Here is a 230,686-nt window from a genome sequence, read left to right on the forward strand (position 1 = left end):
CGCCGGCCTCGACCGAGTAGCCCTCAAGCAGACTCAGGTGCTCGCGGTCGCTGGACGGATAAAACGCAATGGCACGCATCGGTTGCAGATCCAGCGGATCGAGCACGGTCATTTCGTGGTAGCCAACGCTCCAGACAGGGTGCCGCCCCGGCGCAGCCTGCACTGAATTCAGGCCGCCCAGCAGGCAAATCAGTAACGCTGCACAAAGACGCATCATCGGATGCCCCACCCTGTTGGACGTAATCGCCGGATGTACTGGAACTGCATAACCTGGGCCAGATTATGTAACAGCCAGAAACAAAAAACTCCGTATTCGGCCCTTGCGGAACCAGAATACAGAGTTTTTGGCGACTTACCTGAACAATGGCTGTTCCTTTACGCATGCCTTACGCGGCGGCGAACAACTGCTCAATGATGGTGGCCTGAGCGGCGCTCATCGCGTTGTTGCGGACTTCTTCGCCATAGGCCAGGCCTTCGGCGCGGACGATTTCGATGTCGGTGATGCCGAGAAAGCCCAGCACCAGCTTCAGGTATTCTTCGTGAGCGATGCCGCTGGCCTGCCCGGCGTGGATGCCGCCAGACGTGGACACGATCACCACTTTCTTGCCACCGCACAGGCCTTCGGGGCCGGCTTCGGTGTAGCGGAAGGTCTGGCCGGCAACCGCGACACGGTCGATCCACGCCTTGAGTTGGGTCGGCACGGTGAAGTTGTACATCGGTGCGGCGATCACCACGGCGTCGGCTGCGATGAACTCGGCCAGAGTGGTGGCGCTCAGTTCGGCTTCATGCTGCTGTGCCGCATCGCGCAGTTCAGCGCTGGTGCCGGCGGCGACCAGGGTGGTCGACGAAAAGTGGCTGATGGCGTCAGCGGCCAGATCGCGGTAAGTCACTACAGCGCTTGGCTCGGCGGCCTGCCAAGCTTTGACCACTTCGCGGCTCAACTGACGGGAAGCCGAGTTGTCGCCCAGAATGCTCGAATCGATATGCAGCAGTTTCATGTGGAATCTCCTGGAATGAATCGCCGGTGGCGGCGCAATGGAGACAATCCTACGCAAGAAACCAATGGATGATTAGCCGCCAACAATGCGATAGTTCGTCCTACTGATAGAACAGCGGAAATCCCATGCAAGACCTCAACGATCTCTACTATTTCGCCAAAGTCGTCGAGGCCGGCGGCTTTGCGGCGGCGGGCCGCTTGCTGGGCATACCCAAATCACGATTGTCGCGGCGCATTGCCGAACTGGAAGAACGCCTCGGTGCGCGTCTGCTGCAACGCACCACCCGGCAGCTCAACCTCACCGCCGTGGGCGAGCGCTATCTGCGTCACTGTCAGGCAATGCTGCTCGAAGCGGAAATGGCTGACGAGGCGGTGGCGAGCATGTCCAGCGAGCCGCGCGGGCGCTTGCGGGTGTCCTGTCCGACCGGTCTGGCCCATGAGATGTTGCCGGCGGTCATCAGCGATTTCCTCGGCAAGTTTCCGCAGGTTCAACTGGAGGTCGTCCTGCTCAATCGGCGGGTCGATCTGGTGGGCGAAGGCTTTGATGTCGCGTTGCGCGTGCGCGAACACGGTGACGAGGACCCGTTGCTGGTCACACGGCGTCTGCGTCAGGCGCAAATGGTCGTGGTGGCCAGTCCGGCTTTTTTACAGGGCCGCACGATCGTTCATCCGCAAGACCTCAAGCACCTGCCCGTGCTGGGCGCTCTGGAGGCAGATCGCATGGTGCATGTGCGCTTACTCGATGAGCAGGGCCACAGTTTCGAGCTGAACATGGAAGCCCGCCTGGGGATCGATGACTTTGTCGTGCGCAAGGCCTGCGTCCTCGCTGGCCAGGGCTTTACCCTGCTGCCGATGATGTATTGCGAAACCGAACTGCATAACGGCACGCTGGTGCAGATGCTGCCCGACTGGTCGTTGCCCGGTGGCTGGTTGCAGGCGGTGTACCCGCATCGACGCGGGGTGATGCCGGCGGTGCGCGCCTGGATCGACCACTTGGTCGAGTCGTTCAATGCCTGTGGGGAGCGGTTGTTATGAGCAAGGGAAAAATGAACGAAGCCGACGTCGCGGCATTTTGTCTGGCTTTGCCGGGTGCGCGGGAGGATTACAAGTGGGGCGGCGTGCGCGTCTTTTCGATTGCCGGCAACAAAATGTTTGCCTTGCAGGGACTGCGCGGGGATTCGTTGGCGTTCAAGGTCGACAAGGATCTGTTCCTCGGCCATTGCGACCGCCCGGGCATTCACCCGGCGCCGTATCTGGCGCGGGCGCAGTGGATCATCATGCACCCGCCCTACCCGCTGGGCGCCGAGGAATTGCAGGGCTTGTTGCAGCGCTCGCATCAGCTGGTGGTGAGCAAGTTGCCGAAGAAGACCCGCATCGGCCTGCTCCTGTAAACACACTGCCACTGTGGGAGCGAGCCTGCTCGCGAATGCGGTGTGTCAGGCGGCTCATAATCGAACATGAAATCGTCTTCGCGAGCAGGCTCGCTCCCACAGGAGATTGATGGCGGCTGTTAAATCAGGGTCAACAGGCTGGAGCCGAGGAATAACTGGTCAATCCAGAACACCTGATGCAGCAGCACAATCACCCAGAACAGAATCTGAAACGACACCTTGCGCGTCTTGTGCCGCAATACCTGCTGGGCGATCAGTGCGCCCGGCCAGCCGCCGGCCAGTTCAACTGCATGCAGGATGTTTTCCGGGGTGCGCCAGGCGTCGGCGCGCGCCTTGCGTTTGTCGGACCAGTACAGGAAAAACGCCAGCACGCTGACGATCCCGTACGCCGCGAGGGGCAGCAGGGAAATCCCCCGCAGCCACATCGACACTGAGCCGAACAACGGCAAGGCGCAAACCCCCAGCAGCACCAGCAGCTTGAGTTTCAGGTGCTGAATGTTGCCACTGGAAGGTCGGCCCTCAGGGCGACGTCCACGGGAATCGCTCATGGCTTGACCGCCGTCCAGTCCACCCAGCCGAACTGCCAGGTGGCGAGTATCACCAGGCCGAACACGATCCGGTACCAGGCAAACGCTGCATAACTGTGGTTGGCGATGAACTTGAGCAGGCCACGCACGGCGATCATCGCGAAAATGAACGCGGTGACGAAACCGATGGCAAACACCGGAAAGTCCGCCGGCACGAACAACTCGCGATATTTGTAGCCGGAATACACCGCCGCGCCGACCATGGTGGGCATGGCGAGGAAAAACGAGAACTCGGTCGCGGTCTTGCGCGACAGGCCGAACAGCAGCCCGCCGATGATCGTCGAGCCGGAGCGCGAAGTGCCCGGAATCATTGCCAGGCATTGCGCAAAACCGACTTTCAGTGCGTCTTGCCAGGTGATCTCATCGACCGTTTCGGCATGCACTTCGTGCTGGCGCTTTTCCGCCCACAACATGATGACGCCGCCGACCACCAGGGCCGCCGCCACGGTAATCGGGTTGAACAGGTATTCGTGGATCAGGTCGGCGAAGATTACGCCCAGCACCACCGCCGGCAGGAACGCGATCAGCAGGTTGGCGGTGAAACGCCGAGCGCCCGGCTGAGTCGGCAGCCCTACCACCACATCGAAAATCTTGCGGCGAAACTCCCAGACCACCGCGAGAATCGCGCCGAGCTGAATAATGATGTTGAAGGCCATGGCCCGTTCGCCGCCGAAGTTCAGCAAGTCAGCGACGATGATCTGGTGTCCGGTACTCGAAATGGGCAAAAACTCCGTCAGCCCTTCTACAACTCCCAGTATCAATGCCTGCAAGGCGGTCCAAAGATCCATCAATCCCCCAGAGAGCGATGCACGCCGGCATGCCCCGATAGTATTTTTTTACGTTCACTGCGTTCAGCGTAGCTTGAAAAAGCTGTACCGATTCCGCGCGCACAGGATCCACACGAAACGGTAAAAATTCCGTGAAATATCAATTTGCATTCAGGTTTTCACGCGCGGGGCCGAAATCCTAACAGACAAGCCTTAATAGCGCTGCGGCGTTATACGACTTGGGTCGCGTATGCCCGATCGGCAAAAGCTGATTGGATGCTCGCGGTTGTTTATTACAAGAACAAGAATCCGGAGTGACAGCGTTATGAACAGCTTGCGCAGTGTGTCGATCAGCCGACGCTTGTGGCTCATCTTGATAGTGGCGGTGGTCATGTTATTGACCTTGGGCGTGTTAATGCTCAAGCAGATCCACGAAGACCTGTATCACGCCAAAGCCCAGAAAACCGAACATGTGGTGCAGACCGCCAGCGGTTTGCTGACCTACTACCACGGCCTGCAAACCGCCGGCACCCTGAGCAAGGAAGCCGCGCAGACACAGGCGCTGACCGCGATCCGTGGCTTGCGCTACGACCAGAGTGACTATTTCTGGATCAACGACCTCACCCCCGTGATGGTCATGCACCCGACCAATCCCAAACTTGAAGGCCAGAATCTTTCGGCGATTCGCGACCCGGACGGTTTTGCGGTGTTCAACGAAATGGTCGCCATCGCCAAGGCCAAGGGCGCTGGCATGGTCAATTACCGTTGGCCGAAACCGGGCGCCACCGACCCGGTGGCGAAGACGTCCTACGTCAAGTTGTTCGAACCGTGGGGCTGGGTGATCGGGTCCGGGGTTTATGTGGATGACGTGCAGGCGGAGTTTCAGGATCAGATGATCAAGGCTTCGGCCATCGGCCTGGCGATTGCGCTGATCATGGCGCTGCTGGTGATTCTGATTGCGCGCAGCATTGTCCGTCCGCTACAGGAAACCGTGAACGCCATGGCCAACATCGCCAGCGGTGAAAGCGACCTGACGCGCAGCCTCGATACCCATGGCAAGGACGAGGTCACGGAACTGGCCCATCACTTCAATGCCTTTACCGCCAAGCTGCGTCGGGTCATCGGCGAACTGCAAGTGTCGGCCAGCGCGCTGGGCCAGTCCTCCAGCGAACTGGGCAACGATGCCTCCCAGGCCCAGCAACGCAGCCAGCAGCAATCGCAGCAAATGGAGCTGGTCGCCACGGCGATCAACGAAGTCACCTATGGCGTGCAGGATGTTGCCAAAAACGCCGAGCATGCTGCTGCGGAAATGCGCGATGCCGAAGCGCAGGCGCAACAGGGCCAGATCAATATCGATGGCAGCTTGCAGCAGATCGACAAGCTGTCCGGCACCATTGATCAAGCGGTTGAAGTGATTCGCACCCTGGCCGCTGAAAGCACCCAGATCGGCAGTGTGCTGGAGGTGATCCGCTCGATTGCCGAGCAGACCAACCTGCTGGCGCTCAACGCCGCGATCGAAGCCGCGCGGGCCGGCGAGCAAGGTCGCGGTTTTGCCGTAGTGGCGGACGAAGTGCGCTTGCTGGCGCAGCGTACGCAAAAGTCGACCGCCGAGATCCAGTCGATGATCGAGCGCCTGCAGAATCATTCAGAGGCCGCGGTGAAGGTGATCAGCGACAGCAGCAAAGCCTCGCAACTGACCATCGAACAGGCGGGGCTTGCCGGTGCGAGCCTCAATGCCATCGGCCAGGCGTTACGTAACCTCAATGGCCTGAATGCTTCGATTGCCAGCGCCACCCTGCAACAGGCGCACGTGGTCGAGGACATCAACCAGAACGTCACCCAGGCCGCCGGACTTTCCCACAGCACGGCCATCGCCGCGGAGCAATCGAGCGCTGCCAGCGTGCGCCTGGGCCAACTGAGCGAACAGCTCAACGGCCTCCTGCGCCAGTTCCGCGTCTGACCCGGACTGCGGGAGTGATGCTTGTTTGCGATTGCGGTGTGTCAGCCAGCATTTCCGTTGCCTGACACACCGCCTTCGCGAGCAGGCTCGCTCCCACACTGGGTTCTGCGTCGGGCAGATCATCTCAATCCAGACACAAATCCCGGCGCGGGCCTGATGGAGTCAAGTCAGCACATCCGCTCAATCCCCTCGCCTGCCATTGCTCGATCATCGCGGTTACCTCCACTGCCGCTGGCCACTGATCATGATCGACCGTGTCTCCATGCACCTCACGCTGCTTGCGCTGTTCTGCGGGGTGAACGCAACCGCGCACGCCAGCGGCTTTTTCGACGATGCCAGCGGCGAAGTGCTCAGTCGCAATTTTTATCTGAACAACGACTACCGCTCCCCCTCAGCCAGCGGAAAAAACTATAAACAGGAATGGGCACAAGGCTTTATCGGGGCTTTCTCATCCGGTTTCACTGCCGGTACGCTTGGGTTCGGCCTCGATGCACACGCTTTTTCCGGCGTGAAGCTGGACGGCGGCAAAGGTCATTCCGGGACCGGGTTGCTGCCGGTCGACAGCGACGGGCGCAGTGCGAGCAATTACGCCAGCGCCGGTGGTGCGCTGAAACTAAAGGCCTCGCGCACTACCCTCGCCTTTGGCGAAATGACCGTGGAAACCCCGGTGTTCGATACCTCGGACAAACGCCTGCAACCGGAGTACGCCAGCGGTTTTCTGCTGAGCAGCCAGGAGATCGACAACGTCAATTTGCAGGCCGGACACTTCACTGCATTCAAGAACCAGGACAGCGCTTCGGGCAAAGGCGATTTTTACGGTTACGGCGCCAGCACCGAGCACGGTGCGATCAGTTTTGTCGGCGCCGACCTGTTTGCAGACCGTCCGCTGGGCGGCGCACTTTACGCCGCCGAATTGACCGACACCTGGCATCAGTACTACGGCAACCTGCACTTCAAACAATCGGGTCTGCTGATCGATGCCAACCTCTACCACACCCGCGATACCGGACAAGCCCTGGCCGGTGCGATCGACAACACCGCTGTCAGCCTGTCTGGTAAATACGCCTTCGGCCCGCACGCGGTGATGCTCGGCTGGCAACGCATCCACGGCGACACGCCGTTCGATTTCGTCGGTGGCGACTCGATCTACCTCGCCAACTCGATCAAGTACGCTGATTTCAACGGTGCCAACGAGCGCTCCTGGCAGGCGCGCTACGACCTCAATTTCGGCACCTTTGGCCTCCCCGGTCTCACCTTCATGACCCGCTACGTCGCCGGCAGCCACATCGACGGCACCCACGCGCCCAAGGGCGGCGCCTACAACCCGTTTGATGCTGACAGTGGCGAGTACCAGCCGCAGCAAGGCAAAGACGGCAAGCACTGGGAGCGCGATATCGACGTTAAGTACATCGTTCAGTCGGGGCCGGCAAAGGACTTGTCGGTACAGCTCTCGCATGTTTCCCATCGCGGCAACGAGGCGCAGGCCGGCGATGATATTGACCGTCTTTATGTGGTGGTTCAGTACCCGCTGGGGTTCTGAGGGCATCCACCCTGCATCGCCGGGCGGACCGGCTGAATTGCGCGTCACCAAAGGCCGAAAAATCGAGAATTACATTGCCCCCGCCGCCATGGAACCTGCAGGCTCGCTCCGGCAGGGTCATGGGCTTATCATGGCGCCCATGAATAACCCGCCTTCACGAGACCGCGCATGACTTTCGATTTTGATCAGCTGTTCGACCGCCACCACACCGGCAGCACCAAGTGGAGCCGCTACCCGGCCGATGTGCTGCCAATGTGGGTCGCTGACATGGATTTCGCCGCGCCGCCAGTGGTGATCGAAGCCTTGCAACAGCGTCTGCTGCACCCGTTGCTCGGTTACAGCGTGGCTCAGGACAACCTGCGTGAAGCGATCGTCGCCGATCTCTGGAACAAATACGCCTGGCAGGTCAAGCCACAGGAACTGATCTTCCTGCCCGGCGTCGAGTCCGGTTTCAACATGGCGCTCAAGGCGCTGGTGCAGGCGCCGCAGAATGTCGTGGTGCAGGTACCGAACTACCCGCCGCTGCGCCACGCGCCGGGGCATTGGGGCCTGAACAAGGTTGAACTGCAATTCCTGGCGCAGGCCGATGGCACCTATGCCACGCCACTGGATGTGCTGCGTGAATCGCTGAACGGTGGCGGCGCGCTGCTGCTGAGCAACCCGCACAACCCGATCGGCAAGGTGTTCGGCCGCGAGGAACTGCAAGCGGTAGCCGACATTTGCGTGGCGCAGGACGCGTGGATCATCTCCGACGAAATCCACGCCGAACTGTGTTTCGACGGGCGCGTGCACATTCCTACTGCGTCGCTGAGCCCGGAGATTGCCCGGCGCACGATCACGCTGATGTCGGCGAGCAAGGCCTACAACATCGCCGGCCTGAAAACTTCGTTCATGATCATTCAGGACGCCGCCCTGCGCGAACGCGTCAACCATGCCCGTTGCGGCATGGTCGACAGCGTCAATCCACTGGGCATGGAAGCCACCCGCGTGGCTTACAGCGAAGCCGGGCCGTGGCTTGCGGCGCTTAAAACCTATCTGCAGGCCAACCGTGACTGGCTGGTGGACGCGGTGCGCAGCCGCCTGCCGGGCGTGACCCTGAATGCGCCGCAAGGCACCTATCTGGCGTGGCTCGATTGCTCGGCACTGGACCTGAGCAATCCGCAGCAGTTTTTCCTGGAGCAGGCCAAGGTCGGCCTCAGCCCGGGGGTGGACTTCGCCGATCAGAGCCAGCAGTTCGTGCGCCTGAACTTCGGTTGCCCGCGTGCCCTGCTGGAAGAAGGGATTACGCGGATGGAGCGGGCTTTGGCGCAGCGCGCTCGCTAGCCCCAGGCCTTCAATCTCTGCTGGCGATAGTCGCGCAATTCGCGCTATCGCCAGCACGCTGGCTTCCGCCGTTGCTTTGCCTAAGCGCGGCGCCGAATAAAACCTGACCTTTCAGGCAGTTATTGCTCGTTGCCCTCGCCGCCCGCTTGCGGCATCCTGCGCCTCCATTTTCTGACCCGGCCGCGCTTTGTGGCACGCACCTCACCATGACCGCCTCTGATAAAGCCCCGCGCAACAACGATCTGATCTACGGCCTCAACGACCGTCCGCACCTGACCGCCACCGTGTTTGCGGCGTTGCAGCACGTGCTGGCGAGTTTCGTCGGCATCATCACCCCCACCCTGATCATGGGCGGCGCCCTCGGCCTGCAGAGTGAAATCCCCTACCTGATCAGCATGGCGCTGTTCGTCTCGGGCCTGGGGACGTTTGTCCAGGCCAAGCGCTTCGGCCCGGTCGGTTCGGGGCTGCTGTGTCTGCAAGGCACCAGTTTTTCCTTTATCAGCGTCATTCTCAGCGCCGGGTTCATGGTCAAGGCGCGTGGCGGCGGCACCGACGAAATCCTCTCGACAATCTTTGGCGTGTGCTTTTTCGCGGCGTTCATTGAAGTGGTGCTCAGTCAGTTCATCGGCAAGCTGCGCATGCTGATTACCCCGGTGGTCACGGGGACGATCATCACGCTGATGGGCCTGTCGCTGATCAAAGTCGCCATGACCGACATCGCCGGCGGCTTCGGCGCGGCGGATCTGGGCGCGGCCAGCCATATAGCCCTGGCGGCGCTGGTGATTGGCACCATCGTGGTGCTGAACCGCGTCGACGTGCCGTTCCTGCGGCTGGGCGCGATCGTCATCGGCCTGACCCTCGGCTACGGGGTCGCGTGGTTGATGGGCACGGTGGATTTCGCCTCGATGCCGGAAGTACCGCTGGTCAGCGTGCCCGTGCCGTTCAAGTACGGTTTCAACTTCGACTGGGTCGCGTTCGTCCCGGTGGCCGTGATTTTCCTCGTCTCGCCACTGGAGGCGGCGGGTGATCTGACCGCCAACTCGATGATTTCCCGGCAACCGGTGAAAGGGCCGCTATATATTCGGCGGATCAAGTCGGGGCTGCTCGCGGACGGCCTGAACTCGGCGATGGCCGCGGTGTTCAACAGCATGCCGATGGTCACGTTCGCGCAAAACAACGGCGTGATTCAGCTGACCGGCGTCGCGAGCCGTTACGTTGCCTTCTTCATCGCCGGTCTGCTGGTGCTGCTGGGGCTGTTCCCGATGATTGGCGCGGTGCTGCAACTGATGCCCAAACCCGTGCTCGGCGGCGCTGAACTGGTGATGTTCGGCACCGTGGCCGTGGCCGGGATCAAGATTCTAGCCGAGGCTGGCCTGCATCGGCGCAACATGCTGATCGTAGCGATTTCCCTTGGCATGGGCCTGGGCATTGCTGCCGTACCTGAGGTGCTGCGTGAGTTGCCGCAAGCGCTGCGCAACATCTTCGAATCGCCGATCACCGTCGGGGCGTTGTGCGCTATCGTGCTGAACATCTTCCTGCCAGAAGAATTCATCGAGCTGGAGGAAGACGATTTCGACCCGGAAGCCTCTATTCTTCAAGTCATGGAAAATCCGGACATGCCGGCCAAAGGTGAACCTGCCCCACCGGCGGCTGTCGCACAGTTGAACCGCTGACTCCGGGCCTCGACAAAAAGAGCTGCACCGGCAACGGTTCGGCCCTTTTTTCGAGAGAGTGTTTATGCGCCGCGTCCACGCCGTCATCCTGTCGCTACTGCTGCTGTCGCTCAGTGCCTGCGCGCTGTTTCCCCATCGCGATCCGGTGAACATCAACGTGGTTGGCCTCGAACCGCTGCCGAGCCAGGAACTGGAGGTGCGCTTCGCCATCAAGCTGCGCGTGCAGAATCCCAACGAAACCGCCATCGACTACAACGGCATCGCCCTGGATCTGGAAGTCAACGGCCGTTCGCTGGCGTCGGGTGTGAGCGATCAGAGCGGCTCGATCCCACGTTTTTCGGAAACCGTGGTGACGGTCCCGGTCAGCGTTTCGGCGTTTTCGGTACTGCGCCAGACGTTGGGCCTGAGCCAGACGCAAAGCCTCGACAATCTGCCCTACGTGCTACGCGGCAAACTGGCGGGTGGGTTGTTTGGCACGATGCGGTTTACCGATAGCGGCAAGCTGAGTTTGCCCAAGGCCAGTGCTGCGACCTGGTAGCCAGTCGCGCACACATCTGAGCGGTCTACTCCTGATCGTGGAAGCCACACAAACCATTGTAGGAGTGAGCCTGCTCGCGATAGCGGTGTGTCAAGCGATAAAGATTTATCTGATAAACCGATATCGCGAGCAGGCTCACTCCTACAGGACCTTCCTCAGCCTTAGGATTAGGTGTTGAAACGCACCCCCGGCTTGGCCCGTTCATCGACGGACAACTCAAACACATCCGGCCGCGCATAATGTCCGACCACGTCATAGTCGTAGCGGGCACGGATCAGTTCGTCGGTGTCTATTTCAGCGGTCAGCAGCCCCGCCTCACCGCGCAGTGGCCCGGCCAGCACATCGCCCATCGGCCCGACGATCAGGCTGCCGCCGGCGATCAAGGGGCGATCCGCAGGCCAGTTGGCAATCTCCACGCCCAGCTCATTGGGCGACGCCTGCACCTGACAGGCGCTGACCACAAAGCAGCGCCCCTCGTGGGCAATGTGGCGCATGCTCACTTGCCACATCTCGCGCTCGTCCACGGTCGGTGCGCACCAGATTTCGACCCCCTTGGCGTACATCGCCGTGCGCAGCAAAGGCATCATGTTTTCCCAGCAGACCACCGCGCCCAGCTTGCCGACCTGGGTGTCGAGCACCGGCAGGGTCGAGCCGTCGCCCTTGCCCCAGATCAGCCGCTCGGTGCCGGTGGGCATGAGTTTGCGGTGTTTGGCCACCAGTCCGGCGTGCGGATCGAAGTACAGCGCCGTGCAATACAAGGTGCTGCCGGCGCGTTCGATCACACCGATCACCAGATTGGCCCCGGTGCGGGCTGACAGCCCCGCCAGCGCTTCGGTTTCTGCGCCAGGCACATCAATGGCATTGGCGAAATACCGCGCATAGGCCTCGCGCCCCTCGGGCAAGCGATAGCCCAGTTGCGTGCCGAACCCCTCGCCTTTCGGATAACCACCGAGCAGCGCTTCGGGCATCACCACAAGCGCGGCGCCGGATTCGGCGATGGCGTTCTCCCAGTCGAGGATCTGTTCCAGGGTTTCGCCTTTACCACCGGGCAAGGCGCCGATTTGCAGCGCGGCGACGATTGATTTGGGCATTGCGGTACTCCATCAGGTTCAGAGGTTGCCGATTCTGCGGCGCCACGCGATCATGAATAAAGACCGAATCACTGCTGAATGATATGAGCCAAATGAATATCGCCGACATCGATCTCAACCTGCTGAAAGTCTTCGAAGCGCTGCATGAAGAATCCAGTGCCAGCCGCGCCGCGCTGCGCCTGGGTGTGACGCAATCGGCGGTCAGCGCGGCGCTGCGGCGTTTGCGCGAGGTTTATGGCGATCAGTTGTTCGTGCGCACCGGTCGCGGCCTGGCGCCGACGCTGCAAGCCAATCAGTTGAAACCGGTGGTCAGCGAGGCGCTGAACAAATGTCGGCAAAGCCTGGCGATGGTCGATCCGACGGCGCAAGCGTACGACGGTCGTTCGATCACGATTGGTCTTTCGGATGATTTCGAAATCGCTTACGGCCGACGCCTGATCGAGGCAATCGCCCGCCACGCGCCGAAACTGCGGCTGATTTTTCGCCAGACCCACAGCCAGATCGTTGCCCGTGCCCTGATGGAGCGCAGCATTGACCTGGCAATCACCGCCGGTGGCTTTGCCGAGCGTCTGCTCAGCCGGCAGGTGTTGGGCGAAGGCGGATACGCCTGTCTGGTCGACGCCGACAGCTTGGCGTCCGGCCAGGAGGACATCGGCTTGCAAGAGTTTGTTGCCCGCGAGCACATTCTGGTGTCGTCCGGCGGGTTTATCGGAATTACCGATGAAGGATTGGCCGCGCTGGGCCTGAGTCGACGGGTGTGCGCCTCGACCACGCATTTTGCCGCGCTGCCGTATTTGCTCAAGAGCAGTCGGGCCGTGGCGACGATTCCCGCGCACGCGGCCGCAAGCATCGCGGCGCTCAGCGGCCTGGCGCTGTTGCCCTGCCCGCTGAAGCTGCCGCGCTATCCGATCGAATTGGGCTGGCGCACCAGCACGCAGGTCGATCCGCTGGTGGTCAAGGTCCGCGAGGCGATTGCCGCGACGTTTGCCTGAAGCGCTACTTGTTCGCGGCCATCAGTCGATTGACTTCACTGCGCACCATGTTGGCAAATTCCGGTGGTGACATGCCGTCCAGCTCGGCACGGACCCACTCGGCCCATTTGCCCTTGCGCTTGCCGCGCTCGCCAAACAACCGCGCGGCTTCGCCTTTGGCCTTGCCCAGATTGTTTTGCCAGAGTTCGAACAGACGGGATTTCTCATCTTCCAGCGCGGCGCGCTCGGCGAGGGATTTGTCGGCCAGATTGAAACTCATGGGGAATTATCCTGCTGCGTAAAATGACGACATCTTACACGCTCGACAGAAATCTCCCGCGCAGGTTTTTATGCGTGGGCTAAATTACGTGCAACTTTTCGCCCCGCGCCACACTCCATTAGTCACTGTCCATTCACCTGCAAGGAGTCACCCAATGGCCCGCAAATCCGCCGCGCAAGCCGCTGAAGAGCAAATCAAGGATCAAGCCTTCAGCGAGCTTCAGGCCCTGATCGAAGAATCGGACAAACTGCTCAAAAGCAGCGCCTCGCTGGTCGGCGAAGAAGCGGAAACGCTGCGCGCACAAATCACCCTGAAACTGCAGCAGGCGCTGGACTCGGTGTCCAGCGTGCGTGATCGCACCAAGCCGGCGGTCGAGGCCACTGAGAATTATATCGGCGGGCATCCGTGGCAGACCGTGGCGATCTCTGCCGGGTTCGGTCTGGTAGTGGGATTGTTGCTCGGGCGTCGTTGAGTCTGGCGTAGATGTAAAAGGCGAACCTCGCGGTTCGCCTTTTTTGTTGCCGCTATTTCCTCAGGCGCCTGACTGCCCTGCCAGTTCGCGCAACTGCGCCAGCGTCGCCTCGTCCAGCACAATCCCTTGCGCCAGCGATCTGGCGCGCTGCTGATGTCGGCGATCGCCCGGCAACCGCTTGAGCCCGACACCGTGCATCTGCCGCACCAGCTCTTCACTGCGCTCGGCAAAGCTTTGCCCCGCCGCCTTGCTCGGGTCAATGACGATCATAAGTTGGCCGGTCCACGGCGTTTTCGCCCCGGGATGGTTCGACCAGTCGAACTCAAAGGAGAAGTTGCCGCCGGTCAGCGCCGCAGCCAGCAACTCGACCATCATCGACAGCGCCGAGCCCTTGTGCCCGCCAAACGGCAGCAACGCGCCGCCTTCCAGAATGGCGCGTGGGTCCTGGGTCGGTTGACCGAGACCGTCGACGCCCATGCCGACCGGCAGTTTTTCGCCCTTGCGCGCAGCGATCTGCACGTCACCGTGGGCGATGGCGCTGGTGGCCAGGTCGAAAACGATCGGTGCGGCGCCGGCCCGGGGTGCAGCGAAGGCAATCGGGTTGGTGCCGAACAACGGCCGGTCGGCGCCATGGGGCACCACGCAGGTCATGCTGTTGACCACGCTGAGCGCCACCAGGCCTTCGTCGGCGAACGGTTCGACGTCCGGCCACAGCGCGGCGAAGTGATGCGAATTGCGAATCGCCAACACGGCGATGCCCGCGTGCCGCGCCTTTTCGACCAGCAACGGCCGGGCGGCGGCCAGGGCCGGCTGGGCGAAACCGTTGCTGGCATCGACGCGCACAAATCCTGGGGCGACGTCTTCGACTTGCGGCACCGCCTGTCCGTTGACCCAGCCACTATCAAGAGTCGAGACGTAACCAGGAATGCGAAACACGCCATGGCTGTGCGCGCCATCACGCTCAGCGCCGGCACAGTTGGCGGCCAGCACTCGCGCGACTTCCGCAGAGGTGCCATGCCGCAGGAAAATCGTTTCAAGCAATTGCGTCAGCGCTTCGAGAGACAACGAGGACGAGACAACCGAGGACACATGATCGTGTGGCGCAGACATCTGAAGCTCCAGAATGATTATTGGAGGGAACAACAGCGTACGAACGACTTGCCCAGCGATTAACCATGGCGCAGCTGTCGGCTGTCAACCCTTCGATGACACGCCAATCAAGGACTCGCCTGACTGCACATTTCAACCCGGCGTGTGCGGTAACTATCTACCGCCAGTCGCTGAGGCCGCCTATTTATTCTGACGATCCCGCCCCATGGCGCCCTCGTTCAGAGTCCCGATGATGCCCAGTTCGACTGCTCCACTGCTGTTTCCAGACATTCTGCAATCCCCAGGCCAGCGGGCTGCCTCGGGTTCCACCCACACCCTCGGCAGCGAAGACCTTGCGTGGCTCGCCCACGTGAAACTGGCCACCCACTCCCTGCGCATTGCGCAGACACCGCCGATGCTGGCCGAACGCATTCTGCTCAACGCCGACAAGCAACTGCCTGTCCCCTTGGCCGGCAGCTTCATGCTCAGCTCCAGCGCGGATGGCCATGGCGCGTTTCTGTACACGCCCTACGATGGCCTGAAAAAATTCAGCGATGCCCCAGCGCTGATCGCTGCCTTGCAAACGCGCCTGGACAAGGCGAAGGACACGGATGATCTACTCGCGTTTCTCACCCTGTCACGGCGCAAGGAGCTGACAGGTAAGGAAGCCATTACGCTGAGCCGCGAAACGATTGAGGGGGATGTATTCGAAGATCAGAAAGCCGCGATCAACGAATCCCTGGAGGCTTGCGCGCGCGATCTGCTGGATGAATTGACGCGTCTGCCTTCACTCACCGCATTGCTGGAAAAAATGCTCGACGAACTGCTCAAGCCCCACTTTGCCGGCTTGCGACAGTCACATACCCGGGTCCGCTTTTTCGCGGATACCCCGACGCTCTCCACGCAAAACAGGCAATTGCTCGCTTCGCTGTCGCTGAGTGAGGCGCTGCTGCTGCATTTCCACCGTCAGGGCTGGCCGCCGGGTCAGACCGTCGAGTTTGCCAATCCGGGCCGTTCAAGCGTGGCGGCCGACCAGATCGCCTGGGGCAATGCGATCAAGTCCGCGTCCGGCGAGCTGACCATGCGGCTGTTTCGACAACTGGAGCTGTTCTGGAACGCCGCCTCGTTCGAGGGTTCGCCCCGCCGTACATTCTTCAGCCAGACGTTACAGGACCAGGCACGTGCCCAACTGATGATCAAACGCGAGTCGGCACTTCTCTCGGCCACCGAGTTTGACGCCCTGCACTGCTTGATCCGGGAGCCGAGCGGACCGGTGCGCAAGCCGACTTTCAAAACCGTGTGTTTACGCGACGAGACTGGCGCTGTCGAACTGGCCGGCTCGCTGATGACCAGCCATGACAAGGCTTGGCTCTACCGCCCCAGCCAAGGCTGGCAAGCATTCAGCAACGACGCCGCACTTAAACAAATGCTGATCGCCACACTCACAGTGGCCGGCCAGGAAGACGATCTGTATGGGCTGATGAATCTGGAGGAGCGCAAACGTTACCTTGGTTTCGTCAACGCACAGGTGGCCGGAGAGCGCATCGCTGGCGAAATCATGACGACACTGTTTGAGGCGATCATCACCAAACAACGCCAGAACGTCGAATTCGCCTTGCAGCAATTTCGCCAGGGTGCACGCACTACCGATGTTCATGCGCTTTTTGATAAGGCACTGGATATCCGCTCGATGCTCCACGAGCGCCTGCTCAAACTTGACGTCGATGGGCGCTGGAGCACCCGTCCAATTGACTCCAACACGCCGCCAACCTCGCTCGCGCAGGTCGACAAGGCAGCGCAACTGGCGAAAACGCTCGGACAGACGCTGGACAATCTCACCAGCGTTTTCAAAGCTCAGCCAACCCTCAGCAGCACCGACCAGCGTGTTTTTCTCCAAAGCAATCGCTGGAAACTGGCGCAGGCCTTCGAAGATGGGCTGCGCGCTGAATCGCAGATCAGAAACCTCAGCGGTTCATGGCTGGCGGCAGAACGCAACATCGTCGATTGCGTGTTCGACACGAAACTCAGCACACGTACGGATCGCCAGACGCTCAATGGCTTTCGGCCGGACGCCTGGTCACTGACCCTCACCCGCACCGACCAAAGTGGCGAATTACCGCTTGCCCATTGCCTCCTGTTGACCGAACGCGGCGGCATGGACGTCGAGCATTCAGGGCGCGCCATTCTGTGGACCCCGGCCATCGGCCTGGAATCGTTCGACAACATCGATATTGCGAAAACGCAATTGCAGCAGCGGCTCGACAACAATAACCAGAGTCAGACAGTGCTGGAGAACCTGGCAGTTGAGCAACGTCGACTGGATCAGCGGTACACACTGGGCACTTTTCAGTTGATTGAGGGCAAGGTATCAACCGATCGCATGCAATCGGCCATCGAACATTTCCTCGCTCATTGCGAAGTGTTGCGCGCCTGCACCAAGGATCAGGCCACACTCCCAGCGTTTCTCGGCCACATGAAAACCACCGTCATCGATACCAACCTGAACCGGGCGGTCCAGTTCGCGCAGGCCCTTTCTCGTCACTTGGACTTCCCCGACTGGTTGCGCAAAGCGCCAATGGCCGAACAAACCACGCAACTGCACTTGCTTGATCAATGGCGACGCAGCGTTATCGACGGCAAGGATTTTCTCGAAAATGTCCCGACGTTGGCCTCTCATGTCGAGCAGACACTGAAAACATTACTCGACAGCCGATTCCCGAATAACGGACTCAAGCCCCAGGATATCCAGATTACGCCTAATCTGGCGCTGGCCGGGCCTGCCTGCCATCTACTCGATTTTGCCTTGCAGCACTTCAACATCGCGCAAGGCACTGGCTTCAAAGTGGCTTCGAACACGACCACAGCGTTACCCGCAAAGCTCGACCAGTCAGCGGTACGACAACTGCTGCAATCGCTCCAGATTACCACCGCCTACACTGACAAAGTGGTGCAGGCGCTGTCAGGTGACAGTGCTTCTGCCAGTACCAGCAAAGAACGCTTTGTGCGTCAGTTACCCTGGCAAATGATGCAGCACGCACACTCGTTGAAATTGCAACAACAGTTGTCGGACACCGGGTACGACTTCATTTGCCAGGTTCTGGACATGCCCGACGGGGTAGCGCGTGCGACGGTGGAAGGCGCTCACGCCATCGTTAGCCCGTTGTCATTGATCAAGACCGGCAGCGCAGACTTTGTCGACACGCTTGGGCTGTATGTCATCGGGCCGGGCACCGGGCACATAGGCCCATGCGTGCTCTATGCGCCGTACGCGAGTGAAGTATTTCGAGAATTCGAGAGTGACGTGCAGTTGATCGAAGCCTTGAATGAGCCCGGGGATTTTCAGGAACTAATCATCCGCCGTCTGCCTTCCGCGCAACAAGCGATCTTCAGGAGTCGGTTGGAAACAACCGTTGGCAAAGCCAGCGACATCAAACTTCAACGTTCGCCCATCACGGGCAATCTGTTGGAGCGGTTACACAAGGACACCCTCAGCCTCTTAACCCAATTGCTTAAATGCCAGCCGCAGGTAAACGCGCAATCGGACTGGGAAGCTGTGAAGTGTCTCTTGCGTCATGGCGTTCATCTGGTTCCGCACGTGTTGCCAGGTAAAATCGCTTCTTTGTTTTTCCTTTGGAAAAGCTACGAGGATTTCAAAAAATCCGCCGAAGGACTGCAGGACCACCATTGGGCGAACGCCGTGAAAAACTTCATCGCCGGCGGGATAACCCTGGCCAGTCTGGGGCGCCTGTCCTGGGAAACCGAAGCAGAACAGGAAACGGCCGAATTTGCCTCTCAAGCGCAGGCTCCCGTATCGAAGGCTGGCGAAACTGCCGGCGAGACGACAATAAAAACCGCTGCGCGTTGGGCAAAAGTATCACCCGTTACGTCCCCTCGCCTTGACTTGCAGCGTTTTGAAACCACCACTGCTCTGGAAAAGCTCAAACTCGAGGGCAATAAACTGGTTTACGGGGATGCCGCCACCACGCATAAGTACGCGGCAATCGCCGGCAAAGTCTATGGGGTGGTCCAGGCTGGAAAAAACTGGTACTTGCGCAAAAAAGACGGGGGGCCAGGGCCGGCCCTTGAACAGGAGAACGCCAGATTAGTATTGGCGCGCGCGGGTCAGCAGGTTCAGCGCTGTCGCTCGAAACAGCGCAACCGTATTCAAACCGAGGTCGAGTCAAGCCGCTCGATCATGATGTACATCCAGGCCAAAGGGATGGCCCAAATCAATCAGCGCTATCCCGCCCGAGCCTTCGTGATACAGCAAGCTGTCGGGCGAGCGCGGAACTACGCACTTTATTGTCTGCATAACTTCGTCATACATCGCGACAACCTCGGTGGCACACGGGTAGAAAGGTTGCTCAGGCATTTCTTCGAAGTACCGCAAGTCACCCCCATGCTGCTCAGAAAAATCGAGAAAGTCGTCCTGCCCATTTGCCGCGAGCTGACAGATCCCAAAGACGACATGCTCTATACCGAGCGCTTTTTCGCCGGTTTGAATGCGCGCTACGGCGACGACACCGTTGCCTTTGTTTTCAAGGAAGACAAACGCAAGATCCTTCACCTGACCGAACATTTTTTTAACCCGGGCATGGATGTCTACACCGATGTATTGCCGCCCAGGTTCAATGTCGACTCGCATGCTCGCGCCGTCGCGCTGCTGCACGAGCTTTCGCATCTGATCTGCGATAGCGAAGATCTCGTCTCCGCTGAGGCGATGGCGCCGTTTCCACACCTTATCGATACAACCACTACCAAGGGGCAACGGCTCAAAGAAGACCTCGATCAACAGCGCAAATCCTTGTCGCGCTTCACTGCAGCTTCGCATCTGTTCGCGCGCAAGGACGAGAACGGAGTATGGGTCGATCTCGACCAGTTGCCGGACGAAGCCGATGCCTGCAAAAAAATCCTCAGCGCTACAAAGACCAAAAACCTCGCCGACGCACGTAAAGCCTTCCGCGATCCTCTGGCTGATGAGGCACGCATTGACGTGATGCTGGCCAACGCTGACTCGATCGCGCTGCTGATCAGCGAAATGGGCAGGGAGCTGGACCCGCTTCCGGCACCGATACCTTTGCCGGCGCCAACATCGAGTCCGCAAGGATCTTCGCAACCTTCGCCGTGAACCTCGAAAAAAATGCGCTGGCGTGATGCCAGCGCATTTTCTACAAGCAACACACGTGGACAAACCGCCTGGTTAATCCTTTTGGTCGCGCAACACGTTGCCCGACGCCCCGTCAATGCGGAATTCGTAGACGGTGCCGTCGGCCTTGCGCCCCTCGCCTTCCCAGTAACCGTCATTGTCGGCGCCGATTTCATAGACCTCGACGTAGCCGGCCTTGGTCTTGGCAACTTCGATGGCTTTTTCGATGGTGATCCAGCCTGCACCAGGCTTGTCGGCCAGGGCGGTGCCGGCGCCGAGCAGACCGGCAGTGGCGATCAGAGCAGCAAAAGTCGTTTTGATCATTTTTTCACTCCATTTATGGATAGTAGGCAGTGCATCCTGTTTTTTTGGGTAGCGCTGCGGAAAATAAGTTCCACTTTTGATGGGCAATTGCCATGACTGCTGTTCTCGGCCACTTGCCGCAAAGGGTAGAATGAGCAAAATCAGGATGACTCAATGACCCAAGACACCCTCTCGGAAGCCGAATACGATGCGATCACCGATGCCGCCGCGCACTGGTGCATGCGTCTGCACGCCGCCGATTGCACGGATGAGGAGCGTGATGCATTCGAGCAGTGGCACGCGGCTCATCCTCTGCATGCATTCGAGTACGAGGCAATGCTCGAAGTCTGGGAGGTCGCCGAGCACTTGCCTCGCCCGACGCCCGCGCTTGCCACAGCATCGCGGCAGTCTTCGCACGCATGGCGCCAGTACGTTGCGGTCGCCGCAGCGTGCGCACTCGCACTGCCCCTGGCGACCTATGCCGGCTGGAATCTTGGCTGGTTGCCCAACAGCCATGAGCATTTCTCCGCCACCGACGAGGTGCGTCGAGTCACCCTCAGTGACGGCAGCGAGCTGGAACTGAACCTCAACACCGATCTGACCTTTAGCAACTACAAGGATGAGCGCCGTGTCACGCTGAAAAAAGGCGAGGCATTCTTTACTGTCAGTCATGACCTCGCCCATCCCTTTGTCGTGCGCGCAGGGGAAGGCAAGGTTCGGGTGACCGGCACGCGTTTCAATGTGTGGATGTATGAGGATCAAGTGCGGGTCAACCTGGTCGAAGGCTCGGTGCTGGTGTCCAGCGATCGCGCCCTGCCGGGTGACGGCCTGCGTCTGGGGCCAATGATGCAGGCGCGCTACAAGCACGGCGACTACATCCCGCAGATCAGCCAGACCTACCCCGACGATGCAGCGCTGGCCTGGCGCAGCGGCAAACTGGTGCTGGACAATCTGGCGCTGAATGACGCCCTGCCCCTGATCAACCGCTACTTGACCCACCCATTGATGCTGGCCGACAGCCGCACCGGTTCGCTTCGCGTGGGCGGCATCTACAACATCAAAGAGCTGAACAACCTCGCCAACAGTCTGCCCAAGGTGCTGCCGGTCTACCTGACGCGCAATAAGGAAGGCAACCCGGTGATCAACTCGATGCCGCAACAACCGCCAAAAAGCTGATGGCCGCAACCCTTGCAGGGTGCGGCCATCAGCGTCGATACCATGAACACGCCGGGAATTACTGAGCGGCGACCTTCCCCGCGTTGCCCGGCGTCTCGCGTACAGTCTGTACCTGATATTGCGGATCAGCCTGAATCTGCTGCTCGGTAAACGGCAGCACACTCCACTGCTTCTTCGAGAACGCCTCGGTCTGATCCCGCGAATACTTCGACGCCGGATCGCTCGACAGCGAAAACGCCAGCACCCCCTGGGCGTGCGGACCGTTTTCATCGAACGTCACGACTTGCAGATAACTGGTACCGCTGACCACTTCGAGCTTGCCGTCCTCACGAGGCACGCTCTGGATCGCGTTGTAAATCCCCAACGTGCCCGGCCCGCCGTGAATAGGCGTCTGTTGCCCGCCACTGCTGACGACCTGGATGTCGCCCCAACGGCTCTGCGGCTTGAGGCCCATTTTCGCAGTCGATTCGACCGACGCCAGCATCGCCTCACGCAACGCCTCGGCCACCGCTGGCTGCTCGATCGCCAGACCGCGCGGCGTGTGCCGGGCATCGTTGGGATCGAACGCGACACGCCAGACATCCGGCAAATCCTGCAGCGCCTGCATGATGTTGTGGAAATGCACCAGCCCCACCCCAGATTCCAGATTGGCCCGACCGTCCCAGGCCTTGAGACTGGCGCAAAGCGGTTTCAGCGCCTGCGCATTGGCACCGAGGCTCGCGGCACAGAACTTCAGCAGATCCGGCATCACCTGGGTGGCCAGATACACCTGATCATCCATCACCATGTGCTGCAAATCCTTCACTGCCAGCGGACCTTTCTTGCTCAACGTGGCTAGACGATCCAGCGCAAAACGCGAGCGCCAGCCCAGCGGTTGACCGTCCTGACTGATCAGCGGTGAAAAACCGCTCAGCGGTTGCGCCGGGTTGGCCAGCCATGCCGAGTCATTGGAATGCTGGACGAAGTCTTTGCGCTGCAATTGCGGCAACTGGCTGGCGGCATAAATGCCCTTCTGCGCGGCGTGCGGGTCGACATCCCAGGCGCAGGCGCTGTTGGAGCCATCGAGCACAATCAGTTGCGTGCCAATCCGCGGATCGCTGCACTGCGCGAGTTTGTCAGCACTGACGTTGGGCACCACCGACAGGTTCATGTACAGCGTCTGCCCCTGGTCATCGACGGCCAGCGTATTGACCCACGGTATGCCTTGGATCTTGTGCACCGAATCCTGCAACTGCTGGAGCGTTGACGCCTGATTCATCGCGTACCACTGATTCAACACCCGGTCATTCTCCAGGTTGGCATCGCGCAGGCTATAGGCGTATTGCTTGTCCCAATCGAGCTTGCCCGGCCACTGCACAATCGGCCCGAACTGCGAACTGAAGACGTCACGCGAGACCGCCACCACCTGCCCGTCAGCCTGCTTGACCTGCACGGTCACGGTCTGCTTGTTCATCGGCAGCGACTTGCCGTCGAGCAGGTAGCGCGTCGGGTCTTTCGGATCGAGTTGCAAGCGATACAAGGTGAAGTGTTTCGATGAATCGACCGTGTGCGTCCAGGCCAGGTGCTGGTTAAAGCCAATATTGATCATCGGCAGACCGGGCAAGGCAGCGCCCATGACGTCGAGCTTGTCAGGGATGGTCAGGTGCATCTGATAAAACCGCATCCCGCCGACCCACGGAAAATGCGGATTGGCCAACAACATCCCGCGCCCGTTGAACGAACGCTCACTGCCCACAGCCACCGCGTTACTGCCGCGATCCAGAGCAAAGCGTTGCTGGCGCGCATCGGCCAATTGATAAGCCTGCCTATCGTGTTCGACCACCGCTGTCGCTTGCGGCGGCGTAGCGCCGACCAAGGCTTCGGCAAACTGTCCGACACCGCCCTCGACCAGCAAACGGCGGGTCAGCTTGACCAGATCCTGCGGTGCAATCTTGCGCACCCACTCGCCCTGACACTGTTGTGGCAAACCCTGCTGACGGCGCTCGTCCAGATAACGGTTGTAACCGGCAGCGTAGCCTTCGACCAGATCCCGAACCTGAGCCGGTTGTGCCTGCCAGAAGGTGTCGACCGCCTCGGGGGTATTGAGCCAGCTGAAGAACACATCGCTGACTCGATTTTCACGCTCTTCGACGGTGAACTGATCCGGACCGAAGTAACGTGAGCGCTGGCCATTGACCGTCACGATCTCGTTCGCCAGCAGGCACAGGTTGTCCTGCGCATAGGCATAGCCAATACCGAACCCAAGCCCGCGCTCATCATGGGCACGAATATGCGGCACACCAAAAGCGGTACGGCGAATATCGGCACTGACCTCATTGGCCAGGCTCAATGCATGAGCTGAACAACTCAGGCCGAAAAACACGCCGGCAAGGGTCAGCCCGGTTAATTGTCTGGAAATCGTCACGCTTGCTCCTGATCGACATGCCAACGAACGGACCAGACGCCACAAACAAGGCGTACGGCGGATCCGCTCTGGAAACACCCCTGCGTCCACGCGCAATGAGCCTGTCGAAGAAACGAAGCTGGTAGAAAAAATTTAATGAGTTCCCTGTCATTCGGGAAACAGAGCAGGTTCGGTCAATGGGTTCGAGTTCAGTCAGTAGGAGCATGGGTGGCTGTCAGGACGTCTTCGCGAGCAGGCTCGCTCCCACAGTGGGATTGTGGTGGGTCAGGAGGATATGGGGCGGCTGGCAGGCCGCCTTCGCTGGCAAGCCAGCTCCCACAGTTGGGATTGGGTGAATCTGATGGAAATGAGGCGGCTGGTTGGCCGTCATCGCGAGCAGGCTCACTCCTACAATGGGATTGTGGTGTGCCAGGAGGATATGGAGCGGCTGGCAAGCCGGCTCCCACAGTTGGGATTGGGTGAATCTGATGGACATGAGGTGGCTGGTTGGCCGTCATCGCGAGCAGGCTCACTCCTACAGTGGGATTGTGGTGGGTCAGGAGGATATGGGTCGGCTGGCAGGCCGCCTTCGCTAGCAAGCCAGCTCCCACAGAAAAGCAAAAACAAAAGCAAAGCAAACCGCGTTGGCTTCTAATCACTCATCACGATGAGCGTTAGCTCAAGTAAAGCTTTTGCTTCTCACCACTCAACACGATGAGCGTTAGCTCAAGTACCGCTTTTGCTTCTCACCACTCAACACAATGAGCGTTAGCTCGAGTAAGGCTCTTGATCTTGATGCACGGCGCCCGTCGGAAGGCTGAGCGGAGGGATTGATCCGGGCGTGGGAGCGCAGCGACCGTACGACGAAGTCGTACACAGCGAGAGGAGGTGCAGCGAAGCAAACCGGAGACGCTGCGCCCGGATCGATCCCGCAGCGAAGGCACCCCGAGCCACAGCGAGGGGCCGCACGTCAGGGCAAAAGGCCTTTGGTTACTTTGGGCCCCCAAAGTCACCCGCCGTAAGGGCGGAACCGCCAGCCGCAGCACCAAAAAAACCGGATATCCCCCACCCCCCAACAACATGGCCGGCCCAAAGGCCGCCAAGGTCCCCGACAAAAAAACCACCCCCCTTACACACAATTTCTACATCTTTTCTTTCATGATTTGTGCCGCTGATACGTCTAGTTCTACAGAGCGCAAAAAAACCCTTCCCGATCAGACGCTGAAAAGGAGTCACCGCATGTACAACTCGCAACTACCAACGGACGGTAGCCAGGCGCCACAAGGAGTCTCCATGAGTCCACACGCGAGCGATTTCGGACAGCGCGGCGAACGTCACGCCAACGACCGCATCCGCCTGTTGCTCAAGAGCTTCGGCCTGCGCACCAGCCTGATCCGCCTGAAAGTCATCGACGCACTGCTGCTCGCCGCCCACAGCAATCGCCGCCTGGGCGTACGCGGCGTGCACAGTCAGTTGCTCGACCTGGACGTTCCACTGTCCTTTCTCAGCGTGCGCGAAGTGCTCAAGCGCCTGTGCGCCGAAGGCGTCATCGTCTTCAATGCCGACAAAAGCTACAGCCTGCATCCACAGGCTGCGGCCGTACTCAATAACGAGTGAGACGCGCGGTAATCGCGGTCAGGGCTTGACCTTGCGGCGCATTACCCCGTTGATCACCACCACGACCACCGCCACGCCGATGGCGATGTACTGAAAGGTCTTCTCACTGATCATCCCGGCGTTCTGCAGCCAGGACAGGCCGAGCATGATCGCCAGTACGGACACGGCGATCAGAATCGAATAAATCAAGCGTTGCTTCTGGGTCATTGCGGTTTCCTGGAACATGGGCTGAATCCGGTTCGTATCCGCTTGCGTGCGGGCGCATATCGCTCTGCGGGTGCGGCGCTGCAAACGGGACCTCATGTTACAGCCGATGAGGCGTTTTGGCTTCATGACGGCACTCACATACGGATTTGCGCAATACCCCCAATCGATATACCCACCCAATGCCCGCGCTGTCGCGGGTATTTTTTTGCCTGCGGAATGCACTCGCCAAGTTTGTTTAATCAGGCCTTCGCTTAAACAAACTGCAAGCATTTGAAATCTAATGTCGCAGCAAACAACTAGGTGTCGCACACGTCTGGCTCTAGGCTCTCGCCACTTGCGGTTAACTGACAAGGACGTGTAATGCACAGAACTCTTATAAACATCGGCCCCCGGCAAATAGCTGTTTTTTGTCTGGCCCTTACTGCGTTTGAACTATTGACTTACATGGCCAGCGATTTGCTGATGCCGGCAATGCTCAGTGTCACTGCCGAACTGCACGCCGATGCGCGTCATGTTCCCCACGCATTCAATCTTTACCTGTTGGGGGGCGTCTGCCTGCAATGGTTGTTGGGGCCATTGTCGGATCGCTGGGGACGACGGCCGCTGCTGCTGATCGGGTGCGCATTATTCGGTGCAGCCTGTGCAGCGGCATTCTTCGTCAACAGCATTGAACTGTTCAACCTGCTGCGCCTGCTGCAAGGCATGGGCCTGGGCTTTGTCGTGACGGTCAGCTATCCGGCGCTGCAAGAGGTGTTCTGCGAAGCCGATGCGGTTCGCCTGATGGCCCTGCTTGGCAACGTTGCCTTGCTGTCGCCGTTGCTCGGGCCACTGCTCGGCGTCGTTTTGCTGCAATGGCTGAGCTGGCGCGAGCTGTTTCTGGGGCTGGGCCTGATGGCGGCACTCGTCTGGCTGGGGCTCTACCGGTATATGCCCGAGACTGTCGGCATCATTCGCCGCGATGGGCAGCGGCCTGAGCCGACTGCCCTCTCCTGGCGCCTCACCGCAAAGCGCTATCGGTCACTGCTGGGCAACCGCCGGTTTCTTTGCGCCAGCCTCTCTCTGGGGCTGATGAGCCTGCCGCTGATTGCCTGGATCGGCCTGGCACCGCTGTTGCTCATTCGATTGCAGGGCCTCTCGCCTGTGGAATATGGGCTGTGGCAACTGCCGGTGTTTTCTGCGGTGATCGTCGGCAATCTGATCCTCGACCGACTGCTGCCCACCCACTCCCTGCCACAGTTGATTCAACTGGCGCTCTGGCCATTTTGCCTCGGACTGCTGGCACTGGCCGGCTGCACGCTGCTCGGCGCCAGCACGGTGTCGGTGGTTGCCAGTCTGGCGCTGTATGCGGTCGGTCTGGGCATGAGCAATGCCGCCGTGTATCGACTGGCGCTGTTTTCCAGCGATGACAGCAAAGGCCTGGTCTCGGCGTTGACCGGGATGATCTCGATTGCCGTGATGGGTCTTGGCGGCTCGCTGATCGCCGTCATCGGGGGTGGCGCACACCTCGGACTTTTCGCCCTCTGCGCTGCGGCCAGCGGCCTGATGTGCCTGCCTTTGTTGTACGGATTACTGCCAGGCACACCCGCTGACTCCGCGTCTGACCAATAAAGGAATATTCAAATGCACGCCTTCCCTGCCAGCGATGCGCTCTGCGCGTTGCCACACCCCTATTGCCTGAATTCCGTACCGACGGGCCTGTTCGACCAGGCCATGGCCGAGATCAGCAGGTTTCATTGCCGGCACACCCCTGGCTACGAACATTGGCTGAACGCTAACGGTTTTGACGTTCAGGACCTGGACCGTGTTGATGACTGGTCACACCTGCCACCGATCCTGGCCAATTTTTTCAAACAACAGCTGTTGCTCAGCCCGACCGGCGAAGACGCCCTGGAGCTGACGTCGTCCGGCACCAGCGGCCAGAAGAGCCGCATGCGCTATGACCCGCGCAGCCTGGCGGGCGCGCAGTTCATGGTCGAGCGAATCTTTGACCACTATGGCTGGCTGACGCCCGACACGCCTTGCAACTACCTGCTGCTGAGCTACGAGCCGCGCGGCGCGATCACTCTAGGCACGTCCTACACCGATCAATTTCTCTGCCGCTTTGCCCCGGCCAACCGCGTCGTCTACGCCCTGCGTTGCACCGGCGACAGCCATCAGTTCGATGTCTACGGGGTCATCGCGGCCCTGCAAGCATTCGCCGAGGAAGGCTTGCCGGTAAGGATCTTCGGCTTTCCGGCGTTTCTTTGGCAGACTCTGGAGCACATGCGCGCCACCGGTGTGCCTGATCTGAGACTGCCGGCCGCGTCACTGGTGTTTTTCGGCGGCGGCTGGAAAACCCGCGCCAGCGAAGAAATTCCCCGACAACAGCTGTACGCACGCGTCGCCGAACAATTGGGTATCGAAACGGCGCGCTGCCGAGACGGTTACGGTGCGGTCGAGCACGCGGTGCCCTATATCGAATGCGCCCACCATCGTTTCCATGTGCCGGTTTACGCCAAGGCCTACGTGCGCAATCCCAATGACTTTTCTGTCCAGCCGTACGGCCAGCAGGGTTTGCTCGGGTTCGTTTCGCCCTACATTTCCTCAAGCCCCGCGCACGCAGTGGTGATGAGCGATCTGGCAACGCTGCACGCCGGCAAAGACTGCGCTTGCGGCCTGACGACTGACTGGTTCGAGTTGCACGGCCGCGCCGGCACCTCGGCGGGCAGAAGCTGCGCCATGGCGGCGGCCGATTTTCTGGGGAGGCAGTGACATGTATTTGATCAATGGACAATTGCACGCGGATCTGGACCTGCACGCCACACTCCAGACGCTGCAACAAGCACTGCCGCAGCACCTGAGCACAGCGCTGGACAGCGCCACCGTGCTGACCGCCGCGGCAATCTTTGCCGAGCGACTGCACACGCTGAGCCTGCCACTGGATGACGACCAGCGTGAGGCGCTGACTGCCTTCTGCCAGCCTCACACCTTGCAAACCAAGCTTGAACGCGAGCTGGGCGAACAACCGGCTTGCCTGCGCCGTATCGATTATCGGCAAGCGCGGTTCGAACGCTGGAGCCCTTTGGGCCTGGTGGTTCACGTGACACCGGCAAACGCGCCGCTATTGGCGTGCTGCGCGATCATCGAGAGCCTGCTGGCCGGCAACGTCAATTGGCTCCGGCCCAGCCGCAGCGACCAGGGTCTGACCGCGCGCCTGCTGCACGCGCTGGTGCAGTGCGATGCCAGCGGCCAGTTGCGTCATTACGTTGCCGTGCTACCGGTGGCCACCGCGCAGATCGGCCAATTGTGCAAAATCGCCAACGGTGTATCGGCGTGGGGCGGCGAAGCAGCGTTGCAAGCCATCCGTCAGCAATTGCCGCCCGGTTGCCGCTGGATCGACTGGGGACACCGCATCAGTTTTGCCTACCTGACCCCGGACGCAGCCTCGCCACAAGCGCTGGACGCGCTGGTCGATGAGGTGTGTCGCCTGGATCAGCAGGCCTGTTCCAGCCCGCAATGGCTGTTGGTCGACAGCGCAGAACCGGCGGTGCTGCAAGCCATCGGCGCGGCGCTGGCGCAGGCATTCGAGCGCCGCGCCGGACAATGGCCGGCGCTGGTGCCGACGGTTCAGGAAGCCTGCGAGATCACCACGCAGACCCTGATGGCCGGCTTGCGCCAGAGCTTTACCGGGGTGACCACGCAGGTCTGGAGCGCGCCGGGCTGGCGGGTGATCTGGAGCCATGAAGCGACGCTCGCACCGTCACCGCTGTTTCGTACGCTGCTGCTCAAACCGTTACCACGCGCTCAACTGAGCGAAAACCTGTTGCCGTGGCGCAACGTTTTGCAGAGCTGCGCGCTGGTGTGCGCCGATACGCAGATCGCCGAGCTGTCGCGCAGGCTGATTGCGGCGGGCGTCAGCCGAATCACGCCGACCGGCACGATCCACGATGGCTACGATGGCGAACCCCACGACGGCGTCTACGCCTTGCAGCGCTTGAGCCGGCGGGTGTCGGTCAGTGTCTCGCCGACGCAGTTGCCCACGCACACGAGCCTCGACCCGCGGCCCGACGCGCCGAGGCTGGCTGGCCTGCCCATCACCGACAAAGCCGCGTTTATCGCACGGCCGACGGAAGCGGCGGCGCAGCTGTTTTTCCGCTCGGGCGGCAGCAGTGGCACGCCGGCACTGGCGGGCTTCAGCTACCGTGATTTTCAGCGGCAGATGCGCGCGGCGGCCGACGGCTTGTTCGCGGCTGGCCTCGACCCGCAACGCGACAAAGTGATGAACCTGTTCTTCAGCGGCAGCCTGTACGGCGGCTTCTTCAGTTTCGCCAAAGTGCTGGAACTGCTGGGTGCCACTCACCTGCCAATGGGCGCGCCCGGCGACGATGACTACAGCGACATTGCGCAACTGATCATCGAGCAGCGCGTCACGGTGCTGATCGGCATGCCCAGCACTCTGCATCGCTTGTTCCTCAACGAACAGCAGCGTCTGCGCGAATACGGCGCCATTGAAAAGGTCTTTCTCGGCGGCGAGCATCTCAGCGATCCGTGCCGCGCGCTCTTGCAGGACTGCGGTGTCGCCAGCATCCGTTCGGCGCTGTACGGCAGTGTCGATGCCGGGCCTTTCGGGCATGCCTGCGCCGCGACTGGCGACGGCGTGTTTCACCTGATGGAGACGATTCAACATTTGGAAATCGTTGCGATGGACGCTGACCGGCCCGTGGTTGGCGAGGAAATCGGCCGTTTACTGTTCACCTCCAAAGCACGTGAGGCCCAGCAGGTGCAGCGTTATGAAGTCGGCGACACGGGGCGCTGGCTCCCCGGCGAATGCGCCTGCGGGCTGAGCTCGCCACGCTTTGAACTGCTGCAGCGCCACGGCCGGCTACTGCGCATCGGCAGCGATTTCATCTGTGTCGACGCACTCGCGCGGCACCTGCAGACGCCGTTTCAGCTGTACCTCGACCATGCGCCCGAGGGCCTGGAACGCTTGTTGATTCGCAGCCCCGGCGATCCGGCAGGCATTCAGGGCCGCCTGGAGCACTACACCACGCTGAGCAATCTGGTTCGCACCGGGCTGCTCATGGTGCAAGTCGAGGTCTGCACGCCAGAGCAATTCTGCAGAAACAGACACAGTGGAAAGGTACCCCCGGTGATTGACGCGCGCCGTTAAACGCCTCCAACGCACACAGCCTGAATAATTAGAGAAAGATGTTATGGACACTTCACTTGAACTTAACAAGTTGCTCGCCTTTGCTCGCGAACATTCACCGTATTACGCCCGCCATTGGCAACATGTTGCACCGCAAGTCACCACGCTCAACGAACTTCCTTTGGTTGACCCAGAACAATATTGGGCACATAGCGAGAACTTCGCTGATTGGCCGGTACTGACATCGACCGTAGAACGCGCACTGGTGTTCAAGACCGGTGGAACCGTCAGCGCCGGTAAGCTTTCGGTATTTACCCGCGATGAGTGGCAGACACTGGTGCGCGACTTCGGCGGCCAGCTCACCGACCAACTCAAGCCGGGCGATCGGGTCGCCAACCTGTTTTTCGTCGGCGATCTCTATGCCAGTTTCATCTTTATCCACGATGCACTGGCGTACGAAACCGCAGGTGTCACTGAATACCCTTTTACCGGCGCGGTCGAGCCTGCGGTGCTGGTTGAAGCCATCCGGCAACACGCTATCAATGTGCTGGCCGGCGTGCCCGCGCAGTTGCTCGGGTTCGCCGACGTGTTACAGCGCCAAGGCCAGACCCTGACCGAGGTTGACGCCCTGCTCTACGGCGGGGAAAGCCTGTTCGCCGGGCAACTGCAGGTGCTGCGCAGTGTGTTTCCCAATGCACGAATCGCCTCCATCGGCTACGCCAGTGTCGACGCCGGGTTCATCGGCGCCTCGTCCGCGGATTGCGCCTTGGGCGAACACCGCATGCTACCCGGCCACAGCGTGCTGGAAATCATTGATGAGCACACCGGCGAAGTCATCGAAACCTGCGACCGCAGCGGACGGCTGGTGCTGACCAATCTCACCCGTCGCTTGATGCCGTTGATCCGCTACCCGGTGGGCGACCTGGCTTGCTGGCGAGAACCGGCCACCGCGCCGATGCGCAAGTTTGCCTTGATGGGTCGCAGCGCGAGCAGTCAGCGCGTACGGGTCAGCAGCCTGACCCTGGTGATCGAGGACATCGCCAGGATTGTGCAGCGCCACACCGGCAGTGACGACTGGCAACTGGTCATCAGCCAATCGGCGAATGTCGATGTCGTCAGCCTGAAGTGGGCGTCCGCCCCCCAGGCACCAACGACCGTGCAAGCCAATGCAGCCTTGCTGGAAGCCTGGCACGCGCAGAACCCGCAGGCGGCACAGCGGTGTGCCGAGCGGCTGCTGCAATTGCAGGTCATCGCTTGCCCAAGCGCAGAACTCGCGCGTCATCCACGCTCCGGCAAGCGCCAGCGCGTCGTCGACCTGCGCGTATACCCAGCCTCTGGTCAGGAGCAACGTCCATGGACAACCTGACGCTACGCAGCTATCGCAGTGCCGATGCCGGGGCCGTCAGCCGCCTGTTCCGGGAGATTTATGGCGAACACTACGTACAGCCCCACGTGTACTTGCCGTTGATGATCAACCAGAACCATGGTGACGGGACCTGGCATTCGCTGGTGGCGCAAATCGGTAAAAAGATTCTCGGTCACGCCACGCTCTGCCGGAGTGTCGAATCGCAAACGGCGGAACTGGCCTTGAGCGTGGTCCATCCTTCGACACGCGGGCAGAACATTGCCACCCAGTTGGGCACACGACTGTTGATACATGCGCAAGCGCTGCGCTGCCGGGGCGTGACCATCAAGCAAGTGACGCAGCATGACTACACGCAACGCATGGCTGAGCGGCTGGGTTTTTGCAGCACCGGATTGCTGCTCGACTATGTGCCCTCGCCGTTTGGCGAGCCTTTGGCTGAGTCCATTGTTATCGGTTTCATGCCTATCGACGGTTACCGCAGGCCACTTCCGGCACTGCTGTGGCCGGAACGCTGTCGCGAGTTCATGGAACACTTGAGTGAGGTATACGGAACGCAGGAGAAAGAAGTCCCCTGGGTGGGTGCGCCGATTCATGTAGAGCAACGTTTCATGCGCTATGACGTGACCCTGGAAAAGCTCGACAGCAGGTTACTCAAGCAACTGCGAAGGCTGCCGCGGCACTGGATGATTTCCATCAGGCTCAGGCTGGCGACGGGGTTTGCCAGTGCCGTGGAAAATCTGTCGAAAATAGGCTTCAGCTTCACCGGGATTGCCCCGAACGATCGCTGTGAGGGATGGCTGGCGCTGTTTCACCGGGGCTATTGCGCGCGCACGTTGCAGTTGCATTGCCCGCATATCCAGCGCTTGCATGATCAGGCCCAACAGCCCGCCGACGAGGCGGCTGCGCATTCGTGAGTCACCATCGCCCGTTCACGCGCTGAACGGGCTCAACGGTGCGGTTCAGGCCTTGGCTCTGACACCTTCGTCGGCCGGCTTCGCGGCGTTGCCTTCCCCATAGGTTTTCAGGTTCTGCAGCACATAAATGGCTTTCTTGAACTCGGGAATCAGATTCTTGCCGTAGGCGTTGCCATTGAGGCCATTGGTCTGGATGGCATCGAGTTGGGTCGCGAAATATTCCAGTGCGTTGAATTTCGCATCGACATCCTTGGTCACGCCGAAACGGTCGAACTTGTCGCCGGCATTCATCAGGGTGAAGGAGGTGATTTCCGAGATCAGTCCACGCCCACGCAGGAACGCACTCAAATTGCCCAGTTGCTTGACCGACACATTGGCAGGATCGAAGCCCTTGATCTGCTTGCGCAAACCCTGCTTGTCCATTTCGGCGGTGTTCAATGCGTTGGGGTCGTTGCCGACCATGGTCAGCATCTGCTGCACCTTGACGCTCTGGGCCACTTCTTTCTTGGCGCCGGTGTTGCGCACCATAACCCCTGCTTTGCTTTCCCAGCCGCCGACAATACCGATCGTCATGAGAAGACTCCCTGTGAATGACGTAAAAATATCCGCGTCGAAGCGGATGAATGGGCGCGAGTATCGGTCGGCAGACTGATGGCACCAACCTGTTTCTGCACTTTTTTACAATTCTCGTACATTCCCGATACAAACACGCAACTTCCCGCAAACCCTGTCGCAGAGCTGTCATCAACCCGCAACACAACTGACTTTTCCCGGCTGGCAGATGGACTGATCCGCTTGGGTGTATCGGTTTTGATACGGCTCCCTCATCGGTGCCGGGATTTTTTCAGCACGTGCGTACCTCAAGGTTCGCGCAACAACGACGATACGCTGGTGACACCCGCACTGTTCGCCCCTCGCCACCTCACTAGAAGCGCTGCTCAAGGACCGGTTTCCATGCCCGTATTCCGCACTATTCAGGCCCGCTACACGCTGTTTCTGGTTCTGTTCATCCTTTTGTTGTCGGTGCTGACGGTGGTCGGCATCAGCTACCTGGTCGCGCCTACATTGCGCGATACCGAAGAACAGGTGGTGCTCAACCGCATCGCCGAGGTCGCCGAGCACATACAGGGCGAACTGAACAAGGTGCAGGCCCAGCAGCGCAGCATCACCCAGACCATCCCGCTGCTCGACAGCGCGGCGATCGACACGGTGCTTCCGGGGCTGGTCGATCAATACGGCGAGCTGAAAGTATTCGGCGGCGGGATCTGGCCTCTGCCGGGGCAGCGTGAGGCCGGGCGCAACAAATTCAGCACGTTCTGGCACCGTGACGCGTCCGGCAACCTCAAGGTCAATACCTTCTGGAACAGCGACGCCGCGCCGAACTACTACGACCAGACCTGGCACAAGGGCGGCATGGCCACGCCGCGCGGCCAATGCGCCTGGGCGGCGGCCTATAAGGACGACGCCAGTGCCGAGCCGCGCACCAATTGCGCGATGGCGATTTACAAGAACGGCAATGCCTGGGGCGTGTCGACCATCGACGTCACCCTTGGTTTTTTCAACGATCTGGTGGCGCGCAAGGAAAAAGACCTCAACGCCCAGATGCTGATTGTCGAAGCGGACGGCAAGATCATCAGCAACAGCTCGCGCATCAGCGGCCCGATCGTGCTGAAGAACATCAGCGAACTGGCCGCGTCTTCGACCTTCGCCAGCCAGGTCAAAGCCGGGCTGTTGAACCGCGATCAGGCGCAACGCATCGAGTTCGACAACAACGGTGAAGCCAGCACCTTCTTCATGCGCCCGATCGAGGGCACGCCATGGTTCCTCGCCACTGCCCTGCCGACAAAAATGCTCACGGCCCAGCGCGATGACGTACTCAGCAGCCTGAGCCTGATCCAGATTCCGCTGGTGATCCTGCTGGTGCTGTTGCAGGTCTACGCGATCCGCCAGTTGGTGCAACGCATGAAAGCCCTGAAAGCCAACATCGATTTGCTGTCCAGTGGCGATGCCGATCTGACCCGACGCATCACCATTCGTGCCGAAGACGAACTCGGGGCCATCGGCCATTCGGTGAACACGTTCATCGCCTACCTGCAAAACATGATCGGTGAAGTGACTCAGGCCACCGGCGCCATGGCGTCGAGTCTGGACAATCTGCAACGCACCTCGGCGCACACCAGCCAGATCCTGTTGCGTCACGCCTCGGAAACCGACCAGACCGTCACCGCGATTACCGAAATGAGTTCGACCGCCGAAAGCGTCGCGCAGAACGCCGCCGAAACCGCCGCGTTCACTCAGCGCGCCAACGAGAACGCCGATCGCTCCAGGGTGGTCGTGGGGCAAGCGACCAGCAGTGTGGTTGCGCTGATCGACGAAGTGGCCAGCGCCACGCACAAAGTCGAAAACATGCAGCAGGACGCCCAGCGCATCACCGAGATTCTCGGGGTGATCGGCGCGATTGCCGGGCAAACCAACCTGTTGGCGCTCAACGCCGCCATCGAAGCCGCCCGCGCCGGAGAACAAGGCCGTGGTTTTGCGGTGGTCGCCGATGAAGTGCGCGCCCTCGCCGCCCGCACTCAGGCCAGCACCTCGGAGATCAATGAGATGTTGACGCGCCTGACCCAAGGCGTGAGTTCCTCGGTCAGCGCCATGGAGAACACCCAGGCCAGTTGTCAGTCCGCCGCCGACGCCACGGCACGGGTCAACTCGGGGCTGGACGAGATGGCCGGTTCGGTCAGCCACATCAACAGCCTCAGCACCCAGATCGCGACCGCTGCCGAACAGCAAAGCGCGGTGACCGAAGAAATCAACCGCAGCATGGTGCAGATCCGCCACATGGTCGATGAACTGGTGCAAAGCGGCCAGGCCAGCGAACTCAATACACGGCAATTGCTCGAGGCAAACAGCCGGGTGAGCGCAATCATGGGGCGCTTCAAGGTCAGCTGATCAACCCCGGCCCACAGAGGGTTTTGTGCAGTGCACAAATCCCCTGTGGGAGCGGGCTTGCTCGCGAATGCGTCCTGTCAGGTAACAGACAGGTTGAATGACCCGCCGCTTTCGCGAGCAAGCCCGCTCCCACAGGTACGGTGGCTGCCCATGATCAGCAGTTCAAAGAGCTCCGCTTACCGATTTGTCACCTATCACTCATCCGGCTGTCAGCCTTGATCCGGTATCATCCTGTCAGCCTGCCTTGTCGTAATTGGAAACACTCAGTTGAGCCTCGGCGGCAAAAACCGATCAAAATACGTTCTTTTTGATCCTCACTCGAGCCGAGAACCCCGTTATGCGAACCCATCTGCGTCTGCTCGCCCTCAGCGCCCTGTTTCTCTCTTCCCTGGCCCAGGCCGCCGAGCTGATCCCGATCGAAGTGCACCGCGATGCCAATTGCGGCTGTTGCAAAAAATGGATCAGCCACCTCGAAGCCAACGGCTTCAAAGTCGACGATCACGTCGAAAGCGACATGAGCAGCTTCAAACAACAGCACGGCGTGCCGCCGCGATTGGCGTCCTGCCACACCGCGATCATCAACGGTAAATTCGTCGAAGGGCATGTGCCGGCCGAGCAGGTACTGGCCCTGAGCAAGCGCGATGACCTGCTGGGCGTCGCCGCACCGGGCATGCCGATGGGCTCGCCGGGCATGGAAATGGACGGCATGAGCGATGCGTATCAAGTGATCGGCCTGAAGAAGGACGGCGCGGATATCGTGGTGGCGGATTACCCGGCGCATTGATGAGCGCCGCTTACGCCGGGCTGTTTTTCGCTGCATTCGGCGCGGCGACGTTGCTGCCGTTGCAGTCCGAGGCGCTGCTGGTCGGGTTGATCGTCAGCGAACGTTACTGGCTCTGGGGCTTGCTGGCGGTGGCGACACTGGGCAACGTACTCGGTTCGCTGGTCAACTGGTGGCTGGGCCGTGGCCTCGAACGTTTTCAGGAGCGCCGCTGGTTCCCGGTCAGTGCGCGGCACATGGACAAGGCGCGCAAACACTATGAGCGCTACGGGCACTGGTCGTTGCTGCTCAGTTGGCTGCCGGTGATCGGTGACCCGCTGACGCTGATTGCCGGGGTGATGCGCGAGCCGCTCGGGCGTTTTCTGCTGATCGTCACCCTGGCCAAAGGTGCACGTTATGGCGTGCTGGCCCTGCTCACGCTGGGCTGGCTGGGTTGAACGATCGCGCGATGAGGTTGCCTTAACGTCGGCGTAATCGCGCCATTCCAGCATCGGTCAATTTCCAAGGAGTTTGCCCTTATGTCCGTCACGCTGTCCCGCTGGCTGCCCGGCCTGTTCCTCACCGCCGCCCTGCCCGTGCTGGCTCAGGCCGCCACCGACACTGCACCCGCCGAAGGTCCCGCCTACGGCCCGGAACTGCAAGGCTTTCAATATCCCTACACGCTCAAACATTTCGCCTTCGAATCCCAGGGCCAGTCCCTGCAGATGGGCTATATGGACGTTGCCGCCCACGGCAAGGCGAACGGGCGCACCGTGGTGCTGATGCACGGCAAGAATTTTTGCGCGGCGACCTGGGACAGTTCAATCAAAGCGTTGAGCGAAGCCGGCTACCGGGTCATCGCCCCGGACCAGATCGGTTTCTGCACCTCAAGCAAACCCGAGCACTATCAGTACAGCTTCCAGCAACTGGCGACCAACACCCAGCAGTTGCTCAAGGCGCTGGGCATCCAGAAAGCCACGCTGCTCGGCCACTCCACCGGCGGCATGCTCGCCACGCGCTATGCTCTGCTGTTCCCTGAACAAGTCGATCAACTGGCGATGGTCAACCCGATTGGGCTGGAAGACTGGAAAGCCCTCGGTGTGCCCTATCGCACTGTGGATCAGTGGTATCAGCGCGAACTGAAAGTCACCGCCCAAGGCATCCGCGAGTACGAACGCACGACCTATTACGATGGCCGCTGGAAACCGGAATTCGACCGCTGGGTCGACATGCTCGCGGGCTTGAGCAAAGGACCGGGCAAGACCCAGGTCGCCTGGAACTCGGCGCTGATCTACGACATGATCTTCACCCAACCGGTGTATTACGAGTTCAAGGACCTGAAGATGCCGACGCTGCTGTTGATCGGCACCTCCGATACCACCGCGATCGGCAAGGACCTTGCACCACCTGAAGTGAAAGCCAGGATCGGCCACTATGAAGTCCTGGGCAAGCAAGTCGCCAAGCTGATCCCGCAGTCGACGCTGGTGGAATTCCCGGGCATGGGCCATGCGCCGCAAATGGAAGAGCCGGCGAAATTCCATCAGGCGCTGCTGAGCTGGCTGGACAAGACCCCTTCCGTTCCTTGATGAGGTAACGCCGATGACGGTGCAGATTGCGGTAATCGATGACTGGCAAGACGTGGCCCGCGACGTCGTCGACTGGTCCGTGCTCGCCAGCCTGGGTGAAGTGACGTTCGAGCATGATTATCCGGCTGACAACGCCACGCTCGCCGCGCGTCTGCACCGCTATGAGGTGATCTGCGTGATGCGCGAGCGCACGCGTTTCGATGCGGACCTGCTCAAGCGTCTGCCTCGCCTCAAGCTGCTGGTCACCGGCGGCATGCGCAACGCGGCGCTGGACATGCCGGCCGCGGCGGCCCTGGGCATCAAGGTTTGTGGCACCGACAGCTACAAACACGCCGCGCCGGAACTGGCCTGGGCGCTGATCATGGCGGCCACGCGCAACCTGCTCAACGAAGCCAGCGCCCTGCGCGCCGGCGGCTGGCAGCAAGGGCTGGGTGGCGATCTGCACGGCAAGACGCTGGGGATTCTCGGTCTGGGCAGCATCGGCCAGCGTGTGGCGCAGTTCGGCCAGGTGTTCGGCATGCGGGTGATCGCCTGGAGCGAAAACCTCAGCGCTGAACGGGCCGAACAGGCTGGCGTGACGTACGTCAGCAAGCAGCAACTGTTCGAACAGGCCGATGTACTTTCGGTGCATCTGGTGCTCAGCGAACGCAGCCGCGGCCTGGTCGATGCGCAAGCACTGGTCTGGATGAAGCCGACCGCCCTTCTGGTCAACACCGCTCGCGGGCCGATCGTCGACGAGGCGGCGCTGATCGAAGCCTTGCAGAAACGGCAGATCGCCGGGGCAGCGCTGGATGTGTTCGAGCACGAGCCACTGCCGGCGCTGCACCCGTTTCGCACGCTGGACAATGTGCTGGCGACGCCGCATGTGGGGTATGTGAGTCGGCAGAACTATGAGCAGTTCTTCCGGCAGATGATCGAGGATATTCAGGCCTGGGCGGGTGGAGAGCCGGTGCGCCTGTTGAACTGATCCATACTCGGGCGTGTTGACTCAACCGACGCCATCGCGAGCAGGCTTACTGCTACATTTGGAATGCGTTCCCCTGTAGGAGTGAGCCTGCTCGCGATAGCGCCCTCCCACCCACCACAACCTCAAAACCCTCGCACCAAACCTGTGCAGCCCACCCACCCGCTAGCACAAAACCATGACCGCCCAGTCACCGTTTTGGCTCACTCCATCAGAAAAACCTGCCCTTCGTCGGAGCATTTCCCGACCAAATACCGGTCCCGGCCTCCGATCCAACCGATTGTCGAACAATTTAGCCATTTGCGCCGACCCGCTCTAGGATCTGGCCTAGACTGCTTTTTTGCGGGCAAAACCACTCAGTCACACCGCGGAAAAAAAGTCGAAACTTTTGCTTCACGCCACAGGTCATCAGAACAACTGGGCGAAAGCGACTGGTGTAATCCTTGCAACGGCCTCACCACCCATTCTGCTTGCGCGTGTTGGGTAGCGTTTGCTCACCGATGCGCGGCGCGTTTGCGCCCGGCCACAGGATTTGGCCATGGACATCGCTTGTTAGAGACAAGAATCAGATCAACACAACGGGAGATACATATGATCAGTGCGGCATTGGAAATTCAGGGAGAGCGTGCTCACCAGTCGCTTGGCGAACAGGGCACCGTCAGTGTTCCCGGCAGCCGACAGATCAACGTTCCCGGCACCCGAACACTGGCTCCGGTAGCGAGCCAGAACCCCAACAAGAAAAAGGTATTGTTTGTCACTTCGGAAATCGCCGACCTGGTCAAGACCGGCGGCCTGGGTGACGTTTCCGCCGCCCTGCCCCGGGCCATGGCCCATCTGCACGACGTACGAGTGTTGATCCCCGGTTATCCGCAAGTGATGCACAGCGAAAACCCGATCCACATCATCGGCGAACTCGGTGGCCATGCCGCATTGCCACCTTGCAAGATCGGGCGCATGGACATGCCCGACGGCCTGGTGATCTATGTGTTGATCTGCCCTGAACTCTACGAACGCGAGGGCGGCCCTTACGGCGCCAACAACGGTCGCGACTGGCCCGACAACCATATCCGCTTTGCCCGCCTCGGTCTGGCCGCTGCCGACATCGCCGCCAACCTCGCACAGATCCACTGGTGCCCGGATCTGGTGCACGCCCATGACTGGCCAGCGGGCCTCGCCCCTGCCTATATGCACTGGCGTGGGCAGCGCACGCCGACGCTGTTCACCATTCACAACCTCGCCTATCAAGGCGTGACCAGCCTTGGCTCTTGCCCTGAGCTGGGCATTCCGGCGCATGCCCTGCAACAGGAAGGCATGGAGTTCTACGGCAAGATGTCGTTCCTCAAGGCCGGCATGGCGTATTCGAGCCACATCACCACGGTCAGTGCCACCTACGCGCAGGAAATCACCACGCCGGATTTTGGCTGCGGCCTCGACGGCTTCCTGGCCGCCAAGACCCAGCAAGGCTTGCTCAGCGGAATTCCCAACGGCATCGATGAGAGCTGGGACGCGGCAACCGACCCGCATCTGTTCGCGCCGTTCGCCATCGGCGAGTGGGAAGGCAAGGCGATCAACGCCGCCCACGTGCGCGAACTGTTCGGCCTTGACGACAGTAACGGTCCGTTGTTCGCCGTGGTGTCGCGACTGGTCTATCAGAAAGGGCTGGACCTGACCCAGGCGGTTTCCGAGTACATCGTGCAGAACGGCGGCCAGATCGCGATCATCGGCCGTGGCGAACCGGAAGAAGAACAAGCCATGCGCGAACTGGCGCTGCGCTTCCCCGGCAAGATCGGCGTGCGCATCGGCTTCAACGAAACCGACGCGCGGCGGATGTTTGCCGGCAGCGATTTCCTGCTGATGCCATCGCGTTATGAACCGTGCGGCCTGAGCCAGATGTACGCCCAGCGCTTCGGCTCGCTGCCGGTGGCACGCAACACCGGGGGCCTGGCCGACACCATCGAGAACGGCGTCACCGGTTTCCTCTTTGATGAGTCAACGGTCGAAAGCTACCGAGAAGCCCTGAGCCGTGCGTTCAAGGTCTTCGCCTACCCCGACCTGCTCAACGCCATGCGTTGCCGGGCCATGGCCGCGCCGTTCAACTGGTGCAAAGCGGTCGAACCCTACGCCGAACTCTACGAACAACTGGTGGCCAAGGCACTGGGTAAAGCCAGCCACAAATAACACGGAGGTTTCCAAGATGCCGTCACGGACCCAAGAAACCTGGCCCCACGGCGCGATCATGCTGGATGCCGAGCATACGCAGTTCGCCTTGTGGGCCCCTGATGCGTTCTACGTCAGCGTTGAGCTGGAAGGCCGGCCATCGCTGCCGATGCTGCCCCAGGCCGATGGCTGGTTTGTCCTCAAGACCCGCTGTCCGGCGGGCAGCCGCTACCGCTACTGTATCGACGGTGAAATGGAGGTGCCCGACCCGGCCTCCCGCGCGCAGGATGGCGATCTCGATCGCCACAGCGTGGTGGTCGATCCGCATGCCTATCAATGGCGACACAGTGCCTGGCGCGGTCGGCCATGGAACGAAGCGGTGATTTACGAGCTGCACGTCGGCGCACTCGGCGGTTTTGCCGAAGTCGAGCAACATCTGGCGCGTCTGGTCGCGCTGGGCATCACGGCCATCGAGCTGATGCCGCTGGCGCAATACCCCGGTGATCGCAATTGGGGTTACGACGGCGTCCTGCCTTACGCGCCGCAAGCTTCCTACGGCAGCCCGGAACAACTCAAACACTTGATCGACACCGCCCACGGCCATGGTCTGGCGGTGATGCTTGACGTCGTCTACAACCACTTCGGCCCGGACGGCAATTACCTGCATCGCTACGCCAAGGGCTTCTTTCGCGAGGACAAACACACGCCGTGGGGCGCGGCGATCGATTTTCGCCGCAGCGAAGTGCGTGAGTTCTTCATTGAGAACGCCTTGATGTGGCTGCTGGAATATCGCTTCGACGGCCTGCGTCTGGATGCCGTGCACGCCATCGGCGATTCCGGCTTTCTGGAAGAACTGGCCCGGCGCATTCGTCAGCAGGTCGACCCGGCGCGGCATGTCTGGCTGACCGTGGAAAACGAGCTGAACCAGTCCAGCCTGCTGGAAAACGACTACGACGCGCAGTGGAACGACGACGGCCATAACGCCCTGCATGTGTTGCTGACCGGCGAAACCGATGCCTATTACGCCGACTATGCCGCGCAGCCCACCGAGCAGTTGGTCCGCTGCCTGAGCCAGGGTTTTGTGTTCCAGGGCCATATCACCCGTCACGGCGAACCGCGCGGCGAACCCAGCGAACATCTGCCCTCGACCGCCTTCGTGCTGTTCCTGCAAAACCACGATCAGATCGGCAATCGCGCCTTCGGCGAACGCCTGCATCAACTGGCCGACCCGCGCGCGGTTCAGGCAGCTACCGTGCTGTTGCTGTTGTCACCGATGATCCCGCTGATGTTCATGGGCGACGAGTTTGCCGCCGAGCAACCGTTTCTGTTCTTCACCAGCCACCACGGTGAACTGGCGAAATTGGTGCGCGAAGGTCGGCGCAATGAATTTGCCGCATTCAGTGCCTTTGCCGATCCGCACAAACGCGAGCAGATTCCTGATCCCAACGCCGAACAAACCTTTCTCGCCTCGCAACCCCGGCTGACCGGCAACGGCACGCCGCTGCAACAACAGACCCTGGCGCTGTACCGTCAACTGCTGCAGTTGCGCCACCAGTACATCATTCCCAACCTGTCCGGCACTCAGGCGCTCGGCGCCAGCATGCTTGGCTACGGCGCGGTCAGTGCGCGCTGGCGTCTGGGCAATGGCAGCGAACTGCGAATCGACCTGAACCTCAGCGACACGCCAGTGGTCAACCCTGCACAGACCGACGCTGTGTGGCTGTTTCAACAGCCGCCCGCCGTCGCCTTGTCGGATCCGGGTCAACTGCCCGCGTATTGCGCGCTTGTCAGCCTCACGGCCGCAACCCCTTTGCAACCTCTGGATGGAGAGCGCCTATGAGCGATGCGCAACTGGAAATTCTTGCCAGCCGAGCCGGCCTTGCCGTCGACTGGATCGACGCCAACGGGCGTCAGCAGAAAGTCGCCCCGGCGGTACTGCGCAACGTTCTCACCGGACTTGGCCACCCTGCCAACACCGCACAGGAAATCGACACCAGCCTGCTTGAACTGCAAGCTGTCCAGCAAGACCGCCACCTGCCGCCACTGCTGACCAGCGACGTCGGCGTCGGCCTCGACCTGTCGCGTTATTTCGCCCCTGAAACGCCCTGTGAAATCCATCTCGAAGACGGCTCGCGCCTGAATCTGAAACTCGATTCCGAGGCGTTCCTGCCGGGGCTGATTCCGGTCGGCTACCAGCAAGTCCACATCGCCGATCAATATTTCACCCTGGCCGTGGCACCCGAGCGCTGCTTCAGCGTCGGTGACGCGGTGGACAGTCCGGTGCCGCGCGCCTGGGGCCTGAGCGCGCAACTGTATTCGCTGCGGCGCCCCGGCGACGGCGGTTTCGGTGATACCCAGGCCCTTGAGGAACTCGCTCGGGTGGCGGGCGAACGCGGCGCCGACGCGTTGGCGATCAGCCCGTTGCACGCCATGTTCAGCGCCGACACCGGGCGCTACAGCCCTTATTCGCCGTCCAGCCGTTTGTTTCTCAATCCGCTGTACGCGGCGCCGGGCGCGATTCTTGGCGAACGTGCCCTGCGCGACGCGATTGACGCCGCCGGCCTGACCGGACAATTCGCCCAACTCGAAGATCTCAAGCTGATTGACTGGCCCGCCGCGGCCGAGGCCAAGCAGAAATTGCTGCAGGCGTTGTACGACGGCTTCATCGTCGGTGACCACCCGTTGCACCCGGACTTCGCCAGTTTTCGCCATACGAGCGGCGAAGCGCTGGAAAATCACTGCCGCTTCGAAGCGATTCAGGAAATGCGCGCGGCCCGCGGCGAAAGCCTCGACTGGCGCGAATGGCCGGAGCAATGGCACGACCCACGGGGCGCTGCCCTCAGCGCGTTTGCCGAGGAATATGCCGAGCGCATCGGCTACTTTGCGTTCTGCCAGTGGCTGATCCACCGTTGCCTGGAGCGTGCGCAGACCGCCGCACGCAGCGCCGGAATGAGCATCGGCCTGATCGCCGACCTGGCGGTGGGTGCCGATGGCGCCGGCAGCCAGGCCTGGAGTTTTCAGGACGAGCTGCTTGCCTCGCTCACCGTTGGCGCACCGCCGGACATTCTCAACCGAGCGGGGCAAGGCTGGGGCATCTCTGCGTTCTCTCCCGAAGGCCTGATCCGCAACGGCTTTCGCGCCTTCATCGACATGCTGCGCGCCAATTTCGCTCACGCCGGCGGCCTGCGCATCGACCATGTGATGGGCCTGCAACGCTTGTGGGTGATTCCCAACGGTGCCGACCCCGCCGATGGCGCCTACCTCTATTATCCGATCGACGATCTGCTGCGCCTGCTGACCCTCGAGTCCCATCGTCATCAGGCGATCGTCCTCGGTGAAGACCTCGGCACGGTCCCGGAAGGGCTGCGGGAAAAGCTCGCCGCACGCTCGATTCTCGGCATGCGTGTGCTGCTGTTCGAACAGGACAACACTCACTTCAAGCCGATTCTCGACTGGCCGGACAACGCGCTGGCAACCACCAGCACCCACGACCTGCCGACGCTCAACGGCTGGTGGCACGGCCGCGATATCGACTGGAACGCGCGCCTGGGACTGGTCGATGCCAACGGCGAAATCGAATGGCGCCAGCACCGTCAGCGTGAGCGCGAAGGCTTGCGCAATGCCTTGAGCCAGGATCCGCAGAACTTTCGCGAGGAGTCCCACGAGGCCGACCAGGTGGTCGATGCCAGCGTGCGTTTCCTCGGCCATACCCGCGCGCCACTGGTGCTGTTACCGCTGGAAGATGCCCTGGGTATCAACGAACAAGCCAATCTGCCGGGCACCACAGACACTCATCCGAACTGGTCGCGACGCCTGCCGGGCACCAGCGAGGCGCTGCTCGATGACCCCGATGCCGCGCGCCGTCTGGAGCTGCTGGCTTGCGCGCGTCTTCAGGCTGCCGAGCGTGACCAATGAACCAGACGCTTATCCAGCCAGTGCGCGCCACCCTGCGCCTGCAATTTCATAAAGGCTTTACCCTCGAACAGGCGGTGCCGCTGGTGCCGTATTTCGCCCGGCTCGGCATCAGTCATCTGTACGCCTCGCCACTGCTGGCGGCACGCGCCGGCTCGATGCACGGTTACGACGTGGTCGATCCAACCCAAGTGAACCCTGAACTGGGTGGCGAAGCGGCGTTGCGCCGTTTGGTCAGCGCCCTGCGCGAACACAACATGGGCTTGATCCTCGACATCGTCTCCAACCATATGGCCGTCGGCGGCAGCGACAACCCGTGGTGGCTCGACCTGCTCGAGTGGGGACGGCTGAGTCCCTACGGTGAATTCTTCGATATTCAGTGGCATTCGCCGGACCCGCTGATGGAAGGCCAGTTGTTGCTGCCGTTCCTGGGCAGCGATTACGGTGTGGCATTGCAGGAAGGCACGTTGAAGCTGCACTTTAACGCGCACAAGGGCAGCTTCCATGTCGAGCATTACGAACATCACTTTCCGATCTGCCCGAACGATTACGGCGAATTGCTCAAGGGCGATGACGCGCTCAAACCGCTCGCCGATCGCTTCAGTGCCCTGAGTTACCAGACCGACGCGCATTCGCTGTCGATCCCGCTCAAGCAGGAGCTGCAGCAATTGGCAAGCGATCCTCAGGTGCTTGCTGCGATCCAGCAAAACCTCACGCGTTACGATTCGACCACTGCCGAGGGCTTCGAGAACCTGCATCAGTTGCTCGAACGGCAGAGCTATCGACTCGCCAGTTGGCGCACGGCCGCCGACGACATCAATTGGCGGCGCTTTTTCGACATCAACGAACTCGGCGGCCTGCGCGTCGAGCGCCCGGCCGTGTTCGAAGCGACCCACGGCAAGATCTTCCAGCTGATTGCCGAAGGCCTGGTCGACGGCCTGCGCATCGACCACATCGACGGCCTGGCCGACCCGCGTGGTTATTGCCGCAAACTGCGGCGCCGCCTCGACCGCCTGGCGCCGGACCGGCATCTGCCGATCTATGTCGAGAAAATCCTCGGCGCCGGGGAAACCCTGCGGCGCGATTGGGCGGTGGACGGCACCACCGGTTACGAGTTCATGAATCAGCTGTCGTTGCTGCAACACGAGCCGGAGGGCGAATCGGTACTCGGCGAGCTGTGGCAACGGCGCAGCGAACGCCCGGCGGCGTTCATCGAAGAAGCCCGACTGGCGCGCCAACAGATTCTCAATGGCTCGCTCGCCAGCGATTGCGAAAGCGTCGCTCAGGCCCTGCTGCAAGTGGCCCGCGACGACCTGATGACCCGCGACCTCACCCTCGGCGCGATCCGCCGGGTGTTGCAGGCGTTGATCGTGCACTTTCCGGTGTACCGCACCTACGTCAGCGCGCTGGGGCGTTCGGCCCAGGACGAGGTATTTTTCCAGCAAGCCATGGACGGTGCGCGGCAGACCCTCGGCGAAGGCGACTGGCCCGTGCTTGATTGCGTGGCCGACTGGCTGGGCGGCACGCCGTGGCGGCGCAAACCCCGTGGTCGTTCACGGAAAATCCTCCGCCACGCTTGCGTACGCTTTCAGCAACTGACCTCTCCAGCGGCGGCCAAAGCCGTCGAAGACACCGCGCTGTATCGCTCGGCGGTGCTGTTGTCGCGCAATGACGTCGGCTACAACACGGAACAGTTCAGCGCGCCGCTGAGTGATTTTCATCAAGTCAACCAGCAGCGCCTGCAAGCCTTTCCTGACAACCTGTTGGCGACGGCGACCCACGACCACAAACGCGGCGAAGACACCCGCGCACGTCTGGCCGTGCTCAGCGAGCGCAGCCATTGGTACGCCGAGCAGATTGAACTGTGGCGCGCCCTCGCCCGTCCGGTGCGCAGCGATGAGCAACTGCCGTCGAGTGGCGATGAGCTGATTCTGTATCAAGCACTGATCGGCAGTTGGCCGCTGGATCTGCACGAAGGCGACCAGGCCGGGTTTGCCGATTACGCCCAGCGTATCTGGCAATGGCAACAGAAAGCCCTGCGCGAAGCCAAACTGCAAAGCAGTTGGAGTGCACCGAATGAGGCGTATGAAAACGCCGCCCAGGCGTTCACCGAAAAACTGCTCACCGGCGACGAAGGTCAACTGCTGCGCGCCGCACTGATCAAGACAGTCAACAGCATCGCCGCCGCCGGCGCACTCAACGGTCTGGCGCAAACTTTGCTGCGCATGACCGTGCCGGGCGTGCCGGATCTGTACCAGGGCAACGAGTTCTGGGACTTCAGTCTGGTCGATCCAGACAATCGTCGGCCAGTGGACTATGCCGCGCGCGCGCAGGCCTTGCAGGCACAGGCGCCGCTCGACGCACTGCTGAGCGAGTGGCGTGACGGGGGCATCAAGCAGGCGCTGATTGCCGAGGTGCTTAACCTGCGCGCCGAACACGCCGGACTGTTTCGCCACGGCAGCTATCAGGCGCTGGAGGTACTCGGCGAGCAGGCGCACAACGTGCTGGCGTTCGCCCGTGAGCACGAGGGCGCGCAGGCCATTGTCATCGTGCCGGTGCGTGGCGCCACTTTGCTGGGTAACAGTGCCGTACCGCGCATCGATGCGCTGCGCTGGGGCGATACGCACGTGGTTCTACCGTTCGACGCTTGCGGAACAAACCTGAAGGGACTTTTCGCAAGCGGCGCAGTCACAAAAAACAGGGCGCTGAATGTCGCCGACGCGCTGGGGGAGGTCCCGGTCAATCTCTTTATCCAACACTTAACGTAAGCATGAGTTCAGTTCAGGAGCATTGCGATGAGCACCGACGATAAACGCATCCGCGAATTCGCCTATCAGATCTGGGAATCGGAAGGTAAACCTGAAGGCCAGGAAGAACGGCATTGGGAAATGGCGCGCAAACTCGCCGAAGCTGAGGCGCTGGCACCGAAGAAGTCACCGAAGGCCGCTGGCAGCAAGACCGCCGGCAAGGCAGCGACCGCCAAGACCGCCGATGACAAAGCGCCTGTCGGCAAAGCCCCGGCGGCGAAGGCCAAACCCGTGGCCAAGGCCAAACCTGCCGCCACGCCAAAAGTGTCGCCGCCGGGTGAAAAGGCTGCCGAGAAAAAGCCGCGAGCACCGCGCAAGCCCCCGGCAATCTGACGCCACCCCGAGTATTGAACTGAACCACTGCGTGGCGAGCACGCTTGCCACCGAGGGTGCACTCGCCCTGAAGAAACACACACCCCCTGTAGGAGTGAGCCTGCTCGCGATTGCGATCTGACTTGCAACATCAATGAAGCCTGATAGATCGCTATCGCGAGCAGGCTCACTCCTACAAGGGTTTTATGTCAGCACAGAATTTCCCCGTTTTTTTGCAGGAGCAATCATGACCCGTCCAAAAAAAGCCGAGCCCGCTGCGCAAGCCGAGCCATCGAGAATCCGTGAAGGACTGCCCTTCCCGCTCGGTGCCACCTGGGATGGCCTGGGGGTTAACTTTGCCTTGTTTTCCGCCAACGCCACCAAGGTCGAACTGTGCATCTTCGACGATACCGGCGAAGTCGAACTCGAACGCATCGAACTGCCGGAATACACCGACGAGATTTATCACGGTTATCTGCCCGATGCGCATCCGGGGCTGATCTATGGCTACCGCGTCTACGGCCCGTATGACCCGGCCAACGGTCACCGCTTCAACCCGAACAAATTGCTGATCGACCCGTATGCCAAACAATTGGTCGGCGAGCTCAAATGGTCCGAAGCGCTGTTCGGCTACACCATCGGCCACCCGGACGCGGACCTGAGTTTCGACGAACGCGACAGCGCGCCGTTCGTGCCCAAGTGCAAAGTCATCGACCCGGCGCACACCTGGGGCAACGACCATCGCGTCAGCGTGCCGTGGGACAAGACGATCATTTACGAAACCCATGTGCGCGGCATCAGCATGCGTCACCCTTCGGTGCCGGAAAATGTGCGCGGCACGTTTGCCGGGTTGATGGTCGACGATGTGTTGGAACACATCCGCAAACTCGGCGTGTCGACGGTCGAATTGCTGCCGATCCACGCGTTCGTCAATGACCAGCACTTGTTGCACAAGGGCATGACCAACTACTGGGGCTATAACAGCATCGCATTCTTCGCCCCGGACCCGCGTTACCTGGCCAGCGGCAAGATCGCCGAGTTCAAGGAAATGGTCGCACACCTGCACGACGCCAATCTGGAAGTGATCCTTGACGTGGTTTATAACCACACCGCCGAGGGCAACGAGCAAGGCCCGACTCTGTCGATGCGCGGTATCGACAACGCCTCCTACTACCGCTTGATGCCTGACGACAAGCGCTATTACATCAACGATTCCGGCACCGGCAACACCCTCGACCTGAGTCATCCCTGCGTTTTGCAAATGGTCACCGACTCCCTGCGCTACTGGGCCAGCGAGATGCACGTCGACGGTTTCCGTTTCGATCTGGCGACCATCCTCGGGCGCTATCACGACGGTTTCGACGAGCGTCACAGCTTCCTCGTCGCCTGCCGTCAGGACCCGGTGTTGCGTCAGGTGAAAATGATCGCCGAACCGTGGGACTGCGGCCCCGGTGGCTACCAGGTGGGCAACTTCCCCCCGGGCTGGGTCGAATGGAACGACAAGTTCCGCGACACCGTGCGCGCCTTCTGGAAAGGCGACGATGGCCAGCTCGCCGATTTCGCCAGCCGCATGACCGCCTCTGGGGAGATGTTCAACCAGCGCGGTCGGCGGCCGTATGCGTCGGTGAACTTTGTCACCGCCCACGACGGCTTCACCCTCAACGATCTGGTGTCGTACAACGACAAACACAACGAAGCCAACGACGAAAACAACCAGGACGGCAGCAACAACAACCTGTCGTGGAACCACGGCGTCGAAGGCCCGACCGACGATCCCGAGATCAATGCGCTGCGCCACCGGCAGATGCGCAACTTCTTCGCCACCCTGCTGCTGGCCCAGGGCACGCCGATGATCGTCGCCGGCGACGAGTTCGCCCGCACTCAGGACGGCAACAACAACGCCTACTGCCAGGACAGCGAAATCGGCTGGGTCAACTGGGATTTGAGCGAGGACGGCAAGGCCCTGCTCAAGTTCGTCAAACGCTTGATCAAGTTGCGCCTGACTTACCCGATCCTGCGGCGCGGGCGCTTCCTGGTCGGCGAATACAACGAAGATATCGGCGTCAAGGACGTGACCTGGCTGGCCCCGGACGCCACCGAAATGACCACCGAACACTGGCATGACGCGCACAACCGCTGCCTTGGCATGCTGCTCGATGGTCGCGCGCAGGAGACCGGGATCCGCCGCAAGGGTGGCGATGCGACGTTGCTGCTGGTGGTCAATGCGCACCACGACATCGTCAATTTTGTCTTGCCGGAAGTGCCGGACGGTGGTTTCTGGACCTGCATGGTCGACACCAACCAGCCTTCGGTCCGGGGTCAGGAGCGTTTTGAGTTCGGCCACGAATATTCGGTCACCGGGCGCTCGCTGTTGCTGTTTGAACTGCAGCGCGATGAAGAGGACTGACAGAACGAGTGAGCCAGCGCCCGCCTGTGGCGGGCGATTTCTGTAAGCATTTGCGTAACCGGGCGCAGTTGGCGCAAAAAAATGCGTATCAGATTGATCTGTGACGCGACGAATCCCGTGTCTTGAGCAATACTCTGCTCGCGGTAATCCAAGGGTCGGAGCACTGCACAGTTGCAATCAATTTGCCTTTTCGGCTCGCCGCCAGCGTTTTCGGCACCGACCAGAGGCGGGACACAACAAGGACGTCGCACTCATGAAACCGTTAATCACTGACCACGGCCTGCCGGCGCAGATTTGGAACAGCGCGCCGCAACTCGCCAACATCCCCGTCATCAATACCCACAGCCTGGTGCCCGAAGGTGCGCGCGCCGTGGTGATCGCACCCCATCCCGGCGACGAAGTAGTGACCTGCGGCGGCCTGCTGCAATTGCTCGCCAGCCTCGGCCATCCGCTACAACTGCTGTCGATCACCGATGGCAGCGCCAGCCATCCCGGCTCGCGCCAATGGTCGGAAAAACGCCTGAGCGTGTTCCGTCCCCAGGAAAGCGTCGAAGCGCTGCGCCGTCTCGGTCTGCCGATGCACAGCCTGAAGTGGGTGCGCGGCGGTTTCGCCGACAGCGCCTTGAGCGACCAGGAAACCCAACTGACCGAATTCATCAGCCGCTACCTGCGGCCCGGCGACGTGGTGTTCAGCACCTGGCGCGGGGACCGCAACAGCGACCACGAGGTGGTCGGTCGTGCCAGCTTCAACGCAGCACAACACTGCGCGGCCAGCTACCACGATGTCCCGGTGTGGGCCTGGCACTGGCCGGAGCGCGACCACCACCTGATCCCCTGGGAACGCGCACGCAAACTGCGTCTCGACACCTGGACGGTTGCGCGCAAAAGCCACGCCACCCACGCCTACGCCAGCCAGCTCAAGGGCGAACCGGCCATCGGCATCGCCCCGATGCTGCCGCCGGTGCTGCTGGAGCGGATGCGATTGCCGTATGAAATCGTGTTTGTCTGAAAAGTCGGCCAGCCACGATTCCCTGTGGGAGCGAGCCTGCTCGCGAAAGCGCCGGGTCAGTGAAATAGATGCTGCCTGACCCACCGCCTTCGGGAGCAAGCCCCCTCCCACATCGATCTCCAATATTCACAACACCCACTGGCACCACAAAAAAACTGTGGGAGCGGGCTTGCTCGCGAAAGCGCCGGGTCAGTGAAATAGATGCTGACTGACCCACCACCTTCGGGAGCAAGCCCCCTCCCACATTGATCTCCAATATTCACAACACCCGCTGGCACCCCACAAAAAAACTGTGGGAGCGGGCTTGCTCGCGAAAGCGCCGGGTCAGTGAAATAGTTGCTGACTGACCCACCGCCTTCGGGAGCAAGCCCCCTCCCACACTGATCTCCAATATTCACAAAACCCGCTGGCACCACACAAAAAACTGTGGGAGCGGGCTTGCTCGCGAAAGCGCCGGGTCAGTGAAATAGTTGCTGACTGACCCACCGCCTTCGGGAGCAAGCCCCCTCCCACACTGTCTTCACTGCTCACAAAACCCGCTGGCACCCCAAATAAACCTGTGGGAGCGGGCTTGCTCGCGAAGGGGCCTCGTCAGTCAATACATGCATTGGCTGGCCCACCGCTATCGCGAGCAGGCTCACTCCTACATTGCTTGCGTCGTTCACAAAACGGAACTGCCGCGCCCTCGCATCAGTCGCATGAACAGGCAGACCCCATTCAGAGGAGTAAACGTGTCCAGCGATCCCAAACGTCACGCCGTCGACGCGCCTGACATTCATCGCATGCGCGTGCTGACGGTCAACACCCACAAGGGCTTCACCGCGTTGAATCGGCGCTTCATTCTTCCGGAACTGCGCGAAGCGGTGCGCAGCACTTCGGCCGATCTGGTGTTCCTGCAAGAAGTGGTCGGTGAACACGAGCGCCATTCGAGCCGCTACAACGAATGGCCGCAAACCTCGCAGTACGAATTCCTTGCGGACAGCATGTGGAGCGATTTTGCCTACGGGCGTAACGCGGTGTATCCCGATGGCCATCACGGCAACGCACTGCTGTCCAAATACCCGATTCGCGAATACCGCAACCTTGACGTGTCGATCACCGGCCCCGAGCGCCGGGGCCTGCTGCACTGTGTGCTGGATGTGCCGGGCCACGCTGAGGTTCATGCGATCTGCGTGCACTTGAGCCTGCTGGAAAGCCATCGCCAATTGCAGTTGCAACTGCTCTGCCAGTTGCTGGAATCGCTGCCCGAGGACGCCCCGGTGATCATCGCCGGCGATTTCAACGACTGGCAGTTGCAGGGCAATGCCACCCTCGCCCGACGCGACTACCTGCACGAAGCCTTCGAACGCCATCACGGCCGCCCGGCGAAAACCTACCCGGCGCGTTTTCCGTTACTGCGCCTGGACCGCATCTACTTGCGCAACGCGAGTAGCCATGATCCGCAGATCCTCGGCAACAAGCCGTGGACGCACCTGTCCGATCACCTGCCGCTGGCGGTTGAAGTGCACCTGTAACCACGATGCGGCGCACGACCGTTCGTCAGTCGGACCGGCTGAGGGGGCAAACTTCTTCTACACCTTCCGAAGCTGAAGGATCGGCGACTTCAGAACGTTAGGGTACAAACCTTATGTAGTTCCTCAACTCCAGAGGCTTTTTTTGGGTCCGGCACCCTACAAGGATGAACTTCCCATCGTCACGCAGGGAATTGACATGCCAGCTATCAGAACGTTGAGGACTTTGCCGCATACCTTCGTCTTGCCCGCTTGCCTCGGGCTGCTCGTCAGCCCGCCGGCCTGGTCCGCCTGCGTGCTGACACCCGGCGCGGGCAACGACAGCTATTCATGTGACAGCGGCAGTAGCGGCCCGCTCACAGACCTCTCGGGTAACAACAGTCTGACCTTTCCTGCCAACGGCAACGGCCAGATCAATGGCAGCGTAACCTTCGGCAACGGCGCCGACCGGGTCGAGATGGACTCCGGCAGAATCACGCTGCAATTGAGCCAGGGCGGCGGAATTGATGACTTTGTGATGACCGGCGGCCAGATTGGCTTCCTTGCCCAGGGCGACGGTCGCGACACCTTCCTGATGACTGGCGGCGCCATCGACTCGGCGTTTGAGGATGGCGATGTCGCGCGCATGACCGGCGGCACCATTGGCCGGGTTGACATGAAACTCGACGACAATTTTTTCGATCTGTCCGGCGGGCAGATCTTCGGCAATCTGGTTACTGGCTTCGGCACCGACACCATCATCGTCTCCGGCGGGCGCATCGGCGGTAACGTGAGTGTCAGCGGTGGCAACGACAGCATCACGGTGACCGGTGGCGAAATCGTCGGCGAGATTCGCGCCAGTGCCGGTGATGACACACTGTCGTGGAGCGGCGGGATCATCCGCTCGGCGATCCTGCTGGACGCCGGTAATGACCGCGCGACGTTGAGTGGCCTCGATGACAGCCTTATCGCGCTTCCCCCCAGGATCGATGGCGGTGTCGGCAGTGATGCGCTGACGCTCGACAACACCCGAACGGCGCTGCCTGAACGCTTTGTCAATTGGGAGACGGTGAACGTGAGCAATGGCTCGCAACTGGACTTGGGGTCTTCCAGCCTGTCGCTGGGGGACGCGGATACCGGCACCGGTGTATTGAACCTTGACGGCAACAGCACCTTGCTTTCCACCCAGGGCGTGATTAGATCTGCGCTGGCCGGGCAGACGGCAACCTTCAACAATGGCGGGGTCATCGACCTGGCCCGCAACAGCAATCGCACCGACGATACGCTGACGGTACAGGGCAACTATGTCGGTAATAGCGGCCAGTTACTGCTGCAAACCAGCGTCGGTGGTGATGATTTCGCCAAGCGACAGACTGGTGGTCAACAATGGCACCCTGAGTGGCGCCACCGTCATCACCGTCGACAACCTTGGCGGGCTGGGCGCACTGACCCGACTCAACGGCATCCAGCTGGTCCAGGCCCAAGGCAGCACGGTTAGCACGGATAACGCCTTCACCCTCAACGGCCCGGTGTCGGCCGGGGCTTATGACTACTACCTGTTCAAGGGCGGCGTGACGGCCGGCAGCGAAAACAGTTGGTACTTGCGCTCAGCCGTTGTTTCGCCGCAGGTGATTAGCGTACCCAACCCGGATCCGGCGTTGCCGCCGATCCTCGTGCCGGTGACAGCCGTGCCCATAGCGGCCGTGGCACCGGCCGGGAGCGCACCGTTACCGGTATTGCCCGCCGCCGTGGCCGGGGCCGCACCGATTCCACTGTACCGACCGGAAGTCCCGACGTGGTCGGTGCTGCCACCCGCCGCCGCCCAACTGACGCTCAATGCGTTGGGCACTTTTCACGATCGCCAGGGTGATCAGCGCCTGCTCAAGGAGACCGGCGCATTCAGTGCCGGTTGGGCTCGGGTCTACGGCAAGCATCTCGAGCAAACCTGGACCGGCACCGTCACACCACGGCTGGATGGCTCGCTCAACGGTTTTCAGGCGGGCAACGATCTGTACAGCGCACAAACCGTGGGCGGTCAAACCCAGCGTGTGGGTTTCTTCGTCGGGCATAGTCGCCTGCGAGGCGATGTCGATGGCTTCAATGAAGGCTTCCAAGGCAATAGCGCCGGCAAGATCAAGCTTGAGGGCGACAGCTATGGCCTGTACTGGACACTGATCGATCCCTCCGGCGGGTACATCGATGCCGTCGTGATGGGCACCCGTTTCGACGGCGACAATCATTCCGATCGCGGGATCAAACTGGACAACCGCGGACATGCGCTGACGCTGTCGGCCGAAGCCGGTTATCCGTTCGCGATCAATGACACCTGGGTGATCGAGCCGCAGGCTCAGGTCATTCACCAGAAAATTTCCCTCGACAGCCAGAACGACGGTATCTCAAAGGTCTCGTTCGATTCGGACAGCGCCTGGACCGGCCGTCTCGGTGCTCGCCTCAAGGGACGCTATCACGTCAGCAGCCTGCCGCTGGAACCCTACCTTCGCACCAACCTGTGGCATACGTTCTCCGGCACCGACACGGTGACCTTCGGAACCAGCGATGTCATTACCACGCAACAGAAATCCTCTTCGGCGGATATCGGTCTTGGCGTCGTGCTCACACTTGATCGCGCCGTCAGTATTTTTGCCAGCACCGATTACAGCCGAAATATTGACAGCAATGACTCGCGTGGCGTCGTCGGCAACCTGGGCGTGCGCATTAGCTGGTAGACCTTCCGTCGGCAATAAAGCGGCTGCATCGCGCAGCCGCCATTGCGATTCTCCATTCAAACAGACACTTAGTTATCCGCCAAAAAACAAGCGCTTGCGCTGCCTGTTTTATAACGACCGCTCATCGTTCAATTTCTTGACGGACAGCCGTAGCTCTTCTTATCTCAAGCTTACTACCCCCGGAAACACTCACCGGGGCTGACCGCCAGGCACTCGCAAAATCGAGCGGCCACGGTTCGCCCCGCCCCATTCGGTCGCCCCTCATTCGGGGTAGGAGAGACGCCAGAATCGAGATGCCGCATGCGCCTGCAAGGTAGACCTCCATGAAAACTTCGCTCACCTCACACGAGATCAAAATCACTATCTGCACAGTGTCGAGTTCTGTCCTGCTGTGCTCATCCATGGAGGTGCAGGCAGGCCCTGCGGCGGATGAAGCCGCCCCGTGGTATCGCGCGGATGTACCGGTCATGACCCTGCCTGCGACCGTCATTACGCCCGGGCCGCAGCGCCTTGATCCACGCCGCGACTTGTCGGGCAGCCGCCTCATGACCGAAGAACTCGCCCCGGGCGCCTGGGATCAGCTCTACGGCAAAAGCGCCCGCCAGGCCCAGACCGACGTGCTGTCTTCAGGCTTTGCAACACCCGGCAGCGGAGACTTCAAGGGACCTGCGGTGTTGACCCTGCGAAGCGCCAGCCATACCCAGAAGATCGGCCTGATCGGAGGGGTCAATCAGATTCAAGGCAACACCAGCGGCTTGCACAACAGTCGCGCCCAAGCCGATGCCGGAACCGACACCCTCAACCTGCAAGGCCAAAGCCTGGGCGCCTATTACAGCCTGATCGGTGCGCAGGGCTGGCACGTCGACCTGTCGGCCAGCGGTGGCCGGGTCAGCGGTTTCAGCCGCAACGGCCAAGGCACCCGGCAAGTCACTGAAGGCACCGCGATGACTTTTTCCGTGGAAGGCGGCTATCCCATCGGCCTGAGCGACCACTGGGTGGTCGAACCGCAAGCGCAATTGATCAACCAGCGCATCAGCCTCGACACGCCATACGCCGGATCGGGCAATGCATCATCCTCGGAACTGACGTCGTGGAGCGGCCGTGTCGGCGCACGCTTGAAAGGCAGTTATGACTTGAACGGCCTGCCGGTCGAACCGTATGTGCGCACCAACCTCTGGCACACCGTGTATACCGGCAACACGGTGACGCTGGATCAGGTCGACAAGATCAGCAGCAGCCGCAAGTCATCGACGGTCGAACTGGGGCTGGGTCTGGTGGCGCGGGTGACGCCGGCAGTGAGTCTGTATGTCAGCGCTGATTACAGCAGCGATGTCGATGACAACGATTTGAATGGGATCATTGGCAGCCTGGGGGTACGGATGCGCTGGTGATTTTCAGATCACCGAAAATCCCCTGTGGGAGATGTACAGGCGGGAAGTCATGGTTGGCTGTAATGCCGCTATCGCGAGCAGGCTCACTCCTACAGGTGAACGCATTCCAAATTGTAGGAGTGAGCCTGCTCGCGATGACAGCGACGCGGGTTCGGATCAGCCCTGCGGCTTAAGGATCAACACCGCCAACGGCGGCAGGTTCAGCTCCAGCGACAAGGCCTGGCCATGGCTCGGCACTTCTTCGGCAAGCGCCCCGCCGCCGTTGCCGTAATTGGAGCCGGCATAGATGTCGGCATCGCTGTTGAGCAACTCTGCCCAGCGCCCGGCAAACGGCACGCCCACCCGGTAGCCCTGACGCGGCACGGGCGTGAAGTTGGCGACCACCAGCACTGGCGCGCCGTCCTTGCTCCAGCGCAGCCACGCATAAACGCTGTTGATCGCATCATCGCCAATCAACCACTGGAAGCCTTGAGGCGCGTCGTCCTGATCGTGCAGGGCCGGCTCCTCGCGATACAGACGGTTGAGATCGCCGACCAGTTTCTGCACACCCTTGTGCTCGGAATACTGCAGCAGGTACCAGTCCAGTTGCTGATCGTGGTTCCACTCACGCCACTGGCCGAACTCGCAGCCCATGAACAGGAGCTTCTTGCCCGGATGGGTCCACATGAAACTCAGGTAGGCGCGCAGGTTGGCGAACTTCTGCCAGCGATCGCCGGGCATCTTGTCGATCAGCGAGTGCTTGCCGTGCACCACTTCGTCATGGGAAATCGGCAGAATGAAACGCTCGGACCACGCATAGACCAGACCGAAACTCAGTTCGTTGTGGTGGTGCGCGCGGTACACCGGGTCCTGCTGAATGTAATGCAGCGAATCGTGCATCCAGCCCATGTTCCATTTATACGCAAAGCCCAGTCCACCCTGCTGCGTGCTTTGGCTGACGCCCGGCCAGGCGGTCGACTCCTCCGCAATCACCAGTGCGCCCGGCGCCTCCAGTGCGACCACGTCGTTCAAGTGCCGCAGGAAGTCGATGGCCTCCAGGTTTTCGCGCCCGCCATGGCGGTTCGGCACCCACTCACCGGCCTTGCGTGAATAGTCGCGATAAAGCATCGAGGCCACCGCATCGACACGCAGGCCATCGACGTGGAAATGCTTGAGCCAGTGCAGCGCCGACGCCAGCATGTAGCCGTGCACTTCGGTACGGCCGAGGTTGTAGATCAGCGTGTCCCAATCCTGATGGAAACCCTCCAGCGGATTGCCGTATTCGTACAGGGCGGTGCCGTCGAACTGCGCCAGACCGTGGGTATCGGTAGGGAAATGCGCCGGCACCCAGTCGAGGATCACGCCAATGTCCGCCTGGTGGCACGCATTGACGAATGCAGCGAATTGCTCCGGCGTGCCGTAACGCGCGCTCGGGGCGAACTGCGAGAGCAACTGATAACCCCAGGAACCGCCGAACGGGTGTTCCATGATCGGCATCAGTTCGATGTGGGTGAACCCCAGTTCCTTGACGTAAGGAATCAGCCTTTCGGCCAGTTCCGGCCAGGTGTACTGGCGCGCGACTTCGCCCAGGTCGTCCAGTTCGCACTGCCAAGAACCGGCGTGCAGCTCGTAGATCGACAATGGCTTTGAATGCTGGTGCCGATCCTGGCGCGCACTCATCCAGTCCTGATCCTGCCAGTCGATCTGCAAGGGCGACGCGACTTTCGAGGCGGTGTCCGGTGGCAGGCTGGTGGCCAGCGCCATCGGGTCGGCCTTGAGCGGCAGAATGCCGTGGGCGCCAAGGATTTCGTATTTGTACAGCTCGCCGGCTTGCAGGCGCGGAATGAACAGCTCCCAGACCCCGGACGGATGGCGCAGACGCATCGGATGCCGGCGCCCGTCCCAGACGTTGAAATCGCCGACCACCGACACCCGCCGGGCATTCGGCGCCCAGACCGCGAAGCGCACCCCGTCGACGCCATCGACGGTTTTCAGTTGGGCACCGAGGCAAGCGCTGAGATCGCGGTGATTGCCCTCGGCAAACAGGTATAAATCCATCTCGCCGAGCAACTGACCGAAGCTGTAGGGATCTTCCGTAACCTGTTCGCCGCCCGCCCAGCGCGTGCGCAACAGATACGGCCGTGCCTGATCGAAATGGCCGACAAACAATCCCGGCGTTTCGGTCATCTGCAGCGGCCCGCGTTCTTCACCGCTGTCCTTGTCCAGCACGACAACGCTCAGCGCACCGGGCAGGTAGGCACGGATGTACTCCCCGCCGACGCCATCGCCGTGGGGGCCAAGAATCGAAAACGGGTCCTGATGTTCTGCCCGCACCAGTGCGTCGACATCACGTGCCGAGGGCAACAATGTTTGTTTGACCACACCCTGTTCCTTGTTCGAGAAACTCATGACTACTCTCCACCAAGATCGGAAAAGGGTTTAAGCCCTGTCAATAATCCATACAAACCGTGCAATGGCACGGGCAGCCACGTCGGGCGGTTTTCCGCCTCATAGGCCACTTCATAGGCCGCTTTTTCCAGGCCGAACAACGCCAGCGCAGCGTCGGCGCCTTCAGGGTCTTGCCAGGCATGTTCAAGACTAGCTGCCGCCTCGCGATATGCCTGCACAAATGCCTCGCGGGCTTCACGCAGATAGCGCTCGGCGACCCGTTTGCGCGCCGCTTCGGCTTCAGGGCTGTTGTCGACGTTGTGCACGTTGATAGTCATCGCCGCCGCGTAATCGAAGGAACGCAGCACACCGCTGACATCCTTGTACGGGCTGTGCTTGCCACGACGCTCACTCAACGGCCGCGCCGGTTCGCCCTCGAAGTCGATCAGATAGGCATCGCCCTTGATCACCAGCACTTGGCCCAAATGCAAGTCGCCATGCACACGAATGCGCAAACCGCCGGTGGCTTTTTTCGCCAGATCCTGCACATGGGCGAGGATGGTTTTCTTCTCGTCGAGCAGACGCTTGACCAGTTTCTGGTCCGCCGCATTGAGTTCGCCCTGATGCTCCTTGAGCAATTTCAAGGCGTGTTCGACCTGTGCCGTCACGTCCTTGCCGGTGGCCTGCATGTCTTTGCCTGAAGACACTTGCGCAGCAAAGTCGGCATTGTCGGTTGGCGCGGCAAGCACCTGATGCATCTCGCCCAGACGCTGCCCGAGCATGCCGGCAAAGTCCTTCAATTCGCCCAAGGCGTTGTAATGCTGCTCCTGTTCCGAGACGGCGTCGGCCAGCTCATCGCGCAACGCCCGTTCAAGGTTGTTCTGCGTCCACTCCCAGGCGTCGCCCTGATTGCTCAGATAACCCTGAGCGATCATCAGCAGGTTGTCCTGCCCCTGTGCATCGCGGCGAATCACCGATCCCAACAACGGAGAGATATTGGCAAATCCGGCCTCGGTCAGGTAAGCGCTCATCTCCAGTTCCGGGTGTACGCCAGAAGCGACTTTACGTATCAGCTTAAGCACCAGGCTGTTGCCGATCACCACTGAGCTGTTCGATTGCTCGGCGGACAGGTAACGCACGTCCGGCTCGGCGCCGAGGCCGAGTTTTTCCAGGTGCGGAGTCTGTTCGAAGCGGATTTCACCCTCGCTCGATGCCAGCACGGTGTTGTTCTGCATGCCTTGCAGCACAGCGCGGACGAACGTTTCCAGGCTGAACGCATCGGTGATCAAGCCGACCTGACGCACACGGCGCACGCGCGACAGCGCCAATTGCTGCGGCAACGGTGGGCCGACGTGATCTTCGGCAATGAAGCCGAACGGCAGCTGATAGCGGCTGGTCTGGCCCGCGCTGGTGACGTCGATCTCGCTGAGCAGCACCGGATGCTGCGCGTCGCCGAAGCGCACGCCGTAGGCCAGATTGACCTTCTCGATGGCCGCGTCCTTGCCGGCGAACCAGCGACGGTTCTGCAGCCAGCTCGGCAGGATGTTTTGCTCCAGCGTCGTGCGCGACGGCGCTTCGAGCAGTTCTTCCATGCGCTTTTTCAGCACCAGCGTGGTGAAGTCCGGCAGGCTCTGCGCCGGTTCCACGTGCCAGCTCGGCATCTGGTTTTCTGCGGCGAGGGCGAACCAGTAAAAGCCGTACGGCGCCAGGGTCAGGAGAAAATTCAACTGGCCGATCGGCGGAAACGCATTACCGCCAAGCATTTCCACCGGGACCATGCCGACGTAAGCCGACAAGTCCAGTTCGACCGCTTGTGCACTGCGTGAGACGTTGGCCACGCACAGGATGATTTCATGCTTGCCATCGGCATCGGTGTATTCGCGGGTGTAAGCCAGCACGCGGCGGTTGGTCGGCGAGAGCATTTTCAACGTGCCACGGCCGAAGGCTTTCGACTGCTTGCGCACGGCCAGCAGGCGCCGCGTCCAGTTCAGCAGTGAATGTGGATCGCCGGACTGGGTCTCGACGTTGACCGACTGATAGCCGTACAACGGGTCCATGATCGGCGGCAGCACCAGGCTGGCCGGATCGGCACGGGAGAAACCGCCATTGCGGTCGATCGACCACTGCATCGGCGTGCGCACGCCATCACGGTCGCCGAGGTAGATGTTGTCGCCCATACCGATTTCGTCACCGTAATACAGGGTCGGCGTGCCGGGCATTGACAGCAGCAGACTGTTGAGCAGTTCGATGCGACGGCGATCACGCTCCATCAACGGCGCGAGACGACGGCGGATACCCAGGTTGATTCGTGCGCGACGGTCAGCCGCGTAGTAATTCCACAGGTAGTCGCGCTCGCGGTCGGTGACCATTTCCAAGGTCAATTCATCGTGGTTGCGCAGGAAAATCGCCCATTGGCAGTTCGTAGGGATTTCCGGGGTCTGGCGCAGAATGTCGGTAATCGGGAAACGATCCTCCTGAGCCAGCGCCATGTACATGCGCGGCATCAGCGGGAAGTGAAAGGCCATGTGGCACTCATCGCCATTCACCCCGGCAGCGTCGGTGTCTCCGAAATACAACTGGGTGTCCTCCGGCCACTGATTGGCCTCGGCCAGCAACATGCGGTCGGGATAGTTGGCGTCGATTTCGGCGCGAATCTGCTTGAGTACGTCATGGGTTTCGGGGAGATTTTCGTTGTTGGTGCCATCGCGTTCGATCAGGTACGGGATCGCGTCCAGGCGCAGGCCGTCGATGCCCATGTCCAGCCAGTAACGCATCACCGAAAGCACCGCTTTCATCACCTGCGGGTTATCAAAGTTCAAGTCCGGCTGGTGCGAGTAGAAACGATGCCAGAAGTACTGGCCGGCGACGGGGTCCCAGGTCCAGTTGGATTTTTCCGTGTCGAGAAAAATGATCCGCGTGCCGTCGTATTTCTGATCGTCATCGGACCACACGTAAAAATCCCGCGCCGCCGAACCCGGCTTGGCTTTGCGCGCGCGCTGGAACCACGGGTGCTGATCAGAGGTGTGGTTGATGACCAACTCAGTGATGACCCGCAAACCGCGCTTGTGGGCTTCGGCGATGAAACGCTTGGCGTCGGCCATGGTCCCGTAATCGCTGTGCACCCCACGGTATTCGGCAATGTCGTAGCCATCGTCACGGCGCGGCGAAGGATAGAACGGCAACAGCCAGATGGTGTTGACGCCCAGGTCGGCGATGTAATCGAGCTTGGCGATCAGCCCGGGAAAATCGCCGATACCGTCGTTGTTGGAGTCGAAAAACGATTTGACGTGAACCTGATAGATCACCGCATCCTTGTACCAGAGCGGGTCTTTGATGAAGGCAGCTGCCTTGGGTTTCTTCGCCATGTGAAACTCCTGAAAAATTCACTGATACCACCGAGGGACTCGCATTGGTGACCCCCTGTGGCGAGGGGATTTATCCCCGTTCGGCTGCGCAGCAGTCGCAAACTGGTAAACGCGGTAAAGCTTGAAAAAAAGGGGCCGCTGCGCGCCCCAACGGGGATAAATCCCCTCGCCACAGGGGGCGGTTCGCTACGTCACGTGGCTGTGATTCGCCAAATCCCGAACGGCTGATACGCCGGGTCGATGCGCATGAACTGGTATTTTCCATACCAGTCCCAACGGTGGCCGTTCATCAAGTCCTCGCCGTGGGTTACGGCATCGTCCGGCAGGCCCATTTCCCACAGCGGCAATTCGAAATTCGCTTCCTGGACGTTATGCGGATCGAGGCTGACCGCTACCAGAATGAAGTTGCTGCCGTCAGCGCTGCGTTTGCCGAAGTACAGGATGTTGTCGTTCCAGGCGTTATAGATCTTCAGGCCCAGATGGCTGTGCAGCGCCGGGTTCTGGCGGCGGATGCGGTTGAGCTGAGCGATTTCGGCAATGATGTTGCCGGGCGCCGTGAAATCGCGGACGCGGATTTCGTACTTCTCCGAATCGAGGTACTCCTCCTTGCCCGGCACCGGCGCCGACTCGCACAGCTCGAACCCCGAATACATGCCCCACAAGCCTGAGCCCATGGTCGCCAGCGCGGCGCGGATCAGGAAACCGGGGCGCCCGGAGTCGTGCAGGAATGCCGGGTTGATGTCCGGGGTATTCACGAAGAAGTTCGGCCGATAGCACTCGCGCCACGGCGACTGATTCAGCTCGGTGAAGTACGTGGCCAGTTCAGCCTTGGTGTTGCGCCAGGTGAAATAGGTGTAGCTCTGCGAATAACCGACCTTGCCCAGCCGCGCCATCATCGCCGGTGTGGTGAAGGCTTCAGCCAGGAAAATCACTTCCGGGTACAGCGCGCGTACATCGGCAATCAGCCATTGCCAGAACGGCAGCGGTTTGGTGTGCGGATTGTCGACGCGAAAGATCTTCACGCCTTCTTTGACCCAGCCGATGACAATGTCACGCAACTCCACCCACAGGCTCGGAATCGCGTCCGGCGCATAGAAGTCGACGTTGACGATGTCCTGGTATTTCTTCGGCGGGTTCTCCGCGTATTTGATCGTGCCGTCCGGGCGCCAGTTGAACCAGCCCGGATGCTGTTTGAGCCACGGGTGGTCCTGGGAGCACTGGATCGCGAAATCGAGGGCGATCTCCAGACCATGATCGGCGGCAGCGGCGACCAGTCGGCGGAAGTCTTCGCGGGTGCCGAGTTGCGAGTGAATCGCCTCGTGACCGCCCTCCTCGCTGCCAATCGCATAAGGGCTGCCGGGATCGTCCGGGCCGGCCGTCAGGGAATTGTTGCGCCCCTTGCGGTGGGCGCGACCGATCGGATGGATCGGGGTGAAATACAGCACGTCGAAGCCCATGTCCTGAATCATCGGCAGACGCGAATGGACGTCGTTGAACGTGCCGTGGCGGCGCGGATCGTCGGTGATCGAGCGCGGAAACAGCTCATACCAACTGGCGAACTCGGCGAGTTCACGTTCGACATCCATGGGATATTGCGGGCTGACGCTCAGGTACGCACGCAGGTCGGCCTCGGCCATCAGCTGCGCACTGCGCGAGTGCAGAAACAGCGCGACCTGCTCGGTTTCGAGCAAGCCGGACAATTCGTGGTGCAGCGCGTGAAGTTGTTCGCTGAGTTGTCCTTCGCTGCGCTCGGCGGCCTGGAGCACCATGGTGCGGCCTTCCTGCAACTCCAGCGACACCGGCACGGCGGCGCTGTGTTTTTTCTCCAGCTCATATTGAAAACTGGCGAAATGATCGATCCACGCTTCGATGCAGTAGACATACCGTCCCTGATGCTCGGGGCGGAAACGGCCCAGCCAGCCATTATTGCCTTGATCGCTCATGACCTCGCTGTGCCAGCTCTCATCACCTTCGGCGCGCCAACGGATGCGCACGGCGAGCTTGTCGTGGCCGTCGGCAAAAACCTTGCTGGTGACGACGACCTCGCGCCCGGCAATCGATTTGGCGGCAAACTGGCCGCCCTCCAGGGTCGGCATGGTGTTTTCGATGACGATGCGCGGCAGCAGCAACGCCTGGGCCAACGGCAAATGCGGGTTGTAGTTCAGTTCTGAAGATGTTTCAGCAGTCATTGAGCATCTCTCCTTAACGCCCCAAGGACGCTCTTGTGCCGGATCAGTATTCGCCACGAAGCGCCGGCCCCGTGATTAACTCACTTAGCTTCCGAGCAACCGGCCCGGGGAAAAGTTCAGACGAAATTGCCGGGGCGCGACGCGGATCGAATTCACCGTGAGACGGTCAATCCACTTAAGCACTTCTCACGCCATGTGCCACACGGAGGTCAACAGATGAACATCCCGATCCCGGCGGAAACGCCCGATCCCAACATCGACAAACCGACGTTGCCCGAGACCGAACCACCACCGGTGCCGGAACAGGAACCGCCCGGCACCACACCGCCCCCCAAGGAAGAACCACCAACGACAATGCCGCCGGTAATCGTCTAAGCCTGCGCCCAACTGATCGTTCCCACGCTCCGCGTGGGTATGCAGCCCGGGACGCTCCGCGTCCCATTCAAAGCCGAACGCAGAGCGTGGGAACGATCAGGCATCCGGGAGCTAGAGGTGGTCGTTCTTGTCGATATCTTTTTCGAACATCCGAACCACATACGGCATCACACTGAAAATCGCCAGCGCCAGGATGGTGCTCAGTAGCGCTGTCGCTTCCTTGCCCAGCCCCACTGCCACACCGATTGCCGCTGTCATCCATAACCCGGCGGCCGTGGTCAGGCCTTTGACATGGGATTCGTCGCCCTGCTGATTTTTCAGGATTGTGCCCGCGCCGAGAAAACCGATCCCGGCGATCACACCCTGCAATACCCTGCTCATGGCATCGGATTCTGCACCCGATGTCTGCGGCACCAGTACGAACAGTGCAGCACCCAACGCCACCAGCATGTGCGTGCGCACCCCGGCAGCCTTGCCTTTATGCTCGCGCTCGAAACCGAGAATGCCGCCAAGAATCGCCGCCATCAGCAAACGCACGGTAATGCGGGTCATTTGCGCGGTGTCGCCGATGTCGGCAAATTCGGCTTCCAGGGTTTTCCACACTTCATCCCACCAGTCTTCCATCGTGCAGTCCTTGTTATTGGCTTGATAAAAGATGGACAACGTCGACCATTAATCGGTTGCGCCGAACGATCCACGCGCTTCGCTTCCTAATGTGCAGACCTCAATGGAAAAAAGGACTGCCGCGATGCCCGTTCGAATCGATGAATCCAACCCCGAGCAGAAAGTCTGTTTTTTCACCGTCGAACATGGCGAAGAAATTCGCATCTGCGACACGCTGGAAGTCATGACCGATGGCGAAAAAGCCATGTCGTTCGTGGAGATAGAAGGCAAACGGGTCTACATCACCGAAGCAGAAGCCGACGCCTTGACCGTCGCCGGAGCCAGGGACGGTCGTGAACACCTGAAAGCAGACGCGGGTGATTCGGTGATTTGACTGACCCTGATCAACACCCCGCGCAAGCGCCTGCGTTAGCCGTTTGCGCCTCATTCGGCAAGTTGCTTCAAGTTGTCGCAGGCGTTACGCAAAACCTCATCTGATCCGCTTTTTATTGCCAGACCTGAGTCTGTTATGCAAACAGATCGGCGCTCATAGTGCCTCGGCCTGATGGAGGCTGATGAGCGAACGACCATGAGCGAACAAATCCCCGTCCGAACCGTAGAAGCGCCGCCAACAATAAAAAGCGTGCCCGCACGCCCGATGAAGGCGACGGCAAGGCCCAGTGACCAGCCGATCCAGACCCGCAGTTTCACCGGTCTGTTCCGCACCCTGCGCATGAGCGGCGCGGGACTGTTGTTCGTGCTGTTTTTCGGTACGGTGTGGTTGAACTGGGGCGGTCGTCAGGCGGTGCTGTGGGACCTCTCGCAAAGCAAATTCCACATCTTCGGCGCGACGTTCTGGCCGCAGGATTTCATTCTGCTGTCGGCCCTGCTGATCATTGCCGCGTTCGGCCTGTTCGCCATCACCGTGTTCGCCGGGCGGGTCTGGTGCGGGTACACCTGCCCGCAAAGTTCCTGGACATGGATTTTCATGTGGTGCGAGAAAATCACCGAAGGCGAACGCAACCAGCGGATCAAACTGCAAGCGGCACCGTGGGGCCTGAACAAGCTGGCCCGGCGCGCCGCCAAGCACACCCTGTGGCTGGCGATCAGTGTGCTGACCGGGCTGACCTTTGTCGGTTACTTCACCCCGATCCGGCCGCTGGCCGAAGAACTGCTGACCTTGCAGATCGGTGGCGTCAGCCTGTTCTGGGTGCTGTTTTTCACCGCCGCCACCTACATCAATGCCGGCTGGCTGCGCGAAGCGGTGTGCATGCACATGTGCCCGTATGCGCGGTTCCAGAGTGTGATGTTCGACAAGGACACCCTGACCATCGCCTACGACGTCGCCCGGGGCGAAAGCCGTGGCCCACGCAAACGTGACGTCAAGCCGCAAGAGGCAGGCCTGGGCGATTGCATCGATTGCCAACTGTGCGTGCAGGTCTGCCCGACCGGTATCGACATACGCGACGGGTTGCAGATGGAGTGCATCGGTTGCGCGGCGTGCATCGATGCCTGCGACTCGATCATGGACAAAATGCATTACCCGCGCGGCTTGATCCGCTACAGTTCCGAACGCGAATTGCAGGGCGGCAAGACGCATCTGCTGCGCCCGCGCCTGATTGGCTACACGGCGCTGCTGCTGGTGATGATCGGCGCCTTGGCGCTGGCACTGGTCGAGCGGCCAATGGTGTCGCTGGATGTGACCAAGGATCGCGGATTGTTTCGCGAGAATGCTCGGGGGCGGATCGAGAATATCTATTCGCTCAAGGTGATCAACAAGACTCAGCAGCGGCAGGAGTACCGGTTGAGTCTGCTTGATGGCGAAGGGTTCGAATTGCAGGGCAAAACGGCACTGAGCCTGGCGCCGGGGGAGATTGTCGACGTGCCGGTATCGGTGGCGATGACTACCGAGCGGCCGGCCAGCAGCTCGCAGACATTGAATTTCAGGATTGAAGACACTGACGAGCCGCAGGTTTACAGCGTGGCGAAGAGCCGATTTGTTGCGCCGATGAATCGCTGATTGCCCTTAGACTGCCGTGCTTTCATTCGCGAGCAGGCTCGCTCGCACCATTGACCACGTTCCCTTGTGGGAGCGAGCCTGCTCGCGAATGAAGCCGCCGCGATTCCCCCATAAGCACCCATCCGGATCCACCATGAAACGCTACGAAAAATTCGCCGACGACATCGCAGAACTGATCCGCTCCGGCGTACTCGGCCCCGGCCAGCGGGTGCCCTCGGTGCGCTATGCCAGCCAGACCTACGGCGTCAGCCCGTCGACGGTGTTCCAGGCTTATTACCTGTTGGAACGGCGCGGGCTGATCCGCGCGCGGCCGCGCTCCGGATACTTCGTCAACACCCATGCGCCGAGCCCGTTTTCCGAGCCGGTGATCAGCAGCCAGGTCAACGAATCCACCGAAGTCGACGTCAGTGAGCTGGTGTTTTCGGTACTCGACTCGATCAAGGACCCGAGCACCGTGCCTTTCGGCTCGGCGTTCCCCAGTCCGGGTTTGTTCCCGTTGCAGCGCCTGTCACGCTCACTGGCCAGCGCTGCCCGGGAAATGGACCCGCGCATGGTCGTCACCGACATGTCGCCGGGCAACCCGCAGTTGCGTCGGCAAATCGCCCTGCGCTACATGGTCGGCGGCCTGATGTTGCCGATGGAAGAACTGTTGATCACCAACGGCGCCCTCGAAGCCCTGAACCTGTGCCTGCAAGCAGTGACCGAGCCGGGCGATCTTGTGGCCATCGAAGCCCCGGCGTTTTATGCCAGCCTGCAAGTGCTTGAGCGCCTGAAGCTCAAAGCCGTGGAAATCCCCGTGCACCCGCGCGACGGCATCGACCTCGGCGTCCTCGCGCAAACCCTGGCGCGGCACCCGATCAAGGCGTGCTGGTGCATGACCAGTTTCCAGAATCCGATGGGCGCAACCATGCCCGAGGCGAAGAAGCAGGAACTGGTAGAACTGCTGCGCCAGCATCAGGTGCCGCTGATCGAAGACGACGTCTACGCCGAACTCTATTACGGTCAGCAGGCGCCAAAACCGGCCAAGGCGTTCGACACGGAGGGCCTGGTGATGCATTGCGGCTCGTTCGCCAAAAGCCTCGCCCCCGGCTACCGCATCGGCTGGGTCGCCGCCGGGCGCTACGCGCAGAAAATCGAGCGGCTGAAACTGATGACCTCGCTATGCGCCTCGATGCCGGCGCAAGCAGCGATTGCCGACTACCTGCAACACGGCGGCTACGACCGCCACCTGCGCAAACTGCGCTACGCCCTTGAAGAGCAGCAAAGCGCGATGCTCGCAGCGATTGCCCGTTATTTTCCGGCGCAGACCCGGGTCAGCCAACCGGCGGGCGGCTACTTTTTGTGGCTGGAATTACCGGAGCAGATGGATTCGCTGAAGCTGTTTCAGATGGCGCTGGCGCAAGGCATCAGCATCGCCCCGGGGCCGATTTTCTCGCCGACCCAGCGCTTCAGGAACTGCATTCGGTTGAACTACGGCAGCCCGTGGACCGAGGATTCGGAAAAGGCCATGGAGACGCTGGGGCGGATTGTGCGGTCGTTTTGATGGTTTGATATTGCCTGGACTGGCCCCTTCGCGAGCAGGCTCGCTCCCACAGTAGATTTGTGCATACAGAACCAATGTGGGAGCGGGCTTGCTCGCGAAGGGGCCGGCGCTAACGAAGCACATTCAGCGGTCTAACGCCCACCCCCCAAATCAACAAACGTCCCCGTTGCATACGACGCCTTGTCCGACAGCAACCAGACAATCGCCTCCGCCACTTCATCCGGGCGTCCGCCCCGCGCCATGGGGATCGCCGATTCGAGCTTGCTGACCCGGTCCGGATCGCCGCTCAGCGCGTGGAAGTCGGTGTAGATGTAGCCCGGACGCACCGCATTGACGCGAATCCCCTCGCCGGCTACTTCCTTGGACAGGCCGATGGTGAAGGTATCGAGCGCGCCTTTGGAGGCGGCGTAGTCGACGTATTCGTTTGGCGAGCCCAGGCGTGCGGCCACCGATGAAACGTTGACGATGCTGCCACCCTGCCCACCATGTTTGGGCGACATGCGCAGGATCGCGTGCTTGGCGCAGAGGATCGGTGCCAGGACGTTGGTTTTCATGATTTTGAGAATGCGGAACTCGGACATTTCGTCGACCCGCGATTTGTGTGCGACGGTGCCCGCGTTGTTCACCAGTGCGGTGACGCGGCCCAGTTCGCTGTCGACGCGGTGAAACATCGCAACCACTTCGTCTTCGATGCTGACGTCGGCGCGCACTGCAATGGCCTGGGCGCCCAAGGCACGAACCTGTTCCAGCACGGCGTGCGCGGCCTGTTCATCGGACTGGTAATTGATGCAGATCCGATAGCCTTGTTCGGCAGCCAACAGCGCCGTAGCCGCGCCAATCCCGCGCCCGCCACCGGTGATGACAATGACTTTATCCATGCTGGCTTTCCCCCACGTGCACACGTAACAGTCGGGGTGAGAATAACTGCCATTGGCGGGTTTTGCATGAAGTCTGTGGCGCCTGTCCGGATGCCTTCGCGAGCAGGCACGCTGCCACAGGGTCTGTCAGACCACCGCCAAGCGCTCCCCGCGCACGATGTCCTGCAAGAAGCGCTCAGCCGGCAGCGGATGCCCAAGCAGGTAGCCCTGTAACGAATCACAGCCCAGTTTGGTCAGGAAATCCTGCTGCACACCGGTTTCGACGCCTTCGGCAACGATGCGCAACCCCAGCGCCTGGCCGAGCGCGACAATCGCCGAAACGATCGCCGCATCATCACTGTCGTGCTCCAGGTCGCGAACGAAACCGCGGTCGATCTTCAGCTCATTGGCCGGCAGGCGCTTGAGGTACATCAGGCTGGAATAACCGGTGCCGAAGTCGTCAATCGACAGGTCGACGCCCATGTCCGACAGTTCCTGCAACACCGTCATGCTCGCATCGGCATCGCTCATGGCGGTGGTTTCGGTGATCTCCAGGGTCAGGCTGTTCGCCGGCAGGTGGTGCGTGCGCAGCGCCTTGGCAACGCTGCGCACCAGTCCAGCATTACAAAACTGCAACGCCGAGAGGTTTACCGCAATGCGCCAATCGGTGTAGCCGAGCACGTACCACTCGCGCATCTGCCGACACGCTTCGTTGAGCACCCACTCGCCCATCGGGATGATCAAACCGGTTTTCTCTGCCAGATCGATAAACGTGTCGGGCATCAGCAAGCCGTGGACGGGATGCTCCCAGCGCAGCAACGCTTCGGCGCCGACCGCGCGACCATTGGCGGCGTCAAACTTGGGCTGGTAATGCAGGCTGAACTGATTGTGTTCCAGCGCCGCGCGCAAGTCCTGCACCAACTGCAACTGCTTGCGGGCGTTGTTATTCATCGAGGCGTCGAAAAAGCTGTAGCCGTTCTTGCCGCCGCCCTTGGCGTGGTACATCGCGGCATCGGCGTTCATCAGCAGCTCTTGCGCGCTGTGGCCATTGCCCGGATACAGGGCGATACCGACACTGGCGGAAATCTGCAAGTCGTGTTCAGCAACACGGAACGCCTGGGCAATCAAACCGACCTGACGCGCCGCCAGACTCACGGCATCGTCGGGCTCGGTGAGGCGCACCAGCAGGACGAATTCATCGCCGCCGATCCGGGCCAGCGTGTCCTGGCTGCGCAGATCCTCGCGCAGGCGCACACCGACCTCGCGCAGCAGTTGGTCGCCCATGTGATGGCCGAAGGCATCGTTGACCGGTTTGAAACCGTCCAGATCGATGAACATCAAGGCGAAACAACCGCCCTGCTCGTGAACCTTGTTGATTGCCTGACTGATGCGGTCGTCGAGCAGCATGCGGTTGGGCAGCCCAGTGAGGGGGTCGTGCAGGGCCAGTTGCGTGAGTTCGCGGTTGGCCACCGTCAGCGAGTGCGCCAGATCAGCGGTGCGTGCTTCGAGGCGAGCGTCGAGGATCGACGTCAGCAAGGCGATCGACAACACCGCCAGCGTGGTGACCAACACCAGACTGTCGAGTCCGTTGCCTTTCAGGCCATTGACCGTCGCGCCGCAGAAACTGCCCTCGGGAAACTGTGCGGCCGCCATGCCGGTATAGTGCATGCCGACAATGGCAATACCCATGATCACCGCCGCGCCGGCGCGGATCAGGCGTACATACGGCGAATGCTGGCGCAGGCGAAAGGCGATCCACAACGCGGCCGCCGAAGCACCCACGGCAATCAGCAACGAGGCGCTGAATAACGTCGGGTCGTAGTCGATGCCGGGGGTCATGCGCAGCGCCGCCATACCGGTGTAATGCATGGCGCTGATGCCCGCGCCCATGATCAACGCACCGAAGGCCAGTTGCAGCAGCGGCAGTTTTGGCTGGCTGACCAGCCACAAGGCGAATCCGCAGGACAGCACGGCGATCAGCAGCGACAGCGCCGTGAGGGCGATGTCGTAACCCAGATCGATCGGCAACTTGAAGGCGAGCATGCCGATAAAGTGCATCGACCAGACGCCAACCCCCATGGCCAACGCCCCGCCTGCCGTCCAGAAATGCACGGCGCGGCCCTTGGCGGTAGCGATGCGCCCGGTCAGGTCGAGCGCCGTGTAGGAGGCGAGAATCGCCACGCACAGCGAAATGAAAACCAGGGTGAAAGAGTAGCTGCCGATGAGCATGGGGATTCTCGTGCCGACCAAGACCGTATTGCATCCATTCTCGGTCAGGAAAATCCGGCGATTGTACTGATTGCGCGGAAGAACGCACTGACAAAGTAATCATTTTGCCATCAGGCCGATGAAACGCTTGTTCGATCGTCCTACAACGCTCAGGAATGGACTTTAAGCCACCTTGTGGGAGCGAGCCTGCTCGCGAAGGCGGCGGGTCAGTTGATAATGTGCTGAATGACTAACCGCTATCGCGAGCAGGCTCACTCCTACAGTGGCCTGCGTTACCCGAAATTCCGCGCCAGGCATAAATCCCCTGTAGGAGTGAGCCTGCTCGCGATGACGCCAGTACAGCCACCATCGTAGTTGATGATCGTTCCCACGCTCTGCGTGGGAATGCAGCCCGGGACGCTCCGCGTTCCCTTCAGAGCCGAACGCGGAGCGTCCGTTGAGGCATTCCCACGCAGAGCGTGGGAACGATCACTGGGGGCGACGCTTTCGTGAGCAGGCTCACTCCCACAAGGCTCAGCGCTTGTCGCTGACATCCAGTTGGCCGTCCCAGCCACCGCCCAGCGCGGCGATCAGTTGCACGCTGGCAATCAGGCGGTTTTGCAGAATGTTCAAGACACTGCGCTCGTTGCTCAACGCCGTCGCTTGCACCACCACTACGTCGATATAGGCAATCAGTCCGGCCTTGTACTGGTTTTCCGTCAGGCGCAGGGAATCGCGCGCGGCATCCAGCGCTTCCTGGCGCACGGCCGCTTCGTCGGCATACACCTTCAGCTGCACCAGATAGTTTTCCACTTCGCGGAAACCGTCGAGTACGGTCTGGCGGTATTTGGCGACGGTCTGGTCGTAGGCCGCTTCAGTGCGATCAACCTCGGCCGAACGAATGCCGCCGTCGAACAGCGGCAACGACAGCTGCGGGCCAACCGACCAGAAACGGTTCGGCAGGCTGATCAGGTTGTTCGATGTACTGCTGCTGTAGCCCCCGCTCAGACTCAGGGTCAGATCTGGATAATAGGCGGCTTTCGCCACGCCGATGTTGGCGTTGGCGGCGATCACCGAGCGCTCGGCGGAGGCGATGTCCGGACGCCGCTCAAGCAACTGCGAAGGCAGGCTCAGCGGCACTTGCGGCAAGTTCGGGATGGTCTGGCTTTCGGCAATGCTGAAGTTCGCCGGCGCTTCGCCGGTCAGCACGGCGATAGCGTTTTCAAACTGCGCGCGCTGCCAGATCAGATCGACCAGATCGGCCTGAGTACTTTTTAACTGGGTCTGCGCCTGCGCCACCGCGTCACGCCCGGAAACCCCGGCGCGGTATTGGTTCTCGGTCATTTTCAGCGAGCGTTCGTAAGCGGCAACGGTGGCCTCGAGCAACCGTTTCTGCTGATCAATCACACGCAGTTGCAGGTAGTTCTGCACCAGTTCCGACTGTTGGCTCAGGCGCATTGCCGCCAGGTCGGCAAAACTCGCCTGGGCACTGGCTTCGTCCGCCTCCAGGCCGCGGCGCAGCTTGCCCCATACATCGGCCTCCCAACTCACGCCCAGTTGCGCGTTGTAGGTGTCACGAATCCCGCTGGAAGAACTGCTCAGGCTAGAACTGCTGCTGCCGGTGCCCTGACTGGAGCGGGTCTTGCCCAGGCTCAGGTCGACACTGGGATAAAACGCCCCGCGTGCGCTGCGCACCAACGCCTGAGCTTGGCGATACTGGGCTTCGGATTGCGCCACCGTCTGGTTGGAACTGTTGAGTTTCTCGATCAAAGCATTGAGCTGCTGATCGCCGTACAACTCCCACCAGGCCCCGCGGGCCAGCGAATCGCTCGGGTTGGCCTGGCGCCAGCCTTCGGCTTCCTTGTACTGAGCGATTTCAGCGGTCTGCGGACGCTGGTAATCGGGGCCGACAGCACAGGCACTGAGCATCGCCACGCACAGCGACAGGCTCAACAGCCGCGAACCGCGAACAGTGGCCAGATTGAAAAGCGAACGGTCAGTCATAGCGGAGTTTCCAGAGCGGCGTCAGTGCGCACGCCACGCCAATGGTTGAAGCGATGGCGCAGCTTGTCGAGATAGAGGTAAACCACAGGTGTGGTGTAAAGGGTCAGGACCTGGCTGAAGACCAGACCGCCAATGATGGTCAGCCCCAGCGGCTGGCGCATTTCCGCGCCCTCGGCCCGGCCGAGCAGCAGCGGCAAGGCGCCGAGGATCGCCGCCAGCGTGGTCATCAGAATCGGCCGCAAACGTTGCAGGCACGCGCTGCGGATCGACTCCAGCGGCGACAGGCCCTGATGGCGCTCCAGTTGCAGCGCGAGGTCGATCATCAGAATGGCGTTTTTCTTCACCACGCCGATCAGCAGGAACAGCCCGAGCAGGGAAATCAGGCTGAATTCGCCACCCAGCGCATAGATCGACAGCAACGCGCCGACTCCGGCCGATGGCAGCGTCGACAGAATGGTCAGCGGGTGGATGTAGCTTTCGTACAGCACGCCGAGCACAAGGTACACCGCCAGCAGCGCGCCGAGGATCATCAACGGCTGGCTCTTTTGCGTCGCGGCGAAGGCATCAGCCGTACCGGCCATTTTCGCAATGACATCTTCCGGCAGCCCGACCTTGGCAATCGCCCGTTCGATGGCGGCACTGCCCTGCTCCACCGTCACGCCTTCTGCCATGTCAAAGGCAATCGACTCGGACGCGAACTGGCCTTCGTGGCTGACCCGATCGTCTTCCAGGCTGTTTTCGTAATGAGCGAACGTCGACAACGGCACCCGCGCACCGTCAGCGGTAATGACCTGCACCTGCTTGAGTGTCACCGGGTCCTGAGCGTATTTCGGATTGACCTCCATCACCACTTGATACTGGTTGAGGCTGTCGTAGATCGTCGAAATCTGCCGCTGACTGTAGGCGTTGTTCAGTACCGCCGTGACCATGTCCATGTCCACGCCCAGACGTTTGGCCTGGTCGCGGTCGACAATCAGCGTCACCTGCTGTGCCCCCGCGCCTTCGCGGGCATCGATGGCGGTCAGTTCGGGCAAGGCGCGCAATGCCGTGACCACTTTCGGATACCACTTGCGCAACTCACCGAGATCGCCGCTTTGCAGGATATAGCTGTACTGCGACGAGGTCTGCTCGCGCCCGCCGCCAAACTGCAGGTCCTGGTCGGCCATCAGCATCAACTGCGCGCCGGGTACCTTGGGCATTTCCTTGCGCAGGCGTTCAATGACTTTCTGTGCCGACAACTGGCGTTCCTTGATCGGTTTCAGGCGCACGATCATGAAGGCGTTGTTAGTGCCGTTGCCTCCCCCGATGAAGCCGGCGACGCTCTCCACCGCCTCATCCTTGAGCACGGCGCGGCGGAAAATTTCCATTTTCGGCTGCATGACGCTGAACGACAGACCGTCGTCGCCGCGCACAAAACCGATCAACTGTCCGGTGTCCTGCTGGGGCATGAAGGTTTTCGGTACCACCACATACAGCGCGACGTTGACGCCGACCGTGATCAATAGACTGAGCAGCGTCAGGCGGCGGTGGCGCAAGACCCAGTCGAGGCTCACGGCGTATTTGCCGACCATCCAGTCGTTGGTGCGCCGACTCCAGCGTTGCAGGCGGTTTTCCTGCCCAGGCGTGTGTGGCTTGAGCCAACGGGCGCAGAGCATCGGCGTCAACGTCAGGGACACCACCAGCGACACGACAATCGCCGCGGCCAGGGTGATGGAAAACTCGCGGAACAGGCTTTCGACAATGCCACCCATGAACAGGATCGACAGAAATACTGCCACCAGCGATACGTTCATCGACAGTAAGGTAAAACCGACTTCCTTGGCACCGAGATACGCGGCCTGCATCGGTTTGACGCCCTCGTCGATGTGCCGGGAAATGTTCTCCAGCACGACAATGGCGTCGTCCACCACCAGGCCGGTGGCAAGAATCAGCGCCATCAGCGACAGGTTGTTCAGCGAAAAACCGTAGAGGTACATCACCGCAAAGGTGCCGACCAGCGACACCGGCACCGCCAGCGTCGGAATCAGCGAGGCGCGGAAATTGCCGAGGAACAGAAACACCACCAGCACCACCAGGACGACGGCGATCAGCAGGGTCATTTCTGCTTCGTGCAATGTGGCCTTGATTACTGGCGAGCGGTCCATCGCCAGGTTCAGCTTGACGCTGGCCGGCAGCACCGCTTGCAGGGCCGGCAACTGCGCCTTGATCTCGTTGACCGTCTCGATGATGTTGGCGCCCGCCTGCCGGTTAATCACCAGCAACACCGCTGCGTCATCGTTGAAGAAGCCGCTGTTGTAGCGGTCTTCGACGCCGTCGCTGACCTTCGCCACGTCTTTGAGGCGCAGTGCAGCACCGTCGGCGTAATGGATGATCAGCGACTCGTAATCCTTGGCCTTTTCCAGTTGGTCGTTGGCCTGGATCTGCCACAGCCGCTGCGCGTCTTCCACCGAACCCTTGGGCCGGCGCACGTTGGCGTCGGCGATGGTCTTGCGCACATCATCGAGGGCCACGCCGTACTGGTTGAGTGCCTGCGGTTCGAGTTCGATGCGCACCGCCGGCAGCGAACTGCCGCCGATCTGCACTTCACCGACGCCCTGCACCTGGGACAGGCTCTGCGACAAGATCGTCGAGGCCAGATCATACAACTGGCCTTTTTCCAGCACGTCCGAGGTCAGCGACAGCACCATGATCGGCGCCTGCGACGGATTGACCTTTTTGTAGGTGGGCATGCTGCGCATCCCGCTCGGCAGCAAATTGCGCGAGGCGTTGATCGCCGCCTGCACTTCCCGCGCCGCACCGTTGATGTCACGGTCGAGGTCGAACTGCAAAATCACCCGCGTCGAGCCCTGACTGGAGCGACTGCTCATGGTGTTGACGCCGGCAATCGCGCCGAACGAGCGCTCCAGCGGCGTCGCCACTGTCGAGGCCATGACCTCTGGGCTGGCACCGGGCAGGCTGGCCTGCACAACGATGACCGGGAAGTCCATCTGTGGCAACGGCGAGACTGGCAGCAGCCCGAAGCTGACACCGCCGAGCAGCATGATTGCCAGGCTCAGCAGCATCGTCGCCACGGGACGTTTGATGAAAGGACCTGAAAGATTCATTGACCGCAAACTCCGGTTTCACACAGTTCCACTGTGGGAGCGGGCTTGCTCGCGAAGAGGCCGGCACATCCAACATGGGTAGCGGCTGACACTCCGCTTTCGCGAGCAAGCCCGCTCCCACAAGGGGAATGTGTGCGGACAGTCATACCGCGACCTCTTCGCCTTCAGCCTTGCTCTTGCCAAACCGACGGCCAAGGCGGTCGAAGTACAGGTAAATCACCGGTGTAGTGAACAGAGTCAGCACCTGGCTCATGAGCAACCCGCCGACCATCACCAGGCCCAGCGGCTGGCGCAGTTCGGCGCCCGAACCGGTGGCGAGCATCAGCGGCACCGCGCCGAACAACGCCGCCAGCGTAGTCATGAGGATCGGCCGGAAGCGCAACAGCGCCGCCTGATAGATCGCCTCCTGCGGCGCCATGCCCTGGTTGCGCTCGGCGTCGAGGGCGAAGTCGATCATCATGATCGCGTTCTTCTTGACGATACCGATCAGCAGAATGATGCCGATGATCGCAATCATCCCCAGATCGTTACCGCTGAGCAGCAAGGCCAGCAAGGCGCCCACCGCCGCCGACGGCAAGGTCGAGAGAATGGTGATCGGGTGGATATAACTCTCGTAGAGCACGCCAAGCACGATGTACATGGTCACCACCGCCGCCAGGATCAACAGCAAGGTACTCGACAGCGAAGCCTGGAACGCTTCGGCCGCCCCCTGGAAGCGGGTTTGTACGCCAACCGGCATGCCGATCTCTTGCTGCACCTGTTCGATGACGTCCACCGCATGCCCCAGCGCCACGCCGGGCGCGAGGTTGAACGACATCATCACCGCCGGGAACTGGCCGATGTGGCTGATCGCCAGTTGCGCCTGACGCTCCTCGATATGCGCCAGGCTGGACAGCCGCACCTGGGCGTCGTCAGTGGTTTTCACATGGATCTGATCCAGCGCCTGCGGGCCGATCCGCTCGCCAGCCTGGGCTTGCAGCACCACGCGATACTGGCTGGCCTGGGTGTAAATGGTCGAGATCTGCCGCTGACCGAAGGCGTCGTACAACGCATCGGTGATGTTCGACACCGAAACGCCGAGGCGTGACGCGGCGTCGCGGTCGATCACCAGATAGACCTGCAAGCCCTTGTCCTGCAAGTCGCTGGCAACGTCGGTCAGCTCCGGACGCTGTGCCAGCGCTTCGACCAGCCGCCCGCTCCACTGGCTGAGCAGCTCGGAATCCGGCGAGGACAGGCTGAACTGGTATTGGGTACGGCTGACGCGGTCCTCGATGGTCAAGTCTTGCACCGGCTGCATGAACAGGCGAATGCCGACCAGTTTGTCCAGTTGCGGTTGCAGGCGGGCGATCACTTCAGTCGCGGTCAGATCGCGCTCGCCGTGGGGCTTGAGGTTGATCAGCAGGCGCCCGCTGTTGAGCGTGGCGTTGTCGCCATCGACACCGATGTACGACGACAGGCTTTGCACGTCAGGGTCTTCGAGAATGATCTTCGCCAGCGCCTGCTGACGCTCGCCCATTGCCGCAAAGGAAATCGACTGCGGCGCTTCGGAAATGCCCTGGATCACCCCGGTGTCCTGCACCGGAAAGAAGCCCTTGGGCACGACCATATAAAGGAACACGGTCAGCGCCAGCGTGCCGATCGCCACCAACAGTGTCAGCGGCTGATGCTTGAGTACCCAGCGCAACATCCGCCCGTATTCAGCAATCATCCAGTCGATGAAGGCGCCGCTGGTGCGGTAGAAACGGCCCTGCTCATGGGCCTCTGGCTCACGCTTGAGCAGTCGCGCGCACATCATGGGTGTCAGCGTCAGCGAGACGACCAGGGAAATCAGGATCGCCACCGCCAGGGTAATGGCGAACTCGCGAAACAACCGGCCCACCACATCGCCCATGAACAGCAGGGGAATCAGCACCGCGATCAGCGACAGCGTCAGGGAGATCAAGGTGAAGCCGATCTGCTTCGCTCCCTTGAGCGCGGCCTGCATCGGGCTGTCGCCCTCTTCGATATAGCGCGAGATGTTCTCGAGCATCACGATGGCATCGTCGACGACGAAACCGGTAGCGATGGTCAAAGCCATCAGCGTCAGGTTATTGACCGAGAAACCCGCCAGATACATTACGCCGAAGGTGCCGATCAGCGACAGCGGCACGGCCACCGACGGAATGATCGTCGCACTGGCGCGGCGCAGGAACAGGAACGTTACCATCACCACCAGCGCGATGGCGATCAGCAGTTCGTGCTGCACGTCCGTGACCGAGGCGCGGATGGTCTGGGTGCGGTCAGTCAGCACCGTCACATCGAGGCCGGCCGGCAGGTTATCGGTGATGCTCGGCAGCAGCGCCTTGATGCGGTCAACCACCTCGATCACGTTGGCGCCGGGCTGGCGCTGGATGTTCAGCAGGACCGCCTGATTCTGGTTGGCCCACGCGGCCAGGCGCTCGTTTTCGGCGCCATCGACAATCTCGGCGACGTCCTTGAGCCGCAACGGCGCGCCGTTCTTGTAGGCGAGGATCAGGTTGGCGTAATCCTCAGGCGAGGTCAGTTGGTCGTTGGCATCAAGCATCGACACGCGCGTCGGGCCGTCAAAATTACCTTTCGGCTGGTTGACGTTGGAGGCAGCGATCAGCGCGCGCACATCGGAGAGGTTCAGGCTGGCGGCGGCCAGAGCCTCTGGGTTGACTTTGATTCGCACGGCCTGACGCTGACCGCCGGCAATGCTGACCATACCGACCCCGCTGATCTGGGCGATTTTCTGCGCCATGCGCGTATCGACCAGGTCGTTGAGCTTGGGCAGCAACATGGTTTTCGAGGTGATGGCCAGGGTCAGTACCGGCGTGTCCGCCGGGTTGACCTTGTTGTACACCGGCGGCGCCGGCAAGTCCGTCGGCAGCAGGTTGGTCGCGGCGTTGATTGCGGCCTGCACCTGTTGCTCGGCGACGTCCATGTTGATGTCGAGGCTGAAACGCAGGGTCAGCACCGAGGCGCCACCGGAACTGGTCGAGGCCATCTGCGTGAGGCCCGGCATCTGGCCGAACTGGCGCTCAAGTGGCGCGGTGACCGCACTGGTCATCACGTCCGGGCTGGCGCCGGGATACAGGGTCATGACGCGGATGGTCGGGTAATCGACCTGCGGCAGCGCCGACACCGGCAGCAGGCGATAGGCGATCAGACCGGCCAGCACTATCGCCAGCATGCTCAAGGTGGTGGCTACCGGACGGAGGATGAACAGCCGCGAAATGTTCATGCGCCCTTCTTGGCCTTGTCAGTCACGGCGGCGTCCGGGGTGCTGGCAGCGGACTTGCCTTGCAGGTGTTCGGTCGGCGTGGTCGGCACTTGATTGCTATCGTTGACCACTTCCACCTCGCTGCCTTCCTTCAAGCGGTCGGTGCCTTCAAGCACCACCCGGTCGCCTGCGGCCAGGCCTTCGGTGACGACGGTGTTTTCGCCATCGCTGGCGCCGATCTTCAGTTGGCGGATGGTGACTTTCTTGTCGCCGTCCAGCGCGTAGACGAAGGTGCCGTTGGTGCCGAACTGAATCGCCGCCGACGGGGCCAGCACCACGCCTTTGAGCGTGTCGGCCAGCAAGTGCACGTTGACGAACTGGTTGGGAAACAGCGCTTGATCGCGGTTGTCGTAACGGGCCTTGAATTTCAGGGTGCCGGTGGCGACATCGATCTGGTTGTCGAGGCTCTGCAGCACGCCGGTGGCTTGCAGTTTGGTATCGCCACGATCCCACGCCTCCGCCGGCAGTTTCGCGCCGCTGCGGTAACGGGCCAGCACGGTTTCCAGGCTGTTTTCCGGCAAGGTGAAGGCGACGCTGATCGGCTGGGTCTGAGTGATGACGGCGATGAACGTGGTGTCGTTCGCTGTGACGAGGTTGCCGACATCGACTTGACGCAGGCCGACACGACCGGCGATCGGCGCACGGATCTTGGTGAATTCAAGATTGAGCCTGGCGTCGTTGACCGCCGCCTGGTTGGTCTTGACCGTGCCCAGGTACTGACCGACCAGCGCTTCAGCGGTGTCCAGGGTCTGTTTGGCGATGCTGTCCTCTTTATAAAGACCGCGATAGCGCTCGACGTCGACCTGGGCGTTTTTCAGCTGCGCCTGATTTTGCAGCAGGGTACCTTCGGCCTGGAGCAAGGCATTCTGGTAGGGACGCGGATCGATTTCCGCCAGCAACTCGCCGGCCTTGACCATCTGCCCTTCTTCGAAATGGATTTTCACCAGTTCGCCACCGACCCGGCTGCGCACGTTGATCGTGTTGAGCGCGGTGACGGTGCCCAGCGCTTTGTAGTACAGCGGGAAATCGCCCGTGACCGCCGGCGCCACACGCACCGGCACCGGCCCGCTGCCGCCGCCGAAGCCCGGCCGCATCATCCCCGAACGCCCGGTATGCCCGGCGGCTTTGTCGCCGCCGGCCTTGTCAGCGGAACCGGCGGGCCAGAATTTCCAGCACAGGACGGCGATGACCAACAAGACCAGCAGGCTGATCAGCCAGCGACGGGAGTGACGGGGGGACGATTGCATGGAGTGATTAACCATTGGGCGCGTGGGCTTCTTTTACGGGAGGCTGAACGATAAGCACTGGCAGGGATTTAGCAAAGCAGCTTTACCGGCAATTTACCTTCCACTGACGTTTCAAGGTGTGAGGCAAAACACTGATACACAAATGAAAACGGCCTGGACAGGGCCAGGCCGTTAACAATTGTAAAAGCCTTACTTGAGAACGGACAGTGCCGCTTCGTAGTTCGGTTCTTCAGCGATTTCCTTGACCAGCTCGCTGTGCAGAACGTTGTCGTTTTCGTCCAGCACCACCACGGCACGAGCGGTCAGGCCCTTCAGCGGACCGTCGGCAATGGCCACGCCGTAATTCTCGATGAATTCGGCGCCGCGCAGGGTCGACAGGTTCTGCACGTTTTCCAGACCTTCAGCGCCGCAGAAACGTGCCTGGGCGAACGGCAGGTCAGCGGAAATGCACAGCACCACGGTGTTGGCGAGTTCGTTGGCTTGAGCGTTGAACTTGCGCACGGAGGTCGCGCAGGTCGGTGTGTCAACGCTTGGGAAAATGTTCAAGACTTTGCGCTTGCCGGCGAAGTCTTGCAGGGAGACGTCGGACAGATTGCCGGCGACCAGGGAAAAGGCTGGCGCCTTGGAACCGGCTTGTGGCAATTGGCCGTTGACTTGAACCGGATTGCCTTTAAGGGTGACTTGAGCCATGACTTGAGTCCTTCTGATGGTGTGATTGGAAAGCATGCAAGAGGCGGAAGTTAACCACGAAATCGGCCGCCGACCTATGCCCTGTGTGAAATTGTTGGTTGCTGGCGACTGCGATTGTATACAACCCACCGCACTCCCTTGTAGGCCTTCGCCTGCTCGCGATAGCGGTGTATCTCTGCCATATGTACTGGCTGACACACCGCTATCGCGAGCAGGCCAAGGCCTACAGAAGCGCGGAGCGCGTCCGCGAACTGGCAAAGAAAAACACCTGAGACCGGCCCGGCAACGGGTTGCTTTGCCATACCCCCTCCCTGTCATAAACTCGCGACGCGGCCATTTACCGGACGCGTCGGTGCTCAAGGATCAGGGGTTATGCTGCATGCTTAGAAAGTCTGTTGTGATGTTCATGCTGAAAAAAGGCGATGTGTACGACCCCATCGGTTCGGGGACGTTCTTCTTTCATGACGGCAAGTTGCTCATTGTCAGTGCCGCGCATGTTTTCGAAGACCTCGAGGGCGAAGAAGCAGCCTATCTGTACGCCGCCAACAAGGTGTTCAAACTTCCCTATATCAAAGCCTTGGTCTCCAACACCAGTGCGACACAGGGCAGCCGGAGCAAAGACCCGTTCGACATCGGCGCAATGGTGGTGCCGGATGAAGTTCTGGATGAATGCAACGGCGAGATCAATTTCATCCAGCGCGACTTGATTGAAACCCCGGCAAACAGCGAACGCATCAAGTTTTACCAACTCATTGGCTACCCCGGTCCGAAAAACACGCAGCTGGCAAAAAAAGCCGCTCGGCTCAATCGAATGTTCATCCCCGAATGCTTCGTCTACGGCACCAATGATACAAGCGCCAAGGTCTTCCCCCACCACCGTTTCCTGCCCAAATACCATGTCGCACTGGAGTTTTCGAAAACCGGCAACTTCAACGATGACAATCTGCCCCTTCAGGCGCCTGACCCCGATGGCATGAGCGGCGGCCTGATCCAGGGCTGCTTCGACTATATCCCGCATAGCAATGGTTTTTATCCTACCTGCGCGGTCGCGATTCTTATCGAGCTGGAGCGTAAGGCCGGGTCGTTCATAGGCGTACGAATGAACGCTGTCTATGAGTGGCTCGATTTGCACGCGGCGAAACTTTAGCCCTCGTTCCCCCGTGAAGGCGACTCGCGGCACAAAACCAAACAATTAATCCCTGCGAACGGCTAGGCAATCCGTATTTTCGCTGGTTTGTCGGGCAGTAAATCGGCGCCCGTCAAGCCGCTTTCCCGAGCAGGCTCCCACACTTGAGTTCACTTATGACTTGGAGTGGGAGCGAGCCTGCCCGCGAAGAGGCCGTCAGCCTCGACGCACTACTTGGCTTCAGCCTTGAGTTTCAGCCAGGTCTGATGCATATCCGACGCCCAGCCATCGATCACCGCTTTGACGTCAGTCGCTTTCATCACCTGCGATGAGTTTTCCAGTGGCTGACCGGTGCCCTTGCGCACCACCTGCGCCACCACCTTGTTACTGGCGCCATCCATGAACACCGCCTCGGTGGCCAGGGTGGTTTCCTGATCGCGGATACCGGTAGCGGTGCTCACCGCGGCGGCCACCAACGCAATCGGAATCACCTCATATACGTGCAGGCCTTCGGTCTTGCTGCTGACGGCGGTAATCGCCGGGCGCACAACAATTACGCCAGGGCCGGGGCCGGTGGCCAGTGGCAGCGATTTGCTCAACTCACGCTTGAGCGCCTGATCGTAATAACTGGTGATGCCATTGAGGGTTTGCTGTGGAATCTTTTCGGTCGCTTGCGGCTTGGGGTAGAGCTGGCTGGGTTCGACGTAGACACTGGAGAATTTGTTGATGTCCAGTTTCGGGTCCATCCAGCGCATCACTTCGGCACCGGACGGTGACTTGGTCTCTTTCAGTTGGCTGTAGTCCTTGAGAAATCCGGAGTACTGGTCGGGAGCGACGGTTTTGCTCGAACAACCCACCACACCCAGGGTGGCAATGCACAGCGTGCCCACCATTACTGCTAGCTTCATGCTGTAACTCCTGTCAGAAGGCCCAAACTTTTATAGAGGGGGAGCTACAGGTATAGCTAAAAGCGCGGCAATTGCGATTACAAATCACAAAGTTCACGCAACGCTGCGCACGCGATCACAGCGCTCATTTGATAGACGTGACCAGCTGTAGACGGGCCCCTCACCCCACCCTCACCCTCGGGAGAGCGTCAGAGTGAGGGGCTTTTCAATGTCATCGCCCTACCAGGCAGACGTCTCGCCACTGCGCAACGCGATCTCTCGCCGGCTATTGATACGCATCGCCTTGATCAGCGAGACCGTGCCCACCAGCAAAATTGCCGCGCCGAACAGAAAATCAATGTTGTACAGACGGAAATCCTGCACCGGCCCGATGAGCAGCACCCGCACCAGCGCAACCCCGACCAGTGTCGCCAGAAAGTCGATCCCCGGCACGTCACGATAGAACACCAGCATCAGCGGCAGGCACAGCACCAGCAGCAGCAACAGCACCACGGCCTTGAACGCGCCCTTGCGCTCGACGCTGAAGGCGCATTCATGCGCTGCGTAAGGTTTGTAATCGTCGTCGCGGATCATCGTGTTGGGTTCGTTGATGTACTCGACGCGGTTGTACTTCTGGATCGGCGTGAACGTGTTGGACATCTCCATCAGCGTGGTGATGTTCTTGAAACGCAGGTCGACGCGCTCGCTGCCCTTGAGGTAATACAGCACCGGTTTGTAGCCGTAGCGATAGGTGTCGAAGGGAAACCCGGTGACCTGCCCGCGCACACCGATCGGTCGCGGTTCAAGCTCGGCGAACGCACTTTTGTTGGTCGATGAGAGATTGCGACTCAGCGGCTGAACCTTGACCTGCTCGAGGAAAATCGGCGTGGCGCCGTAAGACCACTGCAGCGGTTCCAGACGCAGGCGCAATTCGTTGCGGCTCAGGTCATAACGGTTGAAGGTGCGCTCCGAGACCACCACAGAGCCGCTGAGCATGAACTCACCGCGCAGGTTGTTGGTGATACGCAAGGTCAACTGGTCCTTGCCCAGCAACGCCGCTTCCGTGGTCGGCGGTGTACCACACCACGCGGTGCTTTCACCGACACCGCCAAGCTGGCCGTCGCGATTTTCCTTGAAAACGTAAAAGTAACTGGCCCACAGCGTCACCATCAGCAGCAACGCTGTGAGACCGAGGATTTTTTTGCCCGGACTCACTGATCAGACTCCCTTCTTCGATTCCCTCGTCCAGCCGAAAACCCGCTGGCGACGGCGACTCTACCAAAAGGCCACCATCGACCCAAGGGGAAATGCCGGGTTGGGCCGGGATCTAAGGGTTTCCCCGGTATTGCCAACAGCAAATCTGTGGGAGCGAGCCTGCTCGCGAAGGCTGAGTGTCAGCCACCAACTCAGTCGCCTGATACATCGCATTCGCGAGCAGGCTCGCTCCCACACTGATTCTGATCTGCTCAAATCAACATTTCCTGAGCCTGTTTTGTTGGCGCCCCGGTTCCTACAGTGCACCCCATGCCAGACCAGGAGGCCTGGCAAGACTTGGCAACCGTGGATGAACTGACCATGAGCACAGCAATAATCGGGCAGGCCTACAACTACAAGGTCGTCCGCCAATTCGTCATTGCAACCGTTTTCTGGGGTGTGGTGGGCATGGCGATGGGCGTGTGGATCGCCTCGCAACTGGTATGGCCGGAAATGAATCTGGATCTGCCGTGGACCACTTTCGGTCGTTTACGCCCGCTGCACACCAGCCTGGTGATTTTCGGTTTTGCCGGCAGCGCGCAGTTCGCCGCCAGTTATTACGCGGTGCAGCGTACCTGTCAGGTGCGGCTGTTCTCGGACAGCCTCGCCGCGTTCACCTTCTGGGGCTGGCAATCGGTGATTGTGGTCATGCTCATCACCCTGCCGCTGGGTTACACGACCACCAAGGAGTACGCCGAGATCGAGTTCTCCGGTGCGGTGTGGATGGCCGTGGTCTGGGTCGCCTACGCCGTGGTGTTTTTTACCACCGTGGTGCGGCGCAAAACCAGGCACATCTACGTCGGCAACTGGTTTTTCGGCGCGTTCATTCTGGTGATTGCCATGCTTCATGTGGTCAACCACCTGTCGATCCCGGTGGATTGGTTCAAATCCTATCCGGTGTATTCCGGGGCCACCGACGCCATGGTGCAATGGTGGTACGGGCACAACGCCGTGGGCTTTTTCTTGACCACGGGGTTTCTCGGGATGATGTATTACTTCGTGCCGAAACAGGTCAGCCGGCCGGTGTATTCGTACCGGTTATCGATCGTGCATTTCTGGGCGCTGATCACTCTGTACATCTGGGCCGGCCCGCACCATTTGCACTACACCGCCCTGCCCGACTGGGCGCAGTCGCTGGGCATGGCCATGTCGCTGATCCTGCTCGCGCCGAGCTGGGGCGGGATGATCAACGGCATGATGACGCTGTCCGGCGCCTGGCATAAGTTGCGCACCGATCCGATTTTGCGCTTTTTGGTGTTGTCGCTGGCGTTCTACGGAATGTCGACGTTCGAAGGGCCGATGATGGCGATCAAAACGGTCAACGCCCTCTCCCACTACACCGACTGGACCATTGGCCACGTTCACGCCGGGGCCTTGGGCTGGGTGGCGATGATCACGTTCGGCGCGACTTACCACATGGTGCCGAAAGTGTTCGGCCGCGAGCAGATGTACAGCACGCCGCTGATCAACCTGCACTTCTGGCTGGCGACCATCGGCACCGTGTTGTACATCGCTTCGATGTGGGTCAACGGCATCACGCAAGGCCTGATGTGGCGAGCAATCAACGAGGACGGCACGCTGACCTATTCGTTTGTCGAAGCGCTGCAGGCCAGTCACCCGGGCTTCGTCGTGCGCTTTGCCGGTGGCGTGTTCTTCCTGACCGGCATGTTGCTGATGGCCTACAACGTCTGGCGCACGGTGCGCGTGGCGGACGTTGCCGTGGCGCAGCGTGAAGCGCAGATTGCCTGAGACGGGAGTCGATCATGATTGAGGTTGTGTTCGATGTGCTGGGCGTGGTGTTTTTGTGGCTGGCGGTGGAGTACTGCCTGCGCCGCGAAACCGCGGACAGTCTGGATGAAGCGAGCATGGTGCCCTTTGCCGATGACCCGGAGGTGGCGCGGCGGGTGGAGTTGGCGACGGGGAAAACCGTGAACGCGGTGGCGCCGGAAGACGCCAGACCGGGCTGGATCAACCTCGATATGTAGCCTTGTCGCAGAACCCTTGTGGGAGCGGGCTTGCTCGCGAAAGCGGTGTTTTATCCAACATCTTCGGTGACTGAGCCACCGCTTTCGCGAGCAAGCCCGCTCCCACAGGGGATTGAGTTGATCCTTGAGGGCTACGTACGGTCGCGAGGGATCAGGCTTTGCAATTGCTGAGCGAGGAAGTTCGCGTCAAACACAAACGTATCCGGATCCTTGAGGCCATTGGTCTTGCGCCATTGCCATCCGCCATCCGCCAGGCCCACCAGCGAGATACTGCCGTAGCGCGCCGCCGTCAGCCCCATCACGGCCAACGAAATCTGTCCGCCGCTGCCCATCACATCCGGCACGAACTCCACCGCTTTGCCGGCAATCACGATGCTCAGCTTTTCAGTTTTAAAGGTCGATGTTTCCACCGGAGCGCTCGGCCCGAACGCCACATAGGCTTCACGAGTCACCTCCAGCAGATGCGGTGCCTGCACGGGCTCCAGCCATTGTTGAATATCGCCGAACAACGCGGCGATGCGCGTGGTCCATGTCGCCGATTGCGTCTCGAACAGTTGCTTCTTGTGCGCTTCGCTCTCGGCATAGTGGCGAAGCATTTCGCCCAGTTGCTGTACGTCGTTCATTGCGGTGTTCCCTGAAGAGTACTGCGGACACCCAGCATGGCAGATGCGCGAGACCGGCATCGGTAATTTTTCGCTGGATCGCGACACCCTATACAAAGGACACTCACCTCCCTGATCAACCCTGAGGAGCACAGCATGCGCACCATCGGCCTTATCGGCGGCATGAGCTGGGAGTCCAGCGCCGAGTATTATCGCCTGATCAACCAGCAGGTCCGTGATCGTCTCGGGCCGTTGCGCTCGGCGCAATTGCTGATGCACAGCGTCGACTTCGGCCCGGTGGAACAGGCCCAGCACGCCGGGCGCTGGGACGACGCGGCGGCGATTCTTGTGGACGCCGCGCGCAGGCTCGAAGCTGGCGGCGCCGAATGCGTGGTGCTGTGTACCAACACCATGCACAAGGTCGCTGAGCAGATTCAGGCGGCGATCGATATTCCGTTTCTGCACATTGCCGAACCGGCGGCTCAGGCTGCATTGGCGATCAATGCGCATACGGTCGGCTTGCTCGGCACCGCATTCACCATGGAGCAAGACTTCCTCAAACAACGCCTGATCGCCCAGGGTTTGACGGTATTGGTGCCGGAAGAAGCCGAGCGCAAGGACGTGCACCGAATCATTTACGACGAACTTTGCGTCGGGGTGATCAGCGATCAGTCGCGGCAAATCTATCAGCGGGTGATCGAATCCCTCACCGCACGCGGTGCCCAGGCGATCATTCTCGGCTGCACGGAAATCGGCCTGCTGATCAAACCCGAACACAGCGCCGTGCCTCTGCTCGACACCACCGAACTGCATGCGCAGTCGGCGGTGGCGTTCGCCTTGGGCGACTGAGTCAGGCCTTCGACGAACCGCGCAGACGGGCCATGCTCAGGGTGTCGACCCACTGCCCGTCGCGCACCGCGTAGTCGCGAAACAGGCCTTCGGTCTCAAAGCCGAACTTGCGATACAGCCCGATAGCGGCCTCGTTATCGGCATATACCGTGAGTTCGACGCGGTGCAGATTCATCCAGTTGTCGGCGACATCCAGCGCCGCCGCCAACAGCTTCGAACCCACGCCTTTGCCCTGCCACGCCACGGCGACGGCCATACCCAAACTGCCGGCATGCGCCCGGCGCATCCGCGAGTGCGCTTCCAGCCCCAGATTGCCAACCACCACGCCCTGATGCAGCGCCACCAGCTTCACCACGCGTTCGTTGTCCGCCAGCAGGCGTTGCCGCCAGACTTCAGTGGATTGGAACGGCATCTGCAACACTTGCCGCGCTACGGCGGGGTCGTTGTACAACGCGGTAATGCCCTCGAGATGGGATTCGTTGAAGCGATCGAGGTGGATGACGGGGTTCGGGTCTGGCATGACGATCTGTCCGTGATCGGGGTGTGGCCGATCACTCTAAACTGGAGGTATTGAGTCTGGCGAGATTAAAAATGTGGCTTCTACTGAACCCACATCCAATCCACGAACCGGGTACTGGATAATCCGGAGTTGCCGGGGTGATGTCGGCCGGCTGAATCACGCGGTGGCCGTGCTGGCCTCTTCGCGAGCAGGCTCGCTCCCACATTTGATCTATGTCGGACGTAAAAACTGCTAGCCGTGAAGATCCCTGTGGGAGTGAGCTTGCTCAGGAAGGCGTCAGGTCAGGCTCCCTCACTGTTGCATGTGCTGGCCTCTTCGCGAGCAGGCTCGCTCCCACATTTGATCTCTGTCGGACGCAAAAAATGTAGCCCAGTGCAGATCCTTTGGGATCGGGGTCAGGGCTGGAACCAATCCAGGCGCTCGGAGAAGGTGTGATGGATGATGTCGGCGAGCATCTGGACTTCGGGCGTGTGTTGCGAATCGGTACTGATCGCCAGCCATGCTTGTAGCTGCATGGGCTCGGCAAACAACCCAGGCAACGCAATCAACCCCCGATCAAACCGGCTCATATACGCCGGCAACAACCCGATGCACGCACTGCAGCGAATCGTCTCCAGCATCAACTCATACGACTGCATCTGCACCACACCCGCTAGACGCTTTTCGACCAATTCATTCCACGGGCGAAAACTATCGATCTGTCGATCATGCTGCCATTGCACCAGCATGAAATCGGCAAGGTCGTCGGTGGTTTCGGGGCGGGCGGTGACGCGGGAGTAGCGTTTGGCGATGTGCGGCAGATAGTCTAGGCGCGCCAACCGCTGCGGTTCGCTGGTGGCGAAGGTCGGGCCGGGTTGTGGGGTTTCGCCATGAGCCAGCCAGAGGACGACGTCGGCGCTGACGGCGCGTAGCGACAGTTCGCTGTCCAGCGCGATGATCTCCAGGCGCACGCTGGCGTTGCGGCGCAGCAATGCGATGAGGTCACGACCGAGGAGGTCGTGGAGGATGGATTCGGCGACGGCCAGGCGAATCAGTGGCTGCTCGAGCACCGGGAGTTTGCGTTCGTTGGCCAGCGTGATCAGTTTGGCTTGCAGTTGCTGGCCTTCGCGGGTCAGGCTGAGGGCGCTGCCCTGGAAGCTGAACAGACTGTGTTGCAGTTGCTGTTCGAGTTGCGCCAGTTGTTTGCGCAGCAGGGTCGAGCGTACGTTGAGGCTGCGCGCCGCTTGCATGAAGCAGCCGCAGCGGGCGCTGACCAAGAAGTATTGCGCGACTTCATTGTCGATGGTCGCGGCCCGGGTGAGCCAGGGTTCCGGTTTGTTTGGCGGCGAGCGGTAATCGCCGGTGTTGGCGCGTCCTGCGGGTTCGGTGAATGACATCGATGACTCCCTGTCGATCTATGTGGTTGTCGTTACGCAATTCCCTTGTAGGAGTGAGCCTGCTCGCGATAGCGGTGTTTCAGTCGACATCACCAAACGTGACAAACTGCTATCGCGAGCAGGCTCACTCCTACAGGGGGATTTGTGTGGGGGCTGGGATCAAGGTTTTTCCTCAAGAATTTTGTTGAGCTCAGCACCATCGATGCTCAGCGTGGCGGTGTTGAGCATGCCGTCGAGGTAGGCTTGGGCGATCTGTTCCTGACGTTGCGCACGCAAGGCCTGGGTCAGTTGGTCGCGCAGTTCGTCCAGCGTCGCAGTGCGCGCCGGTTGTTGCTCGGTGAGTTTGATGATGTGGAATCCGGCAGTGCTTTGTACGGGATCGGAGACGGCGCCAACCTTGAGCCGCGCCACCGCGCCGCGCACTTCTGGCACCAGTTGCTGCAACGGTTGCAGGCCGGTATCACCCCCCCGCTCTGCCGTCACGCGATCCTGCGAATATTGCGTAGCGAGCGCTGCAAATTCGCCCGGTGCTGACTGGGCTTTCTTGCTCAACTCAAGCGCTTGTTTGCGCACCGTTTCCACATTCGAAGCATCACTGACGCCGAGGAAAATCTGACTGACCCGATACATCGCCGGTGTCTGCCAGTTGGCCTTGCCGGCGTCATACGCCTGCTGCAACTCGACCGCACTCGGGTACTCCGCCGGCACCTGACTCACCGAGCGCAAATAATCACGAAACACGATCTGCTCGGTCGCCGCCCGGGTCTGCCGGGCGATGTCGGGCCGTTGCGCCCAGCCCTGCGCGTCCGCCTGCTCCAACACGGCTTTCTCGGCCAGACGTGTGCGAATCCAGCGCTCCAGCGCCTCACGGTTGCCGCGCAGTTGCTCGCGGGTCTGCTGCGGGACCGCCGCGAGCAATGCCTGCAATTCTTCAGGCGAGACCTGTTGATTGCCCAGTCGTGCCACCGCTGGCCCGCTCGCAATCGCGGCTGCCGACGACGGTTGCTGGGCAGCGACCGGATCACTTCCAGGTCGCAGCACCAGCGCCACGGCCACCACCAACAGCGCCACGGCGGCAGCGCTGACTACCATGGCAGGCTTTTTCACAGCGCCACTTCCTCTTCTTCAGTAACGACAACTTTCGCCGCCTGCGCCGCCGGGGCCTGACTGAAGTCGCGCAGATAGACGATGAATTCCTGCAACAGGCGATCCCACAACTCCAGATTGCCACGCAGGTGATCGTTGCTCACACCCGCAGCCACCACCACGTCCATTTCCATGACCAGAAATTCGCCTTGCAACGACAACCGGGCAAAACGTCGGGTAGCGTTCCATTCCTCGGCTACGCCTTGGGGCAACTCACCTTGCACACGCAGCGCGCAACTGAACGTGAAATCGACGTAACTGCCCTGCTCAACCGCCGCATTACCGAAACGTACGGCGTAGCCAATGCCCTGGCTGGCGCTGAGCAACTGGACGATGCCGTTCTGCTCACTCGGGTTGACGCGATAACCGGCAGCTTGCAGCACATCGGTCAGCGATTGCGGTGAAACGTGGGTGATCAATTGAGTCATGACTGCTTCCTTGTTCATCAATGAGCGAGCGCAGCTTGCGGCGCGTCGAATTGCGTCTTGTAAAGCTCGTCGCCAAAGCCTTGGGCCAGCTCTTCGAACTTGACCCGGGCGCTACCGGCAAAGGGCTGGCGGATTTTCATCACCTCGGCGACATCGATGTTTTCGTAGGCCGTGAGGATCTGCTTGGCGACGCCGTACATTTGCTGATTCTTGACTGAACATTGCTGCACTTGTGTGTCACGTTCAGCCAGTTGCGCTTGCAGCTTCGAGCGCTCGGCCTCTTTGGCGCGAGCGAGGACCAGCAGCTCGTCGTAGGCCTTTTTGAACTTGCCGGTCTGCTCGGCACTGGCCGCGACTTGCGCCTGGGCCTGGCTGTGCAGGCTCTGTTGTTGCCCGGCCAGTTGCTCGGCGAGGCCTTTGGCTTTGGCCAGTTCGGCCGTCAATTGCTTGATTTGCTCCTGGGCAGCCTTGGCCTCGTTTTGCGCCGCCAATTGCGCGGCGCTGGCCTGGGCCTGCTGGCTTTGCAGGGCCTGCAACTGTTGGGCGGTGCTGCGCAATTGCGTGCGCAAGCGTTCTTCCATGCCTTCGGCGCTCGCCCCGGTGGCGATCAACAGGCCGAGTCCGAGCCCTAACAAGCGGTTTTTCATAACCTCTCCCGGCGCTTAGAAGCGCGTGTTGATCTCAAGCTGCAAGACGTCGATGTCGAACGGCGCGCCATACACCGCTTCGGTACTCATCCAGCGCCCGGTGGCCGAAACGTTTTTCGCCAGGCCATAGTTGCCGCCCATGAAATAGCCCTTGGCGTTGGTGCCGCCGAGGTGGAATGACGAGTCGTTGAAGCCGTCCGGCAAGGCGTCCGGCTGGATGTACTTGTAGCCGGCGAACAGGTTCCAGTCGCCCTTGCGTTTGAGGTCCAGCGCGTTGCCGAGGGTGAACTGCACCATCCACGCGTTGGCGCCGCTTTCGATGTCGCCGTTGCTGTCGAGGTTGTTGACGATCTGCCCGGCCGAGCGCTTGCGCATCTCGCCTTCGTCGTAGCTGAGGTTGTGGATGTAGTTGCCCTGGCTGCGCAGCTTGAAGTCTTGCGGCAGGTCGGCGTCCCATACCAGGTTGAGGTCGAGCAGGTTGAACTCGGACGCCAGCCCCACGTACTGCGGTTGTGGCGTCGTGGTCGGGTTGAGCGGGTTCGGTGTGATGTCACGCAGCAGGAACACGCTGTTGCCCTTCTGCATGAACGCCGCGCGCGTACCGTCGCTGTCGCAGCCCGGCGCACCGGCCCACGGTTCGCAGGGGCTGGAGCGCTGGCCCTGGATGTCGTCGAAGCGGTAGTAAGCCAGCGCACCTTTCAAGCGGTTGTTGCTGTTGATCGCCCATTTCGCGCCGAGTTGCGCGCCGTACAGCCACTTGTTGTCGCTCTCTTCCTTGTCGAAGCCATTGCTGCTGGCGCTGTCGTTGGTGTAATCGACCGGGAACGCGCCGACCGTGCCGAACACGCCCCAATCGTGGTTGAGCTTGTGGTCGAAAATCGCGGCCACACCGTCGAAGTTCAAGTCGTTGGAATAGAGCATGTCGGTGGACATGAACGGGTTGGCGAAGCGCCCGCCCGTCAGCGTCAATTCATCCATCGGCTTCCAGCTCAGATAGCCCTGATCGAGCCAAATGTCTTTCTTGGCGAAACCGCCGCCGAGGTTTTGCGTGGTCGAAACCGGGTTGTTGTCCGAGCCGGTGCCGATGCGGATGCCGGCGGTCCACTCGGGCGATATCACCGCTTTCATGCCCAGCCGGGCGCGCAGGCGGAACAGATTTTCGCGGTCTTCGCGGGTATTGAGCAACGGCGGCAGGCTGGTGCTGCTGTTGGGGTTCACGTCGTACGGGCCGTTGTTGTTGAGCTTGGCGAAGTCGACGATTTCGTTGCTGTTGTTGCCCGAGTAATAACGCGATTCGTCGCGCAAGCGGATGTCGCCGTCGAAGCTGATGCGTGCGGCCCACTCCGGGAAGCTGTTGGGCGCCGCCCAGTTTTCCTGTTTGGCGGTGGCCATGACCTCGGCTTTGACCTGATCGCGGATCTGGTCACGCACCGCCGCCGGCACGTATTGCACACGCACATCGCCCGGCGCCGCGACCGGCCCGGCCGCCACAGCAGTAGACGCCGCAGCCTGTTTCGCCTGCGCCGCTTCGTTCTGCGCCTGAGCGATCAGCGCGTCAGCCTTGTCCTGTTTCAGAATGCCCTGCTCGACCAGCAAGCGGATCAGATTGATCGTGGCGTTCTCCGACGGCGCAGGCGCTGCCACGGCCTGACCGACCAGGGTCGCAATGACCATGCCGACCGCCAGGGACAATCGATTCACGTTGGAAATCATCTGCACACAACTCCTTTTGCCAAAGCTCGAATAAATGAATTAACCCGGACGCCGCCCTTGCAGGGACAAGCGCACAGGCAAAGTAATGGAGGCCGGAGGCCGTTCGCTGAGGGCCGGCGCGCCGCGTAACGCGGCCAGCACCTGGGTATCGATTTGCGGGTTGCCGCTGGACTTGATCAGCTCGACGCGGGTGATCTCGCCGACGCTGCTCAGCCACACATCCGCTTGCAGCGAAAACGCGAGGTTGCGCAGGTCGGGGTTCTCGCGCAGCAGACGCTGAAAGGTGAACGCGAGAAACTGGCTGTAGGTGCCCGTGCCCAAACGCCCGCCGCCGGCCCCGGCCATGCCGCCGCCCTTGCCCGCGCCGATGTTGAACGCGTCGTTGCCACTTTGCGCATCGCCGTCCATTTGCATCGGGTTGGCCAGATCGTCCGCCGGCGATGGCGGCGCCTCTTCTTCAGGCTTGACCTCTTGCGGTTCAGGCGTCGGTTCTGGCTCGACGACTTTTTCCTCCACCGGGGTTTCCGGCTCCGGCGGTTTCTCCGGCGGCGGAGGCGGTGGTGGCGGCAGCGGAATGATCGTCGGCACCTTCGGCGCTTCACGGCGGATACCGCTCATGTCGTTGGCCCACTGCCAGAGGAACCACGCGGCGAGCGCGCCGATCAGCAACCCGGCGCCCCACTTGGCAAAGCGCAGCGGCGACTTTTTCACGGGCGGCGGCTCGATCGGGAGTTGTGCAGTCATGGCTCAGCCCTGGCTCGGTTTGCCGGTCACAAGACCGACTTGCGACAGTTCCAGCCGGCGCAACAGATCCAGCACCTCAATGACTTTCTGGTATTGCACGGTCGCGTCACCGCGCACGATCACCGGAAAATCCGGACTCTGCGCTTTCTCGATGCGCAGGCGTTCTTCCAGTTCGGCCAAGGTCACGGGATAGGCATCAAGAAACACCTGGCCGCCGTCGTTGACCGAGATCGCCTTGGTTTTCGCTTCCGACAGCGACACCGAGGCGCTGGCTTTGGGCAGGTTGATCTGAATCCCGGAAACCTGCGCCGTGGCGGTAAGAATGAACATCACCAGCACCACCATCAGCACATCGACCAGCGGAGTGATGTTGATGCTGTCGACGGCGGCATCTTCTTCATCGTCGTGGGAGGCATTTACGGACGCCATGTCAGTGCTCCTCAGGCCGGTACAGAGTGGTTGGCGTGATGGCCGCGCGCATGCGCCGACTCACTGAGCTGGCTCTCGCCGTGCAACTCCGCCAGGCGAGTGATGAACTCGTCGACGAAGATGCGCATGTCGGCACTGACTTCCTTGTTGCGGGTGACCAGGCGGTTGTAGCCAAACAGCGCGGGAATCGCGACGAACAGCCCCATCGCCGTGGCGAGCAGCGCCGCCGCCATGCCCGGGGCGATGGCGTTGATGTTGACGTCACCGGCCATCGCCGTGCCGAGAAACACCACCATGATCCCCAGCACCGTGCCGAGCAGGCCGATATACGGACCGCCAGCGATGGCGTTGGACAGGGTCGAGAGTTTCGAACTCAGTTGCTGGTTTTCGCGGGTGCGCACGCCGTCCATGGAGCAGCGGATCGCTTCGATGGTTGCCCCGGAAACCGATGAGGTGTCGGCGCCCTGCTCGCGGCGGGTGCGGATCTCTTTCACCGCCACCAGATACAGGCGCCACAACGGCGAATGCTGCAAGCGCTGGGCGAGTTGCGCGTCGTCGGCGAACATCTCCAGGCGCGTGCCAACCTTGGCGAATTGCGTGCGGAAATCTTCGTTGGCGGCGGTGACGCGGCCGAGCGTACGGTTCTTGCGCAGCATGATGACCCACGACTGGAACATCATCAGCACCAGCACCGCGATGATCACCCAGGCGTCGATTGGCACGGCGTTGAGCAGAAAGCCGAGGCTGCCGAAACCAAAACCGGACTGTTCTTCATCGACACCGTAAGCCACCAGTTTCGACTCGGCGCCTTGCGAGGTCGCATCGGCCAGCAACAGCGCGGCCGGGCGGGCGACTTTGGACAGGCGCAGCTCATCGATGGCGCCCACAAATGGCTGGAACGCACCTTCGTGCAGATCGGCGCCGATGGCCATGACCGAGTTGAATGCCGGCATCGCTTGGGCCAACACTGCGCTTTCACGACCGTTGAGGTACAGCGTGACCTTCGAGCCTTGAGCGGTCAGGGCGACGTGTTGCCATTGCGCCGGAGTCAGCGCTTGCGTGGCAGCGGCGCGCTGGCCGTCGATCTCCACGAACGGCACGCCCTGGTTGACACCGATCAGCAGACTTTGCGTGCCCTCGCGACGAGCGAGAATCAATTGTTCGCCATTGGCCTGATCCAGACGCAACCAGGCACTGAACGTAAACGCACTATCGGTGTTGTGTTGCAGCGAGGGACTGGCCGGCAGCAGCAATGGCTGGCCACTGAGCTGCAAGGCGCGGCCAACGACGCCATCAATCGCCGCACCGGTTGCGCTTTGTGCGGTGTTGCCGTAGGCGGTGGTGTCTTTGGCCGGCGTGCCGGTGGCGCCGTCGAAGTGATAGAGCGCGGTGTAATTCGGATCGAAGGTCAATTGGCCGTTGCCGGTGGCCGGCGCCTTCTGGTTGCCGTAGTACATCCAGATGTCCTGACGCTGACCGCCCTCGACGTTCGGCACATCGACCCATATCAGCGCCATGCCCATCAGCGCATCGAAACTTTCGATCTGGTGGTTGAGTACGGTTTTGTCATCGGCGGCAACAAAGCGCAGATCCGAGCCGTCCTCTTTCACACCATCGAACGTGAAGTTGCCGGTGTGCAGGCGCACCAGCAGCGCGGTGCGGCCCAGCGCCTGATTGATCGCCGCGCCTTGCGGTGTGGTGTCGACGGCGATCTGTTTGCGGTAATGCCAGTCGTCCTGCCACCAGGCCTGGGCCGTGGCCGGGAGCACGAAGCCCAGGCAGATCAACAACGAAAGGAAGAGGCGTTGCATGGACGTGCTCCGTTAGAAAGTGGCTTGAAGGTTGAAGTGCAGGCGCGATTCCTGTTTCGAGGTGTTCGGCCCTTCGAGTAGCGGATAGCCCCAGTCGAGGCTGCCGGACAGCCATTTGCTGAGGCTGGCGCGGGTGCCGAGGCCGACACTGGCGAGGGCGTAATTGGCGTCCTGATCCGGCAGTTCGTCGCGCAGGTACAGTTGCGCGCCCTCGGCGAAGGCGTAGAAGCGCCAGTCCTGCATCCAGGTGCCGGCGTACTTCGCCAGCGACGGCGTGCGCAGTTCCTGGCTGAACAGATAGCCGTCGTCCGCCGTGCGTTCGGCGGCCAGATAGCCGCGCACCGACGTGGCACCGCCAGCGGAGAACTGTTCGTTGGAAACCAGTGGCCCCGACGCCAGTTGAAACGCGGCTTTGCTCGCGCTCTGCCAGTCGTTGTCGAAGGTCCAGGTGTAATTCGTGTCGCCCTTGAGCACGGCGAAACCCGGCTTGGCGCGGTAGCGTTTGTAGTCGAAATCTTCGTCGTCGCTGCCGTAGCCGAAGACGCTGCGCGTGGCTGCGACCAGGCTCAGGCCAAGGCCGAGCTGGCTCTTTTCACTGTAGCGATAGCCGTTGTAGGCGAAGGTGAACGGTGCGTATTGCAGCGGCACCTTGTCGCTTTCGCCGGACAGGCTCAGGCGCTCGTCGAAGTCCTTGAAGTCGATGCCGGCCGACAGCGAGTTCGACCAGTTGCCGCTTGAGGGCAGCGTGTAGATCGCTGCGACGCCGTAGCTGTGACCCTTGCCGAGGACGTTGCTGCCGCCGATGGTGGCGACGTTGCTGTCGGACTGGTAACCGGAGAACTGCACACTCCAGCGCTCGCTCAACGGCGCGGTATAGGAACCGGACCAGACCTTCGCATTGTCGGTTTCCTGCGGCGCGGTGAAGAACGTCAGGTTGACGCTGTGCCCCAGTTGCCAGAGGTTGTTGTAACCGAGGCTGGTGACCGTGCGCAGCTTTTCGGTGTCGGCGCTGTAGTCGTTGTTCAGGCCGACGCTGGCGGTCCACGGGTTCTGGTCTTCGACCTGCAAATCGACATCCATGGTGCCGGGGCGCTGACCTTCGCGCACCAGCGGCATGACTTGGCGGCCGGGGGTTTTGTTGAGCTGCGCCAGTTCGCCCTGAACCTTGGCGAAGTCCGGCACCTCGCCCTCCTTCAGCGCCGGCACGTTGTCGCGAATGTCCAGTGGCGAATAGTGTTTGGCGCCAACCACACGTACGCGGCCAACCTTGGTTTCGCTGACTTGCAGGTAGACGATGCCATCGGCCACGGCTTGCTCGGGCAACTCGACAAACACCGACTGATAGCCGCGTTCCTGATAGGCCTTCTGCAACGCGTCGCGCGCGCCTTCAATGTCGCTCAGGGCTTTTTGCGGGCCGAGGAACGGGTACACCGCTTCCTCGATGGCCCGCGCATCGAGCACGGTGTTGCCGCGCACGAAGTATTCGTTGACGTCGACCAGACGCGGAGCGGCCGGCGCTTCTGCGCCCTCCTCGGCCAACGCCGGCTGCGCGCCCGCCGCCACCAGCAACCAGCCCCACAGCGCCAGCCGTGACGTGAAAATCCGTTCCACACTACCCCCTGAAATTCGCGATGACCTGTTGGCGTTTGTCGCCCCGGTGTGTTGCGTCAATTGCTGATCGTTGTCGCGCAGGCGTGCTTGCCCAGCCAGGTGTGCAAGAGGGCGAAGTTCAAGGAGAACTCGGGCATTTGCAGCAAGGCACCACAGAACACTTCGCCGATGATTTTCTGAATGAGCAGCACCGCCCGCGGCTCGTTGAGCAGCGTGGCGATGTCGCGACTGAGGGCGTTGAAGCTCCAGACTTTCTGGTTCAGGCCCAGGCCGACGAACCAGCGAAACAGCAGGTTGTAGTTCAGTTGCTCATAGAGTTGTTGTTCACTGGGCACCGAATACAGCAGTTGCAGGAGCAGGATGTGCATGACCGTTTGCGCGGGAATGAGCATGCCGGGTTCGGCATTGAGGTCGTGCAGCAGGTCGCGGTGGGCGTCGAGCAGGTCGTCGATCTGCGGGCGCAACAAGACCAGCGAATGCCCCGGCGGAATGTAGCTCGACACTTCCTTCAAGGCGCCTTGCCAGTCATCCTGCGAGACGATCCAGACCCACGGCGCGCCGTAGCGATACACCGAAACCGGCTTCTTGCGCGCGGCTTCGACGATCTTCGACAGGCGTTGATCAAGCTCCTGCATGCCCACTTTCGAGTAGCGTTCCATAGTCCCCACTGCCTCACTCCCGGCGTCCCGCCTCGGCTTGTGAAAAGCGCCCCGTTGGGCCCCTCAAGCGCGTTACACAGGCATGACCGGACTGGCTATGTGCTACCGAACTTTTGTCACAAAAGCTTCATTACCGAAGACAGACTGGCTGATGTACACGATCGACCGTGGGAGCGAGCCTGCTCGCGAAAGCGCTGTTTCAGGCAATGAGGATGTTGGATGTGCCGCCGCCTTCGCGAGCAGGCTCGCTCCCACAGGGTGAACTGTGGTTGCACAGTTGCGTGACATTCGCGTGACATTCACGGGGTTAAATCCCGGCCCGTTCAGGCGTATAACCTTCACAAGACTTTTCAATCGGCACGCCGACTTCAAAACGGGGTAGCGACATGACCACAGCAAACATCCTTGGCAACCTGTTCCCTTCAGTCAGCGACATCCCGGAAAAATACCGCCTCGATGCGCAGCTCGAGCAACGCGAATACCTCGTCGATGGTGAGCTGCGCCGCTGGGACGGTCCGCTCGCGCAGGTTCGCAGCCCGGTCTATCTAAAAGGCGAAAACGGCGACGAACAAGTGATTCTCGGCAGCACGCCGCTGCTCGATGCCGACACCGCCCTCACCGCCCTCGACGCTGCAGTGCGCGCCTATGACCGAGGCCAAGGCTTGTGGCCAACCATGCGCGTCGCCGAGCGCATCCAGCATGTCGAAGCTTTCCTCAGCCGTATGCGCGAGCAGCGCGAAGCGGTGGTAAAGCTGCTGATGTGGGAGATCGGCAAAAATCTCAAGGACTCGGAAAAAGAGTTCGACCGCACCTGCGATTACATCGTCGACACCATCAATGCCCTGAAAGAACTCGACCGCCGCTCCAGCCGTTTCGAACTGGAACAGGACACCCTCGGCCAGATCCGCCGCGTGCCGCTCGGCGTCGCCCTGTGCATGGGCCCTTACAACTATCCGCTGAACGAGACGTTCACCACGCTGATCCCGGCGCTGATCATGGGCAACACCGTGGTGTTCAAACCGGCCAAGCTCGGCGTTTTGCTGATTCGCCCGCTGCTCGAAGCGTTCCGCGACAGCTTCCCCACCGGCGTGATCAACGTGATCTACGGCAGCGGCCGCGAGACCGTCAGCGCGCTGATGGCCAGCGGCAAGATCGACATCTTCGCCTTCATCGGCACCAACAAGGCCGCCAGCGACCTGAAAAAACTTCACCCGAAACCGCACCGTTTGCGCGCCGCCCTTGGCCTGGACGCGAAGAACCCAGGCATCGTGCTGCCGGAGGTCGATCTGGATAACGCGGTCAGCGAAGCGGTGACCGGCTCGTTGTCGTTCAACGGCCAGCGCTGCACCGCGCTGAAAATCCTCTTTGTTCATGAAGACGTGGTCGATCGCTTCATCGAAAAATTCAATGCCCGCCTGGCCACGCTGAAACCGGGCATGCCATGGGACAGCGGTGTGTCGCTGACACCGCTGCCGGAATCGGGCAAGGTCGATTACCTGCACGCGCTGGTCGCCGACGCGCAAAGCAGGGGTGCGCAGGTGGTCAACCCGAATGGCGGCGCATCCCGGGCTTCGTTCTTCTACCCGGCAGTGCTTTATCCGGTCACGCCGCAGATGCGCGTCTACCAGGAAGAGCAGTTCGGCCCGGTGGTGCCGATCGTGCCGTACCGTCACCTCGATACCGTGATTGATTACGTGCTGGAGTCGGACTTCGGCCAACAATTGAGTATTTTCGGCACCAACCCGGTGGCCGTCGGCCGTCTGGTCGACACCTTTGCCAATCAGGTCGGACGAATCAACCTCAACGCGCAGTGCCAGCGCGGCCCGGACACTTACCCGTTCAACGGCCGCAAGAACTCCGCCGAAGGTACGCTCTCGGTGCATGATGCGTTGCGCGTGTTTTCAATCCGTACGCTGGTGGCGACGAAATTCCAGGAGAGCAACAAGGACCTGATCAGCGAGATCATTCGCGGGCGCGATTCGAGCTTCCTGACCACCGACTACATCTTCTGACCGGCAAATCGGCAGGATTGAAAATTCCCGCCTGAAACACCCCGCTCCCGGTAAAACCAGTGTCTACACTGAGGCCAGCACTGCTGGATGCCGGGAGGCGATGATGCTCGACTACTTCGCGTTGGGTTTGTTGGTGTTCGTCGGCCTCGTGCTGTTTTACGGGATCATCGTATTGCATGACATTCCGTACGAGATCGCCGTTCACCGCAAGCATCCGCACCAGGATGCGATCCATGCCACCGGCTGGGTCAGTCTGTTCACCTTGCATGCGCTCTGGCCGTTCCTGTGGATCTGGGCGATGGCCTATCGGGAAGATCGCGGCTGGGGCTTTGGCGACGGCAAGTCGGTGCAGAGCCATGTGCTGCGCCTGGAACAGCAAGTGCTGCAACTGCAAACCCGGCTGGAGCAACTGGAAACCCGCTCTCCTGGAACTGAGCCGCCCGCTCGTCCACACGGCGAGGGGATCTGACCATGGATCTTCTCCTTGTCCTGACCTATGCCGCCTTCTGCGTCGCGCTGTTCAAGATTTTTCGCATTCCACTAAACAAGTGGACCGTGCCCACGGCGGTGCTCGGAGGCATCGTGCTGGTCGGCGCGCTGATTTTCACGATGAACTACAACCACCCGTACTCTGAGGTGGCGCGCTCGTATTTCGTCTCGGTGCCGGTGATTCCGATTATCAGCGGCCAGGTCATCGAGGTGCCGGTACAGGGCAACGAACCCCTGGAAAAAGGTGATGTGCTGTTTCGCATCGACCCGACGCCTTTTGAAAACCGGGTGAAATCGCTCAAGGCACAATTGATCGCGGCCAAAGGCGATCGTTATCGCATCACCGAACTGATTCGCCGCAACTTCGGCACGCAACGTGAACTGGACGCGGCGATCGCTCGCACCGACGACCTCCAGGCGCAGTTGGCCAACGCCCAGTTCGAACTGGACAACACCGTGGTGCGCGCGCCGAGCAAGGGCTTCGTGACCCACGTGTCGCTGCGCCCGGGCATGATGGCGAGCAAGCTGCCGTTGCGCCCCTCGATGGTGTTTATTCCGCAGGAAGGCCAGTATTTCGCTGCGTGGATGCGCCAGAACAGCCTGTTGCGCCTGACCGTCGGCGATGAAGCCGAAGTCGCGTTCGATGGCATTCCCGGTAAGGTGTTCGCCGGTCGGGTAAAAAATGTCATTGGGGTGATCGCCGAAGGCCAGGTGCAGCCTTCCGGCACGCTGATCGGCTATACCGGTTCCCCGCCGGCCGGGCGGGTGCCGGTGATCATCGAAATCACCGACCCCAACTTCGCCCAATACAGCCAGCTCATGCCGGGAGGCGCTTACGGGCAGGCGGCACTGTACAGCCAGCACTTTCACCACATCGGCGCGATGCGCAAAATACTGCTGCGCATGTCGGCATGGATGAATTACATTTTCCCTTTCCATTGATTGCAGGTTTGAAAAGCGAGGTTCGCACTGAGCACTTTCCGCACCCATCGACTGCCACCGCTTTTACGCCGCGTCTTGCGGCCGTTGCTCGATCCGTTTCGGCGTTATCGCCACGCCCGTCTGATTCATGCGGTGCGGGTGGCGCTGGGGTTGCTGGCGACGATTCTGCTGACCACCGGTATCAACCTGCCCCACGGCGAATGGGCTTCGGTGACGATGCTGGTGGTGATCGGCGGCTTGCAGCATCACGGAAATATCGGCAAAAAAGCCGCCGAGCGAGCCATCGGCACGTTGATCGGTGCCGGAGTCGGGTTGGCTCTGGTAGCCCAGCACGCGTGGCTCGGCATGCCCTGGCTGACTTACTTCGCCATGGCTGTGGTCTGCGGGTTCTTTTCCTATCACGCCATCGGCAAGGGCGGCTACACCGCGCTGCTTTCAGCCATTACCGTGTTTATCGTGGCCGGACACGGCGACAACCCGATCACCGATGGTTTGTGGCGCGGCGTCGATATCCTGATCGGCATCGCCCTTGCCCTCGCCTTCTCGTTTGCCTTGCCGTTGTACGCGGTGTACTCGTGGCGCTACAACCTCGCTGATGCCTTGCGCGACTGCGCCACGGTGTACGGGCGCATCATCAGCGGCCAACCGGTCAGTGCCGACGAGCACGTGAAGCTGATGAGCCGCCTCGGCGCGGTGATGGTGCAACTGCGCTCGCTGATGCCGTCAGTGTCCAAGGAAGTGAAAATTTCCATGACCGAACTCGATGCGATCCAGCGCAACCTGCGCATGTGCATCAGCACCCTGGAGATCCTCGGCAACATCCGCCCGAACGCCAGCGATGCGCACGCCATGGCCCATTTGCAAACCGCGTTGAAGACCGAGCATCGGCAGATTCGCGTGCAACTGATCGGCATGGCCCGCGCCTTGAAAAGCGGCGCGACCCAGCGTCTGGACCGGCCTGTGGAACTGCTGCAGGTCCATCTGGATGCACCGGTTGACAACACGCTGGACGGTTACCGGTTACTGACCCGCCAATTGGCGGCGAATGTCAGCGAACTGCGCCAGCGCCTGGCCGTGACCGCACCGCGCTGGAACATCTGACCGTCATTGCGCAGCCAGGCGCCGCGTCTTCAGGCCCCAGCCCTGTTGCATACCCGCCGCGGCCAGCAGAATCGCGGCGACGCCGAGCCATTGCAGGGTTTCGAGGCGATGACCGAAAGCGAGCCAGTCAACAAAGATCGCGGCAATCGGGTAGATGAATGACAACGCGCCGGTCAACGCGGTCGGCAATTTCTGAATCGCGCCGTAGAGCAAGACATACATCAGGCCGGTGTGCACGATCCCCAGCGTGATCAGACTGGCCCAGGCACTCGGCGCTTGCGGCAATGCGCTGAAATGCGCAAACGGCGCCAGCAACAGCACCCCGGTGCATACCTGAATCAGTGCAATCAGATGAGGCGGCGTGCCCGTCAGGCGCTTGATGATCAGCGCCGCAATCGCATAGAGCAGCGCCGCGCCCAATGCCAGGGCGATACCCGTCAGATAATCGTTGCCGCTCTCACCTTGAGTGCCGTGAGCGCTGACAATCGCCAGCATGCCCATGAACGAAATCACCAGCCAGAACAGCTTCTGCAAAGTGATTTTTTCCCCCAGAAACAGCGCCGCCAGCCCTACCAGCATAAACGGCTGTACGTTGTAGACCGCCGTGCCGATCGCGATAGAGGCTTTGGAGTACGAGGCAAACAACAACACCCAGTTGCCGACAATAGCCATGCCGCTGAGCACCGCCAGCAGAAACGTGGTACGGGTCAGAATGCCCGGGCGCAGAAAGCCGAACGCCGCGCAAATCAGCAACAACGTGCCGGCGCCGAACACGCAACGCCAGAACACCACGTCGAGTACCGGTTGCCCGGAGACCAGCACAAACCAGCCGATCGTTCCGGATATCAGCATGGCAGCGGTCATTTCCAGCGAGCCGCGACGGATTGTCTTGTCCATCTTTTATCTCCTGAGTCTGTGGCGAAAGCATGGCAAAAGTATGCCCGGCGCACGCCGGGCTTCTCCAGCGCATAAACAAGGCTAAACTTGCGCTTCACCTTTTTTATCGCGGGTGTTTTTCACCAAACGCCTAATGCCGGAGTTGCTCATGACCGATGACATTGACCAGATCCTGATCAGCGCCCTGATGGAAGACTCGCGGCGCTCGCTCAAGGCGCTGGCGCAGATAAGCGGTTTGTCTTCGCCGAGCGTTGCCGAACGCTTGCGCCGTCTGGAAGAACGCGGCGTACTCAAGGGTTACACGGTGGAGATCGATCCAAAGTGCTTCGGCTATCAATTGCAGGCAATCGTCCGCGTGCGGCCACTGCCGGGGCAGTTGCAGGAGGTCGAACGGCAGATCCTGTCGATCCCCGAATTTACCGAATGCGACAAGGTCACCGGCGAAGATTGCTTCATCGCGCGCCTGCATGTGCGTTCGATGGAACAGCTCGACACTCTCCTCGACCGCCTCAATACCCTGGCGGAAACCAACACCGCCATCGTCAAGAAAACCCCGGTCAAACGTCGTTTGCCGCCAATGGCGTAGCCGGGGCACTTTATTGCGGACAAGAAAAAACCCGCCGAAGCGGGTTTTTCCGTTGTTGCGTGGCAGCGATCAGTCGTCGCGGCTCATGATGCCAAACAGTTGCAGCAGGCTGACGAACAGGTTGTAGATCGATACATACAGGCTGATGGTCGCCATGATGTAGTTGCGTTCGCCACCGTGAATGATCGCGCTGGTCTGGAACAGAATGCAGACCGACGAGAACAGCACGAAGCCGGCGCTGATCGCCAGTTGCAGACCGCTGATCTGGAAGAAGAAGCTTGCGACGACCGCGCCCAGCAACACGAAGAACCCGGCGGTGATGAAGCCGCTGAGGAAACTCATGTCCTTGCGGGAGATCAGCACGTAGGCCGACAGACCACCGAATACCAGTGCGGTCATGGCGAACGCCGAGCTGACCACTTCGGCGCCGCCCTGCATGCCCAGGTAGCGGTTGAGGATCGGACCGAGCAGGAAGCCCATGAAACCGGTCAGCGCAAACGCCGACACCAGGCCCCACGCGGAGTCACGGAGTTTGTTGGTGAGGAAGAACAGCCCGTAGAAGCCGATCAGCACCACGAAGATATTCGGGTAGCCGACACGCATCTGCTGCGCCACGAAAGCCATCACGCCGCTGAATGCGAGGGTCAGAGCCAGCAGGCCGTAAGTGTTGCGCAGGACGCGGCTAACCTCTAGCTGCTCAGCCTGCACGCTGTTATTAACTGCGTAATCCTGTTCGCGCATGGCGACACTCCTGTTGGTTGGAAACGTTCAGATGCAAAGATCATAACAGACGCTCTGTAACAAGCCATGCAGAGAGTTTGACAGTGTGTTTCATTCAGGTATTATGGCGCCCGCAACGCAAACGGAGGTGTGGCCGAGTGGTTTAAGGCAACGGTCTTGAAAACCGTCGACTGTAACAGGTCCATGAGTTCGAATCCCATCGCCTCCGCCATATTTGTAACGACAAAGCCCTGATTATTCAGGGCTTTGTCGTTTCTGGCATTCAGGAAAACCGGCTCCCTTCACGTAGATCGCATCCGCATCTTCTCAGCCATTTCCGCCACCCTGCCCTGCTGACACCGTTACGTTGGCGCTGATCAAATCAATCCAGGCAAAGCGCATTGGTTGCATTAACTCCGGAAAACGCTGATTTCTGAAACTGCCAAAGATCTACCTGTGGGAGCGGGCTTGCTCGCGAAAGCGGCGTGTCAGTCGATAATTGTCTCGCCTGACACACCGCCTTCGCGAGCAAGCCCGCTCCCACATTCGATAGGCGCTGGCTTTCAAAAATGGGCAGCTTTCGACCCGAAGCGGACGCCAAGGATTGCCGGCGGGGAGCGTTTCCTGATGCCTTTGTGCGCCGTATAGTGGTAATACTTTTTCGGTCAAAGGAATGGCTATGAACCCGCTAAGCGGCCTGCCCGTCGGTGAAATCGGCGACCGTGACACTGTAAATGTCACGTCGCATTGCGCGAAAAGGGGAACGCCATGCGTGCAGGCGTGACTCTTGCCGGGATTGGCACCACTTTGGCGCTGTTGTCTGCATCGCCAGCCCAGCCTGCAACCCTGCCGCCAGTCACTGTCAACCAGGGTGGTATCTCAGTGCTGGTACAAGGCTCGGGAACAGACATCATCTTAATTCCCGGATTTGCGTCGTCCTACGAAGTCTGGGCTGATTTGGCCTCCGGATTACGGCACAGCCACCGTCTCCATCTCGTGCAGGTAGCTGGCTTTGCCGGCTCGCCTGCCGTATCCAATCCAGACGGGAAAGTCGTCGCGTCGACGGTCGAGGCGATCGCTGAATACATCCGCAGCCAGCGCATCGAGGCGCCAGTGGTCATCGGTCATTCTTTGGGTGGTGAGGTGGCACTGATGCTGGGTGCGCGTCATCCCGATCAAGTGGGACGCCTGATGATTGTCGATGCGATGCCCTTCTATACGTTGCTCTTCTACCCCTCCGCGACCAGTGAAACGGCGACCCCGCATGCTGCTGCGATGCGCGATGCAATGTTGGCGGCAACGCCTGAGCAGGCACACGCCATGCAGCAGGCCGCCATCGCCCGTCTCGCTAAAACTGAAGCGGTCAGGCCAGGCCTGGTCGCAGCGGGGATGAACTCGGACCGAAAGACGATGGCCGATGCCATGTATGAACTGATGGTCACCGACCTCCGGCCTGAGCTTGAACGCATCAAGGTGCCTGTCGAGGTCGTCTATGCCTACGACCTGCTTTACGGCGTAGAGGCATCCCACATTGATGCAATGTTCCATAACGCCTATGCCTCGACCCCAAATATCAGCTTCAGGCGCATTGACGGCAGTTTTCACTTCATCATGCTTGATCAGCCAGAACTGTTCGCCAGTGCTGTCATCAAGTTCCTGAACCGGTGAGCGACGGTGGGGTATCTAGAGCGATGAATCAGCGTTAAAGGGCACAGGATTCGTTGCCGTTTTAAAACAAAAGGGGACTGATTTATTTCTCAGATTTATTTCTCAGAAAATAAATCACTCCCCTTTTCTAGTCCCCTTTTCTACACATCGGGGATTACCAGATCGATACAAGTGTCTATGCACACTCCACGTCGTCGTTCTTCAGGGTGCAATAGAACGAGCCATTTGCCGGCTGGCGCCGGGTGGCTGTCCGGTGATGCGCTTGAAGGCGCGGCTGAAGGCTGCCTGAGAGGTGTAGCCCAGGCGCTGCGCCACGGCCTCAATAGGCAGTCGCTCGAGACTTAGCCATTGATTGGCGAGGCGCATCCGCAGTTCAGTCACATAGCGCAGCGGGGGGATGCCGATAGTGGCCTGGAAGCGTTCCGCGAAGACCGAGCGAGAGGTGTTACATTGCGCAGCCAGCCCCGCTACAGTCCAGTTACGCGCGGGCTCCCGATGCAAGGCCAGGAGCGCACGGGCCAGCCTGGGGTCTCGTAACGCGGCCACCAGGCCAGAGGCGTTGCCGCAGGCGCATTCAACCCAGCCACGGACGATCATCGCTGCCACTACGTCGGCGAGACGAGCGAGGATGCCTGCGAAGCCGATGCGTGCGGAGCGAACTTCGTGCTCCATGGTCGCGAGAATTGGCATAAGCCCAGGGTAACGCTGTCCCCTGGCATCAATCAGCATCAGATCTGGCATCAACCCGCCGAGGCCTTGCATGCTTCCGAGTTCGAACTCCATGCAGCCGCTAAAGATAAGGGTGCTGGGGCTGACTTCGGCACCAGGGGAAGCATCCACCGCGCAGACCGCCTCGCTGAGTGGGGCCGCGTCGAAGCTGCCGATGTCATGGGCGGGTACGTCCTGGCTTGAGAGAAGCTGATGGGCTTCACCCTGGGCCATGAACACGGCGTTGCCGGCCGACAACTCGTACAAAGAGCCGTTCTGCGCACGCAGGACGGCTGTGCCGACGGCGAGGAAGTGGAAGTAAGCGTGTCCCGGTTTGGCAGCAAAACCCAGCCCGAAGGAGGGTCCGGCCTGGATGCGATGGTACTCGACGCCCCGCAGGCGCATACCGCGTAATAGTTCGCTGATGAGATCGGACGATAAGGCGAACTGATTTAGAGGTGTCATCTCGGGGTTTCGGTCAAAAACTAAAGACTTTGCATCATAGAACATCCTGGTCTGCGTCCATAGACTTCTGGTTGAGATAATTTCCAGAGGTATTTAATGATGAGTAATGGGGTGTGTGACGTTGTAGCTGATGCGCGCTTTGGCAATGAGACTGATGTCGAGCCAGCGATGCCGGCCTGGATGGCGGTATTCTCGCTGGCGATGGGCGTGTTTGGATTGTTGACGGCGGAGTACCTTCCGGCCAGCTTGCTGACGCCGATGGCCGTTGAATTGGGGGTGTCGGAGGCCTTGGCGGGGCAGGCGGTGACAGTGACGGCGGTAGTGGCCCTGTTCTCCGGACTACTGGTGCCAGGCTTGACGCGAGGGATCGACCGGCGAGTGGTATTGCTGTGTTTTTCCACGCTGATGATTGCCTCTAACTTGCTGGTGGCTTTCTCCTCCAGCCTGATGGTGCTGTTGATCATGCGGATTTTGCTGGGCATCGCACTGGGCGGCTTCTGGAGCATGGCGGCGGCAGTGGCGATGCGCCTGGTGCCGGCGGCGCTGCTGCCACGAGCCCTGTCGATTATTTTCAGCGGTATTGCAGTGGGCACTGTGGTGGCGGTGCCGCTCGGCAGCTATTTGGGCGGGCTGTATGGCTGGCGCAGTGCTTTTGTGGCCGCCGCCGCCGTCGGGGTAGTGACGCTGGTTTTTCAGCTTTTCACGCTGCCGCCTTTGGCACCGCGCAGGACGGCGCGGTTGAGAACGGTGCTTGAAGTGCTGCTGCGTCCGGGCATTGCCGTGGGCATGCTGGGTTGCGTGCTGGTGCACACAGGGCACTTCGCGTTGTTCACCTACATCCGGCCGTTTCTGGAAAGCACAACCGGCGTAGGGGCAGAAGGGTTGGCGTTGATGCTGCTGGGTTTCGGCGCGGCTAATTTCGTCGGCACGCTGCTGGCTGGCTGGCTACTTGAACGCAGCCCGCGCGGGACGATGGTAATGATGCCTGCGCTGGTCGGTGTTGCAGCATTAGCCCTGGTGTTGCTGCCTGCGTCTGTGCCGTGTCAGGCGTTGTTGTTGGCACTCTGGGGCATGGCTTTCGGCGGTGTACCAGTGGCGTGGTCAAACTGGGTAGCCCGGTCGGTGCCAGATCAGGCGGAAAGTGCGGGAGGAATGGTAGTGGCCTCGGTGCAGTCTGCGATCGCTGCGGGTGCTGCTGCCGGGGGCGCTATGTTCAGTGTCAGTGGCATCGCAGGCGTATTTGTCGCCGCTGGCATCCTGATGCTGCTCGCAGCGCTGTTGATCGGGATGCGAGTCAAGGTCGAAGCGCCAAGGCACGGCGCAGGGGGGGCCCCGGTTCTGCATCTATAAGATGTATGGTGGCTTGTTCGGGGTCAGCGAATGGCAGCTTATGGCCGAAAGCGCGCGCAACGATGAAACCCATCGCCCTTGCTTTCACCTCGCCGATTGCTGGCCAGGTTAACGGTGCCCGCCCTAAAGCGGGCACCGCTTCCTATATAGAAAAAAGGCTTACACGCCTGCTTACCAGTTGTAACTCACTTTGGCGGTAATCTCGCGGCCCGGGTTGTAGAAGTTCGCGGTGCCGGAACCGACCACGTGTTGCTCATCCAGCAAGTTGCTGACGTTCACCGCAAGGTCGGTGCCCTTGGCGATCTTGTAGTTGAAGGCGGCGTCGAACAGCGTGGTGCCATCGCTTTTGCCGGAGTTGGCTGCATCGAAGTAATAAGAGCCGACGTAGCGCGCACCCAGGCCAACGCTGACGTCAGTGCCGGGCACGTCGTAATAACTCCAGAGCGAAGCGGAATGCTTGGGTGCCGTGGAGAACTCATTACCCTTCAGGGAGCTGCCGTCGTACAACGAACCGCGCAGTACCTCGGACTCCATATAGGAATAGCCACCGATCAGGCTGAGGTTCTGCGTCACCTGCGCCTTGGCCTCCAGGTCGAGGCCACGCGCCCGCGACTCGCCCACTGTCTGTTGCTCAATGATGCCGCTCGGCAGAACCACGGCGATGGTAACGTTTTCCTGAGTCAGGTCGTAAACGGCGGCGGAAAACAGGGCGTCCATCCCCATCGGCGCATACTTCACGCCCACTTCGTACTGCCTGCCCGTCTGCGGTGTTACGCCAACCTGCGGCGGCGATACGGATTCGACCATGCTCACATAGGTGGACACCTCATCGTTGACGATATAGGTCAACGCACCTCGGTAGGAGGTTTCGGAGAAGGTGTCTTTCTCAGTGGATTGCAAGCCTTTGCTGGTCAGGTCCATCGAGTCGTTGCGCACACCCCCGGTGACGATGAACCGCTCGTAGAACGAGAGGTTCTGCTGAAGGAATACGGCCTTGGTGGTCGCGTCTCGCTTGTTGACCGCATACGGTGTGATTGAGCGAGAAACGCCAGTAAACACGGGGTTTGCAATGTCAATCGGGGCCGTCAGGGCGTAGACCGAGCTTTCCTTGGTGGTCGAATCGAGGTACTCCACACCCACCAGGCTGCTGCTGTCGATGTTCTCGAAACGGGCATCGTATTGCAGCATCAGATTGCCGTTGAACTGGTCGGCTTCAGTGTCTGTTCCAAACAGGTACCGGTCAACGCTAGTACCGACACGTGCGGCGCTGTCGCTGATATAAACGTAGCCAAAATCATCGGTCAACTTGCTGTAACGCAGATTGCTGCGCAGGACAAAGCCGTTGTCGAAATCATGGGTGACGTTACCGCTGAGGCTGGTGCGCTCGACATCGTGGAAGTTGTAGCTGGGCTCGCCATAAAACTTGCTGCGGTCGTACTCTTTATCCAGCGGATAACCGCCGCTGTTGGGCGAACTTTCAGTTTTCAGATAGTCCAGAATCACGGTGGCGGACGTGTAATCCGTCGGTGCCCAGGTCAGGCCGCCCATAAACAACTGGTTGTCGTCCTGTGAGTGATCGTACTCGCGGTCGCTGTTTTGACCTTTGGCAGTAAAGCGGCCAGCCAGGGTTTTCTCGTCGTTCAGTGCGTCGCCCACATCGATGCCTGTCTCGACATGGTCAAACGAACCGTAGGTCACATAGCCTTGGCCAAACTGCTCGAAGCGCGGCTGTTTGGTCACGAAATTCACCGAACCGCCCGGATCCGCGGGGCCAAACAGCGTGGAGTTTGCGCCCCGCAGAATCTCGATGCGCTCATAAGCGAATGGATCTTCGCGTACGCCGCGCATCGAACTCAGGGTCAAGCCGTCACGGTAGGTGGTGGCCTGGAAGCCGCGGATCTGGAAATAGTCGTTGCGGTCATCCGTGCCATAGAAGTCACTGACGACGCCCGGCGTGTATTGCAGCGCCTCTTCCGTGGTGCTGACGCTGCGCTGTTGCATTTCCTTGTTGGTAACGACTGATACCGATGCCGGTGTATTGAGAATGCTGGTTGCCACTTTGCCGCCAACCCAAAGCTCCTTGGCGACCACCGAGTTGGCGTCGTCGTCGGCGCTGACCCTCACCTTGGCATTGATGATGAGGGGAGCAAGGCGATAGTCCTCGACGGCCGTTGCGTCGAGCTCCAGCGGGCCGGCGGGCTTTGCTTGGGGGACCAGCAGGTAAGCATTCGGGCCTTGCTGTTCGACCTGCAATTCGCTTCCCTGTAGCAACGATGACAGCGCTGCCGACGTATCGAGCGTGCCATTCACGCCGGCCGTAGTGCGGTTCATTACACTCGATGCGTCGAAAGAAAGACTGATGCCCGCCTCGCGCGCAAAGCGGTCAAGCGCCGGCGCCAGTGGGCCGGCTGCGATGTTCCACTGCTTGACTTGATTGCTGTGGTCAGCTCCTGAGGTTTGCGCCAGCGATGGCAATGCGTAGCTGCTCACGATCAAACCCAGAATCGCACCGTGCAAGGCACGATTTAACGGATGGCGCTGTGAAACAGGGGACGAACTCATTTTCTCGCTCCAAGAAAGGACATCGGCAACTGGCCTGTATTCCGGCCTTCCTTAGAGGTCGAACGAGAATGAGAAACCACCTCATTATTTTTCAGCTTGTACACGTTCTGGTGGATTCAGGTGGCAGCGGTCACGCTCACCCAGTAACGGGTTCGGTAATCAATGTGCAAGCGCAGTGACTGCGCGATCAATGCCAGGACCTGATCGTTGTCGGCGAGCTGGAAGGTGCCGGAAACACGACGATCAGCGACCTCTTCGGCGCAGCGCAGTATCCCGGGACGATAACGCGACAACTCCGCGATGAAATCACTGAGGCGCATATTGCGCGCACTGATCACCCCGTCACCCCAGCTCCATAGATCAAGGCCGTTGTCCCTGAACATTTGGGTGCCAGTTGATGTGAACAGCAGCTGGTTTCCCGCCTGGACGCCGCGGCTCGCAGGCGTTTGGCTGGAGCCGGGGAACACCGTGACCGATCCTTGCTGAGCCGCGACGAGCGTGCCATCGTCACGCTCGCGGACGAGAAAGCGGGAACTCTGAGCGCGCATGATCCCGTCACGTGATTGCACCCAGAATGGTCGCGCTTGAGGCGAGTGTTGATCCGCACCGACATTCACGATGATTTCACCACGTCGCAGAATGATCAGGCGTCGCTGGGCGTCGAAATCGCTGTCGACGGCGCTATCGCTATTGAGCTGGACAAGGCTGCCATCATCGAGTTGGAAGCGTCGTTGCTCGCCGGTGCTGCTGCGCTGCTGCGCGAACATGGCGGGTACGGGTGTGTAGTCCCGGCCGAGCCAGGCTGCCGTACCAACAGTCGCCAATAGGCCCAGTAGCTTCAGGCTTTCTCGCCGACGCATTCCTTGCCGGGTGCCGTTAAGGGTTTGTCGGGCCAGTTGAGCTGGCACGCCTGCGAGTTCATCGCCAAGCGTTTCCACACGCTGCCACGCCAACCCATGCTCCGGGTGCTGCTGGAGCCAGTGCTCAAAAGTGCGCTGTGTCTGTTCATCGGCTTGATTGAAGCGAAGGCGCACCAGCCATTGGATCGCCTGCTCGACAATCGCCGGATCCGGCGCCTGCGGCTCACGACTCGACATAACGCACGCGATAGCAGTGTTGCAGAGCCGTCGCCAGGTCGCGCTCCACCGTCGCGCGGGAAACACCCAGCTTTTCGGCTATTTGCGCGCACGTCAGGCCGTCGAGTCGGGCCAATAAAAACGCCTGGCGAACTCTCGGTTTAAGCGAACCGAGCATGCGGTCTATGCGCTCGAGCGCATCAAGAATCATCAGCCGGCTCTCTTCCGAGGGAACCTCGTGTTGAGGCAGCAACGTGATGCTTTCCAGGTAGGCACGTTCGAGTTCGCGACGACGATACTGATCAATCATCAGTCCGCGGGCGATACTGCTCAAATAGGCGCGTGGTTCGCGCAAGGGGCCGGACTGGCGGGATTTGAGCAGACGCACGAAGGTGTCCTGCGCCAAATCTGCTGCGTTATCGCGACATCCAATGCGTCGGACTAGCCAGCCGTGTAACCACGAGTGATGGGTGCGATAGAGCAGCCCTAGATCTGCAGTACCTAGTGTTTCATCGCTGCGCATCGGAATCCCGGAAAGTACATAACTGATAATTACTCGCATTCTACTCGCGCGACGGGTCCTAGGTAAATACGTGGCGCTCAGTGTCCGTTTTTGGCCGAACGCTATCGTTCTGTAGAGGCTGCGAGCGAAAAAGGTCGCGAAAAAGCTCGAATCTCCAGCGAGCCCTGCCGTAGCACAATTGTGCCGCGCAAGGATGAACATACGTTCATCGCAAGGAGCCTTCGACGCGTCTACCCTGCGGGTTCCGACATAGTGACTACAGGAGTAACCCCACCATGTTCTCGCACGAAAGCCTTCCCCTCATTGTCATTTTCATCATCATGCTGCTGGGCGTGCTGGCGGCCGTTTTACATCCCGTCCATGCCTTGTTCAGCTGGCTTCGTCGGCGCCGCGAAAGAGCCGCCGTCCAGACCGCTGGCGCAGAACAAGACAAGGGCTGATCGGCGCGTCTGGCGCGGCACCACCGTGAACCTTCACCAATGCCGAAGCCGATCCACCTGCCCACTCGCCCGCGCCGCTGCGTCACTGCCAGGATGGGTCGCATGCTGCAGTTCCCGCACATCATGGCTGCAATAGATCTTCACCGCCGCACGCTGATCCGCCGCCAATTGGCGCAGGCGCTGCTGGTTGTGCAAGCGTGCGTGGCGGTCGGTGTCCATCATGTATTGGTAAAGCCGCATGCCGGGTGGGCAGCGGCGTGTGGGCAGGTGCACTTCGTCATGATGAAAATAGGCATCGCCGGCGTGCAGTTGCCAGCCTTCGGCAGTGCGCAAGGCGATGCCGGCGTGTCCGGCGGTGTGCCCGCTTAGCGGTACCAGCAAGATGTCCTCTTCTTCGGCGCCGAACACTGCGCGCACCGAGTCAAAGCCAAACCACGTATCGCCCTGTGGGGCATACAGCTCCCAATCCACGACATCGCGCCATTGCGCAGGCACAAAGCGCCGCCGCGCGATCCAGCCACCCGCCCGCGTGGCATGCTGAAGTTCCTGCTGCATGACATGCACGCGCGCACGTGGAAAATCCTGCAGGGCGCCGGCGTGATCAAAATCCAGGTGGGTCAGCAGAATATGGTGCACATCGTTGGCGTCGAAGCCCAGCCGGCGGATCTGCTCCAGCGCGGTGAAGCGGTGCTCCAGGCGAATGTTATTAAGCGTTCTGAAAAAACCGCTCAGGCGCTGCGGATGCTGCACGTCCTGCTGGCCGAAACCGGTGTCCACCAGAATCAAGCCGTTGCTGGCGGTTTCGATCAGCAGGCAGTGACACACCACCGACGCGGTCAGGCCGCGACTGTAGCCATCGAACAAAGCGCCACCCAGTGGGCACATACAGCCGCAATTCAAATGATGCACACGCATGTCAAACCTTCCTCGCGCCGGATGCGCTGTCGACCTTCGTCTGAGGTTGACCCGGCTCGCACGGACACTGCTCGAACCAATCGACGTGTGGCACCGCTAACCGCTACCGCCCGGCCACAGACGCCGTTCATCGTGCGTGCGGTTCAGTCATCGACGTTGCAGCCCATCGCCTCAGTCAATCCAGGGGAACAACCTGCCGCTTGCAGCGTCATCACTAAAAGCGCGAGGGAAATTTGTCTGCCTCGCGCCTGCACAAACCCACCAGCTGAAGGTGCGCCCATGTCCGCCAGTAACCGCGAAACACCGACTGAACACGTCACCGATCAACCTGAACGACAACTGCACATCGAAGACCACGGCGACGGCCTGACAGATGATCAGCGAGCGAGTCGCGAACAGTCCGATCGCCAGGACGGGGCCCGCGTCAAGCCGGGTCCGGCCGATCAGGACAGGCAAGCCAAGCGCTGAGCTTTGACCTTTGATGTATCAGAAAAAGGACGGCACTCATGTTTGATAAAAAGCACCGCTACATCGTCAGTTTCATCATCGACAACCAGCCGGATAACAGAACGCTGGAACACGACGGCGACACCCTCGATCCCCAACAGGCCGAAGCGCTGCTCAAAACCACTTTCACTGAACTCAAGGACGCGCGCCTGAGTGACGTTCAAGTGCAAAAACGCACCAAACCCGACGAAGACGACAACATCCCCGGGCACTACCAGCAGCCCTGAACCTGCGCACCCAAGTGCCGCCTGGCATCAGCGGGAGTCAATGCAAGGAGAAGACCATGTCTGTCGAACCGCATTTGACGTGGTGGAAAAACGTCGTGATTTATCAGGTGTATCCACGTTCATTCGCCGACGGCAACGGCGACGGTATTGGCGATCTGCCCGGGTTGATCGGCCGGCTCGATTACCTCAAGGCGTTGGGCGTCAGCGCCTTGTGGTTGTCACCGGTTTACCCGTCGCCCATGTGCGACGCCGGGTATGACATTTGCGACTACACCGGCATCGATCCGCTGTTCGGCAGCCTCGCCGACCTCGATCAGCTGGTTTCGCAGGCACACAATCGCGGCCTCAAGGTGCTGATGGATTTCGTGCCCAATCACACCTCGGATCAGCACCCGTGGTTTATCGAATCGCGCGCCAGTCGCGACAATCCCAAGCGCGACTGGTACATCTGGCGCGACCAGCCGAACAACTGGCGCGCCTCGATCGACGGCGGCAGCGCCTGGACGTGGGATGAAGGCAGTCAGCAGTATTTCCTGCACTTCTTTCTGCCGCAGCAGCCCGACCTCAACTGGCATAACCCGCAGGTCGTCGAAGCCATGCACAACGTGCTGAGGTTCTGGCTGGATCGCGGCGTCGACGGCTTTCGGATCGATGTCGTGCATTGCGTCGGCAAGGACCCGAGTTTCGCCGATGACCCACGCTGTCTGGCCGGCGAAACCATGGTGCAGATCAATGATCAGCCCTACAGCCATGAAGTGCTGCGCGGGCTACGGCGCCTGGTCGACCGTTATCCCGGCGACCGTGTGTTGATCGGCGAAGTGAATATTCGCTCGACCGCGCGGGTTGCGGCGTATTACGGCGCCAGCGATGAGTTGCACATGTCATTCAATTTTCCGCCGCTCGATGCGCCTTGGGATCCGGTGGTGTTCCGCCTGTGTATCCGTGAGGTCGAGCGTTGCCTGGGCGAGCAGCAAGCGTGGCCGACCTGGGCATTGTCCAACCACGACAACAGCCGGATTCGCAGCCGCTACGGCGGTTCACGGGCCAAGGCACACGCCGCGGCGGTCATGCTGCTGAGCCTGCGCGGTACGCCGTTTATTTTTCAGGGCGACGAGCTCGCGCTGGAAGACACCCAAGTGACCGCGCAAACCCGCATCGACCCCGGCGGACGCGATGGCAGCCGCGCGCCGCTGCCGTGGACAGCGCAACCGCCTCACGGCTGGACCGGCAAAACGCCGTGGCTGCCCTTCCCGCCAGATGCCGCCGCGCTGGCCGTGCAGGCGCAGGAAAACCCCAGCGACTCGACGCTCAACCTGTACCGGCGCCTGCTGCGCTGTCGCCAGGACAGCCCGGCCTTGCGGGTCGGCGACTGGACGGAGCTGCCCTCGCACCCGCAATTGCTGGCGTACCGCCGACACTGCGAGGAGGACGAGCGCATTGTCTGCATCAACTTCGACGAGGCCGAGCACACCTTTGCCCTGGCCGGTGACTGGCTGATCGAAGTCGTCAGTGATCGTCACGGTGAGAACCGGCCGTTTGCCGGGATTGTCGGTCCGCTGCAAGCCGTCATATTGCGTCCCACAGGAGTCGCCCATGAGCGCTGAATGGCCGCACACCACGGTGATCTACCAGATCGATCCTTCACTGTTTTTCGACCGCAACGACGATGGTTGCGGCGACCTCGCCGGCATCGTCGAGCGCCTTGATTACTTGCGCTCACTGGGTGTCGGCGCGCTCTGGCTGCTGCCAATCTTTGGTTCGCCGTTTCGCGACGGCGGCTATGACGTGGACGATCACCGGGTCGTCGCACCGCGTTTTGGCCGCGAAGACGATTTTCGTCTGTTGATTGACGAGGCGAACAAGCGCGGCATGCGCGTCATCCTCGAATTGGTGTTGCAACACACCAGCGAGCGACATCCCTGGTTCGAACAGGCACGTCAGGACCGCACCAGTCGTTATCGCGATTACTACATCTGGGCGGACGAACCGATTGACGACGGCAACCAGCCGATCTTTCCCGGCGTCGAGGACAGCATCTGGCAATGGGATGAACAGGCCGGGCAGTTTTATCGGCATCTGTTTTACCGACATGAGCCGGACCTGAACCTGGCGAATCCTGCGGTGGTTGAGGAGATCGAGCAGATCATCGCCCACTGGCTGCACCTGGGCGTTGCAGGGTTTCGGCTCGATGCGGCGTCCCATGCAGTCGAACAGGCCGGCGGCGGCAATGAGGAGCACGGCGTGTGGCTGCTGGAGCGACTGGCGGCGCACGCCCGCTCGATCAATTCCGACTGCCTGCTGATGGGCGAAGTGGATGTCGAACCGGCGCGCTTCCGCCACTACTTCGGCACGGGCAATCGCTTGCAACTGGCGCTGGATTTCTGGCTCAACAATCACGTATTTCTGGCACTTGCCCGAGCGCGCGCCGAGCCGCTGTGGCGCGCCTTGCAACATCGCCCGGCAGCGCCGGACGGTACCGGTTATGCGCTGTGGCTGCGCAATCATGACGAGCTGGATCTGGAGCGCCTGACGGAACAGGAGCGCGAGGAAGTCATGCAAGTGTTTGCCCCACAACCGCATATGCGCGCTTACGGTCGCGGCATTCGTCGACGCCTGGCGCCCATGCTCGACGGGGATGTCCGGCACCAGGCGCTGGCGCACGCGCTGCTGGCGTCGTTGCCGGGTACGCCGATCATCCGCTACGGCGAGGAGATCGGCATGGGCGATGACTTGCTGCGGCCCGAGCGCCTGGCGGTGCGTACGCCGATGCAGTGGAGCGCTGAACGCAACGGCGGTTTTTCCCGGGCGACACCGAAAAATTTTCCCGCGCCGCTGATCGATCAGGGACCGTTCAGTTACCCAATGCTGAATGTCGCGATGCAACAAGAAAAGCCCGAATCTCTGCTCAGCCGTTGTCAGGCGATTTTCCAGATGCGTGCCGTGCTCACGGAAGTCGGAAGCGGTACGGCGCACCCGCTACCCTGCGAGCACCCGGCGGTTTTTGCCATTCGCCACGAGGGCGAGGCGACAACGATCATGCTGGCCAATCTCGGGCGCCATCCAGCCGCGCTTGAACAGACAATGGCTCAGGCGTTACAGGGGTTCGAAGAGATTCTCGCAGACGGCACTTACCCTTCGCCGGCCCGCGCCAACACGGCGCTGACACTGAACGGATTTGGCTACCGCTGGTTTCGCCGCGGCGGTTCAAAACAGCAACAGCACCGCCGCGCACACCAGCGCCAATAACGCAGACAATGCCGTGACCTGCGTCGATGTCAGCGCCAGCGCCGAGTCCTTCGAGCGGCCGACAAACCTTCCGCGTGTGCGGTGCAGGTCAGTGCTCTGCGCCTCGTATAGATTATCGCCACGGTCGGCGTCATCACTTTCGTTGCACATCTGCCCAGACCAGGCCTGGCGCGCCAGCATGCGGTCGAGCAGGCCCGGCATCAGGCAGGTTCCGACGATTGCTTTGATCGTTGCCATGCCCAGCCACAACTCTCGGGGTGGACGCCGCACAACACTAAAAATCGCACGGGCAGCGACGTCGGGATCGTGGATAGGCGGCACCGGTTGCGGGCGCTTTTCCAGCTTGTTGCGTGCCCAGTCGAACTGCGGCGTGTTGACCGCTGGCAGTTGCACCATGCACAGGCGAATCCTGCTGTGGTCATGCAACAGTTCACAGCGCAACGCGTCGGTGAAACCGCGCACGGCAAACTTCGCGGCGCAATAGGCTGCCTGCAACGGGATCGCCCGATAGGCCAGCGCCGAGCCGACCTGAATGATCAGCCCCTGATTACGCGGGCGCATCAAGCGCAAGGCGGCCAGGGTGCCGTGGACAGCGCCCAGATAAGTCACTTCGGTGACTCGGCGGATTTCCTCTGCGGTGAGTGTCGCCACCGGTGAAAACACCGTGGTCATGGCGCAATTGATCCAGATCCGCAGCGGCCCCAATTGCGTTTCCAGTTCATCCGCCGCCGCTTGCACGGCTTGCGCATCAGCCACATCGACACTGATGGCCTTCACCGCGACGCCGTACTGCGCCAGTTCTGCACACGCTTCCGTAAGCGCGGCCTCATCGCGTGCCAGCAGGCCGATGCGGTAACCGCCGGCGGCGAAGCGCTGGGCCGTGGCACGCCCTACGCCTGCGCTCGCGCCACAAATCACCACCAGATCGTTTTTCTGCTGATCCATTGTTGTGCCCGCCCTTTGTCTGGTTGTTCCTAACAAAATGGACGACAGGTCGACGCCGACAGTTCGATTTTTTGCCTGCGTGAAGGCCAATCCCCGTCTACCGACCTGCGACTGAACCAACGCTTCGGCCGGGTGATCGTACGGCGTAGGGTATAGACTGTTTGGCTATTGAGTTTCGAACACGCAGCACAACCTGGCCGGTACTGTCCGGCCAACCTGCAACCCCTCAAGGCAACCGTTAAATGGCAGAATTTTCCTGCCCTGATCATTTCGGAGACCACGATGCTTCGCCTGTTTGAACAAAGGCTTGACCCCTTTCCTCCCGACGAGGCTCCACCACCGCCAGTCGGTCTGTTCCAGTTTCTGTGGGCCTGCACGCGCGGTGCGCGCCGCTACATTCTTGTCTTCGCCCTGCTCAGCGCCAGCGTGTCCATCTACGAGGCCTGGCTGTTTTCCTTTCTCGGGCAAGTAGTCGATCTGCTGTCGACCTGGCAGACCGGTGGCGCGGCGAGCGACGAGGAAAGCCGTGTGCTGTGGGGCATCGGCATTGTGCTGGTTGTCAGCATCGGGCTGGTGGCGCTGCGCACGATGGTGCAGCACCAGATCCTGGCGATCAATCTGCCGCTGCGCCTGCGCTGGGATTTCCATCGACTGATGCTGCGACAAAGCCTGTCGTTCTTCTCCGATGAGTTTTCCGGCCGGGTCACGACCAAGGTGATGCAGACAGCGCTGGCCGTGCGCGAAGTGCTGTTCACGCTCATCGAGATCCTGCCCGGCATTGGCGTTTATTTCATTGCGATCATCGCGCTGGCCGGCGGCTTCGCCCTCAAGCTCATGCTGCCGTTCCTTGCCTGGATCGTGCTGTTCGGCCTGGCGATGCTGTATTTCGTACCGCGCCTGGGCCAGGTCGGCCAGGAACAGGCCGATGCGCGCTCGTCGATGACCGGGCGCATTGCCGACGCCTACACCAACATCACCACGGTGAAACTGTTCTCCCACTCCAAACGTGAAGCGCACTTCGCGCGCGCGGCCATGGAAGATTTCAAGCTCACCGGTTTTCGCCAGATGCGTCTGGTCAGCCAGTTCGAGATCGTCAATCAGGCCCTGGTGGTCGGGCTGATTCTTGGCGCTGGCGGCTACGCCCTGTGGCTGTGGCACCAGGGCCAGGTCGGCACGGGTGCCGTGGCGGCAATCACAGCGATGGCGTTGCGCATCAACGGCATGTCGCACTGGATCATGTGGCAGATGACCTCACTGTTCGAGAACATCGGCACCGTGCAGGACGGCATGGACACCTTGACCCGCGGCCCGAAAGTGCAGGATGCGCCGGACGCCAAGGTATTGGTGCCGACGGGCGGCGCAGTGACGTTCGATAACGTGAGCTTCAACTACAACGGTGAACGCCAGGTGCTCGACGGTTTGAGTCTGAACATTCGTGCCGGGGAAAAAATCGGCCTGGTCGGCCGATCCGGTGCGGGCAAATCGACGCTGATCAACCTGTTGCTGCGTTTCTATGACGTGAACAGCGGCGAGATCCGCATCGATGGGCAAAACATCGCGCACGTCACGCAGGACAGCCTGCGCAGCGCAATCGGCATGGTCACGCAGGACACGTCCCTGCTGCACCGTTCGATTCGCGACAACATCGCCTATGGCCGCCCGGATGCAACCGACGAACAAATCCGCCGCGCCGCCGCGAATGCCCAGGCCGACGGTTTCATCAGCCAACTGAGCGACAAGCAAGGCCACAGCGGTTACGACACCCTGGTGGGTGAGCGCGGCATCAAGCTGTCGGGAGGCCAGCGCCAACGTATCGCCATCGCCCGGGTGATGCTCAAGAATGCGCCGATTCTGTTACTCGACGAGGCCACCAGCGCGCTGGACTCCGAAGTCGAAGTCGCGATTCAGGAAAGTCTCGATGAGATGATGAAGGGCAAGACGGTCATCGCCATCGCCCATCGATTGTCAACGATTGCGGCCATGGATCGCCTGATTGTCATGGATGAAGGGCGCATCATCGAGCAAGGCACCCACGCCCAATTGCTGGAAAAGAACGGCACCTATGCGCGGCTCTGGCAGCACCAGAGTGGCGGCTTCCTAGGCGAGGATCAGGGGCTGACCGAGACGCTGGAACAGGCCTGATCGCCGACGGACCGTAACGGCCTTTGCGGTTCGCCCATAAAACAAAGCCCTGACAAGTCAGGGCTTTGTTTTTTCATGCTGGAACTCAGTGGGACTTCTTCGACACCGAGGAGCCCGCATTGCTCAAGCCTTTGGCGTTGTGATCGCCCGGCGTTGTCGTCGAGATGGCCCGGGCCTTGCTGATGCCGCGAGTGTCTCGGGAGTTGGCGACTGCAGAGGTGGTCGAACCGTGGCCATTGCTGTTCGCATTCTTGTCACCGCCGTAGTGATTGCCACTCAGGCCGTGATCGCGAACGGCTTTCCCGGCGGGGTCGCTGCTCATTCCGCCACGATTGCTGCCGGCATCGCCGGAGTGGCTTGAGCCGCCGCGACCGCCAGCGTTGCCGCCGCCATTGCCACCGCCGTTACCGCCACCGTTGCCACCACCATTACCACCACCGCCGCCGCCACCGTTACCGCCGCCGCCACCGTCTTTGGCGTATGCCGAACCCATCACGGACAGGTCGGCAGGCAGAAGAGGCGCGGCTGCAAGCATCAGGGCGCAGGACATTACAGCAACGAGACTCTTGTTCTTTAAAAGCATGATTGCTTCCATAAAGGTTGATATCGCGAAATTAAGACGCGACAACGCCGATACAGTTCAAGCGAGGCGACGGATGGAGGCTGCTCGAGCGGCGCCTGAGCAGCCATTCACAATCCCGATCATGCGGCCATCTGATTCAGGGCTTGAGAATCAGCACCGGTTCGCCCTTTTTGACGACGTAGGTGGCCAGTTCCGAGGCCTTGTCGCTTCCAACGTTTTTCGCCACATGCGCCACGCCTTGTGGAATCAACAACGACTCACCGGCCTTGAGGATCACCGGCGCGCGGCCTTCCAGTTGGTATTCGAACGTGCCGCTGAGCACGTGAGCGATTTCCACGCCAGGGTGCGCGTGTCTCGGCGAAGTCACACCCGGTTCGAAATCGATCCGCGCCTGGATCACTTCGCTGTCGACCGCGCCCACGTCCTGGCGCACCAGGTCCGTGCGGCTCAGCCCCTTCTGCCAGCTCATGGCCCCGCTGTCAGCGGCCTGTGCCGTGCCGATCAGACAAGCGAAGACAGCGGCGGTGGCGAGAAACAGTGGACGATTCATGGTAGTGCCCTCTCAAACGTAGTGGTTGTGGCCCTACTTTGAGCACGGCATGTATGCGGGATGTGTCCGGAATACCGCGTTGATTATTGCGGTGTATAACCGGGCGGGACTGATACACGCTCATACAAATGCTTCGCGGTTTTACTCAAGCGCTGCCAGGCAGGTGCGTTTCGACGCGCGTCAGGCAGGCCATGTCGTCATGGAATCTGTAAACTGGCGCGCTCTCAACTTGTTCAAAGGGACCACCATGACCACTCCAGACATCACGTTCACGCCCGATCCGGACGCTGACTCGATTTCTTCCGACGTTGCCACCTTCGGCGGGATCATGGTCTCTACGCAGATCCCGACCCGCGCTGACGGCAGTCTGGAACTGGGCGATATCACCGCGCAAAGCGAATGCACACTGCAAGCATTGAAAGCCGCTCTGGAGCGCGCCGGCAGTTCGATGGACCGGGTCATGCACCTGACCATCTACCTCACCGACATGGCCGATCGCGCCGCGTTCAATGAGGTTTACCAGCGTTTCTTCGCCAAACCATGGCCGGTGCGTGCGGCGGTGGGCGTGGCGTCGCTGGCGGTTGAGGGGATGCGTGTGGAAGTAACGGCAATGGCGGCCAAGGCCTGATTGTTCAGCCTGTGAGCAGATTTGTCGCCTGACATGACCCCTTCGCGAGCAAGCCCGCTCCCACAAGGACTGTCGCCATCCACGAAACTGCCTGACACCCCGAAAAACTGTGGGACCGGGGCCATCCACAAAACCGGCTGACACCCCGAAAAAACTGTGGGAGCGAGCTTGCTCGCGAATTCGCCGGGTCAGGCAGCACATCTGCCACTGACAGATGGCATTCGTCCGAGCGACGCGGGCCCTTGGCCCATGCCGACCGATGCCAACTGAGCATGGCTTTCGCCATCGGGCAGCGCATGCGTGCCCGCCGTGCATTTCGCGAGTAGAATGCGCGCCTGACCGTGACTGCCTGACTAAAAAAACTATGTCCTTGCCCAAGCATCATCTGGAATTGCTCAGCCCTGCCCGCGACGTGGCCATCGCCCGTGAGGCGATCCTGCATGGCGCAGACGCCGTGTACATCGGCGGCCCGAGCTTCGGCGCACGCCACAACGCCTGCAACGAAGTCGGCGAAATCGCCGATCTGGTGGAGTTCGCCCGCCGCTACCATGCGCGGGTTTTCACCACCATCAACACCATCCTGCACGACAACGAACTGGAGCCGGCGCGCAAGCTGATCCATCAGTTGTACGACGCCGGCGTCGATGCGCTGATCGTCCAGGACCTGGGCGTGATGGAGCTGGACATTCCACCCATCGAACTGCACGCCTCGACCCAGACCGACATCCGCACGCTCGAGCGAGCGAAGTTCCTTGATCAGGCCGGGTTTTCGCAACTGGTACTGGCCCGCGAGCTGAACCTGCAGGAAATCCGCGCCATCGCCGATGAAACCGACGCGGCCATCGAGTTCTTCATTCATGGCGCGTTGTGCGTGGCCTTCTCCGGCCAATGCAACATTTCCCACGCGCAGACCGGGCGCAGTGCCAACCGTGGCGACTGCTCCCAGGCGTGCCGCTTGCCGTACACCCTCAAAGACGAAAAAGGTGGCGTGATCGCCTACGAAAAGCACCTGCTGTCGATGAAGGACAACAACCAGAGCGCGAACATTCGTGCGCTGGTTGAAGCCGGTGTGCGTTCGTTCAAGATCGAAGGTCGCTACAAGGACATGGGTTATGTGAAGAACATCACTGCCTATTACCGCCAGCGCCTCGACGATGTGCTCGAAGATCGCCCGGACCTGGCCCGCGCCTCCAGCGGCCGCACCGTGCATTTCTTCATGCCCGACCCGGAAAAAACCTTCCACCGCGGCAGCACCGATTACTTCGTCACTGATCGCAAGATCGACATCGGCGCTTTCGACTCGCCAACTTTTACCGGCCTGCCGGTCGGTACGGTGGAAAAAGTCGGCAAGCGTGACATGCAGGTCGTGACCCACGAACCGCTGTCCAACGGTGACGGTCTGAACGTGCTGGTCAAACGCGAAGTGGTCGGTTTTCGCGCCAACATTGCTGAGGCCAAAGGTGAGTTCGAAGAAGACGGCGAGAAGCGCTACCGCTATCGCGTCGAGCCGAACGAAATGCCCGAAGGCCTGTTCAAGCTGCGGCCGAACCACCCGTTGAATCGCAACCTCGATCACAACTGGCAACAGGCGCTGCAAAAGACCTCGTCGGAACGTCGCGTGGCCCTGAGCTGGGTTGCCCGTCTGCGTGAAGAACAGCTGGAAGTGACCGCAACCAGCGAGGAAGGCATCAGCGCCAGCGTCAGCCTCAACGGACCGTTCGGCGTCGCCAACAAACCGGAACAGGCGCTCGAGCAACTGCGCGACCTGCTCGGCCAGCTCGGTACCACCCAGTACCACGCCACCGACGTCAAACTCGATGCGCCGCAAGCGTTCTTCGTCCCCAACTCGCAGCTCAAGGCCCTGCGCCGCGAAGTGATCGAAGCGCTGACGGCCGCGCGTGTTGCCGCCCACCCGAGAGGTAGCCGCAAAGCCGAAACCAGCCCGCCGCCGGTGTACCCGGATTCGCACCTGACCTTCCTCGCCAACGTCTACAACCAGAAGGCGCGCGACTTCTATCACCGCCACGGCGTCAAGCTGATCGACGCGGCCTATGAAGCGCACGAAGAGCCGGGCGAAGTGCCGGTGATGATCACCAAGCACTGCCTGCGTTTCTCCTTCAACCTGTGCCCGAAACAGGCCAAAGGCGTGACCGGCGTGCGTACCAAGGTCGCCCCGATGCAGTTGATCCACGGCGACGAAGTGCTGACGTTGAAATTCGACTGCAAGCCGTGCGAGATGCACATCATCGGCAAAATGAAAGGCCATATCCTCAATCTGCCGCAACCGGGCAGCGTGGTCGGCCACATCAGCCCCGAAGACTTGATGAAAACCATCCCGCGCGCACCGCACTGAGTGAACGGCGTGCGCGGTGCTTCGGCATCGCGCACGCCTGCCCCGCTCTGCCTGAGCGAATCGCAGGCATAAAAAAACGCCAACTTCTTGCGAAGTTGGCGTTTTTTAATAGATGGCAGGGGCGGCTGGATTCGAACCAACGCATGGCAGGATCAAAACCTGCTGCCTTACCGCTTGGCGACGCCCCTGTAGCTCTGTCCAGCGACTCCTAGAAGATCGCTGTGAGAACGGGGCGCAATTTATCAACATTCATTTCGTTTGGGAAGCCCGAAATGAAATATTTTTTGTTTTAAAACAGCGACTTATTATTTTTGCCGAAAACCGGGCAGCGGCCATGCCCTCTTCGCCTCGTGTATCACACTGTGTACGCGCCCCTCTGCCGTACAACGCCTTGCAAAATGGCCGCCCCTCGACACATGGCGGATACGTCTGCGCGCTCCAATGCAGCCAAGGTTTCAAGGGTCTCGTCCAGCCCCCTGACCCAATAATTGCAGGAGACGTCATCATGAAAAAGGCTCAACCCTTGCGTAAAACCGCTGTCGGTTTATCGATGCTGGCCTTGTCGCTGTTCGGTTCAATCAGCGCCGTCCAGGCGCAAACCGTTGAACCGGCGGCCGTCAGCTACACCACGCCCTCGCCGTTCGGCCCGCTGAAACACGTCAAGGCCGGCGTGCTTGACGTGGCTTACGCCGAAACCGGCCCCGCCGATGGCCCGGTGGTCATCCTGCTGCACGGATGGCCGTACGACATTCACAGCTACGACGACGTCGCGCCGTTACTCGCAGCCAAGGGTTATCGGGTGTTGATGCCGTATGCGCGCGGTTATGGCGATACGCACTTTCTCTCCAAAGACACCCTGCGCAACGGCCAACCGGCGGCGCTGGCCAGCGACGTCATCGACTTCATGGATGCGCTGAAGATCAAGCAAGCGGTGCTCGGCGGTTATGACTGGGGCGCCCGTTCGGCCGACATCGTCGCGGCGCTCTGGCCGGAACGGGTGAAGGCGCTGGTGGCGGTCAGCGGTTATCTGATCGGCAATCAGGCTGCCGGGCAAAACCCGTTGCCGCCCGCAGCGGAATTGCAATGGTGGTATCAGTTCTACTTCGCCACCGACCGGGGCCGCGCCGGCTATGAGAAAAACACCCATGACTTCGCCAAATTGATCTGGCAACTCGCTTCGCCACAGTGGAAGTTCGATGACGCGACCTTCGACCGCAGCGCCAAGGCCTTGCAGAACCCCGATCACGCCGACATCACCGTGTTCAACTATCGCTGGCGGCTCGGTCTGGTTCAGGGCGAGGAGAAATACGCAGCGCTGGAACAGAAACTCGCCACCGCGCCGTCAATCAGCGTGCCGACCATCACCCTTGAGGGCGACGCCAACGGTGCGCCGCACCCCAAGCCTGAGGACTATGCCAAGCGTTTTACCGGCAAATATCAGTTCCGGTTGATCGAGGGTGGGGTTGGGCATAATTTGCCTCAAGAGGCTCCGAAAGCGTTCGCCCAGGCTGTGGTGGATGCCGATCACCTCTGAAGAAAAACCCTCGGGGACAAAAACGGCGGGGTCTATTTGACCAGCCGTTTTTCTTTCGATGGGCGATAACCGAAGTATGAGCTGTAGCATTTGCTGAAATGGCTCGGCGAGACGAATCCGCAGGCCACCAGCACTTCCACCTGTGACAGTTCAGTGTGTTGCAGCAGGCGCCGCGCTTCGGTGATGCGCAGCTCCAGGTAATAGCGCTGCGGCGTGGTGCCCAGTTGCTCCTTGAACAGGCGCTCTAGCTGACGCCGCGAGCGACCCGCGTACACCGCCAGTTGTTCCAGTTCCAGCGGCTCTTCGAGGTTGGCGTCCATCAGCTTGATTACTTCACGCAACGGCGCGCTGACGCAGATGTTTTCGTCCGGTTTGATCCGCCGGTAGCGCGACTCCTCGAAGGCCAGAATGTCTTCAATGCCCTCGACCAAGGCCTTGCCGTGCAGCCCCTTGATCCAGTCGAGCGCCATGTGAAACGCCCCGGACGGACTCGATGCCGTGAGGCGGTCGCGATCAATCACATAGGGCTCGCTGCTGACATGGGTGCTCTTGGCGATTTCGGTCAGCGCCGGTCGGTGTTCCGGGTGGATTGCGCAGCGATAGCCGTCGAGCAGACCGGCGCGGCCGAGAAACCACGAACCGTTCCACAAACCGGCGAGACTGACGCCCCGCTCCGCCGCCGCTTTGAGCAGTCCGATGAACTCGTCACTGGCGCGCAGTTCGGTGCGATAACCTCCACACACAACTAAAAGGTCCAGCGTCTGCAGCGCCGCGCAATCCAGCCGCGCATCAGGGCGGATGACCAGACCCAGGTCACTGATCACCTCGCCATCGCCCAACCCGAAAGTGCGCGACGAGAAAAGCCCCGGACGCAACAGGTTGGTGGTGACCACCGTGTCCAGTGCCTGGGTGAAGGCCGGTAGCGAAAAATGTTCGAGGAGCAAAAAACCGGTGCGGGTCACACCGCTGCTGGCGGTGTCCTGCTCATTCAGATAGCGGAGGTTTTTGCCCTTCATGCCTCCGCTGAATTGACGTCGTTCGATCAAGGTCGGGTCCATCGATGGTGTTGTTATCCGTCGATAGTTGGCCGGATCTGCGCCGGAGTCAATCGCGCCTGTGGTTGAGGGCTCATCGCGCCGGATATGGCGGGCGAGAACTGCGACGGCGACCTAGCGTTCGGATGTTGGCGGACAAGGGTCGCCCGAACGCTCTCGCTGCAGGAAAACGCCGATTTCCTCTACCGCAAAACCAACGTCATAACCGGCGCGGATCAACTCCGCGAACCGAAGCATCACTGAGGCCTCAGCATCCAGCGCCAACGCATTGACCATCAACTCACGTATCGGCGCGCACAGTTCAGCGTCGACGCCAGATGCACACACCCGCCCGGTGACATGGGCAATGCGGGCGGCCGCCGAGACGCCGCTGGTGTGCTCGTCAATGCCGAATAGCTCACCAAACACCATGCCCAATGTACCCGCCGGTTGCAGCTCCGGTCGGCTCCAGGATCTGAGTTCGAGCGACTCTCGCTTGACCTTCTCCAGGGATCTCCTGATTTTTCCAGGGATCGTCGCGGCGGCTTTCACGCGATTGTAGTAAGGGTGGCTGGCCAGACTGGCAGCGTCTTTGACGACCTTCCAGGCGACGAACCAGAGCTGAGAAATACTGTAGGTTTGCAGGGCTGCGCGCAGGGTACTTTTTACTTCATCCCACTCCTGCTCGGCGAGTTCATGGCCGTACCATTTGCAGTAATCGCCCAAGTAACACATGACATCGGCAATGGCGTAATCAAGCCACAAGCTGAAAATGCCATCCGCATCCGTATAGCTACGCTCCGACAGAGCGCGGATAACCTCGTCGCCGTCCGCAGCAGTAGTGCCAGGCATCAACAAGTAGGCCACCTGGGCGCTGGCCTGCCAGACCTCATCCCCTACCCAGTAATACGTTCCAGGCTTTGCTTTTGAGGGATCCTCAAGCAGCACGCCCGCGTCCACCAAGGTCTTGAGAAAGTCGTCGCGATACCGAGGTGCCAACCCTCGACAATCAGCGAGCGTAAACCCAGCCTGGGTCAGCCTGGGTGTGACCGCCCTGTCCAGGGCCAACAGCAATAGCACTTGCGCGTCCGCCACCGCAGCGTAATCCACCACTCGGCTGGCTTGTTTGCGATGGTGCTCTGCAAGAAACACCTCAAGCTGCGCCGCTTTCGTTTTCTCGGCCTCCCGCGCTAACGCATCCCTTTCCTCCAGGCACCGAGTGCAGAGCGTGGTCGAGCGCAATGGACTTTTCCAGGCTTGGGAGCGGTTGCGAATCTCGACCCATTCATCACATTCAGGGCACATCTGGTTTTCATCAAACGCTCTGCACCGCTGGCGTATGAAGGCCGCCAATGTGACGCCCTGAGGCAGTTGCAGAAACTCACTCAAGGCATTTACTTTTTCAAGAAACTGTCCTGATTCATTCATCGCCCAGTAACGCTGAATCAACTCGATTTCCTTAGGGTCTTCGGTCAGTAGTTCTAGCCTGATTGCCATGCCAACGGTCCTGTTGTCTTCGTTGTGAATTGATCTCGGCACTCGCCGATTTTGTTGCTCGACTGGGCGCCTCAGCGCTGCGCAACACCGTCGGTGGTTCGATGCCGGGGACGCTCCTCCAGCAAAGTCCTGGGCAACACAAACCCTTCAAAACTGCGCTGGGTAATCGGGTTGTTGGCCTTCTCTGCGCCAATGCGATAACGCATCAGCCCCTCGGCGACGGAGAAGGTCAGGTCCACGCTGGTATCGGTACGGCCGTTCAATCGTCCACGGCTAAGCAACCGAAACAACGACCACGGTCCGCGATAGCTGAGGCTGGCGGTGTTGCCGGTGCTGTGCACCAAGGTCAGTTGGCTGCCGTTGGTGTTGCCCAGGCTGTTGGGCCACACCAGCCCGGTGCGTTGTGGAGCGCCGTGTTGGTAGGGGATCAGTTGGCCGTCGACGCTGAGCATGCTGCTCAGGCGGGTGGCGCTCAGGGCGAGGGGTTCGATGGTCAGTTGCACGGCCAGGTGGCCGCGGTGGTTGAAGAAGGTGTCGCGGATGCGCTCGGCTTTTTGCAGTTGGTCGAGCACGTCGCTGCGCACCAGGTAGCCGCCGAGGCTGTCGGAGTACAGGGCGTCGAGGTTGTCTTTGAGGAAAACGTTCAGGTACTGATCGTGGAATTGCTGCAGTCGGCCCTGCGGGCCGAAGAAGGCTTCGAAGTCTTCCAGCGAGGCGTCCTCGCCGCTGGCCTTGAACGGGTAGCGCCCTGCCAGACGGTCGCGGTAGAAGCTGTAGATTTCGCTGTCCCAGCGTTTTTCCAGTTCGCGCAAAGCCGCAATGACTAACACCTGGGAGGTCTGGTCGGCGAGTTTTTTGACGTGCTGGTTCAGCGGTTCGGGCAGGCCCACGGCGACGCGCTGCAGGTTGGCGATGGGGTCGGCACCGTCCAGGGAGAAGCGGTTGAGTACGGTTTTCAGCGCCGCCTTGCCGGGATCGGGGTTGTCGTGCACGGTTTTGGCGTAGTCGTAGACGGCGCTGACCGAGCGCAGGGTTTCTTCGTAATAGGACGGCTGCTCGCCCCGTGCGCTGATCAGCTCTGAGAGACTGGAGAACGCGCGCCGAATCACTGCCGCCTGTTGTTGCCCCTCCGGCAACTTGTCCAGCTTGAGCGGCGCTTGCCCTTCAGCCAAGGGCACGGCCGGGTAGATCACGCTGTTGTCACGCAGGGTTTCCAGCAACCGTCGTAGCGGTGCGGCCGGGCCGGTGACTTGTTCCAGTACCGCCACACCGTGACTGAGGTCATCGAAATCGGTGACCGCAAACTGATTCAGCGCCCGCCGCCAGCTGTCCACGTAGTCGGCGCTGTACAGGGCGCGGACACGTTGGGTCAGCACTTTGCGGTCTTCGTCGGAGTAGTCCAGGCGTTGGCGTTCGCCGAGCACCCACTGGTCGATCATCGCCAGTTCGATGATGCCCTCGGTGCCGGGTTCGAAATAGTCCTTGAAGCCCTTGGCGGTGAGCAGCGGCGGCAACTGCAGGCCGCTGGCTTCTTGATCGGTGTTCAGTGGACGGTAGACGATATCGAACGCGGGGCCGACCTCATTGCGCAGGTCCAGCGGGCGATGCAAACGCTCGAGGGCGTCCTGTTTCAGGCTCATGTAAACCCGTTCGGCCATGGGCAACTCGCGCAATTGCTGTTGCACCTGGGCAATGCGTTCACGGTAGCGCGGCAGGTCTGCATCGGCGTATTTCAGCGCGTAGCCCAGATGCCCCATTAGATCCGCCTGTAACTGACCCTGGCCCGGATAGGCACGCTGCCATTGTCTGGCGACCCATTCTTCGACAATGGCCGGGCGGCGGTTTTGCCGTTCTTCGAGCATGCGGTAGACGCGCAAGGCCGCCAGTTGTCGGTTGCTGCCAGCGGGCGCTGTGTTGACCGCGTCCAGCGCTCCGCTGGCAATCGCCGGCAGGAAGCGTTTCGACAATAGATTGAGATAAGCCTCATCCACCGTAGGACCAATCGCCCTCCCCTGATACAAGCCCATGTCCGAGATCAACGGCCATGCTTGGCGATAGTCGCCGTAGACCAGCACCGCATCACGAATCTGGTCCAGGGGCAGCAACAAGTTGCGCCCGGTGGGGTCGACCTTGGCGTCGATGTCCCGCTCGCTGAACTCCTGGCTTTTGGCCAAGACGTTGGCCGCCTTGTCGCGGTTGATATTGAAGTAAAACTGCCAGGTGCCGATGACCACCAAACAGCCCAAGGAGGCGACGCTGAACCCGGCGAGCAGCAACCGCTGCTTGCTGCGGGCCACCTTGATGTTGTCGCCCGCCAAGCCTGCTTCGGGGTAGATCACGCGCTGGAACAGTTGTTGGGCAAAGTAAATCGCCGTGCCACCGGCGGGTTTGACCTCGGGTGGCGGTGGCGGCAGTTGATAGGCTTGCCCTGCTTCTTTGACGAAGGCGTTGCTCAGGGTGCCTTGCTGCAAGACCGAGGAAAAATACAGCCCACGCACCAGCGCCGGGGTGGTGAAACGATCACTGCCGAGCATTTCGCTGAGGAAGCCGAACAGGACCGGGCGCAAGCCCGCCACCTGATGCATCAGCGCCTGCAAGCGATCACGCTCATCCAATGTGCGCGACTCCCTGGTGCTGTTGAAAACCTGTTCGATCAGGCAATCGACAAAGGTTTGGTATTGGCGCGTCAGTTCCGCCAGCCAGGCATCGAAATCATCCACTGCGTCCAGGCTGAAAGTGAAGCCCAGCAGGTCTTCGCGTCCGCTGCGCGACAAGCGGGCGAAAAACTCTTCGAAGCCTTCCAGCAGGTCGAACTTGCTCAGCGTGACGTATACCGGCAAGCGCGTGCCCAACTGCCGCGTCAGCTCAAACAGCCGGGTGCGCAGCAGGTTGGCGTGGGCCTTGCGTTGTTCGGGACGTTGCGCCAACAAGGCCTGCACATCGATCACCAGCACCACGCCGTTCAATGCTCGGCGGCTGCGGTTTAGCGTCAGCCAGTCGAGCAAGTGTCGCCATAGACGCGAGTGGGTGCCCGCAGGCAATACCGGTTTGACCTTACCCTGCTGCTCGATGTCTTCAGCCGGTGAATCCGAGTGACTGAGGAACTCACCCGGCGGGTCGATCAACACCGCCTCGTCACCGATCCACCAATCCACCGAATAGGCCAGTTGCTCTTCCTGATGCGCCCTCACCCCAGCCTTGGTCACATGAGACAACGCAAAGCTCTGGTTGGAACGCGTGATCAGGCTGGTCTTGCCGGCATTTTCCTCGCCAAGTACCAGGTACCACGGCAGCTGATACAGCGAACGGCGGCGCTCCATATTGTTCAGCAAATTGCCCAGGCTCCGATCCAGGGCCCGTTCCTGCGCCTCGATATAAGGCAGGCAAGGATCGGCCTGCACCGCGGCCTCATGCTGACGTTCAACCTGCAAACGCTGATAACGATTACGCACCCGCCATGCCCAGATCAGCAACGGCACCATCAGCACCACTACGCTGGCCGAGACGCGCATCGCCAACTCGCCCAGAGGCTGGCGCTCACGCCAGGTCCATTGCGGACCCAGCCACCAGATGGCGATCAACAAAAACACCACGCCCAGCAGCACCAATACTGGCACCGCTTGGTTGAACTGACGCAGCACCGGCAGGCCCCAGCGTTTGAGGTAACCCCAGACCATCCCCATAAATCGCTCCTACTCCTTATTAACCGCTTTGATCTGATGACTGTCGTCGATGGATTGCGCCACTTTCCGGTACAACTCCGGCTCCCACCCCTGCGCCGTGGTCTCGCGCATCAACCGTGCAACGCTGGCGTACAGGTCGTCCGCCAGCCACGACAGGCCACGCGAGGCCAGCAAGTCGGCAGCAATCACCGTGGCGTAGCTGCGCTGGCGCGGGGCATCTTGGGTGGCGTGCAGCTCCTGCAGGCGCAGCAGCACCACTTCCACGCCTTCACTGTTGAGCTGACTGGTCAGTTCGTCGCGCAGGCCGGCGTACTCCTGCACCGGGCTGCCGGTGGTTTTCGCCTGGTCGGCGCCGGTTATCCAGGCTTGGGTTTGCGCATCCACGAATGGCGTACCGTCGCTGAAGCACAGTTCCAGCAAGGCCGGAAGACGGCAGACAAACCGCTCGCAGGTCTGGCGAATGGCGGCCGCTACTTCTTCCATCGCCAGCCGCGAGGCGACCTCGGCGGCCAGATAACTGCCGCGTAGCCAGTACGGCGAGGCGCAGACGCTTTTTTCGATGCGCAGCAGCAGGTTCGGCTCAATGGCGCTGTGGTTCAGCGCGTCCTGATAACCGTCGACGATATCCTTGGGCACAGCGGTCAATTCGGTGCGACGGTCGCGGGTAATAAGCGGCGCAGTACGCAAATGCGACCACAGGCCGAAGCGTCGCAGTTGGTAGCCGGTGGGGTCGTAGGGGTCTTGTTGATTGATCTGCTCGGCCATGTTCAACACGGCGCGGCGTTGTTCGCGCTCATTGCTCGGCGCTTGCGGTTTGTGGCTGGTGAAAAAGGCTGACTCCAGCACACTGCTGGAGGTGGTCGCACGGGCGGGCTCAGTGGCAACGACCGGCTCGCTGTATTTGTCCAACTGGCGTTGCAACGCGTCCAGCGGCGCAGGGTCGAGTTTGGCGCTTTCGACACAGCGTTGCAGATTGGCCAGGGCCAGTTCCGCCGCGGCTTGGTAGGCCGGTTCAAAACTGCTGCGCTCCAGGGTCGGCAACACCTGCCCCAGGTCGCCCAACAGGCGCTGCACTTGCTTGCGCTTGTTCAGGTAACCGGTGGGGCCGGGCTTGGGGTGGGCACTGTCCCAATACAGTTCGACCATGCCGGCCAACAAACCCAGGGCATCGGCCCAGCGCGCCCATTGCCGGGTACGCAGCCACACCACTTGCAGGTGCGCGACGACGCGCCAGTGTTTGCACTGGGTCGCCAAGTATTGGCGGGACGCTTCGTCGATATACGGCCAGTCGATGTCGCCTTCACGCAGGCCGCCGAGCTTGACCATCTCCTGGTCGATGCTCTGGTAGGTTTCGTCCTCCACATCGAAATGCCCGGCAGGTTGCTCCGGGTCGATGGGGGTGAGCAGCAACTTGACGGTGTCCGCTGGCACGTCGATTACCAGCGACATACTTGGCGCTCCTGCTCGATCAGCTCACCCAGCCCTTCAGCGTCGAAGACCAGGCCGTGCAACCGCGGATAGTCGCTCTCCAGTCGCAGACGCTGGCCGCCGCCCATGTTGCGCAATAACGAGATGGCCTGCAGGCCGCGTCCGGCGTCGACCACCAGACCGGCGTCGTCCAGCACTTGCCATTGATAGGCCTCGGAGACCGGGTGCTCATCCTTGAACAGCCGGATGCGAATCTTGTTCGGTTTGGCTGGCTCATCCAACACCAGTTGCAGGCGCGAGATTTTCGATTCGCAACTGATGGCCAGGTAAGGCCGAGGTGGGAGCGCGCCCAACGCTGGGGCTGAGATCACCATGCGTTGTTGCTGATCGTTGTCCGGCTCCGGAAATGACGACAACAGAAAACGCTGATCCTCGGGTGGACGCTTGGCCTCATTGCGTTGCACCAGATCGACAATCGGCAGCGCCCGGCCCAAGGCTCGTAGCGGCGAAGGTGGCTGATGAATGGGCGTGCCGACCGCCAGATCAAAGCATTCCAGGCGCTTCAAGGGCGAGACGATGGCAGGGCAATCCTGGGTCGCTGCCTGCGCCTCCATTACCGCCATAACCGTCAAACAGAGCGCCCATGTCCATTCTCGCCATCCGTTGCCCATCAACGCCTCCTGATATGCCTCGTCGAATCCAAACCGGATACTTTTCAACTTTCGAACTAATGTTGCCCAGCCTGAAAGTACTCTTTCACAACTTCTCGAGCGTCACCCGAGTTCAGTTATCAGGCAAGTAAAGACGAACATCGAACCGCTAAAACCCAAATAAAAAGAGACCTCTTTCAGACCCATCCGAAACAGTCGTAGGAAAAATAACCAAAACACCCCGAGCACTTTTCCCTACATCCAAGACCCACGAATCGCGTCCACTTTGTCCTACATGACAAACCTTGCAACAGCTGTTTCTAATACACCGACCTTCCGAAAAGGATTTTTCCCATGTCGAAAACTCATGGATCTGTCGCGCCAAAAGAACGCGTCAACATCAAATACGTCCCGGCCACGGGCGATCAACAGGCTGAAGTTGAGTTACCGCTGAAGTTATTGATCACGGGTGACTTCAAAGGTCACGGCGAACTAACCGCCCTTGAAGATCGGCAATCCGTTCGAATAGACAAAGACACTTTCAACGAAGTACTGACCAAAGCCGAAGTTGCTTTGGACATGGCCGTTCCGTGCGTTTTGAACAACGACCATGACGCCGATTTGAATGTGCAACTTCAATTCAAAAGCATCAATGATTTCGGCCCCGACGCCGTCGCCCGCCAAGTGCCTGAATTGAACAAGTTGCTGGAACTGCGCGAAGCCCTGGTTGCACTCAAGGGCCCCATGGGCAATGTCCCGGCCTTTCGCAAACACCTGCAAAGCCTGCTGACCGATGAAACCGCCCGTCAACGTCTGGCCAGCGAGTTGAATCTGGTGCTCGACGCGCCCAATCACTGATCTGAACGCCCTTCTCAACGGAGTACTCCCCATGCGTAAGGAAAGCGCCGCCGCCCAAGTATTGGTGGCTGACGAACCCCTGTCGTTGCTCGACCAACTGCTGGCCAACACCACCATTCGTCCGTCCCAGGAAGGTTATGCCGTGGCCCGCCAAGGCGTGGCCGCGTTCATCAGCGAAATCCTGCAAAGCGGCGATCACCAGCAGCCGGTCAACAAGCACCGGGTTGACCAGATGATTGCCGAAATCGACCGCGCCTTGGGCAAGCAGATGGACGTGATCCTGCATCAGCCGCAGTTCCAGCAACTGGAATCGGCCTGGCGCGGGCTGAAGCTGCTGGTGGATCGCACGGACTTTCGCGAGAACATCAAGCTGGAAATGCTGCACGTCACCAAAGACGAGCTGCTGGACGACTTCGACAACGCCGGCGACATCACCCGCAGCGGCCTGTACAAGCACGTCTACACCGCCGGCTATGGTCAGTTTGGCGGCGAGCCGGTGGGCGCCATCGTTGGCAACTACACCTTTGGCCCCAGCTCGCCAGACATCAAGTTGCTCAGCTATGTGGCTTCCATCGGCGCCATGTCCCATGCACCGTTTGTCTCGGCTGCGGGTCCCGAATTGTTCAACCTGGAAGGCTTCCAGGGTCTTCCTGACCTCAAGGAGGTCAGCGACATTTTCGAAGGCCCACGCCACACCAAATGGCGCAGCCTGCGCGAATCCGAAGATGCCCGCCACCTGGCCCTGACCCTGCCGCGCTTCTTGCTGCGCCCGCCCTACAGCACCGACGACAATTCAACGCGCAGCTTCGGCTATGACGAAACCGTCGACGGCAACCACGACAACTACCTGTGGGGCAACACCGCTTTCCTGATGGCCACGCGCATCACCGACAGCTTCGCCCGCTACCGCTGGTGCCCGAACATCATCGGCCCGCAATCCGGCGGCGCAGTGGATGACCTGCCGGTGCACCTGTATGAATCCCTCGGCCAATTGCAGGCCAAGATCCCGACTGAAGTGCTGATCTCTGACCGCAAGGAGTTCGAGCTGGCCGAAGCCGGTTTCATCCCGCTGACCATGCGCAAGGACAGTGACAATGCGGCGTTCTTCTCTGCCAACTCGGTACAAAAACCGAAGAACTTTCCCAAGACCCGCGAAGGCCAGGAGGCCCAGACCAACTACAAGCTCGGCACCCAGTTGCCGTACCTGTTTATCGTCAATCGGCTGGCCCACTACATCAAGGTGCTGCAACGCGAGCAGATCGGCAGTTGGAAGGAACGCCAGGACCTGGAGCGCGAGCTGAACGACTGGCTCAAACAATACGTCGCCGACCAGGAAAACCCGTCGTCCGACGTGCGCAGCCGTCGCCCTTTGCGCGCCGCAAAAGTCGTGGTGCAGGACGTGGACGGCAATCCAGGCTGGTACCAGGTATCGCTGGCCGTGCGCCCGCACTTCAAGTACATGGGCGCCAACTTCGAAATCTCACTGGTCGGTCGGCTGGACACCCAGTAAATGGGCGCCAGCCTGTTCGAACGCCTGGAGCCCGACGCACCGCGCTACCGCCCCGGCAGCGCGGATGAACAGGCGCACCAGCGGGTCGCGGCGATCAAACGCCACCTGGAGCGGGTGCTCAACTCACGTCAGGGCTGCTCGCAAAGCAGCCCTGAACTGGGCCTGCGCGATTTCAACGGCGTCACCCAGGCCAGCAGTGATTTGGTGGTTGCCATCAGCGCCGATATCCGGCGTTCGGTGGAAGCGTTTGAACCGCGCATCAGGGTCACGGGCGTGCGCTATCAGCCCGACCCGGACCTGCCGCTGGAGCTGAACTTTCGCCTGGATTGCCAGGTGCGGGTCCACCACAAGGAAGAACAGGTGCAGATCGAGGTGGCCATGCACGGCCGCGACGGCTATACCCGCGTGAGATGAGGATGCAATGGACTTGAAACAACGCTTTGCCGAGGAGCTGCGCTACCTGCGCGAACTCGGTCGCGAGTTTGCCGAGGACAACCCACAGTTGGCGCAGTTTCTGGGCGACGAGGCCGGCGACCCGGACGTGGAGCGATTGCTGGAAGGCTTTGCCTTTCTCACCGCCAAGCTGGGCCTGAAGATCGACGACGATTTGCCGGAGCTGACCCGTCCGCTGCTGCAGATGCTTTGGCCCAATTACCTGCGGCCCCTGCCCAGCGCGACCATCATCCGTTTTACACCGTTGCCGGATGCGATCAGCCAGCGCCAGGTGATCCCCAAAGGCACACCGCTGTTTGCCAAACCGGTGGATGGCATCTCCTGCCAGTTTCGTACCTGCACTGACGTCAACCTGTACCCATTGGCGTTGCAGGACGTCAGCGATGCCCACAGCCGCGAAGCCTCGGTGATGCGCATCGACCTCAAGGTGTTGACCGAGCAACCGCTGACCAGCATGGCCTGCGACCAGCTGGATTTTCATCTGGGTGGAGATAACGCCACTGCACTGACGTTGTACCTGTGGCTCGCCCACTACCTGGACAGCGTCACATTGCATATTGATACGCAAAGCTATCGCCTGTCGGCCAAGGCTATCGGCTTTCCAGGTTTCACACCCGACGAGGCGCTGCTGCCCTACCCGCGCAATGTGTTTGATGGCTACCGGATCCTGCAGGAATATTTTGTGTTCCCGCAGCGTTTTCACTTTTTCAGCCTGACCCAACTGGCGCGCGTCTGGCCGCAGATCAGTGCCACCAGCCTGCGCTTTGAATTTCAGTTCAGCCGGCCCATGCCGCCTGATATCCGCCTGCGCACCAGTGACCTGCACTTGTACTGCGCGCCGGCGGTCAACCTGTTCCGTCACGACGCCAATCCGATTGCGCTGGATGGGCGCAGTCTGGAACGGCGTATCAGCCCCAGCGGCAACAGCCCCGAAGCCTACGAGATTTTCAGCGTCGACAAGGTAGCCAGTTGGGATACCGCCGACAAGGAGCGCAAGGGTGATCCATTGCGGCGCTTTACCCCGTTCGAGTCGTTCCAGCATGAGATCGAACATGCGCGGGGCCGCACGGCACTGTATTTCCGCACGCATATCGAGGAGTCCCACGGGCGTGAGGGCTTGCGCCATCGCATCGCCTTCGTGCGTGGCGACGAGAGCCTGTACATCGGCGAACGTGAAGCAGCCTCGATTGAGCTGACCTGCACCAACCGCGACCTACCGCAGTTGCTGGGGGTGGGTGATGTGTCGCTGTCCACCGAAATCACGCCGTCGTTTGCCACCTACACCAACCTGATTGCGCCGACCCGAAGCTACCGGCCGGTGCTGGATGCCAGCCTGCACTGGACGCTGATTTCCAACCTGTCGCTGAACTACCTGTCGTTGCTGTCGGCTGAGCCGCTCAAGGCGGTAATCCGCGCCTATGACTTCGCCGCCCTGCACGACCTGCAACAGGCCCGCGCTACCCGCAAACGCCTCAACGGTATCCAGAATGCAGTGACCACCCCCATCGACTGGCTGATGAAGGGCCAGCCGGTGCGCGGCGTACAAACCCGTTTGCAACTGAACCAGAACGCCTTTCTCTGCGAAGGCGAGCTGTACCTGTTCGCCAGTGTGCTTTCGCACTTCTTCGCGCTGTACGCGAGCATCAATTCCTTCCATCGCCTGGAAGTGATCAATACCACCAACAACGAGTGCTATGAATGGCCACTGTTGACCGGCAGACAACCCGTGATCTAGCCGATGTGCTGCTGGCCGACGCGCGGAACTATTCGTTTCACCGTCTGCTGGAGCATTTGCACGCCTTGCATGGCGACGACCTGGAAGCACGTCCCTTGAGTGCGGCGACGCGTCGGCGCGTGCGCCTGCAAAGCCATGCGGGGCTGGGATTTCCAGCCTCCGACGTGGTCGAGGCGGCACGCATTGAGGAGGACCGCGAAGAGGTGCGCTATCGCTTGCAGACCAGTTTCTTTGGCCTGCACGGTACCGACTCGCCACTGCCCGGTTATTACCTGGACCGCCTGGCCTACGAGCAGGCCCAGGAGCGCGGGATTCGTCCAGCGTTCATGGATTTTTTCAACCATCGCTTGCTGACCCTGCTGCACACCAGCTGGCGCAAGTACCGCTACTACATTCGCTTTCAGGCCGAGGCCAGCGACCGCTTTTCGCGCTACGTATTTTCCATGGTCGGGCTGAACGACAACGACCTGCGCGGTGCGACGCCCCTACCGTGGGGCCGATTGCTGAGCTTTGCCGGCTTGATCGCCAGTCGAAGCCGATCACCTTCGATAGTGTCCGGCATCGTCGAGTACAGCTTTGATCTGCACGGCGTTTACATCCGTGAGTTCGAGGTGCGCTCGGTAAATTTGCCGCAGCGTCAACGCCTGGCGCTGGGCAAAGCCAACGGCACCCTGGGCAGCGACTTTGTTGTGGGTGACCGCAGCAAGACCCGCGCCAGCAAGTTCACCCTGGTGATTCCCAACCTGACCCAGGCGCGCTTTCGGCAGTTTTTGCCCAGCGGCGATCAGTTCGGGCGATTGCGCCAGTTGATGGATTTTCTCCTGCGCGATGCCACCGCCTACGACCTGGAACTGGGGCTGCGCGAAGAAGACGTCCCGCCGTTCAACCTGCAACGCGCCAGCGGCACCCATTTGGGCTGGACCAGTTTTATCAACCACCCGCAACAACGCCATCCCGCCGTGGTGCGGATTCGGGGGCGCGCATGAAGCTGACCCTGGTTATCAACAATCCTGCGCAGTTGCTGCACGGGTATTTGCCCCTTCACCGGTTTGGCCGACAGGGCGGTAGCATCGGCAGTGCTACAGCGGATTGGCGCCTGGAGGACCGCCAGAACGGTGTATGGCCCAACCACTGTGATATTCGCGTCGTTGAAGGGCGCTTTTGCGTGATCGACCGCAGCGGCCGTACCTACGCCAATGACCATGACTTGCCGTTGGGACGCAACATTGCGGTGAGCCTCAACGATGGTGATCGGTTGCAGATTGGTGCGTACCAGGTCGCGGTGCAGTTGGGTGGGCATGCCCCAGGGCAGCGTTCGCTCGACGAGCTGCTCGGCGACCACCCTGAGGGTATGCACGTGTGGCATCAGGAAGATGCGCCGAGCAGGCCACCGGCGAATGGGCGACCTGCCATGTGCGCAGAATTCGAGCGCCTTTGTCGGCCCGTGGATTTCGCCGAGCAAGGCGACCCGCTGCGGGCGATGCATGAAGCACTGCCGCCCGAACCTTTGCCTGACAGTTGCGTGACCACGCCCAAGCGCAGCGTCAGTCGGTTCAGCAGCCTGCGCCTGGGCACCCTGTTGCTGGCCTGCATGGCTCTGGGCGGCTGCACCATGCTCGGCAAGATCGGCCAGGTTATCTGGACCCCATCGATCCCGGTCGGCGGCCCCGACGATCAGCCCAGCCGCTATTCCCTGAGCCTGTACGCCAGCGACAACGTCAACCCGCGCCTGATCAGCACCGGCACGGCACCGGATGAAGGCGAGAGCCAGTCGCCTTACACCCTGAACGTGCAGGCCGCCAGCCCGCAGGCGCTGACGGACAAAGTGCAAACCCTGCTCGGTCATCTGTACGAAAGCGTGCCGGCCCAGTCGCCCTTGAGTCTGGAACCAGAGCCCGTCGTGCCGATGTCGCCGCTGGAAGACACGCTGTTGGGTGATTACGACGCCGAAGGCGTGAGCCTGACCACGCCGTGGGGCGATCCGGCCATGCAGCACATCGCCACGCCGATCGCCTTCAAGGTGTTGCAACTGACCGACGACTCGCTGCTGGTCAACGCCAGTCCGCAAGCGATAACCGAGGACCTGAAAGACACCCTCGGCAGCACCTATGTCCGCGCCGACGATTACCTGCTTCAGCCCGGCCAGTTCAAGTTCATCGACCTGCGCGCCCTGGACGACGACACCCGCTTTATCGCGGTGATCGCCCATTACCACAACAGCGATGTCGGCCAGTGGAAACAGCGTTTGCGCGTCGAGCCAAAGGGCCGCCAATACGCCGTGCTGGTGCATCTGAACGCCGATCAGGTCGAGCTTAAAGGAGAAACCCGATGACGCCTTTTCCAGCCGTTTTTGCCCAGAGTAATTACCGATGAGTTCACGCAACCCCGTCATCTGGCATGAAGGTTTGTTCGTCAAACCCCAGCACTTCCAGCAACAGGCCCGCGCCGCCGAAGCCGCCGTGCACCAGCGCCTGCACAGCCTCAACGACGCGCTCTATGGCTTCAGCGAAATGACGTTGAACGACGAATACCTGAGCTTCGGCAAAATCGCCATTACCCGGGCACGCGGGATCATGCCCGATGGCAGTGTCTTCGACATTCCCCACGACCTGGCGCCGCCCTCCCCGCTGGAGATCGCTGACAGCAGCGCGGTCGGCCAGATCGTCTACCTGGCCCTGCCGCTGCGCTCCAACGGTGCCCTCGAGGTGCGCTGGCCCGACCAGTACGGCAACAGCCGCTACATCGCCCGCCGCGAGGAAATCCGCGACACCCACAGCGATGACGGCGATCAGGTCGGCATACACCTGGCCGTGCCCAATTTGCAACTGATGCTCGAACGCAGCGACCGCAGCGCTTTTACCGGCATTGCCCTGGGCAAAATCAAGGACAAACGCCCGGACGGCAGCCTGGTCATGGACGAGCACTTCTACCCCACCAGCCTGTCCCTGCAAGCGGTACCGGCGCTGCACCGCTACCTGGGCGAAGCGGCCGGACTGATGCGCGAGCGGGCCAAAAACCTGGCCCAGCGGATCGGTTCGCCGGGACAGTCGGGGGTGGCTGACGTCACCGACTTCAACCTGCTGCAAACCCTTAACCGCTTGTTCCCGTTGTTCCAGCACCTGGCCCGCCAGCATCAGGTCCACCCGGAGCGGCTGTACATCGCCCTGGCCCAGGCCTGCGGTGAACTGGTGACCTTTACCGACGAAGGCCACCTGCCGCAGGAATACCCGGCCTACCAGCACGACAACCTGCGCGAATCCTTCCAGATGCTGGAACACACCCTGCGCCGCGCCCTCGGCACCGTGCTGCAACCGCGTGCGGTGTCGCTGCCGATCATCGAGCAGCAGTACGGCGTGCGCAGCGCCGCCTTGAACGACAAACGCCTGCTGGACAACGCCGAATTCATTCTGGCAGTGCGCGCCGAACTGCCCGCCGAGACCCTGCGTCAGCAACTGCCCAAGCAGATCAAGATCACCTCTACCGAAGGGCTGGAGCAACTGGTCAGCCTGCAACTGCCGGGCATCCCATTGCGGCCGCTGCCGGTGGCGCCGCGGCACCTGCCCTTCCATGCCGGATTCAGCTATTTCGAGCTCGACCGGCATCACCCCGCTTGGCAAAGCCTGAGCAGTGGCAGCGGGTTCGGTTTTCATATTGCCGGTGAATTCCCGGAACTGGAGTTGCAGTTCTGGGCGATCAGGAGTGAGAGAGATGAGTAAAGCAACGCCCACCGAAACCCCACCACCTGCGGGCAACAATCAGCTGTTGGGTTATTTGCAACAGGCGACCGGCAGCAAAGAACCGGACTCTGTTAAGGAGCAGACCAAGCCAAAGCCGCCCGTGCTGCTCGCCGACCCTGAATTCGACTTGCGCGGCGTGGCCTGGAACCCGCTGTGCGATGCCGCCACGCCCTTGATCGGCCTGGTCATCCGCCTGCGCCGTTTGGACCAGCACGATGACGTACCTGCGCTGTACCTGAGTGTCAGCAACCAGATCACCACGATCATGGAGGAAGTCAGCCAGCTCGATTACGACGCCGGCATGCTCAAGGCCTACTCCTACAGCCTGTGCCTACTGGTGGACGAGGTGGTCATGCGCACCACCTGGGGCAAGCTCTCCAGCTGGAGTGCACGCTCGTTGCTCAGCCAGTTCCACGGGGAAACCCAAGGCGGTGAAAAGTTCTTTACCGTGATGAACAACATGATTCCCGAAGCGGCCCGGTACCAGCATGTGCTGGAGTTCATGTACCAGTGCCTGATCTCCGGTCTTAAAGGGAAATACGGCGTCCATATCAACGGCGATGACGAAATACAGAAAATCATCGACCAACTGCACGGCCTGTTACGTCCCTTGCGCGGCGAAACACCCAAGCGCCTGACCGACCCGCTGAAAAACGTCGCGCCGCGCAACTACCGGATCAAACGCGCCTGGCCATTGTGGACGCCCTGGGCTATGGCCGCCGTCGTGCTGACGGTGGCCTACACGATTTACTCCATCCGCCTGAACACCATCACCCAGCAAGTGCTGGTGTCGCTGGAGCGGGTGCTGCACCTGTAACCGATTTTCAGCGCGCTCATCCCGAGCGCCTGCAAAGCCATGGCCGTGTCGGCCATAACCCGCGACCTACAAGGGTCGTTACTTGATCGCGACAAGGAGTTTGTCATGCCAACACCCGCGTACATCAGCATCCACGGCAAAAACCAAGGGCATATCACCAAGGGCGCGTTCACCGCTGACTCGGTGGGCAACGTTTATGTGGAAGGTCACGAAGACGAAATCCTCGCCCAGGAAATCGACCACGCAATCGGTACCCCCACCGATCCACAGAGCGGTCAGCCATCCGGACAACGGGTGCACAAGCCGCTGACGTTCACCAGCGCCTTGAGCAAAGCCTCGCCGCTGCTCTATCAGGCCCTGGCCACCGGGGAAATGCTGCCGACCGTTGAGGTCAAGTGGTTCCGCACCTCGACCGATGGCAAACAGGAGCACTTCTTCACCACCAAACTGGAAGACGCCACCGTCGTCGACATCCACACCGTGCTGCCCCACGCCCAGAACAGCGAAAACCAAAACTACAGCCAACTGATCAAGACCAGCCTGGCGTATCGCAAGGTCAGCTGGAGCCATGTCGTGGCCGGGACCGAAGCGTCCGACGACTGGCGCAAACCGGCTTAATCGCCAACCGGCACGTTCCGCCGCGCAGGCGGCGGAATGTTCAGTCCCCACTGATCAACTGCCCCCTCACTCACCACAAGGAGGTCTCATGCCCCGTCAAAGCGACCTGCGTTACACCTTCGAACCGCTGCGGGGCGATCCCTTCGAAGTGGTCTCGTTTACCCTTGAAGAAGGACTCTCCCAGCCCTTCAAACTCGAACTGGAGCTGGTCAGTCACCACCCGGCCATCGACTTCTACCGCATGCTCGACCTGGCCGCAGTATTCACCATTTGGCGCGATGACACTCCAGTGCGCTACGTCCACGGCTTGGTCAGTCTGTTCCAACAGGGCGACACCGGCTTTCGCCGCACCCGCTATACCGCCGTGGTCGAACCGACCCTGAAGCGTTTCGACCTGCGTTCCAATTGGCGGATCTTCCAGAGCCAAACGGTGCCAGACATCATCACCAGCATGCTGGCCGAGCAGAAACTGACCGACATCCGCAGCGAAATCTGCTTCGAACACCAACCCCGCGAATACTGCGTCCAGGCCGGCGAAACCGACCTCGACTTCATCGCTCGCCTCGCTGCCGAGGAAGGCCTGCTCTACACCTTCGAACACCGTGCCGACGGCCACACCCTCGTTCTCACCGACCGCGTCGGTGGCCTCGGCACCATCGGCACCCACACCGATTGCCCGGTGATCTACCAGGCCATGGGTGGCGGCGACTCCAAGGAACCGGCGTTGACCCGCTTCCACTACACCGAACAAGTGCGCACCGCGCGCCAGGTACAGCGCGACTACACCTTCACCCACCCTCGCTACAACCAGCAGCACACCGCCACTGGCGACCAGGACCTGAACAACCAGCACAAGGACTACGAGCGCTACGACTATCCCGGCCGCTACAAGCGCGATATCGCCGGCAAGCTCTTTACCAAGACCCGCCTGGCAGCCCTGCGCAACGACGCCAAATTGGCCCATGTGGAAGGCGACGATGAACGTCTGCAACCGGGGTTGGCGTTCGACCTCAACGATCATCCGCGAGAGGATTTCAATGATCGCTGGCGCACCATCGCCATCAGACACGAAGGGAAACAGCACACCAGTCTGCAGGAAGAATCCTTTGGTAGCGGCCTCGGTACCTCTTACTCGTTGAAAGCCAGTGCCATCCGCTGGACCTCGGACTGGAAGGCGCCGATGCGCGACAAACCCTGCATCGACGGCCCGCAGATCGCCACGGTGGTTGGGCCTCCCGGTGAGGAGATTTATTGCGATGAATGGGGCCGGGTCAAGGTGCAGTTTCCGTGGGATCGCTCGGACAAAAACAACGACCACAGCTCCTGCTGGATCCGCGTCACGCAAGGCTGGGCCGGGGCGACCTGGGGTTCGATGGCGATCCCGCGTGTGGGTCAAGAATTAGTGATCAGCCACCTGGACGGAGATCCTGACCAGCCGATCGCCACTGGGGCCGCCTACAGGCAGACCAACCTGCCGCCCTACGAGCTGCCCAAACACAAGACGCGGATGACCATCAAGAGCCGAACCCATAAGGGCGAAGGTTTCAATGAGCTGCGCTTTGAGGATGAGCTGGGCCAGGAGGAGGTGTTTATCCATGCCCAGAAAGATCAGAACACTGTGGTCAAGAACAACCAGACCCAATCGATTGGCGCGGACCGAAGCAGCCAGGTCGGCCAGGACGAAACCATCACCGTTGGCCGCACCCGCATGCGGGTGGTGAAGACCAATGACACGCTGAAAGTAGGTGGCAACAAACGTGACTCCGTCGCCGACGAATATACCGTCGAAGTGGGTAACGCGTTACGCCTGAAATGCGGCAAGACGGTGATCGAGCTGCATGCCAACGGCACCCTGAATATCACCTGCGAGAACTTCAATATCACCGGATTGCAGTCCGGCCAGATCAACTCTCCTGACGGCATGCTGGATCTCAACGTGGAAGGCGGCACTGCTGCCGTTTCCGCTGACGGGCGAGCTGCCAGCGCGCTCCAAGACCAAGCGAACAGCCACTTCCAGCAGGACTGAGACTCCGATTACTCACCTGCATTTCCCCAAACAAGGAACACCTGAATGGCCAGATACCTGACTCAGGATCTCAACGTCGAACTCGGCGATGAGATGCCCGATGACACCACACTGAACATGCTCCAGTTTCGCGAGCGGCAAACCACCTTGGTCATCGCCCGTAGCGCGCTACCAGAAAACCAGACCCTGGATGACGCCTACACGTTTCAACTGGACCTGCTGCACAAGCGGCTCACCGCGTTGACCTGCACTGACCCCGTGACCGTTTTTATTGGGAAAGACAAGCAAGTCGAAAGTCGTGAAGCAGCACTCCAGTTCACGCACGGAAATCAGCCTATGTATCAGCTTCAGTTGGCCTGCCAACTGCCTGGGCAACAACGCCTGTTGGTTCTGAACTACAGCAAACACAGCGCGCTTACCGAAGCAGATATCAGCCATTGGCGCGCGATCAAAGACAGCTTGCTCTTTTCCTAATCAGGCCACTCAACCCATTTGCATACACGCCCGTTCAGCAAGGAGCACACACCAATGGCGCAGAACGTCCATGCCGCCAGGGAAGGCGACGCGATCCTTCACCCACCACTCGCTGCCGAGCTGATGAGTGCATTGGCAGAAGCGGTTGTCTACGCCGCCGCGACTGCTCTCGTTGCAGCGGCTATCGCCGGCACCGTTGTCGCGGTTGTGGGTACGGGCGGTGCGGCGGCAGTGCTTGTCCCTGTGATTGCTGGAGCACTGGTAGGCGGTGCCAGCATGATTCCCATAGGCGACAAGAGCATTGGTGAAGCCATCACCGACGGCTGTGATTCTCTCGCCAACAGCGTGTTCCCGGCAGAGCCATTCGGCAAGATTGAAAGCGGCTCGCAGAATACCCGCGTCAACGGAAAGGCCGCTGCTCGGGCCGCAGGGCGCAGCACAGGAGGCAGCGCTGCGGACGCCTCCGAAGAAGAGACGGAACCGTCATTTCTGGAAAATATCGGGGCAATGGCGATGTCCGCCGCGCCCATGCTCTTACCTGTGCTCGGGCTGGGCATGGCGATCTACGACATCTTCAACCCTCCTGTCACAACTCCAGCAGCCCCAGGAACGGCGCCAGCAGAACAGGATAGGGTCACTTGCGAGCGCCATCCTCCCATGCCCGATACCTACATCGCGCAAGGGTCCAGCAAGGTGTTCATCAACGGGCAGCCTGCCGCCCGAGCCGGCGACAAGACCACGTGCGATGCAACCATCGACAGCGATGCCAATGTGTCTCCCAACGTGCGCATAGGTGGCGAGCCACTGACCGTGCGGGATATCCGCAATGGCAAAAGCAAGATTGCGCAATTTACCGGCATGGTGGCCGGCATGCTGATCTCCCGCAAAATCAGGCTTCGGCCACGCCCGAAAGGCAGCCCCAAACCGCAGCCACGCATCCGTCCGTGCAAAGGCAGCCCGGTGATTGTTTCAACCGGGAGCAAGGTGCTGGGCGGCCCCGAGGATCACGACTTCACCTTACCGGGCCTGCTCCCCATCGAATGGGCCAGAGGTTACGACAGCAACGACCTGCGCCTCGACGGCCTGTTCGGCATGGGCTGGAGCGTGCCCTACGAAGTGGAAATTTTGCGCGTGCCCCACCCCGAGGGCGGCGAGTTGTGGATCTATGTCGACGAGGAAGGCACCCGCCTGGAACTGGGTCGGCTAAAGGCAAGCGATGCCTTTGTCAGCGTGCTCGATGGGTTGGCGTTTTTTCAACTGGAAGACGGGCAGACCGTGGTCGAGGACATCTACACCGGTCTCTACCAAGTCTTCCAGACCGACCCGCACAACCCGAAACGCTCACGCCTGACCAGGCTGGGCGATCGTAACCTGAATACGTTGCGGCTTCTCTACGACCAAACAGGCCGACTGCACTACGTGTGCGACGATTTGAGCCAAACCACCGTTCGACTGAGCTATGACACGCAGCACCCGAAGCGGGTCAGCCAAGTAGAACGACTCTACATCAAGCTTGGCAATGATCCCCGGATCGAACACACCGAAGTGCTTGCCAGCTATCGCTATACCCAACGCGGCCAGCTGCAGGACGTACTCGATGCCACCGGCCAGATTTTGCGTCGTTTCACCTACACGGCGCAAGGCTACCTCGATAGCCACACCTTACCCAGCGGCGCGACTCGGCAGTATCAATGGAAACGCTTCGAAGTTTCCGCGCAACGTCCTCAATCAGTCCGCTCAGATGGCAGCCTCTGCAACTTCCCTCCGCTGCTGGAGCCTCAGCCTGACCATGAGTGGCGCGTCATCCGCCATTGGGGCAGCGATGGCGAGGACTATCGCTTCGAGTACTACCTGGAAAACGGCGAAACCCGAGTCACCGACAGCCTCGGTCGCCAGGACCATTACTACTGGGGGCCCTTCTATGAGATCTACAAACACATCGACCCCATGGGCCATTGCTGGCAGGAAGACGTACTCAGCGGCCAACTGCTCAAGAGCATCGACCCGCAAGGCGGCGAATGGCAATACGGCTATGACGAACTCGGCCGCCTGATCGAGACCCGCGACCCACTTGGCCGCTGCGAACGGATCCGCTACACCCGCCACTGGGCCTTGCCACTGAGCATCACCGATGGCGCCGGGCGCACCCAACATTTCGGCTACGACGGCCAGGGCAATCTGCTGTGGGAGCAAGACCCTCTCGGTCGAAAGACCCAGTACCGTTACGACAGCCAAGGCCAAGTCCAATGCATCACCGACCCTTTAGACAAACACAAGTACCTGCGCTGGAACGCCCACGGGCAATTGCTCAACTACCGTGATTGCTCCAACAACGAGACCCACTACCGCTATGATCGGCGGGGTCTGCTTAGCGAAACCATTAACGCCCGTGGCGAGCATACCCACTATCGGTATGACGCTCGCGGCTACCTGATCGAAAGCCAGCGCCCGGACGGGCGCATCGACCGCTACGACATCGACCCCGCCGGCCAACTGACCGCCTATACCGACCCGGCTCAGCGTATCACTCGCCTGCGTTATGACCGCAGTGGTCGTCTGATCAAGCGGGTTGACGCCCTCGGCCACAGTGTCGAGTTTAGCTACGACGCCTATGGCCGCCTGCTGCACCTGAGCAATGAAAACAATGAACGCTACCGCTTCGAGTGGGATGCGCTAGACCGCCTGCTGGCCCAGCAGGACCTGGACGGCAGTGGGCGCATTTACCAGTACAACCCGTTGGGTGATCTCACCGGTATCCGCCATATCCCTGCGCCGAGTGCCGAACCTGATCTGGATGGCAAGGACAGCGCCGAACCGCACATGCTACTGGTGCACCACTTCGAGCGCGACGCCTTGGGACGGTTGGTCCGCAAACGCACCGACGACGGGGTCACCGAGTATGCCTACGATAACGCCGACAACCTGCTGGCGATCAGGTTTACCGATAACCAAGGTGACCGGCAGCGGCTCGATTACACCTACGACGACCTCGGCCAATTGCTCAGCGAGACTAACAGCGCCGGCCTGCTGCAATACCAGTATGACGAACTGGGCAATCTTGAAACCCTGACCCTGCCCGATCAGCGTCAGCTCAACCACCTGTATTACGGCAGCGGCCATCTGCATCAGCTCAACCTCAATGGCCGGGTGATCAGCGATTTCGAGCGCGACTCACTGCACGAGGAGGTGCTGCGCACCCAAGGCGCCCTGCACACCCGCATCCGTTACGACCGCAATGGCCGCCTCAGTCAGAAAGCCCTGCACTACCAGCAGGTGGCCCGCGAGGTGCTGCCGCTGTTGCAGAAGGACTACCAGTACGACGCTGGCGACAACTTGGTGGCCGAGATACTCACGCAGACGCAGCGCCCAGGCGGTAAGCGCCCGCCCACGGCAGCCAATGACGACAACCTGATTGGTCGCTTCCAGAACCAATCATCGACCGGCAAGAGCTATCAAGGCAGCGCCCAATATGGCTACAACCCCGTCGAACAGATCCAAAGCATGCACCGCGGCAGCCCCGCATCGCTGGGCCAGCACATCGAGAGTCTCAACTACGACGCGGCCGGCAACCTGTTCGATGGCTACCGGGTCAACGGCCTGATCAAGCACAACCGGGTGCATGTGTATCAGGACAAACGCTATCGCTATGACCGCTTCGGGCGGCTGAGCGAAAAGCGCAGTGGCAACTGCCGTATTCAGCGTTTCGAGTACGATGCCGAACACCGACTGATCGAGGTACATCAACAGAACGGCGCCCTGAGCCAACGCGTGGTGTTTGGCTACGATCCACTGGGCCGGCGCATCAGCAAGCAGGTGTACAACGACGACGCCAGCGAGCCGAGCAACCGCACGCTGTTCCACTGGCAAGGGTTGCGACTGCTGGAAGAGGTGCAGGACAGCAGGCCCAGCCTGTACGTGTATGCCGATCCGGACAGCTATGAACCCCTGGCCCGCCTCGACGGCAAGCCCGGTAGCGAGGCGATCTTCTACTTCCACACCAACCTGGCCGGGCAGCCGGAACAGCTCACCGACACCGCCGGCAACACGGTGTGGCACAGCGAGTACCAGGCCTGGGGCAAGGCGCGGGACGAATGGCATGATCAGCAGCCAGGGCGTGAACAGAACTTGCGTTTTCAAGGCCAGTACCTTGACCGCGAAACCGGGCTGCACTACAACACCTTCAGGTTTTTTGATCCGGATGTGGGACGGTTTACCCAGCCGGATCCGATTGGGTTAATGGGTGGGATCAATCTCTATCAGTACGCGCCGAACGCGATTGGGTGGATAGATCCATTAGGGCTTACAACAGGAACTACAGAAGGCGGCATGTCTAGAACAACGCCAACTTGGAGAGATCGGTACGGCCCTGCGTCCATGAGAGATCACCATTTGATCCCTCAGGCGATGATGAAAGACGAAGCCTTCTTAGCTCAGATGAAAAAGGCTGGAATACTAGATCCAGAGAACTATATTCACCGACAGATTTCACGAATCCCCAATGCCCAGCACTCCAACATTCATAAATCCGGCTGGAATCAACAATGGAAAAATTGGTTCACCGAAAACCCAGACTTTAAGAAGTCCGATCTACAAAGAAATATAAAAAACATGATGAGGCAGTACAACATCCCCAAATCATCAAGAACCTTCGCCAAAAAATATGGATGCAAATGAAATCAATATGAAAACCGAACTCGAATTTCAGAAGGCGCTTTTGTTACTAGACCGTGGAGACGTGGAGAGGGGCCGCCAAAAACTGGAAGATGTCATCTCCCAGGCAAACGATACCAATGACACAGTGACACTAATTCAATCATTGGTATGCCTTGGTGAGTTACTAATTGAGCTGGGTTCACCTGAAGAGGCGATCCGCACTTTAAATAGAGCTCTAACGTTCCAGAATGACGATGAAGCGTTAACTTATGAAATTGATCGAGCAACCGAGCTACTGTCTAGAGCTTCCAAAAAGCCATGATAAAATCACTCACAGACCATTTCAAACCTTCACTCTGCCGATCTGCGCTAACTCAACAACCTGATGAGCTACGGCAGCGGCCACCTGCATCATCTCAACCTCAACGGCAGGGGTAACCAACGATTTCGAGCGCTACTGCACGACGAAGTGCTGCATACCCAAGGCAGCCTGCCCCCCCACCCGCAGCGGTCGTCTCAGTCAGAAAGCCCTGCACTACCGCAACGCCACCCGCGAAGCGCTGCCGCTGTTATAGAAAGACTACCAGTACGACGCCAGCGACAATCTGGTGGCCGCTACGTCCATGGCCTGGTCAGCCTGTTCCAGCGGGGCGACACCGCCTTTCGCCGCACCCGTTACACCGCCGTGGTCGAGCCGACCCTGAAGCGTTTCGATCTACGCTCCAACTGGCGCATCTTCCAGGCCCAGACCGTGCCCGACATCATCACCAACGTGCTCGCCGGACAAAAGCTCACCGACATCCGTAGCGAAATTTGCTTCGAGCACCAACCCCGCGAATACTGTGTGCAGGCCGGCGAAACCGACCTCTACTTCATCGCCCGCCTCGCCGCCGAGGAAGGCCTGCTCTACACCTTCGAACACCGTGCCGACGGCCACACGCTGATCCTGAGCGACCGCGTCGGCGGACTGGGCACCATCAGCATCCACACCGATTGCCCGGTGATCTACCAGGCCATGGGTGGCGGCGACTCGGGGGCTCGATGGCCATCCCGCGTGTGGGTCAGCAATTGGTGATCAGCTATTTAGACAGGGATCCCGACCAGCCGCTGGCGACAGGCAGCGCATACAGACAGACCAACCTGCCGCCCTACCAACTGCCCAAACACAAGACGCGGATGACCATCAAGAGTCGCACTGGTCTTTGCCTTCCCCTCGCCCTACCACCCTCTTACGCCATCAACTCCACCACCCAATCAATAAACACCCGCAACTTGAGGCTGACATGCCGGTTCGGCGGGTAGGCGATGTAAAGGGGCATCGGTTCAAGCTGCCAGTCTTCGAACAGCGGCAGCAGTTCTCCGTTTGCCACAGGCGCGTCAGACATGTACGTGGGCAACCACAGCACGCCCAACCCGGCGAGGCCCGCCGCGAGGTAGGCGTTGCCGTCGTCGACCGCGAGCACGTGGCGGCCTTTGATTTGCAGATGTTCATGGCCGTTGTGCAAGGCATAGGGCAAGGGTTTGCCGGTGCGAGCCCAGAGGAAAGCGACGACACGGTGATGGGAGTCTTCCAGTTCCAGCGGATGCGCCGGCGTGCCCTCGCGAGCCAGATACGCTGGCGCGGCAAACACGCCCAATGGCAGATCAGCGACCTTGCGCGCCATCAACGATTGGTCGAGCAGTTCGCCACCGCGTACCACGCAATCGACGTTTTCATCAATGATGTCGACGATGCGGTCGCTGACGCCCATGTCGATCTGGATATCCGGGTAGCGCGCATGAAACGCTGGCAAGGCCGGCACCAGAATCAGCCGCGCGAACGGACTCGGTACGTCGACCCGCAAGCGCCCCCGCGGCAGTGCTGCAGCGCCGGGCAGGCTGGTTTCGGCGTCGTCCAGGTCGGCCAGCAGCTTGATCACCCGCTCGTAATACGCCGCACCGTCGGCGGTAACGTTGACTTTGCGCGTGGTGCGATTGAGCAATCGCACCCGCAAGCGCGCCTCCAGTTGCTGCACCAGTTGGGTGACGGTGGTCTTGCTCATGTGTAAGGTCTCGGCGGCCTTGGTGAAACTGCCCGCCTCGACCACCCGGGCAAAGGCCTGCATCGCATCGAACCGGTCCATTCGCACCCCTCGATTGTTCGGCAATTACAAACAGTGAACGCCAAGCTTGCGCGTTTATCGCCCGCCTGCAAATACCTACAGTCGGCCCATCAACCCAATGATGGAGTCATCCAATGAACAAGCGCGACGTTGTATTCCCACCTGCCCGCCATGCTCTTTACGAGCGTCACCGCTATTCGCCGGCGATTCGTTCCAACGGCTTTCTGTTTGTCTCCGGACAAGTCGGCAGTCGCGAGGACGGTTCACCCGAGGCAGATCTGCGTGATCAGGTGCGCACGGCTTTTAATAACCTCAATGCAATTCTCGCTGAGGCTGGTTGCAGCTTCGATGATGCAGTGGATGTCACGGTGTTCATGGTCGATCCGCATTCGACGTTCGAAACGATCTGGAGTGTGGTGCCGGAGTTCTGGGGCGAAGCACCGTTTCCGACTGTCACCGCTGTCGGCGTGACCTGGCTGGCGGGTTTCGATTTTGAAATCAAGGTGATTGCGAAACTGCCCGAAGCGGCCTGACCGGTACAGCACATAAACAGACACAACGCGCCGGCACGGAGGCTGGCCAATCTCCTCGCGAATGCGTATAACCTCGCCGTTTCGTCTACCCTGACGTGGCGCGCCGTTAACTACCGGTGGCCCTTCGAATGTTGACGCTTACGAAACGGAGAATTCTATGTTCAAGCGTACCCTCGCCCTCACCGCCGGTCTGGCGCTGTCCTTTTCTGCCCTGATGACGCAAGCCGCTGATGTGTTGCGCGTCAGCGCGATTCCCGACGAAGCCCCGACCGAGCTGCTGCGCAAGTTCGAACCGCTGGGTGCCTATCTTGAGCAGCAACTGGGCATGAAGGTGCAGTTCGTACCCGTTGCCGATTACCCGGCGGTGGTTGAAGCCCTGGCCACCGATCGCCTCGACATGGCCTGGCTCGGCGGTTTCACTTTTGTCCAGGCACGTTTGAAGACTGACGCGACGACCCCGGTGATCCCGTTGGTGCAGCGCGAACAGGATGCGCAGTTCACCAGCAAGTTCATCACCGCCGACCCGAACGTGAAAAGCCTCGCTGATCTGAAGGGCAAGACCTTCGCTTTCGGTTCCGTCTCTTCCACGTCCGGCAGCCTGATGCCGCGTTACTTCATGCTCAAGAATGACGGCATCAAGCCAGAGGGCTATTTCAGTCGCGTCGCCTACTCCGGCGCGCATGACGCCACCGTTGCCTGGGTACAGGCCGGCAAGGTCGATGCCGGTGTGTTGAACGCCAGCGTCTGGCAGAAGCTGGTCGATGCCGGCAAGGTCGACACCAACAAGGTCAAGGTCTTCGCCACCACACCGACCTACTTCGATTACAACTGGACCGTGCGCGGTACCCTCGACCCGGCGCTTGCGGCGAAGATCAAAAAGGCCTTCCTCGACCTCGATCCGGCCAAACCTGAGCAGAAGAAGATCCTCGACCTGCAAGCCGCCAGCCGCTTTATCGACACCCAGCCCGACAACTACAAGGGCATCGAGGAAGCCGCCCGCGCCGCCGAACTGCTGAAATGACCCTACGCCTTCACCAGGGCAGTCTGCGCCACGCCAACGGCGTGGAAGCCCTTCGCGGTGTCGACGTGCAGATTGGCGTCGGCGAACAGGTCGCGATCATCGGCCCGTCCGGTGCCGGCAAGTCGAGTTTGCTCAACCTGCTGGCAACCGCGCTGAAGCCCAGCAGCGGCGAGATCGAGGTGCTTGGCGAACGCGCCTGGCACGTGTCGTCCCGGCAACGCCAGCGCCTGCGGGCGCGCATCGGCCTGGTGCATCAGGCACCGCCGATTCCGCCGCGTCAACGGGTCATCACCGCGGTGCTGGCCGGCAAGCTCGGTCAGTGGAGTCTGGGCAAAAGTCTGTTGAACCTGCTGCATCCGCTGGATGTGGCCGGTGCGCGCGCCGCACTGGCGCAACTGGATCTGGGCGACAAATTGTTCGCCCATTGCCAGCAATTGTCCGGTGGGCAATTGCAGCGCGTCGGTATTGCCCGGGTGTTGTATCAGGCGCCGGAAATTCTGCTGGCCGACGAGCCGGTCTCGGCGATGGACCCGGTGCTGGCCGGGCATACGCTGTCGATCCTGGCGCGCCATGCCCGCGAGCATAACGTGACGCTGGTGGCGAGCCTGCACGCGGTGGAACTGGCGCTGGCGCACTTCCCACGGATCATCGGTTTGCGCGACGGGCAGGTCCTTTTCGACTGCCCTTCCGATCAGGTCAGCCGCGACAAGCTCGATGCGCTGTACGCCAACGAACAACTGCAATCGCCAACCGCTGCGGTGGCGCCGTTGATTGTGCAGATCCCGCGATGCTGAAAACGGATACACGCGACCCTGCGGCGTGGCCGCGATTACTGCTCACCGTCCTGGCGATTGCCCTGCTGTGGCCGGGCATCCTCCTCAGTGAACTCGATCTGGGTGTGCTGTTTCAGGCCGACAGTCGAAGCGAGATGGGCCGTTTCGTCTCGGCGTTCTGGCCGCCTGCGCACGATGAAGCGTTCCTGCAATTACTGCTCAAAGCCACCCTGCAAACCCTGGCGATTGCCACGGCGGGCATGGCGCTGGCCTTGCTGCTGGCAGTGCCGGCAAGCCTGATCGCCAGCCGCGCGTTGTCACTTTCTGCCGCCTCACGCGGCGGCGTGCCGAGCCTGCCCGGGCGTTTGCTGCGCTGGCCGGTGCGCGGCTTGCTGATCTTCCTGCGCAGCGTGCCGGAGATCGTCTGGGCGCTGTTGTTCGTCCGCGCGGTCGGCCTGGGTCCGGCGGCGGGCGTGCTGGCCATCGCCATCACTTACAGCGGCATGCTCGGCAAGGTTTACGCGGAGATTTTCGAATCTACCGACCAGCGCCCGGCGCACGCCTTGCTGCAGGCCGGCAGCGGTCGGCTGGCGGCGTTCGCCTACGGCACGCTGCCCAATGTTGCGGCAGAGCTGCTGTCGTACACGGTCTATCGCTGGGAATGTGCAATCCGCGCGTCGGTGGTGATGGGCTTTGTCGGGGCCGGCGGTCTGGGCCAGCAAATCGATTTATCGATCCGCATGTTCGCCGGCGGTGAAGTCGCCAGCATGTTGCTGACGTTTTTGCTGCTGGTGCTGTGCGCCGATCAGCTCAGCCGTCTGTTGCGCTGGAGACTGACATGAGGCGCCTGATCAACGTGCTGCTGGTCCTCGGCATTGCCGTCGCGGTCGTCGCCTCCTTCGCTTATCTGGAGCTGGATCTCGGCGAGCTGGGCAGCGCCAACAGCCTCAAGCAGATGGGCGCTTATGTGCAGCGTTTTCTCAGCCCCGACTTGAGCGCTGGTTACCTGAAAGCCATCGCTCACGGTTCGCTGGAAACCCTGGCCATGTCGGCCCTTGGCACCCTGCTCGCGGCGCTGTTTGGTATCGTTCTGGCGCTGCCCGCCGCCGGGCGTTTCGGCTGGCCACTGCAAAGCGCGGCGCGCCTGCTGCTCAACGGCTTGCGGGCGATTCCGGAGCTGGTCTGGGCGGCGCTGATGGTGCTCGCCGCCGGGCTGGGACCGAACGCCGGCACCCTCGCCCTCGCCCTGCACACTACCGGCGTACTCGGTCGACTGTTCGCCGAAGCGCTGGAAAACACCCCACCGCAACCGGCCGAGGCGATCCGTTTGCAGGGCGGTAATCCGATTCTCGCGTTCTGCTACGGCACCCTGCCGAATCTCGCCCCGCAACTGCTCGCCTACTGCCTGTATCGCTGGGAAAACAACATCCGCATGGCCAGCGTGCTGGGTTTTGTCGGCGCCGGCGGCTTGGGTCAGATGCTCTATGTCAGCCTGAGCCTGTTCCAGGAAGCGCAGGCCAGTACGGTGATTCTGGCGATGCTGTTGCTGGTGTTTCTGGTTGACTGGTTGAGTGCCTGGAGCCGCCAGCGTTGGGTGAAAGCGTAGGCCGAGTGGATATCTGGCAAAAGCTGATTATGCTTGAGGAAACCTTGCAGCCCTGCGAGGCGGTCAGACTGTGCAAGCTTCACGCGACAGCAATGGCGGCAGATGCCAACGGGCCAGAGTGCGACAGGCAGTAACGGGGGACTCCGGCCTACAACAATAAGCACGACGGAGAACACCCATGGCCACAATCGACACAGCATCCACCGGCACGCCACCGCGCAGCGGCGGCATCACCAAGGAGGAACGCAAAGTCATTTTTGCGTCCTCGCTGGGCACGGTTTTCGAGTGGTACGACTTTTACCTGTACGGCTCGCTGGCGGCGATCATCGCCAAGCATTTCTTCGCCGGCGTCAACGAAACCACCGCGTTCATTTTCGCCCTGCTGGCCTTTGCCGCCGGCTTCGCGGTACGGCCGTTCGGTGCCATCGTGTTCGGCCGCCTGGGCGACATGATCGGACGCAAGCACACCTTCCTGATTACGATCGTCATCATGGGCGTGTCAACCGCCATCGTCGGTCTGCTCCCCGGTTACGCGACCATTGGCGTGGCGGCACCGGTCATTCTGATTACCCTGCGTCTGCTCCAAGGCCTGGCCCTGGGTGGCGAATACGGCGGCGCCGCGACCTACGTGGCCGAACACGCGCCGCGTAACAGGCGCGGTTTCTTTACCTCGTGGATTCAAACCACCGCCACCCTCGGTCTGTTCATGTCGCTGCTGGTGATCCTCGCCTGCCGCACGGCGCTGGGTACCGAAGCATTCGAAGCCTGGGGCTGGCGGATTCCGTTTCTGCTGTCGATCATTCTGCTGGCCGTGTCGGTGTACATCCGCCTGCAACTGAGCGAGTCGCCGGTGTTCCAGAAAATGAAGGACGAAGGCAAGGCCTCGAAGGCGCCGCTGACCGAATCCTTCGCCCGTTGGGACAACCTCAAAGTGGTGATCATGTCGCTGCTGGGCGGCACCGCCGGGCAAGCGGTGGTCTGGTACACCGGACAGTTTTACGCGTTGTTTTTCCTGTTGCAGACGTTGAAGATCGACCCACAGACCGCCAACCTGCTCATCGCCGGTTCGTTGCTGATCGGCACGCCGTTTTTCGTGATTTTCGGCAGCCTGTCTGATCGCATCGGACGCAAGCCGATCATCATGGTCGGCTGCCTGCTGGCGGCACTGACGTACTTCCCGATCTTTACTGCGCTGACCCAGTTCGGCAACCCTGACGTGTTCGTCGCGCAAGAGAAAAACCCGGTCAAGGTCATCGCCAACCCGGACCAGTGCTCGTTCCAGTTCGACCCGGTCGGCAAGGCGCGATTCACCAGTTCCTGCGACGTCGCCAAGACCCTGCTGGCGAAGCGGGCGATTCCTTACGAGAACGTCGCGGCCGAACCGGGCACGGTGGCGCAGGTGCGCATCGGTGACAAAGTCATCGAAAGTTTCGAAGGCAGCGCATTGCCCGCCGCCGACTTCAAGGCCCGCAACGACGCCTTCACCGCCAGCCTGGGCAGCGCGCTGAAAGAAGCCGGCTATCCGGAAAAAGCCGATCCGGCAAAAGCCAACTACCCGATGCTGCTGCTTCTGCTGACGATCCTGGTGATCTACGTGACCATGGTTTATGGGCCGATTGCCGCGTGGCTGGTCGAGTTGTTCCCGACACGTATCCGCTACACCTCGATGTCGCTGCCCTACCACATCGGTAACGGCTGGTTCGGCGGCTTCCTGCCGACCGTCGCGTTCGCCATGGTCGCGGCCACCGGTGATATCTATTACGGGCTGTGGTACCCGATCGTGATCGCTGTGGCGACCGCGATCCTCGGCACGTTCTTTCTGCCGGAAACCAAAGATCGCGACATTCTCAAAGACTGAAAAAGTCGCCGCTGTGCCCTCTCCTGCGGGAGAGGGCTTTGGCGCTGAAAAATTTCGAACGTCTGCCGCCGCGCTGTCTCCAATATTTACACCCACAGGAGGCCAGCGACATGAACCCCAATGACGACAAAACCCCCAACGCCCCGCCCACCGATGCCAGCGGCAAACCGGTGAACGTGGTCGAGCGCGATCTTCAGGACCGCGACGGCAGCACCGAGGGTGTGGACAAGACCATTACGCCCTCTTCCACCCGGGTCAAAGAGCAGGACGCGGAAGAGTTGCAGCGCAAGGTCGACGAGATCGAGCGCACGGTGGCGGACGGCAATTGAAGGCGACGTAGCTGTGGCCGCTGCTTTTAGCGGCGGCTGTCAGCTCGATGACCAAAAGCTGATTTCCTACAGAATCGAACTACACCCCTGATCGACTTCACGCCTTTCACAAGCGAAGCGTCTGACAGATATGAATGGTCTGTTTTGGGATGATGTGTTCCTCGTCCTGCCAGTGACGACAACGAGCCCACATCCCCCTTAGACTGCTGCACATTGATCATGGAGGTCATTATGAGCGCTGAACTTTCACTTATCGTTTCAGACTTCGAAACCGAAGAAGAGGCTGCGAGCTACGACCTTTGGTTTCGTGCTGAGGTACAGGAAGCACTTAATGATCCGCACCCGGGCATTCCCCATGCCGAAGCCATGGTGATGCTCGACCAGATGAATGAAGAAAACCGCAGGAAGCGCCGCGCTGCAGGTTAAATGGAGCTACAAGGCAATTCGTCAACTGGCTGACATCATTGATTACATCGACCAGCACAACTCCATTGCTTCGGTTTCCTTTCAGCGCAAAGCCGTTGCCGCAGCGCAGAAACTTTCTTCCACACCCCGTGGCTACCGATCCGGTCGAGTGCATGGCACTCGCGAAATGGTGATTCATCCGAACTATCTGCTGGTTTATCGGGTGAATGGGGAGATCGACATACTCAGGGTGCTTCACGCTCGACAAAAATATCCCCTAACCCCTTCACTCTAAAAAAAAGGCGGCCAACCGGCCGCCCAAACGTACTGCACGAGAGTCCTTTACAAAGTCAGCTGCCCACGCTCCTCCTCGGTCAGCTGCTGTTTCGCCTGTTCATCCAGCGCCCCGGCACCCAGCACCTGCACCGGGCTGTCCGGGTTGTACCCCGCCGCCGGCGTGCGACTGGCGCCGTCGCGCGACGGCGCCAGTTGTTCGTTGCCGAAACTGAGCACCTGCACGGTGAACACCGAAGCCTGATTCTGCCGCGCCGCCGCTTGTTGCTGACGAGCGACGTCTTCTGCCGCTTGCGTGGCCGAGGATGCTGCTGAACTCGCTGAGGTGATTGCGCCGGTATTCACCGCCGACACCACCGGCACGCCGGTCGCCTTGCCCTGCACCGAGATGTTCGCGGCGTTGACCACCGTCAGCGCGGCGATGTTGACGTTGCCTGACACGCGAATCCCCGCCTCGCCCGCATCAATGGTGCCCAGTGGCGCGATCAGGTCGATGTTGCCCGGTGCCACTTCGGCGATCGGGTTGAGCGTGGCGATACCGGCGCCGGTACTCGGCACCGACGGCGACAGCGTGACGTTGCCCCAGGTGTCATAGACGCGTTTCGGCGGGGTGTAGACCACGGTGGTTTTCGAGCCGCGACCGGCGTTGATGTCGCCCTCGGCGGACCAGCCGAGAATCGAGCCGCCGAAGGTCGTCATGATCCGGCTCTGGCCGAGCAGAATGCTGCCCTGCGAGTACAGCTGAATATCGCCCGAGCCCTGAGTGATGATCCCCGCCGTGGACGGCGGCGCCGCGCCTTCGATGCCGAACACCTGACCACCGCCCGGCGTGAGCATCTGGATATCGCCGCCAAACAGCGTCTTGACCCCGGCGCCGCCGTACATCGTGATATCGCCGTCGTAGCGGATCGGATTGCCCGCGACATCCGTGGTCGGGAACAGCGCCGCAATGGCGTTGCGACCGCGCAGGTAACTGCCTGTGCGTGGACCACTGGCATCGGTGTATTCCAGGCCACCGGCACGCAATTCGGCGAAGTACACCTGGCGAGCGAAGATGGCTTGTTCAGTGCTCGGCAGTGTGGCGTAGAAGGCTTGCGCCTGTTCATCGCTGCCCTTGAAGCCATAACCGAGGCTCAGCCAACTGTGCAATTCTTCGACGTAGGTCTTCACCACTTTGCCCGGCTGCGCGCTGAGGGCCACCGCTGAATCCGCTACGTTTTGCGGGTTCAGATAACGCGCAATGAAGCGCGAGTAATCCGCCCCTTGCGCGCCGACACCGGCCTGCAACACCACACTCGCGCCAGGGCGGCGGTCGCCTGCCAACACCGGCCCGATGCTGGTGATGCTGGCACGGTCCTCCATCAGAATGTTGCGTCCTGCACTGACGTCAAGTACGCCTGGGCCGCCGATATCGAAGCTGCTGTAAAGAATGTCGCGCCCCGCCGAAACCCGAGACACATCGTTTGGCCGGTTATGAATGAACAGGTTGCCGCTGGAAACGATGTCTTCGTCGCTACGCCCCATCCCGTCAGTGGGTGCTTTGGTTGGCTGGCCCAGATAGGTGCCGGATGCGACGATATCGCGGCCGGCGAGCATCCAGACCGGGCCGGCCGCTTCGTACCAGGTGCGCTGCGGTACGCCGAATCGGCTGAACGTCAGCGTTTCGCCGCTGCGCACCCCCACCAGGTCCCCGGCCAACGCATAGAACCGAGCCGGTCCCTGCACACCAGCAAGCCCCGAATAACTGTTGGCCCCGAACACAAACAACGGGTACAACGCATTGGTTTTCGTCGCGACGCCGTCCGGGCTGTTATTGGTCATGACCGGCCGGCTCGCATTGTTGTTGTCATAGCCGTTAAAGGATGGCGCAAACACTGTAGTGATTGCCGAAGGACTGGCGCCCGACTGATTGATCGCGTAACCACCGGCAAAGATCGAGTTGCCTGCCAGCATTTCCAGCTGACCCGAACCGGACGGCGCCAGCAACAACGAGTAGCCTAACGCAGGTGGGGCATTGCCGGGACTGTAGGCCGCAGAAGGACCGGCATAGATGGAGCCCTGGGCCGCCACTGCACGCAGGATCGACGGATATACAAAGCGTCCGTCGGTGGGTGAGACGTTATAGCTGGCATTGGTCAGCAGATCGCTTTCGGCCAACTGCGTGCTCGGCGTCAGGTTGCCCCCCGCCGAGAACAGATCGATCGCGGTGTGCTCGGTCCACAGCGAGAAGCCAGTCAAACCGCCGCCCGCATGGGCCACGCCATTGCCGTCGGTAAATGCCGTGGAGTTTTGCAGGCGCACACGCCCCGGATCCGCGGCGCCGCCCAGCACCAGATCGCCCCGCGTACTCAGGCGCATGCCCGAGTCACCGGGAATCAACACCAGCCCGCCGGTGGCGCTGCTCAGGGTTGAGCTGAACGGGTCGTAAGCGCGGACTTCGCGCGGATCCTGATCCTGCGCAAACGCGCCATATTGCAAATTGACGCCGCCCAACGCACTCGCGCTGACCTGCGCAGCCCCCCGCAGGTTGATCACCGCACCTTGCAGATCGTGGCGCGGCGCTTGCGTTCCGGTTTCCCGCGCCCGCGCCAGTAGCGATGGGTTGAGCGAACCGCCCAAACGCATATCGATGTCGCCGCCACCGGTCAATTGCAGGCTGCCATCGCTCCCCACTCGTCCGGTGCTGCCCACCGCAACGATCAGCCCCTGCCCCCTTGGATAAAGATTGGAGCGACCATCGCCGACCGGATCAAGCATGCCGCCGTCGGCACCCGCGCGCAGGCTGATGTTGCCGCCGCCGAGGGTACCGAACCCGGTGAAACCGACAAGATAAGGCGCCGTACCGGTCTCGCCTGATAACGGCTGCGTTGCGTAACTGCCGAAGTTGATCCACCAGGCGGTCGGTATCTCGTCGTTGCCCGTGCCCTGACGCCACAACCAATTGCCCACGGCCACGCTGGCTACTTGCTCGCGGGTTTCGACTTTGTTGCTCACCGTACGTTGCCCGATGACATCGCCCGACACCGACCCGCCGGCCCCGATCGTCAGATTGCCACCCAGTTGCGGGTACCACGCTTGATAGAGGCTGTCACTGCCGCCATCGACCCATTTCTCGTTGTCACTGCCAGCGCTGCCAAGCACTGAACCGTTGTCCGACAGACGCCCACGTGGCTGGTTGTAACGCGCCTCGACATCGCCTGACTGCGTACCCGCCGTGTAAACACCGAAGGGTGATTCCATACTCAGGTTGCCAGCCGCCAGCACATCGAGGTCACCGGTGCCGGTGCGCAGTACGCTGAACATCTGCGTATGCGTCGACACCGTGGTGCCGCCGACATTGGGCAGGCACCAATTGGGGTCAATGTCGCACCAGAACAAATCGCCTTCGGAAACCGGGGTGCCAGTCGGCATGCCCAACACGTTGCCATCCGCCCAGAGGAACTTGGCCGGCGCGACACAGACACCAGGAATGTAATCGCACCAGAACATTTCATCTTCCTTGACCACCTCCCCGGCAGGGAACCCCAACGCATTGTCGACCGCCCAGGTGGTGTCGAGCGCTTTCGTGGTGACGAGCATGCCGTAATGCGTATCCGCCAGGCGCAAATGACCTTCGCTGGTCAGCGGTTTCACGGTGCGGCTGTCGGCAGCGTCAAGGTCTGCCCCGGCAACCACGCGCATCGACCAAGACGTGCTGCCCGACGGCAGCATGCTCGCCAAGGCCCAGTTGCGTCCCTGTTGCGTGCCGTTCAACGGACGCAAATCGATGTACGCCGTGCCGTCGGCCAGCACCACGTCAGTCATTGATGGAATCAGCGAGCCGCGCAACAACGCCAGTTCGGTGCTTAATTTCACCCCGACGATCTGGTTATCGGCAAACGTGCCCGGCAACGGCACGCCTTTTGGCCACAGCATCGCCTGCATGTCTGTGGCGGCGTTCAACCGGGTTCCGGCCCCGAGACGGCTGCCGGCCGGCAAGGTCACGGTGTCGTTGAGCACGGTGCCGGCGGCGTACAACAGGTTGCCGGCGGCATCATGCACCGCCCCCGCCAACACCGTGCCGGCGGTCATTGTGTAAAGCCCGGCGAGAATGCCCTGGGTTGGCAGCAGCGTGCCGCTGGCCAGCGTCGCGCCCTGTATCGGCAAGTCGTAATTGAGGGTCGTGCCGACCGGAAACAAAGTGCCTGCTGCCAGCGTCACCCCGGCACCGGGAACGATCAAGTCGCCACCGAAGGGCTGGATGCCCGGCACCAGTTTCCACCCGGCGTCGTCCACGGTTTCCGGTGGCGGTGCGAAGCCATCGTTGATGCTGCCGTAAATATCCAGATTGCCACCCGCGCGGATCAGCAGGCTGCCGGATTCTCCCGAACCATAAACGGCGGTTTTTGGCGTGTGTGGATTGAGGCTGGCATAGCGATAACCGGACAAATCCAGATCGCCTTGGACCACCAGATCGCCGTCGGCGGTTTTGCTGGCGATCTCTACGCCAGGGCGCACATGGAAAGCGTCGGCATAGGTGGAATTGTTCAGCCCGGCCAGTTTGCCCTGAAGCAATTGGCTGTTGCCCAGCGCGGCATCGATGAATGCAGTGCTGTCGCCATGGATACCGTCCAGATAAGCCTGATCGATCACCTGATACGGGCGTCCGCTGACCGCCGCATCGGTGCCGTCGGCAGCATCGGTGTAGCGCCGCATGGCATTCAGGCCGATGGAACGCGCGCCCTGAATATTCAGCACGCCACCGGCATCGATGGCAATGTCGCCTGCGCCGACACGCGGGGCATTGAGCTCCAGCGTACCGCGCGGCAAACCGTCGTTCTGACCGGCTGCGCTGCCCACCGGAGCGTCGGTGCCATGGCGCAAATCGATCCGTGCGCCTGACGCCAGCGTCAGCAGACCATCACCGGAATCGAGTTCGACCATCGCGCGGTTGGGGGCATCGATGATCTTGCCGTAGCTGTCGACGCGCAGCACGCGACCATGGGCATCGAGCAAGGCATTGCCAGCCAGAGTCAGACCGTTATTGGCGGACAGACGAATGCTGCCGACCCGCTCGCCACTGGCGTCGATCAGTCCGGCGACGGTCAGACTGCCGTTGTCCACCGAGACGTTGACCTCACCGGCCTTGAGCCCCTCGCCAATCTGCAGATCGCCCTGCTTAAGCTGGAAGCTGCGGCTGCCGAACACCTGGCCGGCGTTCAGGCGCTGGTTCAACGCAGCGAAGTCCTGGCTCAAATTGTCGCCCAGTCGTTGTGCGCGAATGTCTACGCCACCGGCCTTGTACGGCACCAGCGTGCCACCGGCATCGTAATAACCGCTGCTGGCGCCACGGATCTCGCCTTGCAAGTCGACCACACCCGCGTCCGCTGCCAGCGCCACCGCACTGAGATGGCCGGCCTGATTGTTGCGCGCCGAAAGGTCGATACGCGAACCGGCGGCCTGGCGGATATTGCCGTCGCTGCTGTACAGCGCTACATCGCCGCCCCAGCTGTATTTGCTGATGTCATTGAATGGTAAGGTGCGCCCGGCCAGGTCCAGCTGTGCCGCGGCGGTCAGGGTCAGATCGTTTTGCGCCTTGACCACCAGTTTGCCGCTGGCCAGCGCAATGCGACCGTCGAGCACCACATTGCGCCCGTCAAGCGTCAACTCCGCACCCAAGGCATTGGCCACCGCAGCATTCGCACCGCCACTCACCGTCAGGTTGCCCCCCGCCTTGAGCAGATTGACTGACGCCGCTTCACCGGTGAGCAACGGCGTGCGCAGATTGAGGTCGCCGCCGCTGTAGGCATAACCCGTCAGAGGATCGTAAGCCCCCTGCGTCTGGTACACCGCGAGGCTGCCCTTGTGGTTGGCGGTGATGCGCTCGCTGGCGGTGAGATTGACGGTGGCAAAGCCCAACGCCAACCGGTTGTTCTGATCCAGGCCGTTGGGCTGCGGATTCGGGCCATAACCGAACTCGATGCGTTGCGCCTGAATGTCCAGCGTGCCGCTCCCCGTTCCCGCCCCGCCGCTGGCCACCGCACCCGGCGCCTGGGTCGCACCGCTCCAGATCAGATTGGCAGTGCGAATGGTCGCCACGTCACCGGCCTGGCCCAGGCCATAGATGGCAGGCGTGGAGAGCGCCAGATTCTGCAAGCGACTGACGCCGGTCTGTGGATCGAGCGTATCGAGGCTGACATTACCGTAGAAATTGAACGCATCGCGGGTGGTCAGGCTCAGGGTTTCCAACGCCGGCGCACCGAACTGCGTGTCGCCGCGCAACAGACGGTCCAGAACGTTCTGGTTCAGGTTCAAACCACTCGGAACGTTCCCCGCCGCCGCGATCGCTTCAGCGCTACCGGCGTTGATCGCACCGACCGCCAGAGCAAGGTGACGGCTACCAAATCGTACGGCCTCGTTGAGTTCGAACCGGTTATCGGTGGCGGCGCTGATGCTGCCATTGGAATACAGCACAGACGGCTGGGTGCACGGCTGTGCTGCGCACGTGCCGATGCGGATACTGCCGGCCCCATCAACACTGTTCCCGACCGTCGGCGCGAGGACATTGGTCCAGCCGTTGGACACGACCAGCAGGCTGGCGGCGCCCGGTTGGTAAATGAAACCGTCGTTCGAGTCGAAAGGTGCTTTGCCCAGGCCAAGCGTGTTAATACCCGCCCCCGCTTCGACGGTGATACCGCCGCTGGTGGTGGTCGTGCGTATCAGCACCTCGGGCGCAGACAACACCGCACCGCTACGCAAAGCAATGTCGGACGCATTACCGTCAAACCGTATGAAGTTACCCGCCGTGCCGTACTCGACTGTCGGCGTCGCGCCGAGGCTCAGGCGACCGGCACCGAGGCGATTGAGGCTGTCGGCGTACACCGAAACGCCGCCGAAGTCTGGGGTGTGGGACTGTCCTTGACCGAGCACTTCCAGCTGCGTGGCTGACACGCTCGCCGTGCCGGCAACGCCGCCTGCACCGGGCGCAAACATGGCCTTGCCCTGGAAATTCATGCCGATGTCGTATTGATCGTCGGCAGTCAGTTTGAATATCAGCGACTTCGCATCCATCGGCGCCAAGGCCCGTGGCACACCCCGACGGGTTGCATCGCTCTGGATGAACTGGGTGAAGCTGGTTTCGTTGTACTGCGAATAGCGGCGCAGAACCTCGGCCGAGGTCAGGATCACCTGGCTCGGCAGACTGTCGCGCAAACCGCTGTTGGCAATTGACATCACCCCCGCACTGGACCAGGACCCGTTGCGCATTTTCAGCGCACCGGTGGTCATGCCTGGAGTTGCCTGTCCATTGACCTCGACCCGGAACGCGCCGGGCAACAAGGCAAAGGTTGAAGGCAGCAAGGTGTAGGTTCCGGCGGCCAGGCCAGGTACACCGGCGCCGACGGTGATTTGTTCGCCAAGACGTGGATCGCTCGCACCCGCCTCGGCAAGTGCCGGAGCAAAAGCACTTTGGTTGCCCGGCACGATGGCGTACACCGGATTACTGCCAAGCGCTGGAAAGCTGAACGTGCCATCAGCAGCGTTACGCACCAGCGGATTGAATCGGGCATCGGTGGAACCGCCGCGCCCGGAAACGAAACCTGCGCCGCGCAGATCACCGCCGCCCGACAAATCAATCAACGCGTCGCTTTGTACATCGACGTACTGCCCGGTGAGGATCACGCCATCCAGAGCGCCGGCGATGCCGTGCAACGCCACGGATTTGCCGTTGTAGCGATAGTCGATGCCGTCGGTGGTGCCGCCATAGGGCATGACCAGACCCGCGCCGCTGACCGATGTGACACTCCCTGGCAACAGATGCAGCTCCCGGGTTTTGCCCAGCGAGTTCTCCCCCAACTGGATCAACCCCAACGGGGCGCGAATGACGCCGCCCTGCTCGATATTCCCGGCCACCAGCAACAGGCTGCCGAACGCGGAATACGGCAAGGCCTGCGGTGCTTCGCCATGGCCGCTGATGCGCAATGTGCGGGCATCTTCGGCGATCGGGACAGGGCCCTGATAACCGACCCGGACATCGGCCGACACCCCGGTAGCGGGATATATCTGCGCCGCGCGCAAATTGAGGTCACCGGCTGTCCACAAGCGCGAGCTGCGCTCGTTGTCGTTCGGTGCGAGAAACCGCATGTCGCCACGACTGTCGAGAGTGACCTGATCGAAACCTCGACGGACGACAGCAAGGGCCGGCGCGCCGAGCTGCGCAAGCGTGCCTTCGGCGCCGAACGACAAAGTGTTGCTCAGATCGAGCAAATCAGCGGTGGCGGTGAATCGAGCGTTCGATACCTGTGTGGTCGGGGTGGCCAGCACCCGTGGACGCATGCTGATATCCGACGACAAGTAAAAACCCAGCCCCGACAAACGCATGTTCGGCGCGGCCAGATTGACCCGCGTCGTATCGCGGGCGGCCTGCGCCAGCGAGATCGAGCCGGCGTACACATTCAGGCTTTGATTCATGCGCAGATCGACATCATCGGCGAACGTCAGCAAGCCGTTACTCATCAGGCTCAGGTGATCGAAGCCAGCCGACATCAAGCGCTCCGCACTCAACCGGGTCTGCCCGTAACGCAGTTGCGCAGCACCTTCACCGGCTTGCAGATCGGCTGGCAGCAGTAATCCATCCGCGCGTTGGCTGATGATCATTTCGCGGGGCACACGCACTTCGTTGCTCGCCAGATTCATCTGGTAGAGCGGCGCGTCCTGGACAATCTCCAGACGCCCACCCGAGGCACCGATGCCGCCCGCTGCAGCCTTCAGCTGGCCGTCGAGAAACACGCCATTGTATGAGCTCAAGGCAATGCGCCCGCCATCGGTGGCGACGTCAGTCATTCCGAGCCCGGCGAGGTCCAGGACTGCGTGCGTGCCGGAAGCGTCCAGCCGCGCGCCGTCGCGCACGATCACGTAGGCGTCGGCTGACGTCGCGGTGAGTTTCTTCGAATCGATCTCGCCACCGAGAATAATGCTGCCGCCCTTGCCGACCTGACCGTACACCCGACCCAACGCATCCACGGCGGTATAAGCGCGACCGGCAACATCCAGCACCGCGTCTTCGCCGATCCAGATCGAACGGTTGTGGGCCTGCGGGTCGGCGTTCTGCAGCTTGGTCGCGACGTCCAGCGAGCCAAACTGTTGCTGACGAATATCGAGGGTGCCGCCCCAGGCGTGCAGTTGCCCGTCGACCGTGATTTGTCCGGCACCGCGCAGATTAATGCGCTGCCCTGGGTCGACGCTGATCCGTGCACCGTGGCCGATCGATAGCGGACTGCTCGCCGGGTCAATCAGCGCCAGATCGCTGGCACCGGCCTGGAGCGCCAGACTGGCGCCGCCACGCAGGGTCAGAACACCTTTGGCCGGGTTTTCCTGAAACAGCGTCGGGGTCCACGATTCGAGGGCCGCACGCGGATCGACGCCGCTGGCCTGGTTCGGCGCCACATCGCGGAAACGATAAACCGGCATCACCACATCGACCTGAGCGCCGGCAGCGACTTCCAGCCCATTCAGGCCGGTGACGCTATAACGGGCAAAACCTGTGCTGAACAGACTCGGGGCCAGATGCAGCGCGTTGTCGGCAAGGGCCACGCCGGTTCCACCGATCACAACCTTGCCGGACTGAATCGTCAGACTGCCGCCCCCGGTTACACCGTAGCCACGCACGTCGCCATCAAGGATCACCTGTGACGGCGTCGCGCTTGTCAGCGGCGTCGACTCCACGGTCACGTCGCCACCCTTGCCGCCGCGCGTCTTGCCATTGGCCAACAGCGCCCCGCCGGACGACACGTCAAGCAGACTGCCACTGCCCAGGCTGACCTTGCCGGTACTGCGCAGCGACACCACACCGCCATTGAGGTAGGCCAGACTGTTGACGTCGTCCGGGTCGGTGCCCAGATTGCTCCACAGACCGCGAGCATCGAGTTGCGCATTCCTGGCCACCGTGACCCCGACAGGCGTCCCGGCTGGCGTTGTCAATCCGGGGTTACCCGTCAAAACATCACCCAGATTCAGGCTGCCACCGCGCGCCGTCAGGTTCGCATTGACCTGCACTTGCGGCCCGAACAGGGTGATGTCGCCACCTGAATCAACTGCCACAGCCTGATCGATGACAATGGATTTCGCGGCGGCGATTTTCAACGCACCGAGTTGAAAGCCGTTGAGCAGATCGCTGTCGAGAAACAGTTTACCGAGCCGTTCCTGCGCCACGGCATCCGCCAGGCCGGGCGTTGTGAGCGCCGCCGCAGGGTTTGCGCCGATCTGCACTTGATTCAATAGCGCATCGAGCTGGTATTGCAGGCCACCGGCAGTCGCCGACCAGGCCGGATCGTATTGCCCCACGATCAACTGGGCCCGGCGCGCCCGCGCGGTCTGACTCTGCTCATAGCCATCAAGCACCGCGCGGGGGGCTTGGGTCTGGCGATCGCCCTGGAACACGTCGCCGAAAATCTGCCCATCGACCATCGCGTTACGGGTGCCAATCACCAATTGACCTGCGTCGCGGCCGACGGTGTAGCCCGACTCCTGGCGCGACGTCGGTGCAATCAGCGGATTATAGAAAATCTGCGTCTGGCCCCAACGCTCGCTGCTGTCTTCATAGCCTTTATACAACCCGGTATAGAGCAGATCCCCCGGTGCCCGCGAGACTTCGTACAAACGTCCATCAGCCCCTCGTAACCAGCTCTGACGGATCTCGCCGCTCTGCACGTCAAGGGTGCCACCCGACAAATTGATCAGCGAACCTTTCTCGGTGACCACGTCATTGCCGGAAAAATTCACGCTGCCGCCCTGCGCCATCCACTCGCCGATCGTGTGCCCCTGAGTGCCCAGATAACCGCCGACTTCGAGCAAACCGCCAGCGGTGTACCAGCGGTCGGTGGCATAGCCGTTGGTGCCGGCCGGCACGTACACCAGTTCGCGGACATCGACCCAGATATCGTTACTGTTGAGCGCGCCACCTTCGCGATTGACCGGTGCATCGCGTTGCTCGTTGCCCTGCACGTTGATCTTGATGTTGTTGGCTTCCATCGCCACTTTCACCCCGACAGCGCCAGCCACATCGATCAAAGCGCCATCAAGGACCAGGCTGCGACGCCCCGCCGATACCGCGACCTGGCCACCGGTGGCGAGGGTGATCGAACCGTTTTGAAATTCGACGCTGCCGCCACTGCCGATCTCGATGCGCGACTGATCACCCCGGATTCGGTTGTTGGCACTGACAGCCTGTAGCGATGCGTCACGCTGACTGTCGAGCGCGGTGAGGTCGCTGCTGTCGAGCATGATCGCGGTGACGCTGCCCTGAGCGAGCGTGACGCTGCCGTCGCTGTCGCTCGTGGGGTTGAGCAAGTGCACAGTGCCGCGCGTGGCCACCGAGGTGCTCGCCAGCAATACACCGTTTTGCAGCACTTCATGGCCGGTCAGGGTGATGTCGCCAGTGGCGGCCTGGATCAGGCCATTGTTGCTGACCTTGCCGGCCACGGCGCCGGCCTTGAAACCCGGTGTAACTTCGTTGCCGAAGGTCGTGGACACCGCGTTGCCATCGGTCCCTGAACCCTTGCGGATGTAAAAGCGGTCGCCTGCACCGAGTAGCGTCTGGCCTTTGGGGGTGCTGATGTTGCCATCGTTCTGCACCTCGTTGCCCAGCAGCAAGGCGTAGCCACCCGCGTCCGTCGACGCCTTGGGTGAATGGGTCTGGATACTGGCGCCACGTTCCACCAGCACCTTGCCCGCCGCGTCAGTGAAGGTCGGCTGGGTGGCGCTGCTGTCGAAGTACAGGCCCCGGTCGCGGAACTGGATATCGGTGATGTTGGCCGCGGCGGCCACCAGATTGCGCACGTTCACCTGGCTGCTGCCACTGAACACGATGCCGTTGCGGTTGATCAGCATCACCGTGCCGTCGCCTTTGATCTGGCCCTGGATCTGACTGGCGCGCGCGTTCGGATCGTTGACCCGGTTGAGTACCGCCCAGCTGGACTGCTGAGCGAATTCGACCGTGGTGTTGCGGCCGACGTTGAAGGTTTCCCAGTTGAGAATTGCCTTGTCGGCGGTTTGCTCGATTGTCACCGTGGTCTTGCCATCAGCCTGAGTCTGCTGCGGCCCCTTGGCGTTCAGCCAGCCCTGGGTGAGGCTGTTGTCGACCTTCAACCCGCCCTCACCCAAGCCATCCGGCACGGTTTGCACACTGCCCAACGCCACCGCACGCCCGGCCGCCTGAGCCGCCTGTTGCGCGGCGATCGCCGCCACGGTGTTGTTGAGCGTCTGCAGTGAACGCTGCAACTGCTGGTTGGCTTTCTGTTGCTGCGCCAGCGGCGGCGTCATCCCCGGCAGCCCTCCCATACTCGGCCGCGCTGCCGCCGCTTGTTGTGCGGCGCCCTTGGCGGCAAACCAGCTGGAACTGAACGCCGTTTGCGCCTGCGCACTGCCCGCCACCAGACAGAGCGCCACCGCGTGCGCCAACGGCTTGAGCAGCCACAAGGCCGGTTCGGCGGCCTCACGCTTGAGAATCTGGGCACGGGTACTGCGACGGGATGGGCGAGCGAGCATCACTACAAGATCCTTTTTGATTGCCACATAAAGCTGCAGGCCGGCAAAAACCTGCTGTCAGGACATAGGCCGTTGGCGAGGGGCGAGACCGAACGGATGTCACACAAACTTCATGATTGAGGTGTAACTGCGTGGTGCAGGGGAACTGGCGGCCGTTGAGATGCCGCCAAAAAAAATGGCAGCCCCAAGGGACTGCCATTCCTGTTGCGGCTTACAAAGTGATGCTTACAAAGGACGACCCACAGCGTTGCACACGCTGGCGTTGTTGATGTCCAGGTTGTTGCCCGTGGTGTTGGTGATGAAGTTGGCGGTCACAGCGTTTTTCCAGTTGGTTGGAACCGGAATGAAACCGTGAGCAGCGGTGGCTACGGCGTTGCCCGGAGTGCTGTAGTGCTGGGTCAGGAACGCTTTGACATCAGCGGCCACGGCTGCATCCTTGTAGCACTGGCCGAAGATGAAGTTGGTGTAAGCCGCCATGGCGTAACCGCTGGATGGATTGGCAACCACAGGGGACCACTGCGCCGGGTTGGCCGCGTTGGTTGGCAACGGAGCCGAAGCCAGAGCAGTGTTGACGTTGGCGCTGGTTGGCTGAACGCCGTTGATGCGGGCAACCACAGCGTTGCTCGCAGCGTTGACACCGTCCGGACCGACGTAACCGATCGAGCCGTCAACCGCGTTCACGGCCGTAGCAACGTCAGCAGTGTTGGCCACCCCTACCCAGTTCGACGGCAGGGCCGAACCTGCTGGCAGACGAGCGTTGGTGAAGGTGGTGTTAACGGCGAACTTGGTCGGGCAGACCGAGTTCAGGTGACGGCTGAGGATTTCGGTGGTGCCGCTCGAAGTCGAGCGATAAACCACGCGAATGGCGGTGGTATCAGCGGTGCCCAACAACTGGCCCCAGGTGGTCTTGGCGCCCGACAATGCATCGCACAGCTGAGCGCTGGTGAGGTTGAGGGTGGTGTTGCCGGCTTTTTTGTACGGAATGGCAACCGAAGTGGCCACCGATGGCAGCTGGATCAACGGGCCGTACGAACCGCCGAAGTTGGTGTTGTAGGTGCTGAGTTCCGCAGCGCTGAGGATCGAGTCGCTGGCGGCGAAGTGCACAGTACCGGTGGTGCTGAACTGGGCAGCGTTGTTGGTCAGGAAAGCGCTTTTGCCGATGCCGCTACCGGTCACGGCGTAGCTGAAGTTGGCAGGCAGGATGCTGTTGGCAGAACCTTTGTACAGTGCGGCAGGCAGGGAAGCACCGCCACCGGTTACGGCCATGGCCTGGGCGGAAGCCAGAGCGGCGACGGTCAGTGAGGCGGCGATCAGAGTGCGCTTGAACATGAAGAATCTCCTTTTCAACGAGGTTTGGAACACAGGTTTCGGAAGGCTTGCATGACACTGGGAGGGTCCACCGAAGTGGAGCCGCAGGGAGAAATTCGCAGCTTCCGGTGACAGATAAAGGAAAAAACCTCGGGAGCTGAGGAGGGATTTTTGTGCGGATTTCTCGGGTGTTTACGGTGATCGGCAGGCGCTCTGAGTCAAGCATTTCGATCAATCGGGCTGGAGCCGGTGAAGGGTGGTTGCAGATGACAGAATGGAGAACCCGAGGATGGCCGGATCGGGACTCGGGTGGTGCTGAGGCTGGTGAAAAATATTTGAGTTTTGTGTTGTCCGCACTGGCGCCTTCGCGAGCAGGCTCACTCCTACAGGGGAATGCATTTCAAATTGTAGGAGTGAGCCTGCTCGCGATAGCGCCAGCCCAGCCACCACCCATTCGGCCTATTGCACGAGTTGGTTGATCTCAATAATCGGCAACAACACCGCCATCACAATCACCAGCACCACCCCACCCATCACCACAATCATCAATGGCTCGAGCAGCGCAGTCATGCCCATCGCCCGCCGTTCGATATCCCGCGACAAGGTCTGCGCCGCCCGCTCGAGCATCGGCGGCAACGAGCCGGTTTTTTCGCCGCTGGCGATCAGGTGGATCAGCACTGGCGGGAACACATTTTCCACGCGCAACGCGGCCGCCAGATTCACCCCCTCGCGCACCTTGGCCGTGGCCTCGCTGACGCTCAGGCTCAAGCGGTCATTGGACAGCGTCTGCCGCGCTGCCTCCAGGGCGCGCAACAACGGCACCCCGGCGCCGCCGAGAATCGCTAGCGTCGAGGCGAAGCGCGCGGTGTTCAGCCCGAGAATGAAACGCCCGAACAGCGGCAACTTCAGCACCCGGTGATGCCAGCTCAAGCGCGCCGCCGGATTGCGCAAGTACAACCGCCAGCTCCAGAACGCCCCGGCCATGAGCGCCGCGCACAACCAACCCCACGCACGGATGAAATCACTGGCGGTGAGCATCGCCAACGTCAGACCGGGCAAATCCTGCCGCGCCTGGGAAAACGCACTGACCACCTGCGGCACCACATAGCTGAGCAGGAAAATCACAATGCCGATCGACACCAGCCCGACCACGCCGGGATAGATGAACGCCGTGAGAATCTTGCCGCGCAGGTTGTTGCGCTCCTCGATGTAATCGGCCAGCCGCTCCATCACCTGGGCCAAGTCGCCGGACTCTTCGCCAGCGGCAATCAGCGCGCGGTAAATCTCGGGAAAATCCCGAGGCCGCGACGCCAGCGATTCAGCCAGACGCATGCCGCTGCGCACATCGCTACGCACGGCACTGAGGGTCTGGGCGATGTGCTTTTTCTCGGCTTGCTCGACCGTTGCACTCAGCGCGGCTTCAAGCGGCAGACTGGCGCCGAGCAGGCTCGCCAATTGCCGCGTGGCCCAGGCCAGATCGTTGTCCGACAGCCGCGCGCTGAACAAACCGCCGCCGGCCTGCCGAGCGACATTGCTTTCTTCGTGCACCGACAGCGCCGTCAGGCCACGTCCGCGCAAGGCACTGAACGCCGCGCTCTGGCTGTCGGCCTCAAGGTGCCCGGACTCAATCTTTCCGCTCGCGTCGGCGGCTTCAAAACGATAGCGATTCATCAGGCGTCCCGTGTCACGCGAAGGATTTCTTCCGGCGCGGTGGCACCGCTGCGAATCCAGCGTTCACCGTCCTCACGCAGGCTGAACATTCCTGCTTTGGCGGCAGCGGCGCGCAAAGCCTGCTCCCCTGCCCCTTGATGAATCAGCGTGCGGATGTCGTCGTCGATGCAGAACAATTCGTGAATGCCGGTGCGACCGCTGTAACCCGTTTGATTACACGCCGCGCAGCCGACCGGACGCCATGTGCCGGGCGTGGCCGGGTCTTCCTGTTTGCACTGATTGCACAGGCGCCGCACCAGGCGCTGCGCAAGTACACCGAGCATCGATGAGGCCAGCAGAAACGGCTCAACGCCCATGTCGACCAGACGGTTGACCGCCGACACCGCATCGTTGGTGTGCAGCGTCGCCAGTACCAAGTGACCGGTCAGCGAGGCCTGCACGGCGATTTGTGCGGTTTCCAGATCGCGGATCTCACCGATCATGATGATGTCCGGGTCCTGACGCAGAATCGCCCGCAGCGCCAAGGCAAAGGTCATGTCGATCTTGGCGTTGACCTGAATCTGGCTGATGCCCGGCAAATCGTATTCCACCGGGTCTTCCACGGTGAGGATATTGCTGGTACTCGCGTCCAGCCGCGCCAGCGCGGCATAGAGGCTGGTGGTCTTGCCGCTGCCGGTCGGGCCGGTGACCAGCACGATGCCGTGGGGCTGGCGGATCAGATGATCGAGTTTGGCCAGTACCTGCGCGTCCATGCCCAGGGTCTCCAGTTGCAGGCGTCCGGCCTGCTTGTCGAGCAGGCGCATCACCACGCGTTCGCCATGCCCGGTCGGCACCGTCGAGACGCGAATATCGATCGGCCGCCCCGCTACGCGCAAAGCGATGCGACCGTCCTGCGGCAAGCGTTTTTCGGCGATATCGAGCTGCGCCATGATCTTGATCCGCGACACCAGCGCACCGTGCAAGGCCTTGCGCGGCGAGACCACATCGCGCAGGGTACCGTCGACGCGGTAGCGCACCACCGAATGGGTTTCAAACGGCTCGATGTGAATGTCGCTGGCCTCGTCGCGCGCAGCCTGAGTCAGCAAGGCGTTGATCATGCGAATCACCGGCGCACCGTCCTGGGTGTCGAGCAGGTCGGTGATTTCCGGCATGTCCTGCATCAGGCGGTCGAGGTCGACTTCGTTTTCAGCGGCACCCACCACCGCCGCCGCACTGCCGGTGTCGGCGTACGCAGCGGCGAGCAAACCGTCGAGCTCGTCATCGCGCACGCGCTTGATCTGCGCCGCACCAAACTGCCGGCGCACCTCGCTGATCGACCAGCCGGGCGTCGACGGGCACACCGTCAGCACGCCATCGCGTAACAGAACGCGCTGCGCCTTGGCCCAGGCGTAAGGCAATGCACTCATCGTCCATCCTCCACACAATCCACCGTGGCAATGGGATCCCCTGTGGCAATGCGATCCCCTGTGGCGAGGGGATTTATCCCCGTTGGGCTGCGAAGCAGACCCAAAACTTGAGAACCGGTTTCTATAGGTAAATCGCGTATGCCCGGTTTACGACTGCTGCGCAGCCGAGCGGGGATAAATCCCCTCGCCACAGTCATCATCTCAGTCAAAACCGGGTGCTCCCTTCAATCGGTACCGCTTTGATGGTGGCGCGTGGGCCGGTGGACGGGAGTGGCACGCCCTGCGCCGACGTCGGCAATTGCGGCGCCTGCATGTCCGGCATCGCCCAACTGCGCTCTGGCTGTAACCGGCCTTGGGCGCGGCGCATGAAGTCGTAGCGGTTGAGGGTGATGCTGCGCCCCGCGTCGCTGTCGCGGATGATGTACGGGCGCAGAAACACCATCAGGTTGGTCTTGGTGGTCGCCCGGCGTTCGTTGCGAAACAGCGCGCCGATTCCCGGAATCGTCGACAGCCACGGCACCGCGTCGTTGCTCTGGCTGTAACCGTCCTGGAGCAAACCGCCAAGCACCATGATCTGGCCGTCGTCGAGCAGAATGCTGGTGTCGATCGCACGTTTGTTGGTGACGATGCCCGCCGAGGTCACGCTGTTGGACGCGCGCTCATCAATGCTGCTGACTTCCTGATAAATATCCAGCTTGACCGTCCCGCCCTCTGAAATCTGCGGGCGCACATTGAGCTTCAGGCCCACCTCCTCGCGCGTCACAGTCTGGAACGGGTTGTTGCTGGTGCCCCCGCCGCCGGTGACGTAGCTGCCGCTGACAAACGGAATGGTCTGGCCGACAAAAATGCTCGCCGCTTCGTTGTCCAGCGTGAGCAGGTTCGGCGTCGACAGCACGTTGGTGCCGCCCTTGCTCTTCAGCGCCCGAGCCAACACTTTCAAATCCAGAATCTTGCCGATGCCGGGGATGTCGACGGTGCCGTTGACGTAACCGAGGTTCAACCCATGCGGCAGTACGTCGATGCTGGTTTTGCCATTGGTATTAAGACCCGAGCCGCCGAGATTGGCGCCACCGATCACGCCTTTGCCGCCAAGATTGCCGGTCTGCCATTGCACGCCGAATTCGCTGGCATCATCCTCGCCGACTTCGACGATCAGGCTTTCGATCACCACTTGCGCGCGGCGCTGGTCGAGCAAGTCGATGACTTCACGCAAGTTGCGATACAGCGGCTCCGGCGCAGAGATCAGCAAAGTGTTGGTGGTGGCATCGGCCTGAATCGTCACACCGCCAGCGCTGAAGGCAACGTTCTGTTCGCTGCTCTGCGTACCACCACTGCTGGCCGCGCCGCCATTGCCCTGCGCATAGCTGCCGCCGGTTCCGCCGCTGCCAGTCGTCGTTGAAGTGCCGGTGCTCGGCGTAGCGCTCTGGCCGTTCTGCCCGGCACTGCCGCCAGTGCTGCTGCCCATCGCGCTGAGCACCGAGCGCGCCGTGTCGCTGCTGCCGTTGTCACTCTCGCCGGTGAGCAAACCGCGCAAGGCTTGCGCCAGTTTCGCCGCCTGCGCATTGCGCAAATAAACCACATGCAGATTGCTCGGATTGCTCTGCGCGTTGTCGAGTTTGTAGATGAGGTTGCGCGCCAGCTCGGTACGCTCGGGGCTGCCGGCGCGGATAATGATGGTGTTCGAGCGTGGGTCGCCAATCACCGCGATTTTCTGCGTCGGGTCGTTGCCCGGCGCATCGAGCAGATCGGCGACCATCGGCGCGATGTCGGCGGCAATGCCGTTCTGGATCTGCACCACATCGGTGTCGATCGCACTCGGCGTGTCGATGCTCTCGATCAACTGTGCAACTCGAGTGAGGTTCTCGGCGTAGTCGGTGATCACCACAGTGTTGTTGCCCGGGTAAGCGTTGATCGGGTTGTTCGGCGAAACGATCGGACGCAGCACCGGAATCAGGTTCACCGCGTTCTCGTATTGCAGGCGAAACGTGCGCGTGAGCATGCCGTTGCCGGCCGGTTTGTCGGCGCTGTAGATCGGCCCGCCAAGCAGTTTGGCGTCGGCTTCGGGAACGACCTGAGCGACGCCGCCCACATCAACCACGCTGAAACCTTGCATGCGCAGCGCCGCGAGCAGCATGTCGTAGGCCTGCCGCGCTGGCACCTGACCTTCCGACACCAGCGTCAGCGTGCCCTTGACCCGTGGATCGACGAGAAATTGCTGCCCGGTGGCCCGCGACAGTGCACGCACCACCGCTTGAATATCGGCATCGACAAAATTCAGCGTCACCGGTTGCTCGCCCAACGGATTGCGGGCGACTGCGTTGCTCGGCGCCGCAGCACCACCGCGTCCACGCTGACTGATGTTGTGCAATTGCTTGGGCGCCGGTCGCGCCTGGGCCTGCGCCCGCTCGCGATCGGCCACCGCATCGCCGCTGCGCTGGGTGTTGGCCAACGGCCGACCGAGTTCACTGTCGACCAGCAGCGGCGGCTGATTCTGCGGCGCCGTGGTGCTGTTGCACGCGCTCAACGCCATCAGCAACAACGGCAGCGCCAGACGTGCCGGTTTGCAGCGTGACTCCTTCATGAAGCTTCCTTAGCGCCCTGCGCCTGATCCATGCGAACGGTGCCTGACAATGTGCCGGCGGTGACTTCGGTCGAGGCTTCGCCGGCGCGTTGCAGGCGCGCCTCGACCACGTGCAGAGAAAGTTGCGACGGCGTGCTTAACAGCCAGTCGAGCACGGCATCGGCCGGTGCGGCATCGAAGGTCAGCTGCCACGCGCCGGCCTCCCCGGCCTGTAATTGATAGTGCCCAGTCAGGCCGCCGGCCTGCAGCGTCTGCTCTAGCGATTGCGCCACGCTTTGCCCGTCCGGGCGCACGCTGACTTCTCGCAGCAACACTTCCAGCGCTTCGGCCTGAGCGCGCAACTTGGGGGTTTCGGCTTGCCAATAAGCAATTTTCTTCAACGGCGGCTGAATCAGCGCGACCCACAGCAACAGGGCCACCAGCGCTACGGCCATGCCGCCGACCATGCGTTTTTCCCGCAGCGCCAGCGGTTGCCAGCGGGCCTGCAACTGAGCGTTAACCCGTTGCCACTTGGCGCGGTATGTCGCCAGCGTCGCCCTATTCATCTTCTGCTCCGCTGCTGTCGTCGTTGTCGCTCGGGGTGGCTTCACTGGCCGGGCGCAACGTCCAGCCTGCTTCGTCGGCGGTGACGCTGATGCCGGCCTGCGCCAGGGTGCTTTGCCACGTCTGATCGTTGCCGCCACGGCGCGCATCGCTGAGCAAACCGAGTTGCAACGTACCGTCGACAAACGCCAACCGCTCGACACTGCCGGCCATAGACGGCATGCCGCTGCCGGCCTGTAACACCAGACGGTTGAAGGTCTGCGCCGGATCATCCGCCGCGCCCTTCTGCCGCACGGCCAATTGCTGACGGGCCTGCTGCAACGGGTTGAGAATCACCGGCAACTCGGGGAACGCCTGTTTCACCCGCAGGCTCATCCGGGCTTTCAATTGCTGACCCTGACTGGCTTCGCGGGCGGCGTACAGGTTCAAACCGATCACCCACACCGCCACGGCCAACGCTGACAAGCCGATCGCCCGGCCCCAGCCGCGATGTTCGGTCTGCTGCTGTTGAACGGCGCCATGCAGACCCCAACCGGGAAGCGGCCCGGTCCAGCGCTGCGCATCGAGCATCGGCAGTTCGGCGTCCATCGGCGGATGATCACCGATCCAGTGCAGCGTGGTGCCCGGTTCCCACACGACACCGGCGAGGCCGTCATCGAACAGCGGCTGCACTCGCGCCACTTGCACGCTGTCGCGCAGCAGCAAATGCCCGTCCTGCACGCACGCCACGCTGCCGGGCAGCACCGGCAAGCTGTACGGCGCCGGGTAGAGACCGCGCAGCGTCAGCCCGGCCTGTTTGAGTAACTGAGCAAACCGCAGCAACTGCTGCCGAGGTGCCCAGGCAATTTGCACCTGCCCGGCCTCGTCCCGAGGGCTGTGTGCGATGTGCATCTCGCGACTGTCACCGAGCATCAAGGCCTGCGCCGCACACTGCACCGCCGCGACCATTTTGTTGGCTGGCAACGGCGGCATATCGAGACTCGCCAACAGGCTGTCGGCCGGGTGGAGAAAACACAGCAGGGGCGGCGATTTCGACCGTTGCCCCAACTCGCCGAGACTGAGCCGTTCTTCGCGGCTGACCTGGCCCTGACGATCCAGCCAGGCGCAGTCCAACTCGCTGTTCAAATCGAGTTCCGCCAGCGGCGGTAATGCAACCTTCAACTGGGTCATACGCCCACCCGCGACCAAATCACTTGCGGCAACCGCTCCTGACTACGATGCAACAACGCCTCAAGCCTGACCCGACGCTGATCCCGCCGCGCCTCGCCGCGCAGACGAAACCAGTCACTGGTGATGCCGACTTTTACGCTGGTCAACTCCAGTTGCGGCATGCGCAAGCGGTTGACGAAATCGCCACGGTTGATAAACCAGCGCCCGGCATCGCGCTCATTGATCAAGGCCTGCGCACGCTCCAGCGACAGCCCCGGCACGTAAGCGGCCAAGACTGGCGCGGTGGCGGTGTTGCCGTTGAGCCACGTCGTCGCAGGAATCACGGTCAGGTATGGCGCCAGTTTGCCCATCACCGCTTCATTGACCCCGTCGACACTGCGCAGATCATCAATGCTGCGCAGCATCGGCAGCGTCGGTTTTTGCGGTTTGCGTGAAGCGTCCGGCGAGGTGATTCGGCCACTGTCAAAACCAGCTTTTGATGTCTCGGCAATCTGCGGATTCAGCAGTCGAGGGTAGGAAGCAATCACCCGTTGGCTGATGCGCTGACTCAGCCCGGCGTTGACCCCGATCAACTCGCACAAGCGCTGAAACGCCGCGACCTGCGCCTCGTCGACCCGCTCGTTGGCCACCAGATTGCGCAAGTTGAACTTGCCCTGCTCATCCTCCAGCCGCCCCTCGAAACCCTGCGCGCTCAAACGTTGCGCCCAAGGCTGATCGAGCCGGGTCAGCGGATCGCGCAGACGTGCGTCCCAGAGCAATTGGCGGCTGATCTCCAGCCCACCCTGCACCACCCAACGCCCCTGCACGCGCTGCTGATCCGCCTCCAGCGCACGGGTCGCCACACTCTGGCGCGTCAACATGCCCGCCGCGATCACCGCCACAACAGCCGCAATCAACAACGCGCTGATAATCGCCATGCCCTGTTGCTTCGCCCCATTGAGCGAACGCGTGTTCATCGCCAGCCTTACAGCTGCCAGGAACCGATATCGGCATTCACACCGTCGCCGTCAGGCTGACCGTCGGCACCGAGGGAAAAGATGTCGATCTCGCCGTTGGCGCCCGGGTTGAGGTACTGATAAGGACGGCCCCACGGGTCATTCGGCAAACGCTCAAGGTACGAACGCCAGTTGCTGTTCTTCGCATCCGCAGGCCGTTCAACCAGCACTTTCAAGCCCTGATTCATGCTCGGGTAAGTGCCGTGGTCGAGGCGATACAACTTCAACGCCTGCATCAACCCACCGATATCCTGCTTCGCCGCCGTCGCCCGCGCCTGATCCGGCCGGTCCAGCACCTTGGGCACCACCATCGCCGCCAAAATCCCCAGAATCACCACGACCACCATGATCTCGATCAGCGTAAAACCCAGCTGCCCGCGCGGTTTGCGCAACGGTTGATGAAGCGGTGTGCACGGTGCGATATCCATCTCGACATTCCCTGACTTGATTCGATTTCGACGCGCAGTGTTGCAAGAAGATATGTCAGGGATGTTGAAAATCCTCGGGTGTTTTGGTCGTCAAGCCGTCAAGGACGGGGGTTAGCGTCGAGCGCTGGGTTTTGGTTTTGGGCCATGTATGCGTGCGCGTTCGCGAGAGGAAGGATTCACCCTGATTGAAGTGCTGGTGGCACTCGCGATCATCGCCGTCGCCATGTCCGCCGCCGTTCGCGTCGCGGGTTTGATGACGCAGAGTAATGGGGTGTTGCGGGATAGATCGATTGCGCTGATTGCGGCGCAGAGTCGGATGGCTGAGTTGCGTCTGGAGGGGCGATTACCGAATGGGATGAAGGCTGTTGAATGTGATCAAGGAAGATTGTTGTTGCGCTGCGAACAGGTGATCGCCAGCGCAGAGAACGGACGGCTGCTCAAGATTGGAATTCAAGTATTCGACCGCAACCAGGATGCGCCGCCGTTGGCCAGACTGGAGACCCTGTTGTCACGGCCGGGAAGCCCCTCACCCTAGCTCTCTCCCGAGGGAGAGGGCTGGGGTGAGGGTGGCTTTTACCCCCCTCCCAGAACAAACATTTCCAAATACTGAGACAGGCCAGAAGCCATCATTGCCCTGACAATGCTATCGTCCCCTCCTTTTTCAAATTTCTGACAGATTATGAATAGCACCAAATCCTCAATCCGGGCGGCGGCTCCCGCGCCAGGCATCCCTGAATCAATGGATACCTGACATGCCCAACACATCGCAGAACGCGAGATTAAAAAAGTTGCTGGCTGTGAGCGAGGCCAGTGTTGAAAGCGCCGAATCCAACACCGACCTATTGAACGTGATCCAAGACTTCGCCTCGTACAATGGCCCGCTCGAATTCGATCGAACACGCGCATGGTGGTTTTTCGGCACTGGCCTTTTATTGATCGCAAGCACTGTGGCCCTCTACTGGTTTGAGAACACCTACAGCGTCGTTTATTTTTTTTACCGGCTGCAACTTGATCCCGACTTTTACGCCATGGTGCCTAGTTTGCTCGGCCTGGTGATTGTCGTTTGGAGTCTGGCATGGATGAATTCCAAATCTGGTCGCTTGCCTTCGCTCAGCAGCAGAATTGCTCAACTGTCGTCCTTCTTTCACAACGGTTTGATCTTCCTGGAAGAAGATTCGGACCGAACCCTCAACAGGCTGGATGCGCAATTTGGTGATTACAGCCGGGGCAACTACAGCCGCAAGTTGGTTGAATCGATTCAGGGTGTATTCACCGGCACGCTGCGCAAAGTCCCGTACACGTACCGCCAGTTGCACTACGTCAACAGACGCACGGTGCACACCACGGTGACCGACAAAGATGGAAACAAAAGAACGGAGACGCGCGTGGTGTACGACCACTACGACCGGTACAGCCTGGTCATCGACTTTCCATGGGTGACCGGTATATCCGTCAGATCTGATGATCAGTCAGAGAACGACTATTCGTGGCCCATGGACACGGCTTCTCTGGATTTCAACAAAGCATTCCGGTTGACGGGCCAGAGCGAGATACTGTGTGCAAAATTCATCAAGCCTTCGACAGTGCTGCACTTGCTGAAGCTATTCGACATTCTCCATCGTCCCAACCTGGAGTTCTCCGACAATGGAAAACTCTGCCTCAGCTTTGCAAACAACGACCTGTTCACGTTCGGTACGGAGTATTCGCTGACTTCACCCAACGAGTTTTACGCAGAAATTGATGCCGGTATCGAACTGCCGCGCCTGATGTCTGTGCTCCAATGGAGCCATGAACTCAGTGAGCTGCACGATGACAACTTCAGCTCCCTTCCTCCTGTAAACCGCCAAGAGAAATAAGCATGGACATTGCACTCATCCTCGTCGCTGTTATCGCTGTCGTCATCGTCATAGTGGGCTTCAGCATCTACAACGGCATCATCGGGGGCCACAATCGAGTACAACGCGCCTGGTCGGACGTTCTCGTTTACGAACGCCAGAAGACCAAAGTGCTCGACCAGCTTCAAAAGGTGCTTGGAGACTTTATGGTTTATGAAGCCAGTCTCCTGGAAAAAATTACCGGCCTGCGCAGCGCGATCAACGCCCTCCCCGCCGGCGCAAACGGCAATGCCCTCGCGACCGTTGAAACCGCCTCGCGGGAGCTGATGGGTGGCTTGCGCATCGCTTTCGAGGCCTACCCTGACCTCAAAGCATCAGAAGCGGCGAACAACATGATGCGTGAAATTGCCGAACAACAAGAGAACGTCGGCGCAGCCATCACCATCTACAACCGCAACGTCGAGCTGTTCAACAACTCCATCGAAATGTTCCCAGGCTCGGTCGTCAATGGCCTGTTCAACAAGAAAACTCGCGTAACACCGTTCTCGGATACCGAAGCTTCACAGGGTTTCTCTTACACACCGAATATCTGAACTGAGTCATGCGCCAAACCATCACCCCCAAGGGTGATGGCTGACCACCTCTCTACTTAACCGGATCTATCGCTGATTTTACCAAGCTCGACGCTGAAAGCAGAAAAGGTGGGGATCTCAGCCTAGTCTACGACTCTGTAATCAGCACCAACCCCTGTGGGAGCGAGCCTGCTCGCGAAAGCGCCAGAACAAACGACAAATCAACCCGCTGGCGCCCCCGCACATCACAACTCGAGAATTTTGCCCGCAAGAGCAAGTCGCGTAGGCTGCTGCTTTTGCACAAACAATATGCACCCGCAAGGACGCACAGGACTGCCCATGAACACGACACAAGACTGGCTGGCACGGTTGGCACGCAATCAAGGACAGCTTTCCCATTATGAAAACTATCGGCGCAACGAGGCGCTGGAGATACTTGCTCACTTCAATAACACCGGCACATGGGCAGACGTGAGCAATCACTCCAACGGCTTCGTCCGGGAAGTCGCTGTGCGAGAACTGTGCAGGCAACCGTCCTCCGAAGCATTAGCAGTGTTGATCGAGCGTCTGAACGATTGGGTCCCTCAGGTTCGCGACTTGGCAGCGGAAGGCCTGAAGCACTACCTGTCTCCAGCGCACACCCAGGCATGGTTATCCGCACTGGAACCCTTGATCGCATTGGCAGCGCAACGCCGGGTCGACCACGCGCAGACACTGTCGACGGTCCGAGCGATGCTGCAATCGGTGGACTGCTGGAATGAGGTCTACGCCGACTTATTGAATCGCCAGGGCAAAGCCGCGCGCTACCTGTTTACGCTTTTGCTTGAAGCCCCCGAGATTCCCGAAACGCTGATACGCAGCGCGTTAGCTCATCGCGAGTTGACCGTACGGTTGATGGCGGTGTCGGCGAGTCTGACATTGCCGGCGACCCAAAGTCTGCCGTTGCTCCTTGACGCCATGTCGAGGCCCGGTGCCAAGATCCGCGTACGCGTGCTTTATGCGCTGCTACCGCTGCTCTCAGATCCAAAACCTGTACTGCGCGAAGCGTTGATAGATGCTTCACCGGCAGTACGTAATCTGGCGCTTTGGGCTGCGCCTCGTAACGATGTTGATGCTCATGCATTCCTGACCGAACGCTTAAGTCAGCCTTTGCCCGCATCGAAACAACATTGGCTGGGCGTGCTCGGGCTCGCTACAGAACTGGCTGTCGATTTGCCAGAGCGATGGCATACACCCGCGCTGCGCTCGACCTATGTGACGGTGCGACAGGCAGCAACACGCTTGCTTCGCGATGATCAACTGCCTGAGCTGTTCGAAGCTCTCAATGATCCATCGGAGAAAGTATTTGCGGTGGCGATAGCGCAACTGGACAAAGTATCGTGGCCTTTGCTGCGCATCGGATTGATGACCAAACTCGATACAGACTGGCACGAGTTAACGTTAAAGCGACGCCGCGCCATTTTTGGTCTGGTCCCGACATGGCAACAACTTGGTTACCTGTTGGAGTGCCTCGACACCGGGCACGCCGGACAAACTTATTGGCTCGGCCAAATCGATGCGTGGTGTGACAGGCAGTATCTCGTTGTCGATCCGGTAACTCCCAAGACCGATCGCGCCGCATGGCAAGAAAAGCTTCGTGAATTAACGGCAAATGGGCAGATCCGCTGGGGTACGCGTTTGTCGTGACTCGGTTCAACAGGCCGATCGCAGCCATCGGCAGCGCCTAAACGGGTAACTTCGTTCACGTGGCCGCGCAGGTGCCGTCGCCATTGCTGCCAGCAAGCTCCCAAAGGTTCAACGTCGTACGTAATATCTGTGATCAACATAAAACCCTGTGGGAGCGAGCCTGCTCGCGAAAGCGCCAGAACCAACACCAAATCAGCCCCTGGCGCTCCGAACACCTAGATCAACCCGGCAACTCCAGATTGTCCAGCGCCCGATTCACCGCCAACTCCCCCAACATGATCAGTTGCGCAACCCCCAACAACGCCCGACGCTGCGGCGCCGGCAACAGACTGGAAATGTCCTGAGCAATCGTCTTCGCCGAAGCAAGCGTTTCACTGGCATCGGCCAGCAGTTCTTCATTCTTGGTATCCGCCGTTACCGCATACATTCCACGGGCCTTACGTGGCGGGGGCAGGAGATTGGGTGGCGAGAGGTAATGATCGAGCGCACGGTCGGCGGCTTCGTGGAGTTTGTTTGAATCGACGGATTCGTAAGGAGACGTGGGATCGGTTTCGGGCGGGTTGGGTGTTGGTTTGATCATGGTGAAGCTCCTTGATGACTGGAGCCGCCACCGTTCGCGGTCAAACAAACAGGGTGGCAGCTGTACGCGGGTTGACCGACCGGACATCAAGGAATCCGGCACACCCGAAGGTGTCCCACGCACAGCCACCGCAACAGAATTTCAGACAATGCCTGAACACGTGCAGAACGCTGGCGCGCCTTGATATTGGGCGGACGGTCAAATCCGATCGCTGATTCGTCAGCGACCGCACCACAATAGAACCCGCCCCCAAGGCGCACAAGCCGGCGGATTCTGGCGTAGCTGTAGGCAAAGGCGCAAGGATATGTAGCCTGAGAGAGTGTCTGGGGATGTCTTTTTAAACATTTGTGTATAAAGGCGCCATTGCGTCAGGTACACACCGGATAAATCCATCTCGTATCCCGCCTTTTGAGTCTCCTTCAACGGGTGAAAACGATGGTAGCTATCGGCCCAGAGTGTGTAAAAACGCTTTCGCAAACCCTTGCTATGATTTCTGAGGATTTCATCGCAGGGACCGCCCATGAAGCGCTTTATCCAAGGTGAACATCGAGGCCAAGGTACCTTCCTTCCGGAGAGCCTCGACGATTACGTCAGCGATACCAATCCGGTGCGCGTAGTCGACGTCTTTGTCGACGAACTCGACCTGGTCAAACTGGGTTTCGAGGGCGCCATACCGGCTGATACTGGCCGGCCGGCTTACCATCCCGCGATCCTGCTGAAGATCTACATCTACGGCTATCTAAACCGCATTCCATCGAGCCGGCGTCTTGAACGAGAAGCCCAACGCAACGTCGAGCTGATGTGGCTGACCGGGCGTTTGATACCCGATTTCAAGACCATCGCCAACTTCCGAAAAGACAACAGCAAAGCCATCCGAGGCGTCTGCCGCCAATTCGTGGTGCTGTGCCAGCAGTTGGGACTGTTCGGAGAAAATCTGGTCGCCATCGACGGCAGTAAATTCAAGGCCGTCAACAACCGCGATCGCAATTTCACCAGCGCCAAGCTGAAGCGGCGGATGGAAGAAATTGAATCGGGTATCAATCGGTACCTGACTGCGCTCGACGAAGCCGATCGGCAAGAACCCTCGATCGCTCAGCCCAAGGCTGCCCGTCTGCAAGAGAAAATCGACAAGCTCAAAGCTCAGATGAAAGAGTTACAGGTCATTGAAACTCAGCTCAACGAATCACCGGATAAACAGGTCTCACTGACCGATCCCGACGCCCGTTCCATGATGACGCGCGGCACTGGAATCGTCGGTTACAACGTGCAGACAGCGGTCGATACCCAGCACCATTTGATCGTTGCCCATGAGGTTACCAACGTCGGTTCCGACCGTGATCAACTCAGCGCGATGGCCAAGCAGGCCCGCGAAGCGATGGCGTCAGAAACGCTTTCGGTAGTGGCTGACCGAGGTTACTTCAAAAGCGAAGAAATCCTGGCTTGCCACGATGCAGGCATCACCGCCTATGTGCCCAAGCCGATGACCTCTGGAGCCAAAGCAGACGGGCGTTTCAATAACGATGCCTTCATCTATGACGCGGCAAAAAACGAATACATTTGCCCGGCTGGAGAGGCCCTGATCTGGCGCTATACCAACGTTGAAAAAGGCCTGGCGTTGCACCGTTACTGGAGTTCGAAATGCCGGGGTTGCGCAATGAAACCGCAGTGCACACCGAGCACGGAACGGCGGGTTCGACGCTGGGAGCATGAAGCCGTCCTGGAGGAAATGCAGAACAGGCTGAGCAACGCGCCGGAAATGATGCGGATCCGAAAACGGACTGTTGAGCATCCCTTCGGGACGCTCAAACAATGGATGGGTGCAACGCACTTCCTCACGCGAAAGCTCATCGGGGTCAGTGCAGAGATGAGTCTGAACGTGCTCGCCTACAATTTGAAAAGGGTCATGAAAATCATCGGCACCGCTGATTTGATGAAAGCGTTAGCGGCGTAAAAACCGCTCTTTTTGCCCCGCCCAAAGGACTTTAAGAGGCTGCTGAGTCGTTTTGACTGCTCCTGGAAGCGTCGTGATGTTGATCAGTTTGCGAAACGAAAGCACGGGCTGCTGACGTCGATACAGAAAACTCAATCTGACGTTTTTACACACTCTGGGCCAAAAGCAGCCGTTGCAGAACCAAAGCTCGGAGGCTGTTAATCGCGCCATTATTTCAATTTTTTGGACTCGCATCCAAGAGGCTGCCAAGCAATCGTGGGTCAAACCAAGTCGTCTTATCCACCGAAATATTCAATCGGCTGGAGCCTGGAGAAACCAGCACGCCAGGCTGTAGCCTCCAATTTGAAAAACCTTCAATAAATTCTTTTAACTTGTGAGGCTTTTCTTTTTTGTATGGGATAATCAAATAGAACCAGTAGCTATTTATGGCAATCAAGCGAATCATAAAGCGATTAGCTAATACTCCATCGTATCCAATATCCGCGCACCTTAAAACTTCGGGCTTAACGATCCTGCGCGATTCGACATCCAGGCTATACTCTGTTGAATCAGTCACAATTTGGAGTCGCAACATAATATCGCCTCGATGAGTGCCTTTAAGCATGTAATTAATAAATTTCTGATGAGTCTTGACTACCTTGTCACTCCCGGATGATCGAGCAGAATTGAAAGATATTTTTAATAGCACCCGCAGCAACATATTATAGTCGTAAGCTAGCCCGGCCCTACTTCCTGCAGGAATTATATTCTCAAGTTGAGAGTCATACAATTTTGCCAGGTATTCGTCCAGCTTGCTCAGGGCGCCATTATTGCACCTCGCACACACATCCTTTATTACAGCCTCACCTTTGTAAAATGAATTAGTAGCTTTGTTGTATGTCAGGAAATCAGAATTTCTTTCTATTAAGGATTTTGGCCAAATATGCTCTTTGGTGAGCTTCTCAGCACTGGCGCAATAGCTGCACGACTTCATCTTGACTTCCCTATGCACGAGAGGTTTGAGTTGGTAAATGAATCGCCCTTGGTCTGGTAGACACCTCGAACGGTTGCAAAGGGTCGAAAGAGGCCGGTCGTGACAGACCGCTAACGACCCATAGCTGCCGCTCGATAGTTAACGATAACGACCGAAGCATTGACCGGGAGCAGGGCTCAATGCCAATCCTTGGGGTCGCTCTGGAATAATTCTAGTTCAAGCCGACGAAGTTCCTCAAAGCCAGAAGATCTAGTCTTGATCTCAATCCACGCCCGCGCGAATGCCGGTAGTTTTAGGTTCGCCTCAATTCCCTCCGACCAACTTTTCCATACATCCGGAGTAATTCGCCCATGCGCCCGGAGCGAAGTTTGTTCATTGGTCAAATCGACATAGCGATACAGCTCATCGAAGGCTTCTTCGTATTCAGAGTCAGTTAGGATCTCTCCCATTAAAGCCTTCTTCGGCAGCTCTCCGGCCAATTCGCGGTATTCCTTTCCCAATGAATCTTCAAACTGCAACTGCGCAATCTCACGACTCGTCTTTAACTGGTGTCGTGCGTACCATACGCCGATCGCAGCTACGCAGGCTGCAAGAGCCGAAACTGCGTTACCTACAGCGCTAACGATATCAGTTACATTTGACATGTTTCCCTCTTACTATAATAGTGCACTTATGAACATGCATTTAAAGCGCCGATACTCAAAGCGTTGCAGTCAGCTTAATTTCAATGGGTGCCATTGTCGTCGAGTTCAGCCTATATTTATGCTGCGTGAACGCCGTTATCAATCATGTTCAGAGAAACAAAGGATATCCCTAGTTGTGAGCCATGCCAGCTCCGATTGCAAAGTAGTCTCAGCAGGCAACGCGTTTTCTGCATCCATTCGGCAGGGCTTGCTCCATCGCTGTCAGGAAGCACGCACGGCTGCCCTACTTCCCCTTACCGGCATATTCGATATCGGAGAAGACCATCTACTTATCCTCAAAGCTTACTGAGGCGGCTGAGCGGAGGCCACTTCAGCACAGGTCGGTTACAAGTGCTGACTTGATCGGAGTTACCCGTCTTACATAGTGGATATGCCCACTTGCTAGCAATGGGCTGCAATGGGCACGACCCGAGTATCATCGGGGGTCAAATAGAGTTTTGATCTGCGCTATTGGATAGTCGAGCCGATCACTGTAAAATGCTGCAAGCGTGCAATATTCTTGTTGAGAGGCGTCTATTCTGTACGGGATGAATACACTCTCAATAGATAGTTCGATACTATTCGTAACTATAAGCATCAGCGCATGATCTTTAGTAAGCAGTTTTTCTGAAAGAAGACGATATTTATTTTGGGGTTCAAATGCGGTATTAATGGGTTCGATCGTATCGTTGATAAACTGCAGGGCAAGTGCGCCAGGACGTTTACCTGTTAACTGTTTATTTAATGCTCGCTTGGATAATTTCTCAACTTCCGTCCAGATCCGGACATCTCCAGCGTACACAACCCTAATACCTTTCAACCTGTCTTCTGGGCTATGACACGCTACGAAAGCAGCTACTGAGCCAGGTAGCGACTGCGCAGCGTTAACACACGCGTCCTCATCCATAGGGTCGCCAACCAAAGGACAGAAGTCTTCAGAGACAGAGAATCCGGCGCATTCTAAATTGCTTCCCTTGGCTTCGATCTCGCTGGCTAAATTAACAACGAATGTCTGAAAGCTCTTTTCGTCCGTGGGCACGGATTCAGTCAAGGTAATGGTCAAAATGCTTGCGAAATCTTTCTTGGCTGGGAGAAGCCTTCCCAGCGAAATTTTTTCCAGCAAAGCACCTATCAAACGGTGCCCGTCAGCAAGGCGTACCGCAAATCCTTTATCGCCTGCGAAGGACTTGCACTCAAGTTCAAAGGGCTCTAGGCCTCTAGGCGGATAGACCAATAAGTCGAAGGTCTCCTTACCCTTGCTTTCTTCTGGCCAATCGATAGTGCATCCCCTAGACTTGAGCACATATGCCATGTAGAGCTCATACTGCAAAGCACGCATATCGCTAGAGAGCTTGAATGCTCCCTCAAATCGTTTTTTCAGTTCCTTTGGCCCCGGCTCACCACGATCGACAGCTTCGCAGAGTTCTACTACCCGCTGAACGAATAGCATAGTCTGATACATTGTGTTCCATTCGTAACCTGCACTTAGTGCGTACTTATGCCTCTCCCAGAACGTCAGGCCAAAAGCGACAGAGCTATCTAATTCCTCTTGGCCGCCGCGACCAGCGAACTGCTTTGATAGTTTATTAATATTTTCTACGACTTTAAGCCAAGGTTTGGCTGGATATAGATTAGTCAGCCGGTTATAGATATCCGGAAAACCTAATATGGCAAGGGTGATCAAGGCGTTGTTTCCTTACATCAGCATTGGATCCGGGCGCAGCCTGAAGGGTCGCGCATCCCGAATCGCACTCTACCTCAGGGAACCTTGATACGCCAAGGTCGGTGCTGGAGGGGATTTCGATGTCTAGGCCGCGCCGACACATACGCTTCTCGGGACGCAGCATCCATCAACTTGCGTCCCCGCGCCCCCGGAAGCTCCACAACAGACAGAAGCGGCAGGCTAAATCCCTGAGGAAAACACCTCCGGGATATTCTTTTAGATGGCTGTTGCCTCCAGGACTCCTCAAGCGAGCCTGCGTCAACCGGATCGAAACCTACCTGATCTACAAAAATCATCACTGTTTCTTTAGCTTTCTCATCGTCACCCGCTACCGCCGCTGCCAAACGACCTGAATTGCCCTGAGTTTTCATAGACACATCGACTGGCTACTTCTGGCCGGTAGCGGATACTCGAACTACTCTCCTTTGGGTAAAGCAGACGAAGGCCTCGGATTGTCTGTTTTCTATTCTACAACCCAGACCTTGTTAGCGTCGGCATCTCAACCCCCTCCGCCAACCTCTCCACCCCCAACCTGACCCTCTCCCCACCCCGCTCAATCACCACCCCATCCCCCTCAACCCCCACCAACCTCACCCCCACCCCAACCTTCTCCCCCACCAAAAAACTCCTCGGCGGCCCATCGTTCAAACTCAATATCGCCACCGCCCCCCGGCTACCCGCCATCACCCCACTCACCGTGATATCCACCGGCGCCGTCTCATTGGAAAACCACTGCAACGCCGGACTATCACTCCTCGCCGCCAGCACCTGCGGAGCCACTACCGGTGTATGCGACTCAGCGGTGGTCAGCAGCAGCGACGACCACGTCGCCACGCCAACCAGCGCTGCAATCAGCGCCAATGCCTGAACCATCTGCGGTGGGGAAAAGCGTGTGGTGAGCATCATGGGCTGAATCTCCTTTTTATCCCTGCTGCCAGCCTACGCGGCAATTCTCTCCGTTTTATTTCACACGCCTTACATGTTCGCCGGGCACGATTGGGTGGGACGCCAAGGAATGCGCGGGTGATGAGCAGGCAGCAGGGTTTACGTTGATCGAGTTGATGGTGCTGCGGGTGATCATCGCCGGGGCCGGGTTGAGCGCAGCGATGAGCGTTCGATCGCCCTGATTGCGGAGTCCATATGGCCGAGTTATGCGGATGTAGCGCTATGGACAGGTTGTTGCCTTGGCGGCGAATAGGCGGTGGCTCAAGGTTGACACGCAAGTGTTTGACCGTAGCCAGGAGGCGCTACCGTTGGCCACACTCGATACCTTGCTGAGCCGCCCATAAAGCTCCTGAGCCTGACCCTTATATTTAGAAGATCAAGCCGGGAGCCAATTTTAAGCTTTTGGAACCACAGTGAACCGCCATGCCGGCGACACGACTCCCGAACCGTATAACGCTTTGGCTGTAATGGAGTGCAAACCCAGGCTCAAATCTGTCAAAGGAAAGATCCAGATACCCGTTGAATCGACCAAGACTTGACCCTTGGCTACCGTACCATCGAACACTTCAACTTTCTGCTCTTTTTCCGCTGTACCGGTAATAGTAACCCTCGTCTCGTTGATTTCAGCACCATTTGGAATTTGTATACCGCTGGCTGTTTCGACCTTAACGATAGAGAGTGCGATTGCATTGGATTGGGACGTCGACATGGTGAAAACTCCGATAGTGAAATAAGTGTGGCGGAGTGATTCAACCCTGAAAGACGCAAATGCACACCTGTCAAACCTGACAGGTACCCGTGCTTTAGCGACGAACGGTCCTCACCACTCCGGGCCCGTCAGGATCGGGTCGGCACGGCAACCCTGGCTCTTCCGGCAACGTATCCATCACCAACCGGAGCGTCTCCCTACTGCCTCACCATCGCATTACCCTCCACTACTAGCAGCAGCAACGACCACCAGGGCAGCGAGCAGTGCCAGTGCCTGGGCCGTTTGCGCTGGGGTAATCCGTGCGGTGTGTTTCATGGGTTGTCGCTCCTTGTTGTCCCTGCTGCCAGCCTACGCGGCAATTCTCTCTGTTTTATTTCACATGCCTTACATGTTCGCCGGGCACGATGGGGTGGGACGCCAAGGAGCGCGTGGGTGATGAGCAGGCAGCAGGGTTTTACGTTGATCGAGTTGATGGTGGTGCTGGTGATCATAGGGATTGCCAGTGCGGCGATCAGTTTGAGTATCAAGCCTGATCCGTTGCAGTTGCTGCGCAAGGATGCCGAGCGGGTGGCGCAGTTGCTGCAAGTTGCGCAAGCGGAGGCCCGCGCTGATGGACGGCCGATTGTTTGGCTCAGTGATGCCAAGGGGTTTCGGTTTAGTCGGCGTAGTGACAGTGGAAAGGGGTTTGATCATTTTGCTGGGGATGCGCAGTTGCGGCCGCGTGCTTGGCAGAGTCCGAAGGTGGAGGTGCGGGTGGAGCCGAAGCAGAAAGTCGTGCTGAACGCTGAGTGGATTAATCCGCCGCTGCAATTGACGTTGTCGGATGGTTTGAATCGGTTGAGTGTGCTGCGTGATGGCAGCGGTCGGATCAGTCTGCAATGAGGGGCCAGGACGGTTTTACCCTGATTGAGGTGATGGTCGCGATTCTGCTGATGGCGGTGGTGAGTTTGATTGCCTGGCGCGGGCTGGACAGTGTGACGCGGGCGGACAGTCATTTGCAGGCGAGTAGTGAGCAGAGTGACAGTTTGTTGCGGGTGTTGAATCAGTTGCAGCGGGACGTGGATATGCGTGCGGGGGTGGAGTTGAGCGAGCCGCGCAAAGTCGGGGCTGAGGATGAGGCGCCGACTGCGCCGCCGGCGGTGACGGTGCGCAGTAGCGACAGCAAGGGGTTTCGGCTGGATATTATTCGCAGTGCGGCGGATCAGCCGGGGGCGTTGCAGCGGGTTCGGTGGTGGGTCAAGGGCGACACATTGTATCGTGCGGTGGCTGAGGCGCGGGGTCGGTATCCGTTGCCGGCGCCTGGGAATGGGGTTGCTGTTTTGGATGGGGTGAGTGATGTGCAGGTGCGGGTTTGGGAGGTGGATAAGGGATGGCGGCAGTTGAGTAGCAATCGGCGGGAGGATCCGTTGGGGTTGGAAGTATACCTGACCCGCCAAACACCCCAAGGGCCTGAAAAATACCGTCAAGTGATTGGTCCACTGCAATAAACCAGCATCACCGCACGAGCCCGAGGGAGCGGGTTCGGATTCCTCTCGCCCTTGGTCTTGGAAATGTCATTACGTTGACGGGCCGATGCAGACGGAGCTGGCCTTCATGGACTGACCGGCGTCCTAGGCGATTACAGGATGCCGCTCAGCACTTCTTCCAAGCTTTCACCATCTGAGTTCTCAAAAAGACCGCCCTCACCAAACAACACCTGAATGTTGGCCTGTTTGAAGAAGTCCGCTGCTGCAAAATCTGGTGCTGTGCTCGCCGGCAGCACCAAGATGAGCTTGGTATCAGCATCTCCGAAACGATGCCGGTAGTAGGCAAGCTGGCCAAATCCAGCGTAGAGCTGTGCTGACATGGCGCTGCTGGTTTTTACTTCAAAAATTACCTTGGCCTTTTCTGTAGCTCTGCTAACTAGTGCCAAATCGACGCGGTTCTTGCCGACCTTGAGCTCGGAATTTCCCTTTACGAGCTCATCCAGCTTGCGATGGAGAGCATTACAGAGCGGGCCGTGTAGATACTGGTATTCACATTTGTCATGGCCAGGAGTATAGGACTTGCTGCCCTCAAACTCTTCCCGCTCCCGCCACTTAGCGCCCGATTTGTCTTCGTCGTCGGGGGGCGAATCTGAGTTCTGAGCATCATCTCCAAGCTCCGCCTTTCTTTGCTCCTTGAGCCGTTTTACCTTGAATAGGAACTCGGCAATGTCATTTGCGATACTCGGGGAGTTTGTTGAGGACACAGCGATTACGACTGCGTTCCGATCGTCGTCTGCTACCTCTACCAACCAATCCTGAAAGTGCTCGAACGCGTCTCTGCGGGGCACCCGGCCACGAAATGCCGTGAAGGTACCGCGATGACCGATTAGAGTTTCGCCGTCAGGACCAGCTATCAAAACCCCTGAAACCTTGCGGTTGAGGCCGTCAGGAATGTTGATCTCAGCGTCGGGAGAGAGTGTCCCGCCCTCAAAACCTAGCTTGAACAGGTGTGCTTGTCTCCCATCCCATGGCGGAGGAATAGCGAACAACATTTCCCCAAGATCGGTTTCCAATGCATAGGTAAGGCAGGGTGCTCTATCTCCACTCGGAAATGCCCACACTTCTTCCCCGCGTGGCTCTGCCTGATCGATCAGAGCCTTTTGAAAAGATTTAATGCCTCTACGAAGCCGAGCGTTCCCTGTAATGACCTGCACCAATCTCTCCCTTCGTTCACCTAGGAGGCCACAGGATCTTAGAAAGAATCAATGGCCCATATTCCGCGATGCTAGCACTTTGACACGCCTCTATGTTACCTGCTGCTGCACACCCCATAAGCCGTATTAAGCCTGTTCGCCTGCCCGAGAATAGGGCGGGCCCACTGATGACGGTATGACAGTACGGAAGCCTTCGCGAGCAGGCTCGCTCCCACAGGGGAGCTGGTGTGGCAGGCAGTTAGCTGAGGACGACCACGCCGCCGGGCAGTTCGGTGCATTTGACGCCGTAGGCATCGCGGATTAGCAATGCAACGCCGGCGAGTTGGTCGAGGCTGAAGCGGGCCTGAACGCGACGTTGACCGAGGTCGCGGTTGAGCAGTAGCAACATGCCGGGGCGGTAGCGGTTGATTTCGTCGATCATCTGGCTGAGGGTCGCGCCGTTGAAGACCAGCACCTGTTGCTGCCAGTTCATGACCGCGGTGGTGTCGACGCTTTGCACACTGCCAACCTGCCGGGCGTCGTAGGTGACTTGCTGGCCCGGCTCCAGGCGCAGGCTTCGGCCTTCAACGTCGACTTCAACCGCGCCGTCGAGGCAGGTCACGCAGACTTGTTGATCGGTATTGCGCAGGTTGAAACGTGCCTGACTGGCGCGCAACCACCCTCCTCCCGCCTGCATCGCCAGGGGCGACCGTGCGGTCTGCACTTCGACTTCGCCACTGATCAATTCAAAGCCCTGCACGCCGTTATCGACCGCGCGCTGATTGATGCGGGTCTGGGTATTCAGCGCCAGTTGCACGCCCGGCGCCGGTTCGAAGCGGCGTTGCTGGCCGACTTCGGTGATGTAGTCGGCGCCCAGCCCTTCGAAGCCACCGGGGATGGTGGCGCGCACCAGCAGGAACGCCGCCGAGGCGGCAATCGCCCCGCCCAGAAAGGCACGGCGACCAAACCCGCGCGGGGCCTGCAAACGTTGCGCCGCCGGTTGCAGGTGGTGCCACAAAACCTTCGCCTGCTCGAACGCCCGGGCATGTTCGCCGCTCTGCTCGCACCATTGGCGCAACGCGCGGGCGTCGGCCACGGTGGCGCGTCCTGAGGTCAGGAGGATCAGCCAGTCGCGGGCTTCGCTTTGTAGAGGCTCGCTGGCCGAAGGCTCGGCAGGTTTCAGTCGAAAGATGTTCAAACGCGCAGATTCTCAACGGATTAATCGGGTCACTATTCGCTAGACGGTTTTCCGGCCCCGCGACCGAACCGCTGAAACACTTTTCTTTCCAGTTTCGCCGCGCAGAAGCCCAGCGCGGCTTTGATTTCCTTCTCGACCATGCGCGTGGAAATGCCGAATCGCTGGGAAATTTCCAGGTGCGGCGCCTCCTCGAGCCGCGCGGCAATAAAGATCCGCCGGCGCCGTGCAGGCAGTTCGTACAAGGCGCTTAGCAAGGCTTGCATCTCTTTTTGCCCGCCGACCACCCGCGCCGGGTCGAGGGCTTCGTCGCCCAGTTGCAGCAGTTCCTCGACTTCGGTGCCGGTGAGCAGGCGCGCGTCGGCCTGACGGCGGTCGGCGGCGATGTTCAGGGCCATGCGATACAGGTAGGCGTTGGGCTTGAGCAGGTTCGGCGGGGTCTCCATGCGATCGACCCGCAGCCAGGTTTCGTGCAGCACGTCGTTGGCCAGGTCCTCGGAGCCGAGGCGGCGGCGCAGGCGCACGCGAAAATCCTCGTAGGAGCTGAGGAACAGCTGGCCCATCGAACTTTGTCCGGCATCTTTCATCCCCCGGAAACTCCTTCCCATCTGGTGCATTCCATGCGTTTCCCTGCCGATTCCGGTAACAACAGCAACGTGACCGGCTGGCGCAAGGCGCTGGGCGTCGGCCGGTCGATTGTGAGCGTGCGAAAACTTTCCACCAGCGCGTTGTCGCGCCGTACATCACCGGTCGAAGTGACCAGCCGATTGTGCTGCACCACGCCGTCGCGCCCGACCCACACCTGCAACACCGCGCGATAGCTACCCGGGCGGGTCAGCGGCGAGCGACACAGGTTGCGCTCGATCGCCGCTTGCACCGCCGTGGCGTAGCTACGGTTTAACGCAGCACTGGCCGTCGATGGCTTGTCGGCGGACACCGGCACGTCTTCGACCTCGGCCACTTGCAAGGTGAACGCGTCGGCGCGGGCATAGCGCGCCATCAGCCCACTGCCGCCGAGCAAACGGCGCAAGGCCTCGGCGGCGGTGTACTCGCCATCCACCGACAACGAACGCCGCCCGCGACTCAACTGGCTGTCGACCAGCACCGCAACGCCGGTGGCGCGGCTGTATTGATCCAGTGCCGGCGCCAGGTCCTGCGCCGGTATGTGCAAGGTCATGCGCAGGTCTGCCGGCGACGGCTCAGCACCCGCTTCGCCGGCGAGCAAGCCAAGCAGCAGCCCCAGACAAACGTGCGTCGCTGAACGCTGAAGACTGTCCCTCGAACTGCCTCGCTGCACGGCTGACGTACCCCTGAAAAGCGTCATCCTGAGGGCTGTTTATGAATCTGGTGTGACGGCCGGTGCAAAAAAACCATCACGGGATTTGCCAAGGGATTGCACTAGACTCAGGCCATAGCGCGGCCCTTCCGGGCCGGCCAGGAGGCGAGCATGAAAACACTGTGGAAAATCACCCTGGGCGGGCTGTTGCTGGCGGCGCAGTCGAGTGCCTGGGCCGAGCAGCCATTGGGTTGTGTCGAGGTAACGGTCGGCGGCTACAAGGCGCCGAATTACGATTGCCTGAGCCAGCAGATGGGCAACAACCCTGAAGGCGCGGCGGCGGCGCAGAAGAACCAGGAAGCGCTGAATATGCCAGTAAGCAAGCGCCCGCCCAATCAGGTCGGCCTGGCGACTCCGGCGGCGACGAGTACGCGGATGGGCAACACGTTTGGCACATCGGTCAAACCGCAACGCCCACCGAACTGAAGGACACACCTTGTGGCGAGGGAGCTTGCTCCCGCTCCGCTGCGCAGCAGTCGCAAAACCTCAGCATGCGGTATGTCAATTCAAACCGGCACGGCAGATGGAGGGGCGCTGCGCACCCCAGCGGGAGCAAGCTCCCTCGCCACAGGTTTTCGCACTGATCAGTCGCTCGGGGTCTGGCGAAAACTCACCGCCAGGCGGTTCCAGCTGTTGATGGCGCTGACCGCAACGGTCAGGTCGACCATCTCGCCTTCGTTGAATTGCTCGCACGCCTGCTGATAGACGTCATCGGGCACGCGGCTCTGCGATAACAGTGTCACCGCCTCGGCCCAGGCCAGCGCGGCACGCTCGCGAGGGTTGAAAAAGTTGCTGTCGTGCCACACCGCTAGCGCATACAAACGCCGTTCACTCTCCCCGGCTCGCCGCGCATCCACCGAGTGCATGTCAGCGCAGAACGCACAGCCGTTGAGCTGTGACGCACGGATGCGGATCAGTTGCAGCAGCGGTTGTTCGATGCTCAGGCTGGCGGTCAGCGCCTCCATGGCGAGCATCGCTTTCATTGCCTGGGGCGAAGCGCTGTAATAATCCAGACGCGGGGACATGGGCGGGTCTCGGGGGGCGGAATGATCGGCTTACAGTAAGCATCGCCATGGCCGCATCACAGCCCCAATTTCACGATTAATGAGGACACCACCGAACCTCGGCCGTACACGATTACTGTGGGAGCGGGCTTGCTCGCGAAGGCGGTGTGTCAGTCAGCGAGGATTTGTCTGGCACACCGCCTTCGCGAGCAAGCCCGCTCCCACAGGGGGCATGTGTCCAATTCTGGGTTTTTCGGGTACACAACTACTGCTCAATGCGCAACAGCGCTAATCTGCCCGACACTTCAATCGCCCCAGGAGCCGCGTCGGTATGGAACTTCACGTCGTGATCAACGGCCGCAAGGACCTCGCCGGTCAATTGTACCAACAGCTGCGCGGCGCCATTGAGTCCGGGCGTCTGGCGGCGGGGACGCAACTGCCGCCCAGCCGTTTGCTCGCAGGGCAGCTAGGCATTTCACGCAAGACCATTTCCGACACCTACGCGCAACTGACTTACGAAAATTTCCTCACCGGCGTAATCGGCAAAGGCACCTACGTCAACGCCCGCCCGGCGCAGGTTCAGCGCAAACAAAGCCACAGCGAGCTGGCCAGCGCCGAACTGATCGAACGCTGGCGCAACCTGCCGGTATTTCTGCGTCATCCAACCCTGGAAGGTTCGCTGCGCTACGACTTCATTGGCGGCGCCACCAGCAAGGGCCAATTCCCCCACGATGACTGGCGGCGCTGTGTTGCCCATGCGATGCGCCAGATGGCGACGTCCAAAGGCTTCTACAGCGTGCCCGAAGGTTTGCCGGCGCTGCGCAACGCGATTGCCCGGCACATCGCGTATTCCCGTGGGGTGACCTGCCAGGATGAAGACATTGTGGTGTGCAACGGCGCGCAACAGGCGCTGGACCTGCTCGCCCGCGTACTGATCAGCCCCGGCAGCCGGGTGGCGATCGAAGACCCCGGCTACCCGCCGGCACGTTTGTTGTTCGCCAGCCACGGTGCCGAAGTGGTCGGCATCCCGGTGGACGCCGAAGGCATTCAGGTCGAGATGATTCCCGATGACACGCGGTTGATCTACGTCACGCCGTCGCATCAGTTCCCACTGGGCATGCCGATGAGTCCGGCGCGGCGCGAGGCCTTGCTGGCCCGCGCCTTTGAGCTGGGCGCGATCGTCATTGAGGACGATTACGACAGCGAATTTCGCTATGAAGGCCGCCCGACGGATTCGCTGTACAGCCTGGACCCGCGCGGCATCGTTGCCTACGTCGGCACCTTCTCGAAAACCCTGCTGCCCGAGCTGCGTTTGGGTTATGCGATCCTGCCGCCGGCGATCCTCGAAGCGGTGGTCCGCGCCAAACAGCTCACCGACCTGCATGCGTCCACGCTGCCGCAATGGGCATTGGCGAAGTTCATTGCCGAGGGCTGCCTGCTCAAGCATATCCGCCGCTGCCACACGATTTACGCCCAACGTCGCGAGCGGATTCTCGCGCGTATGGCCGGCGACCTCTCGCCGTGGCTCGAAGCGGTGCCGCCCAGCGCCGGGTTTCACATGGCGGCGCTGTGCAAGAAGCCGATCGACTTGGCGCTGGTGATCGAGCTGGCAAAAAAGGTCGAGGTCGGGCTGTACGCCATCGACAGTTTCTATTACCAGCAACCGGTGCAAAGCGCGTTGTACTTCGGCTTTGGCGCCATCGAGACGCTGGATATCGACATCGCCCTGGACCGCCTGCGTGACATCCTCGAACAGCTGTCATGAGCCGTTGGTATAAGGCTTTTACTGCCGATTGGTTATTGGTGATTCACCCGCGCGGGCCTATTCTGCACAGGCGTTATCCCTCAATGAGCAGGATTCGTCCGGCCTGATTCAGGAGTGTGAGCAATGTCCAACGAAGTGATCAACACCGTCCAGGTGCAGGCCGCCGCCGGCCGTTCGGACGAACTGGGCAAGCAATTGCAGCGGATCGTCAACACCCTGCGCGAAACCCCGGGCTGCGACTCTTACCTGGTTGACCGCTGCCCCGAGGATAGCCACCGCTGGATGGTCAGCGCCCGCTGGCAGTCCGAAGCGGCGATGCAAGCGCATTTCAACCGGCCCGAGGCGCAGGGGTTTATCGATTTGATTGATAGTCGACTGGCCAATAGCGTGGACTTCAACAGTTTCCCGATCGTCTGAACCGGCCCCTTCGCGAGCAAGCTCGCTCCCACAAGGTTATTCGTTGCTCCCAAGATAGCTGAGCAACCTCGAACCCTGTGGGAGCGAGCTTGCTCGCGAAGGCGTCTTGCGCCGCGCCGCAAATCCCTCTGACACCGCCAATTGGCCCCCCCATCTTCGCGAACATTGGCCGTTTGAATGCCCCACCCCGCGGACTACTGTGATCAGCAACACCCAACCTCACAGGTAACCCGCCATGAAAGCCCTGCCCATGCTCGCCGCCGCCCTCGCCTTTAGCCTTTCGACCGCCGCCCTGGCCCACGACCCCTCCGAAAAAATCACCGTCCTGCAAGAACAACTGCTGAAAAACTCCCCCGGCAAAAAAGCCATGATGATCGAAGTTGACTACCAACCCGGCCAATCCTCGATTGCTCACAAACACGAAGGCACCGCCATGGCCTATGTGCTCGAAGGTGAGGTGATTTCTCAGGTCAAGGGTGAACAGGCGATCACTTACAAAAAGGGTCAGTTCTGGTACGAACCCGCCGGCTCCGAACATTTAGTGTCGAAAAATGCCAGCCAGAGCAAGCCTGCCAAGTTGCTGGTGTTCATGGTATTGGCGCCAGAGGAGCAAGTGTTGATCCCGTTGGAACATTGATGGCTGTTGCTCCCGGCGATAAATAAAAAGGCGTAAACCTGCCGTTTACGCCTTTTTTATTCAAGCCAATCAGCAAGCACTTTCAGCAGAGTTATAAATGGCAAATCATTAAGCATCGACAAAACCACACGAAAAATCTTTAACACATACACATTCACTCACGCACTTCTCTTGGACACCACAAGCATCGCCAATTACTGTTTGAACGCGAGCCAACGCTCGTTCAGTTTAACTAAATTCGAATTCGATTTTTATACAAAGAGAAGTTCATGAGCACAAATACAGAGAAATCCTTTATCGCTCGAATAAGCGCCGGCAATGCCCCGGCTATTTTTGTCGATCAGCATCCCATCCAGTTTCCAAAGCATTCGGACCATATTCTCACAACCGCTCACGCCTATTCGGAAATAGCAGAAAGCATGGTCCCCTATGATGGCGGCAATGACGATGCGCAGGGTATCGTGGCTTACTTCCGCTGCTACGGCGACTATTACAACATTCAAATACGCAGCGCCCAGCATTTTGGTTACTTCATCAGCAAGGGCCGTGACGGCCTCCTCGGCGCCTATTTTCCAGCCGGAGGCGACACCACTTCGTACAACCTTGTTGATAGTAGGGGCCGCTACGTCACGCTCGACCAATTCACAGGCAACCGCGCAGATATTCGATTGAAAGCACGAAACGACGCCTTCATTAAACGCAAACTGAGGATGGATCCGAACATCTATCTTTATGGCGAAGCACCAGGGGAATCCGTGACGTTCACTTTGGATATTCTCGAACGCAATGTCGATTACCCGACGGCGACACAACCTTATAGCTAAGCGCGATCAGTCGTTACATCAAACGAACATAAAAGAACCCCGGTATCTGACGATACTGGGGCTTTCTCAGATAAAAAACAGTTTGTCTACTGTCAGACTTGACAGTAGACAAACCGCGGCTCAGCTCCGAAGATAAGTTTGTTCGCTATATGTATTAAAACAGACCATCTGCCTATTGCGCCCTGAGGTTTCCATGAACATCACCGAACCACGCTCTACGCCCGGACATGCCCGTCCCGATCCTGCGTTTGGTAACGCCGGGAGATCCGTTATCACGATGCCGCAAGGTAAGCCTGGAGGTGGAGCAGATCTGGCAATCGACGGTGCCAATAATATTGTCTTCGCAGCGTCCTCTGCAGGCCGCTATGTAGTGGGAAGATTGAAAGACAACGGAACGCTAGATCATTCTTTTGGAATTGAAGGCTTGATTTCGGGGGCATTCGAGGAGGACGGTATCTCTTCAGCCTATGGAGTAATAGTAGAGGAAGAAACAGGCAACGTCCTTCTTGCCGGGGCATACTCATCTGCGACCCGACCTTTATCACTCGCATTTGCGCTGTTTGATTCATCCGGCCAATACAAACCCGAGTTTGGTGAAAACGGCCAAATCATTGTCCCGCAACCCACAGAAAAGCACGCAACGGATCAACAGTCGACGAGTGCATCGGCCATCAGCACTCTTCCGATAATCATTCCAGGCGGAAAAATACTATATGCGCTGGACGGCTATATCCTCCGCTTGAATGCGAACGGAACCCTTGATCAGGCTTTCAACTATGGCAAAGGTTTTATAAAGGTGGTCCACCCGCAGTACGGAACGCCCTCGGCACACTGCCTGGTGCAACCGGAGCCGGGGTTGATGTTGGTGGGCGGTAGTATCGAGGTAAACGGCAAGCAAACAGGACTGATAGCTCGATACCTCGATACAGGAGAGCTTGATACACGTTACGGTGATAATGGTTTTGTATTGCTCACTCAGCTGGAGCCGCACTCACATATTTCAAAGCTGCTCATGACAGGCCATGGCAAAGTGCTGGGTTTAGGCGGCGCTACAGGAAGTCCTACGTATAAAGGGTTAATAATCTGCCTTGACGAAAACGGAAACTTTGATCCGTCTTTTGCTAACGGCGGCCTGGTGTTGACCCCTGCCGACGACGTCAGAGAGTTTCACTGGTACACAGGGACGACGGATGATGAAGGACGAATTCTCGCGACCGGGGACTCATTGAAGCCTTTTGACGAGTACATTCCCCTCGGACAATTTCTAAGCAATGGCGAACCAGATCTAAATTTTGGCGAGCGTACAGGGTGGATTCGCGTAGAACCAGCCGGAAGAGGCGAAACAGTCAAGGTTGACCAAAAAGGCCGAGTCGTTGTCATGTGTTCCAGTAGTTCGGAGCTCGGCACTAAACTGCCAATGGTCATCCGCTACCTGCGCTGAAAATCTGGATGACAACAGGCATAAAAAAGCCCCGGCATCTCGCGATACCGGGGCTTTTTCATTCAGCCACTACTTATGCCAATTCAAGCTCGGCAGTCGCAGTCACAGCAGGCACAACTGCTTGCCCGCTCAGTGCCAGATCCAGCAGTTCACGGTTGGCCACCGCGTACATGGCGTAGTCCGTGCCGCTCGCCGCACGGATTTCCACCAGCATGGCACGCCAGCGCGAGATCATGCTGTCGTGCTGGGCCATCCACAGGGCCAGGCGTGCTTCCACGTCCTGGGTGCCGTCGCCCTGTTGCAGGACGGAGATGGTGATGGCGCGCTGTTGCCAGTCGACGTCATCGCGGAACGCTTCACGGGCCAGGGCTTGCCAGTTGTTTTCAACCGGCAGTGCACTGATCTGTTGCAGGTACCAGGTGATGTCCAGTGCACTGCCCACGGCGAAGTAGGCCTTGGCCACTTCGGCCGGGTTCTGCCCGGTGACGTCTGCGGCTTCGATGATCGGCAGCAGCGTGTACAGGTGCGAGGTGCCCGCAACCATACGCGCCAGCAACTCCGGTACACCGGCTGCGACATAAGCCTGATAACGCGCCTGCCAGTTTTCGCGGATTTCGCCGCTGAGCAGTTCGTCGAGCTTCAGACCCAGTTCTTTCAGGTGCGGACCGAAGTGCGCGACGTCACGGGCAGCGTTCTGCTCGTTGCGACGGGCACGCAGGAACCAGCGCGTAGCGCGGCGCCCCAGACGCATCAGCTCGTCCATCAGCTCCAGCTGCACGTCAGCGGAAACCTGATAGTCCAGGGCTTCGATCTGACGGAACCAGTGCGGGAGGTGGAAGATGTCGCGCACGATCACGTAAGCGCCAGCCACATTCGCCGGGCTCATGCCGGTCGACTCTTTGAGTCGCTGAACGAAGGTGATGCCCATGTGGTTGACCAGATCGTTGGCAATCTGCGTGCTGACGATCTCGCGCTTCAGACGGTGGCGACGCATGGCTTCGGAGAACTTGCTGACCAGGGTCGGCGGGAAGGCCGTTTCCATGTCGCGGGTCAGGTAGTCGTCGTCCGGCACCCGCGAGCCCAACAGCTGCTCTTTCAGGTCAATTTTGCTGTAGGAGATCAGCACCGACAGCTCAGGACGGGTCAGGCCGTGGCCTTCAGCGACGCGCTCGGTCAGTTGCTCTTCGGTCGGCAAAAACTCGATGGCACGGTCCAGCTTGCCACGGCCTTCCAGATCGCTCATCAGACGCTTGTACTCGGCAATGCGCGCGTAAGCACGACGCGCCGCCAGGGACAGGGCCTGAGTCTGCTTGTAGTTGTTGCCCAGCACCAGATTGCCGACTTCGTCGGTCATGCTCGCCAGCAACTGGTTGCGTTGCTTGTCGGTCATGTCACCGGCCTGAACCACTTCGTTCAGCAGGATCTTGATGTTCACTTCGTGGTCGGAGCAGTCCACGCCACCGGCGTTGTCGATGAAGTCGGTGTTGGAACCGCCACCATTCAGACCGAATTCGACACGACCCAGTTGGGTCATGCCGAGGTTACCGCCCTCGCCCACGACTTTGCAGCGCAGTTCGTTGCCGTTGACGCGCAGTGCATCGTTGGCCTTGTCGCCCACGTCGGCATGGCTTTCGGTGCTGGCCTTGACGTAGGTGCCGATGCCGCCGTTCCACAACAGATCCACCGGCGCCTTGAGCAAGGCATTGAGCAGTTCGGTCGGGGTCAGCTTGTCGGCCTGGATGTCGAAGCGTTCTTTCATCTGCGGCGAGATGGCGATGCTCTTCGCGCTGCGCGAGAAGATACCGCCACCTTCGGACATGATGCTGGTGTCGTAGTCGGTCCAGGCCGAACGCGGCAGGTCGAACAGACGCTGACGCTCGACGAAGCTGGTCGCCGGATTCGGATTCGGATCGATGAAGATGTGCATGTGGTTGAACGCAGCCACCAGTTGCAGCTTGTCGGACATCAACAGGCCGTTACCGAACACGTCACCGGCCATGTCGCCGACGCCCACCACGGTGATGCTGTCTTCCTGAACATTGATGCCGCGCTCGCGGAAGTGGCGCTGTACGCCGACCCACGCGCCCTTGGCGGTGATGCCCATTTTCTTGTGGTCGTAACCGGCCGAACCACCGGAGGCAAACGCGTCACCCAGCCAGAAGCCGTAGTCGATGGCGATGCCGTTGGCGATGTCGGAGAAGGTTGCAGTGCCCTTGTCCGCGGCGACCACCAGGTACGGGTCATCGTCGTCGTGACGCACGACATTGACTGGCGGCACCAGCGCGCCGTCCTTCAGGTTGTCGGTGATGTCCAACAGACCCGAGATGAAGATGCGGTAGCAGGCGATGCCCTCGGCCGCGATCTCGTCACGGCTGCCGCCCAGTGGCAGGCGACGCGGCAGGAAGCCGCCTTTCGCACCCACCGGTACGATGACCGAGTTCTTCACTTGCTGGGCTTTTACCAGGCCGAGCACTTCGGTACGGAAGTCTTCTTCACGGTCGGACCAGCGCAGGCCACCACGGGCAACGTTGCCGAAGCGCAGGTGCACGCCTTCGACGCGTGGCGAGTAGACGAAGATTTCAAACTTCGGCACTGGCTTCGGCAGCTCAGGGATGGCATGCGGGTTGAACTTGAAGCTGAAGTACGACTTGTTCTGGCCGTTAGCGTCAGTCTGATAGAAGTTGGTACGCAGGGTGGCTTTGATCAGGTCCAGATAACGACGCAGGATGCGGTCTTCATTGAGCACCTGGACATCGTCCAGTGCGGTCAGAATCGCTTGTTCCAGACGCAGTTGCTTGTCTTCCAGATCATCGCTGCCGAGCTTGCGCGCCAGATAGAAGCGGGTCTTGAACAACCGGGTCAGTTCGCGAGCGATGTCGGTGTGGTTGTTCAGGGTGCTGGCGATGTAACCCAGATCGAAGCCCAGGCGAATCTGCTTCAGGTAACGGGCGTAGGCACGCAGCAGCGCAACGTCGCGCCATGGCAGGCCGGCGGTCAGCACCAGACGGTTGAACGCATCGTTCTCGGCATCGCCACGGACGATGTGGACGAAGGCGTCCTGCAGGGTGTCGTTGAGTTGCTGGATGTCGAGGTCCAGGCCTTCAGCGGCAGTGAAGGCGAAATCGTGGATCCAGAACTCGCGGCCATTGGTGTGACGCAGGCGATACGGGAATTCACCCAACACGCGCAGGCCGAGGTTTTCCAGAATCGGCAGGACGTCGGACAGCGCCAGCGGCGTGTCGGCATGATACAGCTTGCAATGCAGCTCGCGCTGGCCGGAAACCTGACCCAGCGGCTGGTAGAAGCTCATCACCAACGGATTTTTTTCGTTGAGGCTCAGCAGGTGCTGCATGTCGACCACGGCCGAATGCGCCGCGAAACGCTCGCGGTAACCGGCCGGGAAGCCTTTCGGGAAGTCGGCCAGCACGTTGGTGCCGTGGGCCTCGCCGAAGCTTTCGATGGTCAGTGCGGCGTAGTCGTCCTGCCAGCTGCGGCAGGCCTGGACCACTTCCTTTTCCAGCAGCAGCGGATCGATGTCGAGACGGTTTTTCGGATCGACACGCAGGATCAACTGCACGCGGGCCAGTACCGACTCGGAGAAGAAGGTCCAGAATTCGCAATCGGAGGCCTTCAGGCGCTCCATCAGCACTTGCTGGATTTTCTGGCGAACTTCGGTGGAATAGATGTCGCGCGGCACGTAGGCCAGGCAGTAGCAGAAACGCCCGTACGGGTCTTTGCGCAGGAACACGCGAATCTTGTTACGTTCCTGGATCTGCACGATCGACATCACCGTGGTGAACAGCTCGTCGACCGGGGTCTGGAACAGGTCGTCACGCGGCAGCACTTCGAGGACCTGTGCCAGTTCCTTGCCCAGGTGAGCCTTGGACTGGAAGCCGGAGCGGCGCTCGATTTCTTCGACCTTGCGGCGGATGAACGGGATGACCCGCACGCTCTCGCCATACACCGAGGAGGTGTACAGGCCCATGAAACGGTGTTCCTTGATGACTTTGCCGTCGGCGTCGATTTCACGGATCGACACGTAGTCCGGATAAGCCGGACGGTGCACACGGCTCGGGTGCGCGGCCTTGGCGAACGACAGCAGGGTCGGCTCGCGCAGGTAGGCCACGGCGTAGTCTTCGATGCGCAGGTCTTCGTAGGTCAGGCCGGTGCGCAGCAATTTGGTCAGGCCGAGGAAGGAGCTCTGGTCGTACTCGATGTGGCCGCCGTCGGCCTGATCGGTGACCACGAACTCTTCGTAGCCGAGGAAGGTGAAGTGGTTGCCCACCAGCCATTCCAGGAAACTTTTGACTTCGTTCTTCTCGTCGGCATCGACGGCGAAGGCGCTGTTGTCGAGCCGGGTGAGGATGTCCTGGACCTTGGCCTTCATCGGCTCGAAATCGGCGACCGCGACGCGGACTTCACCGAGAACCTGTTCCAGCTCTTTGCTCAGCACGTTCAGTTCGGCCGCGTTGGCGCAGCGGTCGATTTCCAGATACATCAGCGATTCATGCAGCACGCCTTCGCCGGTGCTGCCTTTTGGCAGGATTTCCAGCAACTCGCCCTTGTTGCCACGACGTACGCTGAGCACGGTGGTCTGCAGGGTGTGAATGCTGTAGCCGCGACGGTTCAGCTCGGTGCGGACTGAGTCGACCAGAAATGGCAGATCGTGGTGCAGGACTTCGACCGCGGTGTGGGTCGACTGCCAGCCGTGGCGTTCGTAATCAGGGTTGTAGACGCGCACTTGCGGTTGCGCGTGATCGAAGCGCTCAAGCAGGCGCCACGCAGAGAGAGTACAGCCAGCGAGGTCGGAGAGGCGACGTTGGGTCAGCTCGTCCAGGGAAATGATGCCGAAGAATTGTTCAGCGAACAGCGCCACTTGTGGCAGTGCCTGTTCACTGATGTGCTGCGCCAGTGCCGCTTGCAGTTGGTGCTGGAAGTCGGCTTTGCTGGCTGCGGTGAAGAACGCCATCTGTGGTACTCCGCTTAAGCTTGTTATTGATGGAAAGCGTCGCGTGCAACACCCCTTGCGGGGCTTGTGTCGCCCTGTTCCTGATTCTCGAACAGAGGAAACAGGGTGACAGGTGGGTGAAGCTGGACGGGACACTCAGGTCACATTCACCTTCCATTGAATGAGCATCTGCAAAAGCGACTGTGCGGACCTGCAACAATGCCTTTACGGGTGCTCATCCGTTGCGCAGCTTAAAGGGTGCGACAATGTGTCTGCTTGCGGTGCTGCGACATATTCGGTCATTGGCACGTAAACCGAAGCCCGGGCACCGATAAACACTAGCAGGCATGGCGGAAAACGGCTGCGTGAATACCCGTTTTTACGGGACATCCGTGCCAGGTACGACCCTTGATGCGCGTCGAGCTCACGACACATCCTCTGACACTCTCACATGCAGAAATTCCCGCGGGCTGGCAGAATCGCGGCCAATTGCGCCCCACACGTCCGTCGAGACAGGAATTTCCCATGCAAATGACCACCGCCCTACTGATCGTCAACCCGTGCGACGACGAAGAAGACAACATGGCCATGCTCTGCTGCCACAGCAACCAGGGCGAGATGTTCTTGATGAGCCGCTACCCGGATGAGGATGAGCTGGAAATCACTCTGGATGGCGAGCCTTCGACGCTTGATGGCGTTAAAGTCACCTTGAGTTCGAATCTGCTGAAGATCGAGATTGCGGCGGCGGATGCCGATGCGCTGAATGGCGATGATGTGCTGGAGATCAGCTTTAACCCGGATATGGTTGACATGGATGAGGTTGTCGAGACTTTGAGGAATATTCTGGATGGCACCGGGACCTTTATCAGCGAGGTTTGAGGGTGACTGAACCGGCCCTTTCGCGAGCAGGCTCGCTCCCACATTGAGGGCCTGGGCGCTGAGCCAATGTGGGAGCGAGCCTGCTCGCGAAGGCATCCGAAAGAGCAATACATCCCTCCTGCCCTACAAAACCAACAATCACCCCAACCATTTCCCGCACTTTGCGCAAAATGCCGTTAGTCGCCACCCCCCGCGATGGATTAAAGTAACGCCCCCAGCCCCGGCGTTATCCGAACGCCTCGGGCCACCCCTTTCCAGGAACAGTCACCGATGGAACATCGTGAAGCGCTGCTGGCGCTGCGAACCTTTCTTTCAACGCAGATTCTCGGCCAGGAAAAACTTATCGAGCGTTTGCTCATTGCCCTGCTCGCCGACGGCCACATGCTGGTCGAAGGCGCTCCCGGTCTGGCCAAGACCAAAGCGATCAAAGAACTCGCCGAGGGCATCGAAGCCCAATTCCATCGCATTCAGTTCACCCCGGACCTGCTGCCGGCCGACATTACCGGCACCGAGATCTATCGCCCGGAAACCGGCAGTTTCGTGTTCCAGCAAGGGCCGATTTTCCACAATCTTGTGCTGGCGGACGAAATCAACCGTGCGCCGGCCAAGGTGCAATCGGCGCTGCTCGAAGCGATGGCCGAGCGTCAGGTCAGTGTCGGTCGCAGCACGTATGAGCTGTCGCCGCTGTTTCTGGTGATGGCCACGCAAAACCCGATCGAGCAGGAAGGCACCTATCCGCTGCCGGAAGCGCAGCTCGACCGTTTCCTGATGCACGTGAAGATCGGTTTCCCCGACGCCGCCGTCGAACGCCGCATACTCCAGCAGGCCAGGGGCGAAGCACTGAACGGCGAGACCAAGCCCGAACGCCGGGTCAGCCAGCAGGCGATTTTCGCCGCACGCAAGGAAATTCTCGGTTTGTACATGGCCGACGCCGTGGAGGAATACCTGGTGCAACTGGTCATGGCCACACGCAACCCGGCCAAGTTCGACCCGGAGATGGCCGAGTGGATCGCCTACGGCGCCAGTCCAAGGGGTTCGATTGCCCTTGATCGCTGCGCCCGTGCCCACGCCTGGCTGGCCGGGCGTGACTTTGTCAGCCCGGAAGACATTCAAGCGGTGCTGTTCGATGTGTTGCGCCATCGCATCATTCTGTCGTTCGAAGCGGAAGCCGCCGGCATCGATCAGGATCGCGTGGTGCAGCGGATTCTCGACGTCGTCGCCGTCGCTTGACCCCCATGAACGCCGCCCTGCCCACCGAACCCGGTATCCGCATCAGCCTCGCCGAGCTGATCGAGATGCGCCACCGCGTGCGCGAGGTGCAGTTGTTTTCCACGCCGAGCCAGCGCAGCCCGTTGATCGGCCTGCATCACTCGAAATTCCGCGGTCGTGGCGTCGATTTCGACCAAGTGCGGGTGTATCAGGCCGGCGACGACGTGCGCACCATCGACTGGCGCGTCACCGCGCGCACCCAGGAACCGCACACCAAACTGTTCCATGAAGAGCGCGAGCGGCCGATTTTCATCATGGTCGAGCAAAGCACGCGGCTGTTTTTCGGCTCGGGGCTGATGTTCAAATCGGTGCTGGCGGCACAAGTCGCCGCACTGATTGGCTGGGCCGCGCTGGGCCACAACGACCGCGTCGGCGGATTGGTATTCGGCGATAACGAGCATTACGAAATCAAACCACGACGCAGCAAGCAAAGCCTTTTGCAATTGCTCAATCGCCTGGTCAAGGTCAATCAGTCGCTGCACAGCGAACACGAGCCGGACCGCGACGCCTTGGGCGTGGCCCTGCGCCGTGCCCGGGAGGTGTTGCGCCCGGGCAGTCTGGTGGTGGTGATTTGCGATGAGCGTGCCCTGTCCGATGGCGTCGAACAGCAATTGGGCCTGCTGTCGCGCCATTGTGACCTGCTGATGCTGCCGCTCTCTGATCCGCTCGACCACGCCCTGCCTGCCGCCGGCCTGCTGCGATTCGCCGAACGCGGCGCGCAATTGGAACTCGACACGCTGAACTTCGACCTGCGCCAGAGCTATCGCGCCCAGGCCGAAGCACGCATCGCTCGTTGGGAATTGCTCGCGCAAAAGCTGCGGGTGCTGTTGATGCCGCTGAGCACGCAGAGCGAAATGGTCGAGCAGATGCGCGAGTTTCTTAATCCGCAGCGTCCGGGGAAAGGTCGATGAGCGGCCTCGAGCAACTGCAACCGCTGATCTCGCCGCCACCGATAGCCTTCTGGCCACCGGCGCCGGGCTGGTGGCTGCTGCTTCTGTTGCTGCCGCTGCTCGGTTTCGCGGTGTGGCGTTTGCGCGGTTTTCTTCCGGTGAAAAAACGCCCGGTCGCGCGCGCTGAACAGCCGCTCGACCCGGTGCGCATCGCGGCGCTCGCCGAACTGGCGCAAATGCCCAAGCCCTATGATGGCGCGCCGGCCGGCGCCTGGCTGCAGCAACTCAACGGTCTGCTGAAACGCCTGTGCCGCAACCACTATCCCTACAGCCAGAGCCACACACTCAATGGGCGCAAATGGCTGGCGTTCCTCGATAACCGCTGCCCCGCCGCCGGCCTGACGCGTTGGATGGTGCTGGTCGAAGGCGCCTACAAACCGGAATGCAAACTCGACGACAAAGCCATCGCCGGCCTGACCCAAGCGGTCGATACGTGGATTCGCAAACATGTTTGAGTTCGCCTGGCCGTGGATATTTGCCTTGTTGCCACTGCCGTGGCTGATGCGCCTGGTGTTGCCTGTGGCCGACAGTGGCGAGCCGGCGCTGAAAGTCAGTTTCCTCGCCGATCTGGAAGGCCTCGCCCGCCGCCGCGCCCGCGCCCATCTGCCGGGCTGGCGCCAGCAAGCGCCGTTCGTGCTGTTGTGGCTGGTTCTGCTGATGGCTGCCGCTCGTCCGCAATGGCTCGGCGAGCCGCTGCCGATTGCCGCCAGCGGGCGCGATTTGCTGGTCGCGGTGGACGTATCAGGTTCGATGGACTTCCCCGACATGCAGTGGCAGGACGAAGAAGTCAGCCGGCTGGCGCTGGTCCAGCACTTGCTCGGCGACTTTCTTGAAAGCCGCGACGGCGATCGGGTCGGTTTGATCCTGTTCGGCAGCCAGGCCTATCTGCAGGCACCGCTGACGTTCGACCGCCATACCGTGCGCGTCTGGCTCGACGAGGCGCGGATCGGCATCGCCGGCAAGAACACCGCCATCGGCGACGCGATAGGCCTGGGCCTCAAACGCCTGCGCCTTCGGCCAGCACAAAGCCGCGTGCTGATTCTGGTCACCGACGGTGCCAACAATGGCGGCGAGATCGATCCGCTGACCGCTGCAAAACTGGCCGCCAGCGAAGGCGTGAAAATCTATCCGATCGGCATCGGCGCCAACCCTGAAGACAGCGGCTCGACCGGCCTGCTCGGCGTCAACCCGAACCTGGACCTCGATGAGCCGTCACTGAAGGCCATTGCCGAAGTCACCGGCGGCCAGTATTTCCGCGCCCATGACGGCAAGGAACTGCAAGCGATCAAGGACACCCTCGACCAGCTCGAACCGGTAACCCAGCAACCGACCCAGGCGCGCCCGGCCCAGGCCTTGTATCACTGGCCTCTGGCGCTGGCGCTGTGGTTGAGTCTGTTGCTGGTCGCCCGCGAACTGTGGCCGGACAACCCGCTGCAACGCCTGCTCAACAAGGAGCTGAATCTGCAGAGTCCGTTGCCTGACTGGCGCGAACGCCTTAAACGCTTGCGTTTGCGGAGGCGCCGATGATCGCGCTCTGGCCGCACTGGTTCCGTCCCTGGTGGCTGTTGCTGTTGCCGCTGCTCGGCTGGCTGCTCTGGCAACTCTGGCACCGGCAGAAACGCGCCGGACGCTGGCAGATGATTCTTCCGCCAGCCTTCCATTCAGCGTTGCTCAGTGGGGGCAATGGTCGCGAGAGCAAACTGCCGTGGATCGCCCTCGGCGTGGCGTGGCTGCTAACCCTGCTGGCGTTGCTCGGGCCGAGTTGGGAACGGGTTGAACAGACCAGCCAGAAACCCGCCGATCCGCTGGTGGTAGTGCTGGAGTTGACCGCGGAAATGCTCGCCACCGACTCGCCGCCGACGCGCCTCGAACAAGCCCGGCGCAAGCTGTTCGATCTGTTGCAGGCACGCAGCGATGCGCAGACGGCTATCGTGGTTTACGCCGGCAGCGCGCACACGCTGGTGCCGCTGTCCGATGACCTGGCGACCAGCCGCAATCTGCTCAGCGCCCTCAAGCCGTCATTGATGCCGCAAAGTGGGCATCGCGCCGACCTGGCCGTCAGTAAAGCGCTGGCCCTGCTGCAACAGGGTGCCCTCGGCCAGGGGCGAATTCTGCTGGTCGGTTCAGCCCTGACCGAAGAAGAACGCCAAGGCATACGCCGCGCGCTCAACGGCGAATCGGCGCAGTTGCTGATGCTCGGCATCGGCACCGCCGAAGGTGCGCCGATTGCCCAGGAAGACGGCAGCTTCCTCAAGGACGAGCAAGGCGCGATCCGCGTGCCGCAACTCGACAGTCCGGGACTGGCGGCATTCCTCAACAGCGTCGGTGGCGAATACCGAGCGGCGCAACTGGACGAAGGCGATCTCGCCGCGCTCGGCCTGCTCAGCGGCCCACGTAGCCTGCGTGACGATGGTCGCACCGTGCGTCTGGATACCTGGGCCGATCAAGGTTACTGGCTGCTGCTGCCACTGTTATTGCTCGCCGCGTGTGCGGGTCGGCGTGGCTGGCTGTTCTGTCTGCCACTGCTGTTCTGCCTGCCGCAGCCCAGCTACGCGTTCGACTTCGAAGACCTGTGGCTGCGCCCCGACCAGCGAGGCCTGCACCTGCTCAAGCAGAAGCGTCCGGCCGAAGCCGCGCAACATTTTGCCGATCACCAGTGGCAAGGGGTGGCGTTGTACGAGGCCGGCGACTACAGTGGCGCCGCCCAGCGCTTCGCCGAAGGCAGTGATGCCCGTGCGCACTACAATCGTGGCAACGCACTGGCGAAAAGCGGTGAGCTGGAAGCGGCCATCGATGCCTATGAACAGGCGCTGGAGCTGCAAGCGGATTTGCGTCCGGCGCAGACCAACAAAGCGCTGGTCGAAAATCTGCTGAAGCAGAAAAACGCTCCACCACCGGCCGAACCGGACAATCAGCCAAACCAACAAAGCCTGCCCGGCGATGAGCCACCGCCCGCCACCGTGCCTCCCCCGGCGGTGAGCAGCGAAACCCAAAGCCAGGCGCAACCGGCAGAGTCGGCCAGTGAACCGCCACCGACCACCCCGCCGCAACCAGGCCCCAACGAAATCGCGGGCAGCGTGGAAGAAGAACAGACCGACACGGTGCCGACCCTGCGCCCGAGCGAAAACAACCTCGAAGGCGAACAGCGGCAGGCACTGGAGCAATGGCTGGGGAAGATCCCGGACGACCCGGGCGAACTGTTGCGACGCAAATTCTGGTACGAACAGCAACAACATCAGGATCAGGAAAACACTCGATGACCCGTTTCACCGCTCTCTTGCTGCCCCTGCTGATCTGCACGGCCACCGCTCAAGCGGCCGAGCTGACCGCCAGCGTGGATCGCAGTCGCCTGAACTCCGGCGAGACGGTCGAACTCACCCTCGAAACTGACGACGTCACGCAGTTCGGCAAGCCTGACCTGTCGCCGCTGGAGCCGTTGTTCGAAGTACGCGGCACACGGCAGGTCAACCAGCTCAACACCCTCAATGGCGACAACCGCGCCACCACGCGCTGGATCGTCACCCTGCTGCCGAAAGAAAACGGCAGCGTGGTGATCCCGCCATTGCAACTGGGCGAAGTGCAGAGCCAGCCGATCACCGTACAAGTGGTTGCCAGCGACACCGTCGAGGACAAGAGCAGCCTCGATCCGGTGTTCATCGAGGCCAGCCTCGATCAGTCCAGCGTTTACGTGCAGGCCCAGGCCATCCTGACCTTGCGCATCTACCATTCGGTGTCGCTGTACGACGACAGCAGCCTGAGCCCGCTGCAAATCGCCGACGCGCGGATCGAACAACTGGGCGACACGCGCACCTACGAAAAAGACCTCAACGGTGTACGCCACGGCGTCATCGAGATGCGCTACGCGATCTACCCGCAACACAGCGGCTTGCTGACCATCGCCCCGCAAACGTTCAGCGCCACGCTGGTCGATACGGCGCCATCACCAGATTCCTCGGGGCCGAAACCCGGCAAACTGATGCGCGTGAGTTCCTCATCCATCCCGCTGACGGTCAAACCGAAACCGCTGACCTATCCGGTCGATGCACCGTGGCTGCCGGCGCGCAGCCTCAGCCTCAGCGAAAGCTGGAGCCCGGAACCGGAACACACCCAGGTCGGCGATTCCCTGACCCGCAGCCTGACCCTGAAAGTCGAAGGCCTCGCCAGCTCGCAACTGCCAGCGCTGCCCGCCACCGACGTCAACGGCCTGCGCCGCTACCCCGACCAGCCGGTGCTGAGCAACCAGAGCAGCGACCGCGGCATCATCGGCAGCCGCGAAGAACGCGAGGCCCTGGTGCCGAGCCGCAGCGGCGCGATCGACCTGCCGACCGTCGACGTGGTCTGGTGGAACACCTTCGAAGATCACTTGGAACACAGCAGCCTGCCGGCGCGCACCCTGCAAGTGGCGAACAACCCGAGCCTACAAATCGACACGCCGGCCGGCACACTTCAACCCGCCATGCTCGACAACGACACCCTGTGGTGGTGGAAACTCAGCACGCTGATCCTCGCCTGCACCACCCTGCTCGGCTTCGGCCTCTGGTGGCGTGCGCGCTGGCAACCGGCAATCCACCGCGCCGCCCAGACCGGTCCGAGCCCACGCACATTGCTCGACGACATCAAGCGTGCGAGCCAGGCCAACGATCCCCACGCCACCCGCCAGGCGCTGGACGCGTGGGCACGGCAGCAGCCGGAGACACTGGCAGACATGGCGGCGCGGTTTGTGCCGTTGTCGGATGCGCTGGATGGGCTGAATGGTGCGCTGTACAGCGAGACGGGGCAGCATTGGCAGGGTGAGGATTTGTGGCGGGCGATTCGCACGATACCGGCGGCGGAACGGGTGCAGGATCCGGTCAGTGAAAGTGGGTTGCCGCCGCTTTATCCCAAGTAACCCGATACTCAGGATGAGGCAGGACGACCTTGTGGCCTTTTGGCTTTGTGGCTTTGTGGCTTTGTGGCTTTGTGGCTTTGTGGCGAGGGAGCTTGCTCCCGCTCGGCTGCGAAGCAGGCGTAAAAATCCGGCCACTGGTTCTCATTGAAGGTCCCCGGGTTCGCTTCGCAACCCAACGGGAGCAAGCTCCCTCGCCACAAGGTCTTCGTTCGACCCACAACAAGCGTGTTTGCCAGTAAACTCTCCGGTCCTCCCCGCCTCCCTTTCCCAGGCGGTCATCACCTTCTTTCGTAGCGGAGTCCACCTTGCGTCTGTTTCACACCTCCGACTGGCACCTTGGGCAAAACCTGCACGGCCAGGAGCGCGATTTCGAGCACGCGTGTTTTCTCGAATGGCTGCTGCGCCAACTGCAACAGGCGCAGCCGGATGTGCTGCTGATTGCCGGGGATATCTTCGACACGGTCAATCCGCCGGTGAAAGCCCAGGAACGTCTCTACGATTTCATCGTCAGTGCCCATGAACAACAGCCATTGCTGACCATCGTGATGATCGCCGGCAACCATGATTCCGGCTCGCGAATCGAACTGCCCGCGCCATTGATGCGGCGTTTGCGCACGCATGCGTTGGGCCGGGTGCTGTGGCTGGACGATGGTCAACTTGATGCCGAACGCTTGCTGCTGCCACTGCCCGATGCCAGCGGCGAGATTGCCGCATGGTGCCTGGCGCTGCCCTTTCTGCGTCCGGCGGAAGTCACCGGTGCGCACTTGGGCGACAATTATTTGCGTGGCATCGGCCAGGTGCATGAATGGCTGATCGAGGCGGCCAATGCCAAACGCCAGCCCGGTCAGGCGCTGATCGCCATCAGCCACGCGCACATGGCTGGCGGTTCGGTGTCGGAGGACTCCGAACGCAGCCTGATCATCGGCAACGCCGAAGCCCTGCCCGCCAGCCTGTTTGGGTCGAGCATCAGCTATGTCGCCCTCGGCCATTTGCACAAGCCGCAGAAGGTCAACGGTGAGGAACGCATCCGTTACAGCGGCTCGCCGATTCCATTGTCGTTCTCGGAAATCGGTTATCAGCACCAGATTCTCGACGTGACACTCGACGGCGAAACCCTGGTCAGTGTCGAGCCGAAGCTGATCCCGCGCTCGGTCAATCTGCAGCGTATCGGCCCGGCGCCGCTGGCCGAAATTCTGCTGCAACTGGCCGACCTGCCGAACATCGATCTGCTTGCTGAAACCCAGCGCCAGCCATGGTTGGAAGTGCGTGTGCGCCTCGACGAGCCGCAGCCGGATCTGCGTCATCAAGTGGAATCCGCGCTGCAAGGCAAAGCCGTGCGTCTGGTGCGCATCGCCGCTGAATACGCTGGCAATCGCGGCGCCGATGGCAGCGATGACGGCAACACGCTGATCGAACTCGACCAGCTCACCCCGCAGGAATTGTTCAGCCGCGCCTGGCTCGACAACTACGGCAGCGAGGTCGATGAACAGACGCTGAAAGACTTCGCCGAACTGCTACAGGACGTGCAACTGGAGGGCGAGCAGCCATGAAAATTCTCGCCATTCGCTTGAAGAACCTTGCCTCGCTGGCAGGTCCGTTTGAGATCGACTTCACCGCCGAGCCACTGGCCAGCGCCGGTCTGTTTGCAATCACCGGCCCGACCGGTGCCGGCAAAAGCACCCTGCTCGACGCCTTGTGCCTGGCACTGTTCGGCGCCGTTCCACGCCTGAACAACACCGGCCGCGACGCCAAAGTCCCGGACGCCGACGGCGAAATCGCCACTGGCGACCCGCGCACCTTGCTGCGTCGTGGTACCGGCGAAGGCTATGCCGAGGTGGATTTTGTCGGCGTCGATGGCCGTCGCTATCGGGCGCGCTGGGAAGCCAACCGCGCCCGTGAGAAGGCTGGGGGCAAGTTGCAAGCGAGCCGGCAGAGCCTGCGCGATATCGATCAGGATCAATTGCTCGCGAGTCAGAAAGGCGAATACAAAACCCAACTGGAAGCCGCGCTGGGCCTGAACTTCGAACAGTTCACCCGCGCCGTGCTGTTGGCGCAGAGCGAGTTCAGCGCGTTCCTCAAGGCTGACGACAACGACCGCAGCGAACTGCTGGAAAAACTCACCGACACCGCGCTCTACACCCGCCTAGGCCGCCGCGCTTTCGACAAGACCAAAGAAGCCCGCGAAGCGCACAAGCTGTTGCAGGATCAGGCCAGCGGTGTGACGCCACTGGCCCCCGAAGCCCGCGCCGAACTCGATGAGCGTTTCAACGCCGCGCAGCAACAGATGAAGGCGCAACAGGCGCAGCTCAAACAGCTTGAGCAGCAACACAGCTGGCTCAAGGATTTGCGTCAGTTGCAGGACGCGCAACAGGCGGCCAGCGAACAATTGCACAGTGCGCAGCAGCATTGGCAGGCGCTGGCCGGCGAGCGGGTAAAACTGACGCGCCTGGAGCAGCTCGGCCCGCAGCGGCATCAGTTCGCGCGCAAGGCCGAACTCGATGCACTGCTGACGCCGTTGGCGGCGCAGATTGCCGCACACACCCAACAACACGCGGCGTTGAGTGAACGTCAGGCGCAACTGGAACAAAGCCTCGACGCCGCGAAAGTCGCCCTCAGTGAAGCGCAGCAGCGGCAAAGCGAGAATGCGCCGCTGTTGCGTCAGGCGTTCGAAGAACAAAGTACCCTCGCCCGCCTGATCAAGGACGCTGCCAGCAGCGCCGAAGCCCGGCAAGCAGCCGAGCAAGCGTTCAAGGATGGTCAGAGCGCCATTCAGGCGTTGCAGGAAAAACAGACTCAAGTCGCCGAGCGCTTGCAGCGCATCGCCGCCGAGCTTGAACAGAGCGCGCATCTGGCCCCGCTGAGCGATGCCTGGAGCGCCTATCGCGACCGTTTGCAGCAGTTGATGCTGATCGGTAACCGTTTGAACAAGGGCCAGGCTGAACTGCAGTCCCTTGAACAAAACGCCGCGCGCAGTGCTGAAGAGTTGGCGTCGCACAAGCAGCAACTGGAAGTGCTGTTCAAAGAGGCCGGTGCCGAACCCGACGCGGTCGCAGAGCAGATCGGCATTCTCGGCACTCTGTTGCAGGACAACCGCAAACAACTGCGCGCCGTCGAAGACTTGTCGCGCCTGTGGGCCACTCGGCAGGATCTCGACAAGCGCAGCGAGGAGCTGCAACAGCGCCAGCTCCACGCGCAACAGCAGCGCGAACGCCTGACCCAGGACGGCGTTAAAACCAAGGCCGAACTGACCGTCGCCGAGCAAACCCTCAGCGTCACCCGCGAACTGCTCGAGCGGCAGCGTCTGGCGCGCAGTGCCAGCGTCGAAGAGCTGCGCGCGCAGTTACAGGACGACCAGCCCTGCCCGGTTTGTGGCAGCAACGAGCATCCGTATCATCAGCCCGAAGCGCTGCTGCAAAGTCTTGGTCGCCACGATGAAAGCGAACAGGCCAACGCGCAGCAAGTGGTCGATCAGCTCAAGGAGAAACTGATCGACCTGCGCGGCGAAGTCGGCGGCGTGATCGCGCAACAAAAGGAGTTGCTGCAACAGCAGGAACAACTCGCTGCCCAGCAACAAGCCTTGGCCCCAAGCCTGGATGCGCATCCGCTGTCGGCACAATTGCTGAACCAGGACCCCGACAAACGCGACGCCTGGCTCAGGCGCCAGAACGAGCAGTTGAACCAGAGCATCACCCAGGACGAGCAGCGCCAAAGCGTCCTGCTCACGTTGCAGCAGGACGCGGCGCGTCTGTCGCAGCAGTTGCGTCAGGCTGAAGTCGCCCACCAGCAAGCGGCGCAACACCTGAGCAATCAACAGCATGAACTTAACAGCGACCGTCAGCGCCTGGAAGAAGAGCTCACCGCGTTTGGGCCGTTGTTGCCCGCTGACACTCTCCAGGCCCTGCGCCTTGAGCCAGCCGCGACGTTCATGCAACTGGACCGGCAGATCGCCGAGCGTCTGGCGCAGCTTGAACAGCAAAAGGAAGAGCTGGGCGAACAGCAGCAACGCCAGCAGACGCTGGAAAAAGAACTGGATCGCCAACAGATTCGCAGCCAGCAGTTGCAAAGTGCCGAGCAGCAATTCAATACGCTGACCGAGCAACAGCAGAATTGTCAGGAAAAACTAGCGCAACTGCTCGGCGAACACAGCAGCGCCGAGCACTGGCAGCAGTTGCTCGAACAGGCCGTCGAGCAGGCGCGCACGGCCGAAACCAGCACGACCGAGGAACTGCAAAGCGTGCGCACGCAACGCGTGCAAATCGCGGCGGAACTCAAAGCGCAGCAGGAACGATTGCAGGCGCTCGAAAGTGAAGACAAAGCGCTCACTGACAAGATCGCCAGTTGGCGCGCCAGCCATCCTGAACTGGATGACGGCGGCCTCGAAGACCTGCTGCGCTTCGACGACGCGCAAGTCGCCGAATTGCGCCAAACCCTCCAGCTCAACGAAAAAGCCATCGAACAGGCCCAGGTCTTGGTGCAGGAACGCGATCAGCGTCTGCTCGATCATCAGGCGCAGCACAACGGCAACCTCGATGCCGAGCAGCTCGCCAGCGCCCTCGTCGACGTGCAGAACCAGTTCGCCGCCAGCGAACAGCAATGCGCCGAACTGCGTGCCGAACAGGCAGAGGACCAGCGCCGGCAGAACGCCAATCAGGCCTTGGCCCAGCAGATCGCCGGGGCCTATGCCGAGTATCTGCGCTGGGCGCGCCTGAGTGCCTTGATCGGCTCAGCCACCGGCGACACCTTCCGCAAAATCGCCCAGGCCTACAACCTCGATCTGCTGGTGCATCACGCCAACGTGCAACTGCGCCAATTGGTCAAACGCTATCGCCTGAAACGCGGCGGCAGCATGCTCGGTCTGCTGGTGATGGACACAGAAATGGGCGATGAACTGCGCTCGGTGCATTCGTTGTCCGGCGGCGAAACGTTCCTCGTGTCGCTGGCCCTGGCGCTGGGGCTGGCCTCGATGGCCTCGAGCACGCTGAAAATCGAATCGCTGTTTATCGACGAAGGTTTTGGCAGCCTTGATCCCGAATCTCTGCAATTGGCCATGGACGCCCTGGACGGTTTGCAGGCGCAGGGGCGCAAGGTTGCGGTGATTTCCCATGTACAGGAAATGCACGAACGGATCCCGGTGCAGATTCAGGTGCGGCGCCAGGGTAATGGTTTGAGTACGCTGGAGGTGAAATGAACACGCTGTATTCCTTCCGCCGCTGCCCCTACGCGATGCGTGCGCGAATGACGTTGCGTTATGCCGGCGTGCCGGTGGACATCGTCGAGGTCAGCCTCAAGGACAAGCCGGCAGAAATGCTGGCGATCTCGCCGAAGGGCACCGTGCCGGTGCTGGATGCTGATGGCGTGGTGATTGATGAGAGTCTGCAAATCATGCGCTGGGCGTTGGCGCAGAATGATCCGGATGACTGGTTGTTCAAGGATGATCCCGGGGCTGAGGTCATCATGAACATGCTGATCGAAACGAACGACCAACCATTCAAGACATCGCTGAATCACTACAAATACGCTGAGCGTTATCCAGAGCAACCGATGGAGGTTTATCGTACGCAGTGCGAGATGATCGCCCACTATTTGGATCTGACGCTCGCGGAGCACGACTACCTGCTGGGCGACCGACTCAGTCTCGCCGACATCGCCCTGCTGCCCTTCGTGCGGCAGTTCGCTCACGTTGATCGCGAGTGGTTTGCGCAGACGCCTTATGTTCGCTTACAGAAGTGGTTGCAGCGCTTCATTGAGTCCGAACTGTTTACCTCAATCATGAAGAAGTAACCCTCTCTCCTTTGCTTGATCGTTCCCACGCTCCGCGTGGGAATGCAGCCCCGGACGCTCTGCGTCCACTCCAGAGTTGGAACGCGGAGCGTCCCTTGAGGCATTCCCACGCAGAGCGTGGGAACGATCATCGCCCAGCGCTGAGCAATCATCAGGCGAGAGCGTTGCACATGCCCAGTGCCATGCAATCCACTTCAAACGGCCCGAGAAAATCGACTGCGATTCTGGCCGGTGGATTGCCCGCCATCAGGCCCAGCGTATTCGCCCGCTCGATGTTGTGGGCGATGTTGTGGTTGGCCTCTATGGCCCGGGCCAGTGCGCCCACCGAACCTTGACCGAAACCCAGCAATGACGCGCCGTTGGTCATCAATGCCAGGCTGGCAATAACCCAAAGTCTATAGCCTTTCATGCGCCACCAACTCCCGCGAGTTCAGCCCGGTCGACCATCACGCTCTGCGAACGGACTTCGAATTGGATGCCAGGGTGGGCGACGGCGATTGGCGCGTCGAAGCGGTGTTCCATCTGCGAGCCGATGCTGACGATCAGCACCACGGCCAGGTACAGACCGATGGCCAGGTAGGCGCCGCGTTTGGCGGAAGTGAGGATTGCGCTGGCCATGGTGTTCTCCCGTGGGCAAGTTTCGATGCCCACAGAATCAATCAAACGAACCGAAGCAACCACTCAGCGTTTGCCATAGTAAACATCAGCTTCGTTGATTATTTACCGGCTCTATTTGCCCGCGAGAAAAAACCTATGAGCGAAGAACGCGCACACGCGTAGGAGCTGCCGAAGGCTGCGATCTTGATCGTTCCCGCGCTCTGCGTGGGAATGCAGACCGGGACGCTCTGCGTCCCATTGGAACGCGGAGCGTCCCTAGAGGCATTCCCACGCAGAGCATGGGAACGATCAGGATCGCAGCCTTCGGCAGCTCCTACGGGGAACGGTGCGCTCAGGCTTGGGTTTTATGATCCAGAGCGGCATAGAAGTTGGCGCTTTGTTGCAGGTATTTCTGGGTGTAGCTCTGGGTGTGGGATTTCTTGCTGGCGATTTCGACGTTGGCACCGGCGGGCAATACCACGGTGGCGGAAATGGCGGAGGCGGCGATAACGGAGAAGAGATTGAAGTTCATGGCGGTAACCCTCGTGTTCGTTAGCTTGGTTTGCCCGGTCGGGCTGTGAAACAAACGTAACGCTGGAGGGTTGGCGCTTGAAATCTTTTGTAGCATTAGCCGTTATCAGTGCAATTAATACAACGACACAGGCCCCGCGAGCCGGGCCTGTGGCTTATTGTCACAGCAAAAACTTGAGGTCGCTGGGTGCGTCCATCGGCAGTTTTTGCACGGTTTTGCCGAGCAGACCGGTCTTGGCATCGCGCTCGACGACGACAATCTGGTTGCTCTTCTGGTTGGCGATCAAGACGAACTTGCCGCTCGGATCAAGGGCAAACTCACGCGGGTGGTCGCCGTCGACCGAGCGTTTTTGCAGTTCTTTGAGCTGCCCGGTCGCAGGATCGATGCTGAACACCACGAGTTGATTGGCCGTGCCGCGATTACTCACATAGAGGAATTTGCCATCGGCCGAGGCATGCAGCGCTGCGCCCGCCTTGTCCGAGGTCGGCTGGCCTGCTGCAAGGTCAACCAGTTGCGTCTGGGTCAGCACGCCGTCGTTGTAGTCGAACACCGCGACCTGCGCGCTCATTTCCATGGTCAGCCAGGCGTGCTTGCCGTCGGCGCTGAACAGCAGATGACGCGGGCCGCTACCGGCCGGCATCGACACCGAGGCTGTTTTCGCCGGGGTCAGCGGCAAGTGCGGGTTGGCTTTGGGGTCGAACTGGTGAATGAACACCTTGTCCGCACCGAGATCGTTGGAAAACACGTAGCGACCGTCCGGTGAGGAAACCGTTGCATGCACGTGGTTCGAAGCTTGCCGCTCAGGATTGACCCGGCTCGCCGGGTGCGCGCTCATTTGCACCACCGGTTTGAGCTTGCCGTCGGCATCGACCGGCAATACCGCCAGGGTGCCGCCCGGGTCTTCCATCACCGAATAATTGCTGACGAACAAATGGCTGGCATCAGCGCTGAGGCTGGAATGGGTCGGCTCGTTGCCCAGGCTCTGCACTTGG

General features: G+C 60.6%; 177 protein-coding genes, 2 tRNA genes and 3 pseudogenes (2 of these 182 cut by a window edge). 104 read left to right on the forward strand and 78 right to left on the reverse strand.

The window, feature by feature from the left end; translation table 11 throughout:
* Window positions 1–217, reverse strand: partial view of a dienelactone hydrolase gene (locus HU755_RS01895; protein ID WP_186630393.1) — the beginning only. 821 nt of this gene lie to the left of the window's left edge; the window shows 217 of its 1,038 coding nt (coding positions 1–217); the start codon lies at window positions 215–217; its stop codon lies off the left edge, out of view.
* A 169-nt stretch (window positions 218–386) separates the two neighbouring features.
* Window positions 387–998 (reverse strand): FMN-dependent NADH-azoreductase, encoded by a 612-nt coding sequence (locus HU755_RS01900; protein ID WP_186630394.1) that lies wholly within the window; start codon window positions 996–998, stop codon window positions 387–389.
* Between the two features lie 125 nt (window positions 999–1,123).
* Between HU755_RS01900 and HU755_RS01905 the strand changes: the two genes are divergently transcribed.
* Together HU755_RS01905 and HU755_RS01910 are read left to right on the forward strand one after the other, a co-directional pair.
* Window positions 1,124–2,032 (forward strand): LysR substrate-binding domain-containing protein, encoded by a 909-nt coding sequence (locus HU755_RS01905; protein WP_186630395.1) that lies wholly within the window; start codon window positions 1,124–1,126, stop codon window positions 2,030–2,032.
* The gene (locus HU755_RS01910) at window positions 2,029–2,388 is read left to right on the forward strand and encodes an MmcQ/YjbR family DNA-binding protein (protein WP_186630396.1); all 360 of its coding nucleotides are present in this window, start codon (window positions 2,029–2,031) and stop codon (window positions 2,386–2,388) included. The genes HU755_RS01905 and HU755_RS01910 overlap by 4 nt, the downstream gene beginning before the upstream one ends.
* Window positions 2,389–2,507: 119 nt before the next feature.
* On the opposite strand, the gene HU755_RS01915 is transcribed toward HU755_RS01910, so the two are convergent.
* Complete coding sequence (locus HU755_RS01915; RefSeq protein ID WP_186630397.1) at window positions 2,508–2,936, reverse strand: DUF1294 domain-containing protein; 429 nt, start codon at window positions 2,934–2,936, stop codon at window positions 2,508–2,510.
* Window positions 2,933–3,763 (reverse strand): undecaprenyl-diphosphate phosphatase, encoded by an 831-nt coding sequence (locus HU755_RS01920; RefSeq protein ID WP_186552439.1) that lies wholly within the window; start codon window positions 3,761–3,763, stop codon window positions 2,933–2,935. Before HU755_RS01920 ends, HU755_RS01915 begins: the two co-directional genes overlap by 4 nt.
* Window positions 3,764–4,067: 304 nt before the next feature.
* Between HU755_RS01920 and HU755_RS01925 the strand changes: the two genes are divergently transcribed.
* The 5 genes from HU755_RS01925 (at window position 4,068) to HU755_RS01945 (ending at window position 10,776) form a co-directional block, all read left to right on the forward strand.
* Window positions 4,068–5,702, forward strand: a complete 1,635-nt coding sequence (locus HU755_RS01925) for a methyl-accepting chemotaxis protein (protein ID WP_186622353.1) — start codon at window positions 4,068–4,070, stop codon at window positions 5,700–5,702.
* A 244-nt stretch (window positions 5,703–5,946) separates the two neighbouring features.
* Entirely contained in the window at window positions 5,947–7,242 is a 1,296-nt protein-coding gene (locus HU755_RS01930; RefSeq protein ID WP_186630398.1) for an OprD family porin, read from the forward strand.
* 168 nt (window positions 7,243–7,410) lie between these two features.
* Window positions 7,411–8,565: a MalY/PatB family protein gene (locus HU755_RS01935; RefSeq protein WP_186630399.1), complete on the forward strand. Its 1,155-nt coding sequence runs from the start codon at window positions 7,411–7,413 to the stop codon at window positions 8,563–8,565.
* Between the two features lie 206 nt (window positions 8,566–8,771).
* Window positions 8,772–10,238 (forward strand): nucleobase:cation symporter-2 family protein, encoded by a 1,467-nt coding sequence (locus HU755_RS01940; RefSeq protein ID WP_186630400.1) that lies wholly within the window; start codon window positions 8,772–8,774, stop codon window positions 10,236–10,238.
* 64 nt (window positions 10,239–10,302) lie between these two features.
* Window positions 10,303–10,776, forward strand: coding sequence for an LEA type 2 family protein (locus HU755_RS01945; RefSeq protein WP_186630401.1), 474 nt, complete (start codon window positions 10,303–10,305; stop codon window positions 10,774–10,776).
* Window positions 10,777–10,943: 167 nt separating this feature from the next.
* Here HU755_RS01945 and HU755_RS01950 read toward each other — a convergent pair whose 3' ends face one another.
* Window positions 10,944–11,867 carry a carbon-nitrogen hydrolase family protein gene (locus HU755_RS01950; protein ID WP_186630402.1) on the reverse strand — a complete coding sequence of 308 codons (924 nt, stop codon included), beginning with the start codon at window positions 11,865–11,867 and terminating at the stop codon, window positions 10,944–10,946.
* Window positions 11,868–11,950: 83 nt separating this feature from the next.
* On the opposite strand from HU755_RS01950, the gene HU755_RS01955 reads away from it, so the two are divergent.
* On the forward strand, window positions 11,951–12,859 hold the full coding sequence (locus tag HU755_RS01955; protein ID WP_186630403.1) for a LysR family transcriptional regulator: 909 nt from the start codon (window positions 11,951–11,953) through the stop codon (window positions 12,857–12,859).
* Between the two features lie 4 nt (window positions 12,860–12,863).
* Here HU755_RS01955 and HU755_RS01960 read toward each other — a convergent pair whose 3' ends face one another.
* Entirely contained in the window at window positions 12,864–13,118 is a 255-nt protein-coding gene (locus tag HU755_RS01960; RefSeq protein ID WP_007917411.1) for a hypothetical protein, read from the reverse strand.
* A gap of 154 nt (window positions 13,119–13,272) precedes the next feature.
* Between HU755_RS01960 and HU755_RS01965 the strand changes: the two genes are divergently transcribed.
* Window positions 13,273–13,590, forward strand: a complete 318-nt coding sequence (locus HU755_RS01965) for a YqjD family protein (RefSeq protein WP_186630404.1) — start codon at window positions 13,273–13,275, stop codon at window positions 13,588–13,590.
* Window positions 13,591–13,650: 60 nt separating this feature from the next.
* On the opposite strand, the gene HU755_RS01970 is transcribed toward HU755_RS01965, so the two are convergent.
* Window positions 13,651–14,700, reverse strand: coding sequence for an Ldh family oxidoreductase (locus HU755_RS01970; protein ID WP_186630405.1), 1,050 nt, complete (start codon window positions 14,698–14,700; stop codon window positions 13,651–13,653).
* 394 nt (window positions 14,701–15,094) lie between these two features.
* Here HU755_RS01970 and HU755_RS01975 point away from each other — a divergent pair, with 394 nt between their 5' ends.
* Window positions 15,095–19,807 (forward strand): DUF6543 domain-containing protein, encoded by a 4,713-nt coding sequence (locus HU755_RS01975; protein WP_238349939.1) that lies wholly within the window; start codon window positions 15,095–15,097, stop codon window positions 19,805–19,807.
* Between the two features lie 72 nt (window positions 19,808–19,879).
* On the opposite strand, the gene HU755_RS01980 is transcribed toward HU755_RS01975, so the two are convergent.
* On the reverse strand, window positions 19,880–20,149 hold the full coding sequence (locus HU755_RS01980; protein WP_186552429.1) for a PepSY domain-containing protein: 270 nt from the start codon (window positions 20,147–20,149) through the stop codon (window positions 19,880–19,882).
* Between the two features lie 153 nt (window positions 20,150–20,302).
* On the opposite strand from HU755_RS01980, the gene HU755_RS01985 reads away from it, so the two are divergent.
* On the forward strand, window positions 20,303–21,304 hold the full coding sequence (locus HU755_RS01985) for a FecR family protein (protein WP_186630407.1): 1,002 nt from the start codon (window positions 20,303–20,305) through the stop codon (window positions 21,302–21,304).
* A 58-nt stretch (window positions 21,305–21,362) separates the two neighbouring features.
* Here HU755_RS01985 and HU755_RS01990 read toward each other — a convergent pair whose 3' ends face one another.
* The gene (locus HU755_RS01990; RefSeq protein WP_186630408.1) at window positions 21,363–23,708 is read right to left on the reverse strand and encodes a penicillin acylase family protein; all 2,346 of its coding nucleotides are present in this window, start codon (window positions 23,706–23,708) and stop codon (window positions 21,363–21,365) included.
* A gap of 1,218 nt (window positions 23,709–24,926) precedes the next feature.
* Between HU755_RS01990 and HU755_RS01995 the strand changes: the two genes are divergently transcribed.
* Window positions 24,927–25,304: a fe2+ zn2+ uptake regulation protein gene (locus HU755_RS01995; RefSeq protein ID WP_186630409.1), complete on the forward strand. Its 378-nt coding sequence runs from the start codon at window positions 24,927–24,929 to the stop codon at window positions 25,302–25,304.
* A gap of 18 nt (window positions 25,305–25,322) precedes the next feature.
* On the opposite strand, the gene HU755_RS02000 is transcribed toward HU755_RS01995, so the two are convergent.
* A complete protein-coding gene (locus HU755_RS02000; protein WP_186552537.1) occupies window positions 25,323–25,511 on the reverse strand; it encodes a hypothetical protein in 189 nt (62 codons plus the stop codon).
* Between the two features lie 360 nt (window positions 25,512–25,871).
* Between HU755_RS02000 and HU755_RS02005 the strand changes: the two genes are divergently transcribed.
* The 5 genes from HU755_RS02005 to HU755_RS02025 are packed head-to-tail and all read left to right on the forward strand — an operon-like array spanning window position 25,872 to window position 32,919.
* Window positions 25,872–27,119: an MFS transporter gene (locus tag HU755_RS02005; RefSeq protein ID WP_186630410.1), complete on the forward strand. Its 1,248-nt coding sequence runs from the start codon at window positions 25,872–25,874 to the stop codon at window positions 27,117–27,119.
* A 12-nt stretch (window positions 27,120–27,131) separates the two neighbouring features.
* The gene (locus HU755_RS02010; protein WP_186630411.1) at window positions 27,132–28,262 is read left to right on the forward strand and encodes an acyl-protein synthase; all 1,131 of its coding nucleotides are present in this window, start codon (window positions 27,132–27,134) and stop codon (window positions 28,260–28,262) included.
* 1 nt (window position 28,263) lies between these two features.
* The gene (locus HU755_RS02015; RefSeq protein ID WP_186630412.1) at window positions 28,264–30,660 is read left to right on the forward strand and encodes an acyl-CoA reductase; all 2,397 of its coding nucleotides are present in this window, start codon (window positions 28,264–28,266) and stop codon (window positions 30,658–30,660) included.
* A 43-nt stretch (window positions 30,661–30,703) separates the two neighbouring features.
* Entirely contained in the window at window positions 30,704–32,005 is a 1,302-nt protein-coding gene (locus tag HU755_RS02020; protein ID WP_186630413.1) for a phenylacetate--CoA ligase family protein, read from the forward strand.
* Complete coding sequence (locus HU755_RS02025) at window positions 31,993–32,919, forward strand: GNAT family N-acetyltransferase (protein WP_186630414.1); 927 nt, start codon at window positions 31,993–31,995, stop codon at window positions 32,917–32,919. Before HU755_RS02020 ends, HU755_RS02025 begins: the two co-directional genes overlap by 13 nt.
* A 45-nt stretch (window positions 32,920–32,964) precedes the next feature.
* Here the strand turns inward: HU755_RS02025 and HU755_RS02030 are convergent, their stop codons facing one another.
* Window positions 32,965–33,492: a hypothetical protein gene (locus HU755_RS02030; protein ID WP_186552543.1), complete on the reverse strand. Its 528-nt coding sequence runs from the start codon at window positions 33,490–33,492 to the stop codon at window positions 32,965–32,967.
* A 381-nt stretch (window positions 33,493–33,873) separates the two neighbouring features.
* Between HU755_RS02030 and HU755_RS02035 the strand changes: the two genes are divergently transcribed.
* From HU755_RS02035 to HU755_RS02105, 16 genes and pseudogenes are all read left to right on the forward strand, one after another.
* Window positions 33,874–35,865, forward strand: coding sequence for a methyl-accepting chemotaxis protein (locus tag HU755_RS02035; RefSeq protein ID WP_186630415.1), 1,992 nt, complete (start codon window positions 33,874–33,876; stop codon window positions 35,863–35,865).
* A 30-nt stretch (window positions 35,866–35,895) separates the two neighbouring features.
* Window positions 35,896–36,003: pseudogene (locus tag HU755_RS27755) on the forward strand (metal ABC transporter ATP-binding protein); the annotation flags it as partial.
* 199 nt (window positions 36,004–36,202) lie between these two features.
* On the forward strand, window positions 36,203–36,649 hold the full coding sequence (locus HU755_RS02040) for a DUF411 domain-containing protein (protein ID WP_186630416.1): 447 nt from the start codon (window positions 36,203–36,205) through the stop codon (window positions 36,647–36,649).
* Complete coding sequence (locus tag HU755_RS02045; protein ID WP_186552546.1) at window positions 36,649–37,083, forward strand: YqaA family protein; 435 nt, start codon at window positions 36,649–36,651, stop codon at window positions 37,081–37,083. Before HU755_RS02040 ends, HU755_RS02045 begins: the two co-directional genes overlap by 1 nt.
* Before the next feature lie 81 nt (window positions 37,084–37,164).
* Complete coding sequence (locus tag HU755_RS02050) at window positions 37,165–38,211, forward strand: alpha/beta fold hydrolase (protein WP_186630417.1); 1,047 nt, start codon at window positions 37,165–37,167, stop codon at window positions 38,209–38,211.
* 13 nt (window positions 38,212–38,224) lie between these two features.
* The gene (locus HU755_RS02055) at window positions 38,225–39,178 is read left to right on the forward strand and encodes a D-2-hydroxyacid dehydrogenase family protein (RefSeq protein WP_186630418.1); all 954 of its coding nucleotides are present in this window, start codon (window positions 38,225–38,227) and stop codon (window positions 39,176–39,178) included.
* A gap of 588 nt (window positions 39,179–39,766) precedes the next feature.
* On the forward strand, window positions 39,767–41,353 hold the full coding sequence (gene glgA / locus HU755_RS02060; RefSeq protein ID WP_186552167.1) for a glycogen synthase GlgA: 1,587 nt from the start codon (window positions 39,767–39,769) through the stop codon (window positions 41,351–41,353).
* Window positions 41,354–41,369: 16 nt separating this feature from the next.
* Window positions 41,370–43,172 carry a malto-oligosyltrehalose trehalohydrolase gene (gene treZ, locus HU755_RS02065; protein ID WP_186630419.1) on the forward strand — a complete coding sequence of 601 codons (1,803 nt, stop codon included), beginning with the start codon at window positions 41,370–41,372 and terminating at the stop codon, window positions 43,170–43,172.
* Window positions 43,169–45,247 carry a 4-alpha-glucanotransferase gene (malQ, locus tag HU755_RS02070; RefSeq protein ID WP_186630420.1) on the forward strand — a complete coding sequence of 693 codons (2,079 nt, stop codon included), beginning with the start codon at window positions 43,169–43,171 and terminating at the stop codon, window positions 45,245–45,247. Before treZ ends, malQ begins: the two co-directional genes overlap by 4 nt.
* Entirely contained in the window at window positions 45,244–48,012 is a 2,769-nt protein-coding gene (locus tag HU755_RS02075; protein ID WP_186630421.1) for a malto-oligosyltrehalose synthase, read from the forward strand. The genes malQ and HU755_RS02075 overlap by 4 nt, the downstream gene beginning before the upstream one ends.
* A gap of 27 nt (window positions 48,013–48,039) precedes the next feature.
* On the forward strand, window positions 48,040–48,384 hold the full coding sequence (locus HU755_RS02080) for a DUF2934 domain-containing protein (RefSeq protein WP_186630422.1): 345 nt from the start codon (window positions 48,040–48,042) through the stop codon (window positions 48,382–48,384).
* A gap of 226 nt (window positions 48,385–48,610) precedes the next feature.
* Window positions 48,611–50,770, forward strand: coding sequence for a glycogen debranching protein GlgX (gene glgX / locus HU755_RS02085; RefSeq protein WP_186623953.1), 2,160 nt, complete (start codon window positions 48,611–48,613; stop codon window positions 50,768–50,770).
* A 253-nt stretch (window positions 50,771–51,023) separates the two neighbouring features.
* Window positions 51,024–51,779: a PIG-L deacetylase family protein gene (locus HU755_RS02090; protein ID WP_186630423.1), complete on the forward strand. Its 756-nt coding sequence runs from the start codon at window positions 51,024–51,026 to the stop codon at window positions 51,777–51,779.
* A 731-nt stretch (window positions 51,780–52,510) separates the two neighbouring features.
* Window positions 52,511–53,293: an endonuclease/exonuclease/phosphatase family protein gene (locus tag HU755_RS02095; RefSeq protein ID WP_186552174.1), complete on the forward strand. Its 783-nt coding sequence runs from the start codon at window positions 52,511–52,513 to the stop codon at window positions 53,291–53,293.
* Between the two features lie 196 nt (window positions 53,294–53,489).
* A pseudogene (locus HU755_RS02100) lies at window positions 53,490–55,995 on the forward strand (autotransporter outer membrane beta-barrel domain-containing protein).
* A 323-nt stretch (window positions 55,996–56,318) separates the two neighbouring features.
* A complete protein-coding gene (locus HU755_RS02105; protein ID WP_186630424.1) occupies window positions 56,319–57,386 on the forward strand; it encodes an autotransporter outer membrane beta-barrel domain-containing protein in 1,068 nt (355 codons plus the stop codon).
* A gap of 156 nt (window positions 57,387–57,542) precedes the next feature.
* On the opposite strand, the gene glgB is transcribed toward HU755_RS02105, so the two are convergent.
* From glgB to HU755_RS02120, 3 genes are all read right to left on the reverse strand, one after another.
* Window positions 57,543–59,774 (reverse strand): 1,4-alpha-glucan branching protein GlgB, encoded by a 2,232-nt coding sequence (glgB, locus tag HU755_RS02110; protein ID WP_186630425.1) that lies wholly within the window; start codon window positions 59,772–59,774, stop codon window positions 57,543–57,545.
* A 2-nt stretch (window positions 59,775–59,776) separates the two neighbouring features.
* Complete coding sequence (gene treS, locus HU755_RS02115) at window positions 59,777–63,118, reverse strand: maltose alpha-D-glucosyltransferase (protein WP_186630426.1); 3,342 nt, start codon at window positions 63,116–63,118, stop codon at window positions 59,777–59,779.
* 191 nt (window positions 63,119–63,309) lie between these two features.
* Entirely contained in the window at window positions 63,310–65,307 is a 1,998-nt protein-coding gene (locus HU755_RS02120) for an alpha-1,4-glucan--maltose-1-phosphate maltosyltransferase (RefSeq protein WP_186630427.1), read from the reverse strand.
* A gap of 216 nt (window positions 65,308–65,523) precedes the next feature.
* Between HU755_RS02120 and HU755_RS02125 the strand changes: the two genes are divergently transcribed.
* Window positions 65,524–65,682 carry a hypothetical protein gene (locus HU755_RS02125; protein ID WP_186630428.1) on the forward strand — a complete coding sequence of 53 codons (159 nt, stop codon included), beginning with the start codon at window positions 65,524–65,526 and terminating at the stop codon, window positions 65,680–65,682.
* A 111-nt stretch (window positions 65,683–65,793) separates the two neighbouring features.
* Here the strand turns inward: HU755_RS02125 and HU755_RS02130 are convergent, their stop codons facing one another.
* The gene (locus HU755_RS02130; protein ID WP_186630429.1) at window positions 65,794–66,306 is read right to left on the reverse strand and encodes an MgtC/SapB family protein; all 513 of its coding nucleotides are present in this window, start codon (window positions 66,304–66,306) and stop codon (window positions 65,794–65,796) included.
* A 124-nt stretch (window positions 66,307–66,430) separates the two neighbouring features.
* Between HU755_RS02130 and HU755_RS02135 the strand changes: the two genes are divergently transcribed.
* The 3 genes from HU755_RS02135 (at window position 66,431) to mapR (ending at window position 69,848) form a co-directional block, all read left to right on the forward strand.
* Entirely contained in the window at window positions 66,431–66,679 is a 249-nt protein-coding gene (locus HU755_RS02135) for a DUF3203 family protein (RefSeq protein WP_186630430.1), read from the forward strand.
* Window positions 66,680–66,874: 195 nt separating this feature from the next.
* Window positions 66,875–68,305 carry a cytochrome c oxidase accessory protein CcoG gene (gene ccoG, locus HU755_RS02140; protein ID WP_186630431.1) on the forward strand — a complete coding sequence of 477 codons (1,431 nt, stop codon included), beginning with the start codon at window positions 66,875–66,877 and terminating at the stop codon, window positions 68,303–68,305.
* A gap of 133 nt (window positions 68,306–68,438) precedes the next feature.
* On the forward strand, window positions 68,439–69,848 hold the full coding sequence (gene mapR / locus HU755_RS02145) for a GntR family transcriptional regulator MpaR (RefSeq protein WP_186630432.1): 1,410 nt from the start codon (window positions 68,439–68,441) through the stop codon (window positions 69,846–69,848).
* A 131-nt stretch (window positions 69,849–69,979) separates the two neighbouring features.
* Here mapR and HU755_RS02150 read toward each other — a convergent pair whose 3' ends face one another.
* The 7 genes from HU755_RS02150 to tpx form a co-directional block, all read right to left on the reverse strand.
* Window positions 69,980–70,726, reverse strand: a complete 747-nt coding sequence (locus HU755_RS02150; protein ID WP_186552186.1) for an SDR family oxidoreductase — start codon at window positions 70,724–70,726, stop codon at window positions 69,980–69,982.
* Between the two features lie 126 nt (window positions 70,727–70,852).
* A complete protein-coding gene (locus HU755_RS02155) occupies window positions 70,853–72,934 on the reverse strand; it encodes a bifunctional diguanylate cyclase/phosphodiesterase (protein WP_186630433.1) in 2,082 nt (693 codons plus the stop codon).
* A 513-nt stretch (window positions 72,935–73,447) separates the two neighbouring features.
* A complete protein-coding gene (locus HU755_RS02160; protein WP_186630434.1) occupies window positions 73,448–74,917 on the reverse strand; it encodes an efflux transporter outer membrane subunit in 1,470 nt (489 codons plus the stop codon).
* A complete protein-coding gene (locus HU755_RS02165; protein ID WP_186630435.1) occupies window positions 74,914–78,021 on the reverse strand; it encodes an efflux RND transporter permease subunit in 3,108 nt (1,035 codons plus the stop codon). Before HU755_RS02165 ends, HU755_RS02160 begins: the two co-directional genes overlap by 4 nt.
* Window positions 78,022–78,163: 142 nt before the next feature.
* Window positions 78,164–81,265: an MdtB/MuxB family multidrug efflux RND transporter permease subunit gene (locus HU755_RS02170; RefSeq protein WP_186630436.1), complete on the reverse strand. Its 3,102-nt coding sequence runs from the start codon at window positions 81,263–81,265 to the stop codon at window positions 78,164–78,166.
* Window positions 81,262–82,566, reverse strand: a complete 1,305-nt coding sequence (locus HU755_RS02175) for an MdtA/MuxA family multidrug efflux RND transporter periplasmic adaptor subunit (protein ID WP_186630437.1) — start codon at window positions 82,564–82,566, stop codon at window positions 81,262–81,264. Before HU755_RS02175 ends, HU755_RS02170 begins: the two co-directional genes overlap by 4 nt.
* Window positions 82,567–82,740: 174 nt before the next feature.
* Window positions 82,741–83,241: a thiol peroxidase gene (gene tpx / locus HU755_RS02180; protein ID WP_186552307.1), complete on the reverse strand. Its 501-nt coding sequence runs from the start codon at window positions 83,239–83,241 to the stop codon at window positions 82,741–82,743.
* Window positions 83,242–83,641: 400 nt separating this feature from the next.
* Here tpx and HU755_RS02185 point away from each other — a divergent pair, with 400 nt between their 5' ends.
* A complete protein-coding gene (locus tag HU755_RS02185; protein WP_186630438.1) occupies window positions 83,642–84,388 on the forward strand; it encodes a hypothetical protein in 747 nt (248 codons plus the stop codon).
* Between the two features lie 209 nt (window positions 84,389–84,597).
* On the opposite strand, the gene HU755_RS02190 is transcribed toward HU755_RS02185, so the two are convergent.
* Entirely contained in the window at window positions 84,598–85,275 is a 678-nt protein-coding gene (locus tag HU755_RS02190) for a DUF3313 domain-containing protein (RefSeq protein ID WP_186623637.1), read from the reverse strand.
* Between the two features lie 219 nt (window positions 85,276–85,494).
* Entirely contained in the window at window positions 85,495–86,469 is a 975-nt protein-coding gene (locus tag HU755_RS02195; protein ID WP_186552322.1) for a hypothetical protein, read from the reverse strand.
* 360 nt (window positions 86,470–86,829) lie between these two features.
* Between HU755_RS02195 and ccoN the strand changes: the two genes are divergently transcribed.
* Together ccoN and HU755_RS02205 are read left to right on the forward strand one after the other, a co-directional pair.
* Window positions 86,830–88,257, forward strand: a complete 1,428-nt coding sequence (gene ccoN / locus HU755_RS02200) for a cytochrome-c oxidase, cbb3-type subunit I (RefSeq protein WP_186630439.1) — start codon at window positions 86,830–86,832, stop codon at window positions 88,255–88,257.
* A gap of 14 nt (window positions 88,258–88,271) precedes the next feature.
* Window positions 88,272–88,493, forward strand: coding sequence for a cbb3-type cytochrome c oxidase subunit 3 (locus HU755_RS02205; RefSeq protein ID WP_186630440.1), 222 nt, complete (start codon window positions 88,272–88,274; stop codon window positions 88,491–88,493).
* Between the two features lie 131 nt (window positions 88,494–88,624).
* Here the strand turns inward: HU755_RS02205 and HU755_RS02210 are convergent, their stop codons facing one another.
* Window positions 88,625–89,116, reverse strand: coding sequence for a hypothetical protein (locus HU755_RS02210; RefSeq protein WP_186630441.1), 492 nt, complete (start codon window positions 89,114–89,116; stop codon window positions 88,625–88,627).
* 135 nt (window positions 89,117–89,251) lie between these two features.
* On the opposite strand from HU755_RS02210, the gene HU755_RS02215 reads away from it, so the two are divergent.
* Complete coding sequence (locus tag HU755_RS02215; protein WP_186630442.1) at window positions 89,252–89,944, forward strand: aspartate/glutamate racemase family protein; 693 nt, start codon at window positions 89,252–89,254, stop codon at window positions 89,942–89,944.
* 1 nt (window position 89,945) lies between these two features.
* On the opposite strand, the gene HU755_RS02220 is transcribed toward HU755_RS02215, so the two are convergent.
* The 11 genes and pseudogenes from HU755_RS02220 to HU755_RS27670 form a co-directional block, all read right to left on the reverse strand.
* On the reverse strand, window positions 89,946–90,464 hold the full coding sequence (locus tag HU755_RS02220) for a GNAT family N-acetyltransferase (protein WP_186630443.1): 519 nt from the start codon (window positions 90,462–90,464) through the stop codon (window positions 89,946–89,948).
* A gap of 395 nt (window positions 90,465–90,859) precedes the next feature.
* The gene (locus tag HU755_RS02225) at window positions 90,860–91,840 is read right to left on the reverse strand and encodes a LysR family transcriptional regulator (RefSeq protein WP_186630444.1); all 981 of its coding nucleotides are present in this window, start codon (window positions 91,838–91,840) and stop codon (window positions 90,860–90,862) included.
* A 159-nt stretch (window positions 91,841–91,999) separates the two neighbouring features.
* Window positions 92,000–92,947: a peptidylprolyl isomerase gene (locus HU755_RS02230; RefSeq protein WP_186619900.1), complete on the reverse strand. Its 948-nt coding sequence runs from the start codon at window positions 92,945–92,947 to the stop codon at window positions 92,000–92,002.
* Window positions 92,944–93,414, reverse strand: a complete 471-nt coding sequence (locus HU755_RS02235) for a YbjN domain-containing protein (protein WP_186630445.1) — start codon at window positions 93,412–93,414, stop codon at window positions 92,944–92,946. The genes HU755_RS02230 and HU755_RS02235 overlap by 4 nt, the downstream gene beginning before the upstream one ends.
* Before the next feature lie 17 nt (window positions 93,415–93,431).
* Window positions 93,432–94,061, reverse strand: a complete 630-nt coding sequence (locus tag HU755_RS02240; RefSeq protein ID WP_186630446.1) for a DNA repair protein — start codon at window positions 94,059–94,061, stop codon at window positions 93,432–93,434.
* 15 nt (window positions 94,062–94,076) lie between these two features.
* Complete coding sequence (locus HU755_RS02245; protein ID WP_186619902.1) at window positions 94,077–95,774, reverse strand: putative porin; 1,698 nt, start codon at window positions 95,772–95,774, stop codon at window positions 94,077–94,079.
* A gap of 39 nt (window positions 95,775–95,813) precedes the next feature.
* On the reverse strand, window positions 95,814–96,518 hold the full coding sequence (locus tag HU755_RS02250) for an energy transducer TonB (RefSeq protein WP_186619903.1): 705 nt from the start codon (window positions 96,516–96,518) through the stop codon (window positions 95,814–95,816).
* A gap of 3 nt (window positions 96,519–96,521) precedes the next feature.
* On the reverse strand, window positions 96,522–96,947 hold the full coding sequence (locus HU755_RS02255) for a biopolymer transporter ExbD (RefSeq protein ID WP_186551381.1): 426 nt from the start codon (window positions 96,945–96,947) through the stop codon (window positions 96,522–96,524).
* An 11-nt stretch (window positions 96,948–96,958) separates the two neighbouring features.
* A complete protein-coding gene (locus tag HU755_RS02260) occupies window positions 96,959–98,758 on the reverse strand; it encodes a DUF2341 domain-containing protein (protein ID WP_186630447.1) in 1,800 nt (599 codons plus the stop codon).
* 12 nt (window positions 98,759–98,770) lie between these two features.
* Entirely contained in the window at window positions 98,771–100,369 is a 1,599-nt protein-coding gene (locus HU755_RS02265; protein ID WP_186630448.1) for a ShlB/FhaC/HecB family hemolysin secretion/activation protein, read from the reverse strand.
* 56 nt (window positions 100,370–100,425) lie between these two features.
* A pseudogene (locus HU755_RS27670) lies at window positions 100,426–100,755 on the reverse strand (transposase); the annotation flags it as partial.
* 659 nt (window positions 100,756–101,414) lie between these two features.
* Here HU755_RS27670 and HU755_RS02275 point away from each other — a divergent pair.
* The 4 genes from HU755_RS02275 (at window position 101,415) to HU755_RS02290 (ending at window position 105,572) form a co-directional block, all read left to right on the forward strand.
* On the forward strand, window positions 101,415–103,040 hold the full coding sequence (locus HU755_RS02275; protein ID WP_186630449.1) for an NADP-dependent glyceraldehyde-3-phosphate dehydrogenase: 1,626 nt from the start codon (window positions 101,415–101,417) through the stop codon (window positions 103,038–103,040).
* A 103-nt stretch (window positions 103,041–103,143) separates the two neighbouring features.
* Window positions 103,144–103,509, forward strand: coding sequence for a DUF3302 domain-containing protein (locus HU755_RS02280; protein WP_186551376.1), 366 nt, complete (start codon window positions 103,144–103,146; stop codon window positions 103,507–103,509).
* A 2-nt stretch (window positions 103,510–103,511) separates the two neighbouring features.
* Window positions 103,512–104,471 (forward strand): HlyD family secretion protein, encoded by a 960-nt coding sequence (locus HU755_RS02285; protein ID WP_186551375.1) that lies wholly within the window; start codon window positions 103,512–103,514, stop codon window positions 104,469–104,471.
* Between the two features lie 84 nt (window positions 104,472–104,555).
* Window positions 104,556–105,572 carry an FUSC family protein gene (locus HU755_RS02290; protein ID WP_238349940.1) on the forward strand — a complete coding sequence of 339 codons (1,017 nt, stop codon included), beginning with the start codon at window positions 104,556–104,558 and terminating at the stop codon, window positions 105,570–105,572.
* Window positions 105,573–105,575: 3 nt separating this feature from the next.
* Here the strand turns inward: HU755_RS02290 and HU755_RS02295 are convergent, their stop codons facing one another.
* A complete protein-coding gene (locus tag HU755_RS02295) occupies window positions 105,576–106,469 on the reverse strand; it encodes a DMT family transporter (protein WP_186630450.1) in 894 nt (297 codons plus the stop codon).
* 148 nt (window positions 106,470–106,617) lie between these two features.
* On the opposite strand from HU755_RS02295, the gene HU755_RS02300 reads away from it, so the two are divergent.
* Window positions 106,618–107,055 (forward strand): Lrp/AsnC family transcriptional regulator, encoded by a 438-nt coding sequence (locus HU755_RS02300; protein ID WP_007915449.1) that lies wholly within the window; start codon window positions 106,618–106,620, stop codon window positions 107,053–107,055.
* Between the two features lie 69 nt (window positions 107,056–107,124).
* On the opposite strand, the gene HU755_RS02305 is transcribed toward HU755_RS02300, so the two are convergent.
* Window positions 107,125–107,796: a Bax inhibitor-1/YccA family protein gene (locus HU755_RS02305; RefSeq protein WP_042609827.1), complete on the reverse strand. Its 672-nt coding sequence runs from the start codon at window positions 107,794–107,796 to the stop codon at window positions 107,125–107,127.
* A gap of 123 nt (window positions 107,797–107,919) precedes the next feature.
* Between HU755_RS02305 and HU755_RS02310 the strand changes: the two genes are divergently transcribed.
* Together HU755_RS02310 and HU755_RS02315 are read left to right on the forward strand one after the other, a co-directional pair.
* Window positions 107,920–108,007 (forward strand) — tRNA-Ser (locus HU755_RS02310).
* A 536-nt stretch (window positions 108,008–108,543) separates the two neighbouring features.
* The gene (locus tag HU755_RS02315) at window positions 108,544–109,443 is read left to right on the forward strand and encodes an alpha/beta fold hydrolase (RefSeq protein WP_186630451.1); all 900 of its coding nucleotides are present in this window, start codon (window positions 108,544–108,546) and stop codon (window positions 109,441–109,443) included.
* A gap of 201 nt (window positions 109,444–109,644) precedes the next feature.
* On the opposite strand, the gene HU755_RS02320 is transcribed toward HU755_RS02315, so the two are convergent.
* Window positions 109,645–110,616 (reverse strand): AraC family transcriptional regulator, encoded by a 972-nt coding sequence (locus tag HU755_RS02320; RefSeq protein ID WP_186630638.1) that lies wholly within the window; start codon window positions 110,614–110,616, stop codon window positions 109,645–109,647.
* 99 nt (window positions 110,617–110,715) lie between these two features.
* Here HU755_RS02320 and HU755_RS02325 point away from each other — a divergent pair, with 99 nt between their 5' ends.
* Entirely contained in the window at window positions 110,716–111,966 is a 1,251-nt protein-coding gene (locus tag HU755_RS02325) for an MFS transporter (protein WP_186620175.1), read from the forward strand.
* Between the two features lie 171 nt (window positions 111,967–112,137).
* On the opposite strand, the gene HU755_RS02330 is transcribed toward HU755_RS02325, so the two are convergent.
* The 3 genes from HU755_RS02330 to HU755_RS02340 all read right to left on the reverse strand — a co-directional run bounded on the left by HU755_RS02330 (window position 112,138) and on the right by HU755_RS02340 (window position 116,127).
* Entirely contained in the window at window positions 112,138–114,528 is a 2,391-nt protein-coding gene (locus HU755_RS02330) for a TonB-dependent siderophore receptor (RefSeq protein WP_186630452.1), read from the reverse strand.
* Window positions 114,529–114,644: 116 nt separating this feature from the next.
* Complete coding sequence (locus HU755_RS02335) at window positions 114,645–115,625, reverse strand: FecR domain-containing protein (protein WP_186630453.1); 981 nt, start codon at window positions 115,623–115,625, stop codon at window positions 114,645–114,647.
* Window positions 115,612–116,127: a sigma-70 family RNA polymerase sigma factor gene (locus tag HU755_RS02340; protein WP_186630454.1), complete on the reverse strand. Its 516-nt coding sequence runs from the start codon at window positions 116,125–116,127 to the stop codon at window positions 115,612–115,614. The genes HU755_RS02335 and HU755_RS02340 overlap by 14 nt, the downstream gene beginning before the upstream one ends.
* Before the next feature lie 275 nt (window positions 116,128–116,402).
* Between HU755_RS02340 and HU755_RS02345 the strand changes: the two genes are divergently transcribed.
* Window positions 116,403–116,567 carry a hypothetical protein gene (locus HU755_RS02345; RefSeq protein WP_186630455.1) on the forward strand — a complete coding sequence of 55 codons (165 nt, stop codon included), beginning with the start codon at window positions 116,403–116,405 and terminating at the stop codon, window positions 116,565–116,567.
* Window positions 116,568–116,600: 33 nt separating this feature from the next.
* On the opposite strand, the gene HU755_RS02350 is transcribed toward HU755_RS02345, so the two are convergent.
* Window positions 116,601–117,482, reverse strand: coding sequence for an MBL fold metallo-hydrolase (locus tag HU755_RS02350; protein ID WP_186630456.1), 882 nt, complete (start codon window positions 117,480–117,482; stop codon window positions 116,601–116,603).
* Window positions 117,483–117,761: 279 nt separating this feature from the next.
* On the opposite strand from HU755_RS02350, the gene HU755_RS02355 reads away from it, so the two are divergent.
* From HU755_RS02355 to HU755_RS02370, 4 genes are read left to right on the forward strand one after another with little or no spacing between them, the layout of a single operon-like run.
* Window positions 117,762–117,950 carry a hypothetical protein gene (locus HU755_RS02355; RefSeq protein WP_186630457.1) on the forward strand — a complete coding sequence of 63 codons (189 nt, stop codon included), beginning with the start codon at window positions 117,762–117,764 and terminating at the stop codon, window positions 117,948–117,950.
* Between the two features lie 38 nt (window positions 117,951–117,988).
* Complete coding sequence (locus tag HU755_RS02360) at window positions 117,989–118,216, forward strand: hypothetical protein (protein ID WP_186551357.1); 228 nt, start codon at window positions 117,989–117,991, stop codon at window positions 118,214–118,216.
* A 56-nt stretch (window positions 118,217–118,272) separates the two neighbouring features.
* Entirely contained in the window at window positions 118,273–119,820 is a 1,548-nt protein-coding gene (locus HU755_RS02365; RefSeq protein ID WP_186630458.1) for an alpha-amylase family glycosyl hydrolase, read from the forward strand.
* Window positions 119,810–121,462, forward strand: coding sequence for an alpha-amylase family protein (locus tag HU755_RS02370; RefSeq protein ID WP_186630459.1), 1,653 nt, complete (start codon window positions 119,810–119,812; stop codon window positions 121,460–121,462). Before HU755_RS02365 ends, HU755_RS02370 begins: the two co-directional genes overlap by 11 nt.
* Here HU755_RS02370 and HU755_RS02375 read toward each other — a convergent pair.
* Entirely contained in the window at window positions 121,421–122,407 is a 987-nt protein-coding gene (locus tag HU755_RS02375; RefSeq protein ID WP_186630460.1) for an SDR family oxidoreductase, read from the reverse strand. The genes HU755_RS02370 and HU755_RS02375 overlap by 42 nt on opposite strands.
* Window positions 122,408–122,689: 282 nt before the next feature.
* Here HU755_RS02375 and HU755_RS02380 point away from each other — a divergent pair, with 282 nt between their 5' ends.
* Entirely contained in the window at window positions 122,690–124,549 is a 1,860-nt protein-coding gene (locus HU755_RS02380) for an ABC transporter ATP-binding protein (RefSeq protein WP_186630461.1), read from the forward strand.
* A gap of 85 nt (window positions 124,550–124,634) precedes the next feature.
* On the opposite strand, the gene HU755_RS02385 is transcribed toward HU755_RS02380, so the two are convergent.
* Together HU755_RS02385 and HU755_RS02390 are read right to left on the reverse strand one after the other, a co-directional pair.
* Window positions 124,635–125,132, reverse strand: coding sequence for a hypothetical protein (locus HU755_RS02385; RefSeq protein ID WP_186630462.1), 498 nt, complete (start codon window positions 125,130–125,132; stop codon window positions 124,635–124,637).
* 136 nt (window positions 125,133–125,268) lie between these two features.
* Entirely contained in the window at window positions 125,269–125,682 is a 414-nt protein-coding gene (locus HU755_RS02390) for a cupin domain-containing protein (protein WP_186619937.1), read from the reverse strand.
* Between the two features lie 247 nt (window positions 125,683–125,929).
* Between HU755_RS02390 and HU755_RS02395 the strand changes: the two genes are divergently transcribed.
* Both HU755_RS02395 and HU755_RS02400 read left to right on the forward strand, forming a co-directional pair.
* Complete coding sequence (locus HU755_RS02395) at window positions 125,930–126,310, forward strand: RidA family protein (protein ID WP_186630463.1); 381 nt, start codon at window positions 125,930–125,932, stop codon at window positions 126,308–126,310.
* A 364-nt stretch (window positions 126,311–126,674) separates the two neighbouring features.
* On the forward strand, window positions 126,675–128,663 hold the full coding sequence (locus tag HU755_RS02400; protein ID WP_186630464.1) for a U32 family peptidase: 1,989 nt from the start codon (window positions 126,675–126,677) through the stop codon (window positions 128,661–128,663).
* Window positions 128,664–128,776: 113 nt separating this feature from the next.
* On the opposite strand, the gene HU755_RS02405 is transcribed toward HU755_RS02400, so the two are convergent.
* Window positions 128,777–128,851: transfer RNA gene (locus HU755_RS02405), tRNA-Gln, on the reverse strand.
* A gap of 317 nt (window positions 128,852–129,168) precedes the next feature.
* On the opposite strand from HU755_RS02405, the gene HU755_RS02410 reads away from it, so the two are divergent.
* Window positions 129,169–130,197 carry an alpha/beta fold hydrolase gene (locus tag HU755_RS02410; protein WP_186630465.1) on the forward strand — a complete coding sequence of 343 codons (1,029 nt, stop codon included), beginning with the start codon at window positions 129,169–129,171 and terminating at the stop codon, window positions 130,195–130,197.
* Window positions 130,198–130,229: 32 nt separating this feature from the next.
* Here the strand turns inward: HU755_RS02410 and HU755_RS02415 are convergent, their stop codons facing one another.
* The 5 genes from HU755_RS02415 to vasI form a co-directional block, all read right to left on the reverse strand.
* Window positions 130,230–131,255: a GlxA family transcriptional regulator gene (locus HU755_RS02415; protein ID WP_186630466.1), complete on the reverse strand. Its 1,026-nt coding sequence runs from the start codon at window positions 131,253–131,255 to the stop codon at window positions 130,230–130,232.
* A gap of 111 nt (window positions 131,256–131,366) precedes the next feature.
* Window positions 131,367–132,728: a hypothetical protein gene (locus tag HU755_RS02420; RefSeq protein ID WP_186630467.1), complete on the reverse strand. Its 1,362-nt coding sequence runs from the start codon at window positions 132,726–132,728 to the stop codon at window positions 131,367–131,369.
* A 71-nt stretch (window positions 132,729–132,799) separates the two neighbouring features.
* Window positions 132,800–136,411, reverse strand: coding sequence for a type VI secretion system membrane subunit TssM (gene tssM / locus HU755_RS02425; protein WP_186630468.1), 3,612 nt, complete (start codon window positions 136,409–136,411; stop codon window positions 132,800–132,802).
* Window positions 136,412–136,420: 9 nt separating this feature from the next.
* On the reverse strand, window positions 136,421–137,860 hold the full coding sequence (gene tssA / locus HU755_RS02430) for a type VI secretion system protein TssA (RefSeq protein WP_186630469.1): 1,440 nt from the start codon (window positions 137,858–137,860) through the stop codon (window positions 136,421–136,423).
* Window positions 137,848–138,510 carry a type VI secretion system-associated protein VasI gene (vasI, locus tag HU755_RS02435; RefSeq protein ID WP_238349941.1) on the reverse strand — a complete coding sequence of 221 codons (663 nt, stop codon included), beginning with the start codon at window positions 138,508–138,510 and terminating at the stop codon, window positions 137,848–137,850. The genes tssA and vasI overlap by 13 nt, the downstream gene beginning before the upstream one ends.
* Before the next feature lie 333 nt (window positions 138,511–138,843).
* Between vasI and tssB the strand changes: the two genes are divergently transcribed.
* The 14 genes from tssB (at window position 138,844) to HU755_RS02505 (ending at window position 156,445) form a co-directional block, all read left to right on the forward strand.
* On the forward strand, window positions 138,844–139,347 hold the full coding sequence (tssB, locus tag HU755_RS02440; RefSeq protein ID WP_186630470.1) for a type VI secretion system contractile sheath small subunit: 504 nt from the start codon (window positions 138,844–138,846) through the stop codon (window positions 139,345–139,347).
* A 31-nt stretch (window positions 139,348–139,378) separates the two neighbouring features.
* Complete coding sequence (gene tssC / locus HU755_RS02445; RefSeq protein WP_186630471.1) at window positions 139,379–140,857, forward strand: type VI secretion system contractile sheath large subunit; 1,479 nt, start codon at window positions 139,379–139,381, stop codon at window positions 140,855–140,857.
* Window positions 140,858–141,271, forward strand: a complete 414-nt coding sequence (gene tssE, locus HU755_RS02450) for a type VI secretion system baseplate subunit TssE (protein ID WP_186630472.1) — start codon at window positions 140,858–140,860, stop codon at window positions 141,269–141,271.
* 7 nt (window positions 141,272–141,278) lie between these two features.
* Window positions 141,279–143,045, forward strand: coding sequence for a type VI secretion system baseplate subunit TssF (gene tssF / locus HU755_RS02455; RefSeq protein ID WP_186630473.1), 1,767 nt, complete (start codon window positions 141,279–141,281; stop codon window positions 143,043–143,045).
* Window positions 143,009–144,031, forward strand: a complete 1,023-nt coding sequence (tssG, locus tag HU755_RS02460; protein WP_186630474.1) for a type VI secretion system baseplate subunit TssG — start codon at window positions 143,009–143,011, stop codon at window positions 144,029–144,031. The genes tssF and tssG overlap by 37 nt, the downstream gene beginning before the upstream one ends.
* Window positions 144,028–145,377, forward strand: a complete 1,350-nt coding sequence (gene tssJ / locus HU755_RS02465; RefSeq protein ID WP_186630475.1) for a type VI secretion system lipoprotein TssJ — start codon at window positions 144,028–144,030, stop codon at window positions 145,375–145,377. Before tssG ends, tssJ begins: the two co-directional genes overlap by 4 nt.
* 37 nt (window positions 145,378–145,414) lie before the next feature.
* Complete coding sequence (tssK, locus tag HU755_RS02470; protein WP_186630476.1) at window positions 145,415–146,761, forward strand: type VI secretion system baseplate subunit TssK; 1,347 nt, start codon at window positions 145,415–145,417, stop codon at window positions 146,759–146,761.
* Entirely contained in the window at window positions 146,754–147,599 is an 846-nt protein-coding gene (gene icmH, locus HU755_RS02475; RefSeq protein ID WP_186630477.1) for a type IVB secretion system protein IcmH/DotU, read from the forward strand. The genes tssK and icmH overlap by 8 nt, the downstream gene beginning before the upstream one ends.
* Window positions 147,600–147,704: 105 nt before the next feature.
* Window positions 147,705–148,217 (forward strand): Hcp family type VI secretion system effector, encoded by a 513-nt coding sequence (locus HU755_RS02480; protein ID WP_186630478.1) that lies wholly within the window; start codon window positions 147,705–147,707, stop codon window positions 148,215–148,217.
* Between the two features lie 88 nt (window positions 148,218–148,305).
* Window positions 148,306–150,243 (forward strand): type VI secretion system Vgr family protein, encoded by a 1,938-nt coding sequence (locus tag HU755_RS02485; RefSeq protein ID WP_186630479.1) that lies wholly within the window; start codon window positions 148,306–148,308, stop codon window positions 150,241–150,243.
* Between the two features lie 45 nt (window positions 150,244–150,288).
* On the forward strand, window positions 150,289–150,717 hold the full coding sequence (locus HU755_RS02490) for a DcrB-related protein (protein WP_186630480.1): 429 nt from the start codon (window positions 150,289–150,291) through the stop codon (window positions 150,715–150,717).
* Window positions 150,718–150,771: 54 nt separating this feature from the next.
* The gene (locus tag HU755_RS02495) at window positions 150,772–155,391 is read left to right on the forward strand and encodes an RHS repeat-associated core domain-containing protein (RefSeq protein ID WP_186630481.1); all 4,620 of its coding nucleotides are present in this window, start codon (window positions 150,772–150,774) and stop codon (window positions 155,389–155,391) included.
* Window positions 155,392–155,398: 7 nt separating this feature from the next.
* Window positions 155,399–155,692, forward strand: a complete 294-nt coding sequence (locus HU755_RS02500) for a hypothetical protein (protein ID WP_186620046.1) — start codon at window positions 155,399–155,401, stop codon at window positions 155,690–155,692.
* Between the two features lie 147 nt (window positions 155,693–155,839).
* Window positions 155,840–156,445, forward strand: coding sequence for a contractile injection system protein, VgrG/Pvc8 family (locus HU755_RS02505; RefSeq protein ID WP_346655420.1), 606 nt, complete (start codon window positions 155,840–155,842; stop codon window positions 156,443–156,445).
* Between the two features lie 154 nt (window positions 156,446–156,599).
* Here HU755_RS02505 and HU755_RS02510 read toward each other — a convergent pair whose 3' ends face one another.
* Window positions 156,600–157,493 (reverse strand): LysR family transcriptional regulator, encoded by an 894-nt coding sequence (locus HU755_RS02510; protein ID WP_186630482.1) that lies wholly within the window; start codon window positions 157,491–157,493, stop codon window positions 156,600–156,602.
* 113 nt (window positions 157,494–157,606) lie between these two features.
* On the opposite strand from HU755_RS02510, the gene HU755_RS02515 reads away from it, so the two are divergent.
* The 9 genes from HU755_RS02515 (at window position 157,607) to HU755_RS02555 (ending at window position 164,292) form a co-directional block, all read left to right on the forward strand.
* Complete coding sequence (locus HU755_RS02515) at window positions 157,607–158,005, forward strand: RidA family protein (protein ID WP_186551345.1); 399 nt, start codon at window positions 157,607–157,609, stop codon at window positions 158,003–158,005.
* Window positions 158,006–158,162: 157 nt separating this feature from the next.
* The gene (locus tag HU755_RS02520) at window positions 158,163–159,026 is read left to right on the forward strand and encodes a putative selenate ABC transporter substrate-binding protein (RefSeq protein ID WP_186630483.1); all 864 of its coding nucleotides are present in this window, start codon (window positions 158,163–158,165) and stop codon (window positions 159,024–159,026) included.
* Entirely contained in the window at window positions 159,023–159,820 is a 798-nt protein-coding gene (locus HU755_RS02525; RefSeq protein WP_186630484.1) for a phosphonate ABC transporter ATP-binding protein, read from the forward strand. The genes HU755_RS02520 and HU755_RS02525 overlap by 4 nt, the downstream gene beginning before the upstream one ends.
* The gene (locus HU755_RS02530) at window positions 159,814–160,641 is read left to right on the forward strand and encodes an ABC transporter permease (protein WP_186630485.1); all 828 of its coding nucleotides are present in this window, start codon (window positions 159,814–159,816) and stop codon (window positions 160,639–160,641) included. Before HU755_RS02525 ends, HU755_RS02530 begins: the two co-directional genes overlap by 7 nt.
* Window positions 160,638–161,405 (forward strand): phosphonate ABC transporter, permease protein PhnE, encoded by a 768-nt coding sequence (phnE, locus tag HU755_RS02535; protein WP_186551341.1) that lies wholly within the window; start codon window positions 160,638–160,640, stop codon window positions 161,403–161,405. The genes HU755_RS02530 and phnE overlap by 4 nt, the downstream gene beginning before the upstream one ends.
* Before the next feature lie 178 nt (window positions 161,406–161,583).
* Window positions 161,584–163,263 carry an MFS transporter gene (locus HU755_RS02540; protein ID WP_186630486.1) on the forward strand — a complete coding sequence of 560 codons (1,680 nt, stop codon included), beginning with the start codon at window positions 161,584–161,586 and terminating at the stop codon, window positions 163,261–163,263.
* A 110-nt stretch (window positions 163,264–163,373) separates the two neighbouring features.
* Window positions 163,374–163,592 carry a hypothetical protein gene (locus tag HU755_RS02545; protein ID WP_186630487.1) on the forward strand — a complete coding sequence of 73 codons (219 nt, stop codon included), beginning with the start codon at window positions 163,374–163,376 and terminating at the stop codon, window positions 163,590–163,592.
* Window positions 163,593–163,823: 231 nt separating this feature from the next.
* Window positions 163,824–164,018 carry a stability determinant gene (locus tag HU755_RS02550; protein ID WP_186630488.1) on the forward strand — a complete coding sequence of 65 codons (195 nt, stop codon included), beginning with the start codon at window positions 163,824–163,826 and terminating at the stop codon, window positions 164,016–164,018.
* Window positions 163,981–164,292, forward strand: coding sequence for a type II toxin-antitoxin system RelE/ParE family toxin (locus HU755_RS02555; RefSeq protein ID WP_186630489.1), 312 nt, complete (start codon window positions 163,981–163,983; stop codon window positions 164,290–164,292). The genes HU755_RS02550 and HU755_RS02555 overlap by 38 nt, the downstream gene beginning before the upstream one ends.
* A gap of 47 nt (window positions 164,293–164,339) precedes the next feature.
* Here HU755_RS02555 and HU755_RS02560 read toward each other — a convergent pair whose 3' ends face one another.
* The 9 genes from HU755_RS02560 to gspG all read right to left on the reverse strand — a co-directional run bounded on the left by HU755_RS02560 (window position 164,340) and on the right by gspG (window position 186,915).
* Window positions 164,340–176,813: a filamentous hemagglutinin family protein gene (locus tag HU755_RS02560; protein ID WP_186630490.1), complete on the reverse strand. Its 12,474-nt coding sequence runs from the start codon at window positions 176,811–176,813 to the stop codon at window positions 164,340–164,342.
* A gap of 225 nt (window positions 176,814–177,038) precedes the next feature.
* On the reverse strand, window positions 177,039–178,142 hold the full coding sequence (locus tag HU755_RS02565; RefSeq protein WP_186630491.1) for a substrate-binding domain-containing protein: 1,104 nt from the start codon (window positions 178,140–178,142) through the stop codon (window positions 177,039–177,041).
* Window positions 178,143–178,580: 438 nt separating this feature from the next.
* Window positions 178,581–179,792: a type II secretion system inner membrane protein GspF gene (gene gspF / locus HU755_RS02570; RefSeq protein ID WP_186630492.1), complete on the reverse strand. Its 1,212-nt coding sequence runs from the start codon at window positions 179,790–179,792 to the stop codon at window positions 178,581–178,583.
* Window positions 179,792–181,198, reverse strand: a complete 1,407-nt coding sequence (gene gspE, locus HU755_RS02575; protein WP_186620086.1) for a type II secretion system ATPase GspE — start codon at window positions 181,196–181,198, stop codon at window positions 179,792–179,794. The genes gspF and gspE overlap by 1 nt, the downstream gene beginning before the upstream one ends.
* Window positions 181,199–181,403: 205 nt before the next feature.
* Window positions 181,404–183,779, reverse strand: a complete 2,376-nt coding sequence (gene gspD / locus HU755_RS02580; protein ID WP_186630493.1) for a type II secretion system secretin GspD — start codon at window positions 183,777–183,779, stop codon at window positions 181,404–181,406.
* Entirely contained in the window at window positions 183,776–184,324 is a 549-nt protein-coding gene (gene gspM, locus HU755_RS02585) for a type II secretion system protein GspM (RefSeq protein WP_186630494.1), read from the reverse strand. Before gspM ends, gspD begins: the two co-directional genes overlap by 4 nt.
* Window positions 184,317–185,492: a type II secretion system protein GspL gene (gene gspL / locus HU755_RS02590; protein ID WP_186630495.1), complete on the reverse strand. Its 1,176-nt coding sequence runs from the start codon at window positions 185,490–185,492 to the stop codon at window positions 184,317–184,319. Before gspL ends, gspM begins: the two co-directional genes overlap by 8 nt.
* Entirely contained in the window at window positions 185,489–186,448 is a 960-nt protein-coding gene (gspK, locus tag HU755_RS02595) for a type II secretion system minor pseudopilin GspK (RefSeq protein ID WP_186630496.1), read from the reverse strand. Before gspK ends, gspL begins: the two co-directional genes overlap by 4 nt.
* Window positions 186,449–186,456: 8 nt before the next feature.
* Window positions 186,457–186,915 (reverse strand): type II secretion system major pseudopilin GspG, encoded by a 459-nt coding sequence (gene gspG / locus HU755_RS02600; RefSeq protein WP_186630497.1) that lies wholly within the window; start codon window positions 186,913–186,915, stop codon window positions 186,457–186,459.
* A gap of 148 nt (window positions 186,916–187,063) precedes the next feature.
* Between gspG and gspI the strand changes: the two genes are divergently transcribed.
* The 4 genes from gspI (at window position 187,064) to HU755_RS02620 (ending at window position 191,008) form a co-directional block, all read left to right on the forward strand.
* Window positions 187,064–187,450 (forward strand): type II secretion system minor pseudopilin GspI, encoded by a 387-nt coding sequence (gene gspI, locus HU755_RS02605; RefSeq protein WP_186630498.1) that lies wholly within the window; start codon window positions 187,064–187,066, stop codon window positions 187,448–187,450.
* A gap of 217 nt (window positions 187,451–187,667) precedes the next feature.
* Complete coding sequence (locus HU755_RS02610; protein WP_186630499.1) at window positions 187,668–188,771, forward strand: hypothetical protein; 1,104 nt, start codon at window positions 187,668–187,670, stop codon at window positions 188,769–188,771.
* Window positions 188,772–188,773: 2 nt separating this feature from the next.
* Entirely contained in the window at window positions 188,774–189,343 is a 570-nt protein-coding gene (locus HU755_RS02615; protein ID WP_159245424.1) for a LemA family protein, read from the forward strand.
* Window positions 189,344–189,661: 318 nt separating this feature from the next.
* Window positions 189,662–191,008 carry a HEAT repeat domain-containing protein gene (locus tag HU755_RS02620; RefSeq protein WP_186630500.1) on the forward strand — a complete coding sequence of 449 codons (1,347 nt, stop codon included), beginning with the start codon at window positions 189,662–189,664 and terminating at the stop codon, window positions 191,006–191,008.
* Window positions 191,009–191,228: 220 nt separating this feature from the next.
* On the opposite strand, the gene HU755_RS02625 is transcribed toward HU755_RS02620, so the two are convergent.
* Entirely contained in the window at window positions 191,229–191,588 is a 360-nt protein-coding gene (locus tag HU755_RS02625; RefSeq protein WP_186630501.1) for a DUF6124 family protein, read from the reverse strand.
* 520 nt (window positions 191,589–192,108) lie between these two features.
* On the opposite strand from HU755_RS02625, the gene HU755_RS02630 reads away from it, so the two are divergent.
* Window positions 192,109–193,539: an IS1182 family transposase gene (locus HU755_RS02630; RefSeq protein WP_186630502.1), complete on the forward strand. Its 1,431-nt coding sequence runs from the start codon at window positions 192,109–192,111 to the stop codon at window positions 193,537–193,539.
* Between the two features lie 214 nt (window positions 193,540–193,753).
* Here the strand turns inward: HU755_RS02630 and HU755_RS02635 are convergent, their stop codons facing one another.
* From HU755_RS02635 to HU755_RS02655, 5 genes are all read right to left on the reverse strand, one after another.
* Window positions 193,754–194,512, reverse strand: a complete 759-nt coding sequence (locus HU755_RS02635; protein ID WP_186630503.1) for a hypothetical protein — start codon at window positions 194,510–194,512, stop codon at window positions 193,754–193,756.
* A gap of 176 nt (window positions 194,513–194,688) precedes the next feature.
* Window positions 194,689–195,156 carry a hypothetical protein gene (locus HU755_RS02640; protein ID WP_122411577.1) on the reverse strand — a complete coding sequence of 156 codons (468 nt, stop codon included), beginning with the start codon at window positions 195,154–195,156 and terminating at the stop codon, window positions 194,689–194,691.
* Window positions 195,157–195,631: 475 nt separating this feature from the next.
* On the reverse strand, window positions 195,632–196,879 hold the full coding sequence (locus tag HU755_RS02645; protein ID WP_186630504.1) for a hypothetical protein: 1,248 nt from the start codon (window positions 196,877–196,879) through the stop codon (window positions 195,632–195,634).
* A 507-nt stretch (window positions 196,880–197,386) separates the two neighbouring features.
* The gene (locus tag HU755_RS02650) at window positions 197,387–197,824 is read right to left on the reverse strand and encodes a type II secretion system protein N (RefSeq protein WP_186630505.1); all 438 of its coding nucleotides are present in this window, start codon (window positions 197,822–197,824) and stop codon (window positions 197,387–197,389) included.
* A 433-nt stretch (window positions 197,825–198,257) separates the two neighbouring features.
* The gene (locus tag HU755_RS02655) at window positions 198,258–198,572 is read right to left on the reverse strand and encodes a hypothetical protein (RefSeq protein WP_186630506.1); all 315 of its coding nucleotides are present in this window, start codon (window positions 198,570–198,572) and stop codon (window positions 198,258–198,260) included.
* Window positions 198,573–199,007: 435 nt separating this feature from the next.
* On the opposite strand from HU755_RS02655, the gene gspH reads away from it, so the two are divergent.
* Complete coding sequence (gene gspH, locus HU755_RS02660; protein WP_186630507.1) at window positions 199,008–199,454, forward strand: type II secretion system minor pseudopilin GspH; 447 nt, start codon at window positions 199,008–199,010, stop codon at window positions 199,452–199,454.
* Window positions 199,451–200,059 (forward strand): prepilin-type N-terminal cleavage/methylation domain-containing protein, encoded by a 609-nt coding sequence (locus HU755_RS02665; protein WP_186630508.1) that lies wholly within the window; start codon window positions 199,451–199,453, stop codon window positions 200,057–200,059. Before gspH ends, HU755_RS02665 begins: the two co-directional genes overlap by 4 nt.
* 131 nt (window positions 200,060–200,190) lie before the next feature.
* On the opposite strand, the gene HU755_RS02670 is transcribed toward HU755_RS02665, so the two are convergent.
* The 4 genes from HU755_RS02670 to HU755_RS02685 form a co-directional block, all read right to left on the reverse strand.
* Window positions 200,191–201,252 (reverse strand): hypothetical protein, encoded by a 1,062-nt coding sequence (locus HU755_RS02670; RefSeq protein ID WP_186630509.1) that lies wholly within the window; start codon window positions 201,250–201,252, stop codon window positions 200,191–200,193.
* A 238-nt stretch (window positions 201,253–201,490) separates the two neighbouring features.
* Window positions 201,491–202,429, reverse strand: coding sequence for a DUF4880 domain-containing protein (locus HU755_RS02675; RefSeq protein WP_186630510.1), 939 nt, complete (start codon window positions 202,427–202,429; stop codon window positions 201,491–201,493).
* A 32-nt stretch (window positions 202,430–202,461) separates the two neighbouring features.
* The gene (locus HU755_RS02680; protein WP_186620165.1) at window positions 202,462–203,013 is read right to left on the reverse strand and encodes an RNA polymerase sigma factor; all 552 of its coding nucleotides are present in this window, start codon (window positions 203,011–203,013) and stop codon (window positions 202,462–202,464) included.
* Entirely contained in the window at window positions 203,010–203,750 is a 741-nt protein-coding gene (locus tag HU755_RS02685; RefSeq protein ID WP_186630511.1) for a secretin and TonB N-terminal domain-containing protein, read from the reverse strand. Before HU755_RS02685 ends, HU755_RS02680 begins: the two co-directional genes overlap by 4 nt.
* 123 nt (window positions 203,751–203,873) lie before the next feature.
* On the opposite strand from HU755_RS02685, the gene HU755_RS02690 reads away from it, so the two are divergent.
* Entirely contained in the window at window positions 203,874–204,188 is a 315-nt protein-coding gene (locus tag HU755_RS02690; protein ID WP_186630512.1) for a hypothetical protein, read from the forward strand.
* A 158-nt stretch (window positions 204,189–204,346) separates the two neighbouring features.
* Here HU755_RS02690 and HU755_RS02695 read toward each other — a convergent pair whose 3' ends face one another.
* On the reverse strand, window positions 204,347–204,787 hold the full coding sequence (locus tag HU755_RS02695) for a carboxymuconolactone decarboxylase family protein (RefSeq protein WP_186630513.1): 441 nt from the start codon (window positions 204,785–204,787) through the stop codon (window positions 204,347–204,349).
* 310 nt (window positions 204,788–205,097) lie between these two features.
* Between HU755_RS02695 and HU755_RS02700 the strand changes: the two genes are divergently transcribed.
* The 5 genes from HU755_RS02700 (at window position 205,098) to HU755_RS02720 (ending at window position 209,850) form a co-directional block, all read left to right on the forward strand.
* Complete coding sequence (locus HU755_RS02700) at window positions 205,098–206,531, forward strand: PLP-dependent aminotransferase family protein (RefSeq protein WP_186630514.1); 1,434 nt, start codon at window positions 205,098–205,100, stop codon at window positions 206,529–206,531.
* 123 nt (window positions 206,532–206,654) lie between these two features.
* On the forward strand, window positions 206,655–206,948 hold the full coding sequence (locus HU755_RS02705; protein WP_186630515.1) for a putative quinol monooxygenase: 294 nt from the start codon (window positions 206,655–206,657) through the stop codon (window positions 206,946–206,948).
* 235 nt (window positions 206,949–207,183) lie between these two features.
* Window positions 207,184–207,585, forward strand: a complete 402-nt coding sequence (locus HU755_RS02710; RefSeq protein WP_186630516.1) for a cupin domain-containing protein — start codon at window positions 207,184–207,186, stop codon at window positions 207,583–207,585.
* A gap of 269 nt (window positions 207,586–207,854) precedes the next feature.
* Window positions 207,855–208,409, forward strand: coding sequence for a hypothetical protein (locus HU755_RS02715; RefSeq protein WP_186630517.1), 555 nt, complete (start codon window positions 207,855–207,857; stop codon window positions 208,407–208,409).
* A gap of 193 nt (window positions 208,410–208,602) precedes the next feature.
* Window positions 208,603–209,850 carry a hypothetical protein gene (locus HU755_RS02720; protein ID WP_186630518.1) on the forward strand — a complete coding sequence of 416 codons (1,248 nt, stop codon included), beginning with the start codon at window positions 208,603–208,605 and terminating at the stop codon, window positions 209,848–209,850.
* 73 nt (window positions 209,851–209,923) lie between these two features.
* Here the strand turns inward: HU755_RS02720 and HU755_RS02725 are convergent, their stop codons facing one another.
* The gene (locus tag HU755_RS02725; protein ID WP_186630519.1) at window positions 209,924–214,819 is read right to left on the reverse strand and encodes an NAD-glutamate dehydrogenase; all 4,896 of its coding nucleotides are present in this window, start codon (window positions 214,817–214,819) and stop codon (window positions 209,924–209,926) included.
* Window positions 214,820–215,323: 504 nt separating this feature from the next.
* On the opposite strand from HU755_RS02725, the gene HU755_RS02730 reads away from it, so the two are divergent.
* The 10 genes from HU755_RS02730 (at window position 215,324) to HU755_RS02775 (ending at window position 228,565) form a co-directional block, all read left to right on the forward strand.
* Window positions 215,324–215,677, forward strand: coding sequence for a hypothetical protein (locus tag HU755_RS02730; RefSeq protein ID WP_186630520.1), 354 nt, complete (start codon window positions 215,324–215,326; stop codon window positions 215,675–215,677).
* A gap of 270 nt (window positions 215,678–215,947) precedes the next feature.
* On the forward strand, window positions 215,948–216,907 hold the full coding sequence (locus tag HU755_RS02735) for a MoxR family ATPase (protein ID WP_007913915.1): 960 nt from the start codon (window positions 215,948–215,950) through the stop codon (window positions 216,905–216,907).
* A gap of 5 nt (window positions 216,908–216,912) precedes the next feature.
* Window positions 216,913–217,857 (forward strand): DUF58 domain-containing protein, encoded by a 945-nt coding sequence (locus HU755_RS02740; protein ID WP_186630521.1) that lies wholly within the window; start codon window positions 216,913–216,915, stop codon window positions 217,855–217,857.
* Window positions 217,854–218,351 carry a DUF4381 domain-containing protein gene (locus HU755_RS02745; protein WP_186630522.1) on the forward strand — a complete coding sequence of 166 codons (498 nt, stop codon included), beginning with the start codon at window positions 217,854–217,856 and terminating at the stop codon, window positions 218,349–218,351. Before HU755_RS02740 ends, HU755_RS02745 begins: the two co-directional genes overlap by 4 nt.
* Window positions 218,344–219,423, forward strand: coding sequence for a VWA domain-containing protein (locus HU755_RS02750; protein ID WP_186630523.1), 1,080 nt, complete (start codon window positions 218,344–218,346; stop codon window positions 219,421–219,423). The genes HU755_RS02745 and HU755_RS02750 overlap by 8 nt, the downstream gene beginning before the upstream one ends.
* Complete coding sequence (locus HU755_RS02755; protein ID WP_186630524.1) at window positions 219,420–221,156, forward strand: tetratricopeptide repeat protein; 1,737 nt, start codon at window positions 219,420–219,422, stop codon at window positions 221,154–221,156. Before HU755_RS02750 ends, HU755_RS02755 begins: the two co-directional genes overlap by 4 nt.
* A complete protein-coding gene (locus tag HU755_RS02760) occupies window positions 221,153–222,784 on the forward strand; it encodes a BatD family protein (protein ID WP_186630525.1) in 1,632 nt (543 codons plus the stop codon). The genes HU755_RS02755 and HU755_RS02760 overlap by 4 nt, the downstream gene beginning before the upstream one ends.
* Before the next feature lie 305 nt (window positions 222,785–223,089).
* On the forward strand, window positions 223,090–224,334 hold the full coding sequence (locus tag HU755_RS02765) for an exonuclease SbcCD subunit D C-terminal domain-containing protein (RefSeq protein WP_186630526.1): 1,245 nt from the start codon (window positions 223,090–223,092) through the stop codon (window positions 224,332–224,334).
* Window positions 224,331–227,972 (forward strand): SbcC/MukB-like Walker B domain-containing protein, encoded by a 3,642-nt coding sequence (locus tag HU755_RS02770; protein ID WP_186630527.1) that lies wholly within the window; start codon window positions 224,331–224,333, stop codon window positions 227,970–227,972. The genes HU755_RS02765 and HU755_RS02770 overlap by 4 nt, the downstream gene beginning before the upstream one ends.
* Window positions 227,969–228,565 carry a glutathione S-transferase gene (locus HU755_RS02775; RefSeq protein ID WP_186630528.1) on the forward strand — a complete coding sequence of 199 codons (597 nt, stop codon included), beginning with the start codon at window positions 227,969–227,971 and terminating at the stop codon, window positions 228,563–228,565. Before HU755_RS02770 ends, HU755_RS02775 begins: the two co-directional genes overlap by 4 nt.
* Before the next feature lie 151 nt (window positions 228,566–228,716).
* Here HU755_RS02775 and HU755_RS02780 read toward each other — a convergent pair whose 3' ends face one another.
* From HU755_RS02780 to HU755_RS02795, 4 genes are all read right to left on the reverse strand, one after another.
* On the reverse strand, window positions 228,717–228,974 hold the full coding sequence (locus HU755_RS02780) for a hypothetical protein (protein WP_186551671.1): 258 nt from the start codon (window positions 228,972–228,974) through the stop codon (window positions 228,717–228,719).
* Window positions 228,971–229,183, reverse strand: coding sequence for a hypothetical protein (locus HU755_RS02785; RefSeq protein ID WP_186551670.1), 213 nt, complete (start codon window positions 229,181–229,183; stop codon window positions 228,971–228,973). Before HU755_RS02785 ends, HU755_RS02780 begins: the two co-directional genes overlap by 4 nt.
* A gap of 331 nt (window positions 229,184–229,514) precedes the next feature.
* Entirely contained in the window at window positions 229,515–229,694 is a 180-nt protein-coding gene (locus tag HU755_RS02790) for a hypothetical protein (protein ID WP_016775003.1), read from the reverse strand.
* 160 nt (window positions 229,695–229,854) lie between these two features.
* A protein-coding gene (locus HU755_RS02795) for a lactonase family protein (protein ID WP_186630529.1) crosses the window boundary here: on the reverse strand, window positions 229,855–230,686 show its 3' portion. The gene runs 338 nt beyond the window's last position; the window shows 832 of its 1,170 coding nt (coding positions 339–1,170); its start codon lies off the right edge, out of view; the stop codon is at window positions 229,855–229,857.

The sequence above is a fragment of the Pseudomonas sp. SWRI111 genome, from assembly GCF_014268555.1.
In the GTDB taxonomy this organism is placed as follows: domain Bacteria; phylum Pseudomonadota; class Gammaproteobacteria; order Pseudomonadales; family Pseudomonadaceae; genus Aquipseudomonas; species Aquipseudomonas hamedanensis.

What these genes read in the sequence shown, in the direction of transcription:
- HU755_RS01900 (WP_186630394.1), bottom strand. Translation starts at nt 998, where the DNA reads ATGAAACTGCTGCATATCGATTCGAGCATTCTGGGCGACAACTCGGCT.
- HU755_RS01905 (WP_186630395.1), top strand. Translation starts at nt 1,124, where the DNA reads ATGCAAGACCTCAACGATCTCTACTATTTCGCCAAAGTCGTCGAGGCC.
- HU755_RS01910 (WP_186630396.1), top strand. Translation starts at nt 2,029, where the DNA reads ATGAGCAAGGGAAAAATGAACGAAGCCGACGTCGCGGCATTTTGTCTG.
- HU755_RS01915 (WP_186630397.1), bottom strand. Translation starts at nt 2,936, where the DNA reads ATGAGCGATTCCCGTGGACGTCGCCCTGAGGGCCGACCTTCCAGTGGC.
- HU755_RS01920 (WP_186552439.1), bottom strand. Translation starts at nt 3,763, where the DNA reads ATGGATCTTTGGACCGCCTTGCAGGCATTGATACTGGGAGTTGTAGAA.
- HU755_RS01925 (WP_186622353.1), top strand. Translation starts at nt 4,068, where the DNA reads ATGAACAGCTTGCGCAGTGTGTCGATCAGCCGACGCTTGTGGCTCATC.
- HU755_RS01930 (WP_186630398.1), top strand. Translation starts at nt 5,947, where the DNA reads ATGATCGACCGTGTCTCCATGCACCTCACGCTGCTTGCGCTGTTCTGC.
- HU755_RS01935 (WP_186630399.1), top strand. Translation starts at nt 7,411, where the DNA reads ATGACTTTCGATTTTGATCAGCTGTTCGACCGCCACCACACCGGCAGC.
- HU755_RS01940 (WP_186630400.1), top strand. Translation starts at nt 8,772, where the DNA reads ATGACCGCCTCTGATAAAGCCCCGCGCAACAACGATCTGATCTACGGC.
- HU755_RS01945 (WP_186630401.1), top strand. Translation starts at nt 10,303, where the DNA reads ATGCGCCGCGTCCACGCCGTCATCCTGTCGCTACTGCTGCTGTCGCTC.
- HU755_RS01950 (WP_186630402.1), bottom strand. Translation starts at nt 11,867, where the DNA reads ATGCCCAAATCAATCGTCGCCGCGCTGCAAATCGGCGCCTTGCCCGGT.
- HU755_RS01955 (WP_186630403.1), top strand. Translation starts at nt 11,951, where the DNA reads ATGAGCCAAATGAATATCGCCGACATCGATCTCAACCTGCTGAAAGTC.
- HU755_RS01960 (WP_007917411.1), bottom strand. Translation starts at nt 13,118, where the DNA reads ATGAGTTTCAATCTGGCCGACAAATCCCTCGCCGAGCGCGCCGCGCTG.
- HU755_RS01965 (WP_186630404.1), top strand. Translation starts at nt 13,273, where the DNA reads ATGGCCCGCAAATCCGCCGCGCAAGCCGCTGAAGAGCAAATCAAGGAT.
- HU755_RS01970 (WP_186630405.1), bottom strand. Translation starts at nt 14,700, where the DNA reads ATGTCTGCGCCACACGATCATGTGTCCTCGGTTGTCTCGTCCTCGTTG.
- HU755_RS01975 (WP_238349939.1), top strand. Translation starts at nt 15,095, where the DNA reads ATGCTGGCCGAACGCATTCTGCTCAACGCCGACAAGCAACTGCCTGTC.
- HU755_RS01980 (WP_186552429.1), bottom strand. Translation starts at nt 20,149, where the DNA reads ATGATCAAAACGACTTTTGCTGCTCTGATCGCCACTGCCGGTCTGCTC.
- HU755_RS01985 (WP_186630407.1), top strand. Translation starts at nt 20,303, where the DNA reads ATGACCCAAGACACCCTCTCGGAAGCCGAATACGATGCGATCACCGAT.
- HU755_RS01995 (WP_186630409.1), top strand. Translation starts at nt 24,927, where the DNA reads ATGTACAACTCGCAACTACCAACGGACGGTAGCCAGGCGCCACAAGGA.
- HU755_RS02000 (WP_186552537.1), bottom strand. Translation starts at nt 25,511, where the DNA reads ATGACCCAGAAGCAACGCTTGATTTATTCGATTCTGATCGCCGTGTCC.
- HU755_RS02005 (WP_186630410.1), top strand. Translation starts at nt 25,872, where the DNA reads ATGCACAGAACTCTTATAAACATCGGCCCCCGGCAAATAGCTGTTTTT.
- HU755_RS02010 (WP_186630411.1), top strand. Translation starts at nt 27,132, where the DNA reads ATGCACGCCTTCCCTGCCAGCGATGCGCTCTGCGCGTTGCCACACCCC.
- HU755_RS02015 (WP_186630412.1), top strand. Translation starts at nt 28,264, where the DNA reads ATGTATTTGATCAATGGACAATTGCACGCGGATCTGGACCTGCACGCC.
- HU755_RS02020 (WP_186630413.1), top strand. Translation starts at nt 30,704, where the DNA reads ATGGACACTTCACTTGAACTTAACAAGTTGCTCGCCTTTGCTCGCGAA.
- HU755_RS02025 (WP_186630414.1), top strand. Translation starts at nt 31,993, where the DNA reads ATGGACAACCTGACGCTACGCAGCTATCGCAGTGCCGATGCCGGGGCC.
- HU755_RS02030 (WP_186552543.1), bottom strand. Translation starts at nt 33,492, where the DNA reads ATGACGATCGGTATTGTCGGCGGCTGGGAAAGCAAAGCAGGGGTTATG.
- HU755_RS02035 (WP_186630415.1), top strand. Translation starts at nt 33,874, where the DNA reads ATGCCCGTATTCCGCACTATTCAGGCCCGCTACACGCTGTTTCTGGTT.
- HU755_RS02040 (WP_186630416.1), top strand. Translation starts at nt 36,203, where the DNA reads ATGCGAACCCATCTGCGTCTGCTCGCCCTCAGCGCCCTGTTTCTCTCT.
- HU755_RS02045 (WP_186552546.1), top strand. Translation starts at nt 36,649, where the DNA reads ATGAGCGCCGCTTACGCCGGGCTGTTTTTCGCTGCATTCGGCGCGGCG.
- HU755_RS02050 (WP_186630417.1), top strand. Translation starts at nt 37,165, where the DNA reads ATGTCCGTCACGCTGTCCCGCTGGCTGCCCGGCCTGTTCCTCACCGCC.
- HU755_RS02055 (WP_186630418.1), top strand. Translation starts at nt 38,225, where the DNA reads ATGACGGTGCAGATTGCGGTAATCGATGACTGGCAAGACGTGGCCCGC.
- glgA (WP_186552167.1), top strand. Translation starts at nt 39,767, where the DNA reads ATGATCAGTGCGGCATTGGAAATTCAGGGAGAGCGTGCTCACCAGTCG.
- treZ (WP_186630419.1), top strand. Translation starts at nt 41,370, where the DNA reads ATGCCGTCACGGACCCAAGAAACCTGGCCCCACGGCGCGATCATGCTG.
- malQ (WP_186630420.1), top strand. Translation starts at nt 43,169, where the DNA reads ATGAGCGATGCGCAACTGGAAATTCTTGCCAGCCGAGCCGGCCTTGCC.
- HU755_RS02075 (WP_186630421.1), top strand. Translation starts at nt 45,244, where the DNA reads ATGAACCAGACGCTTATCCAGCCAGTGCGCGCCACCCTGCGCCTGCAA.
- HU755_RS02080 (WP_186630422.1), top strand. Translation starts at nt 48,040, where the DNA reads ATGAGCACCGACGATAAACGCATCCGCGAATTCGCCTATCAGATCTGG.
- glgX (WP_186623953.1), top strand. Translation starts at nt 48,611, where the DNA reads ATGACCCGTCCAAAAAAAGCCGAGCCCGCTGCGCAAGCCGAGCCATCG.
- HU755_RS02090 (WP_186630423.1), top strand. Translation starts at nt 51,024, where the DNA reads ATGAAACCGTTAATCACTGACCACGGCCTGCCGGCGCAGATTTGGAAC.
- HU755_RS02105 (WP_186630424.1), top strand. Translation starts at nt 56,319, where the DNA reads ATGAAAACTTCGCTCACCTCACACGAGATCAAAATCACTATCTGCACA.
- glgB (WP_186630425.1), bottom strand. Translation starts at nt 59,774, where the DNA reads ATGAGTTTCTCGAACAAGGAACAGGGTGTGGTCAAACAAACATTGTTG.
- treS (WP_186630426.1), bottom strand. Translation starts at nt 63,118, where the DNA reads ATGGCGAAGAAACCCAAGGCAGCTGCCTTCATCAAAGACCCGCTCTGG.
- HU755_RS02120 (WP_186630427.1), bottom strand. Translation starts at nt 65,307, where the DNA reads ATGACTGCTGAAACATCTTCAGAACTGAACTACAACCCGCATTTGCCG.
- HU755_RS02125 (WP_186630428.1), top strand. Translation starts at nt 65,524, where the DNA reads ATGAACATCCCGATCCCGGCGGAAACGCCCGATCCCAACATCGACAAA.
- HU755_RS02130 (WP_186630429.1), bottom strand. Translation starts at nt 66,306, where the DNA reads ATGGAAGACTGGTGGGATGAAGTGTGGAAAACCCTGGAAGCCGAATTT.
- HU755_RS02135 (WP_186630430.1), top strand. Translation starts at nt 66,431, where the DNA reads ATGCCCGTTCGAATCGATGAATCCAACCCCGAGCAGAAAGTCTGTTTT.
- ccoG (WP_186630431.1), top strand. Translation starts at nt 66,875, where the DNA reads ATGAGCGAACAAATCCCCGTCCGAACCGTAGAAGCGCCGCCAACAATA.
- mapR (WP_186630432.1), top strand. Translation starts at nt 68,439, where the DNA reads ATGAAACGCTACGAAAAATTCGCCGACGACATCGCAGAACTGATCCGC.
- HU755_RS02150 (WP_186552186.1), bottom strand. Translation starts at nt 70,726, where the DNA reads ATGGATAAAGTCATTGTCATCACCGGTGGCGGGCGCGGGATTGGCGCG.
- HU755_RS02155 (WP_186630433.1), bottom strand. Translation starts at nt 72,934, where the DNA reads ATGCTCATCGGCAGCTACTCTTTCACCCTGGTTTTCATTTCGCTGTGC.
- HU755_RS02160 (WP_186630434.1), bottom strand. Translation starts at nt 74,917, where the DNA reads ATGACTGACCGTTCGCTTTTCAATCTGGCCACTGTTCGCGGTTCGCGG.
- HU755_RS02165 (WP_186630435.1), bottom strand. Translation starts at nt 78,021, where the DNA reads ATGAATCTTTCAGGTCCTTTCATCAAACGTCCCGTGGCGACGATGCTG.
- HU755_RS02170 (WP_186630436.1), bottom strand. Translation starts at nt 81,265, where the DNA reads ATGAACATTTCGCGGCTGTTCATCCTCCGTCCGGTAGCCACCACCTTG.
- HU755_RS02175 (WP_186630437.1), bottom strand. Translation starts at nt 82,566, where the DNA reads ATGGTTAATCACTCCATGCAATCGTCCCCCCGTCACTCCCGTCGCTGG.
- tpx (WP_186552307.1), bottom strand. Translation starts at nt 83,241, where the DNA reads ATGGCTCAAGTCACCCTTAAAGGCAATCCGGTTCAAGTCAACGGCCAA.
- HU755_RS02185 (WP_186630438.1), top strand. Translation starts at nt 83,642, where the DNA reads ATGTTCATGCTGAAAAAAGGCGATGTGTACGACCCCATCGGTTCGGGG.
- HU755_RS02190 (WP_186623637.1), bottom strand. Translation starts at nt 85,275, where the DNA reads ATGAAGCTAGCAGTAATGGTGGGCACGCTGTGCATTGCCACCCTGGGT.
- ccoN (WP_186630439.1), top strand. Translation starts at nt 86,830, where the DNA reads ATGAGCACAGCAATAATCGGGCAGGCCTACAACTACAAGGTCGTCCGC.
- HU755_RS02205 (WP_186630440.1), top strand. Translation starts at nt 88,272, where the DNA reads ATGATTGAGGTTGTGTTCGATGTGCTGGGCGTGGTGTTTTTGTGGCTG.
- HU755_RS02210 (WP_186630441.1), bottom strand. Translation starts at nt 89,116, where the DNA reads ATGAACGACGTACAGCAACTGGGCGAAATGCTTCGCCACTATGCCGAG.
- HU755_RS02215 (WP_186630442.1), top strand. Translation starts at nt 89,252, where the DNA reads ATGCGCACCATCGGCCTTATCGGCGGCATGAGCTGGGAGTCCAGCGCC.
- HU755_RS02220 (WP_186630443.1), bottom strand. Translation starts at nt 90,464, where the DNA reads ATGCCAGACCCGAACCCCGTCATCCACCTCGATCGCTTCAACGAATCC.
- HU755_RS02225 (WP_186630444.1), bottom strand. Translation starts at nt 91,840, where the DNA reads ATGTCATTCACCGAACCCGCAGGACGCGCCAACACCGGCGATTACCGC.
- HU755_RS02235 (WP_186630445.1), bottom strand. Translation starts at nt 93,414, where the DNA reads ATGACTCAATTGATCACCCACGTTTCACCGCAATCGCTGACCGATGTG.
- HU755_RS02240 (WP_186630446.1), bottom strand. Translation starts at nt 94,061, where the DNA reads ATGAAAAACCGCTTGTTAGGGCTCGGACTCGGCCTGTTGATCGCCACC.
- HU755_RS02245 (WP_186619902.1), bottom strand. Translation starts at nt 95,774, where the DNA reads ATGATTTCCAACGTGAATCGATTGTCCCTGGCGGTCGGCATGGTCATT.
- HU755_RS02250 (WP_186619903.1), bottom strand. Translation starts at nt 96,518, where the DNA reads ATGACTGCACAACTCCCGATCGAGCCGCCGCCCGTGAAAAAGTCGCCG.
- HU755_RS02255 (WP_186551381.1), bottom strand. Translation starts at nt 96,947, where the DNA reads ATGGCGTCCGTAAATGCCTCCCACGACGATGAAGAAGATGCCGCCGTC.
- HU755_RS02260 (WP_186630447.1), bottom strand. Translation starts at nt 98,758, where the DNA reads ATGCAACGCCTCTTCCTTTCGTTGTTGATCTGCCTGGGCTTCGTGCTC.
- HU755_RS02275 (WP_186630449.1), top strand. Translation starts at nt 101,415, where the DNA reads ATGACCACAGCAAACATCCTTGGCAACCTGTTCCCTTCAGTCAGCGAC.
- HU755_RS02280 (WP_186551376.1), top strand. Translation starts at nt 103,144, where the DNA reads ATGCTCGACTACTTCGCGTTGGGTTTGTTGGTGTTCGTCGGCCTCGTG.
- HU755_RS02285 (WP_186551375.1), top strand. Translation starts at nt 103,512, where the DNA reads ATGGATCTTCTCCTTGTCCTGACCTATGCCGCCTTCTGCGTCGCGCTG.
- HU755_RS02295 (WP_186630450.1), bottom strand. Translation starts at nt 106,469, where the DNA reads ATGGACAAGACAATCCGTCGCGGCTCGCTGGAAATGACCGCTGCCATG.
- HU755_RS02300 (WP_007915449.1), top strand. Translation starts at nt 106,618, where the DNA reads ATGACCGATGACATTGACCAGATCCTGATCAGCGCCCTGATGGAAGAC.
- HU755_RS02305 (WP_042609827.1), bottom strand. Translation starts at nt 107,796, where the DNA reads ATGCGCGAACAGGATTACGCAGTTAATAACAGCGTGCAGGCTGAGCAG.
- HU755_RS02315 (WP_186630451.1), top strand. Translation starts at nt 108,544, where the DNA reads ATGCGTGCAGGCGTGACTCTTGCCGGGATTGGCACCACTTTGGCGCTG.
- HU755_RS02320 (WP_186630638.1), bottom strand. Translation starts at nt 110,616, where the DNA reads ATGACACCTCTAAATCAGTTCGCCTTATCGTCCGATCTCATCAGCGAA.
- HU755_RS02325 (WP_186620175.1), top strand. Translation starts at nt 110,716, where the DNA reads ATGAGTAATGGGGTGTGTGACGTTGTAGCTGATGCGCGCTTTGGCAAT.
- HU755_RS02330 (WP_186630452.1), bottom strand. Translation starts at nt 114,528, where the DNA reads ATGAGTTCGTCCCCTGTTTCACAGCGCCATCCGTTAAATCGTGCCTTG.
- HU755_RS02335 (WP_186630453.1), bottom strand. Translation starts at nt 115,625, where the DNA reads ATGTCGAGTCGTGAGCCGCAGGCGCCGGATCCGGCGATTGTCGAGCAG.
- HU755_RS02340 (WP_186630454.1), bottom strand. Translation starts at nt 116,127, where the DNA reads ATGCGCAGCGATGAAACACTAGGTACTGCAGATCTAGGGCTGCTCTAT.
- HU755_RS02345 (WP_186630455.1), top strand. Translation starts at nt 116,403, where the DNA reads ATGTTCTCGCACGAAAGCCTTCCCCTCATTGTCATTTTCATCATCATG.
- HU755_RS02350 (WP_186630456.1), bottom strand. Translation starts at nt 117,482, where the DNA reads ATGCGTGTGCATCATTTGAATTGCGGCTGTATGTGCCCACTGGGTGGC.
- HU755_RS02355 (WP_186630457.1), top strand. Translation starts at nt 117,762, where the DNA reads ATGTCCGCCAGTAACCGCGAAACACCGACTGAACACGTCACCGATCAA.
- HU755_RS02360 (WP_186551357.1), top strand. Translation starts at nt 117,989, where the DNA reads ATGTTTGATAAAAAGCACCGCTACATCGTCAGTTTCATCATCGACAAC.
- HU755_RS02365 (WP_186630458.1), top strand. Translation starts at nt 118,273, where the DNA reads ATGTCTGTCGAACCGCATTTGACGTGGTGGAAAAACGTCGTGATTTAT.
- HU755_RS02370 (WP_186630459.1), top strand. Translation starts at nt 119,810, where the DNA reads ATGAGCGCTGAATGGCCGCACACCACGGTGATCTACCAGATCGATCCT.
- HU755_RS02375 (WP_186630460.1), bottom strand. Translation starts at nt 122,407, where the DNA reads ATGGATCAGCAGAAAAACGATCTGGTGGTGATTTGTGGCGCGAGCGCA.
- HU755_RS02380 (WP_186630461.1), top strand. Translation starts at nt 122,690, where the DNA reads ATGCTTCGCCTGTTTGAACAAAGGCTTGACCCCTTTCCTCCCGACGAG.
- HU755_RS02385 (WP_186630462.1), bottom strand. Translation starts at nt 125,132, where the DNA reads ATGCTTTTAAAGAACAAGAGTCTCGTTGCTGTAATGTCCTGCGCCCTG.
- HU755_RS02390 (WP_186619937.1), bottom strand. Translation starts at nt 125,682, where the DNA reads ATGAATCGTCCACTGTTTCTCGCCACCGCCGCTGTCTTCGCTTGTCTG.
- HU755_RS02395 (WP_186630463.1), top strand. Translation starts at nt 125,930, where the DNA reads ATGACCACTCCAGACATCACGTTCACGCCCGATCCGGACGCTGACTCG.
- HU755_RS02400 (WP_186630464.1), top strand. Translation starts at nt 126,675, where the DNA reads ATGTCCTTGCCCAAGCATCATCTGGAATTGCTCAGCCCTGCCCGCGAC.
- HU755_RS02410 (WP_186630465.1), top strand. Translation starts at nt 129,169, where the DNA reads ATGAAAAAGGCTCAACCCTTGCGTAAAACCGCTGTCGGTTTATCGATG.
- HU755_RS02415 (WP_186630466.1), bottom strand. Translation starts at nt 131,255, where the DNA reads ATGGACCCGACCTTGATCGAACGACGTCAATTCAGCGGAGGCATGAAG.
- HU755_RS02420 (WP_186630467.1), bottom strand. Translation starts at nt 132,728, where the DNA reads ATGGCAATCAGGCTAGAACTACTGACCGAAGACCCTAAGGAAATCGAG.
- tssM (WP_186630468.1), bottom strand. Translation starts at nt 136,411, where the DNA reads ATGGGGATGGTCTGGGGTTACCTCAAACGCTGGGGCCTGCCGGTGCTG.
- tssA (WP_186630469.1), bottom strand. Translation starts at nt 137,860, where the DNA reads ATGTCGCTGGTAATCGACGTGCCAGCGGACACCGTCAAGTTGCTGCTC.
- vasI (WP_238349941.1), bottom strand. Translation starts at nt 138,510, where the DNA reads ATGGGCAACGGATGGCGAGAATGGACATGGGCGCTCTGTTTGACGGTT.
- tssB (WP_186630470.1), top strand. Translation starts at nt 138,844, where the DNA reads ATGTCGAAAACTCATGGATCTGTCGCGCCAAAAGAACGCGTCAACATC.
- tssC (WP_186630471.1), top strand. Translation starts at nt 139,379, where the DNA reads ATGCGTAAGGAAAGCGCCGCCGCCCAAGTATTGGTGGCTGACGAACCC.
- tssE (WP_186630472.1), top strand. Translation starts at nt 140,858, where the DNA reads ATGGGCGCCAGCCTGTTCGAACGCCTGGAGCCCGACGCACCGCGCTAC.
- tssF (WP_186630473.1), top strand. Translation starts at nt 141,279, where the DNA reads ATGGACTTGAAACAACGCTTTGCCGAGGAGCTGCGCTACCTGCGCGAA.
- tssG (WP_186630474.1), top strand. Translation starts at nt 143,009, where the DNA reads ATGGCCACTGTTGACCGGCAGACAACCCGTGATCTAGCCGATGTGCTG.
- tssJ (WP_186630475.1), top strand. Translation starts at nt 144,028, where the DNA reads ATGAAGCTGACCCTGGTTATCAACAATCCTGCGCAGTTGCTGCACGGG.
- tssK (WP_186630476.1), top strand. Translation starts at nt 145,415, where the DNA reads ATGAGTTCACGCAACCCCGTCATCTGGCATGAAGGTTTGTTCGTCAAA.
- icmH (WP_186630477.1), top strand. Translation starts at nt 146,754, where the DNA reads ATGAGTAAAGCAACGCCCACCGAAACCCCACCACCTGCGGGCAACAAT.
- HU755_RS02480 (WP_186630478.1), top strand. Translation starts at nt 147,705, where the DNA reads ATGCCAACACCCGCGTACATCAGCATCCACGGCAAAAACCAAGGGCAT.
- HU755_RS02485 (WP_186630479.1), top strand. Translation starts at nt 148,306, where the DNA reads ATGCCCCGTCAAAGCGACCTGCGTTACACCTTCGAACCGCTGCGGGGC.
- HU755_RS02490 (WP_186630480.1), top strand. Translation starts at nt 150,289, where the DNA reads ATGGCCAGATACCTGACTCAGGATCTCAACGTCGAACTCGGCGATGAG.
- HU755_RS02495 (WP_186630481.1), top strand. Translation starts at nt 150,772, where the DNA reads ATGGCGCAGAACGTCCATGCCGCCAGGGAAGGCGACGCGATCCTTCAC.
- HU755_RS02500 (WP_186620046.1), top strand. Translation starts at nt 155,399, where the DNA reads ATGAAAACCGAACTCGAATTTCAGAAGGCGCTTTTGTTACTAGACCGT.
- HU755_RS02510 (WP_186630482.1), bottom strand. Translation starts at nt 157,493, where the DNA reads ATGGACCGGTTCGATGCGATGCAGGCCTTTGCCCGGGTGGTCGAGGCG.
- HU755_RS02515 (WP_186551345.1), top strand. Translation starts at nt 157,607, where the DNA reads ATGAACAAGCGCGACGTTGTATTCCCACCTGCCCGCCATGCTCTTTAC.
- HU755_RS02520 (WP_186630483.1), top strand. Translation starts at nt 158,163, where the DNA reads ATGTTCAAGCGTACCCTCGCCCTCACCGCCGGTCTGGCGCTGTCCTTT.
- HU755_RS02525 (WP_186630484.1), top strand. Translation starts at nt 159,023, where the DNA reads ATGACCCTACGCCTTCACCAGGGCAGTCTGCGCCACGCCAACGGCGTG.
- HU755_RS02530 (WP_186630485.1), top strand. Translation starts at nt 159,814, where the DNA reads ATGCTGAAAACGGATACACGCGACCCTGCGGCGTGGCCGCGATTACTG.
- phnE (WP_186551341.1), top strand. Translation starts at nt 160,638, where the DNA reads ATGAGGCGCCTGATCAACGTGCTGCTGGTCCTCGGCATTGCCGTCGCG.
- HU755_RS02540 (WP_186630486.1), top strand. Translation starts at nt 161,584, where the DNA reads ATGGCCACAATCGACACAGCATCCACCGGCACGCCACCGCGCAGCGGC.
- HU755_RS02545 (WP_186630487.1), top strand. Translation starts at nt 163,374, where the DNA reads ATGAACCCCAATGACGACAAAACCCCCAACGCCCCGCCCACCGATGCC.
- HU755_RS02550 (WP_186630488.1), top strand. Translation starts at nt 163,824, where the DNA reads ATGAGCGCTGAACTTTCACTTATCGTTTCAGACTTCGAAACCGAAGAA.
- HU755_RS02555 (WP_186630489.1), top strand. Translation starts at nt 163,981, where the DNA reads ATGAAGAAAACCGCAGGAAGCGCCGCGCTGCAGGTTAAATGGAGCTAC.
- HU755_RS02560 (WP_186630490.1), bottom strand. Translation starts at nt 176,813, where the DNA reads ATGCTCGCTCGCCCATCCCGTCGCAGTACCCGTGCCCAGATTCTCAAG.
- HU755_RS02565 (WP_186630491.1), bottom strand. Translation starts at nt 178,142, where the DNA reads ATGTTCAAGCGCACTCTGATCGCCGCCTCACTGACCGTCGCCGCTCTG.
- gspF (WP_186630492.1), bottom strand. Translation starts at nt 179,792, where the DNA reads ATGAATCGCTATCGTTTTGAAGCCGCCGACGCGAGCGGAAAGATTGAG.
- gspE (WP_186620086.1), bottom strand. Translation starts at nt 181,198, where the DNA reads ATGAGTGCATTGCCTTACGCCTGGGCCAAGGCGCAGCGCGTTCTGTTA.
- gspD (WP_186630493.1), bottom strand. Translation starts at nt 183,779, where the DNA reads ATGAAGGAGTCACGCTGCAAACCGGCACGTCTGGCGCTGCCGTTGTTG.
- gspM (WP_186630494.1), bottom strand. Translation starts at nt 184,324, where the DNA reads ATGAATAGGGCGACGCTGGCGACATACCGCGCCAAGTGGCAACGGGTT.
- gspL (WP_186630495.1), bottom strand. Translation starts at nt 185,492, where the DNA reads ATGACCCAGTTGAAGGTTGCATTACCGCCGCTGGCGGAACTCGATTTG.
- gspK (WP_186630496.1), bottom strand. Translation starts at nt 186,448, where the DNA reads ATGAACACGCGTTCGCTCAATGGGGCGAAGCAACAGGGCATGGCGATT.
- gspG (WP_186630497.1), bottom strand. Translation starts at nt 186,915, where the DNA reads ATGGATATCGCACCGTGCACACCGCTTCATCAACCGTTGCGCAAACCG.
- gspI (WP_186630498.1), top strand. Translation starts at nt 187,064, where the DNA reads ATGCGTGCGCGTTCGCGAGAGGAAGGATTCACCCTGATTGAAGTGCTG.
- HU755_RS02610 (WP_186630499.1), top strand. Translation starts at nt 187,668, where the DNA reads ATGCCCAACACATCGCAGAACGCGAGATTAAAAAAGTTGCTGGCTGTG.
- HU755_RS02615 (WP_159245424.1), top strand. Translation starts at nt 188,774, where the DNA reads ATGGACATTGCACTCATCCTCGTCGCTGTTATCGCTGTCGTCATCGTC.
- HU755_RS02620 (WP_186630500.1), top strand. Translation starts at nt 189,662, where the DNA reads ATGAACACGACACAAGACTGGCTGGCACGGTTGGCACGCAATCAAGGA.
- HU755_RS02625 (WP_186630501.1), bottom strand. Translation starts at nt 191,588, where the DNA reads ATGATCAAACCAACACCCAACCCGCCCGAAACCGATCCCACGTCTCCT.
- HU755_RS02630 (WP_186630502.1), top strand. Translation starts at nt 192,109, where the DNA reads ATGAAGCGCTTTATCCAAGGTGAACATCGAGGCCAAGGTACCTTCCTT.
- HU755_RS02635 (WP_186630503.1), bottom strand. Translation starts at nt 194,512, where the DNA reads ATGAAGTCGTGCAGCTATTGCGCCAGTGCTGAGAAGCTCACCAAAGAG.
- HU755_RS02640 (WP_122411577.1), bottom strand. Translation starts at nt 195,156, where the DNA reads ATGTCAAATGTAACTGATATCGTTAGCGCTGTAGGTAACGCAGTTTCG.
- HU755_RS02650 (WP_186630505.1), bottom strand. Translation starts at nt 197,824, where the DNA reads ATGATGCTCACCACACGCTTTTCCCCACCGCAGATGGTTCAGGCATTG.
- HU755_RS02655 (WP_186630506.1), bottom strand. Translation starts at nt 198,572, where the DNA reads ATGTCGACGTCCCAATCCAATGCAATCGCACTCTCTATCGTTAAGGTC.
- gspH (WP_186630507.1), top strand. Translation starts at nt 199,008, where the DNA reads ATGAGCAGGCAGCAGGGTTTTACGTTGATCGAGTTGATGGTGGTGCTG.
- HU755_RS02665 (WP_186630508.1), top strand. Translation starts at nt 199,451, where the DNA reads ATGAGGGGCCAGGACGGTTTTACCCTGATTGAGGTGATGGTCGCGATT.
- HU755_RS02680 (WP_186620165.1), bottom strand. Translation starts at nt 203,013, where the DNA reads ATGAAAGATGCCGGACAAAGTTCGATGGGCCAGCTGTTCCTCAGCTCC.
- HU755_RS02685 (WP_186630511.1), bottom strand. Translation starts at nt 203,750, where the DNA reads ATGACGCTTTTCAGGGGTACGTCAGCCGTGCAGCGAGGCAGTTCGAGG.
- HU755_RS02690 (WP_186630512.1), top strand. Translation starts at nt 203,874, where the DNA reads ATGAAAACACTGTGGAAAATCACCCTGGGCGGGCTGTTGCTGGCGGCG.
- HU755_RS02695 (WP_186630513.1), bottom strand. Translation starts at nt 204,787, where the DNA reads ATGTCCCCGCGTCTGGATTATTACAGCGCTTCGCCCCAGGCAATGAAA.
- HU755_RS02700 (WP_186630514.1), top strand. Translation starts at nt 205,098, where the DNA reads ATGGAACTTCACGTCGTGATCAACGGCCGCAAGGACCTCGCCGGTCAA.
- HU755_RS02705 (WP_186630515.1), top strand. Translation starts at nt 206,655, where the DNA reads ATGTCCAACGAAGTGATCAACACCGTCCAGGTGCAGGCCGCCGCCGGC.
- HU755_RS02710 (WP_186630516.1), top strand. Translation starts at nt 207,184, where the DNA reads ATGAAAGCCCTGCCCATGCTCGCCGCCGCCCTCGCCTTTAGCCTTTCG.
- HU755_RS02715 (WP_186630517.1), top strand. Translation starts at nt 207,855, where the DNA reads ATGAGCACAAATACAGAGAAATCCTTTATCGCTCGAATAAGCGCCGGC.
- HU755_RS02720 (WP_186630518.1), top strand. Translation starts at nt 208,603, where the DNA reads ATGAACATCACCGAACCACGCTCTACGCCCGGACATGCCCGTCCCGAT.
- HU755_RS02725 (WP_186630519.1), bottom strand. Translation starts at nt 214,819, where the DNA reads ATGGCGTTCTTCACCGCAGCCAGCAAAGCCGACTTCCAGCACCAACTG.
- HU755_RS02730 (WP_186630520.1), top strand. Translation starts at nt 215,324, where the DNA reads ATGCAAATGACCACCGCCCTACTGATCGTCAACCCGTGCGACGACGAA.
- HU755_RS02735 (WP_007913915.1), top strand. Translation starts at nt 215,948, where the DNA reads ATGGAACATCGTGAAGCGCTGCTGGCGCTGCGAACCTTTCTTTCAACG.
- HU755_RS02740 (WP_186630521.1), top strand. Translation starts at nt 216,913, where the DNA reads ATGAACGCCGCCCTGCCCACCGAACCCGGTATCCGCATCAGCCTCGCC.
- HU755_RS02745 (WP_186630522.1), top strand. Translation starts at nt 217,854, where the DNA reads ATGAGCGGCCTCGAGCAACTGCAACCGCTGATCTCGCCGCCACCGATA.
- HU755_RS02750 (WP_186630523.1), top strand. Translation starts at nt 218,344, where the DNA reads ATGTTTGAGTTCGCCTGGCCGTGGATATTTGCCTTGTTGCCACTGCCG.
- HU755_RS02755 (WP_186630524.1), top strand. Translation starts at nt 219,420, where the DNA reads ATGATCGCGCTCTGGCCGCACTGGTTCCGTCCCTGGTGGCTGTTGCTG.
- HU755_RS02760 (WP_186630525.1), top strand. Translation starts at nt 221,153, where the DNA reads ATGACCCGTTTCACCGCTCTCTTGCTGCCCCTGCTGATCTGCACGGCC.
- HU755_RS02770 (WP_186630527.1), top strand. Translation starts at nt 224,331, where the DNA reads ATGAAAATTCTCGCCATTCGCTTGAAGAACCTTGCCTCGCTGGCAGGT.
- HU755_RS02775 (WP_186630528.1), top strand. Translation starts at nt 227,969, where the DNA reads ATGAACACGCTGTATTCCTTCCGCCGCTGCCCCTACGCGATGCGTGCG.
- HU755_RS02780 (WP_186551671.1), bottom strand. Translation starts at nt 228,974, where the DNA reads ATGAAAGGCTATAGACTTTGGGTTATTGCCAGCCTGGCATTGATGACC.
- HU755_RS02785 (WP_186551670.1), bottom strand. Translation starts at nt 229,183, where the DNA reads ATGGCCAGCGCAATCCTCACTTCCGCCAAACGCGGCGCCTACCTGGCC.
- HU755_RS02790 (WP_016775003.1), bottom strand. Translation starts at nt 229,694, where the DNA reads ATGAACTTCAATCTCTTCTCCGTTATCGCCGCCTCCGCCATTTCCGCC.